The organism is Aquihabitans sp. McL0605, assembly GCF_049993875.1.
Classification (GTDB): Bacteria; Actinomycetota; Acidimicrobiia; order Acidimicrobiales; family Iamiaceae; genus Aquihabitans.
Genome location: NZ_CP188252.1, coordinates 3297333 through 3522902, shown reverse-complemented (window position 1 = coordinate 3522902; position 225570 = coordinate 3297333). Strand labels below are relative to the sequence as shown.

Annotated in this window: 215 protein-coding genes (2 of these 215 running past the window's edge); 100 read left to right on the top strand and 115 right to left on the bottom strand. The window is 72.3% G+C overall.

Annotated features, from left to right (window positions below):
- Positions 1–217: the final stretch of a fused isobutyryl-CoA mutase/GTPase IcmF gene (gene icmF / locus ACPPVX_RS16220; protein WP_426571614.1), read on the top strand. Its footprint begins 3047 nt before the window's first position; 217 of the gene's 3264 nt are visible here — the last part of the coding sequence; its start codon lies beyond the left edge, outside the window; it ends in the stop codon at positions 215–217.
- Between the two features lie 95 nt (positions 218–312).
- Positions 313–2613 (top strand): glycoside hydrolase family 3 C-terminal domain-containing protein, encoded by a 2301-nt coding sequence (locus tag ACPPVX_RS16215; RefSeq protein ID WP_426571613.1) that lies wholly within the window; start codon positions 313–315, stop codon positions 2611–2613.
- A gap of 14 nt (positions 2614–2627) precedes the next feature.
- Here the strand turns inward: ACPPVX_RS16215 and ACPPVX_RS16210 are convergent, their stop codons facing one another.
- Entirely contained in the window at positions 2628–2867 is a 240-nt protein-coding gene (locus tag ACPPVX_RS16210; protein WP_426571612.1) for a hypothetical protein, read from the bottom strand.
- A 2-nt stretch (positions 2868–2869) separates the two neighbouring features.
- Positions 2870–3763, bottom strand: coding sequence for an LLM class F420-dependent oxidoreductase (locus ACPPVX_RS16205; RefSeq protein ID WP_426571611.1), 894 nt, complete (start codon positions 3761–3763; stop codon positions 2870–2872).
- A 60-nt stretch (positions 3764–3823) separates the two neighbouring features.
- Here ACPPVX_RS16205 and ACPPVX_RS16200 point away from each other — a divergent pair, with 60 nt between their 5' ends.
- From ACPPVX_RS16200 to ACPPVX_RS16165, 8 genes are all read left to right on the top strand, one after another.
- Positions 3824–4969: a site-2 protease family protein gene (locus ACPPVX_RS16200; RefSeq protein ID WP_426571610.1), complete on the top strand. Its 1146-nt coding sequence runs from the start codon at positions 3824–3826 to the stop codon at positions 4967–4969.
- 9 nt (positions 4970–4978) lie between these two features.
- Complete coding sequence (locus ACPPVX_RS16195; RefSeq protein ID WP_426571609.1) at positions 4979–5689, top strand: crotonase/enoyl-CoA hydratase family protein; 711 nt, start codon at positions 4979–4981, stop codon at positions 5687–5689.
- 132 nt (positions 5690–5821) lie between these two features.
- Positions 5822–6784 carry an esterase/lipase family protein gene (locus tag ACPPVX_RS16190; RefSeq protein ID WP_426571608.1) on the top strand — a complete coding sequence of 321 codons (963 nt, stop codon included), beginning with the start codon at positions 5822–5824 and terminating at the stop codon, positions 6782–6784.
- Positions 6785–6957: 173 nt separating this feature from the next.
- Positions 6958–7776, top strand: coding sequence for an ABC transporter ATP-binding protein (locus ACPPVX_RS16185; RefSeq protein WP_426571607.1), 819 nt, complete (start codon positions 6958–6960; stop codon positions 7774–7776).
- 2 nt (positions 7777–7778) lie between these two features.
- Positions 7779–10316: an ABC transporter permease gene (locus ACPPVX_RS16180; RefSeq protein ID WP_426571606.1), complete on the top strand. Its 2538-nt coding sequence runs from the start codon at positions 7779–7781 to the stop codon at positions 10314–10316.
- A gap of 42 nt (positions 10317–10358) precedes the next feature.
- Positions 10359–11657 carry a sensor histidine kinase gene (locus ACPPVX_RS16175; RefSeq protein WP_426571605.1) on the top strand — a complete coding sequence of 433 codons (1299 nt, stop codon included), beginning with the start codon at positions 10359–10361 and terminating at the stop codon, positions 11655–11657.
- Entirely contained in the window at positions 11645–12289 is a 645-nt protein-coding gene (locus ACPPVX_RS16170; protein ID WP_426571604.1) for a response regulator, read from the top strand. The genes ACPPVX_RS16175 and ACPPVX_RS16170 overlap by 13 nt, the downstream gene beginning before the upstream one ends.
- Complete coding sequence (locus tag ACPPVX_RS16165; RefSeq protein WP_426571603.1) at positions 12286–13161, top strand: DUF4097 family beta strand repeat-containing protein; 876 nt, start codon at positions 12286–12288, stop codon at positions 13159–13161. The genes ACPPVX_RS16170 and ACPPVX_RS16165 overlap by 4 nt, the downstream gene beginning before the upstream one ends.
- An 18-nt stretch (positions 13162–13179) precedes the next feature.
- On the opposite strand, the gene ACPPVX_RS16160 is transcribed toward ACPPVX_RS16165, so the two are convergent.
- On the bottom strand, positions 13180–14154 hold the full coding sequence (locus tag ACPPVX_RS16160) for an isopenicillin N synthase family dioxygenase (protein ID WP_426571602.1): 975 nt from the start codon (positions 14152–14154) through the stop codon (positions 13180–13182).
- An 88-nt stretch (positions 14155–14242) separates the two neighbouring features.
- Between ACPPVX_RS16160 and ACPPVX_RS16155 the strand changes: the two genes are divergently transcribed.
- The gene (locus ACPPVX_RS16155; protein ID WP_426571601.1) at positions 14243–15133 is read left to right on the top strand and encodes an EamA family transporter; all 891 of its coding nucleotides are present in this window, start codon (positions 14243–14245) and stop codon (positions 15131–15133) included.
- A gap of 9 nt (positions 15134–15142) precedes the next feature.
- Here the strand turns inward: ACPPVX_RS16155 and ACPPVX_RS16150 are convergent, their stop codons facing one another.
- The 8 genes from ACPPVX_RS16150 to ACPPVX_RS16115 form a co-directional block, all read right to left on the bottom strand.
- A complete protein-coding gene (locus ACPPVX_RS16150) occupies positions 15143–18103 on the bottom strand; it encodes a vWA domain-containing protein (RefSeq protein WP_426571600.1) in 2961 nt (986 codons plus the stop codon).
- On the bottom strand, positions 18100–18327 hold the full coding sequence (locus ACPPVX_RS16145; protein ID WP_426571599.1) for a hypothetical protein: 228 nt from the start codon (positions 18325–18327) through the stop codon (positions 18100–18102). Before ACPPVX_RS16145 ends, ACPPVX_RS16150 begins: the two co-directional genes overlap by 4 nt.
- Before the next feature lie 195 nt (positions 18328–18522).
- Complete coding sequence (locus ACPPVX_RS16140) at positions 18523–18729, bottom strand: hypothetical protein (RefSeq protein ID WP_426571598.1); 207 nt, start codon at positions 18727–18729, stop codon at positions 18523–18525.
- A 135-nt stretch (positions 18730–18864) separates the two neighbouring features.
- Positions 18865–20832 carry a DUF1501 domain-containing protein gene (locus ACPPVX_RS16135; RefSeq protein WP_426571597.1) on the bottom strand — a complete coding sequence of 656 codons (1968 nt, stop codon included), beginning with the start codon at positions 20830–20832 and terminating at the stop codon, positions 18865–18867.
- A gap of 10 nt (positions 20833–20842) precedes the next feature.
- Positions 20843–22141 (bottom strand): DUF1800 domain-containing protein, encoded by a 1299-nt coding sequence (locus ACPPVX_RS16130; protein ID WP_426571596.1) that lies wholly within the window; start codon positions 22139–22141, stop codon positions 20843–20845.
- A 71-nt stretch (positions 22142–22212) separates the two neighbouring features.
- Positions 22213–23745, bottom strand: coding sequence for an alkaline phosphatase family protein (locus tag ACPPVX_RS16125; protein WP_426571595.1), 1533 nt, complete (start codon positions 23743–23745; stop codon positions 22213–22215).
- 40 nt (positions 23746–23785) lie between these two features.
- Complete coding sequence (locus tag ACPPVX_RS16120) at positions 23786–24238, bottom strand: hypothetical protein (protein ID WP_426571594.1); 453 nt, start codon at positions 24236–24238, stop codon at positions 23786–23788.
- Entirely contained in the window at positions 24235–24618 is a 384-nt protein-coding gene (locus ACPPVX_RS16115) for an ATP-binding protein (RefSeq protein ID WP_426571593.1), read from the bottom strand. Before ACPPVX_RS16115 ends, ACPPVX_RS16120 begins: the two co-directional genes overlap by 4 nt.
- A gap of 71 nt (positions 24619–24689) precedes the next feature.
- Here ACPPVX_RS16115 and ACPPVX_RS16110 point away from each other — a divergent pair, with 71 nt between their 5' ends.
- Together ACPPVX_RS16110 and ACPPVX_RS16105 are read left to right on the top strand one after the other, a co-directional pair.
- A complete protein-coding gene (locus tag ACPPVX_RS16110; RefSeq protein ID WP_426571592.1) occupies positions 24690–25559 on the top strand; it encodes a 50S ribosomal protein L11 methyltransferase in 870 nt (289 codons plus the stop codon).
- A 10-nt stretch (positions 25560–25569) separates the two neighbouring features.
- On the top strand, positions 25570–26040 hold the full coding sequence (locus ACPPVX_RS16105; protein WP_426571591.1) for a hypothetical protein: 471 nt from the start codon (positions 25570–25572) through the stop codon (positions 26038–26040).
- A gap of 27 nt (positions 26041–26067) precedes the next feature.
- On the opposite strand, the gene ACPPVX_RS16100 is transcribed toward ACPPVX_RS16105, so the two are convergent.
- From ACPPVX_RS16100 to ACPPVX_RS16090, 3 genes are all read right to left on the bottom strand, one after another.
- Positions 26068–26742: a TlpA family protein disulfide reductase gene (locus ACPPVX_RS16100; protein WP_426571590.1), complete on the bottom strand. Its 675-nt coding sequence runs from the start codon at positions 26740–26742 to the stop codon at positions 26068–26070.
- Entirely contained in the window at positions 26739–27296 is a 558-nt protein-coding gene (locus ACPPVX_RS16095; RefSeq protein ID WP_426571589.1) for a disulfide bond formation protein B, read from the bottom strand. The genes ACPPVX_RS16100 and ACPPVX_RS16095 overlap by 4 nt, the downstream gene beginning before the upstream one ends.
- 100 nt (positions 27297–27396) lie before the next feature.
- On the bottom strand, positions 27397–29895 hold the full coding sequence (locus tag ACPPVX_RS16090) for a flippase-like domain-containing protein (RefSeq protein ID WP_426571588.1): 2499 nt from the start codon (positions 29893–29895) through the stop codon (positions 27397–27399).
- Positions 29896–29990: 95 nt separating this feature from the next.
- On the opposite strand from ACPPVX_RS16090, the gene ACPPVX_RS16085 reads away from it, so the two are divergent.
- Together ACPPVX_RS16085 and ACPPVX_RS16080 are read left to right on the top strand one after the other, a co-directional pair.
- On the top strand, positions 29991–31070 hold the full coding sequence (locus tag ACPPVX_RS16085) for an isopenicillin N synthase family dioxygenase (protein WP_426571587.1): 1080 nt from the start codon (positions 29991–29993) through the stop codon (positions 31068–31070).
- Positions 31067–32251: a serine hydrolase domain-containing protein gene (locus tag ACPPVX_RS16080; protein ID WP_426571586.1), complete on the top strand. Its 1185-nt coding sequence runs from the start codon at positions 31067–31069 to the stop codon at positions 32249–32251. Before ACPPVX_RS16085 ends, ACPPVX_RS16080 begins: the two co-directional genes overlap by 4 nt.
- Before the next feature lie 44 nt (positions 32252–32295).
- On the opposite strand, the gene ACPPVX_RS16075 is transcribed toward ACPPVX_RS16080, so the two are convergent.
- Both ACPPVX_RS16075 and ACPPVX_RS16070 read right to left on the bottom strand, forming a co-directional pair.
- Entirely contained in the window at positions 32296–32733 is a 438-nt protein-coding gene (locus ACPPVX_RS16075) for a VOC family protein (RefSeq protein ID WP_426571585.1), read from the bottom strand.
- Between the two features lie 85 nt (positions 32734–32818).
- Positions 32819–35767, bottom strand: coding sequence for a glycoside hydrolase family 2 TIM barrel-domain containing protein (locus ACPPVX_RS16070; RefSeq protein ID WP_426571584.1), 2949 nt, complete (start codon positions 35765–35767; stop codon positions 32819–32821).
- Between the two features lie 112 nt (positions 35768–35879).
- Here ACPPVX_RS16070 and ACPPVX_RS16065 point away from each other — a divergent pair, with 112 nt between their 5' ends.
- The 3 genes from ACPPVX_RS16065 (at position 35880) to ACPPVX_RS16055 (ending at position 42802) form a co-directional block, all read left to right on the top strand.
- On the top strand, positions 35880–38501 hold the full coding sequence (locus ACPPVX_RS16065; RefSeq protein ID WP_426571582.1) for a LuxR C-terminal-related transcriptional regulator: 2622 nt from the start codon (positions 35880–35882) through the stop codon (positions 38499–38501).
- A gap of 175 nt (positions 38502–38676) precedes the next feature.
- Entirely contained in the window at positions 38677–40677 is a 2001-nt protein-coding gene (locus tag ACPPVX_RS16060) for a DUF4214 domain-containing protein (RefSeq protein WP_426571581.1), read from the top strand.
- Between the two features lie 133 nt (positions 40678–40810).
- Positions 40811–42802, top strand: coding sequence for a DUF4214 domain-containing protein (locus tag ACPPVX_RS16055; protein WP_426571580.1), 1992 nt, complete (start codon positions 40811–40813; stop codon positions 42800–42802).
- A gap of 6 nt (positions 42803–42808) precedes the next feature.
- On the opposite strand, the gene ACPPVX_RS16050 is transcribed toward ACPPVX_RS16055, so the two are convergent.
- Positions 42809–43609, bottom strand: a complete 801-nt coding sequence (locus tag ACPPVX_RS16050) for an SDR family oxidoreductase (protein WP_426571579.1) — start codon at positions 43607–43609, stop codon at positions 42809–42811.
- Positions 43606–44859 (bottom strand): NADH:flavin oxidoreductase, encoded by a 1254-nt coding sequence (locus ACPPVX_RS16045; RefSeq protein ID WP_426571578.1) that lies wholly within the window; start codon positions 44857–44859, stop codon positions 43606–43608. The genes ACPPVX_RS16050 and ACPPVX_RS16045 overlap by 4 nt, the downstream gene beginning before the upstream one ends.
- 198 nt (positions 44860–45057) lie before the next feature.
- Here ACPPVX_RS16045 and ACPPVX_RS16040 point away from each other — a divergent pair, with 198 nt between their 5' ends.
- The 6 genes from ACPPVX_RS16040 (at position 45058) to ACPPVX_RS16015 (ending at position 52663) form a co-directional block, all read left to right on the top strand.
- Complete coding sequence (locus ACPPVX_RS16040; RefSeq protein ID WP_426571577.1) at positions 45058–46419, top strand: ABC transporter substrate-binding protein; 1362 nt, start codon at positions 45058–45060, stop codon at positions 46417–46419.
- Positions 46420–46424: 5 nt separating this feature from the next.
- Entirely contained in the window at positions 46425–48503 is a 2079-nt protein-coding gene (locus ACPPVX_RS16035; RefSeq protein WP_426571576.1) for an ABC transporter permease, read from the top strand.
- Positions 48496–50049, top strand: coding sequence for an ATP-binding cassette domain-containing protein (locus tag ACPPVX_RS16030; protein ID WP_426571575.1), 1554 nt, complete (start codon positions 48496–48498; stop codon positions 50047–50049). Before ACPPVX_RS16035 ends, ACPPVX_RS16030 begins: the two co-directional genes overlap by 8 nt.
- 38 nt (positions 50050–50087) lie before the next feature.
- A complete protein-coding gene (locus tag ACPPVX_RS16025) occupies positions 50088–50435 on the top strand; it encodes a hypothetical protein (protein ID WP_426571574.1) in 348 nt (115 codons plus the stop codon).
- Between the two features lie 111 nt (positions 50436–50546).
- Positions 50547–51947: a glutamate decarboxylase gene (locus tag ACPPVX_RS16020; protein WP_426571573.1), complete on the top strand. Its 1401-nt coding sequence runs from the start codon at positions 50547–50549 to the stop codon at positions 51945–51947.
- Positions 51948–51958: 11 nt separating this feature from the next.
- Positions 51959–52663 (top strand): hypothetical protein, encoded by a 705-nt coding sequence (locus tag ACPPVX_RS16015; protein ID WP_426571572.1) that lies wholly within the window; start codon positions 51959–51961, stop codon positions 52661–52663.
- A gap of 9 nt (positions 52664–52672) precedes the next feature.
- Here the strand turns inward: ACPPVX_RS16015 and ACPPVX_RS16010 are convergent, their stop codons facing one another.
- The 5 genes from ACPPVX_RS16010 to ACPPVX_RS15990 are packed head-to-tail and all read right to left on the bottom strand — an operon-like array spanning position 52673 to position 57521.
- A complete protein-coding gene (locus ACPPVX_RS16010) occupies positions 52673–53497 on the bottom strand; it encodes a hypothetical protein (protein ID WP_426571571.1) in 825 nt (274 codons plus the stop codon).
- Positions 53494–54276 carry a DUF4239 domain-containing protein gene (locus tag ACPPVX_RS16005; RefSeq protein WP_426571570.1) on the bottom strand — a complete coding sequence of 261 codons (783 nt, stop codon included), beginning with the start codon at positions 54274–54276 and terminating at the stop codon, positions 53494–53496. The genes ACPPVX_RS16010 and ACPPVX_RS16005 overlap by 4 nt, the downstream gene beginning before the upstream one ends.
- A gap of 32 nt (positions 54277–54308) precedes the next feature.
- Positions 54309–54965: a phosphatase PAP2 family protein gene (locus tag ACPPVX_RS16000; protein WP_426571569.1), complete on the bottom strand. Its 657-nt coding sequence runs from the start codon at positions 54963–54965 to the stop codon at positions 54309–54311.
- A gap of 20 nt (positions 54966–54985) precedes the next feature.
- Complete coding sequence (locus ACPPVX_RS15995; protein WP_426571568.1) at positions 54986–56230, bottom strand: MFS transporter; 1245 nt, start codon at positions 56228–56230, stop codon at positions 54986–54988.
- Positions 56231–56243: 13 nt separating this feature from the next.
- Positions 56244–57521, bottom strand: coding sequence for an NAD(P)/FAD-dependent oxidoreductase (locus ACPPVX_RS15990; RefSeq protein ID WP_426571567.1), 1278 nt, complete (start codon positions 57519–57521; stop codon positions 56244–56246).
- Positions 57522–57743: 222 nt separating this feature from the next.
- Here ACPPVX_RS15990 and ACPPVX_RS15985 point away from each other — a divergent pair, with 222 nt between their 5' ends.
- Entirely contained in the window at positions 57744–59366 is a 1623-nt protein-coding gene (locus ACPPVX_RS15985; protein WP_426571566.1) for an FMN-binding glutamate synthase family protein, read from the top strand.
- A 33-nt stretch (positions 59367–59399) separates the two neighbouring features.
- Positions 59400–61172 (top strand): thiamine pyrophosphate-dependent enzyme, encoded by a 1773-nt coding sequence (locus tag ACPPVX_RS15980; protein WP_426571565.1) that lies wholly within the window; start codon positions 59400–59402, stop codon positions 61170–61172.
- A 15-nt stretch (positions 61173–61187) separates the two neighbouring features.
- Here the strand turns inward: ACPPVX_RS15980 and ACPPVX_RS15975 are convergent, their stop codons facing one another.
- The 4 genes from ACPPVX_RS15975 to ACPPVX_RS15960 all read right to left on the bottom strand — a co-directional run bounded on the left by ACPPVX_RS15975 (position 61188) and on the right by ACPPVX_RS15960 (position 66750).
- A complete protein-coding gene (locus ACPPVX_RS15975; protein ID WP_426571564.1) occupies positions 61188–62429 on the bottom strand; it encodes a hypothetical protein in 1242 nt (413 codons plus the stop codon).
- A 53-nt stretch (positions 62430–62482) separates the two neighbouring features.
- The gene (locus ACPPVX_RS15970) at positions 62483–64165 is read right to left on the bottom strand and encodes an NAD-dependent malic enzyme (protein ID WP_426571563.1); all 1683 of its coding nucleotides are present in this window, start codon (positions 64163–64165) and stop codon (positions 62483–62485) included.
- A 138-nt stretch (positions 64166–64303) separates the two neighbouring features.
- On the bottom strand, positions 64304–65353 hold the full coding sequence (locus ACPPVX_RS15965; protein WP_426571562.1) for a cytochrome d ubiquinol oxidase subunit II: 1050 nt from the start codon (positions 65351–65353) through the stop codon (positions 64304–64306).
- Positions 65350–66750, bottom strand: coding sequence for a cytochrome ubiquinol oxidase subunit I (locus ACPPVX_RS15960; protein ID WP_426571561.1), 1401 nt, complete (start codon positions 66748–66750; stop codon positions 65350–65352). Before ACPPVX_RS15960 ends, ACPPVX_RS15965 begins: the two co-directional genes overlap by 4 nt.
- Before the next feature lie 82 nt (positions 66751–66832).
- Here ACPPVX_RS15960 and ACPPVX_RS15955 point away from each other — a divergent pair, with 82 nt between their 5' ends.
- The gene (locus tag ACPPVX_RS15955) at positions 66833–67036 is read left to right on the top strand and encodes a hypothetical protein (RefSeq protein WP_426571560.1); all 204 of its coding nucleotides are present in this window, start codon (positions 66833–66835) and stop codon (positions 67034–67036) included.
- An 18-nt stretch (positions 67037–67054) separates the two neighbouring features.
- On the opposite strand, the gene ACPPVX_RS15950 is transcribed toward ACPPVX_RS15955, so the two are convergent.
- Complete coding sequence (locus tag ACPPVX_RS15950) at positions 67055–67828, bottom strand: class I SAM-dependent methyltransferase (RefSeq protein WP_426571559.1); 774 nt, start codon at positions 67826–67828, stop codon at positions 67055–67057.
- Between the two features lie 35 nt (positions 67829–67863).
- Between ACPPVX_RS15950 and ACPPVX_RS15945 the strand changes: the two genes are divergently transcribed.
- The 4 genes from ACPPVX_RS15945 to ACPPVX_RS15930 all read left to right on the top strand — a co-directional run bounded on the left by ACPPVX_RS15945 (position 67864) and on the right by ACPPVX_RS15930 (position 73044).
- The gene (locus tag ACPPVX_RS15945) at positions 67864–68436 is read left to right on the top strand and encodes a GNAT family N-acetyltransferase (RefSeq protein WP_426571558.1); all 573 of its coding nucleotides are present in this window, start codon (positions 67864–67866) and stop codon (positions 68434–68436) included.
- A gap of 101 nt (positions 68437–68537) precedes the next feature.
- Positions 68538–71444 carry a M6 family metalloprotease domain-containing protein gene (locus ACPPVX_RS15940; RefSeq protein WP_426571557.1) on the top strand — a complete coding sequence of 969 codons (2907 nt, stop codon included), beginning with the start codon at positions 68538–68540 and terminating at the stop codon, positions 71442–71444.
- The gene (locus ACPPVX_RS15935) at positions 71441–72034 is read left to right on the top strand and encodes a hypothetical protein (protein WP_426571556.1); all 594 of its coding nucleotides are present in this window, start codon (positions 71441–71443) and stop codon (positions 72032–72034) included. The genes ACPPVX_RS15940 and ACPPVX_RS15935 overlap by 4 nt, the downstream gene beginning before the upstream one ends.
- 32 nt (positions 72035–72066) lie before the next feature.
- Positions 72067–73044, top strand: a complete 978-nt coding sequence (locus ACPPVX_RS15930) for an alpha/beta hydrolase family esterase (protein WP_426571555.1) — start codon at positions 72067–72069, stop codon at positions 73042–73044.
- 17 nt (positions 73045–73061) lie between these two features.
- Here the strand turns inward: ACPPVX_RS15930 and ACPPVX_RS15925 are convergent, their stop codons facing one another.
- Both ACPPVX_RS15925 and mscL read right to left on the bottom strand, forming a co-directional pair.
- Positions 73062–73568: a flavin reductase family protein gene (locus ACPPVX_RS15925; RefSeq protein WP_426571554.1), complete on the bottom strand. Its 507-nt coding sequence runs from the start codon at positions 73566–73568 to the stop codon at positions 73062–73064.
- Between the two features lie 15 nt (positions 73569–73583).
- Complete coding sequence (mscL, locus tag ACPPVX_RS15920) at positions 73584–73964, bottom strand: large conductance mechanosensitive channel protein MscL (protein WP_426571553.1); 381 nt, start codon at positions 73962–73964, stop codon at positions 73584–73586.
- Positions 73965–74108: 144 nt separating this feature from the next.
- Here mscL and ACPPVX_RS15915 point away from each other — a divergent pair, with 144 nt between their 5' ends.
- From ACPPVX_RS15915 to ACPPVX_RS15900, 4 genes are all read left to right on the top strand, one after another.
- Positions 74109–74426: an STAS domain-containing protein gene (locus tag ACPPVX_RS15915; protein WP_426571552.1), complete on the top strand. Its 318-nt coding sequence runs from the start codon at positions 74109–74111 to the stop codon at positions 74424–74426.
- A gap of 84 nt (positions 74427–74510) precedes the next feature.
- Positions 74511–75713 (top strand): PP2C family protein-serine/threonine phosphatase, encoded by a 1203-nt coding sequence (locus tag ACPPVX_RS15910; RefSeq protein WP_426571551.1) that lies wholly within the window; start codon positions 74511–74513, stop codon positions 75711–75713.
- The gene (locus tag ACPPVX_RS15905; protein WP_426571550.1) at positions 75710–77278 is read left to right on the top strand and encodes a sensor histidine kinase; all 1569 of its coding nucleotides are present in this window, start codon (positions 75710–75712) and stop codon (positions 77276–77278) included. Before ACPPVX_RS15910 ends, ACPPVX_RS15905 begins: the two co-directional genes overlap by 4 nt.
- Positions 77278–77748: a response regulator gene (locus ACPPVX_RS15900; RefSeq protein ID WP_426571549.1), complete on the top strand. Its 471-nt coding sequence runs from the start codon at positions 77278–77280 to the stop codon at positions 77746–77748. Before ACPPVX_RS15905 ends, ACPPVX_RS15900 begins: the two co-directional genes overlap by 1 nt.
- A 108-nt stretch (positions 77749–77856) precedes the next feature.
- Here the strand turns inward: ACPPVX_RS15900 and ACPPVX_RS15895 are convergent, their stop codons facing one another.
- On the bottom strand, positions 77857–78030 hold the full coding sequence (locus ACPPVX_RS15895) for a CsbD family protein (protein WP_426571548.1): 174 nt from the start codon (positions 78028–78030) through the stop codon (positions 77857–77859).
- 196 nt (positions 78031–78226) lie between these two features.
- On the opposite strand from ACPPVX_RS15895, the gene ACPPVX_RS15890 reads away from it, so the two are divergent.
- Complete coding sequence (locus ACPPVX_RS15890; protein ID WP_426571547.1) at positions 78227–78640, top strand: hypothetical protein; 414 nt, start codon at positions 78227–78229, stop codon at positions 78638–78640.
- The gene (locus ACPPVX_RS15885) at positions 78637–79449 is read left to right on the top strand and encodes a SigB/SigF/SigG family RNA polymerase sigma factor (RefSeq protein ID WP_426571546.1); all 813 of its coding nucleotides are present in this window, start codon (positions 78637–78639) and stop codon (positions 79447–79449) included. Before ACPPVX_RS15890 ends, ACPPVX_RS15885 begins: the two co-directional genes overlap by 4 nt.
- On the opposite strand, the gene ACPPVX_RS15880 is transcribed toward ACPPVX_RS15885, so the two are convergent.
- From ACPPVX_RS15880 to ACPPVX_RS15860, 5 genes are all read right to left on the bottom strand, one after another.
- Entirely contained in the window at positions 79450–80112 is a 663-nt protein-coding gene (locus ACPPVX_RS15880; RefSeq protein ID WP_426571545.1) for a LuxR C-terminal-related transcriptional regulator, read from the bottom strand. It lies immediately after the preceding gene.
- Positions 80109–80522: an STAS domain-containing protein gene (locus ACPPVX_RS15875; RefSeq protein ID WP_426571544.1), complete on the bottom strand. Its 414-nt coding sequence runs from the start codon at positions 80520–80522 to the stop codon at positions 80109–80111. The genes ACPPVX_RS15880 and ACPPVX_RS15875 overlap by 4 nt, the downstream gene beginning before the upstream one ends.
- Positions 80523–80657: 135 nt before the next feature.
- Positions 80658–81722, bottom strand: coding sequence for an alpha/beta hydrolase family esterase (locus ACPPVX_RS15870; RefSeq protein ID WP_426571543.1), 1065 nt, complete (start codon positions 81720–81722; stop codon positions 80658–80660).
- A gap of 40 nt (positions 81723–81762) precedes the next feature.
- Positions 81763–82287, bottom strand: coding sequence for a hypothetical protein (locus ACPPVX_RS15865; protein WP_426571542.1), 525 nt, complete (start codon positions 82285–82287; stop codon positions 81763–81765).
- 87 nt (positions 82288–82374) lie between these two features.
- Positions 82375–83049 carry a GAP family protein gene (locus ACPPVX_RS15860; RefSeq protein WP_426571541.1) on the bottom strand — a complete coding sequence of 225 codons (675 nt, stop codon included), beginning with the start codon at positions 83047–83049 and terminating at the stop codon, positions 82375–82377.
- A gap of 159 nt (positions 83050–83208) precedes the next feature.
- Here ACPPVX_RS15860 and ACPPVX_RS15855 point away from each other — a divergent pair, with 159 nt between their 5' ends.
- Together ACPPVX_RS15855 and ACPPVX_RS15850 are read left to right on the top strand one after the other, a co-directional pair.
- Positions 83209–84126, top strand: coding sequence for a formylglycine-generating enzyme family protein (locus tag ACPPVX_RS15855; protein WP_426575046.1), 918 nt, complete (start codon positions 83209–83211; stop codon positions 84124–84126).
- Entirely contained in the window at positions 84123–85862 is a 1740-nt protein-coding gene (locus ACPPVX_RS15850) for a SulP family inorganic anion transporter (protein ID WP_426571540.1), read from the top strand. The genes ACPPVX_RS15855 and ACPPVX_RS15850 overlap by 4 nt, the downstream gene beginning before the upstream one ends.
- Here ACPPVX_RS15850 and ACPPVX_RS15845 read toward each other — a convergent pair.
- Positions 85851–86129, bottom strand: a complete 279-nt coding sequence (locus tag ACPPVX_RS15845; RefSeq protein WP_426571539.1) for a hypothetical protein — start codon at positions 86127–86129, stop codon at positions 85851–85853. The two genes, ACPPVX_RS15850 and ACPPVX_RS15845, sit on opposite strands and share 12 nt — an antisense overlap.
- Before the next feature lie 74 nt (positions 86130–86203).
- Positions 86204–87922 carry an MFS transporter gene (locus tag ACPPVX_RS15840; protein ID WP_426571538.1) on the bottom strand — a complete coding sequence of 573 codons (1719 nt, stop codon included), beginning with the start codon at positions 87920–87922 and terminating at the stop codon, positions 86204–86206.
- A gap of 8 nt (positions 87923–87930) precedes the next feature.
- Here ACPPVX_RS15840 and ACPPVX_RS15835 point away from each other — a divergent pair, with 8 nt between their 5' ends.
- The gene (locus ACPPVX_RS15835; RefSeq protein WP_426571537.1) at positions 87931–88560 is read left to right on the top strand and encodes a TetR/AcrR family transcriptional regulator; all 630 of its coding nucleotides are present in this window, start codon (positions 87931–87933) and stop codon (positions 88558–88560) included.
- Between the two features lie 18 nt (positions 88561–88578).
- Here ACPPVX_RS15835 and ACPPVX_RS15830 read toward each other — a convergent pair whose 3' ends face one another.
- The gene (locus ACPPVX_RS15830) at positions 88579–89499 is read right to left on the bottom strand and encodes a hemerythrin domain-containing protein (protein WP_426571536.1); all 921 of its coding nucleotides are present in this window, start codon (positions 89497–89499) and stop codon (positions 88579–88581) included.
- Between the two features lie 66 nt (positions 89500–89565).
- Between ACPPVX_RS15830 and ACPPVX_RS15825 the strand changes: the two genes are divergently transcribed.
- Together ACPPVX_RS15825 and ACPPVX_RS15820 are read left to right on the top strand one after the other, a co-directional pair.
- Positions 89566–89937: a hypothetical protein gene (locus ACPPVX_RS15825; protein WP_426571535.1), complete on the top strand. Its 372-nt coding sequence runs from the start codon at positions 89566–89568 to the stop codon at positions 89935–89937.
- Positions 89938–90058: 121 nt separating this feature from the next.
- Complete coding sequence (locus ACPPVX_RS15820; protein ID WP_426571534.1) at positions 90059–90382, top strand: hypothetical protein; 324 nt, start codon at positions 90059–90061, stop codon at positions 90380–90382.
- 26 nt (positions 90383–90408) lie between these two features.
- On the opposite strand, the gene ACPPVX_RS15815 is transcribed toward ACPPVX_RS15820, so the two are convergent.
- Entirely contained in the window at positions 90409–91239 is an 831-nt protein-coding gene (locus ACPPVX_RS15815; protein ID WP_426571533.1) for an SDR family NAD(P)-dependent oxidoreductase, read from the bottom strand.
- A gap of 153 nt (positions 91240–91392) precedes the next feature.
- Between ACPPVX_RS15815 and ACPPVX_RS15810 the strand changes: the two genes are divergently transcribed.
- The 6 genes from ACPPVX_RS15810 (at position 91393) to ACPPVX_RS15785 (ending at position 100976) form a co-directional block, all read left to right on the top strand.
- A complete protein-coding gene (locus ACPPVX_RS15810) occupies positions 91393–92622 on the top strand; it encodes a lipase family protein (RefSeq protein WP_426571532.1) in 1230 nt (409 codons plus the stop codon).
- Entirely contained in the window at positions 92619–93257 is a 639-nt protein-coding gene (locus tag ACPPVX_RS15805) for a TetR/AcrR family transcriptional regulator (protein WP_426571531.1), read from the top strand. The genes ACPPVX_RS15810 and ACPPVX_RS15805 overlap by 4 nt, the downstream gene beginning before the upstream one ends.
- Before the next feature lie 57 nt (positions 93258–93314).
- Positions 93315–94178: a GDSL-type esterase/lipase family protein gene (locus tag ACPPVX_RS15800; RefSeq protein ID WP_426571530.1), complete on the top strand. Its 864-nt coding sequence runs from the start codon at positions 93315–93317 to the stop codon at positions 94176–94178.
- A 142-nt stretch (positions 94179–94320) separates the two neighbouring features.
- Positions 94321–95274 (top strand): anti-sigma factor RsbA family regulatory protein, encoded by a 954-nt coding sequence (locus ACPPVX_RS15795; RefSeq protein ID WP_426571529.1) that lies wholly within the window; start codon positions 94321–94323, stop codon positions 95272–95274.
- Between the two features lie 118 nt (positions 95275–95392).
- Entirely contained in the window at positions 95393–96751 is a 1359-nt protein-coding gene (locus ACPPVX_RS15790; protein WP_426571528.1) for a DUF222 domain-containing protein, read from the top strand.
- Between the two features lie 187 nt (positions 96752–96938).
- On the top strand, positions 96939–100976 hold the full coding sequence (locus ACPPVX_RS15785; RefSeq protein WP_426571527.1) for a S8 family serine peptidase: 4038 nt from the start codon (positions 96939–96941) through the stop codon (positions 100974–100976).
- A gap of 7 nt (positions 100977–100983) precedes the next feature.
- Here ACPPVX_RS15785 and ACPPVX_RS15780 read toward each other — a convergent pair whose 3' ends face one another.
- The 8 genes from ACPPVX_RS15780 to kdpF form a co-directional block, all read right to left on the bottom strand.
- A complete protein-coding gene (locus ACPPVX_RS15780) occupies positions 100984–101328 on the bottom strand; it encodes a hypothetical protein (protein ID WP_426571526.1) in 345 nt (114 codons plus the stop codon).
- A gap of 86 nt (positions 101329–101414) precedes the next feature.
- Positions 101415–102479: an SLC13 family permease gene (locus ACPPVX_RS15775; protein ID WP_426571525.1), complete on the bottom strand. Its 1065-nt coding sequence runs from the start codon at positions 102477–102479 to the stop codon at positions 101415–101417.
- Positions 102476–103165 carry a response regulator gene (locus ACPPVX_RS15770; protein ID WP_426571524.1) on the bottom strand — a complete coding sequence of 230 codons (690 nt, stop codon included), beginning with the start codon at positions 103163–103165 and terminating at the stop codon, positions 102476–102478. The genes ACPPVX_RS15775 and ACPPVX_RS15770 overlap by 4 nt, the downstream gene beginning before the upstream one ends.
- Complete coding sequence (locus ACPPVX_RS15765; protein WP_426571523.1) at positions 103162–105714, bottom strand: DUF4118 domain-containing protein; 2553 nt, start codon at positions 105712–105714, stop codon at positions 103162–103164. Before ACPPVX_RS15765 ends, ACPPVX_RS15770 begins: the two co-directional genes overlap by 4 nt.
- A 20-nt stretch (positions 105715–105734) precedes the next feature.
- Entirely contained in the window at positions 105735–106304 is a 570-nt protein-coding gene (gene kdpC, locus ACPPVX_RS15760) for a K(+)-transporting ATPase subunit C (protein WP_426571522.1), read from the bottom strand.
- A 1-nt stretch (position 106305) separates the two neighbouring features.
- The gene (kdpB, locus tag ACPPVX_RS15755; RefSeq protein WP_426571521.1) at positions 106306–108411 is read right to left on the bottom strand and encodes a potassium-transporting ATPase subunit KdpB; all 2106 of its coding nucleotides are present in this window, start codon (positions 108409–108411) and stop codon (positions 106306–106308) included.
- Between the two features lie 8 nt (positions 108412–108419).
- Positions 108420–110132, bottom strand: a complete 1713-nt coding sequence (kdpA, locus tag ACPPVX_RS15750; RefSeq protein ID WP_426571520.1) for a potassium-transporting ATPase subunit KdpA — start codon at positions 110130–110132, stop codon at positions 108420–108422.
- A complete protein-coding gene (gene kdpF / locus ACPPVX_RS15745) occupies positions 110132–110221 on the bottom strand; it encodes a K(+)-transporting ATPase subunit F (RefSeq protein WP_426571519.1) in 90 nt (29 codons plus the stop codon). The genes kdpA and kdpF overlap by 1 nt, the downstream gene beginning before the upstream one ends.
- A 230-nt stretch (positions 110222–110451) precedes the next feature.
- Here kdpF and ACPPVX_RS15740 point away from each other — a divergent pair, with 230 nt between their 5' ends.
- The 3 genes from ACPPVX_RS15740 to ACPPVX_RS15730 are packed head-to-tail and all read left to right on the top strand — an operon-like array spanning position 110452 to position 112374.
- Complete coding sequence (locus tag ACPPVX_RS15740; RefSeq protein WP_426571518.1) at positions 110452–111219, top strand: DUF4118 domain-containing protein; 768 nt, start codon at positions 110452–110454, stop codon at positions 111217–111219.
- Between the two features lie 22 nt (positions 111220–111241).
- Positions 111242–111625, top strand: a complete 384-nt coding sequence (locus ACPPVX_RS15735; RefSeq protein ID WP_426571517.1) for an EthD domain-containing protein — start codon at positions 111242–111244, stop codon at positions 111623–111625.
- Positions 111622–112374, top strand: coding sequence for an acyl-[acyl-carrier-protein] thioesterase (locus tag ACPPVX_RS15730; protein WP_426571516.1), 753 nt, complete (start codon positions 111622–111624; stop codon positions 112372–112374). Before ACPPVX_RS15735 ends, ACPPVX_RS15730 begins: the two co-directional genes overlap by 4 nt.
- Here the strand turns inward: ACPPVX_RS15730 and fabZ are convergent.
- Positions 112355–112762: a 3-hydroxyacyl-ACP dehydratase FabZ gene (fabZ, locus tag ACPPVX_RS15725; protein WP_426571515.1), complete on the bottom strand. Its 408-nt coding sequence runs from the start codon at positions 112760–112762 to the stop codon at positions 112355–112357. The genes ACPPVX_RS15730 and fabZ overlap by 20 nt on opposite strands.
- Before the next feature lie 168 nt (positions 112763–112930).
- Here fabZ and ACPPVX_RS15720 point away from each other — a divergent pair, with 168 nt between their 5' ends.
- From ACPPVX_RS15720 to fabI, 7 genes are read left to right on the top strand one after another with little or no spacing between them, the layout of a single operon-like run.
- Positions 112931–113863 carry an ACP S-malonyltransferase gene (locus tag ACPPVX_RS15720; protein WP_426571514.1) on the top strand — a complete coding sequence of 311 codons (933 nt, stop codon included), beginning with the start codon at positions 112931–112933 and terminating at the stop codon, positions 113861–113863.
- The gene (locus ACPPVX_RS15715; protein ID WP_426571513.1) at positions 113860–115164 is read left to right on the top strand and encodes a beta-ketoacyl-ACP synthase 3; all 1305 of its coding nucleotides are present in this window, start codon (positions 113860–113862) and stop codon (positions 115162–115164) included. Before ACPPVX_RS15720 ends, ACPPVX_RS15715 begins: the two co-directional genes overlap by 4 nt.
- Positions 115161–115910, top strand: a complete 750-nt coding sequence (fabG, locus tag ACPPVX_RS15710; RefSeq protein ID WP_426571512.1) for a 3-oxoacyl-ACP reductase FabG — start codon at positions 115161–115163, stop codon at positions 115908–115910. The genes ACPPVX_RS15715 and fabG overlap by 4 nt, the downstream gene beginning before the upstream one ends.
- A gap of 34 nt (positions 115911–115944) precedes the next feature.
- Positions 115945–116196 carry an acyl carrier protein gene (locus ACPPVX_RS15705; RefSeq protein WP_426571511.1) on the top strand — a complete coding sequence of 84 codons (252 nt, stop codon included), beginning with the start codon at positions 115945–115947 and terminating at the stop codon, positions 116194–116196.
- A complete protein-coding gene (fabF, locus tag ACPPVX_RS15700; RefSeq protein WP_426571510.1) occupies positions 116189–117427 on the top strand; it encodes a beta-ketoacyl-ACP synthase II in 1239 nt (412 codons plus the stop codon). The genes ACPPVX_RS15705 and fabF overlap by 8 nt, the downstream gene beginning before the upstream one ends.
- A complete protein-coding gene (locus tag ACPPVX_RS15695; RefSeq protein ID WP_426571509.1) occupies positions 117427–118797 on the top strand; it encodes an acyl-CoA carboxylase subunit beta in 1371 nt (456 codons plus the stop codon). Before fabF ends, ACPPVX_RS15695 begins: the two co-directional genes overlap by 1 nt.
- 23 nt (positions 118798–118820) lie before the next feature.
- Positions 118821–119615 (top strand): enoyl-ACP reductase FabI, encoded by a 795-nt coding sequence (gene fabI, locus ACPPVX_RS15690; protein WP_426571508.1) that lies wholly within the window; start codon positions 118821–118823, stop codon positions 119613–119615.
- 1 nt (position 119616) lies between these two features.
- On the opposite strand, the gene ACPPVX_RS15685 is transcribed toward fabI, so the two are convergent.
- Both ACPPVX_RS15685 and ACPPVX_RS15680 read right to left on the bottom strand, forming a co-directional pair.
- Positions 119617–120909, bottom strand: a complete 1293-nt coding sequence (locus ACPPVX_RS15685; RefSeq protein WP_426571507.1) for a sensor histidine kinase — start codon at positions 120907–120909, stop codon at positions 119617–119619.
- Positions 120906–121577, bottom strand: coding sequence for a response regulator transcription factor (locus ACPPVX_RS15680; RefSeq protein ID WP_426571506.1), 672 nt, complete (start codon positions 121575–121577; stop codon positions 120906–120908). Before ACPPVX_RS15680 ends, ACPPVX_RS15685 begins: the two co-directional genes overlap by 4 nt.
- Positions 121578–121621: 44 nt before the next feature.
- On the opposite strand from ACPPVX_RS15680, the gene ACPPVX_RS15675 reads away from it, so the two are divergent.
- Positions 121622–122902: an MFS transporter gene (locus ACPPVX_RS15675; RefSeq protein ID WP_426571505.1), complete on the top strand. Its 1281-nt coding sequence runs from the start codon at positions 121622–121624 to the stop codon at positions 122900–122902.
- Here ACPPVX_RS15675 and ACPPVX_RS15670 read toward each other — a convergent pair.
- Both ACPPVX_RS15670 and ACPPVX_RS15665 read right to left on the bottom strand, forming a co-directional pair.
- Positions 122868–123665: a hypothetical protein gene (locus ACPPVX_RS15670; protein WP_426571504.1), complete on the bottom strand. Its 798-nt coding sequence runs from the start codon at positions 123663–123665 to the stop codon at positions 122868–122870. The two genes, ACPPVX_RS15675 and ACPPVX_RS15670, sit on opposite strands and share 35 nt — an antisense overlap.
- A 76-nt stretch (positions 123666–123741) precedes the next feature.
- Positions 123742–124428, bottom strand: coding sequence for a phosphatase PAP2 family protein (locus ACPPVX_RS15665; protein WP_426571503.1), 687 nt, complete (start codon positions 124426–124428; stop codon positions 123742–123744).
- 129 nt (positions 124429–124557) lie between these two features.
- Here ACPPVX_RS15665 and ACPPVX_RS15660 point away from each other — a divergent pair, with 129 nt between their 5' ends.
- On the top strand, positions 124558–125220 hold the full coding sequence (locus ACPPVX_RS15660; protein WP_426571502.1) for a DUF6629 family protein: 663 nt from the start codon (positions 124558–124560) through the stop codon (positions 125218–125220).
- Positions 125221–125224: 4 nt separating this feature from the next.
- Here the strand turns inward: ACPPVX_RS15660 and ACPPVX_RS15655 are convergent, their stop codons facing one another.
- On the bottom strand, positions 125225–126214 hold the full coding sequence (locus ACPPVX_RS15655; protein WP_426571501.1) for a Gfo/Idh/MocA family protein: 990 nt from the start codon (positions 126212–126214) through the stop codon (positions 125225–125227).
- A 119-nt stretch (positions 126215–126333) separates the two neighbouring features.
- Here ACPPVX_RS15655 and ACPPVX_RS15650 point away from each other — a divergent pair, with 119 nt between their 5' ends.
- Positions 126334–126714, top strand: a complete 381-nt coding sequence (locus ACPPVX_RS15650; protein WP_426571500.1) for an STAS domain-containing protein — start codon at positions 126334–126336, stop codon at positions 126712–126714.
- Here ACPPVX_RS15650 and ACPPVX_RS15645 read toward each other — a convergent pair.
- Positions 126680–127036, bottom strand: coding sequence for a hypothetical protein (locus ACPPVX_RS15645; RefSeq protein WP_426571499.1), 357 nt, complete (start codon positions 127034–127036; stop codon positions 126680–126682). The genes ACPPVX_RS15650 and ACPPVX_RS15645 overlap by 35 nt on opposite strands.
- 73 nt (positions 127037–127109) lie before the next feature.
- The gene (locus ACPPVX_RS15640; protein WP_426571498.1) at positions 127110–127610 is read right to left on the bottom strand and encodes a limonene-1,2-epoxide hydrolase family protein; all 501 of its coding nucleotides are present in this window, start codon (positions 127608–127610) and stop codon (positions 127110–127112) included.
- Positions 127611–127734: 124 nt separating this feature from the next.
- Here ACPPVX_RS15640 and ACPPVX_RS15635 point away from each other — a divergent pair, with 124 nt between their 5' ends.
- From ACPPVX_RS15635 to ACPPVX_RS15605, 7 genes are read left to right on the top strand one after another with little or no spacing between them, the layout of a single operon-like run.
- A complete protein-coding gene (locus ACPPVX_RS15635; protein WP_426571497.1) occupies positions 127735–128148 on the top strand; it encodes a hypothetical protein in 414 nt (137 codons plus the stop codon).
- Position 128149: 1 nt separating this feature from the next.
- Positions 128150–128557 (top strand): hypothetical protein, encoded by a 408-nt coding sequence (locus ACPPVX_RS15630; RefSeq protein ID WP_426571496.1) that lies wholly within the window; start codon positions 128150–128152, stop codon positions 128555–128557.
- Positions 128554–130485 (top strand): DUF4214 domain-containing protein, encoded by a 1932-nt coding sequence (locus tag ACPPVX_RS15625; protein WP_426571495.1) that lies wholly within the window; start codon positions 128554–128556, stop codon positions 130483–130485. The genes ACPPVX_RS15630 and ACPPVX_RS15625 overlap by 4 nt, the downstream gene beginning before the upstream one ends.
- 19 nt (positions 130486–130504) lie before the next feature.
- A complete protein-coding gene (locus ACPPVX_RS15620) occupies positions 130505–131026 on the top strand; it encodes a VOC family protein (RefSeq protein WP_426571494.1) in 522 nt (173 codons plus the stop codon).
- A gap of 56 nt (positions 131027–131082) precedes the next feature.
- Positions 131083–131529, top strand: coding sequence for a hypothetical protein (locus ACPPVX_RS15615; RefSeq protein ID WP_426571493.1), 447 nt, complete (start codon positions 131083–131085; stop codon positions 131527–131529).
- Positions 131530–131543: 14 nt separating this feature from the next.
- The gene (locus ACPPVX_RS15610) at positions 131544–132374 is read left to right on the top strand and encodes an SCO6745 family protein (protein ID WP_426571492.1); all 831 of its coding nucleotides are present in this window, start codon (positions 131544–131546) and stop codon (positions 132372–132374) included.
- A complete protein-coding gene (locus ACPPVX_RS15605; protein ID WP_426571491.1) occupies positions 132371–132991 on the top strand; it encodes a nitroreductase family protein in 621 nt (206 codons plus the stop codon). The genes ACPPVX_RS15610 and ACPPVX_RS15605 overlap by 4 nt, the downstream gene beginning before the upstream one ends.
- Here the strand turns inward: ACPPVX_RS15605 and ACPPVX_RS15600 are convergent.
- From ACPPVX_RS15600 to ACPPVX_RS15575, 6 genes are all read right to left on the bottom strand, one after another.
- A complete protein-coding gene (locus ACPPVX_RS15600) occupies positions 132970–134484 on the bottom strand; it encodes a class I adenylate-forming enzyme family protein (protein WP_426571490.1) in 1515 nt (504 codons plus the stop codon). The genes ACPPVX_RS15605 and ACPPVX_RS15600 overlap by 22 nt on opposite strands.
- Before the next feature lie 10 nt (positions 134485–134494).
- Positions 134495–134806 (bottom strand): hypothetical protein, encoded by a 312-nt coding sequence (locus tag ACPPVX_RS15595; protein WP_426571489.1) that lies wholly within the window; start codon positions 134804–134806, stop codon positions 134495–134497.
- Positions 134807–134842: 36 nt separating this feature from the next.
- Positions 134843–136480: a thiolase C-terminal domain-containing protein gene (locus ACPPVX_RS15590; protein WP_426571488.1), complete on the bottom strand. Its 1638-nt coding sequence runs from the start codon at positions 136478–136480 to the stop codon at positions 134843–134845.
- A gap of 86 nt (positions 136481–136566) precedes the next feature.
- Positions 136567–137604, bottom strand: a complete 1038-nt coding sequence (locus tag ACPPVX_RS15585; protein ID WP_426571487.1) for a dihydrodipicolinate reductase — start codon at positions 137602–137604, stop codon at positions 136567–136569.
- Positions 137601–138518, bottom strand: coding sequence for an HpcH/HpaI aldolase/citrate lyase family protein (locus ACPPVX_RS15580; protein ID WP_426571486.1), 918 nt, complete (start codon positions 138516–138518; stop codon positions 137601–137603). The genes ACPPVX_RS15585 and ACPPVX_RS15580 overlap by 4 nt, the downstream gene beginning before the upstream one ends.
- Positions 138518–139834, bottom strand: coding sequence for an LLM class flavin-dependent oxidoreductase (locus ACPPVX_RS15575; protein WP_426575045.1), 1317 nt, complete (start codon positions 139832–139834; stop codon positions 138518–138520). The genes ACPPVX_RS15580 and ACPPVX_RS15575 overlap by 1 nt, the downstream gene beginning before the upstream one ends.
- Before the next feature lie 144 nt (positions 139835–139978).
- Here ACPPVX_RS15575 and ACPPVX_RS15570 point away from each other — a divergent pair, with 144 nt between their 5' ends.
- The 3 genes from ACPPVX_RS15570 (at position 139979) to ACPPVX_RS15560 (ending at position 142653) form a co-directional block, all read left to right on the top strand.
- The gene (locus ACPPVX_RS15570; protein ID WP_426571485.1) at positions 139979–140566 is read left to right on the top strand and encodes a TetR/AcrR family transcriptional regulator; all 588 of its coding nucleotides are present in this window, start codon (positions 139979–139981) and stop codon (positions 140564–140566) included.
- Positions 140567–140644: 78 nt separating this feature from the next.
- A complete protein-coding gene (locus ACPPVX_RS15565) occupies positions 140645–141928 on the top strand; it encodes a cytochrome P450 (RefSeq protein ID WP_426571484.1) in 1284 nt (427 codons plus the stop codon).
- Positions 141925–142653, top strand: coding sequence for an SDR family NAD(P)-dependent oxidoreductase (locus tag ACPPVX_RS15560; protein ID WP_426571483.1), 729 nt, complete (start codon positions 141925–141927; stop codon positions 142651–142653). The genes ACPPVX_RS15565 and ACPPVX_RS15560 overlap by 4 nt, the downstream gene beginning before the upstream one ends.
- 3 nt (positions 142654–142656) lie before the next feature.
- Here the strand turns inward: ACPPVX_RS15560 and ACPPVX_RS15555 are convergent, their stop codons facing one another.
- Genes ACPPVX_RS15555 through ACPPVX_RS15540 form a run of 4 tightly spaced genes read right to left on the bottom strand, consistent with a single transcriptional unit; the run spans position 142657 to position 146732 of the window.
- Positions 142657–143634, bottom strand: a complete 978-nt coding sequence (locus ACPPVX_RS15555) for an NADPH:quinone oxidoreductase family protein (protein ID WP_426571482.1) — start codon at positions 143632–143634, stop codon at positions 142657–142659.
- Between the two features lies 1 nt (position 143635).
- Positions 143636–144418: an enoyl-CoA hydratase-related protein gene (locus tag ACPPVX_RS15550; protein WP_426571481.1), complete on the bottom strand. Its 783-nt coding sequence runs from the start codon at positions 144416–144418 to the stop codon at positions 143636–143638.
- Positions 144415–145434 carry a phosphotransferase family protein gene (locus ACPPVX_RS15545; protein ID WP_426571480.1) on the bottom strand — a complete coding sequence of 340 codons (1020 nt, stop codon included), beginning with the start codon at positions 145432–145434 and terminating at the stop codon, positions 144415–144417. The genes ACPPVX_RS15550 and ACPPVX_RS15545 overlap by 4 nt, the downstream gene beginning before the upstream one ends.
- Positions 145431–146732 (bottom strand): acyl-CoA dehydrogenase family protein, encoded by a 1302-nt coding sequence (locus tag ACPPVX_RS15540; RefSeq protein ID WP_426571479.1) that lies wholly within the window; start codon positions 146730–146732, stop codon positions 145431–145433. Before ACPPVX_RS15540 ends, ACPPVX_RS15545 begins: the two co-directional genes overlap by 4 nt.
- Before the next feature lie 39 nt (positions 146733–146771).
- On the opposite strand from ACPPVX_RS15540, the gene ACPPVX_RS15535 reads away from it, so the two are divergent.
- Entirely contained in the window at positions 146772–147413 is a 642-nt protein-coding gene (locus tag ACPPVX_RS15535; protein WP_426571478.1) for a TetR/AcrR family transcriptional regulator, read from the top strand.
- Here the strand turns inward: ACPPVX_RS15535 and ACPPVX_RS15530 are convergent.
- A complete protein-coding gene (locus tag ACPPVX_RS15530) occupies positions 147397–148161 on the bottom strand; it encodes an SDR family NAD(P)-dependent oxidoreductase (RefSeq protein WP_426571477.1) in 765 nt (254 codons plus the stop codon). The genes ACPPVX_RS15535 and ACPPVX_RS15530 overlap by 17 nt on opposite strands.
- Before the next feature lie 95 nt (positions 148162–148256).
- On the opposite strand from ACPPVX_RS15530, the gene ACPPVX_RS15525 reads away from it, so the two are divergent.
- Together ACPPVX_RS15525 and ACPPVX_RS15520 are read left to right on the top strand one after the other, a co-directional pair.
- Positions 148257–149501: an amidohydrolase family protein gene (locus ACPPVX_RS15525; protein WP_426571476.1), complete on the top strand. Its 1245-nt coding sequence runs from the start codon at positions 148257–148259 to the stop codon at positions 149499–149501.
- 44 nt (positions 149502–149545) lie between these two features.
- Positions 149546–149833 carry a DUF1330 domain-containing protein gene (locus ACPPVX_RS15520; protein WP_426571475.1) on the top strand — a complete coding sequence of 96 codons (288 nt, stop codon included), beginning with the start codon at positions 149546–149548 and terminating at the stop codon, positions 149831–149833.
- On the opposite strand, the gene ACPPVX_RS15515 is transcribed toward ACPPVX_RS15520, so the two are convergent.
- The 6 genes from ACPPVX_RS15515 to ACPPVX_RS15490 form a co-directional block, all read right to left on the bottom strand.
- Complete coding sequence (locus ACPPVX_RS15515) at positions 149834–150535, bottom strand: TetR/AcrR family transcriptional regulator (RefSeq protein ID WP_426571474.1); 702 nt, start codon at positions 150533–150535, stop codon at positions 149834–149836.
- Positions 150536–150661: 126 nt separating this feature from the next.
- Positions 150662–150991, bottom strand: a complete 330-nt coding sequence (locus ACPPVX_RS15510; RefSeq protein WP_426571473.1) for a hypothetical protein — start codon at positions 150989–150991, stop codon at positions 150662–150664.
- Positions 150992–151005: 14 nt separating this feature from the next.
- A complete protein-coding gene (locus tag ACPPVX_RS15505) occupies positions 151006–152301 on the bottom strand; it encodes an aromatic ring-hydroxylating oxygenase subunit alpha (protein ID WP_426571472.1) in 1296 nt (431 codons plus the stop codon).
- A gap of 62 nt (positions 152302–152363) precedes the next feature.
- On the bottom strand, positions 152364–152969 hold the full coding sequence (locus ACPPVX_RS15500) for a carboxymuconolactone decarboxylase family protein (protein ID WP_426571471.1): 606 nt from the start codon (positions 152967–152969) through the stop codon (positions 152364–152366).
- Complete coding sequence (locus ACPPVX_RS15495) at positions 152966–153796, bottom strand: TauD/TfdA dioxygenase family protein (protein ID WP_426571470.1); 831 nt, start codon at positions 153794–153796, stop codon at positions 152966–152968. Before ACPPVX_RS15495 ends, ACPPVX_RS15500 begins: the two co-directional genes overlap by 4 nt.
- 64 nt (positions 153797–153860) lie before the next feature.
- A complete protein-coding gene (locus tag ACPPVX_RS15490; protein ID WP_426571469.1) occupies positions 153861–155498 on the bottom strand; it encodes an AMP-binding protein in 1638 nt (545 codons plus the stop codon).
- 100 nt (positions 155499–155598) lie between these two features.
- On the opposite strand from ACPPVX_RS15490, the gene ACPPVX_RS15485 reads away from it, so the two are divergent.
- The 4 genes from ACPPVX_RS15485 to ACPPVX_RS15470 all read left to right on the top strand — a co-directional run bounded on the left by ACPPVX_RS15485 (position 155599) and on the right by ACPPVX_RS15470 (position 158700).
- Complete coding sequence (locus ACPPVX_RS15485) at positions 155599–156039, top strand: nuclear transport factor 2 family protein (protein ID WP_426571468.1); 441 nt, start codon at positions 155599–155601, stop codon at positions 156037–156039.
- 17 nt (positions 156040–156056) lie between these two features.
- The gene (locus ACPPVX_RS15480) at positions 156057–157187 is read left to right on the top strand and encodes an acyl-CoA dehydrogenase family protein (protein WP_426571467.1); all 1131 of its coding nucleotides are present in this window, start codon (positions 156057–156059) and stop codon (positions 157185–157187) included.
- Entirely contained in the window at positions 157187–158158 is a 972-nt protein-coding gene (locus ACPPVX_RS15475; protein ID WP_426571466.1) for an acyl-CoA dehydrogenase family protein, read from the top strand. Before ACPPVX_RS15480 ends, ACPPVX_RS15475 begins: the two co-directional genes overlap by 1 nt.
- A gap of 188 nt (positions 158159–158346) precedes the next feature.
- Positions 158347–158700: a hypothetical protein gene (locus ACPPVX_RS15470; protein ID WP_426571465.1), complete on the top strand. Its 354-nt coding sequence runs from the start codon at positions 158347–158349 to the stop codon at positions 158698–158700.
- 242 nt (positions 158701–158942) lie between these two features.
- On the opposite strand, the gene ACPPVX_RS15465 is transcribed toward ACPPVX_RS15470, so the two are convergent.
- From ACPPVX_RS15465 to ACPPVX_RS15440, 6 genes are all read right to left on the bottom strand, one after another.
- Complete coding sequence (locus ACPPVX_RS15465) at positions 158943–160211, bottom strand: hypothetical protein (RefSeq protein WP_426571464.1); 1269 nt, start codon at positions 160209–160211, stop codon at positions 158943–158945.
- A 100-nt stretch (positions 160212–160311) separates the two neighbouring features.
- The gene (locus ACPPVX_RS15460; RefSeq protein WP_426571463.1) at positions 160312–161025 is read right to left on the bottom strand and encodes an NUDIX hydrolase; all 714 of its coding nucleotides are present in this window, start codon (positions 161023–161025) and stop codon (positions 160312–160314) included.
- Positions 161026–161059: 34 nt separating this feature from the next.
- The gene (locus ACPPVX_RS15455) at positions 161060–161839 is read right to left on the bottom strand and encodes an enoyl-CoA hydratase/isomerase family protein (RefSeq protein WP_426571462.1); all 780 of its coding nucleotides are present in this window, start codon (positions 161837–161839) and stop codon (positions 161060–161062) included.
- Positions 161836–162960, bottom strand: coding sequence for an acyl-CoA dehydrogenase family protein (locus tag ACPPVX_RS15450; protein ID WP_426571461.1), 1125 nt, complete (start codon positions 162958–162960; stop codon positions 161836–161838). Before ACPPVX_RS15450 ends, ACPPVX_RS15455 begins: the two co-directional genes overlap by 4 nt.
- Positions 162960–163991 (bottom strand): acyl-CoA dehydrogenase family protein, encoded by a 1032-nt coding sequence (locus ACPPVX_RS15445; RefSeq protein WP_426571460.1) that lies wholly within the window; start codon positions 163989–163991, stop codon positions 162960–162962. Before ACPPVX_RS15445 ends, ACPPVX_RS15450 begins: the two co-directional genes overlap by 1 nt.
- Entirely contained in the window at positions 163991–165511 is a 1521-nt protein-coding gene (locus ACPPVX_RS15440; RefSeq protein WP_426571459.1) for a class I adenylate-forming enzyme family protein, read from the bottom strand. The genes ACPPVX_RS15445 and ACPPVX_RS15440 overlap by 1 nt, the downstream gene beginning before the upstream one ends.
- Before the next feature lie 91 nt (positions 165512–165602).
- On the opposite strand from ACPPVX_RS15440, the gene ACPPVX_RS15435 reads away from it, so the two are divergent.
- The gene (locus ACPPVX_RS15435; RefSeq protein ID WP_426571458.1) at positions 165603–166538 is read left to right on the top strand and encodes a zinc-dependent alcohol dehydrogenase; all 936 of its coding nucleotides are present in this window, start codon (positions 165603–165605) and stop codon (positions 166536–166538) included.
- A gap of 38 nt (positions 166539–166576) precedes the next feature.
- Here the strand turns inward: ACPPVX_RS15435 and ACPPVX_RS15430 are convergent, their stop codons facing one another.
- Genes ACPPVX_RS15430 through ACPPVX_RS15420 form a run of 3 tightly spaced genes read right to left on the bottom strand, consistent with a single transcriptional unit; the run spans position 166577 to position 170522 of the window.
- The gene (locus ACPPVX_RS15430) at positions 166577–167749 is read right to left on the bottom strand and encodes a CaiB/BaiF CoA transferase family protein (protein ID WP_426571457.1); all 1173 of its coding nucleotides are present in this window, start codon (positions 167747–167749) and stop codon (positions 166577–166579) included.
- The gene (locus tag ACPPVX_RS15425; RefSeq protein ID WP_426571456.1) at positions 167746–169329 is read right to left on the bottom strand and encodes a FadD3 family acyl-CoA ligase; all 1584 of its coding nucleotides are present in this window, start codon (positions 169327–169329) and stop codon (positions 167746–167748) included. The genes ACPPVX_RS15430 and ACPPVX_RS15425 overlap by 4 nt, the downstream gene beginning before the upstream one ends.
- The gene (locus ACPPVX_RS15420; protein ID WP_426571455.1) at positions 169326–170522 is read right to left on the bottom strand and encodes an amidohydrolase family protein; all 1197 of its coding nucleotides are present in this window, start codon (positions 170520–170522) and stop codon (positions 169326–169328) included. Before ACPPVX_RS15420 ends, ACPPVX_RS15425 begins: the two co-directional genes overlap by 4 nt.
- Positions 170523–170669: 147 nt before the next feature.
- Here ACPPVX_RS15420 and ACPPVX_RS15415 point away from each other — a divergent pair, with 147 nt between their 5' ends.
- Both ACPPVX_RS15415 and ACPPVX_RS15410 read left to right on the top strand, forming a co-directional pair.
- Positions 170670–172121, top strand: coding sequence for an aldehyde dehydrogenase (locus tag ACPPVX_RS15415; RefSeq protein ID WP_426571454.1), 1452 nt, complete (start codon positions 170670–170672; stop codon positions 172119–172121).
- Positions 172122–172160: 39 nt separating this feature from the next.
- Complete coding sequence (locus tag ACPPVX_RS15410) at positions 172161–172946, top strand: SDR family NAD(P)-dependent oxidoreductase (protein WP_426571453.1); 786 nt, start codon at positions 172161–172163, stop codon at positions 172944–172946.
- 18 nt (positions 172947–172964) lie between these two features.
- On the opposite strand, the gene ACPPVX_RS15405 is transcribed toward ACPPVX_RS15410, so the two are convergent.
- Positions 172965–173789, bottom strand: a complete 825-nt coding sequence (locus ACPPVX_RS15405; protein WP_426571452.1) for an acyl-CoA thioesterase — start codon at positions 173787–173789, stop codon at positions 172965–172967.
- A 56-nt stretch (positions 173790–173845) separates the two neighbouring features.
- Here ACPPVX_RS15405 and ACPPVX_RS15400 point away from each other — a divergent pair, with 56 nt between their 5' ends.
- The gene (locus tag ACPPVX_RS15400; RefSeq protein WP_426571451.1) at positions 173846–174871 is read left to right on the top strand and encodes a 2Fe-2S iron-sulfur cluster-binding protein; all 1026 of its coding nucleotides are present in this window, start codon (positions 173846–173848) and stop codon (positions 174869–174871) included.
- 15 nt (positions 174872–174886) lie between these two features.
- On the opposite strand, the gene ACPPVX_RS15395 is transcribed toward ACPPVX_RS15400, so the two are convergent.
- Positions 174887–175651: an SDR family NAD(P)-dependent oxidoreductase gene (locus tag ACPPVX_RS15395; RefSeq protein ID WP_426571450.1), complete on the bottom strand. Its 765-nt coding sequence runs from the start codon at positions 175649–175651 to the stop codon at positions 174887–174889.
- A 35-nt stretch (positions 175652–175686) separates the two neighbouring features.
- Positions 175687–176877 carry a CaiB/BaiF CoA transferase family protein gene (locus tag ACPPVX_RS15390; protein WP_426571449.1) on the bottom strand — a complete coding sequence of 397 codons (1191 nt, stop codon included), beginning with the start codon at positions 176875–176877 and terminating at the stop codon, positions 175687–175689.
- An 81-nt stretch (positions 176878–176958) separates the two neighbouring features.
- Here ACPPVX_RS15390 and ACPPVX_RS15385 point away from each other — a divergent pair, with 81 nt between their 5' ends.
- A complete protein-coding gene (locus tag ACPPVX_RS15385) occupies positions 176959–178083 on the top strand; it encodes an acyl-CoA dehydrogenase family protein (protein ID WP_426571448.1) in 1125 nt (374 codons plus the stop codon).
- Positions 178067–179263, top strand: a complete 1197-nt coding sequence (locus ACPPVX_RS15380) for an acyl-CoA dehydrogenase family protein (protein WP_426571447.1) — start codon at positions 178067–178069, stop codon at positions 179261–179263. The genes ACPPVX_RS15385 and ACPPVX_RS15380 overlap by 17 nt, the downstream gene beginning before the upstream one ends.
- Positions 179264–179270: 7 nt before the next feature.
- Here the strand turns inward: ACPPVX_RS15380 and ACPPVX_RS15375 are convergent, their stop codons facing one another.
- Positions 179271–180224 carry a TIGR03564 family F420-dependent LLM class oxidoreductase gene (locus ACPPVX_RS15375; protein ID WP_426571446.1) on the bottom strand — a complete coding sequence of 318 codons (954 nt, stop codon included), beginning with the start codon at positions 180222–180224 and terminating at the stop codon, positions 179271–179273.
- Between the two features lie 66 nt (positions 180225–180290).
- Positions 180291–181634, bottom strand: a complete 1344-nt coding sequence (locus ACPPVX_RS15370) for an aromatic ring-hydroxylating oxygenase subunit alpha (RefSeq protein WP_426571445.1) — start codon at positions 181632–181634, stop codon at positions 180291–180293.
- 84 nt (positions 181635–181718) lie between these two features.
- Between ACPPVX_RS15370 and ACPPVX_RS15365 the strand changes: the two genes are divergently transcribed.
- Both ACPPVX_RS15365 and ACPPVX_RS15360 read left to right on the top strand, forming a co-directional pair.
- On the top strand, positions 181719–182111 hold the full coding sequence (locus ACPPVX_RS15365) for a nuclear transport factor 2 family protein (protein ID WP_426571444.1): 393 nt from the start codon (positions 181719–181721) through the stop codon (positions 182109–182111).
- 7 nt (positions 182112–182118) lie between these two features.
- Positions 182119–183654: an acyl-CoA synthetase gene (locus ACPPVX_RS15360; RefSeq protein WP_426571443.1), complete on the top strand. Its 1536-nt coding sequence runs from the start codon at positions 182119–182121 to the stop codon at positions 183652–183654.
- On the opposite strand, the gene ACPPVX_RS15355 is transcribed toward ACPPVX_RS15360, so the two are convergent.
- Positions 183617–184528 carry an SDR family NAD(P)-dependent oxidoreductase gene (locus tag ACPPVX_RS15355; protein ID WP_426571442.1) on the bottom strand — a complete coding sequence of 304 codons (912 nt, stop codon included), beginning with the start codon at positions 184526–184528 and terminating at the stop codon, positions 183617–183619. The genes ACPPVX_RS15360 and ACPPVX_RS15355 overlap by 38 nt on opposite strands.
- 53 nt (positions 184529–184581) lie before the next feature.
- Between ACPPVX_RS15355 and ACPPVX_RS15350 the strand changes: the two genes are divergently transcribed.
- Positions 184582–185193, top strand: a complete 612-nt coding sequence (locus ACPPVX_RS15350; RefSeq protein ID WP_426571441.1) for a TetR/AcrR family transcriptional regulator — start codon at positions 184582–184584, stop codon at positions 185191–185193.
- Here ACPPVX_RS15350 and ACPPVX_RS15345 read toward each other — a convergent pair whose 3' ends face one another.
- Complete coding sequence (locus tag ACPPVX_RS15345) at positions 185194–186435, bottom strand: amidohydrolase family protein (protein ID WP_426571440.1); 1242 nt, start codon at positions 186433–186435, stop codon at positions 185194–185196.
- Between the two features lie 114 nt (positions 186436–186549).
- Here ACPPVX_RS15345 and ACPPVX_RS15340 point away from each other — a divergent pair, with 114 nt between their 5' ends.
- Positions 186550–187608 carry a cyclase family protein gene (locus ACPPVX_RS15340; protein ID WP_426571439.1) on the top strand — a complete coding sequence of 353 codons (1059 nt, stop codon included), beginning with the start codon at positions 186550–186552 and terminating at the stop codon, positions 187606–187608.
- Between the two features lie 43 nt (positions 187609–187651).
- Here the strand turns inward: ACPPVX_RS15340 and ACPPVX_RS15335 are convergent, their stop codons facing one another.
- Positions 187652–188074, bottom strand: a complete 423-nt coding sequence (locus ACPPVX_RS15335) for a cupin domain-containing protein (RefSeq protein ID WP_426571438.1) — start codon at positions 188072–188074, stop codon at positions 187652–187654.
- A gap of 86 nt (positions 188075–188160) precedes the next feature.
- Entirely contained in the window at positions 188161–189153 is a 993-nt protein-coding gene (locus ACPPVX_RS15330; protein ID WP_426571437.1) for an MDR family oxidoreductase, read from the bottom strand.
- Between the two features lie 57 nt (positions 189154–189210).
- Here ACPPVX_RS15330 and ACPPVX_RS15325 point away from each other — a divergent pair, with 57 nt between their 5' ends.
- A complete protein-coding gene (locus tag ACPPVX_RS15325; RefSeq protein ID WP_426571436.1) occupies positions 189211–189957 on the top strand; it encodes an SDR family oxidoreductase in 747 nt (248 codons plus the stop codon).
- A 12-nt stretch (positions 189958–189969) separates the two neighbouring features.
- Here the strand turns inward: ACPPVX_RS15325 and ACPPVX_RS15320 are convergent, their stop codons facing one another.
- Positions 189970–191427 (bottom strand): class I adenylate-forming enzyme family protein, encoded by a 1458-nt coding sequence (locus tag ACPPVX_RS15320; RefSeq protein WP_426571435.1) that lies wholly within the window; start codon positions 191425–191427, stop codon positions 189970–189972.
- Between the two features lie 10 nt (positions 191428–191437).
- Positions 191438–192205 (bottom strand): class II aldolase/adducin family protein, encoded by a 768-nt coding sequence (locus ACPPVX_RS15315; RefSeq protein ID WP_426571434.1) that lies wholly within the window; start codon positions 192203–192205, stop codon positions 191438–191440.
- A gap of 149 nt (positions 192206–192354) precedes the next feature.
- Here ACPPVX_RS15315 and ACPPVX_RS15310 point away from each other — a divergent pair, with 149 nt between their 5' ends.
- The gene (locus tag ACPPVX_RS15310; protein ID WP_426571433.1) at positions 192355–193851 is read left to right on the top strand and encodes a DUF222 domain-containing protein; all 1497 of its coding nucleotides are present in this window, start codon (positions 192355–192357) and stop codon (positions 193849–193851) included.
- Between the two features lie 78 nt (positions 193852–193929).
- On the opposite strand, the gene ACPPVX_RS15305 is transcribed toward ACPPVX_RS15310, so the two are convergent.
- From ACPPVX_RS15305 to ACPPVX_RS15290, 4 genes are read right to left on the bottom strand one after another with little or no spacing between them, the layout of a single operon-like run.
- Positions 193930–194250, bottom strand: coding sequence for a putative quinol monooxygenase (locus ACPPVX_RS15305; RefSeq protein WP_426571432.1), 321 nt, complete (start codon positions 194248–194250; stop codon positions 193930–193932).
- Positions 194247–195437, bottom strand: a complete 1191-nt coding sequence (locus ACPPVX_RS15300; protein WP_426571431.1) for an FAS1-like dehydratase domain-containing protein — start codon at positions 195435–195437, stop codon at positions 194247–194249. Before ACPPVX_RS15300 ends, ACPPVX_RS15305 begins: the two co-directional genes overlap by 4 nt.
- Complete coding sequence (locus ACPPVX_RS15295; RefSeq protein WP_426571430.1) at positions 195434–197098, bottom strand: class I adenylate-forming enzyme family protein; 1665 nt, start codon at positions 197096–197098, stop codon at positions 195434–195436. The genes ACPPVX_RS15300 and ACPPVX_RS15295 overlap by 4 nt, the downstream gene beginning before the upstream one ends.
- Complete coding sequence (locus ACPPVX_RS15290) at positions 197095–198702, bottom strand: flavin-containing monooxygenase (protein ID WP_426571429.1); 1608 nt, start codon at positions 198700–198702, stop codon at positions 197095–197097. Before ACPPVX_RS15290 ends, ACPPVX_RS15295 begins: the two co-directional genes overlap by 4 nt.
- 49 nt (positions 198703–198751) lie before the next feature.
- Here ACPPVX_RS15290 and ACPPVX_RS15285 point away from each other — a divergent pair, with 49 nt between their 5' ends.
- Positions 198752–199903 carry an acyl-CoA dehydrogenase family protein gene (locus tag ACPPVX_RS15285; protein ID WP_426571428.1) on the top strand — a complete coding sequence of 384 codons (1152 nt, stop codon included), beginning with the start codon at positions 198752–198754 and terminating at the stop codon, positions 199901–199903.
- Between the two features lie 14 nt (positions 199904–199917).
- On the opposite strand, the gene ACPPVX_RS15280 is transcribed toward ACPPVX_RS15285, so the two are convergent.
- Positions 199918–201882, bottom strand: a complete 1965-nt coding sequence (locus ACPPVX_RS15280) for an alpha-ketoacid dehydrogenase subunit alpha/beta (RefSeq protein ID WP_426571427.1) — start codon at positions 201880–201882, stop codon at positions 199918–199920.
- A 55-nt stretch (positions 201883–201937) separates the two neighbouring features.
- Between ACPPVX_RS15280 and ACPPVX_RS15275 the strand changes: the two genes are divergently transcribed.
- The 3 genes from ACPPVX_RS15275 to ACPPVX_RS15265 are packed head-to-tail and all read left to right on the top strand — an operon-like array spanning position 201938 to position 204315.
- A complete protein-coding gene (locus tag ACPPVX_RS15275; protein WP_426571426.1) occupies positions 201938–202717 on the top strand; it encodes an SDR family NAD(P)-dependent oxidoreductase in 780 nt (259 codons plus the stop codon).
- The gene (locus ACPPVX_RS15270; RefSeq protein ID WP_426571425.1) at positions 202714–203454 is read left to right on the top strand and encodes an SDR family NAD(P)-dependent oxidoreductase; all 741 of its coding nucleotides are present in this window, start codon (positions 202714–202716) and stop codon (positions 203452–203454) included. Before ACPPVX_RS15275 ends, ACPPVX_RS15270 begins: the two co-directional genes overlap by 4 nt.
- Before the next feature lie 30 nt (positions 203455–203484).
- Complete coding sequence (locus ACPPVX_RS15265; RefSeq protein WP_426571424.1) at positions 203485–204315, top strand: TauD/TfdA dioxygenase family protein; 831 nt, start codon at positions 203485–203487, stop codon at positions 204313–204315.
- Positions 204316–204317: 2 nt separating this feature from the next.
- Here ACPPVX_RS15265 and ACPPVX_RS15260 read toward each other — a convergent pair whose 3' ends face one another.
- Complete coding sequence (locus tag ACPPVX_RS15260) at positions 204318–204716, bottom strand: carboxymuconolactone decarboxylase family protein (protein WP_426571423.1); 399 nt, start codon at positions 204714–204716, stop codon at positions 204318–204320.
- Between the two features lie 76 nt (positions 204717–204792).
- On the opposite strand from ACPPVX_RS15260, the gene ACPPVX_RS15255 reads away from it, so the two are divergent.
- The gene (locus ACPPVX_RS15255) at positions 204793–205239 is read left to right on the top strand and encodes a hypothetical protein (protein ID WP_426571422.1); all 447 of its coding nucleotides are present in this window, start codon (positions 204793–204795) and stop codon (positions 205237–205239) included.
- Positions 205240–205255: 16 nt separating this feature from the next.
- Here the strand turns inward: ACPPVX_RS15255 and ACPPVX_RS15250 are convergent, their stop codons facing one another.
- The 5 genes from ACPPVX_RS15250 to ACPPVX_RS15230 all read right to left on the bottom strand — a co-directional run bounded on the left by ACPPVX_RS15250 (position 205256) and on the right by ACPPVX_RS15230 (position 210122).
- Entirely contained in the window at positions 205256–205876 is a 621-nt protein-coding gene (locus ACPPVX_RS15250; protein ID WP_426571421.1) for a phosphatase PAP2 family protein, read from the bottom strand.
- A 211-nt stretch (positions 205877–206087) separates the two neighbouring features.
- Complete coding sequence (locus ACPPVX_RS15245) at positions 206088–207044, bottom strand: decaprenyl-phosphate phosphoribosyltransferase (protein WP_426571420.1); 957 nt, start codon at positions 207042–207044, stop codon at positions 206088–206090.
- Positions 207045–207127: 83 nt separating this feature from the next.
- Positions 207128–207961 carry an alpha/beta hydrolase gene (locus ACPPVX_RS15240; protein WP_426571419.1) on the bottom strand — a complete coding sequence of 278 codons (834 nt, stop codon included), beginning with the start codon at positions 207959–207961 and terminating at the stop codon, positions 207128–207130.
- Positions 207958–208716, bottom strand: a complete 759-nt coding sequence (locus tag ACPPVX_RS15235; protein ID WP_426571418.1) for a hypothetical protein — start codon at positions 208714–208716, stop codon at positions 207958–207960. Before ACPPVX_RS15235 ends, ACPPVX_RS15240 begins: the two co-directional genes overlap by 4 nt.
- A 218-nt stretch (positions 208717–208934) precedes the next feature.
- Complete coding sequence (locus tag ACPPVX_RS15230; protein WP_426571417.1) at positions 208935–210122, bottom strand: phosphodiester glycosidase family protein; 1188 nt, start codon at positions 210120–210122, stop codon at positions 208935–208937.
- A 175-nt stretch (positions 210123–210297) separates the two neighbouring features.
- On the opposite strand from ACPPVX_RS15230, the gene ACPPVX_RS15225 reads away from it, so the two are divergent.
- Positions 210298–211023 (top strand): response regulator transcription factor, encoded by a 726-nt coding sequence (locus tag ACPPVX_RS15225; protein WP_426571416.1) that lies wholly within the window; start codon positions 210298–210300, stop codon positions 211021–211023.
- A gap of 28 nt (positions 211024–211051) precedes the next feature.
- Positions 211052–212329: an ATP-binding protein gene (locus ACPPVX_RS15220; RefSeq protein ID WP_426571415.1), complete on the top strand. Its 1278-nt coding sequence runs from the start codon at positions 211052–211054 to the stop codon at positions 212327–212329.
- Here ACPPVX_RS15220 and ACPPVX_RS15215 read toward each other — a convergent pair.
- The 10 genes from ACPPVX_RS15215 to ACPPVX_RS15170 form a co-directional block, all read right to left on the bottom strand.
- A complete protein-coding gene (locus ACPPVX_RS15215) occupies positions 212326–212898 on the bottom strand; it encodes a winged helix-turn-helix domain-containing protein (RefSeq protein WP_426571414.1) in 573 nt (190 codons plus the stop codon). The two genes, ACPPVX_RS15220 and ACPPVX_RS15215, sit on opposite strands and share 4 nt — an antisense overlap.
- Positions 212899–213370: 472 nt before the next feature.
- Complete coding sequence (locus ACPPVX_RS15210; RefSeq protein ID WP_426571413.1) at positions 213371–213838, bottom strand: hypothetical protein; 468 nt, start codon at positions 213836–213838, stop codon at positions 213371–213373.
- A gap of 79 nt (positions 213839–213917) precedes the next feature.
- Positions 213918–214247, bottom strand: coding sequence for a monovalent cation/H(+) antiporter subunit G (mnhG, locus tag ACPPVX_RS15205; RefSeq protein ID WP_426571412.1), 330 nt, complete (start codon positions 214245–214247; stop codon positions 213918–213920).
- On the bottom strand, positions 214244–214495 hold the full coding sequence (locus ACPPVX_RS15200) for a monovalent cation/H+ antiporter complex subunit F (protein ID WP_426571411.1): 252 nt from the start codon (positions 214493–214495) through the stop codon (positions 214244–214246). Before ACPPVX_RS15200 ends, mnhG begins: the two co-directional genes overlap by 4 nt.
- Entirely contained in the window at positions 214492–215022 is a 531-nt protein-coding gene (locus ACPPVX_RS15195; RefSeq protein WP_426571410.1) for a Na+/H+ antiporter subunit E, read from the bottom strand. Before ACPPVX_RS15195 ends, ACPPVX_RS15200 begins: the two co-directional genes overlap by 4 nt.
- A complete protein-coding gene (locus ACPPVX_RS15190; RefSeq protein ID WP_426571409.1) occupies positions 215019–216509 on the bottom strand; it encodes a proton-conducting transporter membrane subunit in 1491 nt (496 codons plus the stop codon). The genes ACPPVX_RS15195 and ACPPVX_RS15190 overlap by 4 nt, the downstream gene beginning before the upstream one ends.
- Positions 216509–216913: a sodium:proton antiporter gene (locus ACPPVX_RS15185; protein WP_426571408.1), complete on the bottom strand. Its 405-nt coding sequence runs from the start codon at positions 216911–216913 to the stop codon at positions 216509–216511. Before ACPPVX_RS15185 ends, ACPPVX_RS15190 begins: the two co-directional genes overlap by 1 nt.
- A complete protein-coding gene (locus tag ACPPVX_RS15180; protein ID WP_426571407.1) occupies positions 216910–217371 on the bottom strand; it encodes an MnhB domain-containing protein in 462 nt (153 codons plus the stop codon). Before ACPPVX_RS15180 ends, ACPPVX_RS15185 begins: the two co-directional genes overlap by 4 nt.
- On the bottom strand, positions 217368–219734 hold the full coding sequence (gene mbhE / locus ACPPVX_RS15175; protein WP_426571406.1) for a hydrogen gas-evolving membrane-bound hydrogenase subunit E: 2367 nt from the start codon (positions 219732–219734) through the stop codon (positions 217368–217370). Before mbhE ends, ACPPVX_RS15180 begins: the two co-directional genes overlap by 4 nt.
- Before the next feature lie 120 nt (positions 219735–219854).
- Positions 219855–221393 carry an ammonium transporter gene (locus ACPPVX_RS15170; protein ID WP_426571405.1) on the bottom strand — a complete coding sequence of 513 codons (1539 nt, stop codon included), beginning with the start codon at positions 221391–221393 and terminating at the stop codon, positions 219855–219857.
- 239 nt (positions 221394–221632) lie between these two features.
- Between ACPPVX_RS15170 and ACPPVX_RS15165 the strand changes: the two genes are divergently transcribed.
- On the top strand, positions 221633–222625 hold the full coding sequence (locus tag ACPPVX_RS15165) for an AraC family transcriptional regulator (protein WP_426571404.1): 993 nt from the start codon (positions 221633–221635) through the stop codon (positions 222623–222625).
- Between the two features lie 21 nt (positions 222626–222646).
- Here the strand turns inward: ACPPVX_RS15165 and ACPPVX_RS15160 are convergent, their stop codons facing one another.
- On the bottom strand, positions 222647–223039 hold the full coding sequence (locus ACPPVX_RS15160) for a VOC family protein (RefSeq protein WP_426571403.1): 393 nt from the start codon (positions 223037–223039) through the stop codon (positions 222647–222649).
- Positions 223040–223219: 180 nt separating this feature from the next.
- On the opposite strand from ACPPVX_RS15160, the gene ACPPVX_RS15155 reads away from it, so the two are divergent.
- Both ACPPVX_RS15155 and ACPPVX_RS15150 read left to right on the top strand, forming a co-directional pair.
- The gene (locus ACPPVX_RS15155; RefSeq protein WP_426571402.1) at positions 223220–224623 is read left to right on the top strand and encodes a M1 family metallopeptidase; all 1404 of its coding nucleotides are present in this window, start codon (positions 223220–223222) and stop codon (positions 224621–224623) included.
- A 67-nt stretch (positions 224624–224690) separates the two neighbouring features.
- A protein-coding gene (locus tag ACPPVX_RS15150) for an NADH-ubiquinone oxidoreductase-F iron-sulfur binding region domain-containing protein (protein ID WP_426571401.1) crosses the window boundary here: on the top strand, positions 224691–225570 show its 5' portion. Its footprint extends 590 nt past the window's final position; only the first 880 of its 1470 coding nucleotides appear in the window; it begins with the start codon at positions 224691–224693; the stop codon falls past the right edge of the window.

The following is a 225570-nucleotide window of genomic DNA, read 5'->3' as shown; positions in this document are numbered from 1 at the left end:
CACCGACGAGGAGAAGCAGTCGCAGCTCCGCCGCCTGGCCGACTTCCAGGCGCGCCACACCGGCGAGCGCCCCGCGGCCCTGCACCGCCTCCAAGACGCCGCCCTCGCCGGCGACAACCTCTTCGACGTGCTCATGGACGCCACCCGCTCGTGCTCGCTCGGCGAGATCACCCACACCCTGTTCGAGGTCGGCGGCCGCTACCGCCGCAACGTCTGACCCACCCGCCCCACCGAACTTCCTGTGAGAACCCGGCGTTCTGCCCGGGCCGTCACAGAACGTTCGAGGGGGTGGGGCGTGGTAGTGAGTCGGGGATGACGGCTTCCCGGTTCGATGTGCCTGCCCTGCTCGATCAGCTGACGCTGGAGGAGAAGGCCTCGCTGGTCTCTGGGTCCGGGTTCTGGTGGACGCGGAAGATCGAGCGGCTCGGGATCCCGTCGATCATGGTGAGCGACGGGCCGCACGGGCTCCGCAAGCAGGAGCGCAGCACCGACCACGTCGGCATCGGGGGCAGCGTGCCGGCCACGTGCTTCCCCACGGCGTCGGCCCTGGCGTCGAGCTGGGACCGAGACCTGGTGCGCCGGGTCGGCGTCGCCATCGGCGGGGAGGCCCGCGGCCAGGACCTGGCGGTGGTGCTGGGGCCGGGGATCAACCTGAAGCGGTCGCCGCTGTGCGGCCGCAACTTCGAGTACCTGTCCGAGGACCCGGTGGTGGCTGGCGAGCTGGGCCTGGCGATGGTCGACGGCATCCAGAGCCAGGGCGTGGGCACGTCGCTCAAGCACTACGCGGTGAACAACCAGGAGCACGATCGGCTGCGCGTCAGCGCGGACGTCGACGAGCGGCCGCTGCGCGAGCTGTACCTGGCCGGGTTCGAACGGGTGGTCCGCGACGGCCGGCCGTGGACCGTGATGTGCAGCTACAACCGCATCAACGGCGTCTACGCCTCGCAGGACCCGTGGCTGCTGACCGAGGTGCTGCGCGGCGAGTGGGGCTTCGACGGCGTGGTGGTGTCGGACTGGGGGGCGGTGGACGATCCCACCCGGGCGCTGCCGGCCGGCCTCGACCTCGAGATGCCGTCCACCGGCGGCGCGAGCGCGAGGAGGATCGCCGCCGCCGTGCAGGCCGGCGACCTCGACGAGGCCGCGCTCGACACGGCCATCGAGCGCCTGCTCCGGCTCCTCGATCGCACCCTCCCCGGCGTCGAGTCGGACGACGCCTACGACGCCGACGCCCACCACGCCCTGGCCCGCGAGGCCGCCGCCGACTGCGTGGTGCTGCTCGAGAACGACGGTCTGCTCCCCCTCCTCCTCCACCAGGGCCGCATCGCGGTCATCGGCGAGTTCGCCCGCACGCCCCGGTTCCAGGGCGCGGGCAGCTCGAAGGTCAACCCCACCCGCGTCGACGACGCGCTCACCGCCCTCCGGGCGGGCGTGGCCGACGGCGTGACCGTCGACTTCGCGCCCGGGTTCGGCGTCGACGACCCCTCGGCCGACACGGCGGCGCTGCGGGCCGAGGCGGTCGCCACCGCCACCGGCGCCGACGTGGCCATCGTGTTCCTGGGCCTCCCGCCGAGCTTCGAGTCCGAGGGCTACGACCGAGACCACCTCGACCTGCCACCGGAGCAGGTGGCCGTGCTCGAAGCCGTGGCGGCCGCGACCGAGCGGGTGGTCGTGGTGCTCGCCAACGGCTCGGTGGTGGCGATCGAGGGATGGCGGCACCACGCCGGGGCCCTGGTCGAGGGCTGGCTCGGCGGCCAGGCCGGCGGCAGCGCGATCGCCGACGTGCTCCTGGGTGCGGTGAACCCGTCGGGCCGCCTGGCGGAGACGGTGCCGCTCCGCATCCAGGACACGCCGTCGTACCTCAGCTTCCCTGGCGAGGACCGCCACGTGCGCTACGGCGAGGGCCTGCACATCGGGTACCGCCACTACGACGCCCGCGACCTGCCCGTGAGCTACCCGTTCGGCCACGGCCTGTCGTACACCGAGTTCGACTACGCCGACCTGACCGTCGAGGTCCACGACCACCCGGGTGGGAGCGCCGCCTCCGCCGGGTGGACCGGTGCGCCGCGGCTCGCGGTCCGCGCCACGATCACCAACACCGGGCCCGTGCGCGGCAAGGAGGTGGTGCAGCTCTACGTGGCCGACCACGAGGCCGCGGTCACCCGACCGGTCCGGGAGCTCAAGGGGTTCGCCAAGGTGGCGCTGGAGCCGGGCGAATCGGCCACCGTGTCGTTCACGCTGACCGAGCGCGACCTCTCGTACTGGTCGACGCGCACCGGCGGCTGGGTGCTCGAGCCGGGCATGTTCGAGGTGGCGGTGGGCGCGTCGTCGCGGGACCTGCGGCTGACCGCGGCGGTCGCGATCACCGGCGCGCCGATCGCCTACCCGCTCGACCGCAGCAGCACCCTCGGCGAGTGGCTCGAGCACCCCGTCGGCCACGAGATCCTGCTCGACGCCCTGCGCCGCAGCCCCGGCGGTGACATGACCGGCCTCACCCAGGACCCGGCGCAGGTCCGGATGCTCGGCTCGTTCCCGATGACCCGGCTGGCCACCATGCTCGGCCCGGCCGTCGACGGCGACATCGTCGACGAGCTGCTCGCCCGCCTCGACGGCTGACGCGCGGCTGCGGCTCAGCCGCGGTTGCGGAAGTTGTCGCAGTCGTCGTTGTCGCAGACGAACCCGGCGTCGACCACGTTGGCCGGATCGGCCGGGAGCATCGTCACCCCGCAGAACCCGCAGATGGGCGCCCGCCCGACCGCGGCACCTCCGTCGAGGCCGAGCCGCTCGTCGCCGTCGTCGTCGTCCCCGTCGTCCCACGGGTCGTCGTCGATGGCGTCGATCCCGGTGTCGTCCCACGAGCCGGGCGGCACGGTCAGGCGCTCCGCAGGCCGAACGCGTCGGACAGCCGCTGCCAGGCCGGGGTGGGCACCTCGGTGCCCTCGGTGATGACCTGGATGCAGACGTGGTCGGCACCGGCATCGAGGTGCGCCTGGATGCGGGCGACGATGGCGTCTTCGGTGCCCCAGGCGACGATGGCGTCGACCAGCCGATCGCTGCCGGCATGGGCGAAGTCGTCGTCGGTGAGCGTGGGATCGAGGCGCTTCAGGTTGTTCGCGTAGTTCGGGAGCCCCGTGTAGGTCTTGGTGTGCGAGCGGGCGATCTCGCGGGCCTTGGCCGGATCGGTCTCGAACACGACGGCCTGCTCCACCGCGAGGAGCGGTCCGGTGCCGAGCGCCTCCCGGGCGATGGCCGTGTGCTCCGGCGGCACGAAGTACGGGAACGCGCCGGCCGCGCGGTCGCGGGCCAGCTCGAGCATGCGGGGGCCGAGCGCCGCGAGCACCCGCTGGGGCTCGGTGGTGGGCGGCGCCGCGAAGAACATCGCCTGGTCCATGCCATCGAGGTAGTCGCGCATGGCAGAGAAGGGCTTGGAGTAGTCGTGCTTGCGGATGCCCTCGACCATCACCTGGTGGCTGACGCCCAGGCCGAGGAGGAACCGGTCGGGGTACGCCTCGGTGAGGGTCTTCTGCGCCGCCGCCGCGGCCATCGGGTCCCGGCCGTAGATCCCGGCGATGCCGGTGGCCACCACGATGTCGGTGCCCCCTCGCAGCAGCAGGGCGGCGCTGGTGAAGGCCTCCCGACCCACCGCCTCGGGGACCCACACCGCGCCGAACCCCAGCTCGTCGAGCTGGTCGACGTGCTCGGCGGCCTGCGCCGACGGCACCAGGTCGAGGGTGAAGGTCCAGATCCCGATGCGGCCGATGTCCATGGCCGGAACCTATCGCCATCCCGACAGGGCGTCGCCGGGCATCGCCGGTAGATTCAGCGGATGGGCAAGGACATCCCCCTCGGCCGCATCGCGGGCATCAAGGTCGGCATGGACGTCACCGTGTTCCTCATCGCCGCCTACCTCTCGGTGATGCTCGCCACCACGTGGCTCCCCCACGACCAGCCCGGCCACGGCAGCACCACGTACTGGATCGCCGGCGGGGCCGGGGCCATCTTGTTCTTCGTGACCCTGCTCGTGCACGAGCTCGGCCACGCCCTCGTGGCGCAAGACGAGGGCATCGGGGTCGACAGCATCGGCCTCAACATGCTCGGCGGCGTGACCCGCATGGAGACCTCGCCCACCACGCCCGGCGCCGAGTTCCGCGTGTCGGTCGTCGGTCCGGTGGCCAGCGCCGCCTGCGGCATCGTCCTGCTCGTGGGCTCGTTCATCACGCCCGACCGCGGGGTGAGCGGCGTGATCGGCTCCGTCTTCTTCCTCATCGGGTACTTCAGCCTGCTGCTCGCCGCGTTCAACATGATCCCGGCCACCCCGCTCGACGGCGGCAAGGTGCTCTCCGCGGCCATCTGGCGCACGACCGGCGACCAGTCCAAGGCGTCCACGTGGGCGGGCGCGTCCGGCATCGTCGCCGGCATGGCCATCGCCACCTGGGGGTTCCGGCGCCTGAACGACCCTGCGGTGGGCCAGCGCGGCTGGTTCCTCGTGCTCACCGGCGGGTTCATCGCCTTCGCCGCCTTCCAGCAGATCCGCAACGCCCCGCTCCTCCGTGCGCTCGACGGCGTCACCGTGGCCGACAGCATGGCCGCGCACCCGCCGACGGCCCCCTCCTGGGCCACCGTCGGCGAGTTCCTGCGCACCAGCTCCCCGAGGCCCGAGCACCAGGCCTACCCGGTGGTGGGCCCCGACGGGCAGGTCGCCGGCCTGCTCACCGCCGCGGCCATCCGCGCCGTGCCACCTGAGGCGTGGGACCAGATGGCGGTCATGGCGCTGGCCTACCCGCTCGACCGGCTCACCCTGATCCGCGACGACGAGCTGCTGCTCCCCGCTCTCCAGAAGCTCGAGTCCGCCGACGTGCGCACCGGGCTGGTGGTCACCGCCGACGGGCGCATCACGGGCACGCTCGACCCCACGGCGCTGCACCGGGCCCTGGCGGCGCGGCCGTCGGTCGGCGCCACCGGCCGCGTCTAGGTTTCGGCGATGACCGACGAGACCCTGCCCACGTACCGCCTCGACGACTCGGTGGCGGTCATCACGCTCGACGACGGCAAGGCCAACGTCTTCTCCAGGGCGTCGCTCACGCACCTCGAGGCCCTGGTCGACCAGGCCGAGGCCGACGGGGCGCGGGCGCTGGTCCTGGTGGGTCGTCCCGGCCGCTTCTCGGCCGGGTTCAACCTCGACGAGATGACCGCCACCGTCGAGGGCATGCGCGCCCTCGTCGTCCAGGGCGCCCGCTTCTGGCTCCGGATCTACGGCCTCGGCATGCCCACCGTCGCAGCGTGCACCGGCCACGCGCTGGCCGGCGGCGCCATCACGCTGCTGTCGTGCGACCGGCGCGTCGGCGCCGACGTGCCGGCCAAGATCGGCCTCAACGAGGTGGCGATCGGGCTCACGCTGCCCAAGTTCGCCGTCGAGCTGGCGCGCGACCGGCTCACCAAGGCCTCGTTCACGGCGGCCACCATGGGCGCGCAGATCTTCGATGCGGCCGGGGCCCAGCAGGCCGGCTTCCTCGACGTGGTGGTGCCCGAGGCCGACCTGGTCAGCACCGCGATGGACGAGGCCCGCCGCCTCGGCCAGATCCGCACGGGCGCCTACGCGGCCACCAAGCTCAACGCCCGCGCCGAGCTGATCGAACGGGTGCTGGCCGACGTGGTCGCCGACCTCGACAGCATCGACGCCCCCTCCGTCTGACCGCTCGTCTCCCCGGAACCGCAGGTCAGGACCTCGACACCGATCGGTGTCGAAGAGCCGGGCGCGCCAGGTGACCGCGCGGTAGCTTGACCGCTGCGGGTCAGGGGACCCGGCACCGACCCAGGGGGACACATGGTTCGACTGCGCAAGCCCACCATCGCGCTCGCGGCGCTCGTCGCCCTCGTCACGCTGGCGGCCTGCCAGCCCCCGCCCGCCAACGCCCGGACCATCCCGCCGGCCAAGCTCGGCGCCCCCGGCAACGTGGTCGCCGGCGGCATCGCCTCGGCCCTCAACCCGAGCCGGTCCCCCGCCGGCACCAACGACTACTCGTGCAAGCCCAGCACCGCCCACCCCAACCCGGTGGTGCTGGTCCACGGCACCCTCGGCAACGCCTACGACTCGTTCAGCGGGCTCGCCCCGGTGCTGAAGTCGTACGGCTACTGCGTGTTCGCCGTGAACTACGGCGCCTCGTCGAGCTCGATCTTCAAGGGCACCGGAGACATCCCCACCTCGGCCGCCGAGATCGGCCGGTTCGTCGATGGCGTCCGCGCCGCCACCGGGGGCGCCAAGGTCGACCTGGTGGGCCATTCGCAGGGCGGCTCGGTCGCTCGCTACTACGCCAACCTGATCGGTGGTTCGGCCAAGGTGCGCTCGGTGGTCGGGCTAGCCCCGTCGAACCACGCCACCAACGTCAGCGGCCTGCTCACCCTGGGCCGCTTCGTGGGCGCCGTCGACCCGATCTTCGCCCTGACCAACTGGATCGGGCTCCCCGCCCTCCAGCAGCAGTCCGATGCCGGCTCGACGTTCTTCAAGAACCTCAACGGCAACGGCGAGACCCGCTCGGGCATCAGCTACACGAACATCGCCACCAAGTTCGACGAGGTGGTCACGCCCTACCGCCAGGCGTTCATCACCGCCGGAGCCGGCGCCACGGTGAAGAACATCACCCTGCAAGACGTGTGCGGCCAGGACCTCACCGACCACCTGGGCATCGTCTACGACACCAACGTGTACCAGCTGGTGCTCAACGCGCTGGACCCCAGCGACCAGCGCCCCATCGCCTGCACCGTCTCCCTTCCGCTGTACGGGAGCTGAGGCCGGCTCAGCTCGGCCGGCACACCCTGGCGCACCGCACCGGCGACCCCTAGGGGTAGGGAACACCCCACCGTGGAGACACCGGGCGGCCCCATCGCCCGCCTGACCTGCGATCCGTACCGTCATCAGGGCAGCACGAACGCTGCTCGAACGACGACGAAGGGACGCGGTCGATGCCGCTCGCCACCTCCAGCTCCACCACCGACCCCTCCTCCCGAGCGGACCGATCTGTCGGGACCGTGAACGGCCACGACGCCCGCCCGCCGGCCGCCATCGCGGCCCGCACCGTCGACGCCGTCAAGGTGTACGGCACCGGCGGGACCGAGGTGCGGGCCCTCGACGGCGTCTCGGTCGACGTGCCCACCGCCACGTTCACCGCGGTCATGGGCCCATCGGGCTCGGGCAAGAGCACGCTGATGCACTGCCTCGCCGGCCTCGACACGCTGACCAGCGGCGAGACGTTCATCGGCGACCAGGAGCTGAGCTCGCTCAGCGACCGGGAGCTGACCCGGGTCCGCCGCGAGCGGATCGGGTTCGTGTTCCAGGCCTTCAACCTGCTGCCCACCCTGTCGGCCGCCGAGAACATCACCCTCCCGATGGACCTGGCCCGCCGGAAGCCCGATCGGGCCTGGCTCGACCAGGTGATCCGCACGGTCGGGCTGACCGACCGCCTCCACCACCGGCCCAGCGAGCTCTCGGGCGGCCAGCAGCAGCGCGTCGCCGTGGCCCGCGCCCTGGCCAGCAAGCCCGAGGTGGTGTTCGCCGACGAGCCCACCGGCAACCTCGATCGCCGCAGCGGCACCGAGGTGCTCTCGTTCCTGCGCAGCGCGGTCGACCAGTTCGGCCAGACCGTGGTGATGGTCACCCACGACCCGGTGGCCGCGTCCTACGCCGACAGCGTCCTGTTCCTGGCCGACGGCCGGATCGTCGACCACCTCACCGACCCGACCGCCACCACCGTGCTCGACCGCATGAAGGCCCTGGGAGACTGATCATGATCCGCCGAACCTTCCAAGGCCTCTGGGCCCGCAAGCGGCGCGTGGTCGGCACGACCACCGCCATCGTCTTGGGCGTCGCCTTCCTGGCCGCCACCCTGGTGCTGGGCGACACGCTCGACGCCAGCTTCAGCGGGCTGTTCAAGGAGGCCAACGCCGGCACCGCGGTGGTGGTCCGCAGCGAGAGCTCGGTCAACACCGACCAGGGCCGCCTCCGCCCGACGCTCGACGCCGACCTGGCCTCCAAGGTCGAACAGGTCCCCGGGGTGGCCACCGTGGTCGGCGAGATCGACGGCACCGCCCAGATCGTGGGCGCCGACGGCAACCCGATCGGCGGCCAGGGCCCGCCCACCGACGCGTCGGCCTGGGTCGACGATGCCGACCTGAACCCGTACCACGTGACCGAGGGCCGGACCCCGAAGGTCACGGGCGAGGTGGTCATCGACGCCGACAGCGCCGACAAGGGCGACCTCGCCGTGGGCGACACCGTCACCATCCGCACACCCGACCCCGTCAAGGCCGAGATCGTCGGCCTCGTGGGGTTCGGCACCCGAGGCGGCATGGCCGGCGCCACCTACGCGGGCTTCTCGCACGACCAGGCCGTCTCGCTCTTCGGGACCCCCGGCCAGGTCTCCGAGCTCCGCGTCAGCAGCGACGGGACCCGCACCGACGACCAGGTGCGCGACGGCATCGCCCAGGTGGTCCCCCACCAGGTCGAGGCCGTGACCGGCGCCCAGCTGACCGCCGAGCAGGAGAAGGACATCCAGGGCGACTTCCTGGGCTTCCTCAAGAACTTCCTGCTGGCCTTCGCCGGGGTGGCCCTCGTGGTCGCCACGTTCAGCATCAGCAACACGTTCACGATCCTGGCGGCGCAGCGCAGCCGCGAGTCGGCCCTCATGCGGGCCATCGGTGCCGGGCGCGGCCAGGTGCTGTCGGCCGCGCTGATCGAAGCCGTCGCCATCGGCGCCATCGCCTCGGCCATCGGCCTGGTCGCCGGCCTCGGGCTGGCCGTCGGCCTGAAGGCCCTGCTCGGCTCGTTCGGCCTCGACCTCCCCGGTGACGGCCTGGTGGTGCAGCCGGCGGCCTTGGCCATCAGCTTCAGCGTCGGCCTGCTGGCCACCATGGTGGCGGCGATCGTCCCGGCGATCCGCTCGTCTCGAGTGGCGCCCATCGAGGCGCTCCGCGACTCGGCGGCCGAGTCGGTCCGCGTCTCCAAGGTGCGCGCCGTCCTCGGCGTGGTCCTGGCCGTGGCGGGCAGCGCCGTGCTGATCACCGCCACCCGCAGCACCGGCGGCGCCCTGGCCCGAGCCGGGCTGGGCGCCCTCACGGTGTTCGTCTCGGCCGTGGTCCTGGGCCCGGTCATCGCCCGCCCCGCGGCGTCGGTGGTCGGTGCTCCCGTGGCCGCCGGCCGCGGCCTGGTCGGCCAGCTGGCTCGGCGCAACGCCATGCGCAACCCGCGCCGCACCGCCGGGGCTGCGCTCGCCCTGGTGATCGGGGCGGCCGTCGTCGCCCTGTTCGCCACGTTCGGATCGTCGCTCAGCAACTCGATCGACCAGACCGTGCAGAAGAGCTTCGGCGGCGACCTCGTCGTCACCCAGGACGGCTTCAGCGGCGCCGGCCTCAGCCCGAAGCTGACCCCCGCGATCGCGGCGCTGCCCGAGGTCGACAAGACCGTGGCGCTGACCAACGCGACGGTCACGATCGACGGGTCCACCCAGAACCCGACCGCCGGCGACCCGGCGGCCATGGCCTCCCTGCTCGACCTCGACGTCCAGCAGGGCTCCCTGGCCACCATGCGGCCGGGCCAGGTCGCGGTGACCGACACCTACGCCGAGGACCACCACCTCCAGCTGGGCAGTAAGGTCACCATGGGCTTCACGGGCGGCCAGCACGCCACCTACCGGGTCGGCGCCGTCTACGGCGTGGGCGATCTGCTCGGCGACATCGTCATGACGTCGCAGGACTGGGACCCCCACGCCCTGCGCCCCGGCGCCGTCGCCATCTTGGTGGGCCTCCACGACGGGACCAGCCTCCACCAGGGGCGCACCGCCGTGGAGGCCGTGGCCAAGACCCACGGCTCCCCCACCGTCCAGGACCGCAAGCAGTACATCGACAGCGTGGCCGGGCAGGTCAACCAGCTCCTGACGCTCGTCTACGGCCTGCTCGTCCTGGCCATCCTCATCGCCCTCATCGGCCTGGCCAACACCCTGTCGCTGTCGATCCACGAACGGGGCCGGGAGCTCGGGCTGCTCCGAGCGGTCGGGCTGAGCCGGGGCAAGCTCCGGTCGATGGTCCGCTGGGAGTCGGTGATCACCGCGGTGGTGGGCACGGTCTTCGGGCTGGCCATCGGGACCTTCCTCGGCTGGGGCCTGGTCCGGGCGCTGAGCGCCGAGCAGGGGTTCGTGTCCTTCCAGGCCCCGACCACCACGCTGGTGGCCGTGCTCGCCCTGTCGATCGGCGCCGGGGTGCTGGCCTCGGTCCGGCCCGCCCAGCGCGCCGCCCGCCTCGATGTGCTCGACGCCATCGCCGAGCGCTGAAGCCGGCCTGATCCGATGACCGACCGTAACGTGAGGGGGAAGATGCCCCTGTTCCTCCGCCCCTGGCGCAACCCGGAGCGCCTCTGGCGTTCGCTGGCCTACCTGGCCGTGGGCGTGCCCCTCGGGATCGCGTCGTTCACGGTGCTCGTCACCCTGCTCGCCACCACCGTCGGGCTGCTGGTCACCCTGGTCCTGGCCGTCCCGGCGGCCTGGACGGTGTTCCTCGCCGGGCGGGTCCTGGGCGAGATCGACCGCAGCCGGGCGGTGGCGCTGCTCGGCATCGAGATGGTCGATGCCGTCCCGCCGCTCGAGAGCACCAACTGGTTCAAGCGCCTCTGGGAGCGGGTCCGCACCCGCTCCCGCTGGCGGGAGATCGCCAACGGCCTGCTGCTGTTCCCGGTGGCGCTGGGGTGCTGGATGGTCACGACGGTGCTGTGGGCCGGGTCCCTGGCCCTGGTCGCCCTGCCGCTGTACGCCGGACACCTCCCGGGGGGCACCGCCAAGTTCTGGCTGTTCGAGCTCGGGTCGGGGGCGGGCCCGCTGGGTGGTCCCCCCGGATCTCCGACCAGCCTCTGGACCTGGGTGGCCTCGGCGGTGGGCCTCTTCGGCCTGGCGTCGGTGGCGCCGTGGGCGACGCTCGGTGCCGCCAACCTCCAGTCGGGGATCTCCCGCCGCCTGCTGAGCCGCACGAGCGAGGCGGAGATGGCCGAGCTGCTGCGCCGGGCCGAGGGCCGCCGCAGCGCGGCCGTCGACAGCGCCGAGACCGAGCGCCGCCGCATCGAGCGGGACCTGCACGATGGGGCCCAGCAGCGGCTGGTGGCCCTGGCCGCAGGCCTGGGTGCCGCCCGCGAGAAGCTCGACGAGGATCCCGAGCAGGCGAAGGCCCTGGTGGCCGACGCCCACGAGGAGGCCAAGTCGGCGCTCAAGGAGATCCGCGACCTGGTGCGCGGCATCCATCCGGTGATCCTCGAGGACCGCGGCCTCGACGCCGCCCTGTCGGCGGTGGTGGCCCGGTCCCCGGTGCCCGTGCGCCTGGCGGTCGACGTCGACCCCCGGCCCTCGCCGGCGGTCGAGAGCGCCGCGTACTTCATCGTCAACGAGGCGCTCACCAACGTGGCTCGCCACGCCCAGGCCACCCGCGCCGACGTCGCCATCGCCCGGTCCGGGTCGCGGCTGGTGATCGAGGTGCGCGACGACGGCGTCGGCGGGGCCGATGCGTCGCAGGGCACCGGGCTCCAGGGCCTGCGCGAGCGGGTCGACGGCCTGGGCGGCAACCTCCAGGTGATCAGCCCGGCCGGTGGCCCCACCACGATCTCGGTGGAGCTCCCGTGCGCATCGTGATCGCCGAGGACTCCGTCCTGCTCCGCGCCGGGCTCACCCGCATCCTCATCGATGCCGGCGAGGACATCGTCGCCACCGTCGGCGATGCCGAGGAGCTGATCACGGTGGTGGCGCGCCACCAGCCCGACCTGGCCGTCGTCGACGTGCGCATGCCGCCCACCAACACCGACGACGGGATCCGCGCCGCGCTGCAGATCCGCGAGCGCTGGCCGCAGGTGGCCATCCTCGTGCTGTCCCAGTACGTCGAGGAGCGCTATGCCACCGACCTGCTCGCCCGCGACACGTCGTCGGTGGGCTACCTGCTCAAGGACCGGATCGCCGACGTGAGCGAGTTCCTGGGAGCCGTGCGCCGCGTCGGCGAGGGCGGCACCGCCCTCGACCCCGAGGTCGTCGCCCAGCTGCTCGCCCGCTCGCGCCGCCGCGATCCGCTCGAGCGCCTGTCACCGCGGGAGACGGAGGTCCTGGCCCTCATGGCCGAGGGCCGCACGAACCCCGCCATCGCCCGCCAGCTCGTCGTGAGCGACAAGGCCGTGGAGAAGCACGTGGGGAACATCTTCTTGAAGCTCGACCTGCCACCGGCGACCGACGACCACCGTCGCGTCCTGGCCGTCCTCCGGTGGTTGGAGGGATGATGCCGACCGATCCGAACGACCCGACCCTCGTGGCGGCCCCCACCCTCCCGCCTCCTCCTCCGCCATCGCCGGGTCGCGGCCCCGCCCTCGTGGCGCCGAGTCCCGGCGTGCGCATGGCGTGGCTCCTGGTGGGCAGCATCGCCGCCTTCGTCGGCCTCGCCTTCGGCACGGTCCAAGCCGTGGGCCTGGTCGCCCACGAGGAGCACACCGAGGTGGCCACCATCGCCGATCCCGCGGTCGCGGTGCTCGACGTGGCCAGCGACGGCGGCCGCATCGAGGTGGTCGGCGCCGACGTGAGCAGCGTCCGCATCACCGCCCACATCAGCGACGGGCTCGTCCCCACCAGGTTCGAGCACACCGTCGTGGGCGACCGCCTGGAGGTGCGGGTGCGCTGCCGGGCCGTGATCACGGGACCGTGGTGCCGGGCCGGGCTGCGCATCGTGGTCCCTCGGGACCTCGAGGTGAAGGTGCACTCCGACGACGATCACATCTCGCTCCGAGGCCTCACCGGCCGCGTCGAGGCCCAGGCCAGCAACGGCAGCATCGAAGCCGAAGGCCTGTCGGGCGCGGTGCTGCTGCGCTCGTCCAACGGCGCGGTGCGCGGCACGCGCCTCCGCACCCCCAGCATCCAGGCGTCGTCGGACAACGGATCGGTGCGCCTCGAGTTCGAGTCGCCGCCCCGCTCGACGATCGCCGACTCCGACAACGGCGCCGTCGAGGTGGCCCTGCCCCGCGGCACCCAGGGCTACGACGTCGACATCTCCAGCGACAACGGCGGCACCGACAACCTGGTGCGCACCGACTCCACCAGCGATCACCGGGTGGTGGCCAGCAGCAACAACGGCAGCGTCACCGTCCGCTACGTCGACTAGCGCGACGGGCCTCCGGCGTCAGGAGCCGCGGGCGCCTTCGATCAGGTTGATCTCGTAGAGCACGAGGTCGAGGGCGTCGGCGGCGGCGATGGGCGCGAAGCACTGCGGGTGCTGCGGGCTGACGCAGGTGGCGACCGGGCTGAGGATGGTCCACGGGGTCGGGTGGCAGAACTGCACGACCGAGTAGCGATCACCGGGCTGGTCGGGCGACGCCACGACGCGGTGGATGCCCGGAGCGATCACGCCGTTGGTGATGATCTCGAGCATCAGCCCGGTGTTGATGATGGCGCCGTCGTGCGGAGCGACGGCATCGATCCAGCGGCCCTCGTCCTTGAGCTGCACCTCGAGCCCGCGAGCGGTGGCCCGCGGCAGGGCGGTGATGAGGTTGATGTCGGCGTGGGCGCCGGCCCACACGTGGGGGGCGTCGGGCGCCGACTCCATGGCCGGGTAGTGGATGGCCCGGCTGAGGGTGGACCCGTCGACGAGCATCTTCTCGAAGTACGACTCGTGGCAGCCGATGCCGACGGCGATGATGCGCAGGATCCGGCGCTGCAGGTCGGCGATGGCGTCGTGGAAGGCGTTGAGGACCTCGGTGATGCCCGGCACCGCCGACTCGGGGAGCACCTGATCGTGGTAGCGGTGCGGGAACCGGGCGCGGAGCGGGTGGGCCGCCGGGACGTCTCTCGCCCAGTTGACCATCTCCTTCCAGTCGGCCACATCGGCCGCGGCCGCCGTCTCCACGAGGAGGCCGGTGTAACCGGTCTGGCCGTGGGTGCCGGGCGCGACGAACTGGGCCTTGGTCTCGGCCGGGAGCGAGAAGAACTGCTCCAGGCCGGCGTAGGCCTCGTCGATCAGGTCGCTGCTGACATCGTGCGTGACGTACACGAAGCCGGTCGCGAGCGATCGCATCAGCCCGTCGACCACCGCTCGCTGCGCTTCGGCCGAGCCCTGCTCGAACGCGAGGAGGTCGACCTCGAGGATCTCGTCTGCCATGCCGGTCACGGTAGCGGCGCCACCCGGCCCCGGACCGGGAGAACGCGTTCGCTCCCCGGGCCGGCCCGGCGGGTACCGTCGCCGCCCTATGGCCATCGTGCTCGGATTGCTGGTGGCCCTCTTCTACGGGTCCGGAGACTTCCTCGGCGGGCTCGCCGCCAAGCGCACCGCGGCCATCACCGTGGTGATCGGCTCGTTCGGGCTGAGCACCGTGCTCGTGGCCCTCACCACGCTCGGCTGGTTCGCGGTGGGGACCCCGCCCACGCCGGCCGCCGACGACCTGTGGCTCGGGGTGGCGGTCGGGCTCACCGGCCCGGTGGCCGTGGCTCTGCTGTACCGCGGCCTGGCCATGGGCCGGATGAGCGTGGTGGCCCCGATCACCGCGGTGGTGGCGGCGATCGTGCCGCTGGCGTGGGGCCTGGCCGACGGGGAGCGGCCGTCCACCGTGGCGCTGGTGGGCGTGGCCGTCGCCCTGGTGTCGGTGGTGCTGATCGCCGGGGCGCCCGAGCACGCGGACCACCCCGAGGACGCCGCGCTGGCCCCGATGTCGAAGGTGGTCCCGCCCGCGGTGCTCTCGGGCCTCGGGTTCGGTGCCATCTTCGTCCTGCTCGGATCCACCAGCTCGCACGCCGGCCTCTGGCCGCTGCTCGTGTCGCGGCCGCTGTCGGTCGCGGCCACGGCATCGGTGGCGTTCCTCCTGGCCCGCCGGTCCGGCACCGACGCGCGCACCGGGATCATCCCCGCCCGGTCGGCCTGGCCCATGGTCGCCGGCGCGGGCATCCTCGACATCTCCGCCAACGCCCTCTACCTGGCCGCCACCAACGCCGGGCTGCTGTCGATCGTGGCGGTCATCTCCTCGCTCTACCCCGCGGCCACCGTGGTGCTCGCCCGCGTGGTGCTGGGCGAGCGGCTGCACCGCGTGCAGGTGCTCGGCCTCGCGCTGGCGGCCGCCGGCATCGCGGCGATCGCCGCCGGCTGACCGGGGAGCTCAGGACTCGGCCGAGGGCGGCGGGAGGGCGATGGGTGCGGCGTGGTCGTCCGACGCGGGCGCGGGCAGCGCGATCGGGGCGGGAGGCGCTGTCGGCTCTTCCGGGTCGTCCGCGGGGGCCTCGACGGGCTCGGCCGCGGGCGGCGCCGTGAGGCCGACCTCGATCACGCCGGTGGCCGTGGCCAGGGACGGGGACGCCGTGGGCGGGGCTGCCGGCGTCTCGGGCTCGGGAGCCGCCGCCGGCTCGTCGACCGGCTCCTGCTCCTGCTCCGGGGAGGAGGCGGCCTTCTCGGCCTTCGAGGCCTTGGCGGGCTTGGGCGCCTTGGCCGGGGTCTCGCGGACCAGCCGCTCGAGGCGCTCGGCCGTGGCGGGGAGGCGATCGTTGATGTCGGGCAGCAGGCGGGCGATCTGGGCGTCGACGTCGCCCTCGGCCACGAAGGCGATGAGCAGGCCGTGGGCCTCCCCCTTCTGCGTCTCGCGGCTGGCGTCGGGATCGAGCAGGAAGACCCAGGAGCCGGACAGGCCCGGATCGAGCTCGACCCGGCTGCCGGCCTTGCCCTTGAGCTTCTCGGCCCCGCCTTCGGGTGCGGCCATCGCGACGGTGGCACCGAAGGGGTTGCGGGAGGCCCGGGCTCGGAACTCGACGCCGCCGAACGCGAACCGCCGGTCGCTGCCCGTGCCCGCGAGGCTGCCGAAGTCGCTGTCGCGCAGCGTGAGGGCCCGGCGGTAGGTGCCGCCCGCCCGCGACACGAGCTTGCCGCTGACCACCACGGGCACGGCGGCGCCGCGCACCACGTCGAGGGTCTGGAACCGGGCGGAGATGGCGTTGATCAGCAGCAGCGCGAGCAGCGGCAGGGCGAGCCCGATGATCAGCAGGATGACGCTGAGCAGCAACCGCTGCGCCTGGTCGACGCCCCGGGCGAGGTCGAACCGGAACGGGATCGCGGTGGTGCTGGCGGCCTTGGCCCCCTGCGTCTTCTCGAAGACCTGGAGGTTGCCGCGGACCGTGCCCGCGCCTCGCCCATCGGGCTGGGCGGCGATCGTGAGGTTCAGCTGGGCCTTGGCGCCCACCTTGATGCAGTCGGCCTCACCGGGCAGCGCCTTCCCCTCCTGCGTGAACGCCGTGGCGCCCGCGCCCTCGACGGGCTCGGGGATGTCGGCCGTGCCGAACCACACGCAGCCCGGCTTGTCCCCGCCGAGGACGATGAGCTCGGTCTCGGTGGTGCCGGCACCGGTGATCGAGGGCATCTGGAGGCTGGGCGGGGCGAACTGGATAGCGCCGCCAGGGCGGCGGACCAGCATCGAGGTGGGCGGCGACTGCGACACGAGGGCGGCGTTGCTGGCGGTGGCGATCCGCACCTCGACCGTGACCTCGAGCTCGTTCGAGGTGGTGTTCGCCGGCGTGGTGTACGTGCCGGTGTAGGGCCCCTGGGGCGGCCCGGTCAGGGCGACGGTCGTGGTGGTGCGAGCGACCGTGTCGAAGACGCGAGCTTGGGCCTTGGCCGTCGCGACCACATCTTCGGCCTTGGTGCCCTTCGGGAGCTTCAGCACCGCCTCGATCTTCGTGGGCGCGCCTCGCTCGAACCGCTCGGCCTGGCCCAGCGCGACGCCGATGTCGCTGAAGACGTAGATCTGGAGCGTGGCGGCGTCGCCCTCCTGGGCCTTCGAGGGATCGAGGACGGTGGCCTTCCACGCACCCGACCAGTCCTTGGCGCCGGCGGGCCGGTCGAGGTCGATGGTCAGGCCCCGTCCCGCCACCTGACGGGCGACCGCCGTGACCCCGCCCACCTGGGAGGTGCCCACGTCGGAGATCGTGGCCGTCGCGCCGCTGGGCGCGGTCAGCTTCACCGCCGTCCCGGGCTTGGGGGCGAGCGAGAGGATCTGCGCCCGGCGCAGCGAGGAGTCGAGCTTGAAGGTGCGGGTGCCCTCGTCGCACGCGTCCTTGCCGCAGATCTTCACCTGGTCGGAGCCCTCGACCGGGTTGCCGCCGGCCAGCCGGATGCCCACGCCGTAGAACTGGGTGACGAGCAGGCCGATGTCGTCGGCCGGGAGGTAGGCGCCCTGGGGACGGGCGGTCTGGCCCTTGGCCGGCTGGGTGCCGCACGGGACGCCGTCGGCGGCCCCCACGGTGGCAGCCGCGAGCGGGATCTGCGCCCGCCGCGACACCTTGCCCGCGAGGGCGACGGTCAGCAGCGTGATGTCGTCGGCGCGGAGCTTGTCGGCCAGGCCTCCGGGCTCGCACAGCGCGGCGCGGCCGGCGCGCTCGGCGGCGATCACGTTGTCGGGCGTGGTCAGCTCGATGCCCGGGGCGTAGGGCTTGGTGGTGCCGAGACGCTTCTGGTCCTTCTCGGTGGTCCGGACCGCGATGTCGAAGCCGCCATCGGTGAAGAGCATGACGGCCCGGCACGGGGGCTCGCCGCCGGTCTCGGTGATGGCGGCGGCCTGCTCGGCCAGGGCCGAGCGCCCCGACGACAGGGCGTTGACGAAGTCGGTGTCGATGCCGTGGTTGAAGCCGGCGAACTCGTCGAGCGCCGCGTTCAGCTCCTTCGAGGTGCCGGCCTTCGCCGGGGTCCAGTCCTGGACCAGGCGGTACTCGTTGGAGAACCCGGCCAGCGCCACCTGGACCTCGGGCGAGTTGGCGCCTTCGCCACCGGCCATGGCGACCAGGCTGTCGAGGGCGCCGCGGGCGGCGTCGACCCGCCGGTTCTCCGGGTCGTTCTGGTGCAGGGAGGCGGACTCGTCGATCAGGAACAGCACCAGCAGGCGGCGCGACCCCTGGACGCACCCGACCAGGTCATCGATGGCGGCGTCGCCCGACGCCGTCTTCGGAGCGCTTCCGGTGGCCGACGACGACGTGGTGGACGGGGTGCCCTGCGCGCCGGCGGGGGCGGTGGCCACCACGCCGAGGGCCAGGGTGGCCACGACGAGCGCCAGGAGGAGGCGGACCGCGGCCGCCCTCACGAGGCCAGCTCCGTGGCGACGGGCCACACGTGGAGGCCGGCGGCGACGACGGCGGCGATGGCCAGCACGACCATGGCCGGCTGCAACCACGAGGCGACCACGTAGTACGGGCTGCGGCGACGGTCGAGATCGATGCGGCGCACGAGCCCGATGATCACGATCGGGATCAGGGCACCGGTGACGTACCCCACCACGTGCCAGGGGATCCCGTCGAACCCGATCATCGGGAGGCTGAGGAGGACCGAGGCGAACCCCAGGATCAGGACCAGGACCGGTGGACCTACGCGCGTCCCGGCCTTGGCCGGTCCGGCCTTGGCCGGTCCACTTTTCTTCGCAGCCCCTCGCGCCATCCGGCCCCCCCGGTCACCGTGAACGGGCGAACCCTAGCGGGTCCCCCGGAGCGGTCGGAGCAGCGTCGGTCAGGTGGCGACGGTCCACCGCCGACCGCACGCCTGGCAGCGGAGGGTGGTGCTGTGGACGACCAGGTCGACGACGACGATCTCGCTCACGCCATCGCAGGTGGGGCACTCCGGGTTGACGACCGCTGCGGCCCGGCTGCCCGCGCTCCTGACCACCTCGCCGGTCAGCAGCCCGGTTCCCGCCGCCAGGCCCTCGGCCTGCGCCATGTCGGCGTCAGGCCGGAGTGCGTCTCTCCATCGCGGCGATCGCCAGAACCTCGTTCGCTCAACCATGTCGATTCGAGGCTACGCGAGGGCCATCTGTTCGTCACCGGGCCATCTGACCCAAATCGACCTCAGCGGTCACCCTGCGAAGCGCCTGCGGTACTCCGCGGAGGCGAAGAACTGGGCGATGAGGCGCTGGATCGAGGTGCCGCCCTGCACCTTCCCCACCCAGTACGTCCAGCCCGACGCGTCGGGCCGGCGGCGCAGCAGCCCGGCATAGGTCATGAGCACCTCGACCCGGGCCTGGTACCGGGTGACCGCCTCGCTCCGGTTGACCAGGTCGGCCACCAGGGCCGGCCGGGTGAGGGTGGCCGCCGTGAGCTTGGCGACCAGGTCGGTCTTCTCCGTGCTGGTCGGGGTCCGGCCCAGGACCGCCGGGAAGATGGCGGCGACGAACGCGGCCGGGGTCGAGGAGCCGTAGACCGACGTGAACTCGGGGCGGGCGCACACGGTGGCGGCCACGGTGGCGAGCGGCGTGCCCGCCTTGACCAGGGCGGCCCAGGCCATCAGGTCGTCGAACGCGGGCGTGGTGCCGAGGCCCGCCAGCGCCAGGCGGGCCACCGGAGCCACGGAGCGGCCGAACTCGGTGCTGTGCAGGAAGGCATCGATGACCCCGGCGATCGTCCTCTTGGCGCCGGTGAGCTGGCCGGTCCAGTAGGTGACGCCGTCGGCATCGCCGACGCGGCCGTAGAAGTCGAGGTACTGCTGCCGGACCAGGTCGCTGGGTGTGGCGAACGGCACCCACGGGCCGGTGGTCACCGGCGGCGTGACCGAGCCGCCCGGCTTGGCCTTGAACAGGCCCAGGTCGGGGTAGCTGGCGCCCAGCAGCGCGGCGGCGTCGCCCCCGAGCCAGCCGGTGAGGACCGAGCCGTAGACGCTGCGGTAGTCGACCGAGACGGTGGGGTCGCCTCGGCTGTCGAGCGCGGTGAGCTTGGGCGGCTCGGCGTAGAAGCCGCCCTTCACGTTGTCGCCGATCACCATCAGCGCGGACGACGTGCCGTGGTCGGTGCCGTTGGAGGCGTTGGCCCCGGGCCGGCGCCCGAACTCGGAGAAGGTCATCATCGACACCCGCTTGTTCCAGGTGGATCCGAGCGCGGCGTAGAAGGCGGTGATGCCGGCGTCGAGGTCGGCCAGGAGCTGCTGCTGCCGGTAGGCCTGGTTGTCGTGGGTGTCGAAGCTGCCGAGCGCCACGTTGAACACCCGGATGCCGAGGTTGGCGTTGATCAGGCGGGCGACGAGGGTGAGCTGCGAGGCGACCGAGTCGTCGGGGAGCTCCGGAGTGAACACGGGGTGGAGGTCGTCGGCCAGGCGGACCGAGCTGGACCCGGCCGACGCCAGCCGGTCGGCCCACGCCCCCTTGCCGGTGGGGCCCGACCCGTAGCCGGTGACCGCGTCGTACACCGAGGTCATCCACGGCTCGCTGCGGTCGGAGCCGAACAGGTCGCCACCCAGGTCGAGCGCGGTGACGAGCGACTTCTGGCCCACCAGGTGCAGCGGGACCGACGACCCGACCGTGACGGCCCGCAGCCCGAGCTCGGACTCCGAGACGCCGTCGAGCCAGCGGCCCAGCCAGCCCGTGGTGCGCGACGGTCCGGCGGTGCCGGCCATCCAGCTGGCCGTGGACGAGAAGTGGCTCAGGTCGGTGACGGTGGACTGGCCGACGCCGTGGACGATCGCCACCTTGCCGGCGGCGAACCGGCTCTTCAGCCCCGCCAGGGCCGGGTGGAAGCCGAACGTGGGGCTCAGCGGCAGCGGGCTGGCGATGGCGAGGCCGCCGCGCAGGGTGCGGTAGGCGGCGTCGCCGATGGGGACCACGGTGTTGAGGCCGTCGTTGCCCCCGCCCAGGTGGATCACGATGAGGATCCCCTCCGTCGCCCCGACCGGCGTGGCCGCAGCCGCCAGGCGGTCGAACCAGACCGGTGAGGCGGCGAGCGTGCCGGCGGCCACCGCGCCCTGGAGGAACCGGCGGCGCGAGACGTGACCGGGTTGGGTGTCGGCCGGCACCGACAGGAGCCGGTGGATCTCGTCGAGCTCGAGGTCTGCCATCAGATCGTCCTCACGCCAGCTGGAAGTCGGGGGTGAGCAGGGCCAGGGTGACGAGGTTCGGCGGGATGGCCCACGAGCGGCCCGCGGCCTTCTCCCGGGCCACGTACGCCTCGACCTGCGAGCGCGTGAGCGGCGACGGATCCTCGATGCCGAACCGCGCGAACGCGGCGTCGGCCGCGGCCGCCGGTGCGAGCGACCCGGCCCCGGCGAAGATGCCGGCGTCGTTGGCCTTCCACCGGGCCCAGCCGGCGAACGAGCCCTTGGCCCACTGGGCCGACGTGGAGATCCACGCCGCGTTCTGCTTCCAGCCCGCCACGTTGGGCGGCTGGTAGAGCGGCTGGCCCATCCGCTCCAGCCACCACTCGGGGTGGAGCGTGGCGGCGGGCATGCCCAGCGCCCGCATCGAAGCGACCATCCACTCGACGGGGCTGCGCACGAGCGCGGTGCGGGTGGTGGCGAGACGGAACTCGGGGCGCAGGAACAGGGCCCGCAGCAGGGCCTTCACGTTCATGCCCGAGGCGATGAACGCCGCGCTCAGCGCGTCGACCAGATCGGCGGCCGGGTTGGGATAGGCGAAGAACGACCAGATCTTGGTGGTCAGGAACCGGGCGCAGGTCTGCTGGCGCGAGCCCCGGACGATCTCGGTGAGCGCCTGCGGCCCGGTCCAGTCCTTGGTGATCCCGAAGATGGTCTTCTGGCCGTTGTCGTGCTTGTTCGCCCGGTAGAGGAACTGCTCGCCGACGCTGTCGTAGTTGTACCCGGTCCACGCCCGGGCCATCCCGACCACATCGGCCTCGGCGAACGCGCCGTTGCCCAGGGTGAACAGCTCCATCAGCTCCCGGGCGAAGTTCTCGTTGGGCTGGGCCGCCACGTTGCTGGCGTTGTCCAGGTAGAGCAGCATCGCCGGGTCGAGGGCCATCGCCTGGAACAGGTCGTGGACGTCACCCAGCCCGAGCGCCCGGTACGTCTTGATCTGCCGGAACACGAGCCGCGGCAGCGCCCCGTCGGTCGACGAGGCCAGGTTGCTGTGCCAGAACAGCGTCATCTTCTCGACGATCGGCGTCGGCGTGGTGGCCATCCGGTCGAGCCAGTACTGCACGGCCGCCACCCACGGCGGGTAGTACTGGTCCTGCAGGTCGTCGACCGCCGCGGGGATCGTGTCCACCGGGTTGGCCGACGTGTCGAGCACCCGGTCCACGACGGCCGCCCACGACGCCGAGGTCATGAGGGAGTCGACCTGGGCCGACGTGGCCCCGAACCCGGCGCGGCGCATCAGGTGCACGACATCGGGACGGGTGAAGTCGGCCATCCTCTGTCATCGACTCGAACCGGCGCGCTCTTGAGGGGCCGATCGGCCCAGTTCGCCCCCGGCCGCTCCGGTCAGCGGCGGGGGTCGCGGCGGACGACCATCCCGTGCTCGGCGGTGAGCTTGGTGCCGGCGAGGGTGCGGTCGTCGTGGCGCATGCGCCACTCGAGCAGGCGGCCCCGGGCCGCGGCGACGGCCCCGAGCGCGCCGGGGTCGTCGGAGCGGTCGGCCACCTGGTCGGGGTCGTCGTCGAGGTCGAAGTAGAAGCACTCGCCGTTGCCGAGGTGCACGTACTTGTGGTCGGCGGCGCGCACCACGTCGAGGCTGCACTGCTCCATCGTCACGCCGTAGATGTCCTCGGCCACGTGGTCGACCGGGTCGCGGAAGTCCCACTGCCAGTGGGCTTCGGTGCGCCAGTCGTCGGGGGTCTCGCCGTCGTGCACGAACGGCTGGAGCTCCCGGCCGTCGACCTGGAGGGGCACCTCGGCGCCGATCCACGAGCACAGGGTGGGCATCACGTCGACCGACTCGGTGAAGGCGTCGACGGCGCGGCCGCGGGTGGCGTCGGCCTCGGGGCGCGGGTCGACCACGATCAGGGGGACGTGGTAGCTCTCGTCCCACCAGCCCAGCTTCTCCACGAGCCAGTGGTCACCCAGCTGGTCACCGTGGTCGGAGGTGAGGACGATGAGCGTGTCGTCGGTCTGGCCGAGCGCATCGAGGTGGGCGAGCAGGCGGCCGAGCTGGTCGTCGACCTCGGTCATGTTGCCCCAGTAGGTGGCGCGCAGCTGGCGCATCTCGTACTCGGTCTTGGGCGCCTTGGTGATGTGGGCCCCTGCCGCGTGGATCGGGTGCGCGGCCAGCTCGGCGTCGCGATCGGGGAGCCAGCGGAAGGCGGGGCCGTCGTCGGGGTCGTACAGGTCGTGGTAGCCCTCGGGCGCGCGGTACGGCGGGTGGGGCCGGATGTAGGACACGTGGGCGAACCACGGTGAGCCGTCGGGACGGCGGTCGAGCCACTCGATGACCCGCTCGGTCATGAACGCGGTCTCCGTGTGCTCGGCGGGGAACCGGCCAGGGGCCCAGGTCTTCCCGTGGTCGGAGGCGCCCGGGTAGCCGGGCTTGGCCTCGAACAGCTCCTCCCAGGTCGCAGGGAGGCGGTGGCCGTGGCCCTCGAGCCACTCCAGCCAGGGGGCCATGTTGTGCCAGGTGAGCACGGTGCCGGGCGTGAACCCCGGGAGGACGCCCTCGTAGTCGAACAGGCGGGGGTCGTCGGGCTCGGTGACGGTGCGCGGGTCGACGGAGGTGTCGGTGTAGCCGAACAGCGTGGGGTCGTACCCGAGGGCTCGGGCCTCGCGGGCGATGTTGGCGAACCGGTCGTCGAGCGGGGTCCCGTTGTTCACCGACCGGTGGTTCATCATGTACAGCCCGGTGTGCAGCGACGCCCGGCTCGGGCCGCACGGCGCGGTGACCGACCAGTGGTTGGCGAACCGCACGCCCCGGGCCGCCAGGGCGTCGAGGTTCGGGGTGCGCACGACGGGGTGGCCGCCGACGCCGAGGCAGTCGCCCCGCCACTGATCGACGGTGATGTACAGCACGTTGGCCGCAGCCACCGGGCCTCCCTGGGTTGGTGTTGAGCTGGCGGGCCCGACGCTAGGTGGCGGGACGGTACGCACGCGGCGGCCGGCCGTGGAGCTGGTCGGCCAGCTCGTCCCAGATCCAGGCCAGCAGCTGCGCGAGGTGCGGGTCGCTCTCGAGGAGCAGGCCGCCGCGGCGCTCGATCAGGCGCAGCTGGACGAGCTGCATCTGCAGGTGGGCCAGGGTGCCGGCCTGGCTGACCTCCAGCGAGCCGACCAGCCGGGTGGTGCCGTCGTCGTTGACGGTCACGTCCGACGCGGTGAGCGCGTCGTCCATCTCCTCGATGTCGGGGATCAGCCCCTCGGCCACGGCGACCAGGTCGGGATCGGACTCGAGGCCCTGCTCGTGCGCGACGAGCACCAGCTGGCACTCGCGCCGGGCATCGTCGAGGTACAGGACCGCGGCACGGAACGGATCGGTGGGCAGCCGGTCGAGGACCACCGTGATCCGAGCGTGCGGGTCGGTCACGCCACCCCCGGCACGAGGAGCTCGAACCAGACCCGCTTGCCGCCGAGCGGCTCGGGCTCGACGCCGTGGGCGGCGCTCAGCCCGTCGACGAGGATCATCCCCCGGCCCGACTGGGCCATCGGATCGGTCTCCTGTTGGATCCCGGGCATCCGGTCGCTGCCGTCCTGCACCTCGACGCGCAGCCGGTCACCGGCCTCGCAGATGCTGAGCGAGCACGGCGTGCGCGCGTGCAGCACGACGTTGGACACGAGCTCGCTCACGAGCAGCGCCATGGTGTCGGCGAGGTCGGCATCGTCGAAGCGCTCGACCACGCCCTGGCTCCACCGCCGGGCCAGCGCCACGCTCGCCGGGGTGGGCGACAGCTCGATCGAGTCCGACATCGGCGGCGACCGTACCCCGCTGGTGCCCTGCTCAACCGACATATCCGGAGGAACCTCGGTAGCGTCTCCCGGTGGCCACCGCTCCCGGAGAAGATCCCGTCGCGTCCGCGTGGGCTCGAGTCGCCATCGTGGCCGAGGTCGAGCTCGCCGAGGTGGTGGCCGACCTCCTCTGGCAGGCCGGTGCCGCAGGGGTCGAGGAGCAAGACGTCGATGGCGGCACGCGGCTCATCGGCGGGTTCGAGCAGCGCACCGATGCCGCCGGCGCCTGCGTTACGGCCGAGCGGATGGGCCTGGTCGCCGAGGTGCTCGAGGTGGACGACGACGGGCTCGACGCCTGGCGGGCCTGGGCCGCACCGGAGCGCGCCGGCCGCTTCTGGGTGACGCCGCCGTGGGTCGATGCCCCCAGCACCGGGCCGGGCGAGGAGGTGCTCTGGATCGACCCCGGCCGCACCTTCGGGTCCGGCTCGCACCCCACCACCCGCCTGGTCCTGGCCCTGCTCGATGAGCTCGTGGCCCCGGGGGCCTCGGTGCTCGATGTGGGGTGCGGCAGCGGGGTGCTGGCCGTCGGTGCCGCCCGGTGCGGTGCAGGCTCGGTGGTGGCCACCGACATCGACCCGGGTGCGCCGGCCGCCACGGTGGCCAACGCCGAGCGCAACGGGGTGGCCGGGAGCATCACCGCCACCGACCGGCCCCTGGCCGACCTGGCTGCCGACGGTCGGACCTACGACGTGGTGCTGGGCAACCTGCTGGCGCCGGTGATCGTCGAGCTGGGCGCGGCCCTGGTGGCCTGCACCGCGCCGGACGGCGTCCTGGTGGTGTCGGGCCTGCTCGAGGACCGGTGGGAGGCCACGATGCCGGCCCTCGCCCCGCTGGTGCCCGTGGCGGTCGTGGCCGACGACGGGTGGGTCGCGGTGCGGCTCACCCGCGGCGGCGGGCGGTAGGTTCGCCGCGATGGCGTACGCCCACAGCCGCGAGCTGCCCTTCGACGAGGACGACCTCACGCCGATCACGGCGGTGATGGATCAGATGGCCGCGGCCGCGTCGGGCTGGATCAACTTCGTGCCGGAGGTGGAGGAGGGCCACGAGCCCGAGCCCCGCAACCCGGTCGTCGCCATCTTCTCCGCCCGCGGCGACGCCGTCCCGATGGCCACCTGGTACGCCCCGGAGAAGCTGGGCGGCCGGGCCACGCTCGGCGTCGAGCACGGCTCGGGCCCCAAGGCGCTGGCCAAGCTGGCCCGGTTCGAGAGCCCGCTCGAGGCCGGCTGGCTCAAGGTGGCCGACCACCCCCGGCGCGGCCTGGTGGTGACCAGCCCGCGCGACGTCGACACCGACCACGCCCTCTGGTGGTTGCTCACCGCCACCCACATCCTCAGCGTGGTGCCGCTCACCGGCACCTGGCTGGCCCGCGTCTACGAGCCCTGAGCCCGGCGGGCGTCGGGCCGAGGCCGATCAGGCCTGGCCGGTCTGGGCCGCCTTCACCGCCGCATCGAACTGGTCGGTGGTCAGCTCGCCGCTGGCCCGCATGACCACCTTGCCCTGGGCGTCGACGGCCACGAAGTACGGGAACGACGTGAGGCCGAAGTCGTTGGCCACCAGGCTGTCCTCGCCGTCGTCGAGCACCGGGGCCTTCCACCCCTCGCGCTCGAGCCACTCCTGGGGCGGGTAGTTGTCGGCGCCCGGGTGCACCGACGTGGACACGGTGGTGAGGGCCACGTCGTCGGGCATCGGGTGGTCGTCGAGGTGGGCCTTCAGCAGCGGGATCTCGCGCTGGCAGTGGGGGCACCAGTGGGCCACGAACAAGATGATCTGGGCCTTGCCGTTGGGGCCGATGGTGATGTCGTCGCCGTCGAAGGTCTTGCCCGTGGCCGTGGGGATGGTCTGGCCGACGGCCGGGTCGGGGTCGGCGTTGGCGTCGTAGGCCGGCAGGACCGGCGCCGAGCCCGGGTCGACCGACGTGGGCACCGAGACGGTGGTGGTGCTGGCGCCGCCGCCCGTGGCGGTGTCGTCACCGTCGCTGCTCCCGCCCCGGGAGGCGATGATGGCGACGAGGCCCAGGATCAAGACGACGGCGAGGACGCCGATCCAGATCACCGAGCCGTTGCGGGACTTCTCAGGGCTGGTCACGAGTGGTCCTCCGAAGGGACGGGACGGGCTGCGGCGAGCAGCACGAGGATGAGGGCGAAGCCCGACAGCGCCATGCCGGGGATGGTGAGGTAGCCGAACCGCTCGACCCACTTGATGGAGCACGGGTTGTTCGGGTCGCACGAGCTCGACGCCAGGTTGGGGTAGCGCTCGACCAGCAGGTGCCAGACCGACACGCACGCCCCGAGCCCGGCGAGGATGGCGCCCGTCAGCCGGATGCCGGTGTCTCGGCGGGCGGCGGCCACGCCCAGCACGACGACGAGCGGGTACATGGCGGTGCGCTGGTACCAGCACAGCTTGCACGGCGGGAAGTGGGCCACCTCCGACAGGTACAGGCTCCCGAGGGTGCACACCAGCGCCACGATGGCCGCCATGGTGAGGGCCTGCGGGCCGACCTCGGCCAGCACCTGGTCCTTGACCCGCGCCACCGCCGGCGAGACCAGCGACCCGAGCGCCAGCAGGACCGCCACGACCACCACGACCTGCGCCAACGTGGCCAGCAGGGCGAAGAACAAGGTGACGGTCTCGGTGCTCACGGCAGCCCGACGCTACCGGCCGGGTCCCGTTCGCCCCGGTCAGCGAGCCGCATCGGGCTCGGTGGCCCGCCCTGCCCTCACCCGATCCGGAGCGGTGGCGCTAGGCGATCACCGTGCGCTGGAGGCGGTGCAGCGCCAGCCAGCCGAACGGCACCGGCAGCCAGTAGGTCAGCAGCCGGAAGAGGAACACGGCGGACAGGGCGTCGGCCGGCGGGGCCCCCACACCGGTGAGCGCCGCGGTGAGCGCGGCTTCGACCGCACCGACGCCCCCGGGCGTGGGCGCCGCCGCCGCCACCGACGAGGCGGTCAGGTAGAGCAGCCCGAGCCGGGGCACCGACAGGTGGATGTCGACCGCGGCGCACGAGAGGGCGAAGGCGGCGACCACCGCGAACTTGCCGAGCAGGGTGGTGCCGAAGAGGGTGACGAACCGGGCCGGCTGGCGGCTGAGCTTCCGGAGCGTCTTCATCACCTGCTCCCCCGAGGTCTTGACCCGGCGCGCCACCTGCTTGCGCCCGAACGGGGTGAACCACACCAGGCCGCCCACCAGGGCGACCACCAGGAGCGCCACCGCCATGTCGTTGGCGCGGGGCAGCGAGAACTTCACGCCCGCGCTCGATCCGGCCCACGCCGCGAACGCCACCAGCACGACCACCTGGCAGATGCCGCTGGCCACGCTGGTGAGCCCGACGCCCGCGGCGGCGCCGCCCAGGTCGACGCCGCGCTTCTGGAGGTACCGGACCCGCAGCGCCATGCCGCCGCTGTTGGCAGGGGTGAACCGGTTGAGGAACGACTGGCCGAACATCACCTCCACCGCCTCCCAGAACGGGAGCGGCTTCGGGACCACCGCGAGGAGGGCGAACGCGCCGAGCACGAACGGCAGCGCCGACAGCACCACGAGCGGGGGCAGGTCGACCAGCGACACCTGCTGCATCGCCGTCCAGATGTCGGCCCAGTTCGAGGCGAACGAGAGCAGCGAGTAGGTGATGAAGACGCCACCGACGAGCGCCGCGACCTGGCGGGCCCCGACGCGCTCGATGTCGGCGAGCTCGTAGGGCGCGCCACCGGCCGCGTCCTGCATGCGGCCGCGCACGAGCGGCAGGATCCCCTTGTCGCCGGCGATCGCGTGCTGCACGTCCTCGGGCAGGGCCAGCCGCTGGACGAGCGGGAGGGCGCGGGCCAGGTCGTCGGGGCTGAGCACCCGCGCCGCCGCGTCGACCGCCCGCTCGGCCCCGACGATCGTGGCCAGGCTCACCGCGAGCATGGCCACGTCGGCGGCGAGGTGGTTGGCCGACGCCTGGTGCACCGCCCAGCGGAAGTCGATCACGGTGACGCGCTCCGGCGCAGGGTCGATGCCCGTGGGGTCGGCTTCGGTGAGCAGGAGGTGGCCGGCGCTGATCCACCGGTGGGCGATGCCCTGGTCGTGCAGGGCCGCCAGCTGGCCCCAGGCCAGGTCGAGCACCGAGTCGGTCACCTGCTCCAGCTCGCAGTCGTCGAGCGCGGTGGCGTCGAGCACCTCGAGGGCCAGCAGCCCGTCGCCGCCGGGCGTCTCGCCCACGGCGACGACATCGGCGACCTGCACCCCGTTGCGTCCGGCCAGCAGCCCGCTGAACGCCTCGTGGTTCACCAGCCGCGCCGGTGTCCACGCGGGGCGCTCGTCGTCGAGGTCCTTGACCCGGAGCATCCGCACCATCCGGTACAGCACGTCGGCCGACCGCTCGTCGCTGCCGAGGAGCTTGGTGAAGGCGCGCCGGCCGTCGGCGGAGGTGGCGGTGAACGTCTGCGCGTGCCACGCACCGACGTCGGTGGGCTCGATGGCGACCGCGGGGAACCCTGCCGAGCCGAGCGCGCCCAGGACCGCCCGGCGGGAAGCGGTGCGGCGCGGCGAGCCGAACGCGGCCAGGGCGGCCGAGCCCACCAGGGCCCCGACCGACACGGTGATGGCCAGGTTGAGCGGCACGGCCACGGCGGTGACCACCCGGCTCAGGACCCCGAACGCCAGCCCGCCGAGCGCGGCGCGCCGCCAGCCGCGCGACAGCACCGGGCCCATCACGATGATCACGGCCATGTACGCCGCGATGTAGGCGCCCGACGGGAAGGCGGCGCCGAACAGCCACGACGGGCGCTCGGTGACCAGCACCACCCGGTTGGGCACGATCTCGTCGACCCGGCGCTGCAGCGACGCCATCGCCACCGCGGCCACCAGGGCGGCGCCCACACCCATCGCGAGCAGGCGGCGGCTGCGCACCAGCACCGAGAGCATGGCGATGGGCACCGCGATGGCGAGCAGCTGGGTGACGCCGAGGAGCACGTCCTCGACCCACTTCGGGAGCTCGTTGACCAGGTTGACCAGGTCGACCGAGACCGACTTCACCTCGCTCGGGCTGCGCAACGCCATCGCCAGGAAGGCGATCAGGGCCAGGACCGACACCACCAGACGCGCGGTGTCGACCGGGTGGCGCCGCCACGCCGGTCCGGACCGGAGGTCGTCGTCGAGCTCCGCCTCGGTGGGGAGGATGGCGTCGATCAGCGCGGATGCCTCGTCGACGGCGCGCCCGGCCAGGCCGTCCGCCCCTCCCGCCGATCGACCGGTCGTCGTCACGCCCGAAGTCTGGCCCCGATCGCCACCCGGTGGGACCGCCCGCGGGGTTCGGACCCGGGTGGGGCCTCCGGGGGTCGGGTGGGCAGACTGGGCGGGTGCGAGAGCTGCCCGTGATCGATGTGTCGGCGCTGGTGGCCGGCAGGGGTGCCGCGGCGGTGGCGGCCGACGAGGCGGCGGCCGCCCAGGCGATGGACGGGGCGTGCCGGTCCTTCGGGTTCTTCCTGATCAGCGGGCACGGGGTCGATCCCGCGTCGCTCGCTCGGCTCGATGCGCTGGCCCGGGGGTTCTTCGCCCTCCCCGACGAGGAGAAGGCCGCCATCGCCATGGCCCACGGCGGCCGGGCGTGGCGGGGCTGGTTCCCCGAGGGCGGCGAGCTGACGTCGGGCCGGCCCGACCACAAGGAGGGCCTGTACTTCGGCGCCGAGCTCCCCGCCGACGACCCGCGGGTGCGGGCGGGCCTGCCGCTCCACGGCCCCAACCAGTTCCCCGCCAGCCCGGCCGAGCTGCGGGCCGCCGTGCTGGCCTGGATCGAGGCGATGACCGGGCTGGGCCACGCGCTCGTGCGGGGCCTCGCCATCGGGCTGGGGCTGGCGCCCGACTGGTTCGATCGCCACCTCACCGCCGACCCCACGGTCCTGTTCCGCATCTTCCGCTACCCGCCGCGACCGCCGGTCGACGACGGCTGGGGCGTGGCCGAGCACACCGACTACGGCCTGCTCACGGTGCTGGCTCACGACGGCACGCCCGGCCTCCAGGTCCGGGCCGACGGCGAGTGGATCGATGTCCCGGCCGTCGACGGCACGTTCGTCGTGAACCTCGGCGACATGCTCGAGCGCATGACCGGCGGCCGCTACCTGTCGACCCCGCACCGGGTCCGCCACGCGGCCGCCATCGGCGCCGACGGCTCGGCGACGGACCGGCTGTCGTTCCCGTTCTTCTTCGACCCGGGGTGGGACGCCGAGATCCTGCCGGTGCCCGAGGCGGCACTCGCCGACGATCGGGGCGAGGCCGGCACCGCGTCCACCGGGGACGAGCGCTGGGACGGCGCCTCGGTCCACGACTGGTCGGGCACCTACGGCGACTACCTCACCGCCAAGGTCGCCAAGGTGTTCCCCGCGCTCGGCGACGCCGTCCTCACCGGCCACGAGCCGACGGACGCCGGCTCCGAGCGATGACCGACCCGGGCGGGTCGGGCGACGCCGGCGACGGGGCGCCGACCCCGATCGACGGGTGGTGCGCACCGGGGTTCGAACCGGTCCGCGCCGCCTTCGCCGCCAACTTCGCCGAGCGCGGCGAGGTGGGCGCGGGTGTGCACGTGGTGGTCGACGGCGAGGTGGCGGTCGACCTCGTCGGCGGATGGCGGGACGAGGCCCGCACCCAGCCGTGGCAGCCCGACACGCTCGTCGGCATCTACTCCGTGGGGAAGGCGATCCTCAGCCTGCTCGCCCTGCAGCTCGTCGACGAGGGTCGGCTCGGACTCGACCAGCCGATCGCGGAGGTGTGGCCGGAGTTCGGCGCGGGCGGCAAGGGGACGGCGACGGTGGCGCACGCCCTGACCCACCGGGCCGGAGTCCCCGCCATCCGCGAGGTCCTCACCGACGACGACCTGTTCATCTGGGAGCGGATGACCGCGGCGGTGGCGGCCACCGACGCCTGGTACCGGCCCGGCGAGCGGCTGGTGTACCACACCAACACGTTCGGCCACCTCGTGGGCGAGCTGGTCCGCCGGGTCACCGGCGCCGCGCCCGGCGACCGCCTGCGGCGGGTGGCCGAGCCCCTCGGTGCCGATGTCTGGTTCGGGGTGCCGGTCGACCAGCAGCACCGGTGCGCCGAGGTGATCTGGGCCCCGCCGAAGCCGATCCCCGTGGTCACCTCGTTCGACGGGCTCGAGGGCGACCTGCTCCTGAACGTCCTCGCTCACCTCAACCCACCCGGGTACTCATCGGTCGGCGTGGCCAACACGGCGGCGTGGCGGTCGGCCCAGATCGGCTCCACCAGCGGGCAGGCCACGGCCGCCGGGATCGCCCGGATCTACGCCGGCCTGCTGCAGCCCGGCCGCCTCCTGTCCCCCGACCTGCTGGCCCACGCCACCACGCCGCGCGCCCACGGCTTCTGCCCGATCCTGGGCGAGGACGTCACCTACGGCCTGGGGTTCCAGCCCACCACGCCGAAGCGCCCGCTCGGTCCCAACCCCCGCACGTTCGGCCACTTCGGCACCGGCGGGTCGCTGGGCTTCGCCGACCCCGATGCCGGCGTGGCCTTCGGGTACGCCATGAACCACGTGGTCCCCCGGTGGCAGAGCAGCCGCAACCGCGCCCTCATGGACGCCGTCTACGAATCCATCGCCACCAGCTGAAGATGCCCACCCGATCTCAGGCCATGCGGATCGTGGCGCGGCGGTCAGACGCTGACGTCGCCGATGCGGACGTCGTCGACGGCAGCGAACGGTGCGTGGGGGTAGCGGTAGGTCTTGAACTCGAGGACGTTGCCCGACGGGTCGAGCGACTGGACCGAGTCGTGCTCGATGGGCTCGCCCGGGAAGCGGTGCGCCCGCGTGGTGGCGTCGGGTGCCAGGCGGTTGAGGCTGGCCTCGATCTGGTCGAGCACCTCGTAGCTGACCATCACGCCGAAGTGCCGGGGGTAGATGCCCGGCTGCGGCTCGATGGCCGGCACGCGGTGGGCCACGATCTGGTGGCCGAAGAACCCGATGATCGCGGCGTGCTCGTTCGTGCGCCCGATGCTGCACCCGAGGCCCTCGTAGAACACCACCGACTCGGCGATGTCGAGGCACGGGAACGCCAGGTGGAACGGCGGACGCTCGTCGGTGGGATCGGACATCGGTGCCTCCTCGATCGGCCAGCAGCTGCCACCAGCATGGCAGGCGGGATCGACGATCCCACGGGCCGGTGGCGGACGGGCGCGGTCAGCGAAGGCGGTAGGACCAGCGGTAGGTGCCGGGACCGACCTGGAACTCGGGGCGGACCTCGGGGCCGACGGCAGCGGAGCCGACGCCGCGGTGGGCGGCGTCGAGCCACACGTAGCAGTCGTCCCGGTCGGCTCGGGTCGGCAGGTCTTCGAGGTGATCGGCGTCGGCCACCTCCTCATCGGTCCAGCGCGACACGGTCACGTCGAGGCCGTCGCCACCAGCCTCGCCGGCGAGGCGGTCGATGGTGAGCAGCACCGTGCCGTCGTCGGCGAGGAACCGGAGCCAGCGGACGCCGGTCCGGTTGCCGCTCGCCTGCGGGTGCACGTACGGCACCGGCCACTCGTCGACCGGCGTGGTCCACCGCCCGACCCGGGTGCCGGCGCGGCGGTCCGAGTAGCCCTCGTGCGGGCCGTCGCCCAGCCACTCGACCCGGTCGATCCCCGAGCCCAAGCGCAGCCGCACGCCGACGCGGGCGATGTCGGCGAGCCCGTCGGGGACGACGACCGTGTGCGAGACGGCCCGGCCGTCGGAGCCGCCGACCGCATCGGTGACCAGGCTCGGCAGGTCGTCGCGGGTGGCGGCGTCGCGCAGGCCGAGGTGGGTCCACCGGGCGGCGTGCTTCCAGCCGATGGTCGGGCCGAACGTCTCGTTGTCGATCGGGGCCCGCCACAGCGAGATGGTCGGGTCGAGCTCATCGAGCGGACCGGCCGCCAGGACGCCGCCACCACCGCCACCGGCCGGCTCGTCGACCGGCGCATCGCTCGGACCGGAGCCACGACCCACCTCGACCTGCTCCCACGCGACCAGGTGGCCCGCCGCCGCCCAGGGCAGGTCGACGGTGGTGTGGAAGCCCACGGTGAGGTGGGCGACCTGGCCCGCACCGAGCACGGGCGCGAGGAACGGGACGGTGAGCGAGGTGGTGGCGCCGGCAGCCAGGTCGAGCGGAGGGAGCGACCCGGTCTGGGTCACCACGCCGTCGACCGCCAGCGTCCAGGTGGGCTCGAGCCACGAGAGCGCGGTGAAGTCGTGCTCGTTGTGCACTTCCAGCACACCGGCCGCGGGGTCGACCGCGCGGATCTGCACCGGCTGGATGACCTTCGCCAGCTCGTGCAGCGACGGGTGCGGGGTGCGGTCGGCGGCGACGAGGCCGTTCAGGCAGAACGGCCCGTCGTTGGGCGTGTCGCCGAAGTCGCCGCCGTAGGCCAGCCGCTCGGTGCCGTCGGGCAGCCGCTGGAGCAGCGCCTGGTCGACCCAGTCCCACACGAACCCGCCCTGCAGGCCGGGGTAGGTGCGGATGGCGTCCCAGTAGGCGTGGAGCGAGCCGCACGAGTTGTTCATGGCGTGGATGTACTCGCACATGATCAGCGGCCGGGTGGGCGGGGCGGCCGTGGCCCAGTGCACCAGGTCCTCGACCGACGGGTACATCGGCGCGATCACGTCGGACTCGGGCTTGGGGCGGGCCAGCAGCTCGGCCATGTCGGGGATCTCGCCGTCGGCGAAGCCGCCGAACAGGCCTTCGCCGATGCTGCCCTCGTACTGGATCGGCCGCCCCGGGTCGTACGCCCGCAGCCACTCGGCCGCGGCGCGCAGGGCCGGCGAGATGCCGCTCTCGTTGCCGAGCGACCAGCAGATGATCGACGGGTGGTCCTTGTCGCGCAGGGCCATCCGGGCCACGCGCTCGCCGATGGCGGCCGACCACCGCGGCTGCTTGCTGAGGCTGCGGAGGTACGCGTGGGTCTCGATGTTGGCCTCGTCGACCACGTACATGCCGAGGCGGTCGCACACGTCGTAGAGGTGCGGGTCGTTGGGGTAGTGCGAGGTGCGGACGGCGTTGATGCCGTGCTGCTTCATCGCCACGATGTCGGCCTCGATCGACGCCGCCGTCACGGCCTTGCCGCGTCGGGGATCGTGGTCGTGGCGGTTCACGCCCTTGATGAGGACGGCTCGACCGTTCACGAGCAGCTCGGCGCCGACCACCTCGACGCGGCGGAACCCGACCGTGATCGCCACCTGGTCGACCGGCTCGCCCTCGGCGTCCAGCAGGGTGACGGCGACCGGGTGCAGGTTCGGGGTCTCGGCGGTCCAGGGCGCCACGTCGGGGAGGTCGAACGCGAGGTCGACGTGGCGCCCGGCGAACATCATCCAGTTCTGCAGCGAGTCGGTGGGGTGCTCCCAGGTGACCGGGCCCTCGGCCACCTGGCCGTCGATCTCGGCGCGGACCCGCCAGCCGTCCGGTCCCGCCCCGGGGGCCTCGACCGCCACGCGCAGCACCAGGTGCCCCGCGCCGGCGGCCGGGTCGAGGTCGGCCACGGCGTGCAGGTCGGCGACCCGCACGGGTGGTGTGGCGTACAGCCGCACCGAGCGGTGCAGCCCGGCGTGGTACCAGTGGTCCTGGTCCTCCAGGTAGGTGGCGTCGGACCAGCGCACGACCGACAGGGCCAGCTCGAAGGTGCTCCCCGGGGTGACGACACCGGTCAGGTCGAACTCCTGCGGCAGGCGCGAGTCCTTGCCCATGCCGATGGGCGTCCCGTCGACGTGCACGTAGAGCACCGCCTCCGCCGCGCCCACGTGCAGCACGATCCGCTGCCCGGCCCACTCGGCCGGGACGGCGACCGTGCGGCGGTGCACGCCGGTCGGGTTCTCGTCGGGCACCGCCGGCGGCGGCCCGGGGAACGGCATGTCGATGTTCGTGTACTGCGGGCGGTCGAAGCCCTGCATCGTCCAGCACCCGGGCACGAGGATCTCGGCGAACCCGTGCGCCGGGTCCGCCGGGCCGGCCAGGTCGTCGTCGGTCACCAGCTCGGGCCGGGACCGGAGGACGAACGACCAGGCCCCGTCGAGCGAGACCTCACCGGGGCGGGGCAGGTGCGTGGCGGTGGTCTCGCGACCGAAGGCGATCATCTCGGGCCGGGCCCACGAGCGGGGACCGAAGGCAGACAGCGACATGGGTGCCAGGTCTACCTGCCCGGCTCGCGGCGCGAGGCCCGTTCGCTTGGGAACGGGGCGGCGGCCTGCGGGACTACCGTTCGGCGGAGGTTCCGACACGTTGGGCAGGGCGATGGCACAGGCGAGCAATCCGTGGCCGCTGGCCCGTCGAGCACCCGAGCTCGATGCGTTCACCACGGCGCTCATCGACCCCGGCACGAACGTGGTGGTGCTGTACGGACCGGCCGGCGTCGGCAAGTCGCGCCTGGCCGACGCGTGCCTCGACGCCGCCGAGGCCCAGGGCCGCCTCACCGCCCGGGTCATGGCCAGCAAGGCCGCCGCCCTCATGCCCCTCGGCGCCCTGGCACCGGTGCTCCCCCACGACCTGTCGTCGACGGCCACGGCCCGCGAGCTGTTCGAGCGGACCCGCGCCGAGTTCACCGCCATGGGTGGCGACGGGCGCCTGGTGCTGCTGGTCGACGACGCCCACCTGCTCGACACCTCGTCGGCCGTGCTGCTCACCCAGCTGATCGAGGCCGGCGCCGTGTTCGTGGTGGCCACCATCCGCGACGGCGAAGCCGTGCCCGACGCGGTGGCCGGGTGGTGGCGCAGCCAGCGAGCCGTCCGCATGGACCTCAAGGACCTGGACCGGCCGGCCACGGCCGAGGTGCTGCGCGGCGCGCTGGGCGGGGAGGTGGGCGCCGACACCGTGCGCCGCCTGCACCTGGCCAGCGGCGGCAACCCCCTGCTGCTGCGCGAGCTGGTGCTCCAGGCGCTCGATGCCGACCGGCTGCGCGACGACTCGGGCACCTGGCGCATCGCCGGCGCCATCCCGCCCAGCCGCCGGCTGACCGAGCTGTTCACCGCCCGGCTCACCGGCCTGCCCGACGCGTCGCGCCACGTGCTCGAGCAGCTGGCGCTGTGCGCGCCGCTGCGCCCGGCCGAGCTCACGGGCGAGGCGACGGCCCACGACCTGGAGGCGCTCGAGGAGGCCGGCCTGATCCGGGTGCTGCTCGACGACCACCGCCAGCACCTCGTGCTCGCCCACCCGCTCTACGGCGAGGCCCTGCGCGCCGACCTCCCGGTCCTGCGGCGCCGCGCCATCCTGCTGGCCGCCGCCGACCGGGTCGAGGAGCTGGGGGCCCGGCGGCGCGAGGACGCGCGCCGGGTGGCCACGTGGCGCCTCGATGCCGGCGGCACCCCCGACGCCGATCTGCTCCTCCAGGCCACGCGGGTGGCGCGCTACGCCCACGACTTCGCCGAGGTCGAGCGCCTCGGGGCGGTGCTCGACGCCTCGTCGCCGTCGGCCGAGGCCAGCGTGCTGCTGGGCGAGGCCCACTACGAGATGGGCCACTTCGACGCGGCCGAGGCGGTGCTCGCCGCCCCCGTCCCCCGCGACACGCCGATCGACCTGCTGATCCAGCGGGCCACCCTGCGCACCAAGAACTGCCAGTGGGGCCTGTGCGACTGGGAGGGCGCCATGCAGGTGGTGGCCGACGCGCTCGAGCAGGTGGGCATCGAGCACGGTGCCGACCTCGTGGCCGAGAAGGGCTCGGTGCTGCTGTTCTCCGGCCTGCCCCAGGCGGCGCTCGACGTGCTGGCCACGATCGATGCCCGCGTCCCGCGCACCCAGGTGCTGGTGGCCATCATCGAGGGGCCGGCGCTCGCCGCGGTGGGCCGGACCGCCGAGGCGGTCGACGTGTCCGCCCAGGGGTTCGCGGTGCACAGCGCCATGCCCGAGCCCCTGGCGCTCGCCCATCCCGGGACGCACATCGTCAACCAGACGTTCTCGTTGGTGGAGGCCGGGCGGCTCGACGAGGCCGAGGAGCTGGCGACGTTCGGCTACGAGGTGGCCGTCGGCGACAGCGTGCCGATCGCCCAGATCTGGTTCGCCCTCGTCCTGGCCAAGGCCGCGGGCTGCCGGGGCCGGATGGACGAGGCGTTCCGGTGGTACCAGGAGGGGGCGTCGACCGCCCGCCTCCACGGGTTCCGCGGCCCGCTCAGCGGCGCCCTGGCCGGGCAGGCCATGGCCGACGCCATGCTGGGCCGCGCCGCCGAGGCCGCCGCCGCCATCGACGAGTACCAGACGCTCCCGCGCTTCCCGTTCTTCGGGCACGACCACGCCATCGGCGTGGCCTGGTCGGCGTGGGCCAACGGCGAACCGGCCCGGGCCCGCGAGATCCTGCTGGCCGAGGCCGACGCCGCGGTCGTGGGCTCGAACGCCACCTCGGCGGCGTGGCTGTGGCACGACGCCGCCCGCCTCGGAGCCCGGGGCCTGGCGCCGCGCCTCGTCGAGCTGGCCGGGCGCTCCGACAGCCGGCTCATCGCCGCCCGCGCCGCCCACGTCGCCGCCCTCGACGCCGACGATGCCGCCGCCCTGGCCGCCGTCTCCGACGAGTTCGAGGCGTTCGGGGCGCTGCTGCTGGCCGCCGAGGCGGCATCGGCTGCGTCCGATGCGCACCGGCGCCAGGGCCAGCCGCGGCCGGGCGCGGCCCTGGCCAACCGGGCGGCGCTGCTGATGGAGCGCTGCCCCGGGGTGCGCAGCCCCGCCATCGCCCCCACCGAGGCCACCGTGCCGCTCACCACGCGCGAGCGCGAGATCGCCTCGCTGGCCGGTGACGGGCTCAGCAGCCAGGAGATCGCGGACCGGCTGTACCTCTCGATCCGCACCGTCGACAACCACCTCCAGAAGGCCTACGCCAAGCTCGGCGTCAACAAGCGCGACCAGCTCGCCGCCGCCATGGGCAAGGCCTGACCACCACCACGCCCGGACTGTTCGTGATCCTGGTCGCCCCGCCACCGACGTCACGAAGAGCTGCCCGGGGTCGGGGCGGTTGGGGCAGGTCGGGTGGGTGGTCAGGGGATCGCGCCCGGGGGAATGAGTAGTCACTACTCGTGACGGTTCCGAGGGTCGTCCGTACCTTCAGCCCATGCACACGAACCGCGCACCTCGCGCTCTCCGCGCCGCCGGGATCCTCACCCTGGCCGCCCTGACCGCCCCCCTGCTCGCCAGTTCGCCGGCGGGCGCCACCTCCAACACCAAGCCGCTCACCGGGCTCATCTCCGCGGCGCCGAACGGGAAGTCCGGCGCCGGCACCAGCACCGAGAGCGACGTCAACACGAACGGCCGGTTCGTCGCGTTCACCTCGACGGCGACCGACCTGGTCCCCGGCGACACGAACGGCGCCGCCGATGTCTTCGTCCGCGACACCCTCACCGAGACCACCACCCGGGTGAGCGTGGCCGGGACCAGCACCCAGGCCGACGGCAAGAGCGACCAGCCGTCGATCAGCTTCGACGGGCGCTTCGTGGCGTTCCGCTCCGATGCCTCGAACCTGGTCGCCGGCGACTCCAACGGGCTCGGCGACGTGTTCGTGCGAGACCTCAAGAACCACACGACGACCCGCGTCGACGTGGCGAGCGGCACCAAGGCGCAGGCCACCGGCGGCGCGTCGGCCCACCCGGTGGTGTCCAGCGACGGCCTGCTGATCGCCTTCGAGTCGACCGCCACCAACCTGTTCCCCGGCGACACCAACAACAAGAAGGACGTGTTCGTCCGCGACCAGGACGCCAACACCACCGAGATCGCCTCGGTCGCGAGCAACGAGGCGCTGCTGGTCGACGGGGCCGGCACGCCGTCGATGAGCGCCAACGGCCGCTACGTGGTGTTCACGTCGATGACCAACCAGGTGGGAACGTTCGCCGACAGCTACCCCGACGTGTTCCTCCGCGACCGCGCCGCCGGCACCACCGAGCGGGTCAGCCTGTCGAGCGACTCCAGCCACCCGAACGGCATCTCCGACGACGCCACGGTCAGCGACGACGGGCGCTACGTCGCCTTCCAGTCGACCGCCACCGACCTCACCATGTACCAGGACAACAACGCCCAGGCCGACGTGTTCGTGCGCGACCGGAACACCGCCGCCACCGACCTGGCGAGCCGCAGCACCACCGGCATCCCGGGCAGCATGAGCGGCAGCGCCCCGGCGATCAGCGCCAACGGGTCGAAGGTGGTGTTCGCCTCGGCCTCGCCCAACATCGTGAGCGGCGACACCAACGCCTCCACCGACGTCTTCAGCTGGGACCGGGCCACCGGCGTGCCCACCCGGGTGAGCGTCAGCACCACCGGCACCCAGCTCCCCCAGGCCAGCTCGATGGCGGCGGTCAGCGCGGACGGCCAGTCCGTCACGTTCGCCGGCTTCTCGACCAACGGCTACGCGGGCGACGCCAACAGCCTCTTCGACGTGTACGAGCGCAGCGCGATCCAGCTCGGACCGTGGAGCGACACCGGCCCCTTCCTCCAGCGCACGGCCAAGGACTTCACCGGCGCCGCCCTGTCGTCCGCTGCGCTGGCGGCGGCCAACGACAAGCTCCTCCACGGGACCACCAGCACGTCGTCGATCATCAACGGCTACGCCCACGGGACCTGGGACGACCAGCGGGGCCCGGTCATGCGCCTCTACTGGGCGTTCTTCAAGCGGATGCCCGACCTGAACGGCCTCGACTACTGGACGAACAAGCTCGGCCACGGCACGACCCTGAAGCAGATCGCCAACTCGTTCGCCAAGAGCTCCGAGTTCAAGACCAACTTCGGCACCGGCTCCGACACGGCCTTCGTGACGCTCGTCTACACGAACGTCCTGGAGCGCCAGCCCGACGCGCCCGGCCTGGCCCACTGGGTCGGCCAGCTGGCCAAGGGCGTGACCCGCGGCGAGATGATGGTCGGCTTCTCCGAGTCGTCGGAGGGGATCCGCAAGATGCGCGGCGAGGTCGACACCGTCCTGGTGATCCTCGGGATGCTCGGCCGGCTCCCCACCAGCGGCGAGTTCGTCGGCTACACCAACGCCCTCGAGCTCAGCGGCGGCCAGCCCACCGAGGTCCTCATCGTCAACCTCCTCGTGGGCGGGGAGTACTCCTCCGTCGTCCACTGACCCGAACGGGCGGGAGGCAGGGCGGGTCCGGCACGGGCCCGCCCCTCACCGCGCCCGCCCCCGCGCGCCCGCCCGAGCGAATGAGTAGCGAGTGCTCATGACCCCTGAGCAGGGCTTCCGTACGTTGCTCAGCATGAACAAGACCACCGCCCTCCGAGGGGTCGGGCTCGCCCTCCTCACCTCGCTCACCGCCCTCGCGCTGCCCGCCTCACCGGCTGGGGCCACCACCGGCAAGGCCCCCGTGAACGGCCTGATCTCCGTCGCCACCAACGACCACACCGGCAACAAGGACTCCACCTCGTCCGACCTGAGCGGGCTGGGTCGGTTCGTGGCCTTCAACTCCGACGCCAGCGATCTCGTCGCCGGCGACAGCAACGGCATCGGCGACGTGTTCGTCCGCAGCACCCTCTCGGAGACCACCACCCGAGTCAGCGTCTCGAGCCACGACGTCCAGGGCAACGGGCTGAGCGACCAGGCGGCGATCAGCTACAACGGCCGCTGGGTGGTCTTCCGGTCGCTGGCCACCAACCTGGTGCCCGGCGACACCAACGGGAAGGCCGACATCTTCCTGCGGGACCTGCAGCTGAAGACCACGGTCCGGGTCAGCCTCACGAACAACGGGGCGCACCAGCTCACCGGCGGCGACTCCGCCCACCCCAGCATCTCCTACGACGGCAAGCAGGTGCTGTTCCAGTCCGATGCCACCAACGTCGTCGACTGGGACCTCAACAACGCGACCGACATCTTCGTCCGGGACCTCACCGCCGGGGCCACCGAGATCGAGTCGGTCACCAGCGCCGATGCCGCCCTGACCTCGCCCAGCGACTACCCCGCCTTCAGCGGTGACGGCCGCTACGTGGTGTTCGGCTCGAACACCACGCAGGTGGGCGTCGACACCAACGGCCACAAGGATGTGTTCCTCCGCGACCGCCAGCTCGGCACCACCGAGAAGGTCAGCACGGCCAGCAACGGCGACCAGAGCGACGGCGACTCGTACTGGCCCAGCGTGAGCGACAACGGCCGCTTCATCACGTTCCAGTCCCTTGCGACGGACCTCACCCCCGCCGTCGACGCCCCGAGCTACGACGTGTTCCGACGCGACCGCACCCTCGCCACCACCGTGCTCGTGTCCCGCAACACCGCCGGGCAGCCGGCCAACACCGGCGGTTGGGACCCGGACATGAGCGCCGACGGCCTGAAGGTCACCTTCACCTCGGGCGCCACCAACCTGGTCAGCGGCGACACGAACGGCGTCACCGACACGTTCGTCCGCGACCTCGCCGCCTCCACCACCGTGCGCACCAGCACGACGAGCAGCGGCGGCCAGCTCAACTCGTACACGATCCTCCCCAGCATCAGCCCCGACGGGACGGCCGCCGGCTACGCCACCGCCTCGGAGCTGGGCTACGACCAGCAGGGGAGCAGCAACCTCGACGTGTACGTGCGGGCCAGTAACGAGCTCGGCCCGTTCGCCAACACGACCGGTCTCATCCAGCGCAACCTCATCGACTTCACCGGGACGGCCCCGACCATCGGCCAGATCGTCGGGTTGAACAACCGGGTCCTCTACGGGGTGGCCAGCTCCGAATCGACCATCAACGGGCTCGCCCACGGCACGTTCGATGACCACCGCGGTCCGATCATGCGCCTCTACTGGGCCTTCTTCCTCCGCATGCCCGACCTGAACGGGCTGGACTACTGGTCCGCCAAGGAAGCCGGCCCCACCACGCTGCGCCAGATCGCCAACTCGTTCGCCAAGAGCTCCGAGTTCAAGACCAAGTACGGGCAGCTCAGCAACTCAGCGTTCGTCACGCTCGTCTACCAGAGCGTCCTCGAGCGCAACCCCGATGCCGCGGGCCTGGCCCACTGGGTCGCCGAGCTCGGCAACGGTGTCTCCCGCGGCGAGATGATGGTCGGCTTCTCCGAGTCGTCCGAAGGCGTCCGCCGCATGCGGGGCGAGGTCGACACGGTCCTCGTCTCGCTGGGCATGCTCCACCGCCTCCCCAGCAAGGGCGAGTTCAACGGCTACGTGGCGCTGCTCGAGGTCAGCGGGGGCCAGCCCACCGAGGTGCTCATCTCCAACATCCTCACGTCGGCGGAGTACGCCAACGTGGTGGTGAAGTAGCTCGCCTCAGGGCACCCACGGGGTGGGGTTGTCGGTGGCACGGAACAAGGCGTCCGTGCCACCGTCGACGCACACCACCGATCCGCAGAAGAAGCGGGCGTGCGGTCCGAGCAGGAAGGCCACCACCTCGGCCAGCTCGGTGGCCGTGCCCTTGCGGCCGATCGGGATCGGGTACTGGTCGATGAACTGGCCGATCGTGGGATCGTCCCGGGAGGCCTGGAGCAGCGGCGTCTCCACCGCACCCGGAGCCACCACGTTGAGCGTGATGCCGGCCCCGGCCCACGCCTCGGTGGTGGCCTGCTGGCGGGCCCACCACGCGATGGCGGTCTTGGTGGCCGGGTAGGTGCCCAGCGATCCGGCCGCGTCGGCGGCGTCGCGGGCGGCGGCCTCGTCGCCATCGAGGCACAGCTGCACCACGTCCATCGGCACCCCCGGCTGGCAGGTGGTGGAGTTCGAGCTGATGGCGACCGCGGCAGGCCGATCGCCGAGCGCGAGCAGCGGGCGGAGGCCCTCGTGCAGCGCGACGGTGCCGAAGTGGTTGACCGACACCAGGACGCTGCCGGGGACGTGGGTCAGCCCGGGTACGCCCGCCCAGGTGACGAGCCCGTCGATGGCGCCCCCGCTGGCCTCGGTGACCGCGGCGATGGCGGCGGCGCGGCCCTCGGGGGTGCCGAGGTCGGCGATCACCTCGGCGTCGCGCTGGTCGACGCCGATCACCCGCTGGCCGTCGGCCTCGAGCACCGCCTTGGTGGCGGCCCCCATGCCGGAGGCCGACCCGGTGACGACGACGGTGCGCGTGCTGCTCATGGATCGGTCCTCACGGTCAGGGGCTGGGGGCGGGCGGGCGGCTCCGGGTCGACGAGGGCGCACCGGGTGCCGCTGTAGATGGTGGGCAGGCACTTGTTGCAGTGGATGCAGATGCCCGCCGCCGACCGCCCGGCCGCCATCTTGTTGACGAGGTCGGGCTCGCGCAGGAGCGCCCGGGCCATGGCGACGAACTCGAAGCCCTCGGCCATGGCGCCGTCGATCGTGGCCACCTCGTTGATGCCGCCGAGCAGGACCAGCGGCATGGTGAGCTGCTCGCGGAACTGGCGGGCGAACGGGAGGAAGAAGCCCTCCTCGAACGGGATGGTCGGGAAGATCCGGCGGCCGAAGACGCGGAACCCGAGCCCGACGAGGCGGCCCTGCGATGCCGCGAACTCCTTCATCGGCACCTCGCCGCGGAAGAAGTACATGCCGTTGAGCACCGAGCTGCCCCCGGTGAGCTCCATGGCGTCGAGGTGGCCATCGTCCTGGAGGAGCTGGCCGAACTGCAGGCTCTCGTCGAGCCACAGCCCCTGCTTCACGCCGTCGGCCATGTTGAACTTCGCCAGCACCGCGACGCGGCCGTCGGCGACCGTGCGCACGGCCTCGACCACCCGGCGCGGGAACGTCGAGCGGTTGGCGATGCTGCCGCCGAGGTCGTCGGTGCGCTTGTTGAGGTTGGGGCTCAGGAACGAGCTCAGGAGGTAGTTGTGGCCGAGGTGGACCTCGACGGCGTCGAAGCCGGCCTCGATCGCCACCCGGGCCGCCCGCTCGAACTGCGCCACCACCTCGTCGAGCTGCTCGTGGGTGGCACCATGCACCCGACCCATGGCCGGCATCGAGAAGCGGGTCGACGGCGCCAGGCTCGGGTACCGCTTCGACTGGTTCTGGGCCACGAGGCCGGCGTGGCCGAGCTGCGCCGAGATGGCCGCCCCCTCCGCGTGCACCGCTTCGGTGAGGCGCCGGAGGTCGTCGATCTGGTCCTCGGTGAACACGAGCGTGTCGCGGCTGACCCGACCGCCCTTCGACACCGCGCAGTACGCCAGGGTGGTCATGGCCGCCCCACCGCGGGCGACGGCGACGTGGAAGTCGATCAGCTCCTGGGTGACCGCGCCCCGGGGCATGACGCCCTCGAAGGTGGCCGCCTTGAGCACCCGGTTGCGCAGCCGGAGCGGTCCCAGCTGCGCCGGCTCGAAGGCTGACGGAGCGGCGCCGGCAGCGGGGTGGGGGTCCACGTCATCATCGGAGGGCATCGCCGCCGAACGTAGCCCGCCGTCCTGGCGCGATCCTGACGGTCCGTCAGGAACTTGCGCGATCGCCCAGCACAGCACGTTCGGTTGCGGGTAGGTTCAGCCGCGTCCGGCACCGCTGGACGCGCAGAGTTGCACTAGGGGCTCCTCCGGATCGGGACCAACACCTCGGTCCGGCGGTGGCAAACAGATGGGGAAAACATGAAGAAGCTCGTCGGCGTCCTCGCCGTTGTTGCCCTTGCCGTCGTCGCCGCAGGTTGTGGCGATCGAGGCTCCGACACCTCGGGTTCGTCCTCCGGGTCGACCACCACCGCGGCTGCCACCGCAGGGGCGGGAGACTGGGGAACGCTCAAGGACGTGTGCGGCCCCAACGAGGGCGGCGGCAAGGTCCCCACGGGCACCGACTCGCAGGGCGTCAGCGCCGACGGCATCACCCTCGGCACCGTGGCCGACCCCGGCTTCTCGGGACGCCCCGGGCTCAACCAGGAGATCTTCGACGCCGGCGATGCCTTCGTGAAGTGGTGCAACGCCGCCGGCGGCATCAACGGCAAGACGCTGAAGCTCAACAAGCACGACGCTGCGCTCACCAACTACCAGCCCGTCATCGAGCAGGCCTGCAAGACCGACTTCTCCATGGTCGGCGGCGGGGCCGTGCAGGACAACCTGTGGGCCGACACCGGGCTCAAGTGCAACCTGATCGACATCGCCGGCTTCGCGGTCACCCCGCAGAAGGCCGGCCTCGCCGGAACCTCGCCGACGGCCAGCCGCACGGTGCAGCCGGTGCCCAACCCCGGCGACCGCTACCCGATCGGTGGCGTGAAGATGGTCGACGCCAAGTACCCCGGCGCCTTCGACAAGACCGGCTTCCTCTACGCCGACTTCCAGACGCTCCAGGCGCAGTACTCCAAGGAGTCGCAGGGCTTCGAGAAGGCCGGCGCCACCATCGTCGACACGCAGACCTACGGCGTGAACGGCGAGGCCAACTGGAAGCCGTTCGCCACCACCCTGCAGAACAAGGGCGTGAAGTGGGTCAAGTTCATCGGTGAGGGCGCCAACGCCGCCGGGCTCGAGCTGGCCATGCAGCAGATCGGCTACAAGCCCGAGGTCCGCTACTACGAGACCAACTTCTACGACCAGGCGTTCCTCGACGCCGCCGGCCCCGCGGCCAACGGCGCCTTCGTGAGCACCTCGTTCATCCCGCTCGAGGAGGCCAGCACCCACCCGGCCACCCAGCGCTACGTCGACAACATCAAGAAGTACGGCGGCAAGCAGGCCCTCCTCGGCCTGCAGAGCACGTCGGCCTGGCTGCTGTTCGCCACCCTCGCCAAGCAGTGCGACCAGGACAACGACCTCACCCGCGACTGCATCCTGAAGGGCGCATCCGCGGTGACCGAGTGGACCGGTGGCGGCCTCCACGCCGCCTCCAACCCCTCGAAGAACGAGCCGTCCGACTGCCAGATGGTGATGCAGGTCAAGGACCTGAAGTTCGTGCGGTGGGCACCCACCGACCAGGACTTCAGCTGCGACCCCGGCAACGTGGCCAAGGTCAAGGCGGCGAAGTAGGCGCCTTGGACCACTTCCTGACGTTCACGATCATCGGGCTGGTCACCGGAGCCCTCTACGCGGTCGCCGCCAGCGGCCTCGTGGTCACGTACACCACCTCGGGCATCTTCAACTTCGCCCACGGCGCGTTCGGCATGTTCGCGGCGTTCGTGTACTGGCAGCTCCGGGTCCAGTGGCACTGGCCGGCCCCGATCGCGCTGGTCGCGGTGCTGCTCGTCCTGGCGCCGCTCTTCGGAGCGGCGGTGGAGCGGGTCATCATCCGCGGCCTGTGGAACGTCTCCGAGGTCACCAAGCTGATCGTGTCGATCAGCCTCCTGTTCGGCGTGTACCAGGCCGCCAACATCTTCTTCTCGCCCACGGTCGGCCGGAACATGCCCGGCTTCTTCGCCGGGAACTCGATCGACCTGGGCGTGTACCAGATGTCGTGGCACGAGGGCATCACCATCGCCGCCGCCATCGTCACCGCCATCGCCCTGCGCTTCCTCCTGTTCGGGACGCGCAGCGGCGTGGCGATGCGGGCCGTGGTCGACGACCGCGACCTGTCGCGGCTCAACGGCGGGCGGCCCGACCGCTCGGCGATGCTGTCCTGGGCGATCGGCTCGTCGCTGGCCGCGCTGGCCGGCATCCTGCTGGCCGGCAGCCAGGGCACCCTGGCCCACATCCCGCTCACCCTGCTCGTGATCAACGCCTACGGCGCGGCCATGTTCGGCCGGCTGCGCAGCCTGCCGCTCACGTTCCTGGGCGCGGTGCTGATCGGCCTCGCCCAGTCGTACGCCGTCGGCTACCTCTCGCTCGACACCCCGCTCAACTCGATCGCCGGTCTGCACCTCACCACCGGGCTCTCGCTCAACGGCCTGCGGGCGGCCATCCCGATCATCACCCTGTTCGTGGTGCTGCTGTTCCTGCCGCCGCTCAAGGTGCGGGCCGGCGCCCAGCTGAAGTCTCGCGAGATCATCCCGTCGCCCGGGCCCCGACGCTGGCTGATCGGCACCGTGCTGCTCGCCGGCTCGGCCTACGCCTTCGCCACGATCTGGTCCGGGCTGCGCACGTTCCAGATGGGCCAGGGCCTGGCCCTCGGCATCGTGATGCTCTCGCTCGTGCCGCTCATCGGGTACGCCGGGCAGATCTCGCTGGCCCCCATGGCGTTCGCCGGCATCGGCGCCATCGTGATGGGCGGCTGGGGCGGGCACGGCACCCCGTTCGGGCTGGTGGCGGCCGTGGTCGTCACCGCCGCGGTCGGCGCCCTGGTGGCCCTGCCGGCCATCCGCCTCCGCGGGCTCTACCTCGCCCTGGCCACGGCCGCGTTCGCGGTGCTGATGGACCAGCTCGTGTTCAACCAGAACGCCATCATCCCCAACGGCAACCTCGCCGTCGGCCGCCTCGACATCTTCGGCTTCTCCTTCGACAGCGACCGGGCCCACCTGGTGCTGATCGGCGTGGTGTTCGGCCTGGTGGCCACCCTCATCGTCTGGATGCGCGACCGGCCCTTCGGGCGTCGCCTGCTGGCCATGAAGTCGAGCGACGCCGCCTGCGTCACGCTCGGCGTGAACCTGGCCACCACCAAGCTCCAGGTGTTCACGCTGTCGGCCGGCATCGCCGGGCTGGGCGGCGCCCTCTACGGCGCCCAGCTCAACTCGATCAGCCCGCCCACGTTCCAGTTCCTGACCGGCCTGCCCATCGTGCTGTTCGCGGTGATCGGCGGGATCGCCGCGGTGGGCGGCGCCCTGTTCGGCGGCGTCATCTACGCCCTCACCTACCTGATCATCCCCGACGTGTACCCGGGCCTGACCAACCTGCTCATCCTCGGCCCCGCCCTCGCCGGCATCAGCCTCGGGCGCAACCCCAACGGCGCCGTCAACGAGACGGCCCGGTCGATCAAGGCCCTGCTCGCCGAGCGCCGGGCGGCCGCCGCTGCCAAGGCGGCCGGGGTCGCGGCGCCATCCGACCTCGACGTGATGGGCCTCGACGGGTTCACCGACGCCGACCGCGTCGCGCTCGACCGGGCCACGGGGCTCGACACCGAACCGCTCTACGGTCCGCTGCGAGCACCGACCGGCGCCCGGGAGGTGCTGGCCCGTGGCTGATGCACCCGTGCTGCTCGCCGCCGAGGAGCTCACCGTCCGCTTCGGCGGCCACGTCGCGGTGTCCGAGATCGACCTCCAGGTCCGTGCCGGCACGGTCACCGGGCTGATCGGGCCCAACGGCGCCGGCAAGACCACCACGTTCAACGCGCTGTGCGGCCTCCAGAACGTGAGCCGCGGCAAGGTCACCCTCGACGGCCGCGACATCTCGTCCCTGTCGCCGCACAAGCGGGCCCGGCTCGGCCTGGGCCGCACCTTCCAGCGCCTCGAGACGTTCTCCCTGCTCACCGTCCGCGAGAACATCCTCGCCGGTGCCGAGTTCCGCCAGCGCAAGGCGGGCGGCCGCCGCGGGGCCACGGCCATCGCCGACGAGCTGATCGAGCGGCTCGGTCTGGGCGACGTCGCCGACGATCGCGTCGACGGGCTGCCCACCGGACGGGCCCGCCTGGTCGAGGTGGGCCGGGCGCTGGCCAACGGGCCCCGCGTGCTGCTGCTCGACGAGCCGTCGTCGGGGCTCAACGAGGCCGAGACCGGCGAGTTCGCCGTCGTGCTCCACCAGCTCACCACCGATGGCCTCGCCGTGCTCCTCGTCGAGCACGACATGAGCCTGGTGATGAGCGCCTGCCAGCACATCGACGTGCTCGACTTCGGGCGCATCATCGCCTCGGGCGACCCGGCCACCATCCAGGCCGACGAAGCCGTGCGCGCCGCCTACCTGGGCGACCAGGACGAGCCCGCTCCCAACACGCCCGCCGGCTCGGCCACCGCCAGCATCGGCACCGCAGGGGGCGGCGGCGAGCTCACCGAGCCCGAGCACGAGGAGCTGGTCGAAGCGGCCATCCCGGTGCTCGAGGTCCGCGACCTGAGCGCCGGCTACGGCGACTTCGACGTGATCGACGGCATCAGCTTCGAGATCCCCGCCGGCGAGGTGTTCGCCCTGCTCGGCCCCAACGGCGCCGGCAAGACCACCACGCTGCAGGTCATCGCCGGGCTGCTCCCGGCCAGCAGCGGCACCGTGGCCGTGTGCGGCCGCGGCATCCTCGGAGCCGACGCCGACGCCCTGGCCCGCGCCGGCATCTGCATGGTGCCCGAGGGCCGCGGCGTGTTCCCCAACCTGAGCGTGGCCGAGAACCTCTGGATGGCCACCCACACCGGCACCCGCCGCCACGACGTCGAGGAGATCGCCTACCAGCGCTTCCCTCGGCTGGGTGAGCGCCGGGGGCAGACCGCCGGCACCCTCTCGGGCGGCGAGCAGCAGATGCTGGCGATGGCCCGGGCCATGAGCACCGATCCCGCCCTGCTGATCCTCGACGAGCTCTCGATGGGCCTGGCGCCCATCGTCGTGCACGAGCTCTACGAGCGCGTCGCCGAGATCGCCTCCACCGGCATCTCCATCCTCGTGGTCGAGCAGTTCGCCCACGAGGTCCTCGGCGTCGCCGACATGGCGGCGATCATGCTGCACGGCCGCATCGCCAAGGTCGGCCCGCCCACCGAGATCGCCGCCGAGCTCGAGACCGCCTACCTCTCCGGCGCCATGGCGCCGTCGTGACCCAACCGCCCACCAGCAACCTCCAGGAGCAACGCACCGTGGACGACCCCAAGACCACCCAAGGGATGGCCCCCGAACGGCGCCAGCAGTTCGAGGACGACATCGCCAAGGTCCGCGTCAAGACCGGCGGCGCCGCAGGCGAGCCCCGGATGATCGCGCTGGGCATCGTGCTCATGGTGGTGGGCGCGGCGGTGGCCCTCGTCGCCTACATCGTGTCCACCTCGCAGGCCGACCCCCGCGACGTGTCGAGCATGATCATCCTGGCGGTCTTCGGCCTGACCCTGGCCGTGGCCGGCATGGCCGTGTTCCTGCGCTACTCGATCGGCCGCTTCCTGCGGTTCTGGCTGCTGCGGCTCATCTACGAGCAGCAGGAGCGCGCCGCCTGACCTGGAGGCCCCGCACCCCGATCGGGTGAGCACGGGTGGATCGGTGCGTGGTAGGCCGTGCACCGACAACGCCGAGCCACCCCGGCCGCTCGGCCTCATCGGGAGACGACCATGGCCCTGCACGATCGCGATTCGATCCGCCACGAGATGGAAGACAGCGTCTTCGCCGGGCAGGACCTGTCCAGCGCGCTGCCCAAGTACCGCTTCCCCGGGGAGGAGATCTCTCCCGGGCACGCCTACCAGGTGATCGCCGACGAGATCATGCTCGACGGCAACGCCCGCCAGAACCTGGCCACCTTCTGCCAGACCTGGGAGGAGCCCGAGGTCATCCGGCTCATGGAGCTCGCGGTCAACAAGAACATGATCGACCGCGACGAGTACCCGGCCACCGCCGAGATCGAGCGCCGCGCCACCCACATGATGGCCGACCTCTGGAACGCTCCCGACTCCGCCAACACCGTGGGCACCTCGGCCATCGGCTCGTCCGAGGCGTGCATGCTCGGCGGCATGGCGGCCAAGTGGCGCTGGCGGGCCCGCCAGGAGGCGGCCGGCAAGCCCACCGACAAGCCCAACATGGTGTGCGGCGCGGTCCAGGTGGTCTGGCACAAGTTCGCCAGGTACTGGGACATCGAGATCCGTGAGGTCCCGATGGCGCACGGCCAGTACTTCATGACCCCCGAAGACGTGCTCTCCCGGGTCGACGAGAACACGATCATGGTGGTCCCCACCCTCGGGCTCACCTACACGGGCGCCTACGAGATGGTGAAGCCGATCTCCGAGGTGCTCGACCAGTACCAGGCCGACACGGGCATCGACGTCGACATCCACGTCGACGCCGCCAGCGGGGGGTTCCTCGCCCCGTTCTGCGCCCCCAACCTCGAGTGGGACTTCCGCCTCCCCCGCGTGAAGTCGATCAGCACCTCGGGCCACAAGTTCGGGCTCGCCCCCCTGGGCGTGGGCTGGGTGGTGTGGCGCGACGCCGAGCACCTCCCCGACGACCTGATCTTCCACGTCAACTACCTGGGCGGCGACATGCCCGTCTTCCAGATCAACTTCTCCCGCCCCGCCGGCCAGATCGTCGCCCAGTACTACGACTTCCTCCGCCTCGGCCGCGACGGGTACCGGCGGGTCCACGACGCCGCCTACGCCACCGGCCGCTACATCGCGCAGGAGATCACCAACATCGGCCTGTTCGAGCTGCTCCACGACAGCGACCCGGCCACCGGCATCCCCTGCGTCACCTGGCGCGTGCCCGAGGGCGAGGACCTCGGCTTCACCCTCTACGACCTGGCCGACCGGCTGCGGATCAAGGGCTGGCAGGTGCCGGCGTACACGCTCACCGGCGACGCCTCCGACATCGCGGTCCAGCGGGTGCTGGTGCGCCAGGACGTCAGCCGCGACCTCGCCAGCCTCCTCATGGACGACTTCCGCGAGGCCATCGAGCACCTGGGCCGCCACCCGGTCACGGTGCCGATGACCAAGGAAGAGTCCGCCGGCTTCAACCACCTCTGAGCCGCACCTCCGTGGCGAAGATCGATCCGAAGACCGGCGGCTCCATCTGGTGGGACCCACGGCAGGCCGACTGGTGGGTGGCCGCCAACTTCGCCGTGGGCTCCAGCTGCTTCATCCTGGGCGCCACCCCGGGCTACGAGTCGCTCGTGGGGGCCGATGCCGACGGTGTCACCTACTTCATCGGCTCGCTCTTCTTCACCACGGCGGCGTGGCTCCAGGTGCTGGTGTCCACCGGCGCGATCGGACGCGGCATCCGCACCCGGCGGGCGGCGCGCTGGCGCACGGTGGCGCGGGCGCCGCGCCGGGCCGAGTGGTGGGCGGGCATCGTGCAGTTCGCCGGCACCCTCTGCTTCAACGTGTCGACGTTCCTCGCGCTCCAGCACAGCCTGTCGGCCAAGCAGTCCGACCACCGCGTGTGGGCCCCCGACTTCTTCGGCTCCATCGCCTTCCTCGTGGCCTCTGCCCTGGCGTACGCCGTGGTGCGGAAGCCGTGGGTCACGTGGCGGCCCCGGGACCTCGACTGGTCGGTGGCCACCCTCAACATGGTGGGCTCCATCGCCTTCATGGCGTCGGCCCTCGCCGCCTTCGTGATCGAGGACGGCTCGCTGCGCAACGCCCAGGTCGCCAACGCGGGCACCTGGGTGGGCGGCGTCTGCTTCCTCCTCGGCGCCATCTTCCTCATCCCCGAAGAGGTCGAGGCCCCCGGCACCGCCTGACCCCGCCGGTCAGCTGGCGGGGAGGCCTTGGGCGTCGCAGGGCAGCGGGCCGGCGGGAGCGATCGCCTGCATCTGGTCGAGGACGCGCAGGGTGCGTTCCATGGCCACGGGCTTGAGGCCGCCGACGCCCTTGTTGAAGGGCTGGTCGAGCACGTTGATCAGCAGCAGGCTCGACACCACCACCGCCACCACCGAGCCCATGAGGGTGGCCTGCACGAAGCGGGCCTCGCCGCTGTCGGCGAACAGGAGCATGTACCAGAAGATGACCGCCGCGCTGAACAGCAGCACCGCCCACAGCGGGCCCGGGATCACGCCGACGGCGCCGTGGACGCGGTCGTTGCGCGCCGCCTCGCGGTCCGAGGTCTGGTCGATCCACTTGCTGTAGGCGGTCTGCTCGGCGTTCGTCTGCGGCTCGATCTGCTTGGTGGTCTTGAACATGTCGACCGCCCACGGGTTGGCGGTGTCGCCCTGGGTGCCGTCCTGCATCCGGGGCCACGCCTGGTGCACCACGTAGCGGGCGTAGCAGACCAGCTCGGCGCTGAGGTCGTCCCGGTGCTCCCTGGGCAGGAACTGCGCCGTCTCGTACTGCTGCGACACCACCAGCGCCTCCGTCTCGGCGCCGCTGCGGGACTGGTCGAAGCTGGTGAACGCCAGCACGACCACCAGGCCCAGCAGCACGGCGAAGCCGGTGGCCAGCACGCCGAACACGCCCGACGCCCGGTCGCCGTCGTGGAACCAGCTGCCGTCGGGCGCCTTGGTGCGGGCGAACAGCATGAGCGCGATGCCGACCGCCACGGAGACGGCCACGATGGCGACGCAGACGAAGAGGTTCACGGCTGGAACCCACCCGCGGCGAGGCTGGCGCGGATCACGTCGATCGGTCCGCCATCGACGATGAAGCCGCCGCTGAAGGGTGCGCTGATGGCCAGGAGCAGGGCCATCGCGAGCGCGACCACCACGACCAGGCCCGCGGTCAGGGCGGCCACGCGCGGCCGGTGGTCCAGGGCGAGCGCCGCCGAGTTGGCGATCAGCGCCAGGCCCGACATGAGCACGACGATGAGGTAGAGGTCGGGCAGCTCGTTGGCCCTGGTGGCCAGGCGCTGGCGGCGCAGGCTGGTGAGCGAGTCGAGCGCGCCGAGCAGCTCACCGCCCTGGGCGCTGCCGACCTCTTCCTGCGCCGCCTCGGTGCGCACGGTGCGCTCGAGCGCGCTGAGCGCCGTCATCACCGCGGGGCTGCCGTCGCTGTCGCCGCCCGACCACTCGTGGAGGCGGGTGAGCCGCAGGTACGAGACCAGCTCCTTCTGGATCGCCACGGTGTCGATCCCCGGGCTGGTGGCCGCCCACGCCATGCGCGACGCGGCGGCGGCCTCCGCGCTGACGTTGTCCTCGGCGGAACGGAACTGCGTCGCCTCTGCGCTCAGGGTGGTGGCCGTGAGGAGGGCGAACACCGCGCCGAGGGCCGGCATCAACGGCCCCGCGACCAGGCTGGTGGACCGGACGTCGTCGCCGAGGTGGTGGCGCAGGATCCAGCGGAACCCGATCGCGAGCGAGGCGCAGCCGGCCGCGGACACCAGGACCACCAGCCACGCGGGCAGCCCGACGAGCGTGGTCATGCGCTCCCCTCCCGGTCGGACATCTCCGAAACCTAGGGGGTCGGCGCGTCCGCCTGGGGAATGTTCGGCCGGCCTCGAGGGACGCGGAGGTCGACCAGCCGCAGCCCGGCCAACCCGACGAGCGTGCCGAAGCTCCACCCGCCGATCACGTCGATCGGGAGGTGGACCCCGTCGATCATGCGGGCCGCGCCGACCAGCCCGGCCGCCAGCACCGGGATCCACCGGTAGCGGGCGGGGACCGTGGCGGCCACCATCACCGCCGAGCCGGCCGCCACCGCGCTGTGGCCCGAGATGTAGCCGAACCCGGTGGCCCCGGCCTCGCGGAGGTGGATGTCGGGGAGGTAGGCGATCGGCCGCCCCCGCTCGACCACGCCCTTGATGGCCTTGGCCCCCTGCCAGTTGGCCCAGCCGACGGCCACCGTGGCCAGGGCCAGGAGCCCGTCGCGCCGGAACGCGGCGATGCCCGCCGCCACCAGGAGCGGGGCCCCGAACGTGCCCAGCTGCATGATCGGGAACAGGGCCGTGCCCACCGCGGCAGGCACGGCGTTGATCCACCGCTCCAGCCGCAGCTCGCCGCCGGGCACCGGTCGGTGCGCCGCCACGATCCACGACGCCACCAGGCCCGCCGCGGCCACCGCCGCGATCGCGCCGCGGTGGGTGAACGAGACGGGTGCCGCCGATCGGTCCATGGCCGCAGGACCGTACCGGCTCAGGGGCGGGCGGTGACCGGCGCCACCACGGCGGCCGGATCGTCGAGCGCGGCCAGGCGCTCGGGCTTGAGCAGCCGCAGCAGGGCCACCACCGCGAACAGGGTGATGCCCGACGCGATCGTGACCTCGCCCAGGCCGAAGTGGTCGGCGAGCGGGCCCTGGAGGGTGGCGCCGACCGGGTACAGCACGCCGAGGGCGAGGAAGTAGAAGCTGAGCACGCGGGCCCGCAGCTCGGCCGGCGCCCGCAGCTGGACCACCGTGCCGATGCCCGAGAACACGAACATGTACGTGGCCCCGACGCCCACCAGCGCGAGCGTGGCCAGCTCCGGTGTGGGCGCCAGGCCGTAGAGCACCAGCGCGGCGGGCAGCAGCACGAAGCTGAGCAGCAGCATCCGGTACCGGCCCAGCCGGGCGGCGAGGACGGGCAGGACCAGCGCGCCGGCCACGGCCCCCACGCCCTGGGCGGTGACGAACCACGACGTCAGGCTCGACGCCCCGTCGAATCGCACCCGAGCCATCGCCGGGATCAGGGCGATGAACGGCGACGCGGTGAGCGCCACCACCGAGATCATCAAGATGGCCGAGCGCACCCCCGGCTCGTCGCGCGCCGCCCGAGCCCCGACGCGGATCCGGGTCCACAGACCGGCGTCGTCGGTGGATGGCACGTGCTTCGGCAACCGGAGGGCGAACAGGGCCAGCACCATGGCCGCGAACGACAGCGAGTTGATGGCGAAGGCGGCCGTGTACGAGCCGAGCGCGATCGCGATGCCCGCGATCGCGGGCCCCACGACCCGCCCGAGGTTCCACTGGGCTTGGCTGAGCGACACGCCGGCGAGGAGCTCGTCGGCCGGGACCAGGTCGGGGAGCATGGCGCTGTACGCGGGGAAGCCCAACCCGGCGACGCACCCGGCGACGAACACGACGATCGCCACCGCGCCCGGTGTGGTGTGGCCGGTGAACGACAGCAGCGTGAGGGCGGCAGCGCACACCATCTGCGCCAGGGTCATGGCCATCAGCAGCTTCCGACGGTCGAGCCGATCGGCGAACGCGCCGCCGATCGGCCCCATCAGCCCCATCGGGAGGAACCCGGCCGCGGCGACGAACGCGGTCCACCCGGCCTCGCCGGTGCGGTTGGCGACGAGGTCGCCCACCGCGACCGTCTCCATCCACGTGCCGACGTTGGAGATCAGCCCCGCCGACCAGACCAGCGCGAAGTTGCGGTGGCGCAGCGGGGCGAGGGCCACGGACCGGCCGCGCCTAGTCGTCGGCTTCCCAATCGATGCGGTAGGCGTCGGGGTGGTCGACCAGCGCGGCGGGCCGCTTCTTGCTGACGTAGTCGTTGCTCCACGCCAGCAGGGCCCCGATCTTGTCGCGGGTGCCCGACAGCAGCGAGGCGTGGACCCCGAGCCAGGCGGCGAACGCCATCGGCCCGTCGATCTCGTGGCGCTTCGCCCCCAGCTCGGCCACGGCCGCGTTGCGCCCGACCATCGCCATGATCCCCTTGTCGTGGTACTCGAACGGGGTGGTCGCCCGGCCGGCCAGGTTGGCCATGATGTTCGCCCCCGCCCAGGTGCCGGCCTGCTGGGCCACCGAGCCCAGCTGGGGCAGCGGGTTGCCGTGCTGGTCGGTGATGTTGGCGGCGTCGCCCAGCACGTAGACGTCGGGGTGGCCCGGTGCGCTGAGGTCGGGCTCGACGTCGATGCGCCCGCCGCGGCCCTGCGGCAGGCCCGATGCGCCGATCACCGTGGACGCCTGCTCTCCGCCCGCCCAGATCACCAGGTGGGTGGGGATCTCGCTCCCGTCGCTCAGGACCACCTTCGACGGCTGCACCTCGGCGACGCCCGTCCCGAAGCGGAACTCGACGCCGTCGCGCTCGAGCGCATCGGTGGCGAAGCGCTGCGACTTCTCGGTGAACCCGTTGAGGACGTGGGATCCGTGGTCGACCACGATGACGCGGGCCCGGTCGACGGGGAACTCCGGGTAGAAGTGCGGGATCACCTCGTGGATCATCTCGGCCACCGCCCCGGACGTCTCCACGCCGGTGGCGCCGGCCCCGACCACCACGAAGTTGAGGGCGCCCTGCTCCAGGTACTTGGCGTCGCGATCGACCGAATCGATGATGCCGAGGAGGCGGGAGCGGAGGCGCTCGGCATCGTTGACGGAGTAGAGCGGGAAGGCCAGCTCCTCCGCCCCCGGTGTGGCGAAGAAGTTGGGCCGCGCCCCGGCCGCCAGCACGAGCACGTCGCCGCTGAGGGTCACGCCGTCGGAGGTGGTGACCGACCTCGCCTCCAGGTCGATCGACGCCACGTGACCGGTGGTGACCCGGACGTTGGGGTAGTGGACGAAGATGTCGCGCAGGGGACGGGCGATGTCGGGCACACCCAGCTGTGCGGTGGCCACCTGGTAGAGCAGCGGCTGGAACTGGTGGTAGTTGTTCCGGTCGACGAGCTTCACCTCGACGCCGTGCTTGGCCAGGCGCTTCGCGCACGCCACGCCGGCGAACCCGCCACCCACCACCACGACCGAACGCTTCATCGCGACCCTCCACATCGAGCACCGGCGCCCGGACCGACGAGGCTACCGGCGAGCCGGGAGCACCCCGCGAGCAACGTCGCCCGTGCCGCGCGAAAGCCACCATGACCTCCCCGCCCGCCCGATCAGGGGTGGGCTATCGTCCGCGCGGGGGCCGCACCACCGGTGCAGCGGAGCGCCCGGGAGACGTTGCACCGGTCGCGATCGGTGCCGGAGGGGAAGTCCATGATCCAGCGAATCCGCTCGGGTGCCCTGGTCGGCTGCGTGATCGGAGCGATCGCCACGCTGGGCCTGGCGCTCATCAGCCCCTGGTGGCTGCTGCTCGAGCTGCTCTTCGTGCCGCTGGCGATCGTCGGGATCTACGACTACACCCAGCCCCGCCACAGCATCCTGCGCAACTACCCGATCATCGGCCACCTGCGGTTCATCGTCGAGGACATGGGCCCCGAGCTGCACCAGTACCTGGTGGAGAACTCCGAGGACGGCCGGCCGTTCAACCGCGACACCCGCTCCCTGATCTACCAGCGGGCCAAGGGCGTCGCCGACGAGAAGGCGTTCGGCACCGAGCTCGACGTCTACGAGAACGGCTACACGTGGATGGCTCACTCCATCGCCCCGAAGCCGAGGGTGGCCGACCCCGTCGCCGACCTGCGCATCACCGTCGGCGGCGAGCAGTGCGCCCAGCCGTACTCGCTGTCGGTGCTCAACATCTCCGCGATGAGCTTCGGGGCCCTCGGGCGCCAGGCCGTCCGGGCCATGAACCTCGGCGCCAAGAACGGCGGGTTCGCCCACGTCACGGGCGAGGGCGGCCTGTCGAAGTACCACCTCGAGCACGGCGGCGACCTCATCTGGCAGATCGGCACCGGCTACTTCGGCTGCCGCACCACCGACGGCGAGTTCTCGCCCGAGCTGTTCGCCAAGAACGCGGCGCACGAGCAGGTGAAGATGATCGAGATCAAGGTCTCGCAGGGCGCCAAGCCCGGCCACGGCGGCATCCTGCCCGGCGCCAAGGTCACCGAGGAGATCGCCGAGGCCCGCCTCGTCGAGCCCGGGAAGGACGTCTTCTCCCCCACGTACCACAAGGCGTTCTCCACCCCGCTGGAGATGACGGCGTTCATCGCCCAGCTGCGCGAGCTGTCGAACGGCAAGCCCGTCGGCTTCAAGCTCTGCATCGGCGATCCGCGGGAGTTCATGGCCATCGTGAAGGCGATGATCGCCAGCGACACGTACCCCGACTTCATCGTCGTCGACGGCGGCGAGGGCGGCACCGGCGCCGCGCCGCTCGAGTTCTCCGACTCCCTGGGCTTCCCCCTCGTCGAGGGGCTGATGGTCGTGCAGAACATCCTGGTGGGCGCCGGGGTGCGAGACCGGATGAAGGTCGGCGCCAGCGGGAAGATGGTCACCGCCTCGGCCATCACCCAGTCGATGGCCCTGGGCGCCGACTGGTGCAACTCGGCCCGGGCGTTCATGTTCGCCGTCGGGTGCATCCAGTCGCAGCGCTGCCACACCAACCAGTGCCCGGTGGGTGTCACCACCCAGGACCCGCGGCTCCAGCGGGCGCTCGTGGTCCCCGACAAGTCGAAGCGGGTCGAGCAGTTCCACCACAACACGGTGCAGGCGCTGGCCGAGATGATCGCCGCCATGGGCCTCGACCACACGTCGCAGCTCAGCTACGACCACGTCATCCGCCGCGTCAGCCAGTACGAGGTGCGCACGTTCGGCGAGATCCACAAGCCCTTCGAGCCCGGAGAGCTGCTCGACGGGACCGCGCCCGACCGCTTCCAGTTCGCCTGGGACAACGCGTCCCCCGATGTCTTCCGCCCCGCCGTGGGCCGCGTCAGCCGCTGAGCCCGCGCCCCACCTGACCCCAGGAGGCCCCCGATGGCCGAGTCCAAGAACGTCGCCCAGGTCCTGCTCGACATCCTCGCCGACGCCGGGGCCAGAGACATCTTCGGGGTCACCGGCGACGCGCTCAACACGCTGCTGGAGGGGATCCGGACCGACGACCGCTTCCACTGGTACGGGATGCGCCACGAGGAGAACGCCGCCTACGCCGCCTACGCCCAAGCCGAGCTCTCCGGCGGCATCGGGGTCTGCGCCGGCACGGTGGGCCCGGGCTCGCTGCACCTCATCAACGGGCTCTACAACGCCAAGCGCGAGGGCGCCGGCGTGGTGGCGATCACCGGCCAGGTGGCCCACATCGAGAAGGGCACCGGGTACTTCCAGGAGGTCGACCTCACCAAGGCCTTCGACGACATCTGCGACTACCAGGCCATCGTGAACACGCCCGAGCAGGTCACCCGGGTGTGCGAGATCGCGGTGCAGAAGGCACTGGTGGAGCAGTGCGTGGTGCGCATCGAGCTGCCGGTCGACATCATCGGCGCCAAGGTGGAGGGCCGGCACTTCCTCCACCCGCTGACCCACACCAAGCCGCACTTCTCCCCGTCCGACGGCGACCTGGCCCGCGCCGCCGACGTCATCGACGGCGGGAAGAAGGTGGCGCTGTTCTGCGGGGTGGGCTGCCGCCACGCACGCGACGAGGTCCTGGCGCTGGCCGAGAAGCTGAGCGCACCCATCGTCCACACGCTCCGGGCCAAGGACATCTTCGACTACGGCGATCCCAACGTCGTCGGCCTCACCGGGCTGATCGGCAACCCGTCCGGCTACCACGCCGTCTGGGACTGCGACGTGCTCGTCATGCTCGGCACCAACTTCCCCTACGACGGCTTCATCCCCGACGGCATCGAGATCGTCCAGATCGACGAGCGGGTGGAGAACATCGGAAAGCGGGCGCCGGTCACGGTCGGCCTGGTCGGCACCATGAAGGCCACGCTCCAGGAGCTCACCCCGATGGTCGACCACCAGCGCGGCGGCCGCTTCCTCCACCACCTCGGCAAGGTGCGCGACCGGTGGCTGGAGGCGATGGACGAACAGGCCAGCCTCGACCGCCACGACGAGCCGATCCACCCCCAGCTGTTCGCCAAGACGATCAACGACAAGGCGGCCGACGACGCCTTCTTCGCGGTCGACGTGGGTGAGTGCACGGTGTGGGCCGCCCGCCACCTCCGGCTCCCGGGCGGCCGGCGCATGGCCGGGTCGTTCAACCACGGCTCGCTCGGCTCCGCCCTCCCGATCGCTCTGGGCGCCGCGGCGCTCGACCCGTCGCGCCAGGTGTGGGCGCTGTGCGGCGACGGCGGCTTCGGCATGGCGATGCAGGACTTCGTGAGCGCGGTCCGGTTCAACTGGCCGGTCAAGGTCATCGTGTTCGACAACTCGGAGCTGGGCTTCGTGAAGATGGAGACCGAGGTGGCCGGCCTCCCGCTCAACACGGTGGCCACCCACCTCCAGAACCCCGACTTCGCCGCCTACGCCCGCGCCTGCGGCGGCCACGGCATCCGGGTGGAGCACGCCGCCGACGTGGCCGCCGCCATCGACGAGGCCATCGCCCACGACGGCCCCGTGATCATCGACGCCATCGTCAGCCCCGGCGAGCTGACCATGCCCCCGCACATCACCGTCGAGGAGGCCTGGGGCTTCGGCATCTCCAAGGTCAAGGAGGCCCTGATCGGCATCAAGGGCGAGCACGAGCAGTGGGACGGCTGGCGCGAAGAGCTCAAGGCCAACCTGCACAAGGACACCCTCAAGTCCCTCTAGCCCCAGACCGCCCGATCAGTCGAAGACGTGGCCGTGGTCGTAGCGCTCGTCTTCGCCGGCGGCTTGGGTGAGGGCGGCGACGTTGTCCCTGGTGAAGAAGCCCTCGTAGCCGTGGCAGCGCTCGACGTACTCGGTGATGAGCATCGAGTACGGCGAGCTCTTGGAGAAGATCTGCTTGAGGTTGGGCTCGTCCTTGCACTCACCCACCACGTCGGCGAGGAACGGGGTGCCCATCTCGCTGAGCTGGCGGACGACGTAGTCGACGTTCTTCTCGTCGACCACGTGGCCGTCGACCACGGCGTAGGCCATGTGGTGCATCCGGCGGCCGAAGTTGCGGACGAAGTCCTCGGTCGGCATCGGCAGCCCCTCGAACGAGTTCACGAACGCCGGGGTGTTGTTGGCGGTGAACACGCGGGCCGGTGACTTCTTGTCGTCGTCGGCGGTGCGGGTGCGCGTGACGTTGGTCGACGAGTTCATCTCGCTGATGTTGTACGCGCCCCAGAAGTAGTACGGGACCATCGTGAGGTACTCGAGGATGGCGTCCTCGCGGTCGCCGGCCAGGACGCGGGTGGCCATGTGGTCGAGGCCCAGCACCTTGTCGGCGATGTCGTGCCCGTCCTGCAGGGCGGCGGCGGCATCGATGGTGGCCTGCTCGGCGGGGGTCAGCGTGAGGCGCTCGCCGAAGCCCACCGCGTCGAGGTCGTCGATGTCGACGTCGACGTAGCCGACGCGGTTGTAGGTGTGGTCGGACAGGAACGTGAAGAGCAGGTGGTCGGTGGCGTAGAGCGGGGCGATGGTGTCTCGCGGGTAGACGAACCGGATGCTCTGCGGTTCGAGCGCGCGGCGGACGGCGTCGATGGAGGTGGCCTGGTAGACCTCGCCGACGTAGCGGGCGTTGGGCTTGCGGGCCGACAGCGGGTAGAGGCTGTTCCACTCGGTGAGCTTGTCCTCGTAGGTGGCCGACAGCGGCTCGAGGACGAGCAGCCGGGGGTAGTCGGGGCTGGAGGTGAGCGAGAAGACCTTGTGGGTCTCGGTGAGGCGGGCCTCGGTGAGCCGGTACGGGCCCATCACCGCCAGCTCGGCGATGTAGGGGACGGCGTCACCGTGCTCGACCTGGACCACCACCGCGGCCATGTCGCCCACCACGTCGTCGATCCCGCTGTCGGCGCGGCGCTGGTAGATCTTCGGCAGGTACTCCCAGAAGAACGCCGAGTTCTCCTTGTCGCCTTTCGGCTGGTACGTGGAGAGGTCGATCACGGGTGGCTCCTTGGTTCCGGTGCGGGGCACGCGGGCTCGGCGGGTTCGTGGGCTCAGGTGGCCGGGACGTAGGGCGGGTAGTCGGCCACCCACATGGTGCGGTCGACGGCGGCGGTGAGCTCGTCGTCGGTGGCGGCCGGCGCCAGGCCCTGGGCCACCGCCTGCCGGCCCACCGCGATGGCGATCGCCCGGCTGACGGCGCGGACGTCGACGAGCGCGGGCAGCAGGCTGTCGCCGGGGCTCCGGGCGTCGACGTGCTGGGCGAGGGCGTGGGCGGCGGCCATGAACATCTCGTCGGACACCCGGGTGGCCTTGGCGGCGCGGACCCCGAGCCCGATGCCGGGGAAGATGTAGGAGTTGTTGCTCTGGGCGATCGTGTAGGTGACGCCGCCGTGCGTGACCGGCTGCGACGGGCTGCCGGTGGCGACGAGGGCCCGGCCGTCGGTCCACGCGATCACGTCGTCGGCGGTGGCCTCGGCGCGCGACGTGGGGTTCGACAGCGGGAAGATGATGGGCTGGTCGTTGCCGGCGGCCATGGCCCGCACGACCTCCTCGGTGAAGAGCCCGGGCACGCCGGTGACCCCGATCAGCACCGACGGCCGGGCGTTGCGCACGACGTCGACGAGCGTGATGTCGGTGGGGTCGGCGACGGTCCAGCCGTCGAGCGCGGCGCGGTGCTGGGCGAGCGGCACCTGGAACGGCTCGAGGCCGTCCATGTCGTCGACGAGCACGCCGGGCCGGTCGACCATGAAGAACCGGGCCCGGGCGTCGGCGTCGGACAGCCCGTCGGCCACCATCGCCTGCACGATCTGCTCGGCGATGCCGGAGCCTGCGGACCCGGCGCCCACGATCACGATCTTCTGGTCGGTCAGCGCCCGGTCCGACTGGCGCAGGGCCGAGAGCGTGGCCGCCAGGGCGACGGTGGCCGTGCCCTGGATGTCGTCGTTGAACGTGCACAGCCGGTCGCGGTAGCGGTCGAGCAGGAGGTGGGCATGGTGCTCGGCGAAGTCCTCGAACTGGAAGAGGACGTCGGGGTAGACCTCGATGACGCCCTGGACGACGGCTTCGATGAAGCGGTCGTAGTCGGCGCCGACGATGCGCTCGTGGCGCCAGCCGAGGTAGTCGGGGTCGTGGCGCCGGGCCTCGTTGTTGGTGCCGACGTCGAGCACGATCGGCAGCGTGGTGGCGGGGTCGATGCCGCCGCACGCGGAGTACAGCGACAGCTTCCCGATGGGGATGCCGAGCCCGTCGGCGCCCTGATCGCCGAGGCCCAGGATGCGCTCGCCGTCGGTCACGACGATGACGGCCACCTCGGCGTGCGGGACCGACCGCAGCATCTCGGGGATCCGGTCGATGTCGGGGTACGAGAGGAAGAGGCCGCGGTGGTGCTGGTAGATGCGGCTGAACTGCTGGCACGCCTCGCCGACGGTGGGCGTGTAGACGATCGGAAGCAGGTCGTAGATGTCGTCGAGGATCACGCGGAGGAACAGCGTCTCGTCGGTGTCCTGCACGCTGCGCAGCAGCATGTGCTTGCCGAGCGGCGTGGGCTCGTCGTCGAGCTGCGAGCGCACCCGGTCGGCGCGCTGCTCGATGGTCTCGATGTGGGTGGGCAGCAGCCCGTGGAGGCCGAACGCATCGCGCTCCTCGACCGTGAACGCGGTCCCCTTGTTCAGCGTGGGGTCGGCGAGGAGCCGCTGCCCCCGCACATCGACGGACTTCGGCCCGCTGGCTGCCATGACCCCTCCAGGTGCTCGTCGGGTCGAGTGCGACCGACCACGGCCCGCGCCGCTCGCGGACGATAGCAGCGGCCCTTGGGCGGCGCCGGGGTGCCCCCGGGGCAGGTTCGCCCTGGTCAGACGGCGTTCAGGCGGCGTTCAAGCCGGGTCCGGTGCCGCCTCGGTGGGGGTGGCGGGCGGCTCGGGCGCCCCCTCCTCGGGCAGCAGGTTCTTCTGGTCGAGCGTGAACAGGAGGGCCAGCGCCGGCAGGACGATGACGCACGCCAGCCCGAACGCCACCAGCACGGCGCCGAGCGTGCCCGAGGGCGCCGCGGTCTCGGAGATCTCCATGGTGGTGGGGATGACGTACGGCCACTGGGCGACGCCCCACGCCGCGACGATCCCGCCCACCGCGCCGACGGCGGCCATGCGGGCGAAGCGGTGCGAGCCGCGCACGAGCAGCACGAGGGAGCCCACCCCGCCCACGGCCGAGACGAGCACCAGCGGGAGCGCACGCGAGGTCAGCCCGTCGAACAGGTACGAGGCGTCGGCGTGGATGACGAAGATCCCCGCGATGGCGACGATGCCGGCCACCACGGCCGAGACGATCGCCCGGCGCCGGAAGTACTCGACCATGTCGTCTTCGCCCATGCGCCGGGCATCGAACACCAGGTACACCGAGGCCAGGTAGGCGACGGCCACGACCGCGAGCACGCCGCCCAGCAGCGACGTGGGGTTGAGCCAGCTCGACCACGGGTCGCCGGCCGAGCCGCCTGCGGGCACGCGCCCGGTGGCGATGGCGCCCGCCACCGTGCCGAAGAGGAACGGCACCATGAGCGACCCGAGCGCGAAGGCGGCGCCGAAGTTGCGCTGGTCGCGGGTCCGGAAGACGGCCTTGCGGAAGGCGAAGCTCGCTCCCCGCAGCACGATGCCCAGCGCGGCGAGCACGAGGGGGACGAACAGTGTGGAGGTGATCGACGCGTAGGCGGTGGGGAACGAGGTCCACAGCACCACGAACACGAAGATCAGCCACACGTGGTTGGCCTCCCACACCGGTCCGATCGACCGGTCGATCACCTCGCGCGGACGGGCACCCCGCCGGGCGCCACCGGCGAGCAGGTCCCAGATCCCGGCGCCGAAGTCGGCGCCGCCGAAGATCGCGTACGCCAGCACCCCGATGAACAAGATGCAGGCGATCGCCGTGCTCACGGCGCCGACGCCCCGTGCTCGATCCGGCCCGACGGCCCGTACGGCACGTCCTCCTCATCGACCACCTCGCCCTGGCGGTACCGCCGGCTCATCCCGCGCAGCACGAGGATGGTGGTGACGCCGAGACCGGCGTAGAGGAGGACCACGCCCACGAAGCTGATCCACACGCCGGTGCTCCCCGTGGCCGCGTCTTCGACGCGCATGTAGTTGTAGACGATCCAAGGCTGGCGCCCGACCTCGGTGACCACCCAGCCGGCCTCCATCGTGATCACCGAGAGCACGCCGAACGCGGTGGCGATCCGGAGGAACCACCGCCCCTGAGGGAGCCGGCGGCGGACCAGCCAGAAGCCGCCGTAGTAGAGCGACACGAGGAACATCAGCGTCCCCAGGCCCACCATGACGTCCCAGGCCAGGTGGACCGTGTTGACCTGCGACAGGGTGGGCTCGTCGTCGGCCGGCCACTCGTCCAGGCCCTGGACCACGGTGTCCTTGCCGGTGGACGGGCCCGACAGCCGCGAGGCCAGGCCGGGGATCGGGATGCCGCCGGTGACGGTGCCGTCCTCGTTGAGGTGGCCGAGCAGCGTCTCGGGCACGTCGCCCTTCGTCTCGGGCACCAGCTCGATGGCGGCGAACTTGGTGGGCTGCTCTTCGTAGACCCACCGGGCCAGCGAGTCGCCGACGCCCATCTGGATCGGCATGGCGATGGCGGCGACGGTGAACGCGATGGTGAACCCGAGCCGGTGGTAGTGGTCGTTGCGGCCCCGCAGCATCCCGAACGCGTAGACCGAGGCCACGAGGAACCCGCCGACGATGTAGGCGGCCACGATCATGTGGAGCGATGCGAGCGGCATCCCCTTGTTGAAGATGACCTCCCACGGGTTCACCTTCGAGACGTTGCCGTCGGCGTCGAGCGTGAAGCCCGACGGCGAGTTCATCCAGGCGTTGGCCGCCACCACCGACGCGCTGCCCATGATCCCGGCGATCACGATCGGCACGCCCGCCCAGAAGTGCGCCCAGGGCTTCAGCCGCTTCCAGCCGAACAGGTAGATGGAGACGAAGATCGCCTCGGTGAAGAAGAACAGGCCCTCGAACGCGAAGGGGATGCCGAACGCCTCACCCCACCGGCCCATGAAGCGCGGCCACAGGAGACCGAACTCGAAGGTGAGGACGGTGCCAGTGACCGCACCGACCGCCAGGGTGACCGCCATGTACTTCGACCACCGCTGGGCGAGCAGCATGGCGTCGGCATCGTCGTGCTTGAGCCCGCGGTAGTTGGCGATGAGCATGAGGGCGGCCCACGACACGCCGAGCGGCACGAGGATGATGTGGAACGCCAGCGTGAACGCCATCTGGGACCGGGCCCACGGCACCGGGTTCACGGCCAGGAGATGTCCCACTGCCTCTCGCCCCCCGGTCCCGGCACGCGAACGCCCTGCTGGGCGGCCTGGGCGCGGAGCTTACCGAGTACTCTCCGGCGCCATGGGTAGCAGCAAGAGCAAGCCGCGCAAGGGCCACCAGAATCCGCAGCACCTGCCCAAGGTCGGCACGCCGCAGAACCTCGAGTGGCGCCACGAGGGCGAGCGCAAGGACGCGTTCGGGGTCTTCGGGGGCAAGTGGACGGCGATCATCATCGCGGTCCTGGTGGTGGCGGCGGCGATCGGCCTGATCTTCATCACCGCCTGATCGGCACGCCCCTCCGGGTCAGCCGGCGAGGTGGGCCACCCAGAGGTCCTCGGCCGGCCACCGGCTCGCCCACTCGGCGGTGACGATGTCGTAGTACTCGTGGGTGGGTGCGTCCTCGGGCGGGTAGAGCTCGTGGAGGGCGTCGACCACGAAGCCGGCGGCGCGGAGCTCGCGGATCCAGTCGCCGTGGCCGGGGTGGAACTCGACCCCGCCGTCGACCCAGGCGATCGGGTAGAGGTCGCGCTGCGGACGCAGGAGCCGTTCGCCGGCGAACCCCTCGTCCGCGGGGACGCACAGCCCGGCGAGCACGCTGTTGGTGAGGAAGATCAGCCGCCCGCCGGGCTTCAGGAGGCGGGCCGCCTCGGGCAGCCACCGCTTCGGGTCGCACCACGGGCCCGCCCCGTACTCGCTGATCACCAGGTCGAAGGCGCCCGACCGCAGCGGGACCTGCTCGCCGTTCGCCTCCACGAGCGGGAACGATCGGCCGGTCCGTCGTTGGCACCGCCGGGCCGTGTCGAGCTGGTCGGGGCTCAGGTCGACCGCCACCGGGCGCGCCCCGGCTCGGTCCAGCCACGCCGACAGGTAGGCGGTGCCGCACCCGAGCTCGACCACCGCGGCGCCGGTCACGTCGCCGAGCAGGCCGAGGTCTCGTTCGGGGATGCGGAACAGGCCCCAGCTGATCTCGGGGGCGGCCCACATCGCCTCGGCGTCGTCGTCGGTGAACTGGGCGTTGACGAGCGACCAGAGGTGCCGGTTGCGGGCCAGGTCGAGCGGCTTGTCGTCCGGGCGCATCGCCGTCATCCAACCACACGCCTACCCTCGCCCCGATGCCCAGCGAGATCGAAGACATCACCGCGGCCGGCCTGCGCCTCGTGGCCGTCCCGGCCGAGGTGCTGCGCCGCGTCGGCGAGGCCCAGGACGCTCGCGCCGGGGGCGACGACGCCGGTGCCCCGGTGCCGTGGCCGGCCGTCGGCGACCTCTCCCCCGAGCTGTGGACCGGGATGCCGGCCCGGATGCGCCTCGACCAGCTGGCGGACGATCCGGCGCTCGCCCGGTGGCTGGTGCGGGCGATCGTGATCGACGATCCCGACCGGCCTGGCACCCCCCTCGTCGTCGGGCACCTGGGCGGGCACGGCGCTCCCGGCGACGACGGGAGCGTGGAGATCGGGTACACCGTGGCCGCGGCGCACCAGGGGCGGGGCCTGGCCACGGCGGCGGCGCGCGCCTGGTTCGGCTGGGCCCACCAGCAGGGCGCCGACCGGGCCCGGCTGTGCACGAGGCCCGACAACGGGCCCTCGAAGGCCATCGCCGCCCGCCTCGGGTTCGACGAGGTGGGCGCGGCGTGGGACGACGACGATGCCTGCTGGGAGCTGGTGTTCGAGCGGCCCCTCCCCCTCTGATCCGGCCCGTCCCGATGGGACCGACCGTGGCGATCCGCCCCAAGGGCGCGTAGCCTCGCCCGGCGGGTTGCGGTGCCCGTCTGGACCCTGCGGAGGAACGCGTGCGAGCACGATGGACGGCCCTGGCCGTCGCGGTGGCGATCGTGGTGGTGCCGGCGGCCGCAGGCGCCGACGCCGCGCAGCTCGTCCCGGCCACCACGGCGCCCATCACGAGCACGCCTCCTGCCGGGACCGCGGGTGACCCGGGGGTGGCCCTGCCGGCACCCACGGCGGCCGACACCGCGTCGGCCGACGCGGAGCCCGAGGCCACCCACGCCGTCCGCCCCGGCACCACGGCCGCCCCGGTGAACCCGGCGGCCACCACGCTGGTGCAACCCGACGGGACGACGTTCAGCGCCACCGCCTGGGGCGATGGCACCTCACACGGCTACCAGGACGCGTCGGGCTACACCGTCACCCGCCGGGCCGACGGCACCTGGGTGTACGCCACCGCGGTCGACCGAGGTGGCGACCTGGTCGCCGGGCGGTCGGCGGCGGGGTCGAGCGCGCCGCCCGCCGGCACCGACACCCAGCTGCGCCCGGAGCCCGCCGCTGCCGCGCCCTCGGCCGACGCCGATGCCGAAAAGGCCGCGGCGGACGGCGCCACCACCAACGCGGTGCGCGTCCCCCACGACGGCCCGGCCCCCACCGTGGTCATCCTCGCCAAGTTCACCGATCAGACCAGCGCCACCACGCCCGCCCAGTGGGCCACCCGCTACTTCGGCAGCGGCTACGGCATCGCCGACTTCTACGACAAGGCGTCGTACGGCAACCTCGACCTCACCCCCGCCACGGAGACGTCGGGCACGAACGACGGCATCGTCGGCTGGGTGTCCGTGGGCACCAAGCACCCGAACACCGCCGACTTCACCGATGCCGTGTACGCCGTCGCCACCAACGCGATCAAGGCCGCCAACCCGTACGTCGACTTCGGCAGCTACGACGCGAACCACGACGGAGCGATCGACAGCCACGAGCTCCACGTCGTCGTGATCGCCGCCGGCTACGAAGCGTCGTTCGACTCGTACGCCCCCTGCGGGAAGATGCTGTGGGGCCACCGCGGCGCGCTCTACGGCTCGCAGGTCCCCACCGTCGACGGGGTGAAGGTCGGCTCGTTCGACGGCGACGGCGGCTACCAGATGTTCGGCGAGCGGCACTGCTCGAACAACGATCCGGGCGCCTCGCACCAGGCGACGATGGGGATCATGGCCCACGAGTTCGGCCACGACCTGGGCCTGCCCGACCTGTACGCGTACGGCGTCGAGGGCGGCGACACCGGCGAGTTCAGCCTCATGGCGTACGGCTCGTGGCTGACCACGGGCACGGCCCCGCTCGGGTCGAGCCCGGCGCTGCCCGACGCGTTCAGCCGCGTGTACGAGGGGTGGGTCACGCCCACGGTCGTCCAGGGCGCGGGTCAGGTGGTGTCGATCCCGGCCGCCACCGAACCGGTCGCGCCCAAGGTGGTGCAGGTCCTCCCCAACCCGAACGGGATCGACTGGGCCAGCGGCATCTCGGGCAACCAGCCCGGCACCGGCGAGTACTTCCTCATCGAGAACCGCACCCAGACCGGGTACGACGGCGGGCTGCCCGGCTGCGGCATCCTCATCTGGCACATCGACGAGTCGCAGTCCCCCGACTGGCCCAACTCCAGCACGACGCGGTTCCTGGTCGGGCTCGAGCAGGCCGACGGCAACGGCGACCTGGCGAGCGGCGACAACCGGGGCGACGACGGCGACCCCTTCCCCGGATCGGAGGGGAACACGTCGTTCACGAACCTCACCAACCCCAACAGCCGCCGCTACAACGGTTCGGCCACCAGCGTGTCGGTCACCGTGCCGGCAGGGGCGTGCGCGGCATCGAAGTCGATCACGGTGTCGAGCCCGTCGAGCTACGTGCCCGTGAACGATGCGTTCGCCTCCCCCACCGTCCTGAACGGCACGTCGGGCCGGGTCGCCTCGTCCAGCACGCAGGCCACCAAGGAGGCGGGCGAGCCCGCCCACGCCGACAACCCTGGCGGCGCGTCGGTCTGGTACTCGTGGACGGCGCCGGCCAGCGGCACCCTGTCGATCGACATGACGAACACCGGGTTCGACAGCACCCTCGCCGTGTACACCGGGTCGGCCGTCGGATCGCTGCAGCCCATCGCGTCGGACGACGACGACAGCTGGTACACCAGCGCGCTCTGGGGCGTGTCGGTGACCGGCGGCACCACGTACCGCATCGCCGTCGACGGCTTCAACGACACGATCCGCATCCCGCAGGGCTCGCTGGAGTTCACGTGGACGTTCGACGGCGGCACGAGCCCCGACCCGTTCGCGTCATGGGCCAAGCTGATCGACCGGCAGTACCTCGACCTCAAGGGCGCCCTCCCCACGACCGCCACGCGGAACAACTGGATCGCGCGGATGACGGCCAAGGGCAGCGACCAGTACCAGCTGGTCTCCGACCTCCGCGGCACCACCGACAACACGACCAACGTCGATCCGGTCGCCCGCCTGTACCGGGCCTACTTCCTGCGCGATCCCGACCCGGGCGGCTTCTCGTACTGGATCTCGAAGAGGCGCAACGGGTCGTCCCTCAACGGGATCTCGAGCACGTTCGCCGGGTCGAGCGAGTTCAAGCGGGCGTACGGCCCGCTCTCCAACCACGCGTTCGTCGCGCTCGTCTACCAGAACGTGCTCGGCCGCCCCGGTGAGGCGTCGGGTGTGGCGTACTGGACCGGTCAGCTCGACGCCCACAAGAAGACCCGCGGCCAGGTGATGGTGGGCTTCTCCGAGTCGTCTGAGTACATCCGCACCCAGAAGGTGCCCATCAACCTGTCGGTGGCCACGTTGCTCATGCTGGGCCGCACGCCGTACCCCAACGAGCTCGCCTACTGGACCGCCCAGGACCACCTCGGCCGCTTCTCCAACGTGGCCCTCGCCCGCTGGGTCTTCCACCTCCCCGACTACCGAGGCACCATCTCGTGACCACCCCGACCACGCCGCCGCCGAACGGTCCCAGCGACCCCACCGACCCCACCGACCCCGGCGGCACCGGCGGCACCGGTTCCAGCGGCGCGGACCAGCCTCCCGAGTACAAGCGCTGGCTGCCGGCGATCGGCCTCGCCATCGTGCTCCTGATCCTCGTGGTGGTGGCCGTGATCGTCCGGTCGGGCGACGACGGCGGCCGCGACACCACCACGACGACGAGCAGCACCACGAGCTCCAGCTCCACCAGCACGTCGAGCACCTCGACCACCGCGGCCCCCACCACCGCCCCGCCCACCACGGCGCCTCCCACCACGGCGCCGCCGACGACCGCGCCGCCCACGACCGCACCCCCGACCACCGCCCCCACCTCCGCCGAGGACGCCGCCACCATCGCCTCGTGCAACACGGGCGACGAGTTCGCCTGCTACGAGGTGGGCCGGCTGGGCCTCACCCCGCCGGCGTCGATCACCGATGCGGCCGGGTGGAAGGCCAAGCCCGACGACGCCGTGGCCACCGGCTGCGCCCAGGACCTGGACGTGTCGGCCTGCTACGTGGCGGGCACCCGCAAGCTCGTCATCGGCGACTGAGCGGCGCGACAGGCCACCGCTACGGTGAGCCGGTGCCCACCCCGCCCTCCCCGCCGCCCGCTCGCGCCCGGCGCGTCCGGGCGGCGTTCGTGATCGCCGCCTCGCTCGGCGTGCTCCTCGCCGCGTGCTCCACCAGCGGCTCCAGCGCCGAGGCGGGGTCGACCACCACGGGCTCGACGGCACCGGGCTCGACGACCACCACGACCGCAGCGTCGAGTCCCACCGTGCCTGCCGACCGGCCCATCGACGTGGCGGTCCCCAAGACCTACCGGCCCGGCTCCCCTGCTCCCCTCCTGGTGCTCCTCCACGGCTACACCGCCGACGGGAAGCTCCAGGGCGCCTACCTCCACATGCCCCAGGCCGCCGATGCGGCCGGGATGCTCTACGTCGCTCCCGACGGCACGAAGAACGCGCTCGGCAACCGGTTCTGGAACGCCACCGACGCCTGCTGCGCCAAGGGCCGGAACCCGGTCGACGACTCCACCTACCTGCTGGCCGTGATCGACCAGGTGAAGGCGCAGTACGACGTCGACCCGAAGCGGGTGTTCGTCGTGGGCCACAGCAACGGCGGGTTCATGTCGTACCGGATGGCCTGCGACCACGCCGACGTGATCGCCGCCGTGGCCAGCATCGAGGGCGCCACGTGGGACGACCCGAGCCGGTGCCAGCCGTCCGCCCCCGTCTCGGCGCTCGAGATCCACGGCACCGCCGACGAGACCATCGCCTACGACGGCGGCTCGATCCTGGGCTCGGCCTACCCCAGCGCCACCCAGACGGTGAAGACCTGGGCCGGCTACGACGGCTGCGACCCCACCCCTGTCCGCCCCGCCCCGGCGGACCGCCGGATCGAGAAGGACCACCCGCCGGCCACGGTCACCCGGTACGGCGGCTGCCGGGCCCACACCGGCGTCGAGCTCTGGACCCAGCCCGACGGCACCCACATCCCGAGCTGGACCGACGACTTCTCGACCCAGATCATCGACTGGCTCCAGGCCCACCCCAAGGCCTGACCCGACGACCGCTCGGCTCAGCCGCCGGCGGGCGGGTCCCCGGCTGGGTGCCCCGGCTCCATGTCCTCGACCGCGGCGAGGCGCATCGGAGCGACCGGCTCGGCGGAGCCGAACGCGATCGGCTCGGTGATGATGCCGACGTGATCGCCGCCGTCGTCGACCACGTCGATCCGACGGACGACCATGTGCGCGGGGCAGTCGAGCAGCACCGGCACCCCGCCGGGCCCCTCGGCCCACCGGCAGCGGGCGAACTTGTCGGTGTCGTCGCCGGTGGTGGCACCGAACAGGTGGGCCAGGGCGCGCTGGTCGGCACCGAGCACGTGCACGGCGAGGTGCGAGGCGGCGACCGCGACGGGGTACGTGTGGTTCGCCCTCGAGATCCAGACGCCGTAGCGCAGCGGCTCGATGCTCACCTGCGAGTGGAACCCGACCAGGCACCCCGAGCGCCCTCCCTGGTGGGCGGCCGTCACGATGACCATCGCGGGGTCCATCGACCCCATCAGGACATCGAACGGCTCAGCCACGGCCGGTTCCCCGCCTCAGGGCGCCGAGGGCTTGTCGGCGATCTGCTGCAGCAGGGCGATCATCTGCTCCTGCTCGGTGGGGCCCTCGGGCTCCTCGCCGCGAGCGCGGCGGGCGTTGAGGGCGTTCATCGGGACGACGACCACGAAGTAGATGGCCGCCGCGGTGATCACGAACGTGATGAGCGCCGAGATGAACGCCGCGTAGTCGAAGACCTGCCCGTCGATCGTGAAGGAGCCGCCCTTGATGCCGCCTCCGGTGATGAGCCGGATCAGCGGGCTGATGAACGAGTCGGTGAACTGCTTCACCACGGCGCCGAACGCGGCGCCGATGACGACGCCGACCGCCAGGTCGACGACGTTGCCCTTCATGACGAACTTCTTGAAGCCTTCGAGCATGTTGAGCGCACCCTCACGTGTGTCGACCGGTCGCCACAGTCTGGTTCGACGAGCGACCCGGTACCCGCATGCCGTCCCGCCGACCCGTCGAGAGGGTGCCGAGGGCTCGGTCACTCCGCGACTGCGTGCGGCTACGCTCCGGACATGGTGATGGGCGAGTCCTACTTCCGGGTGGAGATCGACGGCAGCTCCCGACCCGTCCGGGTGACGGCCGCCGGCGAGCTCGATGCCGCCTCGGCCGACCAGCTGGCCACGGCGCTCACCGACGCGCAACGGGCCGCAGCCGGCATCGCGCTCGACCTGACCGACGTCACCTTCATCGACTCGTCGGGCCTGCGCGTCATCGCCGCCGAGGTGGCTCGGGCCGACGACACGGGCGAGGCCTTCACCATCTCGGGCGCCAGCGATGCCGTCCGGCGCATCTTCGAGATGACCGGGCTGAGCGCCCTCCTCGCGTCCTGAGGCGGCCATCCGCCGGGTGAGCGAGAATTCACCCGGCCGGGGGGTGCAGTCCTGGCTCACCTCGGCAAACATGCAGGTCTCCCCATGACCGACCTCCCTGCCAAGACCTGGGCCCCGCCCGAGCACATGTCGCCGCGCGACGCGCCGCACCTGGTGGTGCTGGTGGAAGACGATCCGGGCGACACCATCCTGTTCGAGGCCGCGATCCGCGACGCCGACCCGGAGCTGAAGCTGCGCTGCGTGACCGATGCCGCCGGCCTCCTGGCGCTGGCGGCCACCGAGCGGGTGTCGTGCGTCGTGCTCGACCTGGGCCTGCCGGGGGCCACCGGCTTCGAGGCGCTCGACCACATCGTCGAGCTCGGCCCGCCCGCGGCCATCGTGGTCCTCACCGGGTGGGGCGATGCCCAGGCCGGCATCCAGGCCCTGGCGCGCGGGGCCCAGGACTACCTGGTGAAGGGCGAGGTCGACGGCCGCACCATCGCCCGGTCGATCCGCTTCGCCGTCGAGCGCAAGCGCTCGCAGCTGGCGGCGGCCGCCCTCGTCGAGGCCAACCACCGCGAACAGGAGCAGCACCGGCTGGAGCGGGCCCTGCTGATCGAGCCGGCGGTGGTCCGGCCGGATGTCCGGTGGACCACGCGCTACATCGCCGCTCGGGCAGGGGTGGTCAGCGGCGACTTCTACGACGGCATCGAGCTGCCCGACGGCACCCTGCGGTTCGTCGTGGGCGACGTGGCCGGACACGGCACCGACGAGGCCGCGCTCGGTGTCGGCCTCCGGGCCGCCTGGCGGGCCCTGGTCCTGGCCGGCCTCGATCCGGCCGCGGTGCTGCTCTCGCTCGAGGACTTCCTGCTGGCCGAGCGGCCCCGTGGCGACGAGTTCGCCACCGTCTGCGACCTCACCATCGCCTCCGACCTCCACCGGGTCTGCGTGCGCAGCGCGGGCCACCCCCCACCGGTGCTCGCCGGCACGGGCGCCCTCCACGACACCAACGGACGATCGCCCCTGGGGATCCGCCTCGGCGACGGCGGCCTGCCCGGAACCGCCTACGAGCTGGCCGACGGGTGGAGCATCGCCACCTACACCGATGGGCTCTTCGAGGTGCGCGACCACAGCGGCGCCATCCTCCCGGTCGACCAGGTGCCCGGCGCGGTCGAGGCCGCGGCCCGGGACCGGGGGATCGATGCCGACGCCCTCATCGCCGGCTTCGCCGGACGAGCCGTCGACGGGTGGCGCGACGATGTGGCGGTCCTGGTCGTCGAGCACCACCCGGGGGCCGGCGCCCCGTGAGCCCCGCGCGATCGGGCGCCCACTCCCTCGAGCAGCTCTCCACCGCCGCCTGGATCACCGCCCTGGTGGCGCTCGTCGCCGGCACCGCCATCATCTGGGTGGGCTTCACCCAGCTGCTCGACGCCCGTACCCGCGCCTTCGACCGCCTGCAGCCCGCCCTGGTGTCGACGCAGGAGCTGCGGACCAGCCTCGTCGACCAGGAGACCGGCATCCGGGGCTACGCCATCACGCGCGATGACCGGCTCCTCGATCCGTACCGCTTCGGCCAGCGCGACCAGGTAGCCGCCGAGCGGTCGATCCTCGCCGACTTCGATGCCGACGCCTTCCGTCCCGAGGTGGTGACCGGGCTGGCCAAGGTCGATGCCGCCATGGCCTCGTGGCGCAAGGACGTGGCCGACCCGCTGCTCGAGTCGGGCGTCGACCGCGCCGATGTCGATGCGGTGTTCCTCCGATCGCAGTCCTCGTTCGACGCGGTCCGCCACCGCCTCGACGACCTGGAGCGCGCGCTGATCGCCGAGCAGGCGGACGCGCGCGCCGAGCTCGACCGCACCACGACGCGCCTGGTCATCTCGATCGGTGCCGCGATCGGCCTGTTCGCGCTCGTGAGCCTGGCCGGGAGCTGGATCCTGCGGCGCCGGGTGGTCGATCCGGTCGAGGAGCTGGTCACCGCGGCCGACGCGGTGGCGACGGACCGCCTCGACCAGCCGATCGAGGTCACGGGCCCGGCGGAGATCGAGCACCTCGCGCAGCGCGTCAGCGAGATGCGGGACCGGATCGTCGGGGAGCTGGCGGCCGTCGAGGCGGCCCGGGTGGAGCTGGATCGCCGCGCCGCCGACCTGGCCCGGTCCAACGCCGACCTGGAGCAGTTCGCCTACGTGGCGTCGCACGACCTCCAGGAGCCGCTGCGGAAGGTGGCCTCCTTCTGCCAGCTCCTCGAGCAGCGCTACGGCGACCAGCTCGACGAGCGCGGCCACTCGTACATCGAGTTCGCGGTCGACGGCGCGAAGCGGATGCAAGCGCTGATCGCCGACCTGCTCGAGTTCTCCCGCCTCGGCCGCAGCACCCGTTCGTTCGTGCCGTGCGACCTCGACGCCATCGCGCACGGGGCGATCGACGCCTGGGCCGACCAGCTCGAGGGCGCGACGATCGACGTGCAGCCGCTGCCCACCGTCCGCGGCGACGCCACCCTCTACGGCGCGCTGTTCCAGAACCTCATCGGCAACTCGGTGAAGTACCGCACCGAGGGCTCCGCCCCCACCATCCGCCTGTCGGCCGAGCGCGACGGCGACCACTGGACCTTCGCCTGCTCCGACGAGGGCATCGGCATCGAGCCCCGGTACCGCGAGCGGGTGTTCGCCATCTTCCAGCGCCTGCACGGCCGCGACGAGTTCGACGGCACCGGCATCGGCCTGGCCCTGTGCCGGAAGATCGTCGAGTTCAGCGGCGGCCGGATCTGGATCGACGATCCCGTCGGCGGCACCGGCACCACCGTCCGCTGGACCCTCCCGCTCGAAGCGCCCGACCCGGCGCCCCTCCCCTCTCCACCTCCCACGTCAGGAACCTGATGAACAGCACGGACCCGTTGCGCCGGCCGAGCGAGCCGGCTCGCATCCTCCTCGTCGAGGACGACCCCGGCGATGTCCTGATCACCCGCGAGTCGCTCGCCGAATCGCAGGTCGCGTGCGACCTCTCGGTCGTCGACGACGGCCAGATGGCCCTCGACTACCTGCACAAGCGGGGGGCCTACGCCGACGCGCCCACCCCGCACCTGGTCCTCCTCGACCTGAACCTGCCCAAGGTCAGCGGCCACGAGGTGCTGGCCGAGGTGAAGGGCGACCCGGACCTGGCCCCGATCCCGGTCATCGTGCTGTCCACCAGTGCCGCCGACGAGGACGTCCTGCAGACCTACGCGCTCCACGCCAACGCCTTCATCACCAAGCCCGTCGACTTCGACCGCTTCCACGACGTGGTCCGCAGCATCGACCACTTCTTCTTGAACGTGGCCCAGCTCCCCCGTCGCCGCGACGACGGGTGAGCGTCCACGGCGCCGTGCGGCATCGGGGCGCGAAGCGGCCCCCGACGACGGTCGTTCGCCGGGGGCCGCTTCGTGGTGGGGTCTCAGGCGGAGCGGGCTCCGCTCCGATCAGTCGCGCTTGTCCTTGAGCTTGTCGACCGCGTCGTCCACCTTGTCCTTGGCGTTCTCGGCGAACTCCTTCACGCTGGCCCCGGCCCGATCGGCCTGGCCTTCGCGCTTCTTGTCGGGGTCGTTGGTCAGATCGCCCACGGCCTCCTTGACCCGGCCCTTGGTCTCATCCATCGAACTACCCATCGGACGTGCTCCTTCTTGCGTCGGACTGCGCCCCGGGCTCGGTGCCCGTGGCTGGAGGGCCGGTACCCGCCCGTGCTCCCCGCCATACCCGCAGGCCGGGATCGGGCACCGTATGGACCACCACCGGCAGGGGTACCGGTCAGTACACGGCCAGGCACCCTTCGTTCGGTGCGAGGATGACGACATGGACACACCCGAGAGCCCCATCGTGACCATCACGGTCCCGGCCGACGTGCGCTTCTTCCGTTCCGTCCGGTTGGCGGTCGGCGGCTTGGCCACCCTGGTCGGCTTCGACGTGGAGGCCATCGACGACCTGCGCATCGCGGTCGACGAGGTCTGCGCCGCCCTGGTCGACGCGGGCAACGGCGACGACCTCCGCCTGGAGGTCTGCGCCCAGGTCGGCACCAGCCTCCGCATCGAGGGGACCGTGCCCAAGGGGACGCTCGGCTTCGACGAAGAGCGCTTCGCGTTCTCGCGGCAGATCCTGTCGGTCGTGGCCGACGAGTACGGCTACACCACCGACGACCGGTCGGTGAACTGCTGGCTGGAGCGCCGCCTCGACCGCGAGGGCAGCAGCGTCGACGCCGGGACCCCGTGACCCCGCCGCGCGGCGACGGCGACGGCGACCCCGCCGAGCTCACCGCCCGGTTCCAGCAGTACCGCGAGACCGGTGACCGCCGGCTCCGCAACGAGCTGGTCGCCGAGACCCGCTCGCTGGCCGAAGCCTGCGCCCGCCGCTTCGCCAACCGAGGCGAGCCGCTCGACGACCTCGAGCAGGTGGCCATGCTCGGGCTCGTCAAGGCGGTCGAGCGCTTCGACCCGCAGTTCGGGGTGCCGTTCGGCGGGTTCGCGGTGCCCACGATCACCGGCGAGCTGCGCCGTCACTTCCGCGATGCCACCTGGGCGCTGAAGGTGCCCCGTCGGGCCAAGGACCTGCACGTCCGGATCCCCACCGCCATCAGCCGGCTGAGCGCCCAGACCGGGCACTCGCCCACCCCCGCCGAGATCGCGACCGAGCTGGGCGTGAGCCTCGACGAGGTGCTCGACGCGCTCGACGCCGGCTCCGCCTACCGCACCACGTCGAGCGACACCACCGAGGGCGCCACCGCGGCCAGCCACGCCATCGCCCGCGCCGACGTGGGCGACGGCCTCCCGCCCGACGAGCGCGTCCTGCTCACCCAGCTGCTCGAGTCACTGCCCGAGCGCGAGCGCACCATCGTCTACCTGCGCTTCTTCGAGGACCTCAGCCAGTCCGAGATCGCCGCCCAGGTGGGCATGAGCCAGGTCCACGTGTCCCGGCTCCTGCGCCGGGCGCTGCGCGACCTGAGGGAGCAGGTCGAACCGGCCGAGACCGACGAGGACGGCGACGCTGCCGACCCCGCCGGCCCGGCGGGTGGGGTGGGGTGATCAGGCGCCGAGGCCCTCGCGCCAGGCCTTGGCCACCGCGCCGCCGCGGTCGTTGACCCCGAGCTTGCGGTAGATCTGCTGGAGGTGGGTGCGGACGGTCTCTCGGCCCACGCCCAGCTGGTCGGCCACGCCGTTGACGGACCCGCCCTTGGCGATGGCCTGGAGCACCTCGGCCTCGCGGCGCGACAGGCCCAGGTGGGCACCCGACCACTTCTGCCGGGCCGACGAGCGGGCCGCGAGCACGGCGGCCTCGGTGGCGAGCCCGGGGTCGACGACCACCTCACCGCGGGCGATGCGCTCGAGCGACGACACCAGGTCCTCGGTGGCGATCGACTTGAGCAGGTACCCGCGCACGCCGGCGCGCAGGGCGGCGAACAGGTGGCGGAGGTCGTCGGCCTCGGTGAACACCGTGACCGCGAAGCTGGGATCGGTGGCCAGCACCATCTCGACGGCATCGAGCCCCGCCCCGGTCCGGCCGAAGGCATCGATCAACATGATGTCGGCGTCGGCATCGGCGAAGGTCTCGTAGAGGATCTCCGGATCCCCCGTGGCCGTGCCCACCACCTCGACGCGGTCCCCGTAGGGCGCGAGGAGGCCGCGCAGGCCCTCGACGATCAGCTCGACATCGTTGGACAGGATCACTCGCAGGGGGCGATCGGTCATGCTTCTGGCTCCTTCAGGGCCTCGAGGATTCCGGTCATCGACAGGATCCGTTCGGCATTGGGGGATACGGCGACGATGCGCAACTTGGATGAGGACTCGTCGAGCAACCGACTCGATCGCACGATGATCCGGATCCCGGCGGAATCGATGAACGAGGTCTCGTCGAGGTCGAGCAGGACGGTCCGACCGCCTGCTCCGGCGCTGACGAGGATGGGACCGAGGGCAGGGGCGGTCGAGGCGTCGAGCTCGCCGGCCACCCGCACGGTGGCGGCGGTGCTGCCGCTGGTGACCGAGGCCTCGAAGGGCACGGCCACCGGCTGGGCCACAGGGTCGGGCCCGCCGCGCACGCCGCGCTCGGCTGCGGCCGAGCGCTGGGCCCGACGCTGCGCACGCCGTTGACGGAGGCTCATGGCCGTCACTACCCACCGTGGTCGGATCGCATACCCGCGTGGCCGAGATCGGGTCAGTGCCTGCTCACCCGGATGGGTCAGGGCACCTCATCATCGTCGCCCCCCACCCGCTCCTGACCTGCGGCCCGCCCTTCGTCAGCTCCGGCGAGGGTGGGCCTCGAACCAGTCGAGCGCCAGGTCGGTGGCGTCGATGGTCTCGGTGGTGAGCTTCGGGTCGCCGCCGATCTTGATGGCGGCTCCGGGCCAGGTGTGACCCCCGCCCTTCACGGTGTAGAGCTCCACTCCCACCCCGGGGTCGCAGCCGTGGAACCGGCGCAGCACCACGTCGTCGCCGATGGTGGTGATCTCTGGCTCCGGGTCGCAACCGCCGCCCTTCGCCCAGCCGGCGATGTTGAACAGCGCGCCGGGCAGGCCACGGTTGCTCCCGGTGACGACGACGCCCGGATCGGCCCCGTCGCCGTAGGGCACCACCGGGTCGGCGGTGCCGTGGAACGCCATCACCGGCAGGGGCCGGCAGTCGTTGGGGTGCACCTCGACGGCCACGAGCACCGCGGCGGCGTAGCGGTCACCCGAGGAGCAGGCGGTCACGGCGGCCTTCCACGCCCCGAGCGAGATGCCCATGATGTCGACGCGGTCCTGGTCGATGCAGTAGCGGGACTCGAGGTCGGTGACGAGCGCGTCGAGGAAGTCGGCATCGGCGCCGGCGGGGGCGATCTGCCACTTCCCGTCGACGGCGTCGGGCGTGGCGACGATCATCCCGCGGCCGGTGGCCTGCCGGGGCACATCGCCGTAGATGCTGGCCTGGAGGGCGTTGGACCCGCTCCCGTGCAGGTTGAGCACCAGGGGCGCGGGCTCGGCGGGGTCGTAGCCGGTGGGCACGGCGAGCCGGTACGACCGGTCGACCCCGCCGCTGGGCAGCGTCTGCACCACGTCGCCCGGCGCCTGGGCGCCGATGGCCGCCACGTCGGCCCTCTTCCCGCACCCGGGGGTGGCCACGACCGCCGCCGTGGTGGTGCTGGCCTGGCCCGCGGCGCCACCGCTCGTGGTGGCACCGCTCGTGGTGGCACCGCTCGTGGTGGCGCTGGTCCCGTCGGAGCCGGCGCTGCTGCCGCTGCACGCGGTGGCGGCCAGGGCCAGCGCCACGCCGATGGCGAGCAGGGCGCCACGGCGCCGGGGAGAGGAGGACGGGTGGGACCGCACGGACGCGGACCCTACCGACCGCCACCCCCCGGCCGCGGTGCTACTCGGACTTGGCCTCGTCCTCGATGGCCTTGGTGTCGGCCTTGAGCTGCTTGGCCTCGACCTTCTGGGCCTTCTTCATGGCCGCCTCGATCTTGGACTGCATGTCGGACACCCCGACCACGACCAGCCCGGCGGTGCCGGCATCGAGGGCCTCGCCGGCGTCCTTGAGGTCGGAGCGGCTCATGCCGGCCGCGGCGTGGCCGGCGACCGAGCCGAGCAGCGTGCCGCCCGCGGTGGTGCCGACCAGCAGGCCGGTGCCGATGGCCGCGGCCGGGAACAGGGCGATGACGAGGCCGGTGGCCAGGCCCACGCCGCCACCCAGGACACCGCCGGCGCGGGTGGGCGTCTCGTGCTTCTTGACGATCTTGACCTTGCCGTCGCTGCGGCGCTCGACGACGGCCGCGTCGTAGGCGTCGATGAGGCCGAGATCGGTGTGGAGGTCCTTGATGACCTCGTAGTCGGACTTGGCGTCCTCGACGTCGGCGTAGACGCCGATGTAGGCGAAGAAGGTGTCGACGGGCATGGTGCTGCTCCTGGGGGTGGTGGTGGCCGGACGGTACACGGCCCCTCGACCCCACGCGGCCGACGCCGCCGGCTGTTCACCCAGGGGTCAAGAAGCGACGCCGCCGAGGCCCTGGCCCAGGATCTTCACGCCGAGGAGCAGCAGGATGACCATCATGATCACGGCGTTGTGCTCGGTCATGAAGTCCTTGACCGAGGCAAGCGCCACCGATGCCTTGTCGGTGTCGACCAGGTAGAAGACCACCGAGCCGGCCACCGTGATCGAACCGATGATGACGAAGGCCAGGGCCGCCAGGACGGTGTCGCCGTCGGACAGGCCCGCCTGGGCGATGGCCGCAGCGGCCGACGCGGTGAGCGCCAGGTTCTTGGGGTTGGCGGCGGAGAGGGCGGCGCCCAGCAGCAGGGCCTTGCCCGGTTCGATCTTGTCGACCGTGGCCATCCACGACGGCATCTCGGCCACCTCGCCCTTCTTCGGGCGGCCCCGCCACTGCTTGGCGGCCATCACCAGGAACAGCACGCCGACCGCCACCTGGAACCAGTTGACCGTGTCGGATGCGGTGCTCGACGTGTCAGAGCCGCCGGCGACCACCAGCACGACCGCCATGACGACGACGAGCCCGGCCACCCACCCCACCGCGAACGCCGGCCCGTTGGTCCGCGCCTTGGGGGTCCCGAGCATCAGCACGATCGCGATGATCGGGATCGGGCTGAGGGCCACGGCGACCGCCGCCGGCAGGAGTTGGCCGATGGCCTGGATCAACAACGGTGCGCTCCGGGAGGTCGGGACGTCGGCTCGACGCGGCGGATGTGCTGGTCAGCCTACGGGCGGCGGTCGACGGGGCCCCGGGATGCATGTCCGATCCGCTCGCGTAGGCTCCCGCGGGTGACCACGAACGCCGGGGTGGGCGACGCGACGACCGCCATGGTCGAGATCGCCGGGCGCACCTTCGCGATGGGGTCCGAGCGCTTCTACCCCGAGGAGCGGCCGATCCACGACGAGACCGTCGACGGCTTCTGGATCGACCGGCACCTGGTCACCAACGCGCAGTTCGCCGCCTTCACCGCCGCAACCGGGTACGTGACCGTGGCCGAGCGCCCGCTCGATCCGGCGATGTTCCCCGGCGCCCCCGCCGAGCTGCTCGTGCCCGGCGGCCTGGTGTTCGACCCGCCTCCGGGGCCGGTGCCGCTCGACGACTTCACCCGGTGGTGGGCCTACGTGCCCGGCTCCAGCTGGCGCACCCCGTTCGGCCCTCGGTCGAGCACCGACGGCCGCGGCGACCACCCGGTCGTGCAGGTGGCGTTCGAGGATGCCGAGGCCTACGCGGCCTGGCGCGGCGCCCGGCTCCCCACCGAAGCCGAGTGGGAGCTGGCGGCGCGCGGCGGCCTCGATGGCGCCGAGTTCTGCTGGGGCGACGAGCCCTACCCCGGCGGCCGGCAGCTGGCGAACAGCTGGCAGGGGTCGTTCCCTTGGGAGAACACCAACCTCGACGGCTACCTCGCCACATCGCCGGTGGGCGCGTTCCCGGCCAACGGGCTCGGCCTGTTCGACATGGCCGGCAACGTGTGGGAGTGGACCACCGACTGGTGGGCCGACCAGCACGGCGCCGTCCACTCGTGCTGCGGGCCCACCGTCGATCGAGGCGACCCCGAGGCGTCGAAGGCGCCCGGCGAGCTGCAGCCGCGCCGTGTCATCAAGGGCGGGTCGCACCTCTGCTCGCCGAACTACTGCCTGCGGTTCCGACCAGCCGCCCGCCAGCCCGAAGCCATCGACACGGCCACGTGCCACCTCGGCTTCCGCTGCGTCACCGACACCGACCCGTCGGGCCGCACGGCGCGATGACCGCACCCTCACCGTCGGCCGCCGGGCCGGCAGCCGGGGCGCCCTCCGCGCTCCAGCGGTTCGTGCCCATCGTCGGCTGGCTGCCGAGGTACGACAAGCGCTGGTTCTCCAAGGACGCCATCGCCGGCGCCACCATCTGGGGCCTGCTGATCCCCGAGATGATCGCCTACGCCGGCCTCGCCGGCCTCCCGCCGCAGGCCGGGCTCTACACGTTGATCGCGTCGCTCGTGCTGTACGCCGTGTTCGGCACCAGTCGGCACCTCGTGGTGGCGGGCACGAGCGCGGCGGCCGTCCTGGTGTTCTCCACGATCACCGACCTGAAGCCCGCCGACCCCACCACCTACATGGCCCTGGCCGCCGGCCTGATCGTGCTCACCGGGATCCTCTTCGTGGTGGCCGGCCTCTGCAAGCTCGGGTTCATCACCGCGTTCCTGTCCAAGCCGGTGATGGAGGGCTTCGTCTTCGGTCTGGCGATCTTCATCACGATCAGCCAGCTCCCCAAGCTCTTCGGCCTGGACAAGGGCGACGGGAACTCGATCGAGCAGCTCGGCCACCTGGTCCGGAACCTCGGCGACACCAGCCTCACCACGTTCGCCGTCGGCGGGCTGGCCCTCGCCGCCCTGTTCCTGCTCGAGCGCTTCCTGCCCAAGCTGCCCGGCGGGCTGATCCTCCTGGTGGTCGCCATCGGCGTGAGCGCAGCGCTCGACCTGGCGGCGCACGGCGTGGCCACCGTCGGCTCCATCCCCACCGGGCTGCCCACCCCGAACGTCCCCGACGTGGCGCTGCACGACCTGTGGGTCCTGCTGCCCAGCGCGGCCGGCCTGATGCTCGTGATCTTCAGTGAGGCGCTCGGCGCCGGCCAGAACTTCGCCGACAAGTACGACTACCGCCTCGATCCCGACCAGGAGATGATCGCCCTCGGCGCCGCCAACATCGGCTCCGGGCTGCTGGGCGGCCTGGCGTGCGGCGGCAGCCTCTCGCAGAGCGCGGTGAACGACGGCGCCGGCGCCAGGAGCGAGATGTCGACGATCGTCGCCGCCGTGCTGGCCCTGGTCACGGTGATCGCCCTCACCCCCCTGTTCACCGACCTGCCCGAAGCGGTGCTGGGCGCCCTCATCGTCCACGCCGTCTCGCACCTCATGAAGGTGCCGGAGATGCGCCGCTTCTACCGGCTGGCGCCTCGCGAGTTCTGGCTCGGGATGATCACGCTGGGCGCGGTGCTGGTGCTCGACGTCCTGCCGGCCCTGATCATCGGTGTCGTCGTGTCGATCATCCTGCTCGTGTACCGGGCCAGCCGGCCGCAGCTGTCGGTGCTGGGCCAGCCGCCGCAGGCACCCGGCGTGTTCCTCGACGCCGTGCGCCACCCCGAGGCCGTCCCGACGCCCGGGGTGCTGGTGCTGCGCCCCGATGCGCCGCTCTTCTACGCCAACGCCCAGGCCATCCAGGACGACATCGTCGCCCAGGTCGACCGCGCCGCCGCCGAGCCATCGGTGGTGATCATCGACCTCGACAGCAACGACGAGCTCGACATCACCAGCACCGCGGCGCTCGACAAGCTCGCCGAGTCGCTGGCCAAGCGGGGCATCGTGCTCGCCCTCGCCCACCTCCACGGGCCCGCCGCGTCGATCGCCCGGGCCGATGGCCTCACCGACCGCATCGGCGAGACCCGCATCTTCGCCAACCTGGCGCTCGCGGTGGCCTGGGCCCAAGAGCAGGCCGGGGGCTCACGCGCCTGACGGCGCCTCCGGAGGATCCTCGGGGTCGGGCGTGGTGTCGAGCGGCTGGGCGAGCATGCGCTGGCGCTCGGCCTCCACCAGGTCTCGGAAGCGCCACGACGACGGGCGCCAGCGGCGCCGGGTGGGATCGATGTACGTGAGGGTTCCGGCGTAGAAGCTGAACACCGATCCACACCCTGCACACGTGCCGACCTGGCGCTTGCCCCGGGAGCCCGAGCGCACCGACACCGTCGACGAGCAACGGGGGCACTCGAGCGTGATCTCCATCGTTCCTCCTGTCCGGCCCCCCTTCACCCCCCTCCCTACCCGGGAGCGGGGGCTGCCACACACAGAACCTCGGGCTACTGGACCGTGACGGACTCCGCCATCGCCTCGGACTCGGCGATGACCAGCTCGGTCTCGTCGTCGAAGCGGGTGTCGTCGCCGCCCTCCTGGCGGCTGCCACGGGGACCGACCTGCGGGATGAGCCAGGCCAGGCCGGCGCCGATGAACACGGCGATGGCACCGAAGATCAGCGGGCCGCGGGCGCCGGACACGACGGCCTGCTCCATGGCCGAGGTGATCTTGGCGAACTGTCCCCCGGAGAGGCCGGGCCGCGGCGAGAAGCTGACCCCGTTGGAACGGATCTGGGCGACCGTCTGGCTCGTGACGCCCCCGGGCAGGCCGGCGCCGGTGACGTTGTCGACCGCGTGGCGGACGGTCTGGGTGCTGAGAAGGGAGCTGGCGATGGCGATGCCGAGGGCCGACCCGATCATGCGGACGGTGGTGTTGGCGCCGCTGGCCGCGCCGGCCCGATCGGCGGGGACGTCGGCGAGGATCACGTTGTTGAGCTGCGAGCCGGCGAAGCCGATGCCCATGCCGAACAGGGCGAACCCCGGGAGCAGCTGCCACAGCGAGATGTCGGTCGACAGCGCGATGCACACGGCGCTTAGGCCCAACCCGTCGAGGACCAGGCCGGTGCGCACCACGTTGGTGGTGCCGATGCGCCGGGTCAGCCAGTTGCCGATCTGCGAGCCGGCGACGATGAACAGCCCCGACGGGACCAGCCAGAGGCCGGTGTCGACCGCCGAGAGGTGCTGGCCGTCTTGGAGCACGACCGACATCACGAACAGGAACGACACCTGGCCCATCGCCATGAGCATCAGGGTGAACGTGCCCCACCGGAAGCCGGGCCGGGCCAGGTTGCTGAACTCGAACAGCGGGTCGGCCCCGACCCGTTCCTTGTACCGCTGGACCTTGTAGAAGGCGAAGAGGCAGGCGAACGACAGGGCGAAGGCGACCGGCACGATGGAGATCGGCGCGGTGGCCGACCAGATCTCGTGGCCGGCGATCTCGAACGCCTTGTGGGGCTCGAACCAGCCGTACGTGCTGCCCTCGCTGATGGCGAACACGAGGAGGAACATGCCCGTGGCGATGAGCAGGGCGCCAGGCACGTCGATGCGTTCGCGGCGCTTGGTCGACGGGGTGCCGCGGGGCATCAGGAGGAGGGCGCCGAGGATGGCGAACGGGACGACCATCACGTTGATGCGGAAGGCCCAGCGCCACGAGTAGTTGGTGGTGAGGAACCCGCCGATGAGCGGGCCGAACGCCACCGCGGAGCCCATGACCGCACCCCAGGCGGCGAAGGCGGTGGCCCGCTCGCGCCCGGCGAAGGTGGACGAGAGGATGCCCATGGTGGCGGGCAGCATCAGCGAGGCGCCCATGCCCTCGATGATCGCTTCGCCGATCACCAGCACGACGACGCCGTGCGACAGCGAGGCGATGAGCGAACCGACGCCGAACATGGCCGCGCCCACGATGAACATGCGGCGGGCCCCGAAGATGTCACCCAGGCGGCCACCGATGATGAGCAGGGCGGCGAAGGTGAGGGAGTAGCCGGTGATGACCCACTGGAGGGCGGGGAGGGTGGTGTCGAACTCCCGCAGGATGGTGGGGATCGCCACGTTGAGGACCGTGGAGTCGAGCGCGGCGATCAGCACCGCGGTGAGCACGATGGCCAGCGTGAACCAGCGCCGAGGGTCGGCGTGGGGGTCGAGCTCGGCGTCCTGTTCTGCTATCATCCGTTTGGATGATAGCAGGAGGATCGGCCCCGTCCACACGAGAGCGCAATCCCGAGCGCAGCCGGGAGCGCATCCTCGATGCCGCCCTCAAGGAGTTCGCCGCCCACGGCTACGCGGGGGCTCGCGTCGAGGCCATCGCCACGCGCGCCGGGCTCAACAAGCAGCTGATCTCCCACCACTTCGGCGGCAAGCGCGGCCTGTACGAGTCGGTCATGCAGGAGCGGCGCCTCAAGGGCGGCGGTGAGCTGCAGGGGGCCACCGCCCAGGTGCCCGAGACGCTGGCCATGTTCTTCGACCGGGCCCGCACCGACCCCGAGTGGGTGCGGGTGCTGCTGTGGGAGGCGCTCGAGGAGCCCGAGCCCGACGCCCACCTGCCCGCCCTCGGCGAGCGCCGGTCCCGCTACGCCGACCGCGTGGCCTGGATCGAGGCCGAACAGGGAGCGGGGCGCCTCCCTGCCGACCTCGACCCGACCTTGCTGCTGCTCACCCTGCTCGGCGCCGCGCTGTACCCGGTGCTGCTGCCCGACGTGTGCGAGGTGATGACCGGGTCGCGGCCCGACGACGAGGCGTTCGCCGCCCGCTACCGCGAGCACCTGGCGCGGGTGGCGGGCCACCTGGCCGACCCCGCCGCCGGCTGAAGCACCCGGCGCCCGGCCTCAGCGCTTCGCGTCGGCGGCGCGCTTGGTGCTGGTGGCGGCCCGCTTCGCCGTCGATCGCGTCTGCTTCGCACCCGTCGCCGCGGTCTTGCGGGTCCGCTGCGCCCCGGTCGCCGCTGACCGAGCGGTGCCGGTGGCCGCCTTGCGGGCCGACGTGACGGTGGCCTTGGCCCCGCTGGTCGCCGCCTTCGTGGTGGCCCGGCCGGTCCGCTCGGCCTCGTCCTTGGCCCCGGCGACCTTGTCGACGGCTTCGGCCGTCTTGGCCCGCACGTCGGCCGCCACCTTCTTGGCGGTGGGCGAGCCGGTGGGGGCCGGCTGGGACTTCTTGGTGCCGCGGACCCGGGCGACCAGGTCGAGCGCGGCGCTGACGCTGCCCTGGGCCAAGCCGCTCACGGTGTCGCCGACGCGGTCGACCACACCGGCCGCGGCGCCGACGACCACGTTGGCGGGAGGGGTGTCGGGCGCGTAGGGGTGCGGGTGCGTCGGCACCGACGCCTTCACCTCGTCCATGGCGTCGCCGATCTCGTTGAGCGCGTTGCGACCCAGCTCCTCGCGGACCTTCGGGAAGTAGTCGGCCTCCTCCTCGTCCTGGTGGTGGCGGACGTTCTCCATGAGCACGGTCACCTTGGCGGCGAACCGCTCCTCGGTCGGGTCCATCCCGTCGAGCTCGTCGAGGAGGAGCTTGAACAGGTGGTGCTCCTCGAGCCCCTCGAGCGCCTGGTCCTCGACCGCCGGCACCGTCTCGCGCGTGACCGGGTAGAAGATCTGCTCCTCGATGGCGGCGTGCACCGAGAGCTCCTGGATCATGCGGTCGACGAGGTTGCGCCGGGTGACGTGGGCGTTGGCGCCCGCCCGTTCGAACTGCTTGAAGAGGTCCTCGACGGCCTGGTGGTCCTGCTTGAGCATCGTGATGGCATCCATGCGGGCCCAGTACCCGACCGCTCCGGGAACGAACCCACTGGGGGTCGTGCCGTACGCTCGACCGCCATGGTCCACGTCCGTCGGCTCTCCCTGTGGATCGCCGTGCTGGCGCTCGCGCTGGTGGCGGTGCTGGCGGTCCACGGCCAGCCCTCCCCCACGAGCGGCCCCGACCGCTCGTCCGCTGCGGGCGGGTCGCCCTCGGGCCGCCTCGGCCGCGGTCCCGCCTCGCTCGACCGCCTCACCGCCACCCATGCCGGCCCCGACGACGGGTCGAGCAAGGTGCGCACGCCCACCTGGGTGCTGGGCGCGGCGTTCGCCGCCCTGGCCGCGCTGCTGATCGGGCGCCGCACACCGGCCCCCGCGGGGACCGTGGTGGTGCGGCGCCGGCCCACCGGGCCGTGGCGCGGCCGCGCGCCACCCGCCGCCCTGCCCGCCTGACCCAACGGGGCTCGAGCACCCGCTCGCCCTGCCGGCGCGCCCGCACCCGGGCGCGCCCCACCTCTGCTCCTCGCCGCCTGCTGCGCTCCCGCGCGCGCGGCGCAACCAACCGAAGGACCCCATGACCCTCGACCAGACCACCCTCTTGCTCTGCTACCTCGGCGGCGGCTTCGTCATCGCCCTCGTGTGGGCCGCCCTCGTGGGCGAGACCCTCATCGGCAGCCGCCACCGCGCCGTGCGCGGCAGCGTGGCCGCCCTGGCCGTGTTCGGCCTCGTGCACCCCGTCGCCGCCGTCGCCGCGGCCGACCTCGTCCGCCTCGGCCGCACCACCGACGACGCGGTGCTCCGCTTCCCCGCCTGGTGCGTGGCCGCGACCCGCGTGATCGTGGTGGTGGCCGTCGTCGTCACCCTGGTGACGTGGCTGGGCGCCCCCGAAGCCGCCTGACCGGCGGCCCGCCGCGGCCGGTGGGCTCAGCGGCGGCGCTTGGCCCCGAACACGAGGGCCCGCTGGTACACGCCGGCGGGCAGCCGCGAGGCCAGGTCGAAGAGCTTGGCGTCGGGTCCGATCAGGGCCCGGCGCCGGTTCTGCTCGACGGCGGCCAGGATCTGCTGGGCCGCCTTGGCGGGCGTGGTCTTCGCCAGCTTGTCGAAGTCGGCGGCGGTGTCGCCCGAGCTGGCGCCGAACACCTTCACGCTGTCGTCGATGCGGGCGTTGCGAGCGATGTTGGTCTTGATGCCACCGGGGTGGATCGTGGTGGACGAGACGCACGCCCCCTCGATCTCGAGCTCCATCCGCAGGGCGTCGGTGAAGCCCCGCACCCCGAACTTGGCGGCGTTGTAGGCCGACTGCGACGGGATGCTCACCAGGCCGAAGACGCTGGAGATGTTGATGACGTGACCCTCGCCCGACGCCTTGAGCTTGGGCAGGAAGGCCTGGGTGCCGTGGACCACGCCCCAGAAGTTGACCCCCATCAGCCACTCGAAGTCTTCGATCGACTGCGACTCGACGGTGCCGCCGAGCGCCACCCCGGCGTTGTTGAAGATCAGGTTGACCTGGCCGTGCTCGTCGACCGCGCGGTCGGCCCAGGCGAACACCGCCTCGCGGTCGGCCACGTCGAGGCGCTGCGACGTGACCTTCACGCCCGCGCCCTCGCACCGGCCCACCGTCTCGGCGAGGCCGGCCTCGTCGATGTCGGACAGGGCGAGGTGGGCCCCGCGCCCGGCCAGGTCGATGGCGAGCGCCCGACCGATGCCCGAGCCGGCTCCGGTGATGGCGGCGACACGGCCCTGGAACTGCTTCATGACGTCTGCTCCTTCGAGGCCGCCGAGCCGGCCTGCAGCGGTGGATCCCCACCAGCATGGCGCATCCGGCGACCACGACACCGATCGATGACACGGTCCCGGGGCCGTCCGATCCACGAACACTGCTGTTCGCTGATGCCGTAGGGTCGCCGCATGCGCATCTCCTCGCCCTCGCGGCGCCGCCGCGGTGCCGCCGCGGCCCTGGTCCTCGCCTCGCTCGCGGCCGTCTGCGCCGGGTGCTCCAGCTCGGCCGGGTCCGACGGGTCGGCGTCGACAGGCCGCTCCACCACGACCACCGCACCGGCGCCCGAGGCCTACGAGGGCACGACCGAGGGGTTCTACGAGGTCCCTGATCCGTTGCCGAAGGGCGCGCCCGGCCAGCTGATCCGGGTGCAGGACCTGGGCGAGAAGGGCGACGTGCAGACCGTCCGGGTGATGTACCACTCCCGCGACGCGGCCGGGGCCGACCGGGCCGTCACCGGGCTCATCAGCTACCCCACCACCCCGGCACCGAAGGACGGGTGGCCGGTCACCTCGTTGGCCAACGGCACCGTCGGGCTGGCCCCGCAGTGCGCCCTCAGCCGCAACGGCGCCACCCCCGGCGACTGGGGGGTGGAGGGCGTCCACGCCGTCACCGACTACATCGGGCTGGGGCCCGTCGGCGAGATCCACCCGTACCTGTCCGGCCCGAGCGAGGGCGACAGCGTGATCGATGCGGTGCGCGCCGCCCGCAACCTCCCCGACGCCCACGCCGGCGCGCGGTGGTTCTCGATCGGCCACTCGCAGGGCGGCCACGGCGCGCTCTTCGCCGGCGAGCGGGCCGCGTCGTACGCGCCCGAGCTGGACCTGCTCGGCACGGTGTCGATGGCGCCGGCAACCGAGCTCACCAAGACCTACGGGCCCGCCGACGAGGTCGTCTCGCGCATCGTCGGCGTGATGATGCTCTACGGCGCGTCGAGCGAGCACCCCGACATCCACTTCGACGACTACGCCGGAACCGCGCTCCAGGCGGCGTCGAAGGTGTTCGAGACCGGGTGCCTCGATCAGATCATCCCGGCGATGGCCGCCATCCCCGCCGACGAGTTCTACGCCCACGACCCGCTGAAGACCGAGCCGGCCAAGAGCGACCTGCAGCAGAACCAGCCCGGCCTGGTGGCCACGCCCTCACCGCTGTTCCTGGCGCAGGGCACCAGCGACGAGCGGGTGAACGTGCAGCGGACCAAGGACTTCTTCGCCCGGGTGTGCAAGCTGGGCCAGGTCACCGACCTGCTGATCGTCCCCGGCGCCGACCACGGCGGCATCGTCCCTGCCGCGGCGCCGAAGGCCGCCGCGTGGATGAACGACCGCCTGGCGGGCAAGGCGCCGCCCGACTCGTGCCCGTGACCGTCGACGCTCCCGGGCGCCTCCCCCGCGGCCGCCACGGCCTGAGCCGCGACGAGGTCCGGCGGTCCCAGCGCGACCGGCTGATGCTGGCACTGGCCGAGGCCATGGCCGAACAGGGCTACGTGGGCACCTCGGTGGCGGACGTGATCACCCGGGCCGGCGTCTCGCGGGAGACCTTCTACCAGCAGTTCGACTCCAAGCTCGACTGCTTCCTGGCCGCGTTCGACGCCGCCGCCGACCTCCTGTTCGCCCCGCTCACCGGACCGCTCGGCCCGGTCGCCGGCACCGACCCCCCGCTCGGCGACGCGGCGCGCCTCGCCCGCTTCGACGAGCTCCTCGGCACCTACCTCGCCGGCCTCGCGGCGCAGCCCGCCTTCGCCCGGCTGTTCCTCGTGGAGGTGTACGCCGCCGGCCCCGAGGCCATCGCCCGGAGGGTGGCGCTGCAGGCCACCATCGCCGATGCCATCGCCGCCCTGCTCGACGTGACCACCGAGCCGGGGCGCTTCGCGTGCCAGGCGCTCGTCGCCGCCACCAGCGCGCTCGTCACCGCGCCGCTCGTCGCCGGCGACCTCGACGCGCTGCCGGCCCTGCGGGCACCGCTGGTCGACCTGCTCGCCCGCTCCGCGCTGCGCTGACGCCGAAACCCTCCGCACAGGTCGGAAACGGGCACGTCGCCCCTAGCCTGCGACTTCGTGCAGCTGCGCGTGGGTCTCCCTCACCTTCCCCACCTCCCCCTCCGCCCCTCGGCCAGGGGTGCGGTGCTCGGTGCGGGCACCGCACTCGTCGCGGGCAGCGTCGCCACGCTCGGGGGCCAGGTGCTCTGGACCGCTCACCGCAAGCTCCCTTCGCTCATCGGGCTCGACGCGTCGGGCTGGATCCCGGGCACGGCCGACGGCCCCGTCCTCCGCGTCGTCGCCCTCGGCGACAGCACGCTCACCGGGCCGGGGCTCGCCGGCCCCGAGGAGATCTGGCTGCGCGTGGCGCTCGCCGACCTGGCGCTGCCGTACCCCGTCGACCTCGTGTCGCTCGCGGTGGGCGGGTCGCGCCTCGCCCAGGTGCGGGCCGCCGCCGACCACGCCCTCGAGCTCGAGCCCGACGTGGTGGTGGTGGCGGCCGGCTCCAACGACGCCATCCACGGCACCAACGTCCGCGCCTTCGCCGATGGCCTCGACGAGCTGATCACCACGCTCCTGCAGGGCACCAGCGCGATCGGCGTCGGCAACGTCGGAGACCTCGGCAACGTCGTCCGGGTGCCGCAGCCGCTCAGCTCGGTGCTGCGCCAGCGGAGCATCTCGATCAGCCGCCGCATCGAGCAGGTGGTGGGCCGGCACGACCGCGCCATCCTGCTCGACGTCACCGCCTCCGACGTGGGCTTCCGCGACCGCGGCGTGTTCGGCGAGGACCTGTTCCACCCCAACCGCACCGGCCACCAGCTGTGGGCCGACGCGGCGCGGCCGGGCTTGGCCCGCCTCCTGGCCGAGGCGCGGGGCGACCACCCCCGCACGTGGTCCTGCGACGATCCTGCGCCCGAGTCCGAGGCCACCGGATCCATCTGACCCGGCGCGGTTGAGCGGGTCCGGGAGTGGGTACCGACCTCCCGGCTGCCCCGGACCTGGAGGGATCGCTGGTGACCACGTCCCTGCTCGTCGACCTCGATCGCCCCTGCTCCGCGGCCCACCGCCGCGAGCGGGTGCCCACGTGACCGCCGCGACCGGGGTGGCCCCGCACGGCTTCTGCCACTCGGCGGTCCTGTACGACACCGACGAGGAGCTGCTCGCGGTGGCGGTCCCCTTCCTCACCGACGGGGCCCGCGCCGGTCAGCCGACGATCCTCGCCCTCGACGAGGAGCGCACCGCGCTGATCACCGCGGCGCTCGGCCCCACCGAGGGCATCGAGGTGGTGCCCGCCGCCGGACGGCCGGACCGACCCGCGCTGGCCATCCAGTCGTTCCTGACGCGCTTCGAGCAGCTCGTCGCCGAGGGCGCCACCCAGATCCGCGTGCTGGGGAACATCCCGGTGCCGGAGCCGCCGGGTGCCTGGCAGCCGTGGGCCCGCTACGAGGCCTACAGCAACCAGGCGTTCGCCTCGTTCCCCCTGTGGGGCATGTGCGTCTTCGACACCCGGACCAGCCCGGCCCACGTGCTCGACGACGCCCGACGCACCCACACCCACCTCGCCACGCCGCACGCCCACGCCGAGAACGACCGCTTCGAGGACCCCGCCGCGTTCCTCGAGGCCCACATGGACTTCGAGGACGACCCGCTCCAGGCCCACCGCCCCGTCGCCGACCTGATCGACCCGCGCCCCGCGCAGGCCCGCCACGCCGTCGACCACGCCGCGGCGGGGGGACGGGTCGAAGGCGAGCGCCTCGACGGGCTCATCATCGCCGTCAGCGAGGTGGTCACCAACGCCGTGGTCCACGGGCGCCCGCCGGTGGAGGTGCGGGCGTGGACCGAGCCCGACCGGATCGTCGTCACCGTCGCCGACGGCGGTACCGGCCCCGTCGACCCCACCGTGGGCCTGGCCCCGGTGCCCCGCCTGCCGGGCGAGGGCGGGCTGGGCCTCTGGATCGCCAACCAGCTCTGCGACGAGGTGGCCTTGCGCAAGCGCGACGACGGCTTCACGATCCGCCTCACCGCACGGGCCCGCTGATCGATCAGGCCGCCGCCCGGGCGTGACCGCCGACGCCCCCGTGACGTTCGCCACTCGAAAGGGAACAAAACGGACAGAGAGGGGTTCACCGTCATACCCCCTTCGTATGGTTCGACGCGTGGTCTCCATCTCTGATCCCCGTGCGAGCAGCGTGCTGGCGCGGCTGCACGCGGCCCTCGACGAGCTGACATCGCTCGATCTGTCGCCGGACGACGTGACCGGGGCGCTGGAGCTGATCCGGCAGGTGGAGCAGCTGTCGCGCCGGGTGCATGCGGTGCAGGTCGGGGTGGTGGCGGCGATCGATGCGGGCGAGCTGCACCGGCCTGATGGGCACGCGTCGGCGGCGGTGATGGTCGGCCACGCCGGACAGCTGGCGCCGCGCACGGCGAAGCGGCGGGGCCGCACCGCCCGGGCCCTGGCCGACCTGCCGTCGGTGGCGGCTGGGTTGGCGGTGGGGACGATCGGGGCGTGCCAGGTGGATCGGGTGGCGCTGGTGCACGCCAACCCGCGGGTGCGGGAGCGGTTCATCGCGTTGGATGCGCAGCTGGCGGTGCTGGCGGCGCGGCTGCCCTACGACGAGTTCGACCGGCGGTTGACGAACTGGGTGCGCCAGGTCGACGAGGACGGGACCGCGGATCGTGCCCGGCGACGTCACGAGAACCGTGATGCCCGGTTCGTCGATGAGTTCGACGGCGGCTGGGACCTGCTGGGCGGCTTCGGTGGCCTCGATGGGGCGCAGCTCCACTCGATCCATTGCGCGTTCATCGAAGCCGAGTTCCAGGCCGACTGGACCGAAGCCCGTGCCCTCCACGGCGAAGCCACCACGGTGGCGCACCTGGCCCGCACCGACGCGCAGCGCCGTGCTGATGCCGTGAAGCGGATCTTCCACCTCGCCGCAGATGCGTTCGCCACCGCACCGGGCGGAGCCCCGATCGACACCACCATCGTCATCGACCAGGCCACGTTCGAACGCGAGCTGCGCCGCATCGCCGGCCACGACACCGAACCCCGCGACGACATCGACCTCGGCCCCCTCCCCGACGACGACCCGTCCGGCGAGCCCGGCCCGCACCAGACCGGCGGTCGGCCGCGGTTCCGGTGCGAGACCCTCGACGGGCACCCCGTCGACCCCACCGAAGCCGTCGCCAACGCGCTGGTCGGCCGGTTCCGCCGCGCCGTCATCGGAGCGAACAGCGTCGTGCTCGACCTCAGCGCCCTCACGCTGTTCACCGGACCCCTCCAACACGCCGTCCGGCTCTCCGCCACCACCTGCTACTGGCCCGGCTGCACCACCACCGTCACCCACTGCCAGAGCGACCACCTCACACCGAGACGACAAGGCGGCAGAACCAACCCCGGCAACGGGGCACCCGAGTGCGGGCGGCACAACCGGCTCAAGGAACACGGCTTCACCGTCCGTCGAGACCAGCGCGGCCGCCTCCACGTCCACCGACCCGACGGCACGGAGATCGAATGACCCAGGCCGAGGAAGCGCGGCACCTTGGCACGCTCGGGGTTGGAGCCCGCCGAAACGGGGTAGCGGGGCCACGATCGTGCGGGACGATCCCCAGTACTCCCTCCATGCCATCGCTATGGTCGGCCGCTTCGATCACGCCGTAGTTGCCCCCGCCGATCCGTCGGCGAACGATGGAACGAGGAAGTTCGTGCACCTGACCCGATCCAGGACGGCCGCGGCCGTCTGCATCACCGGCCTCCTGAGCTTCGGCGCGTTCGCCGCTCCCGCCTCGGCGAAGGCCGCCCAGCAGCCCGACAAGGCCGATCGGACGGGGCTGACGGGCGCGCCGCTCACGGCCTCGGGCCGGCGCACGGTCGCCAAGTCGTCGACCAGCCGCCTGGCCAAGTCCGACCTGACGCTGCTCGCCCGCACCGACGCCAAGCCGGTGCCCGTGGTGGTCAAGTACGACTACGACTCCATCGCCACCTTCCAGGGCGAGGCCGGTGTCGCCCCCGCCACGGCGCCCTCGGCCACCGGCCGGGCCCTCACCCAGAGCGACACCACCACCGGCACCTACGCGCGGGTCGTCGCCCGCACCGAGGCCGGGATCAACGCGGCCGTGAAGCGCGCCGTGCCCGACGCCAAGATCGGCTCCAGCCTGCGCGTGGTCTACGGCGGCGTCGCCATGGTCGTTCCCGCCGACCAGGCCAAGGCCCTGCTCAAGGTCCCGGGCGTGGTGGCCGTGCAGGTCGACGCCCGAAACCACGAGCTCACCGATTCCAGTCCGGCGTTCGTCGACGCTCCGCCCGTGTGGAACCAGCTGGGCGGCCAGGCCACAGCCGGCGCCGGCGTCCTCTTCGCAGACCTCGACTCGGGCGTCTGGCCCGAGCACCCGTCGTTCGCCGCCAACCCCGACCTCCCCGCCCGCCCCACGGCGCCCGGCGGCGCGGAGCTGGCCTGCGACTTCGGCGACAACCCGATCACCCCCGGCAGCGATCCCTTCGAGTGCAACAACAAGCTCGTCGGCGGCGAGGGCTTCCTCAACACGTACGACGCGGCGATCGGCCTCGACGACGAGCTCTACGGCAGCACCGCCCGCGACAGCGACGGCCACGGCACCCACACGTCCACCACCTCGGCCGGCGACATCGTCGACCACGCCGATCCCCTCGGCGTCGACCGCGGCCAGATCTCCGGCCTCGCCCCCGGCGCGCAGGTCATCGAGTACAAGGTCTGCGGCCAGGTCACCTGCTTCGCCAGCGACTCCGCCGAAGCGGTCGGCCAGGCCATCGTCGACGGCGCCGACGTCATCAACTTCTCCATCAGCGGCGGCACCGACCCCCTGACCGACCCCGTGGAGCTGGCGTTCCTCGACGCGTACGACGCCGGCATCTTCGTCGCCGCCTCGGCCGGCAACGACGGGCCCGCAGCGTCCACGGCCAACCACCTCTCCCCGTGGGTCACCTCCGTGGCCGCCTCCACCCAGTCCCGTGCCTTCGAGTCCACCATCACGCTCACCGGCGCCGACAGCTCCACCGCCCAGTTCTCTGGCGCCTCGATCACGGCCGGCATCGACACGCCCACCCCTGTGGTCATGGCGGCCGACGCCCCGTACAGCAGCTCGCTGTGCGACCAGGAGCCCAGCTCCGACACCGAGTTCGCCGGCAAGATCGTGCTGTGCGAGCGCGGCGGCAACGCCCGCATCGAGAAGGGCTACAACGTCCACCAGGGCGGCGCGTCCGGGATGATCCTCTACAACCCCGAGCTGGCCGACATCGAGACCGACAACCACTGGCTGCCCGCCGTGCACGTCGCCGACGGCACCGACCTCGTGCAGTTCATCGACGACCACGGACCGGTCACGGCCACGTTCACCCCCGGCCAGAAGACCACCGGCCAGGGCGACGTGATGGCCGCGTTCTCCTCTCGCGGCCCCGCCGGCTCGATCATCAAGCCCGACATCACCGCACCCGGCGTGTCGATCCTCGCCGGCCAGACCCCCACCCCCGACGCCGTCGACCTCGGCCCGGCGGGCGAGTACTACCAGGCCATCGCCGGCACCTCGATGTCGGGCCCGCACGTGGCGGGCGCGGCCATCCTGCTGAAGGCGGCCCACCCCGACTGGGCGCCCGGCCAGATCAAGTCCGCCCTCATGACCACGGCCACCACCGCGGTGGTCAAGGAAGACGAGACCACGCCGGCCGATCCGTTCGACATGGGTGCGGGCCGCATCGACATCGCCAAGGCCAGCGCCCCCGGCCTGACCCTCGACGAGTCGGCCCAGCAGTTCCGCGACCTCACCGGCGGCAAGGACACGATCGACCTCAACATCCCGTCGATCGACGCGCCGATCATGCCCGGGCGAGAGACGACCACCCGCACGTTCACCAACGTGGGCACCGGCTCCGCCACCTACCAAGTGGCGGCGTCCGCCCCCGCCGACAGCTCCATCACCGTGTCGCCCACCAGCTTCACGGTGGCCGCCGGCCAGAGCAAGTCGGTGCAGATCACCATCAGCTCCGCGGCCCACGACGGCGTCCAGCGCTTCGGCCAGCTCACCCTGGCCGCCGCCGGGCGCACCGCTCTGCACCTGCCCGTGGCGTTCATCCCCACCCAGGGATCGCTCAGCGCCACCAGCACCTGCGCCTCGGCCACCATCGTCTCAGGGGCATCCACGAGCTGCGACGTCACCGTCCGCAACGACGCCTTCGCCCCCACCACCGCCGACGTGCACACCACCGTCAACGACAAGCTCCAGGTCACCTCGGCCACGGGCGACGGCGCCACCCACACCGCCACCTCGGCCCAGGCCGACGGCGTCGAGCTGGCCGGGCGCCAACCCGGCGTGCCTGCCCTGGACCCGCAGGACGGCTTCGACGGCTACCTCGAGCTGGCCGGCGACTTCGTCGACAGCCCCGATCCCATCGGCGACGAGGACTTCCTCCAGTACACCGGCTTCGGCTCGTTCCTCTACAACGGCCAGAGCTACGACCAGGTCAACGTCAACTCCAACGGCTACCTGGTGGTCGGGCCGGCCACCTCGGCCGACGACGTGTGCTGCCCGCCGCAGGGGTTCCCCGACTCGGCCCCGCCGAACAACGTGATCGCCCCGTTCTGGTCCGACCTCTCCGGTGACACCGGAACGCCCGGCGGCGAGCCCGACCTGGGCATCTACACGGCGGTCCTGAGCGACGACAGCGGCAACAGCTGGCTCGTCGTCGAGTCCCGCCTGACCGACTGCTGCGACGGCGACTCCGTCCACAGCTCGAAGGTGAACCAGGTCTGGATCGGCCTCAACGGGTCGCAGGACATCACCATCGACTACCCGCCCGACCACATCCCCGACACGTCGGACATCGAGCAGGAGCCGGGCGACCCGCTGGCCACGGTGGGCGTTCAGAACGAGCTCGGCGAAGGAGCCGGCTGGGACCTCGACGCCGACCCGCTCCCGTCCGACTTCTTCGTGCCCAGCACCGATGCCGTGCCCGGCGACAGCTACACGCTGCGCGTCGGCGTGAGGGGCACGGTGGCCGGCGCCGGGGTGGTCCACTCCGAGGCCGCGTCGCCCGACGTGCACGGGGTGACCACGGTCGACGCCGCCATCTCGATCAGCGCGCCGCCGGCCACCGGGCTCGACCCGTTCATCACGCGGTCGTACCAGGACTTCCTGGGCCGGCCGCCCACCAGCGCCGAGCTCTCCAGCAACCACACCAAGCTGGCGAACGGCACGCTCACGCGGCGGGCGTTCACCACCAAGCTGGCGACCTCGAACGAGTACCTCGGCCACGAGGTGGACCAGCGCTACGAGCAGATCCTGGGCCGCAGCCCCGACGCGGCCGGCCGCACGTACTGGATCGGGAAGCTGCGCACGGGGCTCACCGAGTCGTCGCTCGTCAGCTCGCTGATCGGGTCGAACGAGTTCTTCACCCACGCCGGCAGCACGAACGCCGGGTTCGTCGACGCCACCTACCAGGCCCTGCTCGACCGCCAGCCCACCACGGCAGAGCGGAGCGCGCTGACCACCCAGCTCGCGCACGGCACTGCCCGGGGCACGGCGGGTCGGACCGTCTACCAGTCGGAGGGATCACGCCGGCAGCGCGTCACCGCCCTGTACCTGCACTTCCTGCACCGCAACCCCGACCCCGCCGGGCAGACCTACTGGGCCGGGATCATCAAGGCGAAGGGCGACATCGCCTTGGCGCTCGAGCTGGCGTCGAGCAACGAGTACTACCACCGCACCCGCTGAGCCCGGTTCACTCCGGGGGCAACCACAGGGCCGGGCCGATCGGCGCGGCCTGGGCCTCGACCACCAGCCGGTCGTAGATCGCCGGGCCCAGCTCCGAACGGGCGTCGCAGTATTCCACCCCGTAGATCCTGAAGTTCTCCGTGTCCTGGTAGGGCGCCTCGCGGCGCACGACCACCCACGCGGCGTAACCCTCCCAGAACACCTCCACGCGGGTGCCCACCGGGGCCTCCCACCGATCGGGGGCCACGATCGCGGCGCCGACCACCGAGAGCTGCACCACCGCGGCCTCGGCCACGCTCAGCCGGGTACGGCCGCGCTTGCGCACCTTCCACGTGATCGGGGTCGTGACCACCTCGTGCCGTTGGGCGAGGCGTTGTTTCCCGGCGGGACGCATGGCCTCCCTGTCGGCCGGAACCCCGCGGATCTTTACGGGTTCTGTCAGCCGTGGCCGATGACCACCGATTGGAGCGCCTGCACCGCGATGGCCGCCACGAGCGCGGGCACGGCGATGCCGACCACCAGGCGCAGGTAGCCGCGGAGGTCGAGGTCGATGCCCTCCGCCCGCAGGATCCGCAGCCACAGCAGGTTCGCCAGCGCCCCGATCGGCACGATCGCCGCCCCCACGTTGACCCCGAGCAGCCACCCCCACGTGGCCGGCGAGGCGTGCGAGGAGCCCTCGACCATCAGCAGCGTCGCCGGGATGTTGTTCACGACGTTGGCCGTGGCGGTGCCGAGCAGCGCCACGCCGGCGACGGCGAGCGGGCCGGTCAGGCGGCGGATCGGGTCCATGAGCGAGGGGCTGACCGCCCAGCCGACCAGCGCGGCCACCGCACCGACCGCGGCCGCGGTGCCCACCGGGACGGTCCGCCACGGCAGCAGGCGGGTGATCCCCACGAGCACGGCGTCGACCACCAGCACCACCACCCAGGGCGGCACCCCGAAGGACGGCCCGAGGGTCACGCCGACGAGCACCGCCACCACGATGGGCGCGCCGATGGCCACTGGCCGGAGGTCGACCGCCGCCACGGGCCCGCTCCCGCGCAGGTGGGTCGGATGCCGGCGGCGGTAGCACGCCCACCCGACCACCACGGCGGCGGCGCTGGGCAGCGCGAGGTGGCGGACGACGTCGCCCACCGACAGGTCGAGCTGCTCGGTGGCGATGAGGGTGGTGAGGTTCGAGATCGGCAGGACCGACGACGCGAACGCGGCGAGCAGCAGTGGCACGAGCGCCAGCGGCAGCGGGTCGGCGCCGGCCCGGCGGGCGAGGCGCACGTAGAGCGGGGTCAGCAGCACCACCGTGGTGTCGAGGTTGAGCACGATCGTGGTGGCCGCGGCCAGCGCCCACAGCGCCAGCACCGGCACATCGGGCCAGCGGCGCTGGACCAGCACCGCCGCCGCATCGAAGAAGCCGAGCTCGTCGAGCAGCGCGGCCAGGGGCACCCCCACCAGCAGGAAGGCGAGCGCCGGCGCGACGGTCCGGAGCGCGTCGGCGGCCTCGCTCACGTCTGCGGGTCGGGCTCGAAGCGGTAGCCCATCCCGGGCTCGGTGATCAGGTAGCGGGGCCGGCTCGGATCGGGCTCGAGCTTGCGGCGGAGCTGGGCCATGTACACGCGCAGGTAGTTGGTCTCGCGCTCGTACTGCGGCCCCCACACCGTGTGCAGCAGCTGGCGCTGGCTGACCAGCCGGCCCGGGTGGCGAAGCAGCGCTTCGAGCAGCTGCCACTCGGTCGGCGTGAGGTGCACCTCCTCGCCGTCACGGTGCACGCGCTTGGCCGCGAGGTCGACGGCGAACGCGGTGGTGGCGACCACCGGCTCGTCTTCTGGTCCGGGAGCGCCCCGGCGCGAGGCGGCCCGCAGGCGGGCGAGCAGCTCGCCCATGGAGAACGGCTTGGTCACGTAGTCGTCGGCACCGGCGTCGAGCGCGGCGATCTTGTCGGCCTCGGCGTCGCGCACCGACAGGACGATGATCGGGACGCTGGTCCACCCGCGCAGGCCCTCGACCACCGCGATCCCATCGATCCCGGGCAGCCCGAGGTCCAAGATGACGACATCGGGCAGGTGGGCGGCCGCCTGCACCAGCGCCTCCTCGCCCGTGGCGGCCTGGTCGACGTCGTACCCGCGAGCGGCCAGGTTGGTGCGCAGGGCCCGCCGGATCTGCGGCTCGTCGTCGACCACCAGGATCCGGGTCACGGCTCCTCCTCGGGCTCCGGCTCCGGCACCACGACCGCGTGCGACGCGGGCAGGACGATGCGGACGGTGAGGCCGCCGCCCGGCGTGTCGTCGGCCGCGATGGTCCCGTCCATGGCGGAGATGAAACCATGCGCGACGGCCAGGCCGAGGCCGACGCCCGATCCGCCGGTGTCACCGAGGCGCTGGAACGGCTCGAACAGGCGGTGGCGCTGGGCTTCGGGGACGCCGGGCCCGTGGTCGGCCACACTCAGCTCCACGCCGTCGTCCACCTGCCGGGCGTGCACCTCGACGGGGGCACCGGCGCCGTAGCGCAGGGCGTTGGCCACCACGTTGGCGACCGAGCGCTCGAGCAGCGCGGCATCGGCGGTGATGGGCGGGAGCGTCTCGTCGATGTCGATGCGGAGCTGCCCCTCGTCCACCGTGATGCTCGCGGCTGCGGCCGCGACCACCTCCTCCCAGCCGATCGGGCGGGTGACCATCTGCAGCACGCCGGTCTGGAGGCGGCTCATGTCGAGGAGGTTGCCGACCAGGCGGTTGAGGCGATCGGTCTCTTCGTCGATCGTGAGGTTGAACTCGTGGCGGTCCTCGTCGGACCACGTCACGTCGTCCTGCAGGAGGCTCGAGACCGACGCCTTGATCGAGGCGAGCGGCGTGCGCAGGTCGTGCGACACCGCCCGCAGCAGCGCGGTGCGGAGGGCATCGCCCTCGGCGATCACGCTGGCCTCGGCCGCCTCGGCGCGCAGGCGGCGCTGCTCCAGCGCGGTGGCCATCTGGGCGGCGAACGCGCTGAGCACCAGCCGGTCGTCGGCGGTGGGCACGTCACCGGTGAGGGCGAGCACGGCGCGCTCCCCCGCCGGCACCTGCACGGTGGCCGACGACGGATCGTCGCCCACCGGCAGCCCCGACGCGTGCTCGAGGTGCCACGCCGTGCCGTCGAACGTGTGGAGCGCGGCCGTCTCCAGCTGGAACGTGCTGCGGATGCGGTCGAGCATCGACGGGACCGGGTCGTCGCTCAGCGCCAGCCCGGCCGCCACCCGGGCCAGGGCCTCGGCCTCTCGCCCGGCCCGCCGGGCATCGGCCGCCCGCTGCTCGGCCCGTGACACGAGGAGGCTGACGACCACGCTGACCAGCACGAACGCCAGCAGGGCGGCGCCGTTCTCGGCCTCGGCGATGGTGAGGGTCTGGTACGGCTCGGTGAGGAACCAGTTGACGGTGAACCCGGCGACGATCGCGGTGGTGATGCCGGGCCCGGCGCCGCCCACGGCGGCCACGGCCACGATGAGCAGCACGTACGCCATGAGGTCGCCCGGGAGACCGAACTGGTCGCGCAGGGCCACCAGCAGCACGGTGAGCAGCGGGAGCCCGATGGCGCCGAGCAGCCACCCCATCGTGCGGCGCCGGCGCGACAGCGGCGAGCGCATCACCCGCGGCCGCCAGCGGCCGGGGCGGCGCTCGGTGGCGTCGTCGTCGGCGGGCCGCGAGATGACGTGGACGTCGAGGTCGCCGGCGGCCCGGACCACCCGGGTGACGATCGACCCCTGCCACAGCTCGGCCCACCGGGTGCGCTGGGTGGCGCCGAGCACGATCTGGGTGGCGTGCTCGGCGCGGGCGAACTGCACCAGGGCCGCGGCCACCTCGTCGCCCACCACCTCGTGGTACGCCCCGCCCAGATCGGCGAGGAGGGTGCGCTGGCGGTCGAGCCCGCCGGGCGAGGTGGACGTCAGGCCGTCGCTGGCGCGGATGTGCACGCCGAGGAGCTCGCCGCGCGCCCGGCCGGCCACGCGGGCCGCCCGGCGGATCAGGTGCTCGCCGCTCGGCGCTCCGGTGAGGGCCACCACCACCCGCTCGCGGGCCTCCCAGGTGCGGTCGATGCCGTGGGCGTCCTGGTAGTCGGTGAGCGCATCGTCGACCTTGTCGGCGAGCCAGGTGAGGGCCAGCTCCCGCAGCGCGGTGAGGTTGCCGACGCGGAAGTAGTTGGTGAGGGCGTCGTCGACCTTGTCGGCGCCGTAGATGTTGCCGTGGGCCATGCGGCGCCGGAGCGCCTCGGGGGTCATGTCGACCAGCTCCACCTGGTCGGCGGCGCGCACCACCCGGTCGGGGACGGTCTCGCGCTGGGTGGCACCGGTGATGCGCTCCACCACGTCGTTGAGCGACTCCAGGTGCTGCACGTTGACGGTGGAGATCACGTCGATGCCTGCGTCGAGGAGCGCCTCGACGTCCTGCCACCGCTTCTCGTTGCCGGCGCCGGGCACGTTGGTGTGGGCGAGCTCGTCGACCAGCGCCACCTGGGGGTGGCGGGCGAGCACTGCGGCCAGGTCCATCTCCTCGAACGGCCGCTCGCGGTGGACGAGGATCCGCCGCGGCACCGTCTCCAGGCCCACGGTCATCGCCAGCGTGTTGGGTCGGGCGTGGTTCTCGACGTAGGCGATCACCACATCGGTGCCGCGGGTGGCGCGCCGGTGGCCCTCGCCGAGCATCGCGTAGGTCTTGCCCACGCCGGGCGCCGCGCCCAGGTAGATCCGGAGGTGGCCCCGGGCGCCTGCAGCCATCTCGCGAACCTAGATCCGGGTCAGGCCGGGAGGGCGAGGTCGAGCGTGACGACGTTGACGCCGGGCTCGCCCAGGAAGCCGAGCGAGCGGCCGGCGGTGTGCCGCTCGATGAGCGCCAGCACCTCGGCCACCGGCAGGTTCCGGGCCTTCGCCACCCGCGGCGCCTGGAGCCGGGCGTTGGCCACGGAGATCTGCGGGTCGAGGCCGGAGCCGGATCCGGTGACGGCGTCGACCGGCACCTCGGCGTCGGTCGCCAGCCCGTTCTCGTGGCGGTAGGCGACGACGCGCGCCGCCACCGCCTTCAGCAGCTCGGGGTTGGTGGGGCCGAGGTTGCTCGACGAGCTGGCGGTGGCGTCGTAGCCGGCGCCGGCCGAGCTCGGCCGGCCGTGGAACCACTGGTCGCCCTCGAAGTCCTGGCCGATGAGCGACGAGCCCACGACGGTTCCCCCGGCGTCGTGGACGAGGCTGCCGTCGGCCTTGTCGGCGAACGCGACCTGGGCGAAGCCGGTGACCAGCAGCGGGTAGGCGACCCCGCACAGGACGGTCAGCACCAGGAGGATCCGCAGGGCGGGGAGCAGTTGGCGGCGCATGTCAGAAGCCTCCGAGGGCGTTGATGATGAGATCGATGGCCTTGATCCCCACGAAGGGGGCGATCAGGCCGCCGAGCCCGTAGACGAGCAGGTTGCGGCGCAGGATCTCGGCGGCGCCGCCCACCCGGAACTTCACGCCCCTCAGGGCCAGCGGGATCAGGGCCACGATGACGAGGGCGTTGAAGATGACCGCCGAGAGGATCGCCGAGTCCGCCGATCCCAGGCGCATGACGTTGAGCGTCTCGAGCGCGGGGAGCTTGGCCACGAACATCGCCGGGATGATGGCGAAGTACTTGGCGACGTCGTTGGCGATGGAGAAGGTGGTGAGGGCGCCCCGGGTGATGAGGAGCTGCTTGCCGATGGCGACGACCTCGATGAGCTTGGTGGGGTCGCTGTCGAGGTCGACCATGTTCCCGGCCTCCTTGGCGGCCTGGGTGCCGGTGTTCATGGCCACGCCCACGTCGGCGAGGGCCAGGGCGGGGGCATCGTTGGTGCCGTCACCGGTCATCGCCACCAGGTTCCCGCCGGCCTGCTCGGAGCGGATGCGGGCCATCTTGTCCTCGGGCGTGGCCTCGGCCAGGAAGTCGTCGACCCCGGCCTCCGCGGCGATGGCCTTGGCGGTCAACGGGTTGTCACCGGTGATCATCACGGTGCGGATGCCCATCGCCCGCAGCTCAGCGAAGCGCTCGACCATGCCGGCCTTGACGGTGTCCTTGAGGTGGATCACCCCGAGGATCCGGGTGCCGTCGGCCACCGCCAGCGGGGTGCCGCCTGTGGTGGAGATCTTCTCGACGATCGGCTGGAGGCTCGGGGGCACCTCACCGCCCTGCTCGGCCACCCAGCGCACGAGCGAGTCGGTGGCCCCCTTGCGGATCTGCCGGGTCCGGCCCTGGTCGGTGAAGTCGACGCCCGACATGCGGGTCTGGGCCGTGAACGGGATCAGCTCGGCGTCGTCGAGCTCGCGGTCGGCCGACAGGCCGTGCTCCTCCACGGCCAGGGTCACGATCGACCGGCCCTCTGGGGTCTCGTCGGCCAGGCTCGACAGGAGCACCGCCTCGGCCAGCTCGGCCTCGCCCACGCCGTCGACCGGGAGGAACTCGGCCGCCATCCGGTTCCCGTAGGTGATGGTGCCGGTCTTGTCGAGCAGCAGGGTCGACACATCGCCGGCGGCCTCGACGGCCCGGCCCGACATGGCCAGCACGTTGCGCTGCACCAGCCGGTCCATCCCGGCGATGCCGATGGCGCTCAGCAGCCCGCCGATCGTGGTGGGGATCAGGCACACCAGCAGGGCCACGAGGATGACGATCGACTGCTCGTTGCCGGAGTAGATGGCGAACGGCTGCAGGGTCACCACCGCCAGCACGAACACGATGGTCAGGCCGCACAGGAGGATGTTCAGGGCGATCTCGTTGGGGGTCTTCTGGCGCTCGGCCCCCTCCACCAGGGCGATCATCCGGTCGATGAACCCGGCGCCGGGCTCCTGGGTGATGCGCACGACGATCTCGTCGGACAGCACCCGGGTCCCGCCGGTGACGGCGCTGCGGTCGCCACCCGACTCGCGGATGACCGGGGCTGACTCGCCGGTGATGGCCGACTCGTCGACGCTCGCGATGCCCTCGACGATCTCGCCGTCGCCGGGGATGGTCTCGCCGGGCCGCACCACGCACAGGTCGCCGGGCCGCAGCTCCGGTGACGGCCGCTCCTCGAGCGAGCCGTCGGGGAGGCGCACCCGCGCCAGCGTCTCCGAACGGGTCTTGCGCAGGGTGTCGGCCTGGGCCTTGCCCCGCCCTTCGGCCACCGCCTCGGCGAAGTTGGCGAACAGGACGGTGAACCAGAGCCACGCGCTCACCAGGCCGGTGAACAGGTGGGGCTGGCCGGCCTTCGGGAGGTCTCGCAGGAACAGCAGCGTGGTGAGGAGGCTGCCGATCTCGACGATGAACATCACGGGGTTCTTCGCCATCTGGCGCGGGTCCAGCTTGCGCACGGCATCGCCGATCGCCCGCCGGACGATCGCGGGCTCGAACAGGGCGGCGCGGCCGGGGGCCTCGTCGATCAGGTCGACCTCGGCCTCGTCGGCGGTGATCTGGGGTCGGGTCGCGGTATCCATGGGGTCCTTCACAGGCCGAGGTGCTCGACGATGGGGCCGAGGGAGAGGAGGGGGAAGTAGGTCAGCCCGACGACGATCACGACCACGCCGGTGAGGAGCACGGCGAACAGCCCGGTGCCGGTGGGGAACGTGCCCGAGGTGGCCGGCACCCGCTGCTTGCGGACCAGCGAGCCGGCGATGGCCAGCACCGGGATCATCAGGAAGAAGCGGCCGACCAGCATCGCCAGGCCGAGCGTGGAGTTGTACCAGTCGGTGTTGCCGGTGAGCCCGGCGAAGGCCGACCCGTTGTTGTTGGCGGCCGACGTGAAGGCGTAGGTCACCTCCGTCAGGCCGTGGGGGCCGGCGTTGAGGATCGACGCCTTCGAGGTGGCCATCAGGACCGACACCGCCGCGAAGCCGAGCACCGCGAGCGGCACCACGACGATGTAGATCACCACCAGCTTCATCTCGGCGGCCTGGATCTTCTTGCCGAGGTACTCCGGGGTGCGCCCGACCATCAACCCGGCGATGAACACCGAGAGCAGGGCGAAGATCAACATGCCGTACAGGCCCGAGCCCGAGCCTCCGGGGCTCACCTCCCCCAGCATCATGTTGATGAGGGCGCCGCCGCCGCCCATCGGGGTCAACGAGTCGTGGGCGCAGTTCACCGCACCGGTCGAGGTGCCGGTGGTGGTGGCGGCGTACAGCCCGCAGCCGGCCGCGCCGAACCTCGTCTCCTTCCCCTCCAGGTTCCCGCCCGACTGGACCGAGCTGCTCACCTGATCCGCGCCCCGGGCGGTCAGCTGCGGGCTCCCGTTCACCTCCATGCCCGTGATGAGGGCGACGCTCGCCGCCCACAGCAGGAACATGGCGCCGAACACCACCCACCCCTGCTTCTGGTCGCGGACCATGCGCCCGTAGGCGTAGGTGAGGGCGAACGGGATCAGCAGGATGGTGAAGATCTGCAGGAAGTCGGTGAAGCCGTTCGGGTTCTCGAACGGGTGCATCGAGTTGGCGTTGAAGAAGCCGCCGCCGTTCTGGCCCAGCTCCTTGATGGCCTCCTGGCTGGCGACGGGGCCGCCGGGGATCGACTGGGTGCCGCCGCTGACCGTGGCCACCTGGTGGAAGCCGTGCAGGTTCTGGATGACGCCCTGGCTGACCAGGACCATCGCCACCAGGAGCGCCAGCGGGAGGAAGATGCGCACGGTCCCTCGGACCAGGTCGACCCAGAAGTTGCCGACCAGCGCGATGCGGCGGCGGGCGAGGCTGCGCACCAGCACCATCGCCACGCAGAGGCCGACCATCGGCGAGAGGAAGTTCTGCACCGCCAGGCCGATCATCTGGGTGAGGTGGCTCATGGCCAGCTCCCCGCCGTAGTTCTGCCAGTTGGTGTTGGTGACGAAGCTGACCGCCGTGTTGAACGCCAGCGGGCTCGGCATGCTCGGCGCCGAGGTCGGGTTGAACGGCAGCACGTGCTGGAGGCGCAGCAGGGCGTAGAGCCCGAGCACCGACAGCATGCTGAACGCCAGCAGCGAGCCGGCGTAGCCCGTCCAGCGCTGCTCCTGGTCGGGATCGATCCCGCACAGGCGGTAGACGAAGCGCTCCATGGGACCGAAGAACCGGTCGCCGGGCGCCTGCTCCTCGTCACCGAACACGGCGGCGAGGTACGGGCCTAGGAGCCGCGTGCCCACCGCGACGGCGGCGACGAGCGCGAGGAGCTGGAGCCACGCCTGGCCGCTCATCAGAACCGCTCCGGGAAGATCAGGGCCACCACGAGGTAGCCGATGATGGCCACCGCCAGCACCAGGCCGATGACGTTGTCCGCGGTCACGGCCGGGACTCGTCGTCGGGTCCGATGATGCGTTCGCAGGCCCGGACGAAGCCGGCGCAGGTTGCGAAGAAGGCAACCACCAGCGCGAGGTAGATCAAGTCGCTCATGGACGGCGGTCTACGCCGGGCACCAGGCGCTGGATACGGCCTTGACGCGTTCCTGACGCGGGGCGCCCGGATCCTGTCGCGGCCTTCACACCACGGGCGGAGGTTCCGTCGTACAACGGTTCCATGAAGAGAACGTGGAACGACACCGAGGTGGTGAGCGCCGCGCTCGGCGCCATGGCGGCCATGGTGGTCGCCGGGCTGCTGGGCGCCGTGCGCACCCAGATCAGCCAGGCCAACTGCGCCCTCCTGCTGGTGCTGGTGATCATCGCCGCCGGGTACTCGGGTGGCCGGCGCGCGGGCGTGGCCACCGGGCTGCTCGCCGCCGCATCCTTCGACTTCTTCCTGGTCCGGCCCTACGGCTCGCTGGCCATCAAGAACCGAGACGACGTCATCGCCACCGGCCTGATGCTCGTGGTGGGCTTGGCCGTGGGCCAGATCGCATCGAGGGGCCACGAGGCCCGCGCCGCCAGCCAGGCCGGCACCGACGAGGTGGCCGGCGTCTACCGCGTGGCCGGCATCAGCGCCGACGGCGCCGACATCACCACCGTGATCGCCGCCGTCGAGCGCGAGGTGGCGCAGGTCCTGCGCCTCGACGAGTGCCGCTTCGAGGCGCTCCCGCCGCTCGAGCCGCTCCCCGAGCTCGACCCCGACGGCCGCGTCGACGCCCCGTACGTGCACATGGGCGACGGCTTCGTCCTCCCCGCCCAGGGGGTGGTCATCGCCCTGCGCCACGGCGGCGTCCAGCGCGGCTGGCTGGTGTGCCGGCCCGCCCCCGGCACCGTCGGCATCTCCCGCGACCGCCGCCGGACCGCGCTGGTCCTGGCCGACCACCTGGCGCTGGCGCTGGCCGCCGAGCCCGGCCCCGACGCCCGACGCCACGCCGTGGGCTGACCCGCCCGCCTACGCTGCGGAGGTGCTCAAGGTCATCTTCTGCCTGCGGAGGAGCCCGGACCTGTCTCGGGAGGAGTTCCAGCGGTACTGGCGCGAGCACCACGCTCCCCTGGTCCAGGCCCACGCCGAGGCGCTGGGCATCCGCCGCTACGTCCAGGAGCACTCGATCGACGACTCGATCAGCCTCCTGGTCGCGGGGGAGCGGAACCCGCCGGCACCGTTCGACGGCGTCGCCGAGCTGTGGTTCGACGACCTCGATGCGCTCGCCGCCACCGCGGCCACCGAGGAGGGGCGAGCGGCCGGTGCGGCCCTCCTGGCCGACGAGCGCACCTTCGTCGACCTGCCCAACTCCCCCTTCTTCATCACCGAGGAAGCCGTGATGGTCGACGGGCCGACGGGCGCTTGAGCACCGACGAGGTCCCCGGCGGGCTGTCGCCGTTGGTCGATCGGCCCACCAGTGGGCGCACCTTCACCGCCACCCGCCGGGTCCGGTTGGGCGACGTGTCCCCCACGGGCCGGCTCCGCCTCGATGCCACCGCCCGCTACCTGCAGGACGTCGCCAACGACGACGCCACGCCGGTGCTGGGCGCCGACGCGCTCGGGTGGGTGGTGCGCCGGACGACCATCTCGGTCCGCTGCTTCCCCCGCTTCAACGAGGCGCTGGAGCTCACCACGTGGGGCTCGGGCATCGGCAGCCGGTGGGCCGAGCGGCGCACGTCGATCACCGGCGCCGACGGCGGGCACGTCGAGGCGGCGTCGCTGTGGATCTACGTCGACGTGGGCACCGGCCGCCCCAAGCGGCTCGACGACCACTTCCTCGCCACCTACGGCGAGGCCGCCGGCGGCCGCTCGGTCGGGGCCCGGCTCGTGCACCGCGACCCGCCCCCCGACGAGGCCATCGAGGCCGGGCCGCACTGGACGGTCCGCCGCACCGACCTCGATCTGTTCGACCACGTCAACAACGCCCAGTACTGGGCCGTGGCGGAAGAGGCGTGGGCGCTCGACCGGGCCGAGCTGCCGTGGTGCGCGGAGATCGAGCACCGCGACGGCCTGGTGCAGGGCCAGGAGGTGTCGGTGGAGACCACCGGCGACCGCCTCTGGATCCTGGGCGACGGCGTCGTCGCCGCCACCCTCCTCAGGGATCGACGAGCATGAACAGGAGGCGGCCCTCGCAGGTGGTCTCGCCCTCCACCGAGGCCCGCCCCCGGCCCCAGCCGCCCCGCCGGCCGAGCCGCTCGATCTCCACCTCCAGGAGGAGCTCGTCGCCGGGCTCGACCTGACGGCGGAACCGCACCTCCTCCACCCCGCCGAACAGCGGGAGGCGCCCTGCGTAGCGCTCGTCCGCCAGGATCCCCACCGCGCCGGTCTGGGCCAGCGACTCCAGCTGGAGCACGCCCGGCACCACCGGGCGACCGGGGAAGTGGCCCGCCAGCCACGGCTCGTCGCCCGTGATCTTCCAGCGCGCCGTGGCCGACTGGCCGGGCTCGCACGCGTCGACGCGGTCGATCAGCAGGAACGGCGGACGGTGCGGGAGGAGGCTCACGAGATCGGTCACCTGAGGTCGGACCGGGCCCGCCACCAGCCCGTGACACGAAATCTCAACATTACCGACCGGTAGATGAAACGAAGGCCGGTGACGCTCTGTCTGACTACGCACACCCCGCCCGGTGCGCTCCCCCCGCACCGAGTCCATCCCCCCGAGGAGCCAGGCGTGAGCCTTGCCATCACCTTTCCTGGTCAAGGCGCGCAGACGCCTGGGCTGGGCGCGCCCTGGCGCGACCACCCCGCCTGGTCGATCGTCGACGACGCGGAGCGCGCCACCGGTCGACCCCTCGCCCACCTGCTGCTCGATGCGCCGGCGGAGGAGCTCGCCGACACGCGCCACAGCCAGCTGGCCGTCCTGCTCGCCTCCCTGCTGGCGTGGACCGCGCTCGAGCCGCGGCTCGACGAGCCGGTGGTGGCCATGGCCGGCCACTCGCTCGGTCAGATCACCGCGCTCATCGCCTCGGGCACGGTGGCGTTCGACCACGGCATGCGGCTCGCCGTGGCCCGGGCCGATGCATCGGCCGATGCCCAGGCCCATGCGCCCGGCGGCCTGGTGGTGCTGCTCGGCGCCGAGGAGGACGTGGCCGTCGCCGCCTGCGACGCCGCTCCCGGGCGGGCCTGGCTCGCCAACGTGAACGCTCCGGGCCAGGTGGTGGTGGGAGGCCACGCCGACGGGCTCGATGCGGTGGCGGCCCGGGCCAAGGAGCTGGGCGCCCGCCGCGCCACCCGGCTGCCGGTCGGCGGCGCCTTCCACACCCCGATGCTCGTCGAGGTGGCCGAGGCCATCGGCCCGGTGCTCGACGAGACGCCGTTCGTGGTCCCGGCCATCCCCGTGGTGGCGAACGACGACGGCGCCGTCGTGGCCGATCCGGCCGCCTGGCCCGACCGGCTGCGCACCCACCTCGTGCGCCCCGTGCGCTGGACCGACACCGTCCGCACCATGCGGGGCCTCGGAGCCGACACCCTCATCGAGGTCGGCCCCGGCTCCACGCTCACCGGCCTGGCCCGGCGCATCGACCCCGAGCTCGAGCTGGCCAACGTGGCCGTGCCCGACGACCTGGCGGCGCTCGGCGCCCTCGTGCACGGAGCGGTCCGATGACCGGGGCCACCGTGGCCGCGGCCGACGGCGACAGCGTCCACGTCGACCTGCGCCTGGTGGTGGCGCCGTCGGCCGGGACCTTCCGTCCCGCCGCCGAGGGCCAGAACGGCAAGCGGGGCGCCGTGCTCCAGGCCGGCACGGTCGTCGGCTACATCGAGGGCCCCAGCTCCGACGTCGACGTCGCCACCTTCTGCGACGGCCACGTGGTCCGCACCCTCGCCCACCCGGGCGAACGGGTCCGGCCGGGCCAGCCCCTCGTGTGGATCCAGCCGGTCGACACCACGGGGTCGGCCTTCACCATCGCCGGGGACGACGACGACGATGTCGACAGCCGGCCCGCGCCCGAGATCCCGCTCGGGTTCCTCGGGGCCGGCGCCGCCCTGCCCGCCCTGCGGATGACCAACGACGATCTGGCCGAGCACTTCGACACCAGCGACGAGTGGATCTCCGCCCGCACGGGCATCCGGGCCCGCCACGTCGCCGACCCGGCCGCCGCCGAGACCACCACCGCGCTCGCGGCCGATGCGGGCGCACGGGCCCTCGCCGCAGCCGGGCTCGACCCCGAGCAGATCGACCTGGTGGTGGTGGCCACCGCCACCCCCGACTCGGCATGCCCGTCCACCGCCGCCCGCGTGGCCCAGGTGCTGGGCATCGAGGCCGCCGCGTTCGACGTGAACGGCGCCTGCTGCGGGTTCGTGCACGCCCTCCACGCCGTGGCCGCCATGGTGGCGGTGGGCCCGCCCACCAACGCCCTGGTGATCGGTGCCGAGCGGTTCACCACGCTGGTCGACCCCGACGACCGCGCCACCGCCGTGCTGTTCGGCGACGGCGCCGGCGCCCTCGTGGTGGCGGCCGGCATCGGCGGAGCGGGGGCGACCGGGATCCTGGCCGCCGACCTGGGCGGCGCCCCGTCTGCGCTGGCCGTGCTCGAGGTCCCGACCACCTCCCCGTACCTGCGCATGGACGGGCCCGAGCTCTACCGGCGGGCCACCCGCTCGCTGGCCTCGTCGGCCCTCGCCACCCTCGAGCGGGCCGGGCTCACGCCCCAAGACGTCGACCTGTGGGTCCCGCACCAGGCCAACTCCCGGATCATCTCGGCCGCGGCCGAGCGCATCGGCCTCACCCCCGACCAGGTGGTGGTCGACCTCACCGACCGGGCCAACACGTCGGCGGCATCGATCCCCTTGGCCCTGTCCAGCATCGCGGCCGACGGCCGGCTCGACCAGGACAAGGTGGTCCTGCTCAGCGCCATCGGCGCCGGCATCGACTGGACCAGCCTGCTGCTGCGGTGGGGCCGGTGACCGCGGCGGAACGCGTGGCGATCGTGACGGGTGCTTCCGGCGGCATCGGCGCGGCCATCGCCACCGCCCTGTCCGAGGCCGGGCACCCCGTCGCCCTCATCCACAACCGCGGGGGCGAGGCCACCCGGGCGCTCGCCGCCAAGCTCCAGGCGGATGGCGGCACCGCCCTCGCGCTCGGGGCCGACGTCACCGACGCCGCCTCGGTCGATGCTGCGGTCACCACGGTGGAGGCCGAGCTCGGCCCGGTCGCCATCGCCATCAGCAACGCCGGCGCCACCGCCGACGGCCTCCTCATGCGCATGGACCACGACCAGTGGCGCCTGCCCATCGACACCGCGCTCGACGGCACCTACCACCTGATCCACCGGGTGACCCCGAAGATGATGCGGGCCCGTTGGGGCCGCATCGTCACGATCTCCTCGGTCGTCGCCCTCACCGGATCGGCCGGCCAGGCGAACTACGCGGCGGCCAAGGCCGGCCTCGTGGGCTTCACCCGGTCGATCGCCCGGGAGCTGGCGCCGCGCGGCATCACCGCCAACGTCGTCGCCCCCGGGCCCATCGACACCGCCATGCTCGGCGCCGTCTCCGACGACCGCCGCGACGAGCTGGCCGCCGCCGTCCCGCTCGGCCGCGTCGGCCGGCCCGAGGACGTGGCCGCCGCGGTCGCCTACCTCTGCAGCGACGGCGCGTCGTACGTGACCGGCGCCGTCCTGCCGGTCGACGGCGGCCTCGGCATGGGCCACTGATCACCCCCTGTTCACCAACACCAAAGGAAGCACAATGGACCGCACCACCGTCACCGATGCTGTGTACGACGCCTGCGAGGAGCTCCTGCGGGCCGACCGCAGCACGCTCTCGGAGTCGACCCACTTCGCCAACGACCTCGAGGCCGACTCGCTCGACCTCTCCGAGGTGGTGATGGCCCTCGAGGACCAGCTCGGCGTCGAGATCACCGACGACCAGCTCGAGGGCGTCGAGACCATCGGCCAGGCGGTCGACATGGTCATGAAGATCGCGCCGGCCGATGCCTGAGGCCGGGGTCCGCGTCGCCGTCACCGGCATGGGGGCCATCACCCCCGCCGGCGCCGACGTCGCCACCAACCTCGAGACCGTGCGGGCGGCGCGCTCCGCCGCCGGCCCCATCACCGCGTGGGATGCGTCGGCCCACGCCGTGCGCATCGCCGCGGAGGTGCAGGACTTCGACCCCACCCCGTGGGTCGAGCCCCGCCACGCCCGGCGCATCGACCGCGTGTCGCTGCTCGCCATCGGCGCCACCGAGGAGGCCATCGCGCAAGCCGGGCTCGAGCCCGGTGAGATCGATCCGGCGCGCATCGGCGTCGTCATCGGCTCAGGCGTCGGCGGGCTCATCTCCATCGAGGAGCAGATCGAGACGCGGGTGACCCGCGGGCCGTCGCGGGTCAGCCCGCTGCTGATCCCGATGATGATGGCCAACGCGTCGGCCGGCCACGTGGCCCTGCGCCACGGGTTCGCCGGACCGTGCATGGCCATCTCCACCGCGTGCGCATCCGGCGCCAACAGCATCGGCGAGGGCGTCGAGCTCATCCGCTCGGGCCGGGCCGACGTGGTCATCGTGGGCGGCACGGAGGCATCGATCACGCCCACCTCCATGGCCGCGTTCGCCCGCATGGGTGCGCTCAGCGGCCGCAACGACGATCCCGCCGCCGCCTCCCGGCCGTTCGACCGCGAGCGCGACGGGTTCGTGATGGGCGAGGGCGCCGGCATCTTGGTGCTCGAGTCGGAGGCCGTCGCCACCCGACGGGGCGCCACCATCCTCGGGTGGGTGGTCGGGCACGCCAGCACGTGCGACGCCCACCACATCACCGCGCCCAGCCCCGACGGCACCGCCGCGGTCAGCTGCATGTCGCTGGCCCTCGCCGACGCCGGCCTGGCCCCCGGCGGGGTGGCGCACATCAACGCCCACGGCACGTCCACCCCGCTCAACGACAGCGCCGAGGCGATCGCCATCGCCAAGGTGTTCGGGGCCTCCGGTCCGCCGGTCACCTCCACCAAGGGCGTGACCGGCCACCTTGTCGGCGCGGCCGGTGCGGTCGAGGCCGTCTTCGGCCTCGTCTCGGCGGTGGCCGGGCTCGTCCCGCCCGTCGCCAACCTCACCGACCCCGACGTCGACCCCGACATCGACCTCGTCCGCGGCGAGGTGCGCACCATCCAGACCGGGCCCGTGCTGTCGAACAGCTTCGGCTTCGGCGGCCACAACACGTCGCTGGTGCTGGCGCCCGCCTGATGCTCGCCCTTGAGCCGACGCCCCTCGGTGCCCACCGGCCGGGGGCAGCGCGCGCCGACCTCCGGGAGATCGATGGGCGCACGGTGGCGTACGCCGAGGTCGACGGCCTCCGGCCCGGCGGCAGCGGCGCCGCCGAGGCCGACACCGTCGGCCGGGCCTTGGAGCTGGCCGAGCAGCTGGGCTGCCCGGTGGTCGTCAAGATCGTGTCGGTGGCGATCGACCCCCAGGCCGCCGGGCTCGACGGGCTGGTCGCCTGGGGGCGGGTGGCCCGGCGGGCGGTGCGGCTGTCGGGCGTGGTCCCCCTCCTGGTGGTGGTCAACGGTCCCGTCCACGGTGGCCTGGCGCTGATCCTGGGGCTGGCCGACCACGTCGTCATGACCCGCTCCGCCACCGCCTACCTGAACGGTCCCGGCCCGGTCCGCCGGGTCACCGGGGTGAGCGTCACGCCGGAGGAGCTCGGCAGCGCCACGATCCACGCCACCCGCTCGAACGTGGCGACGATGATCGCGGAGGACGACGACGACGCCGACCTCGCGGTGGCGGAGCTGCTCGCCCACCTCCCCGACAACTACCTCGCTCCCGCCCTCGTCCCGCCCAGCACCGACCCCGCCGACCGCCGCAGCTCGGTGGCGGCGCGGACGGTGCCCGACGGCGCCAAGCAGTCCTACGACGTCCGCCACGTCCTGGCCGACGTCTTCGACCACGACTCGCTGCTCGAGGTCAACGCCGACCACGCCCCCAACCTGGTGTGCGCCTATGCCCGCCTCGGCGGCATCTCGGTCGCCATCGTGGCCAACCAGCCGTTCGTGCGGGCCGGCACGCTCGACATCGCGGCGTCGTGCAAGGGCGCCCGCCACGTGCGGTGCGCGGATGCGCTCGGGCTCCCGCTCATCACCTTCGTCGACACGCCGGGCTACGAGCCGGGCCGGGACCTCGAGTGGCGGGGGATGATCCGCCACGGCGCCAAGCTCGTCCACGCCTACGCGTCGGCCACCGTCCCGCGCATCGCCGTGATCATCCGCAAGGCCTACGGCGGGGCGTACATCGTCATGGACTCCCGCACGATGGGCAACGACCTCGTGCTGGCCTGGCCCACGGCGCAGATCGCGGTGATGGGCGCCGCCGGCGCGGTCGCCATCTTGAACCGGCGCGAGCTGGCCGCGGCCGACGATCCCGAGCTGGCCCGCGTGGCGCTCGAGTCGGCGTACGAGGAGCGGTACTGCACGCCCGAGATCGCCGCCGAGCACGGCCTGGTCGACGCGGTCATCGATCCGGCCGACACCCGCCGCCACCTCGTGGCCGGCGTCCGGCGGCTGGCCAACAAGCGGCCGCACATCCCGCCCCGCGCCCACGACAACGGCCCCCTCTGACCCGTACCGACCTCTGGAGAACCATGCTGCTCGACGGCAAGACCGTGCTGATCACCGGCGTCCTGACGCCCGCATCCATCGCCTTCTCGTGCGCCCGCATCGCCCAGGAGCAGGGGGCCACCGTGGTGCTCACCTCGTTCGGCCGGGTGCGGTCGCTCACCGAGCGCTCGGCCAAGCGGCTGCCGAACCCGGCCGAGGTCATCGAGCTCGACGTGAGCAGCGAGGACGACCTGGCGGCGCTGGCCGGCAACCTGTCGGCCACCTACCCGCAGATCGACGGCGTGGTGCACGCCATCGGCTTCGCTCCGGCCGATTGCCTCGGCCACCCCGACGGGCTGTTCGGTGCCACGTGGCCCGATGTGGCCACCACGCTGCAGGTATCCGCCTGGTCGCTCCCGGCCCTGGCCGGCGCGCTGCGGCCGCTGCTGGTCCCCGGCTCGTCGATCGTGGGCCTCGACTTCGACGCCACGGTCACGTGGCCGGCCTACGACTGGATGGGCGTGGCCAAGGCCGCGCTCGAGTCGGCGTCCCGCTACACCGCGCGCGACCTCGGGCCCACGGGCGTGCGGGTGAACCTCGTCGCCGCCGGGCCGATCCGCACCATGGCCGCCAAGTCGATCCCCGGCTTCGCCGACATCGAGTCGAGCTGGCGGGAGCGGGCCCCGCTGGGCTGGGACGTCGACGATCCGGAGCCCGCCGCCAAGGCCGTGGTGGCCCTGCTCAGCGACTGGTTCCCCGCCACCACCGGCGAGATCGTCCACGTCGACGGCGGCGTCCACGCCATCGGCGCCGCCGCCCCCACGCCGCCGCCCGCCTGAGTCAGGCGGCGGAGCCCGGGCCGCTGACCAGGAGGATCAGGGAGAACGTCGTGGGCCGGTTCCCGGTCAGGAACAGGCGGCCACCCTCGGCCTCGGCGACCGACCGGGCCACCGCTAGCCCGATGCCCGAGCCGCTCCCGGAGCCGTGACCCCGGGTGAAGACCCGCTCCGCGTCGAGCGTCGCGATGGAGCTCCCCTCGTCGCGGACGTCGACCGCGACGGCGCCGGGCAGGTGCCGCAGCGACACCTCGATCGTCCCGGCGCCGTGGCGCAGCCCGTTGTCGATCAGCACGTCGAGCACCTCGTCGACCGACGCCCGGTTCGCCAGCACCGTGGCCGGATCCGCCGGGAGCGCCACCGCCGTGCGCCCGGCCGCGCCCGCGGCGTGCTGCCAGCGCTGCACGGCGGAGGCCACGGCCTCGTCGAGACGGAGCTCGGCCGCCTGCGGGATCGAGTCCCGAGCGACCGCGAGCAGGTGGGCGATGGTCTCCTCGACGCGGTCCAGGTCGGCCAGGGCCCCCTCGACGTCCGTCGACCCGTCACCGGCCTGGGCGTGCTCGAGCTTGAGGCGCAGCGCGGTGATCGGCGTGCGCAGCTGGTGGGAGACGTCGTCGCCGAACTGCCGCTCGCGCAGCAGCGCCTGCTGGACCTCCTGAGAGCGGTGGTCGAGCACCACGGCGAGGTCGTCGATCTCGGCGATGCCGGACGACGAGCGGGACACGGTGGTACCCACCTCGCCGATGGCGCCGGCGGAGGCGGCGAGCTCCGTGAGCGGCTCCGACAGCACCCGGGACAAGCGGTTGCCGATCACCCAGGCCAGCCCCAGGGCGGCCGCGCCGGCGACCGCCATCACGAGCCACGCCGTGCGCGCCCGCTTGTCGGCGCCGTCGAGCGACTCGGTGACCCGCAGCGCCCCGCGGACCCGTTCGGAGCCGGTCTCGACGATGGGCGAGGCCACGATGATGGCTCCCTCCACGCTGGAGGCGGGCTGGCCGGCGAGCGCCTGCTTGGTCACCTCGTCGGCGCCGGCGGGGCCCGACCCGTAGAGCAGGCGGCCGTCGGGGCCGTACACGCCGAAGTGCTCGGGGGCATCGGGCTCGCTGGCGAACGCCCGCAGCTGGGCGCGGCTGAGGGGCACATCGATCTCGGCCAGGGCGGTGGCGGCGGTGGCCTGCAGCTCGACCACCTCGGAGTCGAGCACCGACTGGTGCACCACGATGGCGAGGGGGATGCCGAGGGCGATCAGGATGATGGCCGACACGCCCACGATCGCCTCGCGGATGCGCCGCCTCACCGCGGGTCCAGCCGGTACCCCACCCCGCGCACCGTGGTGATCTCGATCGCCGCCTCGAGCTTCCGGCGCAGCGCCAGCACGTGCATCTCGAGCGTCTTCGACGAGCTGTCCCAGTGCACGTCCCAGACCTCGGACAGCAGGCGCTCGCGGGTCACCACCCGGCCGGCCTCGCGTCCGAGCAGCACCAGGAGCTCCAGCTCGCGCGGCCGCAGCGCCACCGGCTCGCCTGCCACCCGCGCCGAGTACCCGGCTGGATCGATGTGGAGCGCGCCGACGTCGAACGCCGAGCCGGGATCGTGGCCGTCGGCCCCGCGCAGGTGGGCGCGGATCCGGGCGAGGAGGACCGCCATCGAGAACGGCTTGGTGACGTAGTCGGTGGCCCCCGCGTCGAGGCCGACGACGGTGTCGATCTCGGAGTCGCGAGCGGTGAGGAGCACGATCGGCACCGAGGCGTCGTGCTCGCGCACCCAGCGGCACAGCGTGAAGCCATCGATGTCGGGCAGCCCCACGTCGAGCAGGAGCAGGTCGGGGACCGATTCCTCGACCCGGGTCGACGCCTCCGCTCCCGTGGCCACCAGCTCGGCGTCGTAGCCGTGCGCGACGAGCGCGTCGCGAAGCGAACGGCCGATCTCGGCATCGTCCTCCACCACCAGCACCCGCAGGGTCACGCCCTCAACCTAGGGCTGGACGGATGACGCCGTAGGTTGCCCCCATGGATGACGTGCGCCGGGTCGTTGTCGGTCGGTGCATCCGCGGGTTCGCCGACGGGTTCGTGAGCGTCCTGCTCGCCCAGTACCTGACCGATCTCGGGTTCTCGCCGCTGCGGGTCGGTGCCATCGTCACCGGCACCCTCCTCGGCTCGGCCGCGCTGACCCTGGCGTTCGGCCTCCGGGCGCACCGGACCACGCTCGGCCGCCTCCTGGTCTGGGCCTGCGTCCTGATGGCGGCCACGGGTGCGGGCTTCGCCGCCACCACCTCCTTCTGGCCGCTGCTGGTCATCGCGGTGGTGGGCACCATGAACCCGTCGTCGGGCGACGTGAGCGTGTTCCTCCCCACCGAGCAGGCGTTCATCGCCCACCGCGTGGAGGGCCGGGCCCGGACCCGGCAGTACGCCGTGTACAACCTGGGCGCGGTGCTGGCCGGTGCCGTGGGCGCGCTCGCCTCGGGCCTCCCCGCTCGCCTGGCGCGGGCCACCGGCTGGGAGCTGACCTCGGCGCAGCGCCTGGGGTTCGTGCTCTACGCCCTCGCCGCACTGGTGATCCTGGCGCTCTACCGCTCGATCCCCCGGCGAGAACCGAGCGTCGAGCAGGCAGCCGTCGTGGCCCCGCTCGGTGACGCCGTCGACGACACCAGGGCGCCGGCGCCCCGGCCCCCGGCGCTCGGGGCCTCGCGCCGGATCGTGCTGGACCTCGCCGCCCTGTTCAGCCTCGACTCGGCGGGCAGCGGGTTCGTGGTCACGTCGATGCTCGTGCTGTGGCTGCACCTGCGCTTCGACCTGACCGCCAGCACGACGGCCGGCGTCTTCTTCGCCGCCGGACTGCTCGGGGCGTGCTCGCAGCTGCTGGCACCCGTGCTCGCCGACCGGTTCGGCATGGTCCGGACCATGGCGTTCACCCACATGCCGGCCAACGTGCTGCTCGCGCTGGCGGCGTTCGCACCGAGCGGCGCGGTGGCGATCGCCCTCCTCTTGGTCCGGGCCCTGTTCGCCCAGATGGACGTCCCGGCCCGGCAGGCGTTCGTGATGGCGGTGGTGCCGGCGCACGAGCGGGCGGCGGCGTCGAGCATCACCAACGTGCCGCGCAGCCTGGCGTCGGCCACCACCCCGCTGATCGCCGGCGCCCTGCTGACGCGCACCACGTTCGGGTGGCCGCTGCTCATCGCCGGCACCGTGAAGTTCAGCTACGACGTCTTGCTCCTGGTGCTGCACCGCAACACCCCGGAGGGGCCGGTCGACGGCGTCACGCCAGCTCCGGTTCCGGGTCCGGCGGCATGAGGTCGACCCGGCTGATCGTGAGGTAGGTGACCGCGGCCACGATCACGCCGAGGAAGACGAACGTCGTGACGCCGGTACCGAGGCCCAGGCCTCCCGCCGACGGGGGCTGGAGCAGGAGATCGCCCAGGGAGGCGCCGAGCGGCCGGGTGAGGATGTACGCCAGCCAGAACGAGAGGATCTCGCCCATCCCGAACACGAAGTGGGCGAGGGCGACGAGCCCGATGAGGGCGGCGAACATCAGCCCGGTCTTGAAGTAGCCGATGTCCAGCTTCTCGGAGACCAGGTCGCCGGCCGATGTGCCGAGGGCGAAGGTGAACAGCACCGTGAGCCAGTACCAGGCCTCGCGCCTGGTGGTCACGATCGTGTGGATGGAGAGCGTCCCCTCGCTGCGGTACCAACCGATGAAGGTGAGCGCGAGGCAGATCGCGAACCCGATCGTCGTCACGTTCAGGCTGACCCCGTGCCCGTCGACGAGGTTGTCGGTCATCAGGGTCCCGGCGATGCTGATCAGCACGACCACCAGCCAGTAGATGGCGGGGACGTACTTGCGGGCCTTGAACTGGAAGACCAGCGCCCCCGCGAGCGCAATGCCCACCACCACCGACGTCTTGTTGAGCCCGAGGCCCAGGGTGTCGTTGAGGTAGTCGGCGGCGGTCTCGCCCACCGTGGTCCCGAGGATCTTGATGATCCAGAAGATGGCGGTGATCGCCGGCACCTTGTTGAGCATCGTGGCGGCGAGCGTGCGCTCGTCGGTCTGGGTCATGGGATGGCCTTCCAGCGGTGGACGTGGTCGGCCAGGAACGTACGGAGCAGGCCGTCAACGCCTGGGTTCCACCAGGTCAACGCCAGTTCAACTCGACCGCGGCCGGTTCCGGCGCCCAGCGCACGCCGAACAGGGGCTGGAGCGCGGTGGTCACGACCACGGCGAGGAACCAGCCGGCCAGCACGTCGGTCGGCCGGTGGAACCCGAGCGTCACCCGGGAGATGCCCACCACGACCGCAGCGCCGACGATGGCGTAGCACCAGGGCGCCCAGGGCGCCCCCCGTGGCCGCACGGCGACGACCGCCAGGGCCAGCGCCATGCTGTTCGACGCGTGGCCGCTCGGGAACGAGTCGACGCCGGTGCCGACCGGGACGACGCGCACGAGCTGATCCGCGGCGATGGCGACGAGGTAGGCCCCGGGCACGAACCACAGGGCCGCCAGCCGGCGCCGCGTGAGCAGGGCGCAGACCGCCACGAGGACCGAGGCCATGAGCACCACGACCACCAGGTTCGGCAGGCTGTAGCCGCGCTGCGGGTCCGGCGGCCGCTCCAGCGCCACCAGGTGCTTGGCGGCGCGGTCGAGCATGTGCACCAGGGTCACCGCGGTCAGCACGTAGGCCGCCGCCCGCCACCGGCGCTCCAGCGCCAGCACCGCCACCACCAGGCCGGCGAGGAGCGTGCGGGGCGGCCCGGCACCCAGGCTCGACACCGCCCCAGACGGCCACAGCGCCCACGCCTGGTGAACCGGGCCGACTGCGATCACGGTGGCGCCTTCCGCCTCGAGGATGGGTGCCGGGACCGTACGGGAGGGCCGATCAGCGCCAGCCCGCCGCACGGTCAACGCTGGTTCAACTCCAGGTTTCATCCCCCCTCGCCCGGGGAAGGTCCGAGCATGTGCTTCTCCCCGCAGGCCGACGTGCTCGTGGGTCTGACGGTCACCGGCATCGGTGTGGACGCCGTGCTCCACGCCCGCAACCGGTCGGAGCGGGCGATGGCGGCGGTGCCGCTCGTGCTCGGCGCCCACCTGCTGACGGAGGTGCAGGTGTGGCGGGGCCTCCAGGACGGCTTGGCGCCGTCGGCGTGGCGCCCGGCGCTGTACGCGTACCTGCTGGTCGCGTTCGTGGTGGTCCCGGTGCTCGTCCCCGTGGCGGTGGCGGGCATGGACCCGACCGCGACCCGCGTGCGGTCCGGCGCGTTCATCGCCGTCGGGGTGGGCGTGGCCGCGGTGCTGCTGCACGCCATCGCGGTGGGCCCGGTCGGGGCGCGGATCGTGGGCCACCACGTGGCGTACCGCACCGGGCTGCTCGGCGGCGGGGTCGTCGTGGCCCTGTACGTGCTGGCGACGTGCGGGCCGCTGCTGGCGGCGCGCGACCGGACCATCCGCTGGTACGGCCTCGCCAACCTCATCGCCGTGGGCGCGCTGGCGCTCATCGCCAAGACGGCGCTGATCTCCCTGTGGTGCGCGTGGGCCGCGGTGATCAGCGTCGCCATCGCCGCCCACCTGCGCGCCCCGATCGTGTGGGCGCCGCGCCGGCGGGTCTCCGACGGGTCCTGACCGGTCAGGCGGTCTCCCCGGGGTAGCGCAGCCCGATCTGCGCCCGGATCCGATCCATCGTCCGCGCCATCGCCAGGGTCTCCTCGTGGGGCACGACCGGGCTCTCGACCAGGCCGGCCCGGATGCAGCGGTGCACCTCGGGCACCTGGAAGCGCAGCCCCTCGCCCTCGAACGACCCGTCGATCACCTCCGTGCCGGCCGGGGTGGTGACGCTCACGTGCTGGGGCACCTGCATCAGGGCCGGCACATCGATCCACCCGCCGGTGCCGGTGATCCGGGCCGTGCACGCCAGCGACGAGGTGATCGACGCCTGGATCACCCCGAGACCGCCGTCGGCGTGGTGCAGCACGGCCGCCACCCGCTCGTCGACGCCGGTGGGACCCAGGTGCCCGAGCCCCGACACCTCGTCGGGAGGGCCGAGCACCAGGGAGCACAGCTGGATCGGGTAGATCCCCAGGTCGAGCAGGGCCCCGCCGCCGAGCTCAGGATCGAAGAGCCGGTGGTCCGGGTCGAACGGGAACGCGAACCCGAGGCTGGCCTCCACCCCGGTCGGCGTCCGGATCCTCCCCTGGTCGAGGAGGTCGCGGAGGTGCACGTAGGCGGGCAGGAAGCGGCTCCAGATGGCCTCCATCAGGAACACCCCCTGGCGGCGGGAGGCGGCGACCATGGTCGCCGCCTCGGCCTCGTCGAGCGCCAGCGGCTTCTCGCACAGGACGTGCTTGCCGGCGTCGAGGAAGCGGATCGCGTCGGCCGCGTGGAAGGCGTGCGGGCTCGCCACGTAGACCGCGTCGACGTCGGGATCGTCGGCGAGGGCGGCCAGGGAGCCGTGGCGCACCCCGATCCCGTGCGCGTCGCCGAACTCGTCGGCCCGTTCCTGCGAGCGCGATGCCACCGCCACGATCCCGCCATCGTCGACGAGCTGCATCGCGGCGGCGAAGCGGGCCGCGATCCCACCGGTCGCGGCCACCCCCCATCGGACCTGCTGGTCGGTCATGCCCACCTCCTGTCGGCCCGATCCTGCCACTGCAGGGGGAGCGGAAGATCACCCGATCGGGGGTCGTCACACCATCGTCGCCCTGTCACGATGAGGGCGTCCAGCAGGAAGGCTGTGCGATGCCGGGTTCTCGAGACCTCTTCTACGTGCAGTGCTCCGAAGCACCGGGCTGGGTGGTCCTGCACGCGGTGGGTGAGCTCGACGTGAGCTCGGGGTCCCTGCTGGCCGACGCGGTCGAGGCGGCGATGCACGCCTCTGGGGGCCAGGTGCTCCTCGATCTGTCGCGGCTCACCTTCTGCGACGGCTACGGCCTCAGCCAGATCGTGCGCCTGCGCCGCGAGAGCACGGCGGCCGACCGGACGCTTCAGGTGAGCGGGGCCACCGGCTCGTTCCTGCGCCTGGTCGACCTGACGGGCCTGACCGGTGCGCTGTACGCGCCGGAAGACCTCCTGCGCGAGCCACCGGTCACGCCGGTGCGTGGCGCTCCAGAGCGACGATGAGGTCGGCGTCGTCGGCGCTGGCGTTCGGCCCGTAGCCGAGCACCACGGTCCCGCCCGTCCGGCACACCGGGCAGGCGGCGGCGACCACGAGGATCGTGTCGTCGGGATCGGATGCGCCTTCGAGGCGCCGCTCGCGCTGGATGCGGAACTCGCGCCCGGCCGACACCGAGCCGCAGGCGGTGCACCGCAGCACGCCGGCCGCTGGTCCGGGGACGAACTGGGATCCGAAGCCCTCGGCGGCGAGGTTCAGGAGGATGCCGCGCATCGAGCTGTCGTCGGGGGGCGCTCCGAGATCGGGTTGGGTGTCGCTGTCTGCGGTCATGGTCCAACCGCCTTCCTAGGGGGGTACTTGACCCCTAGTTCCTCAGAGGCGCCGGTTCCATACCCCGATCGGGTCAGAGGGGTGGCCGTCCGGGGGCGGCGCGGAGGTCGGTGGGGGCCTTGGGCCGCAGCGACGGGAGCACGATCCCGGCAAGGCCGCGCACGGTGCCGCGCAGGATGTCCACGAAGTCGAAGGCGTCGCGCCAGAGGGTGATCTTCCCGTCGTGGACGTCGAAGCGCCCGCACACCCAGAACTGGGCGCGCAGCCGGCCGAAGAGGATCACGTCGGTGCGCTCGGTGAGGACGATCGCGCCCTCCGCGGTGATGGCGTGGAGGTAGACCTCGAAGCCGGCCTCGGGGCGCTCCATGGCCGCGAACACCTTGGCCAGCTGTGCCTTGCCGTGGACCGTGGGAAGGCCGACGTTGGTGTACACAAGGTGGTCGTCGACCAGCGCCAGGGCGGCGGCCAGGTCGGTGTCGGCCAGGGCGGCGAGGAACGCCTCCACCACCGCCTGCGGGTCGGTGGGCGCGGCGGCCGCGGCGTCGGCGGGGGTCGGGAGCAGTCCGAGGGGCATGGGGTCGAGGCTACGACGCCGCCGCAGGTTGAGTAGCCGGTACTCATGACCACGGCGCGGATCGGGCGGACAGTGGGTGACGAGCACGGGGGCCCGCCCCGCGCCGCAGCCAGGAGGCATCCCGATGGGGTTTTTCAAGCAGGTCAAGGACATGAAGGACATGGTCCACGAGGCTCCCGATCTGATCGCCCAGTCCAACCAGATGGCGGCCAACGCCCAGGTGATGGCGGCCGCGCAGCAGGCCCAGGCCCAGCAGGCCATGGCCGGGGCCACCGCCCCCACCACGTTCGCGTCGTCGCTGTCGAGCGCGGTCAGCGGCGACATGGCCCCGATCGCGGGCGTCAGCATCGAGCTGTACGCCGAGATCTCCCGCTCGTTCGCCGAGGTGGGCTACGACCAGACCAAGGGCCCGGAGCTGGCGGCGCGCCACGGCGTGTCGGCCACGGACTGGGAGCTCGCCCTGGCCGGCTGGAACGACCGCATCACCAACAACCCCACCGTCGCCTCGCGCTTCAACGCCCTGTACACGGGCCGCTGACATGGGCTTCTTCAAGGACCTCAGCGCCATCAAGGCGCAGACGAAGCAGATGGAGGCGACGAGCTCCCCGGGCGCCCGCCTGAGCGAGATGAACGCCAAGATGGCCGTGCTGAACGCCTCGATGGCCCAGCAGGCCGCCGTGCTCACCGCCGCTCCCGGCGACCTGGTCGAGGGGACGGCGCAGATCGTGTCGGCCGCCCCCACCACGTCGTCCATCGGCGGGACCCCGGTGGTCCAGCTGTCGGTGCTGCTGCTCGCGCCGGGCCGCCCACCGGTGCCCGCGTCGGCCGCCGTGATGGTGCCGATGACCTCGATCCACCTGGTCCAGGCCGGGGCCACCCTCCCCGCCCAGCTCAGCGCCACCGACCCCACCGCCTTCACCATCGACTGGACCAGCACCCCCTCATGACCCGCACCCGTCTCCGCTTGGCCGTCTCGGGCCTGACCCTCGCTGCGGCCACCGCCGTGGTCCCGCTCGCGGCCACCCCCGCGTCGGCCCAGACCACGTACCACTCGATCGTCCAGGTCCGGGCGACGGACTCCGGCGGCAGCCAGTACGCCGGCGGGACGGGCTCGGCCCACGTGTCCGACGACGGGAACTGGCTCGCCTTCAGCCGCCTCACCGGCACCGGCAGCTACCTCAAGAGCCTGGTGAGCGGCGAGGCCGAGCTGGTCTCGCTCAACGACGCCGACCAGCCGGCCAACGCCCCGTCCAAGGTCGACGGCGTGAGCAAGGACGGCAGCCGCGTCCTGTTCGAGACGGCGGCCACGAACATGGGCGAGGGCCCGGCCACCGCGCTCGACCTGTACGTGCGCGACCTGGAGACCGGCCACACGAGGCGGGTCAACATGAAGCAGCTGCCCGGCAGCCAGGTGGCCATCGCCGTGAAGCCCGGCGAGAACGTGCTGGCCTCGGAGGCGAGCTACGTGGTGTACACGGCCACCACCAACCACGTGTTCGCCTACCAGTTCGCCTCGGGCCTCGTCGAGCAGATCGACGTGTCCTCCACCGAGGCGCAGGGCAACGGCGGCTCGGGCCAGCCCAGCATCAGCCCCGACGCCCGCTACGTGACGTTCACGACCAGCAGCTCCGACTTCGTCGCCGGCGACGACAACTTCGTGTCCGACGTGTTCGAGCGCGACCGCCAGACCGGGCTCACCACCCGGATCAGCCTCACCGACACCGAGGGCGCGCCCAACCTGGGCAGCGACCACTCGTCGGTCAGCGACAACGGCCAGGCCGTCGCCTTCTCGTCGACCGGCAACAACCTGGTCGCCGGCGACACCAACAACAGCCAGGACGTGTTCATCCGGTACCTGTCGACCGCGAGCACGCTCCGGGTCAGCATCGCCAGCAACCTCGACGCCACCCCCCAGGGCAACGGTGACTCGGGCCGACCCGAGATCTCCGCCACCGGCGCCTACGTCGTGTTCGAGTCCAACGCCGACGACATCGACTACAACGTCACCGCCAACGGCCACGCCGACGTGTTCCTCCGCGACGTGTCGGGTGCCCTGACCACCCAGATCGACACGGTCTCCCACACGAGCGGCAACCAGTCCGCCTCCGGCCCGTCGTACGCCGACGGCAACGGTGCGACCGCCTTCAACTCGGCGGCCACGAACCTGGTCACCGCCGACACGAACGGCGCCGGCGACGCGTTCGCCCGCCGCTACGAGTCCTCGGGCCCGCACGCCATGGGCCTGGGCGACATGATCGCCGACCTCAGCTACCGGTTCGGGATCGACAACGTGCACCCGAACGCCGTCGACGACCTCTACAACGGGCGCCTGACCTCCGGGCGCTTCATCATGGAGCTGGCCCACGCCCCCGCGTTCGCCAAGTACCGGGCGCCGGTCGCCCGCCTCTACCAGGCGTACTTCCACCGGGAGCCCGACCTCAACGGCCTGAACTACTGGATCACCAAGCGGTCCAAGGGCACGTCGCTGTCGGTCATCGCCAAGTCGTTCGCCACGTCGAACGAGTTCAAGACGGCGTACGGCACGGTGGACGACCCCACCTTCGTGAACCTGGTCTACGGCAACGTCCTCCAGCGCAAGCCCGACCAGCCTGGGCTCGACTACTGGGTGGCGAAGATGGCCGGCGGCCTCAGCCGCGGCGACGTGATGGTGGCCTTCTCCGAGTCGAGCGAGGGCCAGCGCACGCTCTCCCCCGAGGTCGACGCCACGCTGGTCGGCCTGGGCACCCTGAAGGCCATGCCGCCCAAGGCCCTGTGGCTCGAGTCGGCCAAGGCTTCACGCGACCACCACATGAGCGAGTGGGGGGCGCTGGTCTACCTGAACAGCGCCGCCTACGAGACCCTCGTCCACCCGTGACGGCGTAGCCTCGGGCCGCATGGGCGACACCGAGCAGCAGCCGGCCAAGCACGGGGCGCAGATCGATCGCACCGCCGAGTGGGACGAGCTGCGCCGACGCCACCTCCGGCCGCCAGGCGAGCGGCCGGAGTCGTCGGCCCGGGGCGTGCACCACGTGGCCCTGCTCTCCCACGACGTGGAGACCACGATCGACTTCTACCAAGGGCTGCTCGAGTTCCCGCTCACCACGCTCTTCGAGAACCGCGACTACCGGGGCTCCACCCACTTCTTCTTCGACATCGGCAACGGCAACTGCCTCGCCTTCTTCGACCTGCCCGGCCTCGACCTCGGGCCCTACGCCGAGGTGCTCGGCGGCCTCCACCACCTCGCCATATCGGTGGAGCCCGAGCGCTGGGCCCACCTCAAGGCCAAGCTCGACGACGCCGGGATCGAGTACGCCCACATCGACGGCACCTCGATCTACTTCCTGGGCCCCGACGGCGAGCGCGTCGAGCTCATCGCCGACCCGCTGGGCGAGATGTACGGCGAGATCGTCCTCTGATCGCCGGCCCCTCCGGGCGTCGGTAGGCTCGCCACTCCGCAACCCAGGGAGACCCCGTGTCCGACAAGAGCGTGTTCACCGACGACGAATGGCAGGCCCTCAGCGAGGCACCGCTGCTCATCTCGATGGCGATGTCGGTGGTCGGACCGCACGGCCCGATCTCGATGATCAAGGAGTCGACGGCGTCGGCCAAGGCGATCGCCGCACCGGCCGACCACGGCGCCGCCAACGAGCTCATCGCCGAGATCATCGAGGTGGCCAAGAGCAAGGAAGCCCGCCACGACGTCAAGGACCACAAGGCCAGCACCCTGCCGGCGATGGTCGACACGCTCCTCGCCGACCTGCCCGCGGCCTCCAGCGCGCTGAAGAAGCTCCCCGACGACGAGGCCGCCGGCGTCCGCGCCTGGCTGGCGCACATCGCCGTGGCCATCGCGGCCGCGGCCAAGGGCACCAGTCCCGAGGAGCAGGCCGTGATCGACCGCATCACGGCCATCTTCGCCTGACCTCGAGCCCACCGATGGAGCCCTTGGTCGTCCGGAAGATGTGGGGAAGCCTCGAGGCGTACCACGGGATGATCTACTTCGCCCCGAGCGCCATCGAGGCCTACGCCGCGCTCGGCATCACGGGCCGGTCCGGGTACTTCGCGTCGCGCAGCGCCCCGATGGGGGCGGTGCCGGCCGAGGTGGTCATCGCCACCTTCTTCAACTTCGACCCGGCGCTGGTCACCCGGGCGATGGCCGGCGTGTGGGCCACCACCACGCCGGCCGCCCTGGTGCAGGCCCGCCTCGACGCGGCCGACGCCACCCTCCGATCGGTGCTGGGGCCCGACGTGCTCGCCGGTGCCGACATGGCCGAGGCCGCCGCGCTCGCCCGTCAGGCCGCCACCGACCTGCCGCTCCACGGCCGGCCGCTGTTCGCCGGGCACGCGTCCCTGCCGTGGCCCGACGAACACCACCTCGTGCTGTGGCACGCCATCTCCCTGCTGCGCGAGTTCCGCGGCGACGGCCACCTCGCCGCCCTCACGATGGCCGGCCTCGATGGCTGCGAGGCGCTCGTCACCCATGCCGCTGCCGGCGACGTGCCGGCCTCGATCCTCCAGTCGAGCCGCGGCTGGTCCGATGCCGACTGGGCGGCGGCCGGGCAGCGCCTCGCCGACCGAGGGCTGGTGGATGCCGGCACCGGCGCGTTCACCGACGAGGGGCGCGCCCTGCGCGCCGAGATCGAAGCCACCACCGATCGCCTCGCGGCGGCGCCGTGGCAGGCGCTCGGCGCCGAGGGGTGCGAGCGGCTCCGCGCCCTGGCCAAGCCGTTCAGCAAGGCCGTCATGGCCAGCGGCGTGTTCGGATGAGCGACACCTCCGACGACGTCTGGGAGGTGATGGCCACGGCCCGGACCATCCGCCGCTTCACCGACGAGCCGGTCGACGACGCCACCTTGACCCGGTGCCTCGAGGCGGCCTCGTGGGCGCCGTCGGGCGCCAACATGCAGGCCCGGCGCTTCATCGTCCTGCGGTCCCCGGAGGTGCGCGCCGTCGTGGCCGCGGCCGCGGCCGAGGCGCTGAAGGTGATCGAGCCCGTCTACGGGATGTCGCGGCCCGGCCCCGACGACGACAGCCGGGTCGCCCGCACCAACCGCGCCACCTACGAGATCCACGACCGCGCCGGCGAGCTCACCTCCGTGCTGTTCACCCAGCAGCGGTTCTCCTCGGCCTCCGACCTGCTGCTCGGCGGCTCGATCTTCCCGGCCGTGCAGAACTTCGTGCTCGCCGCCCGGGCCCTGGGCCTGGGGACCTGCCTCACGAGCTGGGCCTCCTACGGCGGTGAGGCCATGCTGCGCGAGGCGGTCGGTGTGCCCGACGACTGGATGCTCGCCGGCCACGTGGTGGTGGGCTGGCCCCGGGGCCACCACGGCCCGGTCCGCCGCAAGCCGCTGGCGTCGGTGGTCTACACCGACCGCTGGCCGTAGGTGGCGGACAGCTCGTCGCGAAGGACCCGGCGGAGGAGCTTGCCGGTCTCGTTGAACGGCAGCTCGGTGCGGACCTCGATGTGCTCGGGGGTCTTGGTGGAGCGGAGGCGGGTCCGCACGTGGTCGCGCAGCTCGTCCTCGGTGACCTGGGTCCCGGGGAAGGTGACCACCGCGGCCACCACCGCCTCGCCCCACTCGGTGTCGGGGATGCCGACCACGGCGGCGGCCTCGACGGCGGGGTGGTCGATCAGGACCGACTCGATCTCACCGGGCGACAGGTTCTCGCCGCCGCGCACGATGACGTCGTCGAGGCGGCCGTGCACGTACAAGAAGCCGGCCTCGTCGAGGTGGCCGGCGTCGCGGGTGGCGAACCACCCGTCGTCGAGGCCATCGCCCACGCCGAGGTACTCGCCGGAGACCTGCTCGCCGCGCACCCAGATCTCGCCGCGCTCGCCGACCGGCAGCTCGAGGCCGCCGGCATCGCGGATGGTCAGCTCGATCGACGGGAGCGGTCGGCCCACCGAGCCCAGCCGCGCCCGCACCTCGGGGTCGGCGCTGGCGAAGGCCTCGCGGTGGTCGTCGGGGCCGAGCAGGGCGATCGTGCTCGACGTCTCGGTGAGGCCGTAGGCGTTCACGTACGACACGTCGGGCAGCAGGGCCATCGCCCGCTCGATGACCGCGGCGGGCATCGGGCCACCGCCGTACGACAGCGCCCGCAGCGACGAGAGGTGCTCGGTCCCGTCGTCGACGACGTCGAGGATGCGGGTGAGCATGGTGGGCACCACCATGGCGTTGGTGACCTGCTCGGCCTCCACGGTGGCCACCCACGCGGCCGGATCGAACGCCTGGAGGTACACGAGCCGGCGCCCTCCGTAGAGCGACGACAGCACGGTCGAGATCCCGGCGATGTGGTACGGCGGGACGCTCACGATGGCGGCTTCGTCCTCGTCGGCGCCGGCGAACTCCACCGTCGAGAGGATGTAGGAGGCCAGGTTCTGGTGGCGCAGCACGGCCGCCTTCGGCGCGCCGGTGGTGCCGCTCGTGTAGAGCAGCACGGCGATGGCGTCGGGGTCGCCGGCGTAGGGGTCGGCCGGCTCAATCGCCTCGTCGAGCGAGGCGGCGAGCAGTTCGGCCGTGGTGAGGACGTCGGCGCCGTCGATGGGGCCGAGGCGTTCCGCCACGCCCTCCCCCACGATCACCGTGGCCGGCACCGTGCGAACGACGATGTCTCGCAGCTGGTCGTCGGTGAGGCGGTAGTTGATGGGGACGAACGGCTTGCCGGCGAGCGCCGAGCCGAACAGCGCCAGCGGGACCGCCTCGGAGTTGAGGTCGATCAGGACCACCCGCTCGCCGGGCCGCCCGGCCAGGAGCGTGCCGAGCCGTCCCGACCGGAGGGCCAGCTCCGCCATGGTGGTGCCGCCGGGGCGGGACCCGACCGCCACGCGGTCGCCCATGCCGTCGGCCGCCATCTGCAGGAGCATCCCCAGGTGCACGACGCCCTCCTCAGTCCGACGACGGCAGCGGCTTGGCGTCCTTGAGCACGAGCACCTCGTCGCCGAGCGACAGGGCCGACGTGCCGGACTTGGTGCACAGCACCTCGATGTCGCCGGTGGCATCGACGTAGCGCTTGCCGATCAGGCACCCGGTGTCGAAGCCGGCGACGAGCACGGCGCCATCGGCGGCGGCCTCGTCGGGCCCGTGCATGGCCGCGCCGCCGCAGCGCAGGTCGAGGTCGCCCGCGGGCGCCTTCACGATGACGGCCTCGGCGTCGCAGACCGCCGAGCGCACGCGCGCTCCAGGCTTGGCTTCGATCATTCCCCGTGCTCCTTCGGTCTGTTCGTGGTGATCATGTCAGGCACCGTCTCGCTGCAGCAGGAGCACGCCCGAGGGCGTGCCGCCCCCCGACGTCACCACGGCCGTGCGGGCGTCGGCCACCTGGCGCTCGCCGGCGTCGCCGCGCAGCTGCACGATGGCCTCGCGGAGGAAGCCGAACCCGTGGGTCCGGCCCTCCGACAGCTGGCCGCCGTGAGGGTTGACCGGCAGCTCGCCGTCGAGCGCGATCCGGCGGCCGCCGTCGAGCCAGTCGGTCGCCTCGCCGAGCCCGCAGAACCCCAGGCCCTCGAGCCAGGAGACGGCGTTGAACGTGAAGCCGTCGTAGAGCAGGGCGAGGTCGACGTCGGCGGGGCGCAGGCTGGTGCGGGTCCAGAGGTGGGCGGCCTGGCCCAGCACCTGGGGCTCGTGGGTGATGGTGCCCTGCTCCCACGACACCCGCTCGGCGATCTGGGTCCCGACCGCGTCGATCCGGATGGCCGGGTGCGGCAGGTCGCCGGCCACCGAGGCATCGGACACGACGACGGCGATCGACGCGTCACAGGGGACGTCGCAGTCGTAGAGGCCGAACGGCGACGTGATGGGGCGCGCCGCGAAGTAGTCGTCGATCGTCATCGGGTCGCGGTAGATGGCGTCGGGGTTGCGGCCGGCGTTGGTGCGGGCGTTGACAGCGATCCAGCCCAGGAGCTCGCGGGTGGCGCCGTAGCGGTGGAGGTACTGGTTGGCGTTCATGCCGATCCAGTTGGCGGGCGACACCGCGCCGAACGGCGCCCGCCACTGCGAGCCGCCCGAGGCGCGCCCGCCGCCCGTCGGGCGCAGGCCCAGCGCCGCGTAGGTCGACTCCCACACCGTGCGGAAGCACAGGACGTGGCGGCACAGGCCGTTGGCCACCGCCTGCACGGCGGCGATGATCGACCCGCCGGGCCCGGGGAGCTCCATGCCGCCATTGATCCAGGTGGGGTGCAGGCGCAGGGCCTCCTCCACGGCCGTGACGCCGCCCTCGCTCATGCCCATCCCGATGCCGCCGGGGTAGGTGGACAGGCCGTCGATGTCGTCGAGCGTGAGCCCGGCGTCGGCCACGGCTTCGAGGCAGGCGTCGACGGCCAGCGAGAGGGGGTCGCGCATGAGCCGCCGGCCGATCGCCGAGCGGCCCACGCCCGACAGCACGGCGCGGTGCTCGAAGCGGTCGTCGGTGAGCGGGCGGCGCGGGGCGGGCAGCTTGGGCGAGACGTCGATGTCCAGGTCGGGCGCGCCGGTGGGGGCGAAGACCGGGAGCCACACGTCGTCGTGGTGCTCGAACCGGACGGCCACCTGCTGGCCGATGTGCACGTCGCCCGGGTCGCACCCGACGACGTTGGTGGTGAGGCGGACGTCGGCCGACTCCTCGATGGCCACGTTGGCCACGACGTAGGGCGGCGTGAAGTCGGGTGACCACGGCTGCGAGTTCACGGTGAAGCCCACGACGGTGCCTCGACCCGAGACCTGGGAGGGCGACCACGACCGGCTCCGGCAGACGGGGCAGATCGGGACGGGCGGGTGGACGAGCGTGCGGCAGTCGTCGCAGCGCTGGATCGACAGCCGGCCCGAGGACCCGGCGGTCCAGAACCACTCGGTGAAGGGGGTCAGCTCCGGCAGCGACCCGGCGCTCCGGACCGGCACGACGGCGTCCCCTGTTGGCTCGGATCCCGTCACGGCGTGGTGCCCCCTGGCATCATCTTGACTTCGACGTCAAGAAAGGTAGTCGGTCAGGACAGGTCGGCGAGAACCGGCGGGAGCTCGGGCGTGGTCCGGATGCCCGGCGCTGCCCCGCACACCACCGCCACCGAGTTGACGGCCCGGTTGGCCGTATAGCCCGGCGTGGTCTCGGCCATCCGCTCGAGCGGGATCGGCATCCGCAGCTCGATCTCCAGCGGGGCATCGCCCTCGACCGACACGTGCCAGCCGGTGTCGAGCAGCTTCCACGCCGGTTCCAGCTCGGTGCTGCAGTACCAGGTGGCCCGGAAGCGCAGCAGCGGCCGGCCGTCTCGGCTGCCGGTGACGGAGATCCGCTGCGCCGCAACCGTCCCCGTCTCGATGGTCCCGGCGGCGATCTCGATCGGGTGCGGCGCGGTGGCCACCTCCCCCGTGGCCTCGAGCTCGTCGAGGGGGATCGACAGCGCCTCGGCGACCACCTGGAGCGACGGCCCGAAGCTGTCGCGCAGGTACGCCAGGGTGCCCTCGTCGAAGGTCGACGGCGCCTTGCCGAAGCCCATGATGTCGAACAGCAGCTCGGGCGAGTCGCGCTTGGACAGGTCGGCGAACTCGTCGATGGTCAGCGCGTCGAGGCGGCGCTGGATCGAGGTGACCACCAGCGGGATGGCCTCGCTGATGAAGCCGGGGCTGCTCCCCGTGCTGTGGATGGAGGTGCCGCCGGCAGCGCACGCCTCCTCGACCCGCTCGCGGAGCTCCGGCACGAGGCTGGCCGGCCGGTGGAACTCGCCACGGGTGGTCACCACGTTGGCGCCCGATGCCAGGAGCCGGCACACCACATCGAAGTCGCAGGCGTTGGGCATGTACAGGACGCAGTCGGCGCCGAGCGCCACGATCTCGTCGATGTCGGAGGTGGCGATCACGCCGGTGGCGGGCCGGTCGCACAGGTCGCCCGCGTCGCGGCCGGCCTTGTCGTCGCCGTGCACGTAGACCCCCACCAGCTCCATGCCGGGGTGGCCGATCACGCCCTGGAGCGAGCGGGTGCCGATGTTGCCGGTGGACCACTGGACCACCCGGAGGGGGACGGCGCTCATGGCTGTTCTCCGTTCGCGAGGGCGGCCTTGTAGAGGGTGTTCTCGGCCAAGCGCATGTGGGCGGCGTCGACCAGGCGGCCGTCCTGGCCGATGGCTCCCACGCCCTGGGCCTCGGAGGCGCGGTAGGTGTCGATGGCCTCGCGGGCCGCCGCCACCTCGGCCGAGGTCGGGGCGAACACGTCGTTGGCGATGGGGATCTGGCCCGGGTGGATGCACCACTTGCCGTCGAAGCCCAGGAGGCTGGCGTGGGTGGCCGAGCGCCGGTAGCCGTCGGGGTCCTGGTACGCCGGGAACGGGGCGTCGATGGCGTCGATCCCCGCCGCGCGGGCGGCGGCCAGCACCTGCACGCGGGCGAAGTGCCAGAAGTCGCCCGGGTACTCCCCGACCGGGTCGAAGTTGCCGTCGACTCGGGCCTTGAGCGACGCCGACAGGTCGCCCGCCCCGAAGATGATCGCCTCGAGCCGGTCGCTGGCCTGGGCGATCTCCAGTGCGTTGTGGAGGCCCTCGGCCTCCTCGATGAGGACCTCGAGCCCGATCCGCTTGGTCATCCCGAGCTTGGCCTCGAGCTGGGTGAGCAGCACGTCGACCCACCACACGTCGCGGGCGGTGCGGGCCTTGGGCACGATGATCACGTCGAGCGCGTCGCGGGCGCCGGTGACGATCTCGATGATGTCGTCGTGGCACCACTGCGTGTCGAGCCCGTTGACCCGCACGGCGCGGACGGTCCGGCCCCAGTCCTGCTCGGTGAGGGCGGCCACGGCGGTGCCGCGGGCGGCCTCCTTGGCGAGCGGTGCGCAGGCATCCTCGAGGTCGAGGAACACGAGGTCGGCGCCGGACGCGGCCGACTTCGCGGCCATCTTCTCGCTGCTCGCCGGCGTGGCCAGCTCGGATCGTCGGACGCGGGGAGCGCGCATCAGGGCCGGACGAGGCCGAGGTGGTCGCGCAGGGTGGTGCCGGTGTAGCGGTCTCGGAACACCCCGCGCCGCTGGAGTTCGGGGACCACCAGCCGGACCACGTCCTCGTAGGCACCCGGGGAGTGGGTGGCGGCCAGCACGAACCCGTCGCACGCCGCCGTGTCGAACCACTCCTCCATCTGGTCGGCCACCGAGGTGGCGGTGCCGACGAACCGGGGGCCCTGCAGCAGCGTGGCGCGGTGGCCGGCCAGGTCGGCGAGCGTCATCGTCTCGCCGCCGAAGTTGGCCCGCAGGTTCTTGACCAGGCCCCGCACGCCCGACGACGACTCGATGAGCTCGTCGGTGATGGGGGCGTCGAGCTCGATGCCCGAGAAGTCGTAGTTCATGAGCTCGGACAGGAGGGTCAGCGAGGCCATCGGGTGGACCAGGTCGTTCAGGAACAGCTGCTCGCGCTCGCGGGCGTGGTCCTCGGACTCGCCGATGACGGTGTACGCCATCGGCAGCATCTTGACGGCGTCGGGGTCCCGGCCGGCCTCGGCGATCTTGGCCTTCTGCTCGGCGTAGTGGGAGCGGGCCACCTCGATCCCCGGGTCTCCGGTGAAGATCAGCTCGGCCCAGCGGGCGGCGAACGCCAGCCCGCGGCCCGACGACCCGGCCTGCAGCAGCACCGGCCGGCCCTGCGGCGTGCGGGGCACGGTGAGCGGCCCGCGCACCTTGTACCAGTCGCCCTCGTAGTTGAGCTCGTGGACCTTGTCGGGGTCGGCGAAGATGCCGTTCTCCCGGTCGAGGACCAGGGCGTCGTCCTCCCACGTGTCCCACAGGCCGGTGGTGGCCTCGAGGAACTCGTCGGCGCGGTCGTAGCGCTCGTCGTGGCCCAGGTGCTCGCTGAGCCCGAAGTTCTGGGCCTCGCTGTCGTTGATCGACGTGACCACGTTCCAGGCGGCGCGGCCCTCGGACAGGTGGTCGAGCGTGGCGAACGTTCGGGCCACGTGGAAGGGCGAGTAGTAGGTGGTGGAGTACGTGGCGCCGAGGCCGATCGACCGGGTGGCGGCGGCCACCACGCCGAGCACCACGCTGAGGTCGAGCTTCACCGGCCGGGCGCCCCGCAGGACCGCCTCGGCCACCGACCCGCCGTACACGCCGGGCATCGCGAGGCGGTCGTCGAAGAACATCAGGTCGAAGCAGCCCTCCTCGAGGGTGCGGCCGAGCTTCTGGTAGTAGCTCGCCGAGAGGAAGCCGTGCTCGGTGGCCGGGTGGCGCCACGAACCGGAGTACACGGTGGCGTTGCCGGCCTGCATGAACCCCACCAACGACATCTGCCGCTTCGGGTCTCGCTCCACGTGTGCGCTCCTCGTTCGTCCGTCCCACGGGCCCCGACCGCCATGCGGAGATGCCCTTCTTGGAAAGTGTATATCGCATTCTCGTCCGATGAGAAGCCCTGCATCTGGTAGGAACACGCCATGGCCTCCAGCCGCCGGATCGGCGCCGAGAGCTCGCTGACCCGGGCGGCCCTGCTCGATGCCGCCGAGCAGCTGATGCTCGAGGAGGGCTACGCGGCGGTCACGTCGCGCCGGGTGGCCAGCCGGGCCGAGCTCAAGCCCCAGCTCGTCCACTACTACTTCCGCACCATGGACGACCTCTACCTCGAGGTGTTCCGCCGCCGGGCCGAGCAGGGCCTCGAGCGCCAGGCCGACGCGCTGGCGTCGCCCCAGCCGCTGCGGGCGCTCTGGGCGTTCAGCAACGAGGGCGGCGGCACCGCGCTCACCATGGAGTTCGCCGCCCTGGCCCGGCACCGCCCGGCCATCCGCGCCGAGGTCGGCGGCTACGCCGAGCAGTTCCGCATCCGACAGCTCGCGTCGCTGTCCGACGCCCTCGCCGGCCACGGCATCGACCCCGACGAGCTGCCACCGGTGGTGCTCCTGGTGTTCATGACCAGCCTGTCGCGCATGTTGGTGATGGAGGAGGGGCTGGACATGTCGATCGGCCACGCCGAGACCCGGTCGCTGATCGAGCGCTGGCTGACCGAGGTCGAGGGCCCCGCCCGTTGACCCACCCCGACGTGCGGTGGTAGGCAGTCGGCGGAATGCTGAGCAGTCGCACAGCATCGAGCACCCAAGGGACCGATCGTGACCGACCTCGACGACGTCGACTACTACCTGGATCCGTCGCTGGCCGACGATCCGCACCCGTACTTCCACCACATCCGGTCGAAGTGCCCGGTGGTCCACCTCCCCCAGCACGACGTCATGGCCGTCACCACCTACGAGGCCACCGCCGAGGTGCTCCGCGACCACGAGACGTTCTCCTCGTGCAACGCCGTGGGCGGCCCCTTCCCGGGGTTCTCGGTGAAGCCCGAGCCCAGCGACGACCTCAGCGCGTTCATCGCCGAGCACCGTGCCGAGCTGCCGATGAGCGAGTACGCCGTGGCGCTCGACGAGCCCGAGCACAACGCCCAGCGGGCCCTGATCATGCGGCTGTTCACCCCCAAGCGCATGAAGGAGAACGAGGCCTTCATGTACGGCCTCGCCGACCGGCTCATCGACGAGCACATCGGCACCGGCAAGATCGAGACGCAGGGCGACTTCGGCCCGGTGTTCGCCCTCCTGGTCATCGCCGACCTGCTCGGCGTCCCCGAGGAGGACCACACCGAGCTCCGCAAGACGTTCGGCGGCCTGCCCACCCTCGACGAGGCCGGTGACGGCGGCACCGTGGCGCACGACCCCCTGGCGTTCCTGCAGGAGAAGTTCGCCGGGTACATCGAGGACCGCCGCCGCCAGCCCCGCAACGACGTGCTCACCTCGCTGGCCCAGGCCACCTACGCCGACGGCTCCATCCCCGACATCGACACGATCTGCCGCATGGCCACCTTCGTGTTCGCCGCCGGCCAGGACACCACGGCCCGCCTCATCACCGCGGGCCTGCGGATCATCGGCGACGACCCCGAGATCCAGGCCTACCTCCGCGCCGACCACGAGCGCATCCCCAACTTCGTCGAGGAGGTGCTGCGCCACGACGGCGTCGTCCGCACCGCCGGGCGCACCGCGGTCCGCACCACCACCATCGCCGGCGTCGAGATCCCCGCCGGCACGTCGATCGGCATCTTCCCCGGCTGCGCCAACCGCGACCCCGCCCGGTTCGAGGACCCCGACGAGTTCCGGCCCGACCGCCCCAACGCCAACGAGCACCTCGCCTTCGGCCGCGGGATCCACGCGTGCCCGGGCGGCCCGCTGTCTCGCATCGAGGCACGGGTCGCGCTCGAGCGGTTCCTCGATCGCACGACCGACATCCAGATCGACCCCGAGTTCCACGGCCCTCCCGGTGACCGCCGCTGGCAGTTCGAGCCGATCTACATCCTCCACGGCCTCCAGGCGCTCCACCTCCTGCTGACCCCGGCGGAGGTGGCCAAGTGAGCCGGGTCGTGGTGGTGACGGGCGGGGCGTCAGGCATCGGGCTCGGGGTCGTCGAGCGCTTCGCCGCCGACGGCCACCAGGTGGCGGCGTGGGACATCCAGCCCGAGGCGGTCCAGAAGGTGGCGGCCGACCTGGGCGTGCTCGGCCAGGTCGTCGACGTCGGCGATCGGGCTGCGGTCGAGGCGGCCTTCGACGTGGTCCGCGCCGAGCTGGGCCCGATCGAGATCGTGATCACGTGCGCCGGGGTCGACGTCTCGGGCCCGTTCGCCGAGCTGACCCAAGACGCCTGGGACCGCGCCATCCGGGTGAACCTGACCGGCACGTTCAACTGCACCCAGCCCGTGGTGGCCGAGATGATCGCCGCCGGCTGGGGCCGGATCGTCACGATCTCCTCGTCGAGCGCCCAGTCCGGCGCCCCCGATCGACCGGCCTACGTGGCCTCGAAGGGTGGCGTGATCGCCTTCACCAAGGCACTCGCGGTCGACCTGTCGCCGCACGGCATCACCGCCAACACCATCCCGCCGTCGATCGTCGACACGCCGATGGCGCAGGCCGGTGTCGCAACGGGCGTGATCCCACCGCTCGACGTGATCAAGGACTTCATCCCGATCCGCCGGGCCAGCACCCCCGCCGACATCGCCGGCACCTGTGCCTTCCTCTGCTCCGACGAGGGCAGCTCGATCACCGGTCAGACCATCGGCGTCAACGGCGGCATGTACATGTAGGGCTCACGTCCCGAGGTCGATGACGACCTTGCCGATGGCACCGCCGTCGGCGACGAGCTGCAGCGCCTCGGCCACACGGTCGAGAGGGAAGGTCGCGCCGATGTGCGGGGTGGCCCGGCCGGACACGAACAGGTCGAGGAGCTCGGCCTCGTTGCGGGTCCACTCGTCGGTGTGGTGGCCCACGAAGTCGATGAACTGGAAGCCCACGATCTCGATGCCCTTGAGCAGGACCAGGTTCAGCGGGATGCGCGGCACCTCGCCCGAGGCGTAGCCCACGGTCACGAAGCGGCCGCCGTAGTGGAGCGATCGCAGCGCGGGCTCGGCGAGGGCACCGCCGACGGGATCGACCACCACGTCCGTGCCGCCGGGGACCAGCTCCTTGAGCGCGCTGCGGACGTCGGCGCCGCGGTGGTCGAGCACGCGGGTGGCGCCGAGCTCCTGGGCCACGGCGAGCTTCTCGGCCGACGACGCCACCGCGGTGACCGTGGCGCCGAGCAGGGCGCCGAGCTGCACGGCGGCCAGGCCCACACCACCGCCCGCACCGAGGACGACCAGCTCCTCGCCGGGCTGCACCCGCGCCACCGAGCGGAGCACGTGGTAGGCGGTGCGGTGGGCGACACCGAAGGCCGCCGCCCGTTGGAGGTCGGCGCCCGGAGGGAGCCGGATGACGGCCGACGCGCCGAGCACCACCTCCTCGGCGAACCCTCCGGCGATCGCGGTGCCGATGGCGAGGTCGCCCACCGCCAGGCCCTGCACGTCGTCGGCCACCTCGATGATGGTCCCGGCCATCTCGCTGCCGGGCACGAACGGGAGGGGCACCGAGATCTGGTACTTGTCGGCCATCACCAGCACGTCGGGGTAGTTCACGGCGGCGGCGCGCACCGCGATGCGCGCCTGGCCCGGGCCGAGCGGCGGCGGATCGATCTCGGCGACCGAGACCTGGTCGGGCCCGCCGTACGACGAGCACACGGCCGCCCGCACGTCAGCGGCCCTGCCAGACCGGGTCGCGGCGCTCGACGAAGGCGGTCGAGCCCTCGATGGCGTCCTGGCTCTGGAACACCCGGGGCTGCCACTCGGCGAGCTTCTCCCGAGCGCGCTCGGGGTCGGCGACGGCGAGGCGCACCAGGTCCTTGCACGCGGCGACGCCGAGGGGGGCGTTGGCGGCGATCTTCTCGGCCAGGCGGACGGCCGTCGCCAGCACGTCGTCCGCCGGGACCACAGCGTTGACGAGACCGATCTCGTAGGCCCGGGCCGCGCTGATCGGCACGCCGGTCATCGCCAGCTCCAGGGCGATGCCCATGGGGATGCGCTGGCCGATGAACGTCCCGCCGCCGCCCGGGAACAGGCCGCGCTTCACCTCGGGCAGCCCGAACTGAGCCTGGTCGGACGACACGATCAGGTCGCAGCCGAGCAGCAGCTCCAGGCCGCCGGCCAGGGCGGTGGCGTTGGCCGCGCCGACGAGCGGAACCTCCACCTCGCCGCGCATCAGGCGGAGGTACGCGGCGCGCTCGGCGGCGGGGACCGACTCGAAGGTGGCGCCGGCGGCGAACGACCGCAGGTCCATCCCGGCGCAGAACGCCTTGTCGCCAGTGCCGATCAGCACCACGACCCGGACGGCGGGGTCGGCCTCCGCGCTCAGGATGGTCTCGCCGATCTGCGTGATCATCTCGAACGTGAGGGCGTTGCGGGCGTCGGGCCGGTTCAGGCGCAGGACCAGCACCCCGCCGTGGCGCTCGAAGACGAGATCGTCGTCCGCGTCGGTCATCCCCGGTAGTCCGACGACTCGGCGAAGTCGGCCGCCTCCTGCATCGACTGCAGGACGACGGGCCCGAACGACTGGAGCTTGATGTCGTCGCCCGCCCGCTGGAAGCCCTGCTCCAGCACCACGGCGAGCTTCCACTTGGCGAGGACCGTGTAGTAGTCCATGTCGTCCACCTGGCGGCCCGAGACCTCGGAGTAGCGCTCGAGCACCTCGGTGCGAGACGGCATGCCGGTCATGTCGACGTAGCCGGCGACGGTGCCCGCCCCGCCGCTGGTGTCCTCGGGCCAGCTCTGCACGACCCAGCCGAGGTCGAGCTTGGGGTCGCCGACGGTGCCCATCTCCCAGTCGACGATGGCGGCGAGCTTGGCCGGCCCGCCGTGCTCGTACATCACGTTGGCGAACTGGTAGTCGCCGTGCATCAGCCCGGGGATGTAGTCGATGGGCTTGTGGGCCCGCAGCCAGGCGGCGGCCTCGTCGAAGCCGGGGACCTCGCGCGCCTTGACGCGGTCGAAGAACGCGGTCCACCGGTCGACCTGGCGCTCGTGGAACCCCTCGGGCCGGCCCAGGTCCTGGAGGCCCTTGGCCTGCCAGTCGACCTTCGACAGCAGGGCGATGCCCTCGACCAGCTGGTACGCCAGGCCCTGGCGGGCGTCGAGGTCGGAGTAGAAGGGCTCGGGCCACTCGTCGACGTTGATGGGCGACCAGCCGTCGACGTAGCCCATCACGTAGAAGGTCCGGCCCAGCACGCTCTTGTCGGTGCACACGGCGAGCGCCGGCGGGTGGGGCACGTCGGTGCCCTCGAGCGCCTCCATGATCCGCCACTCGCGGAGGATCCCGTCGTCCCGGCTCTCGGGCGCCTCGGGGGGCGGGATGCGCAGGGCGCCGTGGAGGTCGCCGCGCTCGATCTCGTAGATCTCGTTCTGCGTCCCGCCGGACACGAACGTGATCTTGGGCGGGCTGCCGTCGCCGACGAGACCGGTCTCGTCGAGCCAGGTGGTCAGGCGGTCGGTGTCGATCACAGGTTCCCCACTTCGAGTTCGAGGTGCTCGGCGAACTTCTCGCGAGCGGCAGCCAGGCGCTTGGGCCGGTGCTGGGTGGGCCACAGGTCGTCGCTCGGCTGGTAGTCCCGCAGGACCTGCTTGGCCACGGTGACCTTGTGGACCTCGGTGGGCCCGTCGGCCAGGCCCATGACGGCGGCCCCCAGCATCATGTTGTGGAAGGGCATCTCGTTGCTGACGCCGAGCGCGCCGTGGACCTGCATGGCCCGCTGGGCGATGTCGTGCAGCACGCCGGGCATGAGCACCTTGATGGCGGCGATGTCCTTGCGCACCTTGCGGTAGTCGTTGTGCTTGTCGATCGACCACGCCGTGTAGAGCACGAACAGCCGGAACTGCTTGAGCTGCGCGTACGAGTCGGCGATGTAGCCCTGCACGAACTGCTTGTCGGCCAGGCGGCCGTCGGCCGTCTTCCGGCTGAGCGCCCGCTCGCACATCATGTCGAGCGCGTTCTGGGCCATGCCGATGGTGCGCATGGCGTGGTGGATGCGGCCGCCGCCCAGGCGGGTCTGGGCGATGGCGAACGCCTGGCCCTCACCGCCGAGCAGGGCCTCGGCCGGCACCCGGACGTTGTCGTAGTGGATGAGGGCGTGGGAGCCCTCGGCATCGGGCTCGCCGGCCAGGGCCACGTTGCGGACGATGTCGATCCCAGGCGTGTCGGTCGGGATCAGGAACATCGACATGCCCTCGTACACGCTCACGTCGGGGTTGGTGACCACCATGACGATGAGGAACGCGGCGGTGTTGGCGTTGGAGGAGAAGAACTTCCAGCCGTTGATGACCCAGTCGTCGCCGTCTCGGACCGCGCTGGTCTCGAACAGCGACGGGTCGGAGCCGGCCTGCGGCTCGGTCATCGAGTAGCAGGAGAACAGCTCGCCGCCCAGCAGCGGCTCGAGGTAGCGCTCCTTCTGCTCGGGCGTGCCGTAGTGGGCGATGATCTCGGCGTTGCCGGTGTCGGGCGCCTGGCACCCGAAGATGATCGGCGCCCACGACGACTGGCCGAGGATCTCGTTCAGCAGCGACAGCTTCAGCTGGCCGTAGCCCTCACCGCCCAGCTCGGGCCCGAGGTGGGTGGCCCACAGCTTCTGGTCGCGGACCTGCTGCTTGAGCGGGTCGATGATCGCCTTCAGCTTGGCGTCGGGCGGCGTGAACGCCAGCCCGTGGAAGAGCAGGTCGAGCGGTTCGACCTCCTCCTTCACGAATGCCGCGGCCCAGTCGAGCTTGGCCTGGAAGTCGGGTTCTGTCTCGAAGTCCCATGTCATGTTGGCACCTCCCTGTGCCGTCAGAATAGAATTCTGGATATGGAGAAGTCAATTAGCGTCACGGGGAACGATGTTGCGGCCCGGATCGCCGCGGCCACGGTGGCGGGGCGCGAGGCCAGCTACTCCGACGAGGTCCGCCGCCTGCTCGATGCCGGCCGCGACGCCATGCGCGAGCGCGGCACCGGCTCGAAGCCCCGTGTGGCCGACATCGTCGCCGCCGCCGGCCTGTCGAACGACGCCTTCTACCGCCACTTCGCATCGAAGGACCGGCTGGTGGCCGCCATCCTCGAGGACGGCACCGAGCGGCTGCGCAGCTACCTCGCCCACCAGATGTCGAAGGCGGCCACCCCGCAGGATGCGGTGGCCCGCTGGGTCGACGGGGTGCTGGCCCAGGCGGCCGACCCCGACATCGCCGCCACCACGCTCGCCGTGCTCTGGAACGGCGGCGGGGCCGCGATCGACACCGCCACCCGGCCCTCGGCCAGCGCCCCGCTCGGCACCCTGCTGCACGAGCCCTTCGCCGAGCTGGGCAGCAGCGACCCCGAGCTCGACGCCTCGCTGGTGGCCCACGCCGTGGTCGGCCTGCTCTCGGATCTGTTGTGGGCCGGCGAGCGCCCCACCCCGGCGGTGAAGCGGCGCATCGTGGCCTTCTGCCTCGGGGCGGTCACACCTTCCGCGTGAGGCCCCCGTCGACGCGGATGCTCGCGCCGGTGGTGTAGCTCGACGCCGCGCTCGCCAGGTGGAGGGCGAGCGGCGCGATGTCGTCGGGCTCGCCCAGCCGCTTGAGCGGGACGAAGCCGCCCTCGAGCGCCTCGGCCGGCCACACGTTGGTGATGTCGGTGCGGATGGGCCCGGGCAGGATCGTGTTGACCCGCACCTTCGGGGCGAAGGCCTCGGCCAGGCCCACGGTCATGGCGTTGAGCCCGGCCTTGGCGCAGGCGTAGGGCAGCTCGTGGGTGCTGGCCACCAGCGAGCCGGTGGTGGAGATGTTGATGATCGAGCCGCCGTCGTGCGCCGCCATGTGGGTGCCGGCCAGCACGGCCAGCCGGAACGGGCCCTTCAGGTTGACCGCCAGCGTCTTGTCGTAGAGCTCCTCGGTGACCGCGTCGAGCCGCTCGTACAGCGGGGACATGCCGGCGTTGTTCACGAGCACGTCGAGGCGGCCGAGCTCGGCCAGCGTGCGGTCAATCAGCAGGTCGCACTCGTCCCAGTGGCCGACGTGGCAGGCCACCGGCAGTGCCCTCCGGCCCGTCGACGCCCGCACCTCCGCCGCCGCCGCCTCGCACGCGTCGAGCTTGCGGGAGGCGATCACCACGTCGGCGCCGGCCTCGGCGAGGATCTGCACGATCGCCCGCCCGATCCCTCGCGAGCCGCCGGTGACGACGGCCACCTTGCCGGTCAGGTCGTGCAGGGCCTTCAGGTCGGTCATGCGGCGGACCGTACCGGCCGAGCGGACCCGGCGCCGTTGCTCTACGATAACTACGTTCGCGTCCAGCGATAACGCCGTATCTCCCAGGAGCCCCCATGCCTCGCCGCCTGCCCGACCACCCGATCCACGTCCGCGCCGCCCGCATGCTCGACGTGACGGCGGGCGAGCTGATCGAGCCCGGTTCGCTGCTCATCGACGGCGAGCGGATCGCCGAGGTCTCCCCCACCTCGGTGCCCGACGACGCCGAGGTGATCGACCTGGGCGACGTCACCCTCCTCCCCGGCCTCATGGACATGGAGGTCAACCTGTTCCTCGGCGGCCCCGACCACCGCAGCCCGCTCACCGCGGTGCAGGAGGACCCGGCGGTGCGCACCCTGCGCGGCGTCACCAACGGCGCCCGCACCCTGCGGGCCGGGTTCACCACCGTGCGGAACCTGGGCCTGTTCATCCAGACCAACGGCATCCTCCTCGACGTCGCCCTCAAGAAGGCCATCGACCTCGGCTGGGTCGACGGCCCCCGCGTCGTGCCGGCGGGCCACGCCATCTGCCCCACCGGCGGCCACCTCGACCCCACCATGTTCCAGGCGTTCGCCCCGCACGTGCTGCCGCTCACCGTCGAGGAGGGCATCGCCAACGGGATCGACGAGGTCCGCAAGGCCGTCCGCTACCAGATCAAGTACGGCGCCCAGGTCATCAAGGTCTGCGCCTCGGGCGGCGTCATGAGCCACACCGGTCCCGCCGGCGCCCAGCAGTACTCCGACGAGGAGCTGGCCGCCATCGCCGACGAGGCCCACCGCGCCGGCCTCAAGGTGGCCGCCCACGCCCACGGCGACCAGGGCATCAAAGCGGCGCTGGCCGCCGGCATCGACTGCATCGAGCACGGTTCGCTGATGTCGGACGAGACGCTCGCCACGTTCATCGAGCAGGGCACGTTCCTCGTCGCCACCACCTACCTGGCCGACGGCATGGACGTGTCGCACGCGCCGCCGGAGCTGCAGGCGAAGGCGGCCATCGTCTTCCCGCAGGCCAAGGCCACCATCTCGAAGGCCATCGCCCAGGGCGCCAAGGTGGCCTGCGGCACCGACGCCCCCGCCATCCCCCACGGCCGCAACGCCAAGGAGCTGCTGGCCCTCGTCGACCGGGGCATGACCCCGCTCCAGGCCATCCGCGCCGCCACCACCGTCGCGGCCGAGCTGATCGACGTCGACGACCGCGGCCGCCTCGATGCCGGCCTGCTCGCAGATGTGATCGCGGTGCCGGGCAACCCGCTCGAAGACATCGGCGTCACGGAGCAGGTCCGCTTCGTGATGAAGGGCGGCCGGGTCTACCGCCGCGACTAGAACGACTCCGACCGACCACCCCGCACAGAGACGAGCGCACCACCATGGGCAAGGCCTACGTGATCTTCACCGAGACCATCCACGACGAGGAGGGGATCGCCAAGTACAACGAGCTCGCCATCCCCACCATCGGCGCGTCAGGCGCCCGCGTGCTGGCGTTCGACGACAACGCCGACGTGCTCGAGGGCGAGTGGCCGGGCCGCACCGTCATCTTGGAGTTCGACACGCCCGAGCTGGCTCGCGAGTGGTACGACTCCCCCGCCTACCAGGAGGCCGCCGCCGTCCGTCAGGCCGCCACCACCAGCCACGGCGTGATCATCAACGGCTTCTGATCAGGCCTCCGGGGCGCCGATCCCGTAGAAGATCAGCCCCCACAGCTCCTCGGCCGCATCGTCGGTCTTGGTGCCCGCCGATGCGCCGCCGATGGTGCTCGAGAACGCGTTGAACATGATGGCCTCGAGCACGACGCCGGCCACGCGGCGCAGCGGCACGCCGGCGCGGATCACGCCGGCCTCCTGCGCGTCCTTGAGGACGCCCTCGAACAGGGTGACCAGCGGGTCGAAGGCGCGGGCAGCCTCGTCGGGCTGGGCGGTGAGGAGCTGCTGGGCGAACTCGGCCAGGGCCCGTGCCGGCGCCTTGCGGGTGGCGCCGCGGCTGGTGGGCCGGCAGATCCGGTAGTACTCGACGACGAACAGGTGCAGGCGCTCGCGCGGGTCGGGCTCGGCGGCCACCTTGTCGCCGAGGAGGTCGGCGGTGGAGCGGACCGACTCCTCGAACAGGGCGAGCAGCAGCTCCTGCTTCCCGCCGAAGTACTGGTAGAAGCTGCGCAGCGACTGGCCGGAGCGCTCGACGACCTCTTGGACCGTGAACTCCTTGCCGGTGGCGTTGTCGTTCATCAGCTCCAGGGCGGCGTCGAGGAAGCGCTGGACGCGGCTCTCGGCGCGCACGCGAGCCGAGTCGAGCGAGCGGGCGACCGCCTGGTCCCGCCAGCTGGCGGGGGCCGGCGGATCGGCAGGGGTCTCGTTCGTGGCCATGGATGAGAGGCTAGTCCGAGGTGGGGTAGAACGAGAGTCTTGCGACGCCTGATGAGCGCTTGCGCAAGCGGAGAGTGACGATCTTCACATCGGGCCCTCCGTGTCGAAACCTCAGACGCCGAAACCTCAGACCGCAGGCTCCACGATCTGGTCCATGGTGGCGGCCCCGCTGTCGGGGACGCGGGCCTGGCGCCACACCTCCACCGGGAACGACACGTTCACCAGCGAGTACAGGAGCCACAGCAGGTGGGTGGCGTCGTCGGGCAGGGCGTCCAGCTCGAAGCCGTCGAGGTACGCGGTGGCGTCGGCCAGGCGCGGGAAGGCGGCGTCGTAGAACACCTGGAGCTCGTCCATGGAGCTGGCCAGGCGCTTGGCGTAGCGCTCGGCCTCGTGCTCGAGCACCCAGTCGGCGAACGGGGCGAGGTCGGAGAACTCGGCGGGAAGGGAAGCGGTCATCGAGGGCTCCTGGGTCACGAGGCGGCCGAGATGCCGACGGGCGTCTCGGCGGGCTGCTCGAAGTCGGCGATCATGTCGCGGGCGGTCTTGTGCAGGTGGCGCAGGAGGATCTCCTGGTCGTTGAGCGGGAAGCTGGTCACCGCTCGCGACTCGATCATCGACTGCGTGGCCTCGAGGGTGTTGCCGTCCTGGAGCGCGTACTCCTTGAACGTGACGGCGGCGAGCTCCTGGCGGAGGCGCTCCGTGGCGTTCTTCGGGGGCACGAAGTAGAGGGTCCCCTCGAAGGTGTGGGTGTTGTAGGACGTCGGCCAGTAGTGGTACGTGAGGTACCAGCCCGGCGCCCACACCAGCAGCATGAAGTTGGGGAACAGCACGAAGGTGTCGACGCCCCACGCCGGGTGCCCGGCGGGGTTGAGCGACTCGGGCAGCACGTCGAGGCCGTCGATCTCGGGCCGGTCCCAGGGGCCGAACAGGCCGCTGCGGAGCACGTTCTCGATGGGCTTCACCATGCCCGGGTCCTTGGGCGGCGCCATGCCGCCCCACGACGAGACCATGCCGTGGAGGCCCTCGATGCGGTAGTCGAGCGCTTCGAAGCCGTAGCCCTGGAGCTTGCGCGACTCCTCGTCGGTGGCTTGCTTCGCGTGCAGGACGGGTGCGTGGTAGAACTCCGCGAACGCGTCGATGAAGAGCTTCCAGTTGGCGCCGATCTCGGACCGGTACTTGTAGACCTCGGTCATCTCGCCGAACGGGTAGCCCTCGAGCCCGGTGCCGAGCTTGCCCAGGTACTCCGCCACCGTCGTGGTGTTGTCGGGGTCGAGGTTCACGAAGATGAACCCCTCCCAGACCTCGGTCTGGACGCCGGCGAGGCCGAACTCCGACAGGTCGAGGTCGAAGAACTCGTCCTGCTGCTGGACGAACGTCAGCGCCCCCTCGAGGTCGTAGCGCCAGCCGTGGTACTTGCAGGTGAACTGCCGGCAGCTGCCGCTGGTCTCCTCCTTGGGGTAGTCCTGCCACACGAGCTTGTTGCCGCGGTGGCGGCAGATGTTGTGGAAGGCGCGGACCTCACCGTCGCCGCCCTTCACCACGATCACCGACGTGCCCGCAGCCGCGAGCTCCTTGGTGAAGTAGCTGCCGGTGCGCTTCAGCTGCTCGATGCGCCCGACGTTGAGCCAGGTGCGGGAGAAGATCGCCTTGCGCTCGAGCTCGTAGTGCTCCGGCGAGATCGAGTCCTCGTAGGACACGGTGCCGGTGCCGAGGTCGGGGTAGTGCTGCGTCCAGCTGCCCTCGGCGGGCTTCGGGAAGTGAGCCATGTCGTGCGTTCCTTCGTCGGTTCGTCAGGAGACGATATCACGGGTCTCTGAAAAAGAGAAGGTCATTCCCGGATTTGGATCAGGTCGTCATCGAGCGGCACGCGGAACGATCCGAGCGCCATCGCCAGGGCGTCGTAGGCGCCCACCGTGAAGATCAGGTCGAGCAGCTGCTGGGCGTCGAGGTGCTCGGCCAGCGCCGCCCACGTGGCGTCGCCGAGGGCCCCCTCCGCGATGAGCTCGTCGACCGCGGCGAGCATCGCCGCCTCCAGCGGATCCCATCCCTCGGCACCGCCGGCCGCGATCCGCTCGACCTCGTCGGGCTCGAGGCCGACGTCGCCCGCCAGGACCACGTGCTGCGCCCACTCGTAGGCGGAGCCGCGCACCGCTGCCACCCGCAGCACGAGCAGCTCGCGCTGGCGCGTGGTCAGCGTGGTGTTGAACAGGAGGTGGCCGTTGAAGGTGTGGAAGGCGGTGGCGAGCTGCGGGTGCAGCGCCAGCGTCCCCAGCACGTTCAGGCCCTTGGGCCGCCCAGGGTCGCGCGACGGGAACGGGTGGCGGGGCTCGGCCGGGCGGATGGCGGCGAGCGCGCCGCGCATCTCGGGCGGCCAGTCGGCGGGGGCGAGCGGCGCGATGCGAGGGCCGTCGGCGGGCGGGACCGGGACGGTCACTTGACCGGCTCGTCGCCGGCCAGCGTGCAGCGGTGCATGTCGCGCGCCGACGTGGGGTCGTAGCGGCACGCCCGGTGGAGCACCCCGCGGTTGTCCCAGATGACCGTGTCGCCCACCGCCCACTCGTGGCGGTAGATCCGCTCGGGTGCGGTGGACCGGTCGAGCAGGTCGGCCAGCAGCGCCTTGCTCTCGTCGGGATCGAAGCCGACGACGTGGTCGGCGGTGGCGCCGAGCACCAGCGACTTCCGGCCCGACTGGTGGTGCCACACCAGCGGGTGCTCCTTGGAGGGGCGCTGGCGCCACCTGGCCAGCTCCTCGGGCGTGGGGTCGTCGTTGCTGAGGCGCTGCGCCGCTTCGAAGGTGTGGACCACCCGCTGCGCTTCGCAGTACGCCTTCTGATCGTCGCTCAGGTCCTCGTACGCGGCGTACGAGCTGGCGAACTCGGTCTCGCCTCCGGTGGCGGCCACCGCATGGGCGCTCAGGATGGTGGCCATGATCGGGATGTCGTCGGTCATGCCGTCGATGTGCCAGTCGAACGTGCCGCGCAGGTAGGCCGCGGACGGGTTCTTGGCCGGGTCGAGGGTGACCCGGAAGATCTCGGGCGGATCGGAGCGGGGCGAGGTCTCCACCGAACCGAGCCGCTTGCTGAACGCCACCTGGGTGGTGTCGTCGAGGTGGAGGCCGCGGAACACCAGCGCGCCGTGCTCCTCGAGCGCGTCGTGGATGAGCGCCGGCAGCTCCGGGTCGTCGAGCAGGCGGTCGTGGTCGACGCCCAGGACCTGCGCCCCGACCGCGTCCCCCAGCCTCTCCGTCGTCAGTGCAGCCATGTCTCGTCCTCCGGCTCGTGCCTGTGCAGAAGGTGACTATACAAGAAGAAGAACGTCGTTTCCATCAGGAGTACGGCGGCAGCTCTCCGTCGCGGATCTGGTCGCGGAGCTTGAACTTCTGGACCTTGCCCGACGGCGTGCGGGGGAACGCCGCCACCTCGTGGAGCGACTCCGGCCACTTCTGCTTGGCCAGGCCGGCACCGGCCAGGTGGGCCTGCACCTCGGCCAGCGTGGGGGCGGCGGCGCCGGCGCGCACGCTGAACACGGCCGCGGCGTGCTCGCCCAGGCGGGCGTCGGGTGCGGCAACCACGCTCACCTCGGCCACCGGGGCCAGGCCCATCAGCAGCTCCTCGACCTCCTGGGCGCTGATGTTCTCGCCGCCCCGGATGATGATGTCGGACACCCGGTCGGTGATCGTGAGGTAGCCCTCGTCGTCGAGCACGCCCACATCGCCGGTGCGGTACCAGCCGTCCGCGCTGAACATCGCCGCCGTCAGCTCCGCGTCGGTGTAGCCCATCGAGCAGTCCGGCCCGCGGCTGGAGATCTCGCCGTCAGCGTCGAGGCGCAGCTCGACGCCGGGCATCACCCGGCCATCGGTGGTGAGGCGCTTCACCTCGGGATCGGTCAGCAGGCAGCCCGTGATCGACGGGTGCTCGGTGCTGCCGTACGAGCGGAAGACCTTCATGCCGAGGTCGGTGGCGCGCTGGGTGACGGCGATCGGCACGCTCGATCCGCCCAGCCCGGCGTAGGGCATGAGCGCGAGGTGCCGGTCGGTGAAGTCGGGGTGGTCGAGCAGGCTGGTGAGGAAGTAGGTGGCGCCACCCGAGACGCCGAGCCCCTCCTCGTCCATGAGGCGCAGCACCTCTGACGGGTCCCAGACGTCGATGAGGTTCACCGAGCGGATCCGCAGCAGCGGCACCAGGAACGCGTTGACCATCCCGATGAAGTGGCCGACCGGCGCCCCCGTGATCTGCGGCGGGCCGCCCTTCGGGAACATGAAGTCGAGCTGGCGGGTCTCGAAGCCGATCGTGCGGTGGGTGTGGACCACGCCCTTGGGGTTGCGGGTGGTGCCCGAGGTGAAGGCGATGATCGCCGGCGCATCGGGGTCGACGGCCGCCGGCTCCGAGACCGGCGGACCGTCGAGGAGCGAGTCGAACGCGGTGGCGCCCGGCGGCAGCTGGGCGGCCGGGGTGGCGCCGGCGACGAGCCAGAGCGGCACCGGGTGGTCGGCGAGCAGGCCCTCGTAGTTGGCGAGGAAGTCGGTGCGTCCGAAGGCGTCGGCGGTCACCAGCACGTCGGGCGCGGTGGCCCCGAGGATGTAGCCCACCTCCTTGGGCCCGTACGTGTGCACGATGGGCACGACGATGGCGCCGAGGTAGCTCGCCGCCCAGAAGGTGATGCCGGCCTCGACCCAGTTCGGCAGCTGGAACACGATCACGTCGCCGGCGCCCACGCCCCGGGCCCGCAGCGAGCCGGCCAGCGCCCGCGCCGCCCGGTCGACGTCGGCGAAGGTGCCCCGCCACGGCCGGACCTGCGAGCGCACCGTGAAGACCTCGTCGCGCATCTGCTCGAGCCCGAGCGCCACGGTCGACCCCAGCGAGGCGTCGTTCCACCAGCCCTCCGCGCGGTAGCGCGCGGCCAGATCGGCCGGCACCGCCCGAGGCGTCCAACCGTCCGTGAACGATCCGCTGGCTGCACCCATCACGCCACTCCTTCGCTCGATCAGCCTTGTTGCCGGAATTGGAGAACTTCGTTATCGTCCGACAGAACCCATGTTTACACCGACCGAAACCAGAGGGCAGATGGTGGACCAGGCGCAGCTCAGCGACATCACCGAGATCGAGCAGCTGCTCGCCCGCTACGCCGTGGGCATGACCATGGACGACATCGACTCGGTCATGGAGGTGTTCACCACCGACGGCTCCTACTCCGCGTTCGGCGACACCTACCCCCTGGTCGACTTCCCGGCGCTGGTCGCCGCCGCGCCCAAGGGCCTGTTCATGGTGGGCACCCCGGCGCTCGACCTCGACGGGGCCGCCGGCACCGGGACCGGCCGCCAGCCGCTGTGCTTCGTGGAGCAGACCACCCACGACATGCGCATCGGCTGGTACACCGACACCTACCGCCGCACCGATGCCGGGTGGCGCCTGCACACCCGGTCGATGACGTTCCTGCGCAAGAGCGGCGTCCGCGACTCGGGCCGGCCGCACGACCCGTCCCGCCCCCAGCCCACCGCTCCCTGATCGGCCAGGGCCCCGCCATGGACCTTCCCGTCTTCCGCGCCGCGCTCGACGACTGGCTCGACGAGCACGACGCCGAGCTGCGCGGCGAGCACGCCGCCGGTGGCTCGCTCGACGACCACATGGACCAGCTCTCCCACGTGAAGCGCACGGCCTACGACGCCGGCTGGATGCGGTGGGGCTGGCCCGAGCACGTGGGCGGCCTCGGCGGGTCCTCGCTGCTGCGCGCCTACCTCGGCGAAGCGCTCACCAGCCGCGACCTGGTCGAGCCCGGCATCTACTCGATGACCGAGGTGCTGGTGCCGACGATGATCGACTACGCGTCGCCCGAGCTGGCCGCCCTGATGGTGCCGCGGATGCTCCGGGGTGACGAGACCTGGTGCCAGGGCTTCTCCGAGCCCGACGCCGGCAGCAACCTCGCCTCGCTCGCCTGCCGCGCCGTGCGGTCCGACGACGGCTGGCGCGTCACCGGGCAGAAGGTGTGGACGAGCCTGGCCCAGTACGCCCAGCGCTGCGTCCTGCTCGTGCGAACGGGGACCACCGAGTCGGCCCACCGCGGCATCACCGCCCTGTTCGTCGATATGGACACCCCCGGCATCACCGTGCGCCCCATCGAGACCATGCACGGCGCCCCCGAGTTCTGCGAGGTCTTCTTCGACGACGTGGTGGTCCCGTTCGACCGCATGCTCGGCGATGAGGGGCAGGGCTGGGCGGCGGCGATGGACCTGCTCCCGTTCGAGCGCAGCACCGCCCTGTGGCACCGCGCGGCCTACCTCCACCGCCGGCTCGAGCTGCTGCTCGACGCCGCCCCGGCCGGTTCGCTCGATCCGGCGCGCGTCGGCGAGGTCACCCAGCTGCTCTACGCCTTCCGCCTCCGGTCCCGGGCCACCCAGTACCGCATGGCGTCGGGCGGCCAGCTCGGGGCCGAGACGTCGATCGACAAGGTGCTGCTGGCCACCGTGGAGCAGGCCGTCTTCGACCTGGCCGAGGACGCGCTCGCCGATCAGATCGTCCTGGGCGACGACGACGCCGCCGAGCGGTGGCGCAGCGAGTTCCTCTACTCGAGGGCCGCCACGATCTACGGCGGCAGCGCCGAGATCCAGCGCAACATCATCGCCCGCCGCCTGCTCGACCTGGGGAGCGACCGCTGATGGACGCCGACGACCTGGAGCTGTTCGAGCGGACCATCGGGCACGCCGTCGCCGCCGCCGATCCCGCCCTGCTCGGCGCCGACCTCGACGATGCCCTCCACGACCTCGGTTGGCTCGACGCCCTGGCCGACGACGACCGCGCGGCCGTCTCCGTCCTGTTCGAGCAGCTCGGCCGCAACCACGCCACCTGCGCTGCGCTCGACTTCCTCGTCACCGGCGGCGAGCACGGCGTGGTCCTCCCCTGGCTCGGCGCCGTCGACCCTCCCGGCCGCCTCGACGGCGACCGCCTCCGGGTGCGGGGCCTCGCCACCGAGCGCATCCTGCGCCAGGACACCGTGTTCGTCCCCTGCGCCCTCGCCGCCGACGAAGCCGCCCCGCACGACGCCGTCGCCGGCGTGGTGGTGGCCGCCGCCGACCTGACGCTCCGCCCTGTCACCGGCCTCGATCCCGACCTGGGCCTGGTCACCGTCACCGCGGTGGTCGACGGCCTCGACCCGACGGCTGCCCACCCCCTCGCCTGGGCCGACACCATCGCAGTCGCCCAGCTCGCCGTCGGCCACCAGCTGGTCGGTGCGTCTCGCAAGATGCTCGAACTGGCCCGGGAGCACGCGCTCGAGCGGGTGCAGTTCGGCCAGCCCATCAGCGGCTTCCAGGCCATCCGCCACCGTCTGGCCGAGGCCCTCATCGCCATCGAATCGGCCCAGGCGCTGCTCGACGGGGCCTGGGACGACCGCCACCCGGTCACCGCCGCGATGGCCAAGGCCGCCGCCGGCCGAGCCGCCCGCACCACCGCCCGACATGCCCAGCAGGTCCTGGCCGGCATCGGCTTCACCACCGAGCACGACCTCCACCTCTACGTCCGCCGCACCCTCGCCCTCGACGAGCTGTTCGGCAGCACCCGCACCCTCACCGCCGATCTCGGACGGGCCGTCACCGAGTCCCGCCAGCTCCCCCCGCTCCTGCCCTTGTAGGGAGTCACAGCCCCGGCGTTCTGGGGCACACCGTCTGGGAGGATGCGGTGGTGGCACACGATGGGGCAGCAGGGGCGCCAAGTCCCGATCTGGTTGCGGCGCGGTACGTCATCGGGGATCTCGACGCATCACTCGTCCCAACATGGGCGGCATGGTGGGTCGCGAGTGGTCACGACGGTCCATGCGTCGTGGCGCTCGCCGGTCTAACCGGCGACGACGCCTTCGATGTCCGCGATGCGCTGCGGCCCGCCATGGACGAACTCGGGATCGCGGTGCCCCCTTTCGTCGAGGCATGGCGAGTGGTCGCGACGGATCGGGCGGCGGATTGCCTAGCCGGCCGTTTGGATGAGTTCGAGCTGGTCGCGTGGGTCGAGCGCATCTACATCGAGTCCGAGTACGACGATGGAGTCATCAATGAGCCCCTCGGTGCCACGTACGGGGTGGACGACGAGCACATCGGCGGGTGGGGCCGGTCCGACACCGAACTGCGCGTCGAGGTCCGATCCGCCTGCCTCGACCAGCTCCGACTTGGTCAGGATTGACACCCCCGCTGCCGACCGTCACCGAGCCGGCAGCGCAGCCGGCGAGGACCTCGGGCCGACGGTGAGGCCTTGACCGGCTGTTGCCGTCTCCGACGTACCGGCGCGTCAACTCGCCCGCGGTGGTGCGGGCGAGTTGGTGGTTCGTCGGGCGCTTGCCCGGCACCGATGTGATCGACCACTCCCCGTTCGCTTCCGTCCTCGGTTGGCCCGGCTCTCCGTCCCGAGACCTCGGCCCTTGAGCGTCAGGCGGTGTGGTGGTAGCGGGGTGGGGGGATGGGGGTGTGGTTGGTTCTTCGGAACTCGAGGCCGGTGGGGCCTCGGGTGATGGGCCAGCCGTGGTGGGCGAGGCGGTGGTGGTGTTTGCAGAGCAGGACGAGGTTGTCGATGTTGGTTTCGCCGCCGTGGCGCCACCAGGTGAGGTGGTGGGCTTGGCAGCGGTGGTGGTTGGCGTGGCAGCCGGGGTGTTCGCAGGTGCCGCCGGAGCGGGCGAGCAGGGCCGTGAGCATCGCCGCGGTGATGAGGCGGCGGGTGCGGCCGACGTGGAGGGGTTCGCCGTCGTCGTCGGTGACGACGAACGCGATGTTGGCTCGTTCGAGGAGCTCGCGGAGGGTGTGGCGGCCGATGGAGCCGCCGCCGAGGATGCGGGCGGCCCAGCGGTCTCGTTCGGGGCCGGTGAGGTTGGCGTGGTCGAGCAGGGCGGCGAGGGTGGCGGTGATGACGACGAGGGGTCGGGGCTGACCGCGCCGGCTGCTGGTGGAGCCGTCGGCGATGAGGTCGAGGAGGGCGGCGGCGACGAGTTGGGGGTGGGTGCGGTCGTCGCCGGTGAGTTGGCCGGTGCGCCGCCAGGTGTCGATGCGGGCGTCGAGGGCTTCGACGAGGGTGGCGAGCGATTCGGGGGTGAGGTCCATCGCCACGAGGCCGCGGCCTTGGAACCCGACGACGATGGTCATGGTGTCGTCGTCGGTCTGGGGGCCGGGATCGCGGTCGGGGTCGTTGCGGCCGAGCTCGGCGAGGGCTCCGTAGCGCCACTCGATGAGGCGGGCCGCCAACCGGTCCGCGGTGAGACCGGTGGCTTCGGTGACGAGGAGGGCTTCGTCGCGGTCGAACACCTCGGCCACCTCGGCGCGGCGGGCCCGGGTCAGCTGGTGCAGGTGCGACAGGGGCAGCGACCCCGCTGCGGCGGCGGCGGAGACGTGGGGCATCGATGCCGCCAACAGGCCGGTGCGGCGCAGCGCCCCCGCCGTGGTGCGGCCCGCACCCGTGTGGTTGACCAGCCACGTGACCGGCGTGGACGACCCGTCGCCGGTCCAATCGCCTGACGCCTCCCACCCCGGCACCGCGGCGACCGCGGCCCCGTCGGCCATCGCCGCGAGCTCCGCACGCGCTTCCAGGAGCCCGGACAGCTCCGCCCCCGTCGCCCCGCGCACATCGAGCCCGAGCACCGCGTCGACCAGGGCGTGCGCCCGCACCAGGCGGGCAGCAGCAGCATCGGCGTCGGGTCCATCGAACATGTGTTCCATGCTACGCCGAGGGTCTGACACCCAAGCCCGTCAACCACCACCAATATCAGACATCCTCAAACACTTTCGATGTCCGATCTCAGGATCCGTACTACGAGCCCCAGCCGTCGCGTTCGTAGCGCCAACCGTCGTCGGCCATCGAGAGGCGGTGGCGGCCACCGTCGGCATCGGGATCCCCACCGTCGTAGGCGACGTCGCCGTCGTAGAGCGCGATGAGGCGGTCGCCGATGGAGGCGATGCGGGTGGCGAAGTGCTCCGCGGGCCTCTGCCGGAAGGCGTCGAGCGCGGCGTCCACGGTCTCGTGGCGGGCGAGCTCCGCGAGGGTGATCCACGTCGGCGGCCCGAGCTGGATCTCCTGCGCGTCTCGCCGTGCCATCGCCTCGCGCGGCCGCATCCAGGCGTGGTCGTGGATCTCACCGCCGTCGATCGTGACCACCACGTCGGCAGCAGGCGCGGCCGTGGCGAAGAAGTAGGTCCCGAAGCGCTTGGGTGCGATCGGCGGTGGTGTCCAGTGCGAGAACCACACGAGCGCGTCGGGGTCGAGCTCGACACCGGCCTCCTCCGCGCTCTCGCGGACCGCGGCCCGTCGAGCCGCGCCCTCGGCGTCATCGACCGCCAGGCCGGCCCGGTCGCCGTCGTCCACCCTCCCGCCGGGGAACACCCACATGCCGCCCGCGAACTCGAGCTTGGCGTTGCGCCGGAGCATCAGCGCCTCGACGCCACCGTCGGCGTGGTCGCGCAGCACGACCACCGTGGCCGCCGGGATGATCGGCGAGGCGTCCTCGTCACGGCGTTCCCGGGTCACCGCCGAGATCGTACTGGGACGCGATCGTCGTTGGTCAGGGCTTGGGGGCGAGGAAGCGGTCGATGTTCTTGCGGAGCTCGGGCGACTCGAACGACTTGTCCTCGGCACCGAGGGCGAAGTCGAGGGTGGCCAGCACGGCGCGCTCCATGTGGATGTTGAGGATGCGCTTGGTGTCCTGGACGGCCTGCTTGGGGAGGCGGGCGATCTTCTTGGCGCAGGCCATGGCCTGGTCGAAGACCTCGTCGTCGGGGCAGACGTGGTTGGCGAGGCCGATCGCGGCGGCGCGCTCGGCGGGGATCTTGTCGCCGGTGAGGGCGTACTCCTTGGCCAGCTGGAGGCTGGTGAGCAGCGGCCAGGTGACGGGCCCGCCGTCGGCGGCGACGAGGCCGACGGCCACGTGCGGGTCGGCCAGGTGGGCGCTCTCGCCCATGAAGACCACGTCGGAGAGGGCGACGAGGCTGCAGCCCAGCCCGACCGCCGGACCGTTGACGGCCGCCACCACGGGCACCTTGCAGGCCACCATCCCCATCACGATCTTGCGGCCGGCGATGAGGGTCTGGCGGCGGAGGTCGGCGTCCTTGGTGAGGTCGTCGAGGTAGTTGAAGTCGCCGCCCGCGGAGAAGGCCCGGCCGTTGCCGGTGAGCACGACGGCGCGCACGTCGGGGTCGGCGTCGACCTGCGGCCAGAGGTCGGCGATGGCCTCGTGGAGCACGTGGTTGGTGGCGTTGAGCGCCTCGGGCCGGTTGAGGCGGATGATCAGGATGGGGCCGTCGGCCTCGACCTGGATCTCGGGCGGAACGTGGTACTCGGTCATGTCGGTAGTCCCAGGATTCGTTGGGCGATGAGGTTGCGCTGGATCTGCGAGGTCCCGCCCATGACGCTCTGCGAACGGCTGTACAGGTAGGTCTTCATCCAGGTGTCGTCGCCGGCGTGGCCGGTGCCGCCGACGGCCATGGCCGCATGGCCGACCGCCTGCTCGACGTAGGTCATGAGGAGCTTGTCGACCGATCCCTCGGGCCCGTGCTCGATCCCGTCGAGGCGATCGGAGAGCCGTCGGCTCACGTGGAGCCGCAGCATCTCGGACTCGACGATGGCCCACCCCAGGTCTCGGGTCTGCTCGGTGCCGTAGCGGGCCGGCTCGTCGCGCACTCGGCCGGCGAGCGTCTTGACGGTCTTGCGGTAGCGGGCGACGAAGCCGAGCTCGCCGGGCTCGCGCTCGTGGCTCACGACGGTCATGGCCAGGCGCCAGCCCTCGCCGGGCTGGCCGATCATGTTGGCGGCCGGCACGCGGGCACCGTCGAAGACGACCTCACCGAACTCCTTGGTGATGCCGTTGATCATGCGCAGCGGCCGCTGCTCGATGCCGTCTTGGTGCATGGGCACGATGAAGCCGGAGATGCCGCGGTGCTTGGCGACGTCGTGGTCGGTGCGGGCCAGGACGAGGCACCAGTCGGCGTCGTCGGAGTAGCTGGTCCAGACCTTGTGGCCGGTGAGGACGTACTCGTCACCGTCGAGGTCGGCCCGGGTGCGCAGCGAGGCCAGGTCGGACCCGGCGTCGGGCTCGCTGAACCCCTGGCACCACCGCTCGTGGCCGCTGATGATGCCGGGGAGGAAGCGCTGCTGGATGTCCTCGTTGCCGTGCTCGAGCATCCCCTGGACCAGGTACCCGAGGCTGGGCCGCGGCGGGGCGCCGGCGGCGGCCAGCTCGTCGTCGACGATGACCTCGTACACGTTGGGGAGGCCCTGGCCGCCGATCGCCTTCGGCCACGACAGCCCGAAGAACCCGGCCTGGTGGAGCGCCTGGTGCCAGGCGGCCATGCCGGCCCAGTAGTCGTCGTCGGTCGACGACGACGGCAGGCCCGGGTTGTTGGCCTGGAGCCAGGTCCGCAGCCGCTGGCGGAACTCGGCCTCGTCGGGCGAGTCGGCGAAGTCCATCAGCTGCCTCCGATGCCGGCGTGGGCGAGCACGCGATCCAGGTTGGGGCCGACCCCGCCGAGCACGTCGATCGACAGCAGCGCCCGCCGCAGGTACACGTGGGCGAGGCACTCCCAGGTGTTGCCGATGCCGCCGTGCACCTGGATGGCCGTCTCGCACACGGCGAGCGCCGCCCGGGCGCTGTACGCCTTGGCCATCGAGGCCGCCGCGACCGCGTCGGCGGGCGGCAGGGCGTCGACCGCCCACGCGGCGTGGAGGGTGAGGCTGCGCGAGCCCTCCATGGCGACGAAGGCGTCGGCCAGCAGGTGCTGCACGGCCTGGAACGAGCCGATGGCCGCGCCGTACTGCCGGCGCTCGGCCGCGTAGGCGACCGACAGGTCGACCGCCCCGCGCATGACGCCGACGAGGTCGGCGCTGGTGAGGGCCAGCGCCAGCGCGCTCCACCGGGCGAGGTCGTCGTCGCTCAGGGAGCGGGCCTGGTCGGCGACCACCACCAGCGCATCGGCACCGGCGGCCACCGCGACCGAGCGGGTGAGGTCGATCTGCGTCTCCGCCGGGGAGACCGGCACCTCGGCCAGCGCCGGACCGTCGGGGCCGGCGACCAGGACCAGCGCCAGGGCGGCGTCGGTGGCATCGACGGCCACCGCGTCGTGGGGCAGCACGCCACCGACGACCGGGGCGAGCGCGGCCAGATCGTGGGTGAGGACCACGGTCTCGGGGCCGGAGGCGCACGGGGCCCCGGTGAGGCGGCGGAGGTCGGCGGCGAGCGTGGGCCCGAGGAACGGCGCGTCGGCCAGGCCGCGTCCCAGCTCCTCGGCGATGAGCGCGGCCTCGACGCCCGAGGCCAGCGGCGCCGAGCCCTCGTCGGCGACGCGCAGCTCGCGCCAGCCGGATGCGGCGATGGCAGCGTCGAGCTTGGCGGTGCGCTCGGCGTCGTCGAGCTCGCCCACCGCCTTCGGTCCGAGCCGGTCGACCACCTGGGCCGCCGAGTCGCGCAGCGCCTGCTGCTCTGGTGAGAGCCGTACGTCCATCAGTGGTCCTCGGCCTTCGCCAGCAGCACCGGCGTCCAGTCGTCTCGGAGCGTGCGCCGCAGCACCTTCCCCGAGGGGAGGCGGGGGATCGTGTCGACGACCACCAGGTGGCGCAGCTGCTTGTAGGTGGCGAGCGAGTCGGCGACGAGCGCTTCGAGCTCGCCGTCGGCGAGGGGGCGGTCGGGGTCGAGCTCCACCACCGCGACGGGGACCTCGCCGGCCCGTTGGTCGGGCAGGCCGAACACGGCGCAGTCGAGCACCGCGGGGTGGCCGTGGAGGACCGCTTCGATCTCGGCCGGCGCCACCTGGAAGCCGTTGACCTTGATCATCTCCTTGGAGCGGTCGGTCAGGTGGACCCACCCCTCGGGCTCGATCCAGCCGACGTCGCCGGTGCGGTACCAACCGTCGTCGAAGGCGCCCGCGTTCTCGTCGTCGGGCAGGTAGCCGGACATGAGCGACGGGCTCCGGGCCTGGAGCTCGCCGGTGGCGCCCGGTTCGAGGACGGCACCGGTCCCGATGTCGACCACCCGCAGCTCCACGTCGGCGGGCGGCAGGCCGGCGGAGTCGAGCCGCCACACCTCGGGCCGGTCGACCGGGTTGCACGTGATGACCGGCAGCTCGCTGGCGCCGTAGGCCGGCAGCCAGCGCACCCCGGTGCGATCGGTGACGACCTGGGCCACGGCCTCGGTGACCGGCGTGGCGCCCCACATGATGTAGCGCAGCGACGACAGGTCGAAGTCCTCGAGCCTCGGGTGGTTGGCCAGGGCGAGGGCGATGGGGGCGACGGCCATCTCGAGGGTCATCCGCTCCGATTCGATCCGGTGGAGGATCTCGTCGAGGTCGAAGCGGCGGTGCAGGCGGACCGTGGCCCCGGCGGCCGCGGCGGCCAGGAGGTTGAGCAGCCCGAGGATGTGCGACGGCGGCGTGGCCACCTGGAAGCGGTCGTCGGGACCGAGGCCGAGGGCGTCGATCCAGTGGCGGGTGGCGTGGCCCATCGACGTGTGGGTGTGGCGCACCGCCTTGGGCAGGCCGGTGGTGCCGGAGCTGAAGACGAGCACGGCCTCGTCGGCGGGAGGGTCGTGGGCCTCGTCGAGGCGGTCGCCGCTCCAGGCGAACGCGGCGGCGGCCCCGACCTCGTCGTCGAGGTCGGTCACCTCGTCGGTGCCGAGCAGCTCGGCGAAGATCGCGGTGGCGCTGCCATCGGTCACGGCGTGCGCGGGGCCGGTCAGCTCGACGGCGTGGCCGACCTCGATGGCCTTCCAGGCCGGGCTGATGAGCACCGCCGCGGCACCCAGCTTGCTGATGGCGTTGAACACGGTGACGAACTCGACCCGGTTGGCCATCATCAGCGCCACCCGGTCGCCCGGGCCGATCCCGCACGAGCGGAGGTGGCGGGCGAACGCGTTGCTCGCCCGGTCGAGGTCGGCGAACGACCACTGCTCGTCGCCGGCGCGCACCGCCGCCCGCTGCCCGTGGCGCTCGGCGGCCTGCTCGAGGGCGTGGTGCAGGTAGGCGGCCATATGGAAACAGTATTCTCGATTTTTGATATCGACGTCAACACCAACGCAGAGGTATCGTTCTCGCCATGGACCGACGGGTGGTGCCCCAACCGTGAAGGCCGTGCGCGGCGCCGAGGGCGGGGTCGTCGTCGTCGACCTGGACGAGCCGCCCGGTGTGGGCGAGGTGCTCGACATGCAGGCCACCAGCATCTGCGCGTCGGACCTCTCGTACCTCCGCTTCGGCAGCCGGAAGATCCTGGGCCACGAGCTGGCCGGCACCCGCGCCGACGGCACCCCGGTGGTGGTCGAGGCGCTGTACGGCTGCATGGCCTGCGACCAGTGCCTCAAGGGCTCGTACAACCTGTGCGCCACCCACGGCCAGCGGGCGCTCGGCATCTCCGCCGACGGCGGCATGGCCACCCGGTTCCGCGCGCCGACCGAGCGGCTGGTCGTGCTCCCCGAGGGCCTCGACGTGCGCGACGCCGCCATCGTCGAGCCGGCGTCGGTGGCATGGCACGCCCTGCGCATCGCCGGCACCGGACCGGGCTCGCGGGTGGCCGTGATCGGCGCCGGCGGCCTGGGGCTGCTGGCCGTGGCGTGCGCCCGCCGCATGGGCGCCGAGGCGGTCGCCCTCGAAGCGCGCCACCCCTTCCAGCGCGAGGCGGGTGAGCGGCTCGGCGCCACCATCGGCGCCACGGGCCGCTTCGACGTCGTGGTCGAGGCGGCCGGCACCGATGCCAGCATCGGCCAGGCCATCGAGGCGGTCGCCCCGGGCGGCACGGTGGTGGTGCTGAGCGTGCACTTCGGCCCGGTCACCTTCGACTGGATGCCGCTGTTCCACCGCGAGGCGCACCTGCTCCCATCGCTCGGCTACTGCAGCCACGAGGGCGGCCGCGAGATGGAGCACGCCGCCCAGATGCTCGCCGACGACCCCGACATCGCCCGCGCCCTCATCACCCACCGCTTCCCGATCGACGACGCCCCCGAAGCCTTCCGCGTCGCCGCCGACCGGAGCAGTGGCGCCATCCGCGTCGTCATCGAGCCCTGACGGCGGGACCCGGCGGGACCTTTGGGGGCCCCGACGGGTCAGCGCTCGTCGAGCTCGGCGAGGACCTCGTCGGTGTGCTGGCCGAGGCCGGGCACGCGGGCCTCGCGCTTGATCATCCCGGAGAAGGTGATGGGGCCGTTGACCGAGCGCAGGGCGCCGCCGTCGACGTCGATGAACCCGTCGTTGGCGAGCAGCTGCGGGTCCTCCACCACCTGGGCCGGGGTGTGCGCCGGCGCCCACCACACGCCCTCGCGATCGAACACCTCGGCCCACTCGGCGAACGGGCGGGTGGCGATGATCTCGTCGAGCAGGGCGATGACCTCGGTGCGGTTGCGGCGGACGGCTCCGGCGCTGGCGAAGCGCTCGTCGTCGGCCAGCTCGGGCCGGCCGAGGGCGCGCAGCACCGCGGGGAGGTGGCGCGCCGCCTCGAGCCCCGTGAAGAAGAACCACTGGTCGTCGCTCGTCTTGTACGGGTTCATGAGGGGTGCCTGGTTGCGGTGGCGCGGCTCGGCCTTGGCCACCTTGCCGAGCGTGGTCTGCAGGCCGAGGTCCCAGCCGAGCACGAACGTGCCGGTGCGCAGCAGCGACGCCTCGACCACCCGGCCCTTGCCGGTGTGGCGCTGCTCCATCACCGCGGCGAGCACGCCGGAGAGGGCGGCCAGCCCGGTGATGTGGTCGCCGATCCCGCCGCGGGCGTTGAGCGGGTTGCCGTCGGCATCGGCCATCTGCATGGCCAGGCCGGAGCGGGCCCAGAAGGCACCGATGTCGTAGGTGGGCCGGTTCCGCTCCGGGCCGTGGAGGCCGTACCCGCTGACGCTGCAGTAGACGAGGTGCGGGTGGCGCTCGACGGTGGCCTCGGGCTCCAGGCCCAGCGCGTCGAGGGCGTCGGGCCGCAGGTTGCTGATGAACACGTCGGCGCCGGCGAGCAGGTCCTCGAACCGCTGGCGCGAGTCGGGGTCGCGCAGGTCGAGCACCACGCTGCGCTTGCCGCGGTTGTCGAGGGCGAAGGCCGGGTTGGGCATCTCGTCGCCGATGCCGAGCGAGCCGAACACGTTGCGCATCGGGTCGCCGGTGGGGGCCTCGACCTTGATGACGTCGGCCCCCCAGTCGGCGAGGAGGGCCGCGGTGGACGGTGCCGCCACCCACACGCCCAGCTCGATGACGCGGAGGTCGGCGAACGACGACAGGCCGGGCGCCTCGGCGGCGGTCATCCCTGGACCCAGGCGCGCAGGGTGTCCTTGACGACCTTGCCGGTGGCGTTGACCGGGAGCTCGTCGACGATCTGCACGGCGCGGGGCGCCTTGTAGTTGGCCATCTGCTCGCGGCTCCAGGTCACCAGGTCGGGGCCGGTGAGCGCCGAGTCGGGGGCGAGCACCACGAACGCCATCCCCACCTCGCCCATCCGGGCATCGGGGATCCCGATGACCGCGGCCTGGCGGATGTCGGGGTGGCGGAGCAGGTGGTTCTCGATCTCGGCCGGGTAGGCGTTGAAGCCGCCGACGATGAACATGTCCTTGGAGCGCCCGACGATGCGGAGGTTGCCGGCCGCGTCGACGGTGCCGAGGTCGCCGGTGCTGAGCCAGCCGTCGGGCGCCAGGGCCTCGGCGGTGGCGCCCGGGTCGTCGAGGTAGTGCGACATGACGCTGCCGCCGCGCAGGAGCACCTCGCCGGGCTCGCCGGCCGGGACGTCGGCGCCCTCGCCGTCGACGATGCGCAGCTCGAAGCCGGGCCGGGGCCGGCCGACCGTGGTGGCGATGGTCTCGAAGTCGTCACCCGGGGAGGTGGCCGCAGCCGTCCCGCCCTCGGTGAGGCCGTAGCCGGTGATGATCACCGAGAACGGGAGCTCGTCGTGGATCCGGCGGATCAGCTCGACGGGGATGTCGGCGGCGCCGGTGACCGCCACCCGGAGGGTGGACAGGTCGTGGTGGGCCCGGTCGGGGTGGTCGAGGATCGACTGGTACAGCGTGGGGGCGCCGGGGAACACGGTGACGCGCTCCTCGGCCACGCGGGCCAGGGCCCGGTCGGCATCGAAGACGGCCTCGGGGAGCATGGTGGCGGCCGCGGCGACCGACGCCAGGATCCCGGCCTTCAGGCCGAACATGTGGAAGTACGGGTTGACCATCAGGTAGCGGTCGCCCGCCTCGAGGCCGGTCATCGCCACCCAGTCGGTGGCCACCCGCAGGGTCCGGCCATGGGTCTGGACGACCCCCTTCGGCGCACCGGTGGTGCCAGAGGTGAAGAGGATGTCGGACGGGTCGTCGGGACCCAAGGCGGCGCTGCGCCGCGCCACCTCGGCGCGGCCGTCGTCGGTGGCCCGGGCGGCGAAGGCGGCCCACGACTCGGTGCCGGGACGGTCGGGGCCGCGGGCCACCACCACCGTGGCCAGGTCGGGCAGCGCGGCGCGGTGCTCGGCGAGCAGCTCGAGGTAGTCGACGCCGAGGAAGTCGGTGACGGTGATCAGGGCCTTGGCGCCGCTGCGCCGCAGGATCTCGGCCGCCTCGACGCCCTTGAACCGCGTGTTCACCGGCACCAGCACGGCGCCGGCGCGGAAGATCCCGAGCGCGGCCACGATCCACTCGACGCTGTTGAACGCCCAGATCGACACCCGGTCGCCGGGCTCGATGCCGAGGTCGACCAGGCCGGCACCGAACGCGTCGGCCGCTGCGAGCAGCTCGGCGTAGGTCAGCGAGATCTCGCCGTCGACGACCGCGAGGAGGTCGCCGGAGCGCGCCCCTCGTTCCGCCAGCAGCGCCGCGATGCTGGCGGGGGCACCCTCGGTGGCGTCGGTCATCGCAGGACTTCGTCCTTCACGTTCATCAGGCGGGCGAGGTTGCCGCCCATGATCTTGCGGATCGTCTCGTCGGGCAGGCCGGCGAGCTCGTCGACGTAGCTCGGCGGGTGGGCCAGGCCCTCGGGGTGCGGGTAGTCCGACCCGAACAGGACGTGGTCGACGCCGATCAGCTCGGCCAGCTCGCCCAGGTCCTCCTCCCAGAACGGGGAGATGTAGATGTTGCGCTTGAACACCTCGACCGGGTTCTCCGAGAAGTCCTGCGGCATCTTCTTGTAGACGTCGGCCAGGTTCTTGAGCAGGGGCTCGACCCAGCTGCTGCCGTTCTCGATGACGGCGACCTTGAGCTCGGGGAACCGGCTCAGCGCACCGTGGCAGATCAGGGCGGACACCGCGTCCTCGATCGGCCGCCAGGCCGAGAGCATGCGGAACGCCTGGGGCTGGAACGGCAGCATCTCGGTGCCGCTGCCCATCCAGTCGTTCGAGTAGCGCTCGTAGCCGCTGTCCGACGAGTGCATCGTGACCAAGATGTCGTGCTCCACCACCTTGGCCCAGAAGGGGTCGAACTCGGGGAGGCCGAAGGACCGGGGCCCGCGGTAGCCCGGCACCGGCGCCGGCCGGATCAGCACGGCCTTGGCGCCGCGCTCGATCACCCACTCCAGCTCCTCGATCGCCTTGTCGACGATGGGGAGGGTGATGATCGGCGTGGTGAAGATGCGGCCGTCGTGGTCGAAGCCCCAGGTCTCGTGGATCCACTCGTTGAGCGCGTGGATGACGGCGTGCATCATCTCGGGGTCGTCGCGCATGCGCTCCTCGACCAGGCTGGCGAGGGTGGGGAACATGAGGGCGCGGTCGAGGCCCTGCTCGTCCATGAGCTTGATGCGGTCCTCGGGGTTGCGGAAGGCGGGGAGGGCCCGCATCGGCTCGCCGAAGATCTCGCGGCGGCTCAGGCCGTCGGGGTTGCCCTTGCGGAAGTAGTCCTCCTGGGCGCCGGGGCGGGCGACCACCTCGAAGGTGGGGTTGGGGATGTAGTCGCTGATCTGGCCCCGCACGACGATCTTCTTGCGCCCCCGGACCTCGACGTACTCGATGGCGCGCTGGTACCGGGCGGGCAGGAACTTCGTCAGCGCCTCCTCGGTCTCGTACAGGTGGTTGTCGGCGTCGAACACCGGGCAGGCGAGCTCGTAGGCGGTCATCGTTGGTCTCCTCATCCGAATGAGAATTCCATTATTGGTCCAGGAGAGTCTCGATTGCAACGCCGGTCCCGGGCCGAGAACGTGCCTCTTGGAATTGTGTAACCTCCGTCTCATCGCGGGCACAGGGGCTCGGCCTGAGGAGGCGACGTGGAAGCGCACAACCGTCTGTTCGTCGGGGGCACGTGGCAGGACCCGACCACCGACGGCGTGATCGACGTGGTCTCGCCCCGCACCGGCGAGGTCTTCGCCACCGCCGCCGCCGCGGGACCCGCCGACGTCGACCGCGCCGTCGCCGCGGCGCGCGCCGCCCACGACACCGGCGACTGGCCGCGGCTCCCCGCCGCCGAGCGGGTCGATGCGGTGCGCCGCCTGGCCGCCGCCTACAGCGAGCGCCGCCGGGAGATGGCGGCGCTGATCACCGCCGAGATGGGCTCGCCCATCTCGTTCTCCAAGTTCGCCCAGGCCACCTTGCCCATGGTGCTGATGACCACGTTCGCCGACATCGCCGAGGGCTACCCGTGGGAGTCCACCCGGCCCGGCGCCTACGGCCAGGACATCCTCGTGCGCAAGGAGCCCACGGGCGTGGTGGCCGCCATCGTCCCGTGGAACATGCCCCAGTTCCTGATCGCCGGGAAGCTCGCCCCTGCCCTGCTCGCCGGCTGCTCCATCGTGATCAAGCCCGCGGCCGAGACCCCGCTCGACGCCCTGCTGCTCGCCGAGGTGATCGACTCGATCGGCCTCCCGCCCGGCGTCGTCAGCATCCTCCCCGGCGGCCGCGAGGTCGGCGAGGCGCTCGTCGCCCACCCCGGTGTCGACAAGGTGGCCTTCACCGGCTCCACCGCGGCCGGGCGCCTGGTGGCGGCGCAGTGCGGCCGCGACCTCAAGCGCGTCAGCCTCGAGCTGGGCGGGAAGTCGGCGGCGATCGTGCTCGACGACGCCGACCCGGCCGCCGCCGCCGAGGGCGTGAAGGTGGCCGGCCTCATGAACAGCGGCCAGGCCTGCGTGGCCCAGACCCGCGTGCTGGTGCCCGCCGCCCGGCAGGACGAGTTCGTCGACGCCCTGGCCGCCATGGTCGAGGCGCTCGTCGTGGGCGATCCCGAGGACAAGGCCACCGAGATCGGGCCGCTCGTCACCCGGCGCCAGCAGGAGCGGGTCCGGGGATACATCGACGGCGGCGTCGCCGAAGGAGCACGGCTGGTGGTGGGCGGCAGCGGCCGGCCCGACGGCCTCGACCACGGCTGGTACATCCGCCCCACGCTCTTCGCCGACGTGGCCAACACCATGGCCATCGCACGCGAGGAGATCTTCGGCCCGGTGCTGTCGGTCGTCCCGTACCAGGACACCGACGACGCCATCCGCTTGGCCAACGAGTCCGACTACGGGCTCTCCGGCTCGGTGTGGACCGCCGACGCCGGGCGGGGGCTCGAGGTGGCCCGCCGCATCCGCACCGGATCGTTCGGGATCAACGAGCCCTACAGCATGGATCCGGCCGCTCCCTTCGGCGGGATGAAGGCCAGCGGCATCGGCCGCGAGCTCGGCTCCGAGGGGCTCGACGGCTACCTCGAGGCCAAGGCCATCTCCGGCGCCCCCTCCACCTGACCCTCCCCCACGATCCGAACGGATCGGAACGGAACCGACATGAGCACCCCCACCGAACCCACCCGGACCCCGCGCCGGGTCGTCATCGTCGGCGCGTCGAGCGGGCTCGGCCGCTGCGTCGCCGCCGGCCTGGGCGCCAAGGGCGACCGGCTCGCCCTCCTCGCCCGCCGCAAGGACCGGCTGGACGAGGCCGCGGCCGAAGCCGGCCCCGACGCCGCCTCGATCGCCTGCGACGTCACCGACACCGACTCGGTGAACGCGGCGATCGACGAGGCGGCCACCACCCTCGGCGGCATCGACGCCCTCGTGTACGCCAGCGGCATCGGCCACCTCCAGAAGATGGCCGACGTCAGCGCCGAGACGTGGGCCCAGCAGTTCGCCACCAACGTGACCGGGGCCGCCATCACCACGGCCGCCGCCCTCCCCCACCTGGAGGAGTCGTCGGGCGTGGCGCTGTACTTCACCTCGGTGAGCGCCTCGATGACCGAACCGTGGCCCGGGCTCGGCTCCTATGCGGTGAGCAAGGCCGCCCTCGACAAGATGGTCGAGGCCTGGCGCGCCGAGCACCCGCACCTGGGCTTCACCCGCGTCATCATCGGCGACTGCGGCGGCGGCGAGGGCGGGGCCGCCGTCGAGTTCAACGCCGGCTGGGACCGCGACGTGGCCATGGAGGTGGTGCCCGGCTGGGTCGAGCGCCAGCTCATCATCGGTGCGCTCATGGATGTGGACGAGCTGGTCACCGCGGTCGACACGGTGATCACCCTCGGCGGCACCGCCACCATCCCGTCGGTCGCCGTCATGCCCCGCCGCCCCCGGCCCGAGTAGCGGGCTGCCGCGCCGGCCTCAGCTGCGGGGCGGCGTGGCGCGGATCATGCTGTCCTGGACGAACGACGCGACCAGGGCGCCGTCCTGGAACACGTGGGCCCGGCCGTAGGCGCGGCCGTGGCCGGCGTAGGGGCTCTCGTGCTCGAGCAGCATCCACTGGTCGGCCCGGCTCGGCTCGTGGAACGTGAGCGTGTGGCCGACCACGCCGGTGGTGAGCGTGACGTGGGCCTGGGCCTGGCCGACGCCGTCGTGCGGGCGCATGGCGGTGCCGATGAGGAAGCCGTCGGTGGCGAACGCGAGCAGGGCCTGACCGGTGGCGGCATCGGTGGGGGCGCCCACGAAGCGGGTCCAGACGTCGAGCTCGGCGGGACCGACCGCGTCGGGGTCGTTGATGTCGACGCCGTCGACGGTGCGCACCTCCCAGGCCCCGGGCAGGTGGGCCCCCTCGGCCGCATCGGCAGGGGCCGAGGTGACGGTGGGCTCGACGGCGTGGCGGATGAGGTCGGGCTCGTCGGCCGACAGCAGCACGAGCGCCCGGGTGCAGACCCGGTCGCCCTGGCTGATGGTCACGGTGCTGCTCGCGAAGCTGCGGCCGCTGTGGAGCGGCTCGACGGTGATCTCGATGGGCACGCTGGTATCGCCGCCGCGGGCGAAGATGATCTGGACCGTCTTGACGGTCTTGCCCTCCTGGCCGGCGAGGGCGGCGATGATCGTCTGGGCCATGAGCTGGCCGCCGAACACCGGGCCGCCGTGGCCGAACGAGACGTTGGGGGCGGTGAAGGTGCCCGGACCGGTGGGCTGGAGCTGGAGGGCGGCCACGTAGTCGTCGATGGAGGTGCTCACGGGGTGTCCTGTCGAAATATGAGAACGGGGTTTCCGTTGGATGGTAGTCTCGTTCGATGCGGGACCACGGATTCCACCCCGTCCCGGTCAAGCGCATCGTGCAGGAGACCGGAGACACCCGGTCGTTCGTGCTCGACGTGCCCCCCGATCTCCGCGGCGCCTTCGCCTACCTCCCCGGGCAGTTCTGCACGTTCCGGGTGCACCTGGGCGACGACGAGGTGCTGCGCTGCTACTCGATGTCGAGCGCCCCGGAGACCGACGACGACCTGACCGTCACGGTCAAGCGGGTGCCGGGGGGCCTGGTGTCGAACTGGCTGCACGACCACGTGGCCGAGGGCGATGTGCTCGAGGTCACCCGGCCCGCCGGCGTGTTCTGCCCCCGCCCCGACGACCGCCCGGTGGTGGCCTACTGCGGCGGCAGCGGCATCACGCCGGTCATGTCGATCCTGCGCAGCACCCTCGCCGCCACCGACCGGCGGGTGCGGGTGCTCTACGCCAACCGCGACGAGCGCTCGGTCATCTTCGACCACGAGCTGGCCGCCCTCCAGGCCGCCCACGGCGACCGCCTCGAGGTCCGGCACCACCTCGACAGCTCGGGCGGCTACCTCGACGCCGCCGCGGTGCTCGACTTCGCCGGCACCGACCTGGGGGGCGACCACTACATCTGCGGCCCGGGCCCGTTCATGGACCTGGTGGAGGCCACGCTCCTGGGCGTGGGCATCGAGCAGGACCGGATCGCCATCGAGCGCTTCGTGGTGGCCGACGATCTCCCCCCGCTGGAGGCCGCCCCGGCCCCGAGCGAGCCCGAGGAGATCACCCTCATCATCAAGGGCAAGCGCACCACGCTCCCCCATCGGGTGGGCGACACGGTGCTCGGCACCGCCCGGCGCGGCGGGGTGGTGACGCCCTACTCGTGCGAGGCCGGCAACTGCGCCACGTGCATGGCGCTCGTGCTCGACGGCGCCGTCACCATGCGGGCCAACAACGCGCTGACCCCCGAGGAGCTCGACGAGGGCTGGGTCCTCACCTGCCAGGCCGAGCCCACCACCGCCTCGGTGACCATCGAGTTCGAGGCGATGTAGGCCCGACCGGCAGGGTCAGGTGTTGCGGCCGCCGTTGACGCCGATGACCTGGCCGGTGATGTAGCCGGAGCGCTCGTCCACCAGGAACGAGCAGGCGTTGGCGATGTCGTCGGGCGTGCCGATGCGGCGGACGGGGGTGCGGGTCTCGTGGTCCTCGACCTTGCCTCCCAGCAGGCCCTTGCTCTCGGAGTCGCGCAGCATCGGCGTGTCGATGAAGCCGGGGGGGATGGTGTTGACGGTGATCCCCTTGGGCCCGAACTCGAGGGCGAGCGCCTTGGTCAGCCCGATGAGCCCGGCCTTCGACGACACGTAGTGGGTCATGAAGGGCTGGCCGCCCTGGGCGCTCGACGACGAGATGTTGACGATGCGGCCCCAACCGGCCTCGATCATGTCGGGGAGCACGGCCTGGCACAGGTAGAAGGGCCCGTTCAGGTTGATGGCCATGATCCGGTCCCACGTCTCGTCGGTGATCGACAGGAACTTGTCGAACCCCTGGAGGCCGGCGTTGTTGACCAGCACCAGCGGCGGGCCCAGCTCGGTGCGCACGCGCTCGATGGCGGCGTTGACCAGGGCGCGGTCGGACACGTCGACGTCGCCGAACGCGGCGGCCGCGTGGCCCTCGGCGTGCAGCTCCTCGGCCACGGCCTCGGCCGCGGCGGCGTTGAGGTCGACGATCGCCACGGTGAGCCCGTCGGCGGCCAGGCGCCGGGCGATGGCGCGGCCGATGCCCGACCCTCCGCCCGTGACGACGGCGACTCGCGGCTCGTGCTGATCGGTCATGTCTTCTCCTGTTTGTGGTTCGGGCTCGTCGGCGTTCAGATGACGCCGTCGGCGCGGAGCGCGGCGATCTGCTCGGTGGTGCGGTGCAGCAGCTCGCCGAGCACATCGTCGGTGTGGGCCCCGAGCTCGGCACCGAGGAACCGGATCTCGCCGGGGGTCTCGGACAGGGCCGGGATGGTGCCGGGCACCTTGAGCGGCCCGATGCGCGACGGCACCTCGACGATGGTCTCGCGGTGGAGGTACTGCGGGTCCTCGAAGATGTCGGCGATCGAGTTGAGGCGGCCGGCGGGCACCTGGTGGGTGCGGCAGGCGGCGAGCGCCTCGTCGCAGGTCACCGAGCCCACCCACGCGCCCACCGCCGCGTTGACCTCGTCGCGCGCGGCCAGGCGGCGGGCCTTGGGGCCCCACTGGTCGTCGTCGGCCAGCTCGGGGCGGCCCATGACGCCGGCGAGGCGGCGGAACATCTCGTCGTTGGTGCAGGCGATGGCCAACCAGGTGCCGTCGCGGCACTCGTAGTGGCTGTGGGGCAGCACGTTGACCGTGTCGGCGCCCATGCGCTCGCGGACGGTGCCGAACTGCTGGTACGCCGGTGCCAGCTCGTCGAGCATCCGGAAGATGGGCTCGAACAGCGTGAGGTCGACCACCTGGCCCTCGCCCGTGGTCTCGCGCGCCCGCAGCGCGAGCAGGGTGCCGACCACGCCGTAGAGGCCGGTGACGTAGTCGGCCAGCGACGTGGACCCGGGGGTGACGGGCGGACCGTCGGGCTCGCCGGCCAGGTACGCCAGGCCGGAGAAGGCGTGGGCGATGCGGGCGAACCCGGGCTGATCGCTGTTGGGCCCCGTCTGGCCGTAGGCCGACACCCGCACCACGACGGTCCGCGGGTTCAGGGCCTTGATGGCATCGGGGCCGAACCCCCACCGCTCCATCACGCCGGGCCGGAAGTTCTCGATGACGACGTCGGCGCCCTCGATGAGCTCGGCGAGCAGCTCGCGCCCCTGCGGCTGCTGCAGGTCGAGCGTGACCGAGCGCTTGTTGCGGCCCTCGCTGAGCCACACGAGCGTGTCGCCGCACTCGGTCTCGGTGCCGAAGCGGCGGGTCAGGTCGCCCGTGCCGGGCCGCTCGACCTTGATCACGTCGGCGCCGAACTCGCCCAGGACGGTGGCGCAGAACGGGCCCGCGATGTAGTTCCCCAAGTCGAGGACGCGGATCCCGTCGAGGGCTTGCATGAACTGAGAACATAGATCATCTCAACTGGAAATGCTGCATGCGCGTTCTGATAGCGTCGTTATCGAGGAGGTTCGGACCGCATGGACTTCGTATTCGATGATGACCAGCTCGCGCTGCAGACCGCCGTGGCCGATGTGCTCGCCAAGGAGTGCACCTCGGCGTACCTCCGGTCGGTGATGGAGGGCGCCGAAGACCCCGCCGGGCTGTGGTCCACGCTCGTCGGGCTCGACTGGCCGGCGCTGGCCATCGCCGAGCACGACGGTGGCGTGGGCATGTCGTTCCTCGACCTGGCCATCGTCCTGGAGCAGCTCGGCTACGTCGCCGACCCCACCCCGTTCCTCGCCACCACCACGCAGTTCGCCCCGCTCGTCACCGCCTGCGGCTCCCCCGAGCAGCGCCAGCGGTTCCTCGGGGCCATCGCCGCCGACGGCCGGCCGGGCACCGCCGTCCTCGCCTCCGCGGTCACCGCCCAGCGCACCGATGCCGGTTGGGAGCTCCACGGCACGGCCCGGTTCGTGGTCGACGGCCACCGCGCCACCGAGATCGCCGTCGTCGCCGAGTCCGCCGAGGGGCCGGTCGCGCTGGTCGTGCCCGCCGACGCCGTCGAGGCCACCCGGCTCCCCTCCTTCGACAAGGCCCTCCCCGTGAGCGACGTGTGCTTCGACGGCGCCGTGGTCGGGACCGACCGCCACCTCGCGGCGGGCGCCACCGCCGCCGGCGCGGCCGCCGCGCTCGACCAGGCCGTCACCGGTCTGGCGCTGGTCTCGGTGGGCGCCTGCCAGCGGGCGCTCGACCTGGTCATCGAGTACGTGTCGGGCCGCGAGCAGTTCGGGGTGCCGATCGGCTCGTTCCAGGCGGTGAAGCACAAGGTGGTCGACATGTACGTCGCCATCGAGCGGGCCCGGGCCCTGGCCTTCTTCGCCGCCCTGACCATCACCGAGGACGACCCCCGCCGCACCCTCGCCGCCTCGATGGCGAAGGCCGCGGCCGGCGACGCCCAGCGGCTCGTGTTCCAGGGCGCCATCCAGCTCTACGGCGGGATCGGCTTCACGTGGGAGAACGACGTGCACCTGTACGTGCGCCGGGCCAAGGGCACCGAGCTGCTCTTCGGCGGCGCAGCCGAGCACCGGGCCCGGGTGGGCCGCCTGCTGCTCGATGACCCACGACGATCCACGGAGGTGCTGACCGGTGCAGCTGACGTTTGACGAGGGCACGGAAGCCTTCCGCCAGGAGTTCAACGACTGGCTCGATGCCAACGTCCCCGCCGAGGAGGAGGCCACCGTGCGCCCCCGCTCGAGCGCGGACTCGCCGCCGTGGGCGCGCGCCTGGCAGCGCAAGATGTTCGACGCCGGCTGGCTCGTCCCCGGCAACAAGCCCGAGCACGGCGGCCGCAACGCCACGCTGATCGAGCAGTTCATCTGCCACCAGGTGAAGTCCGACCGGGGCATCTACACCAGCTTCAACCCGCAGGGCCTCGGCATCATCACGCCGTCGATCCTGTCGTTCGGCACCCCGGAGCAGATCGAGCGCTGGGCCATCCCGATCCTGAAGGGCGAGCTCACCGCGGCGCTCGGCATGAGCGAGCCCAACGCCGGCTCCGACCTCGCCGGGCTGCGCACCAAGGCGGTGCGCGACGGCGACTCGTTCGTGGTCAACGGCCAGAAGGTGTGGACCTCCGGTGCCCACCACGCCGACGTGATCCTCGCGTTCGTGCGCACCGACCCCGACGCCCCCAAGCACAAGGGCATCAGCACCCTCATCATCCCGACCGACCTGCCGGGCCTCACCCGCCGCCCGTTCGGCTCGGTGATCTCGCCCGAGGACCAGGACTTCAACGAGGTCTTCTTCGACGACGTGCACGTCCCCGCCGAGAACCTCCTCGGGCCGCTGCACGGCGGATGGGGGGTGGCCAACGGGTCGCTCGGCCACGAGCGGGCGATGCTCTGGCTCGACTACTCCGCCCGCCTCGACGACCACCTCGACGCCTTCCGGGCCAAGGCCCAGCCGCTGGGCCTGGCCGACGATCCGCTGGCCGTCGACGACTACGCCCGCGCCATCATCGACGCCCAGGCCCTCCGCCTGCTCGGCTACCAGACGCTGGCCAAGACCCGGCGGGGCATGTCGCCCAAGGAGCAGTCGATCCTGAAGCTGCTCGGCTCCGAGGCCGGCCAGCAGGCGCAGCTCGACGCCGTCGAGTGGCTGGGCCCGCTCGCCCTCGACGACGAGACCCCGAGCCGCCCCTACAACCACCTCCAGCTCGAGTCGCACGACGCCAGCTGGTTCGAGCGCTACCTGCGCAGCTTCGCGGGCACCATCGCCGGCGGCACCTCGGAGATCCAGCGCAACATCATCGCCGAGCGCGTGCTCGGCCTGCCCCGCTCCTGAGCCGGAGCTAGAGCTCGCCCTTCAGCGACGCCAGGAACTCGCGGGTGCGCAGCGACGAGGCGAGGCGCTCGTCGCGGTCCTTGCCGATCGGCACGACGCGCAGCGACACGTCGGTGGTGCCGGCGCTCGCGAACGACCGGAGGCGGGCCTCGATGCTCGCCTCGCTGCCCGCCGCCATGATGTCGCCCACCGAGGTGGCATCGCCCAGGTCGAGCAGCTTCTGGTAGTTCGGCGACACCTCGGCCTCCGACAGCAGGGTGTTGGCCCGGGCGATGGCCGTGTCGATCTCGTCGTCGGCGCACAGGCACACGGGCACGCCCGCCACGATGCGCGGCGCGGGCCGGCCGGCGGCCTCGGCCGCCGCGCTGATCCGGGGCGCGACGTGGCTGCCGATGGCGCGCTCGTCGGCCAGCCACAAGATGGTGCCGTCGGTCCGCTCGCCCGCGAGGCGCAGCATCTGCGGGCCCAGCGCCGCGATCAGGACCGGGTTGGGTGCGAGATCGGTGATGTCGAGCGGGTTGTGCACCTGGTAGCGCTCGTTGGTCACGTCGACCGGCCCGGGGCCGCCGAGCGCGGCGGCGAGCACCTCGAGGTAGTCGCGCAGGTGCGGAGCCAGGTGCTCGTAGGGGAGGCCGAGCATCTCGGTGATCACCCAGTGGTGCGAGACGCCGAGGCCGAGCGCCAGGCGCCCGCCGCACACCGCCTGCGTGGACAGCGCCTGCTGGGCCATGGCGATGGGGTGGCGCGACTGGATGGGCACGACGGCGGTGCCGATCTCGATGCGCGTGGTGGCCTGGCCGACGATGGCGGCGGCGGTGAGGGCGTCGAAGTCGTCGGGGATCTGCGGGATCCACACCGACGCGAAGCCCGACTCCTCGGCCAGGCGGGCGTCGGCCAGGAGCCGCTCGACCTTGGTGCCGTAGCGGCCTCGCTCCGGCCCCAGCATCACGCCGATCCGCATGCGGACCACCTTCCGTCAACCTCGGAGAGAACGTCCCTCTTCCATGAGTATAACGGGGATTCCGGTCTAGAGGTCGAGCTCCACGATCGGGCGCACGAGCGGGTTGACGTTGACCTCGCGCAGCGCCGGCGCCAGCTCCTCGTGGGTCCGCCCGGCGAGGAACCCGTCGATCGTGCGCTCCATGTTGGAGAGGTGGCCCTCGGCCCTCTCGGACAGGCGCATGTACTCGAAGCCCCGGTTGTGGAGGCCGAGCTGCTGGCGGGGCAGGTTGGAGAAGTCCTGCGCCGGGATGGGCGGCCACCGCTCGTCGTCGCACTCCCACACCTCGGGCGGTGTCGGCTTCGGCCGGTCGGCGCCCTCGGGGAACCGGGTCAGCGACCAGATCTCCATGAGCGTCTCCTCGGGCCCCAGGGGCCGGAACCGGTACGACGACGCGCTGCTGTACATCGGGAGCACGAAGTAGTGCGGGAAGCAGTAGCCCATCGGCTCGTTCTTCCCGGTGCGGTCGAGCTCGTTGAGGTCGGGGATGGGGTGGCCCTCGGCGCGGTGCGCGGCCACCACCGCGTCGTTGAGGGTGCGGTTCCAGATCGCCGCCGCCTCGTCGGCATCGGCGGGCAGGTCGATGTCGCGCAGGCCCTCGGCCACCTTCACGTCGGAGGCGTGGACCATGCCGGCCATGCCGTCGCTCATCGTGCGGAGGTACTGGATCTCGGCGTCGACGAACGCCCGCGGGTCGAACGTGGCGCCCTGCGCGCCGTACCGCATGCCGGGGATGACCAGCTGCGGATGCGATTGGACGACGTGGTACTGCTCCTGGAACGCCTGCTCGGCCAGCTTCCAGTTCACCGGGAGCCGGCAGGCGTACCACCACTCGGTGCGCAGCGTCTCCACGTCCCACGCGTCGAGGATGGTGGCGGCCGGCTCGATCGACTCGCGCAGCGGCGGGGCGGCGTCGTCGAGGTTGATCCAGGCGCAGGCACCCCAGCGCTCGCAGCGGACCGGGCGCAGGTCGGTGTCGCCGGCTTCGAGGTTGTGGAGGTCGAACGACTTGCGCATCGGGATGCGGGTGTTGGCGCCGTCGCGGCCGTAGCACCAGCCGTGGAACGAGCACGTGAACTGCTGCTCGCAGACCCCCGGCCCCTCGACCAGGCGCACGCCGCGGTGGCGGCAGGTGTTCTCGAACGCCCGCACCTCGCCGTCGTCGCCCCGCAGCACGATGACCGACTGGTCGAGGATCTCGTAGGTGACGTAGTCGCCGGGCTGGGGGATCTCCTCGAGCCGACAGGCCATCTGCCACGTGCGTGACCACAGCTGCTCGGCCTCGAGGGCGAAGAAGTCCGGGTCGTAGTAGCGCTGCTTCGGTGCCCGGTCCGGGACCTCGATCGCAAACGGAACCTTCTGCGCCACCACGTGCTCCTCTGTTCGTCGCCGACTAGGTTTAGACCAACCGGTCGGTACAAGCAACGGCACCGACCCTGGCGAAGGGGACCGAGCATGGCCGCATCCACGTACGCCGAGGTGGCGGAGGGCGTGAAGGCGACGATCGCCCGCTACACCCACGCCCTCGACGACGGGCGCACCGACGACGTGGTGGACACCTACTGCCCCGACGGGGTGTTCGACCTGCCCGGCACCGGCACGTTCGAGGGCCACGACGCCCTGCGCGCCGCCTACGCCAAGTGGGCGCCGCGGGTCCCCCAGCGCCACCTCATCTCCAACACGCTCGTCTCCGAGTGGGACGACCACCAGGCCACCGCCACCAGCGACGTGGTCCTCCTGATCCAGATCGACTCGGCGTGGAAGGTGCAGTTCGTGGCCCGCTACACCGACGTGCTCCACCACGACGACGACGGCGGGTGGATGTTCCACCGCCGCACGGTCGCCTGAGGCACGCGTGCAGTCCGACCTGAGCTGGGTGTCGGTGCTCGAGCACCACGCCCTCCGCACGCCGAGCGCGCCCATCGCCACCTTCGAGGGCCGCACCGTCACCTACGGCGAGATGGTCACGTGGTCCGGGGCCGTGGCCGCCGGCCTGGCCGCCCGGGGCGTCGGTGCCGGCGATGTGGTGGGCCTGCTCTCGTACAACAACGTCGAGTTCCTCACCACGATCTTCGCCGCCAACCACCTCGGTGCCGTGGCCATGCCGATCAACTGGCGCCTGGCGGCCGAGGAGGTGCGCTTCATCCTCGACCACTCCCAGGCCAAGGCCCTGGTGTGCGACGAGGCGCTCGTCTCCCTCGCGGCCGACGCGATCGGGCGCCTCGGCGGGCCCGGGCTCGTCCAGGTCTGCGTCACCGAGCAGCACCCCGAAGGGTGGGAGCGCTTCGCAGAGATCGGGACCGGCGACCCGGCGGTCGAGCGGGTGGCGGTCGAGGGTGACGACACCCACCGGCTCATGTACACGTCGGGCACCACGGGCCGTCCCAAGGGCGTGATGCTCACCCACGCCAACCTGGCGTGGAAGAACCACGCCCACGTGGCCGAGCTGGGCTTCACCAGCGCCGACGTGGGCCTGGCGTGCGGGCCGCTGTACCACGTGGGTGCGCTCGACCTGGTCACCACGTCGATGATCTCGGTCGGCGCCACCACCATCGTCCACCGCGCGTTCGACGCCGCCGCGGTGGTCGACGAGATCGAGGGCTCGCAGGTCACCGTGGTCTGGGCGGCACCGGCGATGCTCCGAGCGATCCTCGACGTCCCCGGCGTCGAGGCCCGCGACCTGTCGTCGGTGAAGGTGATCATCGCCGGGGGCGAGAAGCTGCCGATCCCCACCATCGACCGGCTGCGCGCCACGTTCCCCTCGGCCTGGCTCGCCGACGCCTACGGGCTCACCGAGACGGTCTCGGGCGACACCTTCCTCGATCGGGACAGCACCATCACCAAGCTCGGCAGCGTCGGGCGGCCGTGCCAGTACCTCGACCTGCAGATCTGGGACGAGCAGGGCACGCCCCTGCCCGCCGGCGAGCGGGGCGAGGTGGTGCTGCGCGGCCCCAAGGTGTTCAAGGGCTACTGGCGCGACCCGGTGGCCACCGAGCGGGCGTTCGCCGGCGGCTGGTTCCACACCGGCGACATCGGCGTGGTCGACGACGACGGCTTCGTGTTCATCGTCGACCGGCTCAAGGACATGATCGTGTCGGGCGGCGAGAACATCGCCAGCTCCGAGGTCGAGCGGGTCATCTACGAGCACGCATCCGTGGTGGAGGCCGCCGTGGTGGGCCGGCCCGACGAGCGGTGGGGCGAGGTGCCGATCGCCTACGTGGTGGTCGACGCCGACTCGCCCACCACGCCCGATGAGCTGATCGAGCACTGCCGCGGCCAGCTGGCCAAGTTCAAGGTCCCCCGCGACGTCGTGCTGATCGAGGCCCTGCCGCGCAACCCGTCGGGCAAGGTCCTCAAGCGGGAGCTCCGGGAGCACCCAGGTGGGACATGAACGTGGCCGACCAGGCCATGAGGTCCGTCGGGACGGTGTAGCCGTCCTCGTCGTTGATCGCCGCCCAGTGCTCGGCGACGTCCTCCACCGACGGCTCGGGCCCGTCGGCCACGTAGCCCGGCGTCGACCCGATGAAGATCCGCGAGAAGCGCCCCGCACCCGCGGCGTAGACCTCGCCGGTGACGGGGCAGTCCTCGTGGGCGAGGAACGCGACCATCGGCGCCGCCAGGCCGGGAGCCATGGCGGGCGTCTCCTCGGCCTCCGGGCCCGCCATGCGCGTGACCGCCGCCGGGGCGATCAGGTTGGCCTTGATGCCCTTGCGGGCACCGGCCACCGCCAGGCTCCGCGTCATCCCGATCACGCCGCCCTTGGCGGTGGCGTACGAGAGGTTGGCGGGCAGGCCGAACAGGCCGGCCGACGTGGTGTTCACGATCCGGCCGTAGCCCTGCTCCACCAGGTGCGGCCACGCCGCCTTGATGGTGTTGAAGGTGCCGGCCACGTGCACGGCGAGGTGCCGCTCGAGGTTGTCGAGGTCGGCGGCCGGGAGCCCCGCCCAGCGGATGATGCCGGCGTTGTTCACCACGATGTGGATGCCGCCGAACGCCTCCACCGCCGCGGCCACCAGCGCTTCGGCCCCCGCCGTGGTGGAGACGTCGCTGGTGTCGGCGACGGCCGTGCCGCCGGCGGCCACGATCTCCGCCGCCACCGCCGCGGCAGGACCGGTGTCGTCGCCGTCGCCGTCGACCGACGCGCCGAGATCGTTGACCACCACGCTGGCGCCGCGGGCACCGAGCAGCAGGGCGTGGGCGCGGCCGATGCCGCGCCCGGCACCGGTGACGATCGCCGTGCGGCCATCGAAGCGAAGCGGGTCCATCAGTGAGCTCCTCCGAACGAGACGTGGCCGCGGCCCGTGTACCGTCGCACCCGATGCCCAGGACGCCGGCGAGCGACGAACCGAGTCGCAGCGAGAAGTGGCAGGCCCGTGTCGACGCCATCGTCGACACGTCGGCCGAGGTGTTCGCGAAGAACGGCTACCACGCCACCGGCATCGTGGAGCTGTGCGAGGTCAACGGGCTGGGCAAGGGCGCGTTCTACCACTACATCGGGTCGAAGGAGGAGCTGCTCGCCGCCATCCACGACCGGGTGATGGACCAGGTGCTGGCGGGCGGCGACCGCGCGGTGGCCGCCGGCGGCACGCCGTCGGAGCAGCTCGGCCTGCTCGGCGACGAGCTCCTCGACGTGATCTTCCGCTACCCCGATCACGTGTGGGTGTTCCTCCACGAGTTCCCCGCCCTCACCGGCGAGCGCGCCGACCGCTTCCGGGTGCGCCGCCGCACCTACGAGCGCCAGGTGGAGTCGGTGCTGCAGGCCGGCATCGACAGCGGCGACTTCCGCGCCATCGATCCCCGGCTCACCGCCCTCGCGTGGCTCGGCATGCACAACTACACCTACCTGTGGCTCAAGGTCGACGGCCGGCTCGACGCCCACGACGTGGCCAAGCCGTTCGGCGACATCTTCCTGCGCGGCATCCAGGGCTAGCTACGCCGGCACGGGGGCGAACCCCAGCAGGTTGCCGAGCGTGCCGCCCAAGATCGCCTTGCGCTCGTCGTCGGGGACGCCGGCGAACTGCTGGGCGTTGAGCTCCTGGCTGCCGCGGAACGTGCCCTCGGCGTGCGGGTAGTCGTTGCCCCACACGAGCGTCGACAGCCCGGTGATGTGGCGGCAGGCGATTGCGACCGGGTCGTCCTGGAACTGGACGTGGAACTGGCGCTGGACGTACTCGCTCGGCTTGAGGGCGTAGGGCCACTTCTCGTTGAGCCGGAAGAGCTGGGCCATGTCGGGCTGGTCGTCCATGGGCCGGGTGTCGTCCCACTTGCCCAGCCACCAGTCGGCGTCCTGGCCGATGCCGGTGACCCAGCACTTGTCCATGCCGCCGACGAGCGACGCCAGCCAGTGGGCGTTGAACTCGATCAGCGAGAAGTGGAGGTCGGGGTAGCGCTCGGCGACGCCGCCGCCGATCAGCTGGCAGATGAGCTGCGACGGGGCGAGCGTGCTGTAGACGGCCTGCGTGACCATGCGCTTGGCCGCGGCCCGCTCGGTCATCGGCTGGTTCACCTGGGCGGCGTTCTCCAGCACCACCTTGAGCGTGGTGGCCTCGGTGTCGTTGACGCTCACGCCGCCGGTCTGGGTGTGGAAGAACGGCTGGAGCCCGGTGGCCGAGAGCGCGTCCCACACCGGATCGAGGTCTCGCGTGTAGTAGCTGCGCGGCGGCGTGGCGGGGAGCAGGACCGTGCGGAAGCCGGCGTCGGCCACCCGCTCGATCTCGGTGACGGCATCGCCCACATCGGACAGCGGGATGGGCGCCGTGGGGCAGATGCGGTCGAAGTAGGGCGAGAACCGTTCGTGGACGTAGTCGTTGTAGACGCGGGCGTGGGCGATCGACAGCTCGTGGTCGTCGGAGTAGAGCCCGAACAGCGAGAGGTTGGGGTGCATCACCTGGACGTCGACGCCATCGGACGCCATGTCCTCGAGGATCAGCTCGGGGTCGCCCTCGGGCGTGCGGCCGCTGGTCTGGCGGTAGCGGGAGATGGTCCAGCCCTCGTACCCGGCGGTGTGCAGCCGCCGGAAGTGGGTGGCGCCGCCCTCGACGAACGGCTCGATCTCGAAGTCCTCCTCCCACACCGCCCGGTCGCGCAGGTGCTTCGGCAGGCGGGTCTTGAACAGGTCGACGGGCTCCAGCAGGTGCCCGTCGGCGGAGACGACGAAGTCCTGGGTGGTCATGGCATCAGCTCCGGAAACAGTCTTCTCGCGGGACGCGAACTTGATTAGACGCTAGACCAACCGGTCGGTACACCGCAACGGATAGGGTCTTCTCCCGACAGCCAGGGGGCAACGATGACGAAGCGATGGCAGCAGCGGCCGGACGGCTCCACCTGGGGCGACTTCGGCGACGACGACGAGCTCGGGCGCATCAACCTGATGACCACCGAGAAGGTCCTCCAGGGCGTGCAGGAGGTGCAGGCCGGCCGCACCTTCTGCCTCAGCCTCCCGCTCGACTTCCCCGGCGGCAACGCGCTGAACCAGCGCCGCCACCCGCCGGTGGTGGCGCCCACCGAGGACATGGATGGCAACGCCGGCACCTTCTACAACGTCCACATGAGCGAGATGCCCGACTTCGGCGACCCCAAGTACGTCGACGTGTGGGCCGACGACGTGGTCACCCTCTCCCTCCAGTACTCCACGCAGTGGGACTCGCTGGCGCACGTGGGCGCCGAGTTCGACGCCGACGGCGACGGCGTCGAGGAGGCCGTCTACTACAACGGCTACCGCGCCGGCACCGACCTCGTCGGCCCCCACGACGACGCCGCCGGCGACGGCACCGGGCAGCGAGCCTTCGCCCGCCACCTCGGCCTGGAGCACATGGCGTTCCACGGCGTCCAGGGCCGCGGCGTCCTCGTCGACCTGGCCCACCACCTCGGCCACGACTGGAAGGCCGTCGACCTCGACACCCTCCAGGCGATCATGAAGGCCGACGACGTGGTGGTCGAGCCGGGCGACGTGCTGCTGCTCCACACCGGCTTCGCCACCGAGCTCCTGGCGATGGACCGCAACCCCGATCCCCGCAAGATCTTCACGACGTGCTCGTACCTCGACGCCCACGACGACGCGCTCCTCGACTGGATCGCCGAATCGCAGATCGCCGGGCTGGTGGCCGACAACTACTCGGTCGAAGGCCTCCTCGGGAAGGACCGCGATCCGAGCCGCCACTCGTTCCTGCCGATCCACCACCTGTGCCTGTTCAAGCTGGGCGTCCCGCTGGGCGAGCTGTGGTACCTCGACGAGCTGGCCACCTGGCTCCGCGAGCACAAGCGCAGCCGCTTCCTGCTCACCGCGCCCCCGCTCCGCCTCCCCGGCATCGTCGGATCCCCCGTCACCCCCATCGCCACCGTCTGACCCGAACCGGCGGGCCATGGCGGCGTGCTCGAACCCTCGCGGGTCAGGCCCGGCTGTCTTCCTCGGACCGGTCCCGGAACCAGGCGGCGATGCCGGGCATGGCCTGCTCGAAGTCACCCGGGGCCGACACGTTGAGGAAGCCGGCCCGCTCCGAGCTGCGGTTCTCGAAGTCGTGGGGCGTGTCGGCCGGGACCAGGACGAAGGAGCCGGCAGCGGCCTCCACCCACTCCGTGCCCACCATCACGTGCATGGTGCCGCCGAGCACGAAGAAGACATCGTCCTCGGGGTGCTGGTGCGCACCCGGGCCCTTGGTGTGCGGCTCGAGCCACCACTCCGATATCGAGTACCGGTGGTCGGACTCGGCGCCGTCGGCCTTGATGACCGCCGAGAGGCGGCCCATCGGGAACGCTCGCCCTCCGCCCGGTCCCAGCACGACCGGGACCCGTCCGACATCGCTGCCATCCATGCCGCGACTCCTTCCGTCGCCTCCAACGCTACCGACGTCCGCCGGCGGGTGGTGGCGCCGGTCTTGGCGTCAGCGGGTCGGGGCGGTCAGGCGACGGTGAAGACGACCCGGCCTCGGGTGGTGCCGGCGAGGATCTGCGGGGCCAGCTCGGGCGCGTCGGCCAGCGGGTGGGTGGCGGTGAGCGAGTCGAGCAGGTCGAGCGGGAGGTCGGTGGCCAGGCGGGCCCACGCCTCCTGGCGGCGGGCGAGCGGGGCCATCACGCTGTCGACGCCGGCGAGGGTCACGCCGCGCAGGATGAACGGCGCCACGGAACCGGGCAGGTCCATGCCCTGGGCCAGGCCGCAGGCGGCGACGGTGCCGCCGTAACGGGTCTGGGCCAGCACGTTCGCCAGGGTGAAGCTGCCGACGCTGTCGACGGCGCCGGCCCAGCGCTCCTTGCCCATCGGCCGGCCCTTCCCGGACAGCTCGGCGCGGTCGATGATCTCGGTGGCCCCGAGCGAGCGGAGGTAGTCGCCCTCGGTGTCGGCGCGGCCGGTGGAGGCGATGACCTGGTACCCGAGCTTGGCCAGGATGGCGGTGGCCACGCTGCCCACGCCGCCCGCCGCGCCCGTCACGATGATCGGCCCGTCGCCGGGGGCGACGCCGTGGCGCTCGAGGGCGATGACGCACAGCATCGCCGTGTAGCCGGCGGTGCCGATGGCCATCGACTGAGCGGGCGAGATGCCGTCGGGCAGCGCCACCAGCCAGTCGCCGGGGACCCGGGCCAGCTCGGCGTAGCCGCCGAGGTGCGTCTCGCCGACGCCCCAGCCGTTGAGGACGACGGTGCTGCCGACCGGGTGATCGGGGTGCGACGACTCGCGGACGCGGCCCACGAAGTCGATGCCGGGGATCATGGGCCAGCGCCGCACGACCGGCGAGCTGCCGGTCATCGCCAGGCCGTCCTTGAAGTTCAGCGACGAGTGGCTGACCTCGACCGTGACGTCGCCGTCCATCAGGTCGGCCTCGTCGACCTCGGTCCACGCGAGCGACTGCTCGCCATCGTCGGGCTTGGTCAGGAGGAAGGCGTTGAAGGTCGGCACCTCGGCATGATAGCGACATCGGAGAACGCCATAGGAGCGAAACGATAAGGTCGTTCTGTGCAGGATCAGGGGGACGGCAAGCGGGTCGCGGTCATCACCGGCGGGAGCAGCGGGATCGGCCTCGCCACCGGCGCTGAGCTGGTGCGACGCGGCTACGACGTGGTCCTCACGGCCCGCACCGAGGCCACGCTCCAGGCCGCGGCCGAGTCGATCGGGGCGCGGTGGGTGGCCGGTGACTGCGCCGATCCCGAGGCGTTCGCCGCCGTCGTGCAGGAAGCGGGTCGGGTCGACCTGCTGGTGCACGCGGCGGGCGTGATGGCCGGGACGTTCGTGCGCAAGGAGTCGATCGAGACGTTCGAGTCGGTGCTGCGCACCAACCTCACCTCCGCGTTCGTGGTGGCCCACGCCTCCCTGGGATCGATGGCCGCCGGGGGCCGGATGGTCTTCCTGTCGTCGAGCTCGGCCCACGCGCCGCAGCCCGGCAGGTCGGCGTACTCGGCATCGAAGGCGGGGCTCAACGCGTTCGCCGCCGCGCTGGCCAAGGAGGTGGAGCGCGACGGCATCGCGGTGCACGTGGTCACCACCGGCCCCGTCGCCACGCCGATGCTCGACGACGTGCACTTCCCGATGCTCACGCTCGCCACCTCCGACGTGGTGGAGGCGATCGCCTGGCTCGACACGCTCCCGGGCAACGTGCTGCTCCCCGAGATCGAGGTGGCGTCGGTGGGCACCGGCCCGTTCGCGCCGGACGCCTTCGTCCCCGAGGCCGCCCGGAAGCTGGGCCGGACCGAGCTGCCCAGCTGACGAGGGGCCGAGCTAGAGCAGCGCCGGCAGCTCGGTGCGGACGATCTTGCCCATGGCGTTGCGAGGCAGGGCGTCGACCACCACGAAGCGCTCGGGCACCTTGTACTTGGCGAGCTGGCCGAGGCAGTGCTCCCGCAGCGCGTCGAGGTCGACCTCGGTGCTGTCGCTCACCTCGACCACGGCGACGACCCGCTCGCCGAGGCGCTCGTCGGGCACGCCGATGACGGCCGACGCGGCGATGCCGTCGACCTCCTGGAGCACGCGCTCCACCTCGGCCGGGTAGACGTTGGCGCCGCCGCGCAGGATGACCAGGCTCTTGCGGTCGCGCAGGTGCAGGTAGCCGTCGTCGTCGAGGAAGCCGATGTCGCCGGTGTGCAGCACGCCGCCGGCCAGGAGCTCGGCGGTGGCGTCGGGGCGCTGCCAGTAGCCGAGCGTGAACGGGTACCGGTCGTCGCCGGGCGCCGGGACCACGCAGACCTCGCCGTCGATGATCCGCACGTCGAGGTGCGGGAGCGCAATGCCGCTGGCCCCGGCCACGTGCGGCCCGCCGACCGGGTCGATGGAGATGACCGTCGGGGCCTCGGTCAGCCCGTAGCTGGAGAGCACGAGCTGGCCGAACTTGGCGGTGAACGCCCGCCGGATCGCCTCGGGGCAGTCGGCACCGCCGGTCCACACCTCCTCGAGCGACGCCAGGTCGCCGGCCGCCACCTCGTCCATGGCGGCGAGCGAGTGCAGCAGCGCCGGCGGGCCGTTCCACACGTTGGGCCGCTCGGTGCGGAGCCACTCGGCCACGCCCTCGGCGTCGATGCGGTCCATCACGATGGAGGTGCCGCCGGCCTGGGACACGAGCAGGGTGGTGAGCACGGCCAGGTTGAGGATCGTGAACGGGAAGCAGTCGGCCTTGCGCAGCGTGGCGTCGTACCCGCGGCTCTCGACCAGCAGCGCGCCGGGGGTGAGCAGGCCGCGCTGGCTGTGCATCACGCCCTTGGGCCGCCCGGTGGTGCCGCTCGTGTAGGCGATGCCGGCGAGCGCCTCCGGATCGACGTCGATGCCGATGGGCCCGCCGTCGGCATCGGCCATCAGCGCCTGCCACTCCTCCGCGGCGACGACCCGGGTGCCGAGGTCGGGCAGCTCGTCGTCGCACAGCAGGAGCGAGGCCGAGACGTCGTCGAGCTGGAACTGCTTCTCCGGCGGGGCCAGCGCCCGGTTGATGCCCAGCCACACCGCGCCGAGGCGCATGGCCCCGTGGAACGCCACGACCACCGCGGCATCGTTGGGCAGCGACGCCGCCACCCGGTCGCCGGGCTTCACGCCCAGCGCCGCGAGTGCGTGGGCGGCCCGGTCGGCCTCGGCATCGAGCTCGGCGTAGGTGAGCCGCCGCGAGCGGGTGACGAGCGCCTCGCGGTGCGGATCGCCGGCCAGCCCTCGATCGAGGACCTGGGCGATGGTGCGGGGGATCGCGGTGCTCATCCGGGCCGGCTCATTCGTCGAGCAGGGCGGGCTGCTCCTCCACGATCCAGTCGTACAGGGGCTGGAAGCCGTACCAGCCGGCCCCGCGGTTGCCGACCTGCCGGGCCGTCTTCTCCGCCTCGTCGGGATCGATGGGCACCGGCTCGCCGGCGGCCTCGGCCACGAGCTGCGCCTGGCACGACCGCTCCATGGTGATGAACCACCACGCCGCCTCGTCGACCGTCTGCCCCACCGTGAGCAGGCCGTGGTTGGCCAAGATCGCGGCCTTGCGGTGGCCGAGCGCGTCGGCGATGCGCTTGCCCTCCTCGTGCTCGAGCACCACGCCGCCGTAGTCGGCGAACACGGCGTGGTCGCCGTAGAACGCGCAGGCGTCCTGGGTGATCGGATCGAGCGGCCTGCGCAGCGACGAGAACGCCTTGCCGTAGAGCGAGTGCGAGTGGGCGGCGCCCACCACGTCGGGCCGCGCCGCGTGGACGTGCGAGTGGATCATGAACGCCGCCTCGTTCACCGGCCACGTGCCCTCGACCACGTCGCCCTGGTCGTTCACCAAGAGGAGGTCCTTCACCCGGATCCGCTTGAAGTTCATGCCGAGCGGGTTCACCCAGAAGTGGTCGAGCCGCTCCGGGTCCCGCGCCGTGATGTGCCCGGCTGCTCCCTCGTCGAAGCCGAAGTGCCCGAACAGCCGGAACGCCGCCGCCAGCCGCTGCTTGCGGTGGCGGCGCTCGTCGTCGACCGACGCGAACTTCGGGAACGCGGGCGGGGTGCGGTCGGTCGCCATGGGCGCATCGTAGAGATCCTGTACCGATCGGTCCACTCATTCGCCCCCTCCTCCCCGCCCTCCCCGCCGAATCGGACATTTTCGGGTTCTTTCAGGGCAATGTCGGACATGTGATTGCATCGAACGTACGTTCGATCTACCGTGGAGGCATGACCCCACCTCGTGACTCCGCCGACGGCCCACCGCCATCGCCGTTGGCCTCGTTGCTGCGCGAGCTGGCCGACGTGGTCGACGGCGCCTCTCCGGCGGACTGCCCCGACGAGACGGTCCGGCAGGTGGTGCTGGCGCTCGTGGCGCTCTCGGGGCTGGTCGACGCGGAGCTGGCGGCGTGGGTCGGCGCGTTCGATGCGAACACCCTGTGGGCGGGCGATGGCGCTCGCTCCGGCGGGGGCTGGGTGGCCGCCCGGACCGAGCTGTCAGCGGCGCGTGCGGCTGGGATCGTCGCCACCGCTCGCGCGCTGCGGGCCTGCCCGGTGATCGAGCCGTCCTACCGGAGCGGGAAGCTCGGGACCGCCAAGGTCCTGGCGCTGCTGCGAGCCCGGGAGGAGTTCGCGGACCTGTTCGCCGAGCACGAGGCGTACCTCGTCGCCACGGTCGAGCACCTCACCGTCGCCCACGCCCAGCTGTTCCTGCGGCGCTGGGCGGCCCTCGCCGAAGCCACCCGCGCCGCCGAGGAGCGAGAGCGCGCCGGCGAGCACCCCGACGATGGCGACTCGGCCGATCCGCTGGCCGACAACGAGCTGCACCTCTCGATGACCCTCGACGGCCGCTGGGTCGGGGACCTCGATCTCGATGCCGCCTCCGGCACCCAGCTCGCCGAGGCCATCGGCGGCGTCATCGACCGCAAGTTCCACGACGGCACCTACTGGAACGGCGACGGCGTGACGATGGCCCGTCGCCGCATCGATGCCCTCGTCGAGCTCGCCCTGCGCGGCGCCGTCCCCAACCAGACCAAGCACGGAGACCCCCGGCCCTCGGTGTCGGTCCACCTCGACGAGCGCACGCTGAGGGGCGAGCCCGTCGAGGACATCGACGATCTCGCCACCCGGCGCTGCCACCTCGACGACGGCACACCCGTCAGCCGCACCACCGCCGAGCGGCTGCTGTGCACCGCCCGGGTCACCACGCTGCTCCACCGGATGACCGAGGACGGCACGATCGAGACGGTCGGCATCACCGACCTGCTTCGAGACGCCACCGCGCGTCAGCGCAAGGCGCTCCGGGAGCGAGATGGCGGCTGTGTGTTCCCCGGCTGCTCGGCGCCGTTCGACTGGTGCGAGGCCCACCACCTCACCCCCTACGAAGACGGTGGCCCCACGCTGCTCGCCAACCTCGCCACCCTCTGCTCGCACCACCACCACCTCGTCCACGAGGGCGGCTGGACCCTCTGGCGCCACACCGACGGCCACCTCCACCTGGTCAAGCCCGACGGCTCCCACGTCGAGATGGTCCGGCGCGGCCACAAGATCGACCCCGACCAGCGCCAGCCACCCGTCGGGCCCGCACCGCCACCCCGACCACCCCGTCGCACCGCCGAGCCCCGCTTCCTCACCCGGCGAGAGCAGCACGACCGGGAGCACCGGCGCCAGCAGGCCGAGCGACCCGGCGACGAGCGGCCGCCACCGCCGCCAGCGGCTGAGACCTGACCCGCACAGGACCGACGTCACCCGGACCAAGCCGAACCCCGCCAGCGCGAGCTGGCAGGGTCGAAGGCGCGTCCCGGTTCAGCCGGAGGCTTCGCCGGCGAGGCCCCAGCCGATGCTGGTGCCGTCGCAGTGGATGATCTCGGGCACGGCCGCGAGCCAGCGCGGCATGTCGGCCATGGCCTTGGCGAAGTGCTCCGACTCCACGTGCGCCTTGCCGGCGTCGGCATCGAGGAACACCTCGACGCCGACCCAGAGGTTCGGGTCCTCGGGGCTGCGGTACCAGTCGAACGAGACGTTGCCGGGCTCGGCGCGGGTGGCCTCGGTGAAGTCCTTCACCAGGGTGTTGAACTCGTCGGCGTACTTGGCGCGCACCGGTTGCTTGACGACGATGACGATCACGATGCGCTCCTGGTGGCTTCGCTGGGCAGCTCGACCTCGACCTTGGCCTTCGCCATCACGGCGTCGTCCTGGTTGCGCAGCTCGACGGCCACCATCACCCGGTGCTTGCGCTTGCGCAGCACCACGGTGTCGATGACCTCGCCGCTGATGAACGTGGCATCGCCGGTGAAGGCGGGGTTGCGGTACTGGGCCGACGAGTGCGTGATCAGCCCCCACTCCCCTGCCCACGCCGCCACGTAGTCGATGACCCACGCACCCATCGACGCGCCGTATCCGTAGCCGCGGGGCATGCCGACGTGCTGGGCCCAGCGGGGCTGCAGGTGGCCGCGCGACGGGCCGTAGTAGGCGCCGTCGGTGAGCTCGGGGTTGGTGCGCTCCATGCGGCGGTCGCCTTCGAAGCCCGCCATCTCCTTGGTGTAGCCCAACTCCTCGGCGCGCACGGTGGTGGGCCCCTTGGCGGTGGCCCCCCACGTGGTCATCGGGTAGGCCCGCCACTCGGTGGTGAAGCTGGCCAGGCTGTGCGGTCCGAGCACGTTGGGGGCGAGCTCGTCGCCGACCTTCACCGACTCGAAGTAGCGCGGGTCGTGGTGGAGCGTCTGGATCTGCTCGATGAACAGCTGCTTGGTCTCATCGAGCTCGGCCAGCTGCTCGTCGGTCCACTCGGGGTCCGTGGGCTCGGCGAACAGCTTCTTCTCCGCGGCCTGCTTGACCTGGTAGCGGATGGCCGTCGAGCGCTGCAGGGCGACGCGCTCGCCGCGCTGGTTGATGTACAGCGTGTCGCCGCGCTGGAAGCAGGTGGGGCCGGCGAACTTCGTGTCGCTCACCTTGTAGTCGTACGGCATCCGGTGGCAGACCATGTGGTCGCCGGGCCAGATGCGGGGGCCGAAGAACCACCAGTCGTCGCCGCCGAAGATCAGGTGGCTGTTGGGGATCTTGCCCACCTGCGCCGGCGAGCAGCCGTGGCTGGTGTCGGTGGCGACGGTCAGCGACTGCGGGGCCACGATCGAACCGAAGTGGCTCTCGGCCGCCCACCGCTCGTCGTAGTGCAGCGGGTTCGGGTAGTGCATGGCCTGGACCCAGCGACGGATGTCGTTGAGCGCCACCGGCTCCTTGAGCTCGCCCGGCTCCATCGGCACGCCCATGTGCCGGTCGAGGTCGGAGGTGTCGAGGGTCTGCTCATCGGTCATGTGGGCTCCGGTATCTGGGTGTCGATCGGATCGGCGACGGGCTGGCGGACGAGGCGCTCGTGGACGAGGCGCACGAGGGCATCGTCGCGGACCTTCGTCTCGCTCGCCGTCATGGGGATCTCGCCGTCGGCGAAGAACAGGACCCGCTTGGGGACCTTGTACGACGACACCCGCTCCTTGAGGAAGGTGCGGATGTCGGCTTCGGTGGCGTCGGCGCCGTCCTTGAGGACGATGCAGGCGACCACGATCTGGTCGAGCCGGGGGTCGTCGACGCCGACGATCCGGCTGAGCTTCACCGGGGCGCAGGCGCGCAGCGCCACCTCGAGCTCGGCGGGCGAGACGTTGGCCCCGCCGGTCTTGATCATCTCGGTGCGCCGGCCGCCGAAGTGCACCTCGCCGATCGCATCGACGTGGCCGGCGTCGCCGGTGTGGAAGTAGCCGTCGGCATCGAAGCAGTCGGCGGGGTCGCGGCCGAGGTAGCCGAGCATCAGGGTGGGGCCGCGCACGATGAGCTCGCCGACCTCGTCGACGCCGAGCGGCGTGCCGTCGTCGGGGTCGATCACGCGCAGCTCGTTGCCCGGCAGCAGCTTGCCCATGGACCGGCGGGTGGCTTCCCGCGTGGCGCTCGACCAGTGGGTGAACACGAACGCGCAGGTCTCGGACATGCCGTAGCCCACGGGCATCAGCCAGCCGGGATCGCCCGTCACGGTGGGGTGCCGGGCGAACGCCGACTTCCCGTACACGCAGGTGAGCGACGACAGGTCGGTGGTGGCCCAGTCGGGGTGCTCCTCGAGCGCGCCGGTCTGGTGCGGCAGGGAGTACGGCTCGGTGACCCGCTCCCGCGCCAGCAGGGCCAGCGCCTCACCCGGCTCGAACGTCTCCTGGGCCACCCAGCACCCGCCCGCCGCCAGGGTGGCGCCGACCGCGGTGTTGAAGCCGGCCGTCCAGAACAGGGGCAGGGCCGTCCACATCCGGGTCTGCTCGTGGCGGCCGAAGATCTGGGCCTGCACCCACAGCTGGCGGCTCGGCGCCCGGTTGGCGTGCAGCATCCCCTTGGGCGCGCTGGTGGTGCCGGAGCTGAAGATGACGAGCGCAGGATCCTCCGGGTCGGCGGCCTCGATGAGCGCGTCGAGCTGCTGGTCGGTGACCGCCCCGCCGCCGGCGAGGAACCGGTCCCACGAGCCGTCGCCCAGCACGGCGACGGTGCGCAGGGCGGGCAGCTCGGGCCGCAGGGCCTCGACGTCGTCGCCGAAGCGGCGCGCCAGCAGCTGCGTCTGGGTCAGCACCACCGAGACCCCGGCGATCTGCAGCATGGCGGCCAGCTCGGGCCGCGGCGCGAAGGTCGACAGCGGCACGGCCACCGCCCCCGCCATCGCCGCTGCGAAGATCGACGCCAGCGCCTCGGGCCGGTTGCCCATCACGATGCCGACGAAGTCGCCCGGCTCGACGCCCGCCGCGATGAGCGCCTTGGCGATGGCGCGGACCTCGGTGCGCAGCTGGGCGTGGGTCCAGCGGACGGTCTCCCCACCGCGGAGCGGATCGTCGAACACGATGGCGTCGTTGCCGGCGAACCGGTCGGCCACCTCCTCGAGGACGCCGCCGAGGGTGAGCGCGCCGACACCGGCGAGGCCATCGACGGCCGGCCCGCGGAACGTCGTCATGAGCGGGAGAGCCGGAACGCCCGGTAGTCGGTGTCGTGGACCCGCGCGATCTCCTTGAACAGCTTGGGCCGCCCACCCGAGTTGAGGAGGTACTTGCGCGGCTTGCCCGGGATGTTGGTGCCGAAGAAGTAGCTGGCCTCGCCGAACGGCGCCGTCTCCGCGCCCTTGTCGACCATCGCCGTCCAGCGCTCCTCGGCGTCGAGCTCGACCTCGATGGTGTCGAAGCCGTGGTCGCGCACGTGGACCAGCGCGTCGGTGACGAAGTCGACCTGGTCGCCGTTGTAGCGAGGGTTGTTGCCCGCGGCGGCGTGCGGGCCGCCTGGGAAGAAGAGGTTCGGGAAGCGGGTGGTCTGGATGCCCAGGAACGTCGTGGGGCCGTCGGCCCAGTGGTCCTCGAGCGCCAGGCCGTCGCGGCCGCGGATCCCCATGCGGTTCAGCGCCCCCGTGCCGAAGTCGAACCCCGTCGCCCAGATGATGACATCCAGCTCGACCTCCCCGTCGGCCGTCTCGATCCCGGTCTCGGTGACCCGCAGGATCGGCGTGGCCTTCAGGTCGACGAGCGAGACGTTGGGTTTGTTGTAGGTCTCGTAGTACCCGGTGACGAACGGCGGCCGCTTCTCCCCGAACCGGTGGTCCGACGGGATGAGCTTGGCGGCCGTCTCGGGGTCGTCGACGGTGGCGCGGACCTTGGCGGCGATGAAGTCGCACCACGCCTGGTTGGCCGCCTCGTTGAAGAGCAGGTCGAGGTAGTTGCTCGACAGCTTGGAGAAGCCGGGGCTGCGCCACATGGTCTCGAAGAACGCCTGGCGCTCCTCGTCGGAGTCGTCGAACGCGCCGCGGTCGTGGGGCTCGTGGAGGAACCCGGCGATCGAGGTGTTGAGGATCTCTCGGATCTCCTCGAAGTCGGCCCGCAGCTGCGCCTGCTCGTGGTCGCTGATGGGCGAGTTGTTGAGGGGCGTGCACCAGTTGGCGCTGCGCTGGTACACGGTCAGCGAGGCCACCTCGTCCGCGATGACCGGGATCACCTGCACGCCGCTGGAGCCGGTGCCGATGACCGCGACCCGCTTGCCGGCCAGGTCGACCGGCGTGCTGGGCCAGCGGCCGGTGTGGAACGACTCGCCGCCGAAGTCCTCGCGGCCGGGCACCGCCGGGAAGAACGGCACCGACAGCACGCCGGTGGCGGCCACCAGGAACCGTGCCCGCCGGACGGCGCCGTCGCTGAGGGCGACCACCCAGACCCGCGCCTCCTCGTCCCAGGTGGCGGACGTGACCTTGGCGTTGAAGCGGATGTGACGCCGGAGGTCGAACCGGTCGACGACGTGGTTCAGGTAGCGCTCGGTCTCGGGCTGCTCGGCGAAGTGCTCCTGCCACGTCCAGTCGTCGAAGAGCTCCTTCGAGAACAGGTACGCGTAGGTGTAGCTCTCGGAGTCGAACCGGGCCCCTGGGTAGCGGTTCCAGTACCAGGTGCCGCCCACCCCGGCGCCGGCCTCGACCGCCTCCACCGAGAACCCCGCCTCGCGTGCCGTGTACAGCTGGTAGATGCCGGTGACGCCGGTCCCGACGACCAGGACGTCGACATCGGGTGCGGGATCTGGAGCTGCCATCGGGTTCCTCGTCTGGACACAAAATTGTACCGACCGGTTAGTATAAGTCATGGACTTCTCGCTGACCGAGACGGAGCGCGACCTCGTCGGGCTCTGCCGCGACTTCGCCCAGAACGAGATCGCCCCCCGGGCCCCGCAGGCCTGGGAGGACGCCGTCTGCCCCACCGATCTGCTGCGGGAGATGGGCCAGCTCGGCCTGCTCGGGATGCTCGTCCCCGAGGAGTGGGGCGGCATCGGCATGACCACCGTGGGCTTCGTCGCCGCCATGGAGCAGCTCGGCCTGGCCGACCAGTCCGTGGCCGCCGCGTGGCAGGCCCACGTCACCATCGGCTCGCTGCCGCTGCTGCTGTTCGGCGACGACGCCCAGCGCGACCGCTGGCTGCGGCCGCTCGCCGAGGGCCGCGCCCTCGGCGCGTTCGGCCTCACCGAGCCCGACGCCGGCTCCGACGCGCGCGGGATCCGCACCCGGGCCGAGCGGCTCGACGGGGGGTGGCTCATCAACGGCGCCAAGACGTTCATCTCCAACGCCGGGACCGACATGTCCTTCGGCGTCACCCTCCTCGCCCGCACGCCCAGCCCCGAGGGCGGCCGCCCGCAGTACGGCAGCTTCGTGGTGGCCAAGGACACCCCCGGCTACACGATGGGCCCGAAGATGCGCGGCATCGGCTGGCGCGGCCTCGACACCCGCGAGCTGTTCTTCGACGACGTGTGGGTCCCCGACGACCAGCTCATCGGCGACCCCGAGATGGGCATGGCCCAGTTCCTGGGCACGCTCGAGGTGGGCCGCATCTCCATCGCCGCCCTCTCGCTCAGCCTCACCCAGGCCGTGCTCGACCTGGCCACCGCCTACGCCCACGAGCGCGTGCAGTTCGGCCAGAAGCTGGCCGACTTCCAGGCCATCCAGTTCAAGCTGGCCGACATCGCCACGGAGCTGGAGGCGGCCCGCTGGCTCACGTACCGCGCCGCCTCCCTGCGCGACGCGGGCCAGCCGTTCCTCAAGGAGGCGTCGATGGCCAAGCTCAAGGCCAGCCGCCTGGCGGTGGCGGCGGCGTCGGAGGCGGTGCAGATCCACGGCGGCCTGGGCTACATGCTCGAGTCGCCCGTCGCCCGCTTCTACTGCGACGCCAAGGTCCTGGAGATCGGCGAGGGCACCAACGAGATCCAGCACCTCGTCATCGCCCGCACCCTCACACCTCGTTGATCACACCTCGTTGATCAGACCTCGTTGAGGCTCCGGATCCGCGCCGCGATGTCGTCTCGGTCGGGCAGCCAGGCCTGCTCCAGCCCCGGCGCGTAGGGGGCGGGGGTGGCGGCGGTGCCGATCCGCTCGATCGGGGCGTCGAGGTCCCAGAACGCCTCGCGAGCGACGACGGCCGCGATCTCGGCGCCGATGCCGAACGGGACCGCGGCCTCGTGGGCGATGAGCAGCCGGCTGGTCTTGGCGACCGAGGCCAGGATCGGCTCCATGTCGAGGGGCGCCACCGTGCGCAGGTCGATCACCTCCACCGAGATCCCCTCCTCCGCCAGGGCGTCGGCCGCCGCCAGCGCCTCGTGGACCATGCGGGAGACGGACACGACCGTGACGTCGGTGCCGGCGCGCACCACCTTGGAACGACCGATCGGGACGAGGTGGTCCTCCGGCGGCTGCGGGCCCTTCATCCCGTAGAGCAGGCGGTTCTCGATGAAGATCACCGGGTTCGGGTCCTGGATGGCGGCGCGCAGCAGGCCGTAGGTGTCGGCGGGCGTCGAGGGCATCACGACGGTCAGGCCGGGGATGTGGGCGAGCAGCACCTCGAGGCTCTGGGAGTGCTGGCTCCCCGAGGAGCGCCCGGCGCCGAACTGGGTCCGCACGGTGAGGCCCATCTGGGCAGCGCCGCCGGTCATGAACGGCATCTTGGCCGCCTGGTTCATCAGCTGGTCGAGGCAGACGCCCACGAAGTCGAGGTACATGAGCTCGACGACCGGCCGCATCCCCGCCATCGCCGCCCCCACGCCGACCCCCATGACCGCGGTCTCGGAGATGGGCGTGTCGCGGAGGCGGTCGCCGAACCGCTCGTGCAGGCCGCGGGTGAGGGCGAACACGTTGCCGCCGGCGCCGACGTCGATGCCGGCCACGAAGACCCGCTCGTCGGTGGCCAGCTCGGCCTCGAGCGCGTGGTGGACGGCGTCCATCGTGCGGAAGACGGGCGCGTCGGCCGGCAGGGCGGCGGGCTCGGGGATCTCCGGTCGGGGCCGGGCCACGAAGTCGAACAGGGAGCTCGCCGGCGGGTCGGCCTGCTGGCGCGCCGCATCGACCGCCTCGTCGAGCTCGCGCGCCACCGCGGCGGCGAGCGCGTCGATCACGTCGTCTTCGATCCCCGCCTTCCGCAGCTTGGCGGCGTGGACGAGCAGCGGGTCGCCCGCCTCGCCCTCGGCGCGCTCCTCGGTGGTGCGGTAGTGCTGAGGGTCGCCCTCGTAGTGGCCGTGCCAGCGGTAGGTGGCCGCCTCGACGATCACCGGTCCGCCGCCGGCGCGCATGGCGTCGACCACCTCCGCCATGGCATCGGCGGTGGCGACCACGTCGTTCCCGTCGACCGCCACGTAGCCGACGCCGTAGCCCTTGGCCCGCTTCTTGAGCGGCGCCGCGTGCTGGTCCGACGACGCGGAGAACTCGGCGTAGCCGTTGTTCTCGCAGAAGAACACCGCCGGCAGGTGCCACACCGCAGCGAGGTTGACCGCCTCGTGGAACGCGCCCTGGGCGACGGCGCCGTCGCCGAAGAACGCCACCGCCACGCTGCCGTCGTGGCGGAGCTGGGCGGCGGTGGCGGCGCCGACGGCGATGGGGAGGCCCGCGGCGACGATCCCGTTGGCGCCGAAGATCCCGAGGTTCGGATCGGCGATGTGCATCGAGCCGCCCCGGCCGCGGTTGGTCCCGGTGGCCTTGCCCATCAGCTCGGCGAACATCCCGAGCGGGTCGAGGCCCTTGGCCAGGCAGTGGCCGTGGCCCCGGTGGGTCGACGTGATCACGTCGCTCGGACCGAGCGGCCAGCACGCGCCGACCGCCGCCGCCTCCTGCCCCACCGACAGGTGGACGAACCCCGGCACCTCGTTGCCCCGGTAGAGCACGGCGACGCGCTTCTCGAAGCCGCGGATCACCAGCATCCGCCGGTGCATCTCGAGCAGGTCGTCATCGGAGGCCATGAAGAACTAGTGTACCGGTCGGTACAAGGTTGGCCGGACACGGACGGGAGGAACGATGAGCCACCAGATCGAGATCCCGCCCCTCATGCCGCAGGGCGGCAACGTGCAGGGCAAGCGCGTGGTCCTCACCGGCGCCAGCCGCGGCCTCGGCCGTCTGCTGGCCCACGGGTTCTCGCAGGCCGGTGCGCTCGTCACGCTGGTCTCGCGCACCGAGGCCGACCTGAAGACCGTGGCCGCCGAGCTGCCCGGCCCCTCGCTGGTGTGCGCCGGCGACGTGGCCGACGACGACTTCAACGAGCAGGTGGCCGACGCATCGGTCGCCGAGTGGGGCGGCGTCGACGTCTGGATCGCCAACGCCGGCATCTCCCCCGTCGTCGCCGGGCCCGACCGCACCGAGCCGTCGGTCTGGCGCCAGGTGCTCGAGGTCAACCTCACCGCCGGGTTCCTCGGGGCCCGCGCCGCCGCTCGCGTGATGGAGCCGGGCGGGCGCCTCATCTTCACCGGCTCGGTGCTGGGCGAGCGGCCCGGCAAGGGCCTGTCCGCCTACAGCGCCTCGAAGGCCGGGCTCGTCGGCATGGCCAAGAGCCTCGCCCTCGACCTCGCGCCGCAGGGCATCACCGTCAACGTGGTCGCCCCCGGCTGGTTCGACTCGCCGCTGATGGACGGCTGGAAGAACAGCCCCAAGCTGTCGGCCGCCATCCTCGGCCACACCGCGCAGCAGCGGTGGGGCGACGCCACCGACCTGGCCGGCGCCTACCAGTTCCTCGCCTCCGACGCGTCGGCCTTCGTCACCGGCGCGGTGCTCAACGTCGACGGGGGGTACCTGCTCGCATGACCCGGCGCACGATGGTGATCAACGGCGCCGGCGGGTCGCTCGGTGGCGCGCTCGCCGCCCACTTCGCTGCCGACCCCCAGACCGACCTGGTGCTCAGCGACGTGAGCCAGGCGGCGCTCGACGCCACCCTCGCCGGCCTGCCCTCGGGCGGCGGCTCCGTCGAGGCGCTGGTGGCCGACGTCGGCGACTTCGACCAGGTCGAGGCCGTCATCGCCCGAGCCGTCGAGCGGTTCGGAGGCGTCGACGCCCTCATCAGCAACGCCGGGATCCTCTCCCCCAACGGCCGCATCCACAACCTGCAGACCGAGGATTGGGAGCGGGCGTTCCGCGTCAACGTGCTGGGCGCGGTCAACGGCATCAAGGCCACCGTTCCGGTGATGCGGGCGCAGCAGGCGGGCACGATCGTGCTGACGGCGTCGGTCTCGGGCCTCACCGCCTGGTCCCACGCCGCGCCCTACTGCGCCACCAAGGCGGCCGTGATCCAGCTCGGCAAGGTGGCCGCGGTCGAGTACGCCCGCGACGGGATCCGGGTCAACTGCGTCTGCCCCGGCACGTTCGAGTCGGCCATCCACGCCGAGCTCCCGCCGGCCGCCCTCGACTCGATCGCCGCCAAGCACCCGCTCGGGCTCGGGGCGGTCGCCGACCTCGTCGGCGCGTACGACTACCTCGCCGGGCCCGCGTCCGGCTGGACGACCGGCACCGCCCTGGTCGTCGACGGCGGCTACTCGGCCCCCTGATCGCACTCCCCTGCCCGGAAGGAACCGCTCATGTCCACGATCACCCTCGAGAAGCTCTCGCCGACGGTCGGCGCCGAGGTCCACGGCGTCACCGCTGACGCCGTCGCCAACGACGAGGACCTGGCGGCGTGGACCCTGGAGGCGCTCGACGCCCACGGCGTCCTGGTCTTCCGGGGCCTCCACCTCGACGACGCCGCCCAGGTGGCGTTCAGCAAGCGGCTCGGGAAGGTCGAGGTGTTCGGCACCGGCGAGCACCCGGAGATCTTCCTGGTGACGCTCGACCCGAAGAAGAACCGGGCGGCCGCCTACCTGCGGGGCACCTTCGACTGGCACATCGACGGCATGACCGAGGACATCCCGATCATGGCCACCCTCCTCACCGCCCGCGCCGTGGCCACCGAGGGCGGCGAGACCGAGTTCGCCAGCACCTACGCCGCCTACGACGACCTCTCCGACGAGGACAAGGAGCGCTTCGCGTCGATCCGGGTCGTGCACACGATCGCGGCCACCCAGCGGCTGCTCAACCCGAACCCCACCGAGGAGGAGGTGGCGGTGTGGAACCGCCGGCCCCCCAAGGTGCACCCCATCGCCTGGACCCACCTGTCGGGCCGGAAGTCGCTCGTGCTGGGCTCCACCACCGAGAGCGTCGAGGGCATGGACGCCGACGAGGGCCGGGCCCTTCTCGATGGCCTCCTCGCCCGCGCCACCGCTCCCGACCGCGTGTACCGCCACACCTGGCAGGTGGGCGACCTGGTGATCTGGGACAACACCGGCGTGCTGCACCGGGCCCTGCCCTACGACGCCACCTCGCCCCGCGACATGCACCGCACCACCCTGTTCGGCAAGGAAGCGGTGCAGTAGCGCTACCCCTCGGGCTGCGGCTCGGCGTCTCGGGCCGCCCGCACCCTGACCAGCTCCCGTCGGGCCGACACGCCCGCGGGTGCGCCGCAGTAGGCGACGAGCTGGAACAGGAACTCATCGATCTCGGCGTCGGTCACGCCGGCCCGCGGCGCGGCCGCCAGGTGGAGGGCGAACTCGTCCATACGCCCGAGCGCCGCGGTCATGGCCAGCACGAGCAGGCTGCGGTCGCGCAGCGAGAGCGGGCCTTCGCGGGTCCAGACGCCCCACGCCGTGCGGGTGAGGTAGTCCTGGAACTCGACCGCCACCGGGTCGGTCGACGACGTGGCCTCGTTCACGTAGGCGTCGCCGACGATCCGGCGGCGCAGCGCCCGGGCTTCTTGCAGGTCATCGTGGTCGTCCATCGGGTGCTCCTGGGCTGGCGGGTGAAGGTGGCCATCGTCGCAGCCCGGGCCCGCGCCCGCTCCTAGAGTCCGACGCGTGACCGAGCCGACCGAGGGGGCAGAGCGCGCCGCGGCGACGGCGGTGCCCGACGGCCGGGGGCTCCTCGCCGTGCTCGTCGTCGTGTGCCTACCGCTCACGGTGTTCGTCGTCTTCGACCTGGCCGACGATCTCGTCGGCCGCCTCGTCCTGGGCGCGCTCTCGGCGGTCGTGATGGTCGGCGCGGGCTGGGTGGCGCGCCAACTGCTCCGCCCGTTCCTCCGCACCAGCCGCGACGGCTCGGAGCTCCCGGACGGTCCGGGCCGTCGGCACGAGCTCTTGCTGGTCGCCGGGGCGATCGTCGCCGGCACGGTCCTGGCGAGGCTCGTTCCGGACGACTGGTTCGGGGCGGTCTTCATGGCCGCCACCTTCGGCATGGCCATCGGAGCCGTGTCCTTGGGGATGTGGCCCGAGCGTCGATCGCTCGTCCGTCCCCGCACCGCCTAGGCGCCGGCGGCGCGCGTCACGGGTCGGGTGGTGCCGTCCAGGCCGCGATCTCCTGCGCAGCCTGGACGGCGATGATGGCGAACGCGGCGCCGAGCGACCAGCCGGCGATCACGTCGGTGAGCCAGTGCACCCCGAGCACCATCCGGCACAGGCCCACCACCGCGGCCAGGGCGCCGGCCGCGGCGACCAGCGCCACCCGCGCCCGCCGCGAGCGCCACGATGACGAGACCACCAGCGCGAAGGCGAGGAACAGCGCGGCGGAGCCGGTGGTGTGCCCCGACGGGAACGACGCGTCGGTCTCGTGGAGCAGGTGCAGGGCGACCGGCGGCCGGTCCCGGCCCACCACGACCTTGAGCAGCGACTCGGTGATCGACGCGCCCACGAGGGCCGCCGCCGGGGCCAGCGCCTCGACGAGCGGCCGACGGGTGGCGAGCCAGGCCGTGGCGATCACCGCCAGCACCACCAGGACGAGCGGGTCACCCAGGTGCGAGACGGTGCGGGCCAGCGAGACCACGACGTCGCGGCGCTGGCGGACGACGAAGCGCAGGGCGCGCTGGTCCAGCGCGCCCTGCGCCCGGCGCTCGCCGACCCCCCAGGCGAGAACGACGACCGCCAGCAGCCACGCGACGACGACCATCGACCTCCGGCGCGCCAGTCGCGCCGCGCCGAAGGCCGGGATGACCGGGCTGGGACGAGACCGTTCCCGGACACGGGCCACCATCAGGTGGCCGGCTCGTCAGCGGTCATCTGGTCGGATCGCAAGCACCGGTCGACCATAGGAACGGGCCGGTCAACGGCACCGGGCCGGTGGGTAAACGCCACGTCAACCGACGCCCGGATCCGTCGCGTCATCCGTAGATGGCGACGCCGACGAGCACCACCGTGGCCAGGCCGAGGAGGGGCAGCAGGCGATCGGTCGTGAGGAGCCGCAGGGGATCGCCGCCCCGACCGGCACGGATCAGCTCCCAGCTGCGCGCGGCGGCACCCAGGAACGGGATGATGGCGACCGACGCCACCGAGACCGAGCCCGTCGCCAGGGCAGAGGGAGCGCCCGGCTCCGAGGCGCCGAGCGCCCAGGCGGTGAAGGCGGCGACGGTGGTGAGGAGCGACCCGGCCAGCAGCGCCCGGCACCGTTGGGGCGTGTACCAGCCGAGCACCCGGCGGTGCGATCCGGCTGCCGGCCCGAGCAGGATGACCTCGCCCAGCCGCTTGCCGAACACGATGAACAGCGACCCGGCCGAGGCCACCACGAGGAACAGCGGAGAGAGCGCCAGGCCCGTCGCCGCGCCTCCTGCCGCCGTGCGCAGCAGGAACCCGGCCGCCACCACCACCGCGTCGACGAGCGGGACGTGCTTCAGCCACCGGGTGTACGCCGTGGTGGAGATGAGGTAGGCGGCGATGATCGCCGCCATCCCCGGGCCCATCGCCACCGCAGCGGCGATCGCCGCGGCCAACAGCAGCGCCGCAGCCCGTCGGGCCCGTGGCACCGGCAGCTGGCCCGACGCGATGGGGCGCCGGCACTTGACCGGGTGCAGGCGATCGGCGGCGGCGTCGCCCGCATCGTTGAGGAGGTAGGTGGCGCTCGAGGCGAGCACGAACACCACGGCGGCGAGCGACGCCTGCACGAAGGTCCGCGGATCCATCAGGCGGCCGGCCGCGAACGGGACCGCGTACACGAGCAGGTTCTTCACCCACTGGTGCGGCCGGCACGCGGTGAGCAGCGGGTGGGCGAGCCGCGGGGCCACGGGATCGCCGACTCGGGTGGCCGTGGTGCCGATCGGCGGGTCCTTCGTCAGCAAGGTCATGGTCGGACCGTACGAACTCCCTGGTCAGGGGGCACCGACGAGACGGTCAGGGGACGGTGAGGGCGCGGCAAACCTTGCCCCCGTCACCACGCCCGGTCGTAGAAGCGCAGGTAGTCCGCCACGTGCTGGCTCCAGTACCGACGGTCGTGGGCCCCGACCCAGTGCGCCGTCATCGTCGCCACGTGGGCGGCGCGGAGCTGGGCCGCCTCGCGGTCGGCACGAGGGCGAAGCGGGTCGCTCGTGCCCACGTCGATCCACACCCGGACGTCGTGCCGGGCGAGGGTCTCCACCTCGGCTGCGCTCAGCGCCACGGTGGGGCTGTGACCGCCGACCGCCGAGAACAGGTCGGGGTGGTGGGCGGCGATCTCGAACGCCCAGCCCCCACCCAACGAGATGCCACCGATCCCCGTCCCGGCCCGGCCCTCGAGGTGCGGGTACCTGGCGCGCACCGCCGGGAGGATCTCGTCGACGACCAGCCGCTCGGTGGGCGCCGGCGCGCCGCGCCGGTCGTGCTCCACGCCCGACCCGTCGACGAGGACGATCAGCGTGCGGTCGCCCTCGCCCCGCCCACCCATGCAGTCCGCGGTCGACGCGACGCCGACGTCGAGCCACTGCGTGACGTCGGCGCTGGCGCCGTGCAGGAGGACCAGCAGGCGCAACCGGCTTCCGGTCGTCGTGCCGGGCGGCTGGTAGATCACGTACGGCTCGCGTCGCCGGGTCGCTGCGCTCGTCAGGTGACGGGTGGAGACCGTGCCCCTCGCTACGCCCGCGCAGGCTCGGGCGATCGACGGGCGGGGCCCGGCGGTGGGCTCCTCCGCGGGGGTCGAGCTGCACCCGCCCAGCACCAGCGCGAGCAGCAGCGACGACAACGCCGTCGCCGCCACGGGCCGCGAGCGGCGGCAGCCCGCTCGGGTCATCGCTCGTTGACGGCGATGAAGTCGCGCCGGTCGGTGGTGAGGTAGCGGTCGAGCGGCGCGGTCATGACGTCGAGGAGGGCGTGCGCCGGCCCGGCCGTCGTGCCGCTGCCCGCGTCGAACAGGTGGAACACCGTCATGTTGGGGTGGATGTCGAGCTGCATCGCGGTCACGGCGTGCACGGCCACGAACGCGTCGGCGAGCTGCTGGAGGTCGAGGTCGGGGCCGGCGACGTAGACGAGCGAGCCGTCGCGGAGCTCGCCGATGCCCGAGCGCGGCGTGAACTGCACCTGGTGGTGCTTGCTCCCCCAGGAGCCGTCGTGGTTGGTGAGCAGGCCCTTGGCCGCCGCGCCGTGGGCGACGATCAGCTTCAGGTTCTGGCGCACGGCCACGATGTCGTTCCGGTCGCGGATGGTCTCGCCCCACGCCCCCACCTCGGCCCCACCGCTGCTCCGGATCACGAACGAGGCCTCGCCGGGCACGAGCGGCACCTGCGTGCGCCCCTCGGCACGGAACCCGCCGTCGATGTCGATGTACTTGAAGCCCGAGTTGAACACGGCGACCAACGACGCCCGCTGGCCGGGAGGGATCTCGCCGACGGTGTGCCAGCTCCCTCCTGGCTGCTGGGTGCCCGGCACCAGCGTGAACCGGAGCCCGGCGGGAGCCAGCCACGCGGCCGCGGCGAACGTGGCGTCGCCCTCGGGGTGCACGATGGTCGTCGCGATCAGGGGGCGATCGCCGCTCGACCAGCGGGCCACCGGCCACCCCGGCGGGGGCTGGTGCCGAGGCCGGGCGCGGCCGCCTGATCCATCGCTGGGAAGCCGACCCAGGCGGACCAGCGAACCTGAGGCGCCGGTCGGTCCCCGCCGTGAGGTGGTGAGCGGGCGCACCAGACCGATAGCCACGACGGCGGCGAGCAGCAGCACCAGGGACGCGAGCGACCAGGCCGCCACCGGCCGGGGCGGGCGCCGTGGGGTCATCGCATCGTGACCGTGAAGAAGTCGCGCTGGTCGGGAGCCTGGTAGCGATCAGCAGGGCGGTACATGGCCGGGAGCAGCTTCACCGGGGCGGTGCGCGGATCGTCCGAGCCGAGCTTGAAGATGTTCGCGGTGGCGAGGGGCGTGTGGATGTCGAGCGGCATCGCCCGCACGGCGCCGGCCTCCGCCAGCGCGTCGGCCAGCATCGCCAGGGTCATGTGGTTGCCGGCCAGGTAGAAGAGGTTGCCGTTGCGATCGATGCCCGCCCCGGTGCGCCACGTGTACTGGAGCTGGCTGCGGCGCGACCCCCAGAGCCGGTCGGCGTTGTGGGTCAGGCCCTTCACCGCGTGGCCGCCATCGACGATCAGGTGGAGGTTCTGGCGCACGGCGACGGTGTCGGGAGCCATGCGGACGTCGCGTCCCCATGCGCCGAGGGAGGCGACCCCGTTGCGGTCGATCACCAGCGAGGCGGCGCCGGCGGTGAGCTTCCCCGAGGTGTGCCCGGCCTCGTAGAACCCGCCGCCGCTGTCGCGCATCAAGAAGCCGGCGTTGAACGCGGCGAGCGTGCGCGAGCGCTGCGAGGGCGGGATCTGCGCGTGGCCCGGCCACGGTCCGTGCCCCGGCTCCTTGGTGCCGGCCACCAGGTGGAGGCGGGTGGCCGCCCGGTCCATCCAGAGCACGCCGGCCACCACGGTCGGGTGCTTCGGGTCGGGGCGGAACCAGGTGGTGTAGGTGGCGGTCCGGCCGGCGGCGTCGACCGGGCCGGGCGTCAGGGCCGCCTCGCCGGGCAGCGTCGGGCGGACGGCGGGGAAGACCAGGGGGACGTTGCCGCCGGTGGTGTCGGTCGCGGCGCGGGCCGCTTGGGCGGCATCGGGGACCGGCGGGAGCGGCCCCGTGGGGACACCGCTGGTCGGCGGCTCCTGGTGCGAGTAGTGCCAGATCTCCACCCGATCGACGATGCCCGCGCCGCCGTGCGACCGCAGCCAGTCGACCGAGCGCACCGATGCCGATTCGGAGCCGGGATAGGTCATGGCGCGGGTGAAGGACCAGCCGGCCAGGACGAGCGGCACCAGGATCACCACGGCCGCGATGGCCCCTCGTCGGCGGCGGGACCGTCGGCGCCGTGCCGGCGGTCCGGGGTGCTCGGGGCCGGCGAGCTCGTCGGGGCGTTCCAGGGTGGCGGTCATCGGGTTCCAGTCAGGAGCGGTCTCCTCGGAACGTACGAAGGGCACGGCAAAGCGCTGATCGCCGGACGGTCAGAACGGAGCAAAACCCCTCATCGCGGCAGCCGGACCGGCGACTTTGCCGTGCGCTTACCTCAGCGGGGGGCCGGGCTTACCGGGCCATCCGTAGGTTCAGCCCATGTCCGCTGCTTCCCTCGACAACCCCGCCGCCGCCGGCGACCAGGCCCGTGAGCGCCTCCTCGTCGTGGAGGACGATCCCGGCATCGGTGCCAACCTCGAGCGCGCCCTCGCGAACGCGGGGTACGGGGTCGAACGGGTCGGCTCGGTGGCCGAGGCCCTCGCCATCGCCGCGCCTCCCGACCTCGTGCTGCTCGACCTCGGGCTGCCCGACGGCGACGGCCTCGACGTGGCCCACGAGTACTTCCGCCGGTGGCCCGCGCTCCCGATCCTGATGCTCACCGCCCGCACCGAGGAGATGGACGTCGTGGTCGGCCTCGATGCCGGCGCCGCCGACTTCATCACCAAGCCGTTCCGGCTCGCCGAGCTGCTCGCCCGGGTGCGCGCCCAGCTCCGCCACGCCCCTTCCACCAGCGGGCTCCGGGTCTTGTCCGACGGCAACGTCGCCGCTGACCCCACTGCCCGCCGGGCCACCCTCGACGGCGTAGAGGTGCAGATGCGCGCCAAGGAGTTCGACCTGCTCGTCGAGCTCCTCAAGCACAAGGGCGAGGCCGTGACGCGCGAGGCGCTCATGACCAACGTGTGGGACGAGCACTGGTACGGGTCGACGAAGACGCTCGACGTGCACATGTCCTCGCTGCGCCGGCGCCTCGGCGAGGCCCCCGGCCAGCCCAGCCGCATCACCTCGCTGCGCGGCGTCGGCTACCGCTGGGAGATCTCGTCGTGAGCGGTGGCGCGCCCTCCACCGCCGCTCGGTGAGGCGCCGGATCCTCACGGCGATCGTGGGCGTGGTCGCCCTCGCCAGCCTGGTCCTGACCCTGCCGCTCGCCGTGGTGCTGGCCAACCGCAAGCAGGCCGATGCGATCGTCGAGCTGGAGCGGGCCGCCGAGCGGACCGCCGCCAACCTGGAGCCGAACATCGGCGACGTCGACGCGGAGGTGGAGGTGTCGCACGCGGAGCGGGGCGTGACCATCGGCGTCTACGGCCCCGATGGCCGCTTGATCGGGGGGACGGGCCCGGCGGTGGCCGACCCCATCACCGCCGCCAAGGGGGTCACCACCAGGGACGGCACCGTCGGCGACGAGCGGGTGCTGGCCCGGCCCATCACCGTCGACGCCGAGCGCGTGGCGACCATCCGCGTGGCCGAGCCCGTGGCCGAGGCCGCGGCCGCGACCCGGCGGGACCTGCTGCTCCTGCTGGTGGTCGACCTGGCTGCGGTGGCGGTGGCGGTGATCGTCGGCGCCATCTTGTCGGCCCGCCTGGCCCGTCCCCTCCGCCTCATCCGCGACGACGCGGTGCGCCTGGGCGACGGCGACTTCACGATCGGCGAGCGGACGAGCGGCGTGGAGGAGATCGACGAGACCTCGCACGCGCTGGCCCACACGGCCAGCCGCCTCGAGGCCGGGCTGCAGCGCGAGCGGACGTTCTCGTCGAACGCGTCGCACCAGCTCCGCACGCCGATCACGAGCATGCGCCTGGCGATCGAGTCGGAGCTGGCGGTGCCCAGCCGCGACGGCGCCGTCGTGCTCCGCGACGTGCTCCACGACCTCGACCGCCTCGAGACCACCATCGCCACCCTCCTGGCGGTGGCCCGGGACCTGCCGAGGACCTACGAACCCGTCGAGATCGACGCGATCGGTGCGCGGGTCCGGTCGCGGTGGGGCCAGGCCAGCACCGACCTCCACCGACCGTTGAACGTGACCACCATGCAACGCCCAGCGGCCCGCGTCAGCGTGCCCGTCCTCGACGAGATCTTCGATGTGCTGATCGACAACGCCCTGCGCCACGGCGCTGGTCCCATCGACGTGAAGATCGGCAGCGCCGACGCCGACCACCTGGTCGCCACCGTGGCCGACCACGGCACGGCGCCCCCGGACGCCACCACCTGGTTCTCGCGGCGCCCGCCGGGGGCGGAGCGGCACGGCCTCGGCCTGGCGCTCGCCCGGTCGCTCGCCGAAGCCGAGGGCGGGCGCCTGCTCGTCACGCACGACGAGTCCACGACCTTCCAGCTGCTCCTCCCGGAGCACGCCTAGCCCGCTTCCGGCACCTGCTCCTCGGTCAGGCGCTCGAGGAGCAGGCCGCGGCCGCGCACCGTGTGGATGCGCAGGGGCAGGCCCTCGATCCGCTGGCGCACCGCCTTGGTGCGGTTGTCGAGCGCCCGCGGATCGGCCGGCACGTCCTCGGGCCAGATCGCCTCGATCAGCTCGTCGCGCGTGACGAGCATGCCCATCGAGTCGATCAGGGGCCGGAGGAGCCGCGCCTCGAGCGGGCTGAGCACGACCATGTCGTCACCCACGCGCAGCACGTCGTCCTCGTCGACGCGGGTGAACACCGAGCCGGCGCGGCGCGACCGGGCGATCAGCCGGTCGGTGCGAGCGATGAGCTCGTCGAGCTCCAGCGGGAGCCGGATCCAGTCCTCGAGCAGCGAGCAGGCGGGTGGTTCCGCGCCCTGGTCGACGAGGTAGAGGACCGGGTGATCGGTCGGGTCGGCCGCCGACCCGTGACCGCGAGCCGGCCAGCCGCGCGTCTCGACCCCCCGGGTGGAGATCCAGGACATCGTGGTGCTGAGGGGATCACTTGCGACGCAAGTGGTGTCGAACATGGGGTGCCTCCGAGCTTCTGCCTGCGCACGGCGCAGGCGAGTTCCGAGCGGGACGCCAGGTGGCGGACCGCATGGGTGCTCGAAGGGACAGGAGGTGCTCTCGATGGATCGGGGCCACGAGAGCGGGAGCGCGGGCGGACGGTGAGGTCGAGGACCGGGCGGCGGCGGATGCGGCTGCTCCTGCGGGCCGCGCCGGCGAGGACGAGCGCGGCGAGCAGGAGCAGGACGATCGGGCGCGATCGGGCGCTCGTCCGGCTCGAGGTGACCGACGTGACCCGGTCGAGCCGGACGCTCCGGGCACCGGCATCGGACGAGAGCGACGTGGCGGCAGAGGTGGCCGGGGCCGACGCACTGGACACCGGTCCCGAGGTGGCGGTCACCACGACCGACTCGATCGCGTCGCACGTGGAGGGCCACGCGACCACGCCGACGAGCGCGACCGACGCCAGGACCGCGGCCACCACGGTGGCCCTCAGCACGAGCCACCGCCGGTGCGCTCGATCAGGAACCCGGCGGCGCCGATGCGGAGGATCGTCCAGCCGTCGCGGCCCAGCGGGCGGCGGAGCCTGGCGATGGTGGCATCGAGGTCACCGACCGGCAGGTCCGCACGGGGCACCAGGCTGCCGACCGTGGCGACCAGGCGGACGGCCACCCGGTGCTCGTCGGCGGTCAGGCCGGCCGGCAGCGCCATCGGCACGGCGTCGACGGACCGCACGGAGCGGCCGCGGCGGGCCAGCTCGGCGAGGCGCGCCGCCACGTCGCGCTCGTCGGCGCCACGGTGGATCCAGTCCTCGCCCTCGGCCACCGCCGGGATCGGTGCGCCATCGTCGACCAGCAGCAGGCACGGCGTGCCCGCCTCGGCCAGCTCCTCGCGCCGGGAGGCATCGGCCGGCCAGCCGATCAGGGCGGGCCGGGAGCGCTCGCGAGCCGAGGAGATCACATCGAGAAGGTACGCAGCGGATGTTTCGGCAATGTGTCCCGGTCGTTGCGCTCGCGGGTGGAGCTCGCTCGATCGCCCGTCAGAGCTCGTCGATCTCCGCCAGCTCGTCGAGCACCGCGCCGGCGCGGTCCCAGTCGCCGTGGCGGTGCGCGGCCCGGGCGACCAGGTGGGCCGAGACCGGGCCCGTGACGAACTGCAGCACGATCGTCAGCGAGAGGAGCGAGATCGCGCTGGTGGCCTGGATGCGGAACATGGCCCCGGTCGCCACCAGGAGCAGGCCGAGCGTCGACGGCTTCGTGGCCACGTGCATCCGGGTCATGAGGTCACCGAAGCGCACCTGCCCGATGCCGGCCAGCGCGGTCAGCGCGGCGCCGAGCACGATGAGGATGCCCCCGATCAGGTCGGTCACCGTCGCCTCCCCTCGACGAAGCGGGCGAACGCCGACGTCCCGAGGAACGCCACCAGCGCCACCACCACGCCCAGGGTCAGGTAGGTGCCGTCGCGGTGGTAGGCGCTCCACGCCAGGATCCCGATGACGATGACGGTCAGCATCCCGTCGAGCGAGACCACGCGGTCTGCCAGCGTGGGGCCGAGCACGAGGCGGTAGAGGAAGCCGGCCCCGCCGACGGCGACGAGCCCGAGGGCGAGGGCGATCACGGCTGGGCCACCAGTTCCACCTCCGCGGCCGTCCCGAACGCCGCCACCACCCGGCGCTCGAGGTCGGCGACCTCGGCCCGGGTGGCCTCGATGCTCTCGAACGCCAGCACGTGCACGTACAGCACCGCCGGCCGGTTGCGGGCGTCGATGGTGAGGGTGCCGGGCGTGAGGGTGATGGCGTTGGCGACGAGCGTGGCCAACCGACCCGAGCCCGTCCGCAGCGAGCAGGCGACCACCGCCGGGTTGATGTCGGACCGGCTCGAAGGGAGCAGGACCTCCTTGGCCACGGCGACGTTCGTGACGATCAACGCCCAGGCGAACCACAGGAGGAACGAGACCGCCTTCACCGGTCGGATGACGATGGGGTCGTCGTTGGTGTCGTCGGGCGGGAAGACCACCACCAGGAAGGCCGACACCGCGATGCCCCCCAGCAGGTTGGCCAGGTTCAGGTCACCCCAGAGGAGCAGCCACATGACCACCAGCCACACGCCGATGACGGCGCGCCCGAACCACGCCTCGCGCTTCACCCGAGCACCGCCTGGATGTAGGCCGACGGGTCCAGCAGGTCGACGGCCGCCCGGTCGCACAGGCCGAACAGCGGGCCGGCGAACACGGCCAGGGCCAGGGAACCGAGGACCAGGGCACCGGTCGACGCCAGCATCGGCACGGTGCCGCCGTGGCGGAGGCTCATGGCGTCGGCCGGCTCGGAGACCACCTCGATCTCCCCCCAGAACGCGCCGCCCCAGATCTTGGTCATCGAGTACAGGGTGAGGACGCTGACCCCCAGGGCCACCCCGACCGCCACCCAGGAGCCGGTGCCGAAGCCGGCGCTGATGATCGACAGCTTGGCGACGAAGCCCGAGAACGGCGGCACCCCCGCCAGGCTCAGCGCCGGCAGCAGGAACAGCCAGCCCACGAGCGGGAACCGGCGGGCCAGGCCGCCGACCTCGGCGAGCCGCGACGAGCCGGCCGCGTGGTCGACGACGCCGGCACCCAGCAGCAGCGTGCTCTTCAGGACGATCTGGTTGAGCAGGTAGAGGATCGCTGCCGCCAGGCCGGCCACGGTGAACAGGGCGATCCCGAGGATCATGTACCCGATCTGGCTCACGATGTGGAAGCTCAGGATCCGCTTGATGTCGTTCTGGGCGATGGCGCCGAGCACGCCCACCACCATCGTGAGCGCGGCGATCGCGAGCATGAACCCGACCGGCCGGTCGGCCGGCGCCACCAGCAGGGTCTGCGTGCGGATGATGCAGTACACGCCCACCTTCGTCAGCAGGCCGGCGAACACGGCGGTGACCGCGGTCGGCGCGGACGGGTAGCTGTCGGGGAGCCAGAAGAAGAGCGGGAAGATCGCCGCCTTGATCCCGAACACGATGAACATCAGGAGCGCGAACGCCACCCGGACGCCTTCGGGGAGGTGGGACATCCGCACCGCCAGGTCGGCCATGTTCACGGTGCCGGTGGCCGCGTAGAGCAGGCCGATCATCGCCACCAGCAGCGTCGACGCGATGAGGCTGATCACCACGTAGGTCATGCCGGTGCGCACCTGGTCGGCGCGGCCGCCGATCGTCATCAGCACGTAGCTGGCAGTGAGCATCATCTCGAACGCCACGAACATGTTGAACAGGTCGCCGGTGAGGAAGGACAGCCCGATCCCCGCTGCGAGCACCAGGTACACGGGGTGGAACGCGGGCTGCTCGCGCTCGGTGCCCGGCTGGCCGGTGGCGAACACCAGCACGGCGAGCAGCACCGGCGACGCCACCACGAGCATCAGGCCCGTGAGGCGGTCCGCCACCACCGAGATGCCCACGGGGGCGTCCCAGCCGCCCATCACCGCGGTGGCCACGCCGTGCTGGTCGACGTGGACGAGGATCGCGATCGACACCGCGGTGGTGATCGACAGGGTCACGATCCCGATGGCGCGCTGCAACCAGCGCCGCCGGGCCGCCGCCATCGACAGGCCGGCCGCCAGGAGCGGGAGCACGACCGGGAGCGGGAGCAGCACGCGCATCACGTCGCCTCCTCGCGGAGGAGCCGCTGATCGGCCAGCTCCTCGTCGTCGAGCCGCCGCTCCTCCGCGATGCGCCGGTCCTCGACATCGTCCTCGACCAGATCGTCGCCGGTGAGCTGCCAGCTCCGGTACGCCAGCGCCAGGAGGAAGGCGCCGACCCCGAACGAGATGACGATCGCCGTCAGGGCGAGGGCCTGGGGCATGGGATCGGCGACGGTGCGCCCGGAGATCGACCCGACGAACGGGGCGACGCCTCGACGCTCCCCGGTCTGGAGCAGCAGCAGGTTGGCGCCGTGGCCGATCAGCCCGAGACCGATGATGATCCGGGTCAGCCGGCGCTGGAGCAGCAGCCACGTGCCGAGCGAGAAGAGGATCGCCGTGGTGAGGGCGAGGACGAGGCTCACTCCGAGTCCGCCCGCAGGGTCCAGGGCGCACCGAAGAGCGGCAGCCGCTCGCCGAACGACACGAGCAGCAGCAGCACCATGCCGATGACCACCTGGGCCACCCCGATGTCGAAGAACAGCGCGGTGTTGAGGTGGAAGCCGCCCAGCGGCCCGAGGTGGGCGTTCAGCTTGGCGTGCTCCATCAGCTGCCGGCCGAACAGGAGCGGCACCAGGCCGGTGAGGGTGGCGGTGGCGAGGCCGGTGCCGAGCAGCGTCCACGGCCGGACGGGCAGCGTGGCGCGGACCTCGTCGATGCCGCCGGCCACGTACCGCAACGAGATGGCGGCGCCGACGACGAGCCCGCCGACGAACCCGCCGCCCGGCCGGTTGTGCCCGGTGAACAGCAAGAAGGCGCCCAGCAGCAGGGCCGAGTGGAACACGAGGCGCACGACGACGTCGAGGATGAGCGACCGCCTCACGAGCGAGGCCTCCGCTCACCGATGCGCCGGCTCGGGCTGAACGACCGGTCGACGCCGCGCTCCCGGCGCGACAGGCGGGCCAGGGCGTAGACGCCCATCGCCGCCACCGACAGGACCGTGATCTCGCCCATGGTGTCGAACCCGCGGATGTCGACCAGCACCACGTTCACCACGTTGCGGCCCCCGCCTTCGGCAAACGCCTGGTCGATGAACTCGGTCGAGATGGTCGGATCGACCCGCGAGTCGCCGGCCACCAGCAGGAACGAGAACACGAAGATCCCGACGGCCGCCGACACGATGATCCGGCTGATCCGGCCCACCGACGTGGGCCGGTCGCTGAACCACGCCGGCAGGTGGCGCAGCACCAGCACGAAGATGACGGCGCCGATCGTGTCGACGCACACCTGCGTGAGCGCCAGGTCCGGCGCACCCTGCAGGGCGAACACCAGGGCCATGCCGTACCCGACGGCGCCGGCGCAGAGCACCGCGGCCATCCGGTGGCGGACCACGACCGCGGCGATCCCGCCGGAGATCATCAACGCCGCCGCCGCCCAGTCGCCCGGACTCGACACCAGCGGCGGCATCGGGGGTCGCGGCGCCCGCAGGAGGGCGAAGCCGGGGACCAGCACCGCGGTCAGCAGGATCACGCCGATGTAGATGGGCAGCGAGCCGGGCTGCACGAACCCGGTCGTGCGGTTGGCCACGACGTTCAGGCCGCGGATCGCGCCGAGGTAGCCCCGCTCGCCGGCCATCGAGCTCGGCAGGCGGTGCTGCAGCCGGGCGAAGGCGGGACCGGCGACGGTGAGCGCGGCGCCGAGCAGGACCGTCAGCCCCGACAGGACCAGCGCGGGGCCGACTCCGTGCCACAGCGCGAGGTGCTCGCTCTCGGCCAGGGGATCGAGGCTGTGCGCGGCCACCTCGACCAGGTGCGAGATCAGCCGGGGGACGAGCCCGAACAGCACGGTCAGCAGCCCGAGCAGCGCGGCCGGCAGCCAGAACGCCACCTTCGGGGCGGGCGGAGGATCGATGGCGAGGTCGGGGTCCTCGGCCAGGCCCTCGGTGACCACCCCGGGGCGGAACGCCCCGAGCAGCAGGCGGGCCGTGTAGGCGAACGTCAGGACCGATCCGGCGACGAGCCCCGCCAGCACGATCGGACCGCCGACGATGCCGATGTCGACGAACGAGTCGTAGGCCGCCTCCTTGCCGATGAACCCCAGCAGAGGCGGGATGCCGGCCATCGACGCTCCGCAGATCGTGGCGATGACCATCGGTCCGGCCCACCCGGGGCCGTAGCGGCCCAGCCGCCGGATGTCGCGGGTGTGCGCCTGGTGGTCGATCACGCCGACCACGAGGAACAGGCCGGCCTTGAACAGCGCGTGGGCGAACAGCACGATCACCCCGGCGGTGGTGGCCTCGGGCGTGCCCACGCCGAACAGCACGACCATGAACCCGAGCTGGCTCACGGTGCCGTACGCCAGGATCCGCTTGAGGTCGTACTGGTGCAGCGCGTGCCAGCCGCCGGTGAGCATGGTGGCCAGCCCGACCACCAGCACCACCGGTCGCCACAGGCCCTGGGTGGCGAAGATCGGCGCCAACCGGGCGATGAGGTACACCCCGGCCTTCACCATGGTCGCCGAGTGCAGGAACGCGCTCACGGGCGTGGGCGCGACCATGGCGCCGGGCAGCCAGGCCGAGAAGGGGAACTGGGCCGACTTGGTGAACGCGCCCAGCAGCACCAGCAGGAGGCCCACCTCGACCGTGGTCCCCGTGGGCGGGTGGGCGGCGAGCGCCGCCAGGTCGTAGGTGCCGGCCGCCTCGCCGATGAGGACGAACCCGCCGAGCATGGCGATGCCGCCCAGGCCGGTCGTGAGGAGGGCCTGGAGCGCGGAGGCCCGGGCCTTGGGATCGGTGTCGGTCCACCCGATCAGCAGGTAGGAGGTGACCGAGGTCAGCTCCCACGCCACGAACAGCACGAGGAGGTTCGCCGCCGTGACCAGGCCGAGCATGGCGGCGGTGAAGATCAGGAGGAGCCCGGCCAGGCGGTGCAGCCCGGCCCGGTCCGCCGGGAAGTACTGGGAGGCGTAGAGCTGGACCAGCGTGCCGATGCCGGCGACCAGCAGCACGAACAGGAGGCTGAACCCGTCGAGCCTCAGGTCGAGGGAGAGCCCCAGTTCGGGGACCCAGGCGACGCCGGCGGCGGGGACCGCACCGTCGAGCACGCCGCTGATCTGGGCAGCGGCCCAGCCGAAGACCAGCAGCGGGAGCGCCGCGGCCACCAGGAACGACCGCCGGCCGAGGGGCCCTCCGAAGGAGAGGAGCAGGAGGCCCGCCGTGATGGGGGCGATGAGCAGCACGGTCAACACGGAGCGTCTTCAGCACCGGCTCGCGGCGCTGCTCCTTCCTTTCGATCAGGGTCCTGCGGTCCGGCGCCGGGAGCGGCGCCGGACCGCAGGTTCAACTGCTGAGGTCCTGCACAGGGGCCCTCAGACCAGCTCCTCCTCGGTCGGGCTGCCGCCGCCGTGCCCGGTGACCTGGTCGTCGTGGAGGTGGAACTCGGGGTAGGCGAGGGCGCCCATCTCGGGGATGTCCATGCCCTCGAGCTCCATCTCGGCTGTCGGCCGGATGCCGCCCTTCATGACCTTGTTCTGGACCTTGAAGAACGTGTAAGCGATGCCGAAGATCACCGTCCAGATGACCAGGGCGCCGATGGCCTGCGAGGCCAGCTGGCCCCACCCGTCGGTGCCGTAGAGGATGCCCATGACGCCGTGGCTCGAGGAGGTCTCGGTGGCGTTCCAGGCGACACCGTCCACCGGCGTGCCGTACTGACCATCGGCGAAGATGCCGACCGCCAGCACCCCGAGGGTGCCGCCCACGCCGTGGACGGCGACGGCCCCGACCGGGTCGTCGATGCCCCGGCTCTCGATGAACTCTGCCGCCAGCGGGATCAGGGTGCCACCGAGGATGCCGAGGACCGCAGCGGCCCAGGGCTGGATGAAGGCGCACGGTGCCGTGACGATGACCAAGCCGCCGAGCATGCCGTTCACCATCATCCCGGGATCGGGCTTGCCCGTCCGGATCTGCATGAAGAACATGGCGGCGACGGCACCGAAGGCGCCGGCGATGGCCGTGTTGGCGGCGACGACGGCGAACCGCACGTCGGTGGCGGCGAAGGTCGAGGCGGCGTTGAAGCCGAACCAGCCGAACAGCAGGATGAACGTGCCGAGCATGGCCATCGGGATGTGGTGGCCGGCCAGGGTGTTGGCCGAGCCGTCCTTGTTGAACTTGCCGATGCGGGGTCCGAGGACGATGGCACCGGCCAGGCCGGCCACACCGCCGACGGCGTGCACGACGCCGGAGCCGGCGAAGTCGACGTAGCCGTAGCCCAGGTCCATCGAGTTGCCGAGCTGGGCCAGCCAGCCGCCGCCCCAGGTCCAGGCGCCGAAGATCGGGTAGTAGATGGCGCCGCAGAAGAAGCCCCAGCCGACGAAGGCGTTCCACTTCCACCGCTCCGCCATGGCCCCGGTGGGGATCGTGGCGACGGTGTCCATGAAGGCCGCCATGTAGAGGAAGAAGCCCATGCCGCCGGCCGTGTAGAAGGCCTTGCCGCTCCCGCCCCAGCCGCCTCCGTAGGCGAAGACCCAGTGGCCCGACCCGATCAGCGCGTGGCCCACGGGCTCGTCGAAGCCGATGACCGGCAGCGAGTACCCGCCGAACATCAGCGGGAAGCCGATGAGGAAGAAGGCGACGAAGCCGACGCCGAAGATGGCGAAGTTCGTCGACATCACGTGGGCGGCGTGCTTGGCCCGGCAGAAGCCGGTCTCGACCAGGGCGAACCCGGCCTGCATGAAGATGACGAGCACCGAGCCGAGCACGACCCACAGCAGGTTGATCTGCTTGCCCAGCAGCTCGACCTCGCTCGGCCCCGCCTGGGCGCCGGCCACGCCCGAGGCGAGCAGGCCGCACGTCGTCGCTCCGATCGTGGCGGCGCCACCGATGATGAGCTTCTTGTAGCGACCTCTCATGATCGCCCTCCCGCCCGGATTCGTTCGTGGCGTGCAGCCATGACAGCAACTCCCTTCCTGGCACGCAGCGCGTGCGCCTCATCGGTCGGAGCGCAACGTACGGAAGGGGAATCTCGGAGCCGTGTCCTGTCCGTAAACAGACAGGTTCCATTCACATACGTGTCCGAGTGCGCTTCCTGAACGAAGTGCGCGGCGGTTCCCGGCGTCCTCCGTCAGGTTCGAGGGCTAGGTTCCGGCCGATGGCCGAGCGCACGGTGGCGACTCCAGATCCTCCATCGCTCGACGCGTCGCTCGAGCTGATCCGGCTCGACGGCGCCATCTTCTTCCGCGGCGAGTTCACCGAGCAGTGGGCGTTCGACTCGCCCGTGGCCGAGATCGCCGGGATCATGCGCCCCGGCGCGGAGCGGATGATCCTGTTCCACATCGTGGCCGCCGGCACGTGCTGGGTCTCCGTGGTCGACGGCGAGCGCCACTGGGCCCAGCAGGGCGACGTGATCGTCCTGCCCTACGGCGACGACTACGCGATGGGCGGTGAGGACCTGGGCGCGGAGGTGGTCCCGATCCTCACGCTCGTCGCCCGGCCGCCGTGGGACGACCTGCCGGTGCTGCGCCACGGCGCCGGCGGCGACCGCACCGACATCGTGTGCGGCTACCTCTACTCCGAGGACCCGCTGTTCGATCCGGCCCTGCGGGCCTTCCCGCCGGTGTTCGTCGTGCGACCGCCGGCCGGCCCCACCGCGTCGTGGGTCGAGTCGAGCGTGACCTACGCGCTGGCGGCGTCGGATCCCGCGGCGCCGGCGCGCGTGCCGTCGACGCGCCTGCCCGAGCTCCTGCTCATCGAGGTGCTGCGCCTGCACCTCGCCACCGCGCCGGCCGCCGACCACGGCTGGATCGCCGCGCTGCGCGACCCGGTGCTCGCACCGGCGCTGGGCGAGCTGCACGCCGCACCCGAGCGCAAGTGGACGGTGGCGGAGCTGGCGTCCGCCGTAGCCGTGTCGAGGTCGGTGCTCGACGAGCGGTTCCGCACCGTCCTGGGCAGCTCGCCGATCCGCTACCTGACCGAGTGGCGGATGCACGTGGCCGACGACCTGCTGGCCACCACCACGCACAACCTCGGCGAGGTGGCGCGCCGCGTGGGCTACGAGGCGGAGGAGTCGTTCAGCCGAGCGTTCAAGCGGAGCCGAGGCGTGTCGCCCGGTGCGTGGCGGGCGGCACGCCTGCGGACCGCGTGACGGTCGTGACCGTCAGGATCATCAAGACGGCGGGGCGAACAGCTCCAGCGTGATGCCGTCGGGATCGCGGAAGCTGATCCCGGAGCCGTAGGCGGCGTCCTTGATGCCGCCGTGGTCGACGCCGAGCTCGTCGAGCTTGCGCTCCCAGCCTTCGAGGTCGGCGCGGCTGGCGCAGCCGAACGACACGTGGTCGAGGCCGACGTTGAACTCGCTGAACGGTTCCGCCGACGCGGGCTTCTCGTGCTGGTGCAACCCGATGAGCGTGCCGCCGAGGGCGTACACGGTGTGGTGCATCGCCGGATCGGTGTCCTCGTCGATCACCGGGTCGGCGTCGAAGAGGGCCTCGTACCACGGGACGCTGACCGAGAGGTCGCGGACCGTGAAGGCGACGTGGTGGAGGGAGGGGAAGGGCATGGGTTCGGTTCCTTGTTGGGGGTTGGTGTGGGATCAAGTCTCTGCCCGTTCCCGTCGGAGCGCCATGGCTCAGGCACCGGCGGGGATGACCGATGCACCGGGCTCGCGCCCTGCGCAGCCGGCTCGACGCTCATCGTGATCTCCAGCGCAGGCGCGCCCGGCCACCGGTACCGTCTCGCCATGCGAACCCTCCGTCGTTGCGTCCCGGTCCTCGTGTGCCTCGCGACCCTGCTGGTCGCCGGACCCGCCGGAGCCCTGGCGCCGCCGTCGGCCTCGCCCGGCAGCGCCAGCGGCGGCGACCCGTACTTCCCCGCGGCCGGCAACGGCGGCTACGACGTCTCCCACTACGCCCTCGACCTCGACTACACGCCCGCCACCCGAGCGCTCCACGGCCAAGCCGTCATCGTCGCCCGCGCCACCTCGGGCCTGTCGAGCTTCAGCCTCGACCTGCGCGACCTCACGGTCTCGGCCGTCACCGTCAACCTGCGGGAGGCCTCGTTCCACCAGGCCGACGGCGAGCTGCGGATCACCCCGAAGCAGCCGTTGGCGAAGGGGCTCCCCTTCGTCGTGACCGTCGCCTACGCCGGCACGATGGGCCAACCGCTCGACAACACCGGCGGGCTCTACGGCTGGGTGGCGTTCGACGACGGTGCGTTCGTCGCCAACGAGCCCGAGGGGGCGAGCACCTGGTACCCGGTGAACGACGTGCCCTACGACAAGGCCACCTACAGCTACGTCGTCACCGTGCCCGCCGGCACCACGGCCGTGGCCAACGGCGACCTGCTCGCCCAGACCACCCGCAAGGGGCGCACCACGTTCGTCTGGGCGGCCAAGGAGCCCATGGCCAGCTACCTCGCCTCGGCCTCCACCGGCAACTACGCGCTCACCAGCTCCCGGACGCCCGGCGGCGTGCGGATCACCAACGCCGTCGACGACGACCTCTCGCCCGCCGACCAGGCCGCCGCCGCCGACGTGCTGGCGCAGCAGCCGGCGATGATCAGCTTCTTCGAGGGCAGCTTCGGGCGGTACCCCTTCTCGTCGTTCGGCGCCGTGATCGACGATGACGACGACGCCGGCTACGCCCTCGAGAACCAGACCCGGCCGATCTACAGCGGCGTGCCCGACAGCGCGACGGTGGCCCACGAACTGGCCCACCAGTGGTTCGGTGACAAGGTCACGCCGAAGCAGTGGAAGGACATCTGGCTGAACGAGGGGTTCGCCACCTACGCCGAGTGGATGTGGGACGAGCACCAGGGCGGTTCGAGCCTCCAGGACGACCTCGACTGGATCCTGAGCATCCCCGCAGACAACGACTTCTGGACGCTCCCGGTCGCCGATCCCGGCGCCCAGGACCTGTTCGACGCCCCCACCTACTACCGGGGCGCCGCGTTCCTCCAGGCGCTGCGCGTCACCGTGGGCGACGCCCCCTTCGAGGCGATCCTGCGCCAGTGGGCGGGCCGCAGCCTCTCGGCGCCGGCCACCACCGCCCAGTTCCTCGCCCTCAGCGAGCACGTGTCGGGCCTGCAGCTCGACGGCCTGTTCGACGCCTGGCTCCACCAGCCCACCAAGCCCCCCGCCCCCTGACCCGGCCCGCCGCCGCGGCGTGGTTCCCGTGGCTCGAGGTTGGGTACTGGGGGTCATGAGCCTCACCATGCCCCGACGCGTCCTGGACGCGCACCCCGTCCGCGCCCTCGAGGACTGGATGGCCGCCGAAGGCGGGCGCGGCGTGGCGCGCGCGTGGGAATCCAAGCCCGACGACCTGATCGCCACCATCAGCGCCTCGGGCCTGCGCGGCCGCGGCGGCGCCGGCTTCCCCACCGGGACGAAGTGGGCGACCGTGCGCGCCAACCACGCCGCCGACCTTCCGTCCACCGTCGTCGTGAACGGCGCCGAAGGCGAGCCCGGCTCGTACAAGGACCGGTCGATCCTGCTGGCCAACCCGTACCGCGTGATCGAGGGGGCGCTCATCGCCGCCGCCGCCGTCGGCGCCGACCAGGTGGTCCTGGCCCTCAAGTCGAGCGCGCCCGACGTGGTGGCGCGGGTGCGCCAGGCCATCGAGGAGATGGGCGCGGCCGGGTGGTTCCAGCGGGTGGCGGTCGATGTGGTCGTCGGTCCGGAGCACTACCTCTACGGGGAGGAGACCGCGCTGCTCGAGGTGATCGACGGCCGGGAGCCCTTCCCGCGGATCGCCCCGCCGTGGCGGCGGGGCCTGGCCGACGTCGGCGACGACACCGCCCTCGCGGCACGGGTCGAGCTGGCCGGCGACGACGGGGCCACGGAGGTCCCGCCCGCGCTGGTCAACAACGTGGAGACCATCGCCAACGTGCCGGGCATCATCGTGAACGGGCCGGCCTGGTTCCGCGAGGTCGGGACCGACGAATCGCCCGGCACCCTCGTGGTGACGGTGTCGGGCGGATCGGCCCGGGCCGGGGTGGCCGAGCTCCCGATGGGCATCACGATGCGAGACGCCATCGACCTCGTCGGCGGCGGCGCCCGCACCGGCAAGGTGGTCGGCGTGCTGCCCGGCGTGT

Bases quoted from the DNA above. Each gene is read 5' to 3' on its own strand.
- ACPPVX_RS16215 (WP_426571613.1), top strand. From the start codon at position 313: ATGACGGCTTCCCGGTTCGATGTGCCTGCCCTGCTCGATCAGCTGACG.
- ACPPVX_RS16205 (WP_426571611.1), bottom strand. From the start codon at position 3,763: ATGGACATCGGCCGCATCGGGATCTGGACCTTCACCCTCGACCTGGTG.
- ACPPVX_RS16200 (WP_426571610.1), top strand. From the start codon at position 3,824: ATGGGCAAGGACATCCCCCTCGGCCGCATCGCGGGCATCAAGGTCGGC.
- ACPPVX_RS16195 (WP_426571609.1), top strand. From the start codon at position 4,979: ATGACCGACGAGACCCTGCCCACGTACCGCCTCGACGACTCGGTGGCG.
- ACPPVX_RS16190 (WP_426571608.1), top strand. From the start codon at position 5,822: ATGGTTCGACTGCGCAAGCCCACCATCGCGCTCGCGGCGCTCGTCGCC.
- ACPPVX_RS16185 (WP_426571607.1), top strand. From the start codon at position 6,958: ATGCCGCTCGCCACCTCCAGCTCCACCACCGACCCCTCCTCCCGAGCG.
- ACPPVX_RS16180 (WP_426571606.1), top strand. From the start codon at position 7,779: ATGATCCGCCGAACCTTCCAAGGCCTCTGGGCCCGCAAGCGGCGCGTG.
- ACPPVX_RS16175 (WP_426571605.1), top strand. From the start codon at position 10,359: ATGCCCCTGTTCCTCCGCCCCTGGCGCAACCCGGAGCGCCTCTGGCGT.
- ACPPVX_RS16165 (WP_426571603.1), top strand. From the start codon at position 12,286: ATGATGCCGACCGATCCGAACGACCCGACCCTCGTGGCGGCCCCCACC.
- ACPPVX_RS16160 (WP_426571602.1), bottom strand. From the start codon at position 14,154: ATGGCAGACGAGATCCTCGAGGTCGACCTCCTCGCGTTCGAGCAGGGC.
- ACPPVX_RS16155 (WP_426571601.1), top strand. From the start codon at position 14,243: ATGGCCATCGTGCTCGGATTGCTGGTGGCCCTCTTCTACGGGTCCGGA.
- ACPPVX_RS16145 (WP_426571599.1), bottom strand. From the start codon at position 18,327: ATGATCGGGTTCGACGGGATCCCCTGGCACGTGGTGGGGTACGTCACC.
- ACPPVX_RS16140 (WP_426571598.1), bottom strand. From the start codon at position 18,729: ATGGCGCAGGCCGAGGGCCTGGCGGCGGGAACCGGGCTGCTGACCGGC.
- ACPPVX_RS16135 (WP_426571597.1), bottom strand. From the start codon at position 20,832: ATGGCAGACCTCGAGCTCGACGAGATCCACCGGCTCCTGTCGGTGCCG.
- ACPPVX_RS16130 (WP_426571596.1), bottom strand. From the start codon at position 22,141: ATGGCCGACTTCACCCGTCCCGATGTCGTGCACCTGATGCGCCGCGCC.
- ACPPVX_RS16115 (WP_426571593.1), bottom strand. From the start codon at position 24,618: ATGTCGGACTCGATCGAGCTGTCGCCCACCCCGGCGAGCGTGGCGCTG.
- ACPPVX_RS16105 (WP_426571591.1), top strand. From the start codon at position 25,570: ATGGCGTACGCCCACAGCCGCGAGCTGCCCTTCGACGAGGACGACCTC.
- ACPPVX_RS16080 (WP_426571586.1), top strand. From the start codon at position 31,067: ATGACCGACCCGGGCGGGTCGGGCGACGCCGGCGACGGGGCGCCGACC.
- ACPPVX_RS16075 (WP_426571585.1), bottom strand. From the start codon at position 32,733: ATGTCCGATCCCACCGACGAGCGTCCGCCGTTCCACCTGGCGTTCCCG.
- ACPPVX_RS16070 (WP_426571584.1), bottom strand. From the start codon at position 35,767: ATGTCGCTGTCTGCCTTCGGTCCCCGCTCGTGGGCCCGGCCCGAGATG.
- ACPPVX_RS16065 (WP_426571582.1), top strand. From the start codon at position 35,880: ATGGCACAGGCGAGCAATCCGTGGCCGCTGGCCCGTCGAGCACCCGAG.
- ACPPVX_RS16060 (WP_426571581.1), top strand. From the start codon at position 38,677: ATGCACACGAACCGCGCACCTCGCGCTCTCCGCGCCGCCGGGATCCTC.
- ACPPVX_RS16055 (WP_426571580.1), top strand. From the start codon at position 40,811: ATGAACAAGACCACCGCCCTCCGAGGGGTCGGGCTCGCCCTCCTCACC.
- ACPPVX_RS16050 (WP_426571579.1), bottom strand. From the start codon at position 43,609: ATGAGCAGCACGCGCACCGTCGTCGTCACCGGGTCGGCCTCCGGCATG.
- ACPPVX_RS16045 (WP_426571578.1), bottom strand. From the start codon at position 44,859: ATGCCCTCCGATGATGACGTGGACCCCCACCCCGCTGCCGGCGCCGCT.
- ACPPVX_RS16040 (WP_426571577.1), top strand. From the start codon at position 45,058: ATGAAGAAGCTCGTCGGCGTCCTCGCCGTTGTTGCCCTTGCCGTCGTC.
- ACPPVX_RS16020 (WP_426571573.1), top strand. From the start codon at position 50,547: ATGGCCCTGCACGATCGCGATTCGATCCGCCACGAGATGGAAGACAGC.
- ACPPVX_RS16005 (WP_426571570.1), bottom strand. From the start codon at position 54,276: ATGACCACGCTCGTCGGGCTGCCCGCGTGGCTGGTGGTCCTGGTGTCC.
- ACPPVX_RS16000 (WP_426571569.1), bottom strand. From the start codon at position 54,965: ATGGACCGATCGGCGGCACCCGTCTCGTTCACCCACCGCGGCGCGATC.
- ACPPVX_RS15990 (WP_426571567.1), bottom strand. From the start codon at position 57,521: ATGAAGCGTTCGGTCGTGGTGGTGGGTGGCGGGTTCGCCGGCGTGGCG.
- ACPPVX_RS15985 (WP_426571566.1), top strand. From the start codon at position 57,744: ATGATCCAGCGAATCCGCTCGGGTGCCCTGGTCGGCTGCGTGATCGGA.
- ACPPVX_RS15980 (WP_426571565.1), top strand. From the start codon at position 59,400: ATGGCCGAGTCCAAGAACGTCGCCCAGGTCCTGCTCGACATCCTCGCC.
- ACPPVX_RS15970 (WP_426571563.1), bottom strand. From the start codon at position 64,165: ATGGCAGCCAGCGGGCCGAAGTCCGTCGATGTGCGGGGGCAGCGGCTC.
- ACPPVX_RS15955 (WP_426571560.1), top strand. From the start codon at position 66,833: ATGGGTAGCAGCAAGAGCAAGCCGCGCAAGGGCCACCAGAATCCGCAG.
- ACPPVX_RS15950 (WP_426571559.1), bottom strand. From the start codon at position 67,828: ATGCGCCCGGACGACAAGCCGCTCGACCTGGCCCGCAACCGGCACCTC.
- ACPPVX_RS15945 (WP_426571558.1), top strand. From the start codon at position 67,864: ATGCCCAGCGAGATCGAAGACATCACCGCGGCCGGCCTGCGCCTCGTG.
- mscL (WP_426571553.1), bottom strand. From the start codon at position 73,964: ATGCTCGAAGGCTTCAAGAAGTTCGTCATGAAGGGCAACGTCGTCGAC.
- ACPPVX_RS15915 (WP_426571552.1), top strand. From the start codon at position 74,109: ATGGTGATGGGCGAGTCCTACTTCCGGGTGGAGATCGACGGCAGCTCC.
- ACPPVX_RS15910 (WP_426571551.1), top strand. From the start codon at position 74,511: ATGACCGACCTCCCTGCCAAGACCTGGGCCCCGCCCGAGCACATGTCG.
- ACPPVX_RS15900 (WP_426571549.1), top strand. From the start codon at position 77,278: ATGAACAGCACGGACCCGTTGCGCCGGCCGAGCGAGCCGGCTCGCATC.
- ACPPVX_RS15895 (WP_426571548.1), bottom strand. From the start codon at position 78,030: ATGGATGAGACCAAGGGCCGGGTCAAGGAGGCCGTGGGCGATCTGACC.
- ACPPVX_RS15890 (WP_426571547.1), top strand. From the start codon at position 78,227: ATGGACACACCCGAGAGCCCCATCGTGACCATCACGGTCCCGGCCGAC.
- ACPPVX_RS15880 (WP_426571545.1), bottom strand. From the start codon at position 80,112: ATGACCGATCGCCCCCTGCGAGTGATCCTGTCCAACGATGTCGAGCTG.
- ACPPVX_RS15875 (WP_426571544.1), bottom strand. From the start codon at position 80,522: ATGAGCCTCCGTCAACGGCGTGCGCAGCGTCGGGCCCAGCGCTCGGCC.
- ACPPVX_RS15865 (WP_426571542.1), bottom strand. From the start codon at position 82,287: ATGCCCGTCGACACCTTCTTCGCCTACATCGGCGTCTACGCCGACGTC.
- ACPPVX_RS15855 (WP_426575046.1), top strand. From the start codon at position 83,209: ATGGTCGAGATCGCCGGGCGCACCTTCGCGATGGGGTCCGAGCGCTTC.
- ACPPVX_RS15850 (WP_426571540.1), top strand. From the start codon at position 84,123: ATGACCGCACCCTCACCGTCGGCCGCCGGGCCGGCAGCCGGGGCGCCC.
- ACPPVX_RS15845 (WP_426571539.1), bottom strand. From the start codon at position 86,129: ATGGAGATCACGCTCGAGTGCCCCCGTTGCTCGTCGACGGTGTCGGTG.
- ACPPVX_RS15840 (WP_426571538.1), bottom strand. From the start codon at position 87,922: ATGATAGCAGAACAGGACGCCGAGCTCGACCCCCACGCCGACCCTCGG.
- ACPPVX_RS15835 (WP_426571537.1), top strand. From the start codon at position 87,931: ATGATAGCAGGAGGATCGGCCCCGTCCACACGAGAGCGCAATCCCGAG.
- ACPPVX_RS15830 (WP_426571536.1), bottom strand. From the start codon at position 89,499: ATGGATGCCATCACGATGCTCAAGCAGGACCACCAGGCCGTCGAGGAC.
- ACPPVX_RS15825 (WP_426571535.1), top strand. From the start codon at position 89,566: ATGGTCCACGTCCGTCGGCTCTCCCTGTGGATCGCCGTGCTGGCGCTC.
- ACPPVX_RS15820 (WP_426571534.1), top strand. From the start codon at position 90,059: ATGACCCTCGACCAGACCACCCTCTTGCTCTGCTACCTCGGCGGCGGC.
- ACPPVX_RS15815 (WP_426571533.1), bottom strand. From the start codon at position 91,239: ATGAAGCAGTTCCAGGGCCGTGTCGCCGCCATCACCGGAGCCGGCTCG.
- ACPPVX_RS15810 (WP_426571532.1), top strand. From the start codon at position 91,393: ATGCGCATCTCCTCGCCCTCGCGGCGCCGCCGCGGTGCCGCCGCGGCC.
- ACPPVX_RS15765 (WP_426571523.1), bottom strand. From the start codon at position 105,714: ATGGCTGCAGGCGCCCGGGGCCACCTCCGGATCTACCTGGGCGCGGCG.
- kdpC (WP_426571522.1), bottom strand. From the start codon at position 106,304: ATGCGCCGCCAACTGCTCCCCGCCCTGCGGATCCTCCTGGTGCTGACC.
- kdpB (WP_426571521.1), bottom strand. From the start codon at position 108,411: ATGGATACCGCGACCCGACCCCAGATCACCGCCGACGAGGCCGAGGTC.
- kdpA (WP_426571520.1), bottom strand. From the start codon at position 110,132: ATGAGCGGCCAGGCGTGGCTCCAGCTCCTCGCGCTCGTCGCCGCCGTC.
- ACPPVX_RS15740 (WP_426571518.1), top strand. From the start codon at position 110,452: ATGAAGAGAACGTGGAACGACACCGAGGTGGTGAGCGCCGCGCTCGGC.
- ACPPVX_RS15715 (WP_426571513.1), top strand. From the start codon at position 113,860: ATGACCGGGGCCACCGTGGCCGCGGCCGACGGCGACAGCGTCCACGTC.
- ACPPVX_RS15705 (WP_426571511.1), top strand. From the start codon at position 115,945: ATGGACCGCACCACCGTCACCGATGCTGTGTACGACGCCTGCGAGGAG.
- fabF (WP_426571510.1), top strand. From the start codon at position 116,189: ATGCCTGAGGCCGGGGTCCGCGTCGCCGTCACCGGCATGGGGGCCATC.
- ACPPVX_RS15695 (WP_426571509.1), top strand. From the start codon at position 117,427: ATGCTCGCCCTTGAGCCGACGCCCCTCGGTGCCCACCGGCCGGGGGCA.
- fabI (WP_426571508.1), top strand. From the start codon at position 118,821: ATGCTGCTCGACGGCAAGACCGTGCTGATCACCGGCGTCCTGACGCCC.
- ACPPVX_RS15675 (WP_426571505.1), top strand. From the start codon at position 121,622: ATGGATGACGTGCGCCGGGTCGTTGTCGGTCGGTGCATCCGCGGGTTC.
- ACPPVX_RS15670 (WP_426571504.1), bottom strand. From the start codon at position 123,665: ATGACCCAGACCGACGAGCGCACGCTCGCCGCCACGATGCTCAACAAG.
- ACPPVX_RS15660 (WP_426571502.1), top strand. From the start codon at position 124,558: ATGTGCTTCTCCCCGCAGGCCGACGTGCTCGTGGGTCTGACGGTCACC.
- ACPPVX_RS15655 (WP_426571501.1), bottom strand. From the start codon at position 126,214: ATGACCGACCAGCAGGTCCGATGGGGGGTGGCCGCGACCGGTGGGATC.
- ACPPVX_RS15650 (WP_426571500.1), top strand. From the start codon at position 126,334: ATGCCGGGTTCTCGAGACCTCTTCTACGTGCAGTGCTCCGAAGCACCG.
- ACPPVX_RS15645 (WP_426571499.1), bottom strand. From the start codon at position 127,036: ATGACCGCAGACAGCGACACCCAACCCGATCTCGGAGCGCCCCCCGAC.
- ACPPVX_RS15640 (WP_426571498.1), bottom strand. From the start codon at position 127,610: ATGCCCCTCGGACTGCTCCCGACCCCCGCCGACGCCGCGGCCGCCGCG.
- ACPPVX_RS15635 (WP_426571497.1), top strand. From the start codon at position 127,735: ATGGGGTTTTTCAAGCAGGTCAAGGACATGAAGGACATGGTCCACGAG.
- ACPPVX_RS15630 (WP_426571496.1), top strand. From the start codon at position 128,150: ATGGGCTTCTTCAAGGACCTCAGCGCCATCAAGGCGCAGACGAAGCAG.
- ACPPVX_RS15625 (WP_426571495.1), top strand. From the start codon at position 128,554: ATGACCCGCACCCGTCTCCGCTTGGCCGTCTCGGGCCTGACCCTCGCT.
- ACPPVX_RS15620 (WP_426571494.1), top strand. From the start codon at position 130,505: ATGGGCGACACCGAGCAGCAGCCGGCCAAGCACGGGGCGCAGATCGAT.
- ACPPVX_RS15610 (WP_426571492.1), top strand. From the start codon at position 131,544: ATGGAGCCCTTGGTCGTCCGGAAGATGTGGGGAAGCCTCGAGGCGTAC.
- ACPPVX_RS15605 (WP_426571491.1), top strand. From the start codon at position 132,371: ATGAGCGACACCTCCGACGACGTCTGGGAGGTGATGGCCACGGCCCGG.
- ACPPVX_RS15595 (WP_426571489.1), bottom strand. From the start codon at position 134,806: ATGATCGAAGCCAAGCCTGGAGCGCGCGTGCGCTCGGCGGTCTGCGAC.
- ACPPVX_RS15585 (WP_426571487.1), bottom strand. From the start codon at position 137,604: ATGAGCGCCGTCCCCCTCCGGGTGGTCCAGTGGTCCACCGGCAACATC.
- ACPPVX_RS15580 (WP_426571486.1), bottom strand. From the start codon at position 138,518: ATGCGCGCTCCCCGCGTCCGACGATCCGAGCTGGCCACGCCGGCGAGC.
- ACPPVX_RS15575 (WP_426575045.1), bottom strand. From the start codon at position 139,834: ATGTCGTTGGTGGGGTTCATGCAGGCCGGCAACGCCACCGTGTACTCC.
- ACPPVX_RS15570 (WP_426571485.1), top strand. From the start codon at position 139,979: ATGGCCTCCAGCCGCCGGATCGGCGCCGAGAGCTCGCTGACCCGGGCG.
- ACPPVX_RS15550 (WP_426571481.1), bottom strand. From the start codon at position 144,418: ATGACCGACGCGGACGACGATCTCGTCTTCGAGCGCCACGGCGGGGTG.
- ACPPVX_RS15540 (WP_426571479.1), bottom strand. From the start codon at position 146,732: ATGACATGGGACTTCGAGACAGAACCCGACTTCCAGGCCAAGCTCGAC.
- ACPPVX_RS15535 (WP_426571478.1), top strand. From the start codon at position 146,772: ATGGAGAAGTCAATTAGCGTCACGGGGAACGATGTTGCGGCCCGGATC.
- ACPPVX_RS15530 (WP_426571477.1), bottom strand. From the start codon at position 148,161: ATGACCGACCTGAAGGCCCTGCACGACCTGACCGGCAAGGTGGCCGTC.
- ACPPVX_RS15525 (WP_426571476.1), top strand. From the start codon at position 148,257: ATGCCTCGCCGCCTGCCCGACCACCCGATCCACGTCCGCGCCGCCCGC.
- ACPPVX_RS15520 (WP_426571475.1), top strand. From the start codon at position 149,546: ATGGGCAAGGCCTACGTGATCTTCACCGAGACCATCCACGACGAGGAG.
- ACPPVX_RS15515 (WP_426571474.1), bottom strand. From the start codon at position 150,535: ATGGCCACGAACGAGACCCCTGCCGATCCGCCGGCCCCCGCCAGCTGG.
- ACPPVX_RS15510 (WP_426571473.1), bottom strand. From the start codon at position 150,991: ATGACCGCTTCCCTTCCCGCCGAGTTCTCCGACCTCGCCCCGTTCGCC.
- ACPPVX_RS15505 (WP_426571472.1), bottom strand. From the start codon at position 152,301: ATGGCTCACTTCCCGAAGCCCGCCGAGGGCAGCTGGACGCAGCACTAC.
- ACPPVX_RS15495 (WP_426571470.1), bottom strand. From the start codon at position 153,796: ATGGCTGCACTGACGACGGAGAGGCTGGGGGACGCGGTCGGGGCGCAG.
- ACPPVX_RS15490 (WP_426571469.1), bottom strand. From the start codon at position 155,498: ATGGGTGCAGCCAGCGGATCGTTCACGGACGGTTGGACGCCTCGGGCG.
- ACPPVX_RS15485 (WP_426571468.1), top strand. From the start codon at position 155,599: ATGGTGGACCAGGCGCAGCTCAGCGACATCACCGAGATCGAGCAGCTG.
- ACPPVX_RS15480 (WP_426571467.1), top strand. From the start codon at position 156,057: ATGGACCTTCCCGTCTTCCGCGCCGCGCTCGACGACTGGCTCGACGAG.
- ACPPVX_RS15475 (WP_426571466.1), top strand. From the start codon at position 157,187: ATGGACGCCGACGACCTGGAGCTGTTCGAGCGGACCATCGGGCACGCC.
- ACPPVX_RS15465 (WP_426571464.1), bottom strand. From the start codon at position 160,211: ATGTTCGATGGACCCGACGCCGATGCTGCTGCTGCCCGCCTGGTGCGG.
- ACPPVX_RS15455 (WP_426571462.1), bottom strand. From the start codon at position 161,839: ATGACCGAGTACCACGTTCCGCCCGAGATCCAGGTCGAGGCCGACGGC.
- ACPPVX_RS15450 (WP_426571461.1), bottom strand. From the start codon at position 162,960: ATGGACTTCGCCGACTCGCCCGACGAGGCCGAGTTCCGCCAGCGGCTG.
- ACPPVX_RS15445 (WP_426571460.1), bottom strand. From the start codon at position 163,991: ATGGACGTACGGCTCTCACCAGAGCAGCAGGCGCTGCGCGACTCGGCG.
- ACPPVX_RS15440 (WP_426571459.1), bottom strand. From the start codon at position 165,511: ATGGCCGCCTACCTGCACCACGCCCTCGAGCAGGCCGCCGAGCGCCAC.
- ACPPVX_RS15430 (WP_426571457.1), bottom strand. From the start codon at position 167,749: ATGACCGCCGCCGAGGCGCCCGGCCTGTCGTCGTTCGCCGACCTCCGC.
- ACPPVX_RS15425 (WP_426571456.1), bottom strand. From the start codon at position 169,329: ATGACCGACGCCACCGAGGGTGCCCCCGCCAGCATCGCGGCGCTGCTG.
- ACPPVX_RS15420 (WP_426571455.1), bottom strand. From the start codon at position 170,522: ATGACCGCCTACGAGCTCGCCTGCCCGGTGTTCGACGCCGACAACCAC.
- ACPPVX_RS15410 (WP_426571453.1), top strand. From the start codon at position 172,161: ATGAGCACCCCCACCGAACCCACCCGGACCCCGCGCCGGGTCGTCATC.
- ACPPVX_RS15400 (WP_426571451.1), top strand. From the start codon at position 173,846: ATGCGGGACCACGGATTCCACCCCGTCCCGGTCAAGCGCATCGTGCAG.
- ACPPVX_RS15395 (WP_426571450.1), bottom strand. From the start codon at position 175,651: ATGACCGATCAGCACGAGCCGCGAGTCGCCGTCGTCACGGGCGGAGGG.
- ACPPVX_RS15390 (WP_426571449.1), bottom strand. From the start codon at position 176,877: ATGCAAGCCCTCGACGGGATCCGCGTCCTCGACTTGGGGAACTACATC.
- ACPPVX_RS15385 (WP_426571448.1), top strand. From the start codon at position 176,959: ATGGACTTCGTATTCGATGATGACCAGCTCGCGCTGCAGACCGCCGTG.
- ACPPVX_RS15375 (WP_426571446.1), bottom strand. From the start codon at position 180,224: ATGCGGATCGGCGTGATGCTGGGGCCGGAGCGAGGCCGCTACGGCACC.
- ACPPVX_RS15365 (WP_426571444.1), top strand. From the start codon at position 181,719: ATGGCCGCATCCACGTACGCCGAGGTGGCGGAGGGCGTGAAGGCGACG.
- ACPPVX_RS15355 (WP_426571442.1), bottom strand. From the start codon at position 184,528: ATGGACCCGCTTCGCTTCGATGGCCGCACGGCGATCGTCACCGGTGCC.
- ACPPVX_RS15350 (WP_426571441.1), top strand. From the start codon at position 184,582: ATGCCCAGGACGCCGGCGAGCGACGAACCGAGTCGCAGCGAGAAGTGG.
- ACPPVX_RS15345 (WP_426571440.1), bottom strand. From the start codon at position 186,435: ATGACCACCCAGGACTTCGTCGTCTCCGCCGACGGGCACCTGCTGGAG.
- ACPPVX_RS15340 (WP_426571439.1), top strand. From the start codon at position 186,550: ATGACGAAGCGATGGCAGCAGCGGCCGGACGGCTCCACCTGGGGCGAC.
- ACPPVX_RS15335 (WP_426571438.1), bottom strand. From the start codon at position 188,074: ATGGATGGCAGCGATGTCGGACGGGTCCCGGTCGTGCTGGGACCGGGC.
- ACPPVX_RS15320 (WP_426571435.1), bottom strand. From the start codon at position 191,427: ATGAGCACCGCGATCCCCCGCACCATCGCCCAGGTCCTCGATCGAGGG.
- ACPPVX_RS15315 (WP_426571434.1), bottom strand. From the start codon at position 192,205: ATGGCGACCGACCGCACCCCGCCCGCGTTCCCGAAGTTCGCGTCGGTC.
- ACPPVX_RS15310 (WP_426571433.1), top strand. From the start codon at position 192,355: ATGACCCCACCTCGTGACTCCGCCGACGGCCCACCGCCATCGCCGTTG.
- ACPPVX_RS15300 (WP_426571431.1), bottom strand. From the start codon at position 195,437: ATGACCGATGAGCAGACCCTCGACACCTCCGACCTCGACCGGCACATG.
- ACPPVX_RS15295 (WP_426571430.1), bottom strand. From the start codon at position 197,098: ATGACGACGTTCCGCGGGCCGGCCGTCGATGGCCTCGCCGGTGTCGGC.
- ACPPVX_RS15290 (WP_426571429.1), bottom strand. From the start codon at position 198,702: ATGGCAGCTCCAGATCCCGCACCCGATGTCGACGTCCTGGTCGTCGGG.
- ACPPVX_RS15285 (WP_426571428.1), top strand. From the start codon at position 198,752: ATGGACTTCTCGCTGACCGAGACGGAGCGCGACCTCGTCGGGCTCTGC.
- ACPPVX_RS15280 (WP_426571427.1), bottom strand. From the start codon at position 201,882: ATGGCCTCCGATGACGACCTGCTCGAGATGCACCGGCGGATGCTGGTG.
- ACPPVX_RS15275 (WP_426571426.1), top strand. From the start codon at position 201,938: ATGAGCCACCAGATCGAGATCCCGCCCCTCATGCCGCAGGGCGGCAAC.
- ACPPVX_RS15270 (WP_426571425.1), top strand. From the start codon at position 202,714: ATGACCCGGCGCACGATGGTGATCAACGGCGCCGGCGGGTCGCTCGGT.
- ACPPVX_RS15265 (WP_426571424.1), top strand. From the start codon at position 203,485: ATGTCCACGATCACCCTCGAGAAGCTCTCGCCGACGGTCGGCGCCGAG.
- ACPPVX_RS15260 (WP_426571423.1), bottom strand. From the start codon at position 204,716: ATGGACGACCACGATGACCTGCAAGAAGCCCGGGCGCTGCGCCGCCGG.
- ACPPVX_RS15250 (WP_426571421.1), bottom strand. From the start codon at position 205,876: ATGGTCGTCGTCGCGTGGCTGCTGGCGGTCGTCGTTCTCGCCTGGGGG.
- ACPPVX_RS15245 (WP_426571420.1), bottom strand. From the start codon at position 207,044: ATGACCTTGCTGACGAAGGACCCGCCGATCGGCACCACGGCCACCCGA.
- ACPPVX_RS15240 (WP_426571419.1), bottom strand. From the start codon at position 207,961: ATGACCCGAGCGGGCTGCCGCCGCTCGCGGCCCGTGGCGGCGACGGCG.
- ACPPVX_RS15230 (WP_426571417.1), bottom strand. From the start codon at position 210,122: ATGACCGCCACCCTGGAACGCCCCGACGAGCTCGCCGGCCCCGAGCAC.
- ACPPVX_RS15225 (WP_426571416.1), top strand. From the start codon at position 210,298: ATGTCCGCTGCTTCCCTCGACAACCCCGCCGCCGCCGGCGACCAGGCC.
- ACPPVX_RS15215 (WP_426571414.1), bottom strand. From the start codon at position 212,898: ATGTTCGACACCACTTGCGTCGCAAGTGATCCCCTCAGCACCACGATG.
- ACPPVX_RS15190 (WP_426571409.1), bottom strand. From the start codon at position 216,509: ATGCGCGTGCTGCTCCCGCTCCCGGTCGTGCTCCCGCTCCTGGCGGCC.
- ACPPVX_RS15170 (WP_426571405.1), bottom strand. From the start codon at position 221,393: ATGAGAGGTCGCTACAAGAAGCTCATCATCGGTGGCGCCGCCACGATC.
- ACPPVX_RS15165 (WP_426571404.1), top strand. From the start codon at position 221,633: ATGGCCGAGCGCACGGTGGCGACTCCAGATCCTCCATCGCTCGACGCG.
- ACPPVX_RS15160 (WP_426571403.1), bottom strand. From the start codon at position 223,039: ATGCCCTTCCCCTCCCTCCACCACGTCGCCTTCACGGTCCGCGACCTC.
- ACPPVX_RS15155 (WP_426571402.1), top strand. From the start codon at position 223,220: ATGCGAACCCTCCGTCGTTGCGTCCCGGTCCTCGTGTGCCTCGCGACC.